The sequence below is a fragment of the Pseudomonas sp. NY8896 genome (assembly GCF_039634505.1).
This window is the reverse complement of the sequence record NZ_CP132350.1, coordinates 2,288,646-2,519,331: the sequence shown is the minus strand read 5'-3', so window position 1 is coordinate 2,519,331 and position 230,686 is coordinate 2,288,646. Positions and strand designations below refer to the sequence as shown.

Sequence of the window (230,686 nt, the reverse complement as noted above, 5' to 3'; positions counted from 1 at the left end):
CGCGCCTTGCCGTCATGGTTCATCCACTTCTGCGGCGAAGTGGTGACGCGTTCCTCCATCAGTGCGGCAAATGCCTGGCTTCCAAGTGGCGCCATGGTCACGCCGACACCAGCGATCAGGCCGCCTTGCAAAAAAGCGCGCCGGGAAATATCACGGTTGGACATGCTTGATCCTCTGGGCAGCAGGGGGTCTGCCCATCTTTTTGATTCTTGTGCGGGGGACTCGGAAGGGTGAGAACCTTGTCACGCGGGTCAGAAAAAATTGACCTGTGCGTCAACTTTACAACAAGAATATGGGCATAAGCAAAGTCAAGCCGACAATATGTCGCGGTGTGTCCAAACTGACGCACGGATCTGTAGGACCGCCGTTGTAGGACCGGGTTAACCTTGGGTTAATCGACCCCAGCCAGCATGGCCCCATTCCTAGATCTGCCAAGGCGAAGACATGCGCGTCCTCCTGCTCTTCCTGACACTACTGCTGGCCGGCCCGTTGCAGGCCAACCCGTTCGAGGTAAAACCAGACTTCCTGCCGGTCAACCAGGCCTTCGTGCTCAGCCACGACCGCCAGGCCGACGGCCAGATGCGCCTGTACTTCCAAATCAAGCCTGGCTACTACCTGTACCAGAAGCGCCTGAAGTTCGACGGCCTGCCTGCCGAGCAGCACCCGCCGCTGCCACCGGCGCTCAACCACCATGACGAGTTTTTCGGTGACAGCGCGGTGTACCGCGACCAGCTCGAACTGCTGCTGCCGGCCAATGCCCAGGGGCAATTGCGCCTAGGGTGGCAAGGCTGCGCCGACGCTGGCCTGTGCTACCCACCGCAAACCACGCTGATCGACCTGGGCGGCAGTGTGACACCCGCTGCCGAGCAAGCCAGCGACCAAGCCTTGGCCAGCGGCCTGCAACAAGGCCACCTGGCCTGGAGCCTGCTGGCGTTCTTCGGCCTTGGCCTGCTGCTGGCCTTTACCCCCTGCTCGCTGCCGATGCTGCCGATCCTCGCCGGGCTGGTGCTGGGCAATGGCGCCAGCGCCCGGCGTGGCTGGCTGCTGGCCGGGGTCTATGTGTTGAGCATGGCCCTGGTATACGCCGCACTGGGTGTGGTCGCCGCGCTGCTAGGTGCCAGCCTGCAGGCTTGGCTGCAACAACCCTGGCTGCTGGGCAGCCTGGCTGGTCTGTTCGTGCTGCTGGCGCTGCCGATGTTCGGCGCCTTCGAATTGCAATTGCCCGCCGCCCTACGTGACCGCCTTGACCGTGCCGGGCAAGGTACCCGTGGCGGCAACCTGTACGGCGCAGCGCTGCTCGGGGCGCTTTCCGGCCTGCTGCTTGGCCCATGCATGACCGCGCCATTGGCCGGCGCGCTGCTGTACATCGCCCAGAGTGGCGATGTGCTGCAAGGGGCGCTGGTGTTGTTCAGCCTCGGCCTGGGCATGGGCGTGCCGCTGCTGTTGCTGGTCACTTTGGGCAACCGTTACCTGCCGCGCCCAGGGGCCTGGATGGACCGGGTCAAGGGCGTATTTGGCTTCGTGTTCCTGGCCATGGCGCTGTACACCGTGCGCAGTCTGCTGCCTGCCACCCTGTTGCTGGCATTGAGCGGTGCCTGGTTGATCGCCCTGGCCTGGGCCGCCTGGCCGGCCCTGCAGCGGCTGCCAGCGATGCGCGCGGTACCTGTGCTGGGCGCCCTGTGGGGCGGCCTGTTGCTGGTAGGCGCGGCAGCCGGTGGCGACGACCTCTGGCAGCCGCTGCGCCCGTTCGCTGGCGGTGGTGCTGCACCGGTCGCCATCCAACAGGCCGAAGACAGCTTCGTCACCGTCAGCCGCCCCGAAGACCTGCAACGTGAACTGGATGCGGCCAAGGCCCGTGGCCAGTGGGTGATGCTCGACTACTATGCCGACTGGTGCGTGTCGTGCAAGGTCATGGAAAAGCAGGTGTTCGCCCGCAGCGACGTGCAAGCCGGCCTGGCCGGTGTGCACCTGTTGCGCCTGGACGTGACCGCCGACACGCCGGCCAGCAAAGCCCTGCTGCAGCGCTACCAGGTACCCGGCCCGCCGAGCATCATCTGGATTGGCCCGGAAGGCGAAGAACGCCGCGCGCGGCGCATCACCGGTGAAGTGGACGCCGCCGCGTTCCAGCAACACTGGACCCAGACCAGGAGCCAAGGCTGATGCTGACCGTAACACTTGGGCCACTGACCATGGCCCTCAACCACCTGCTGATGCTCACCGCCCTGGGGATTGCCTGCGTGGTCGGCTGGTGGGTCGCCAGGCGTGGCGGCGAGAGCCCGGAATCGGCACTGTTCAATCTGTTCCTGATCGGCCTGCTGTGTGCCCGCGCCGGGTTCGTGCTGGCTTACTGGCCGATGTACCAGGACGACCTGCTGCAAATCATCGACATCCGTGATGGTGGTTTCCTGTTCTGGTCGGGCCTGGCCGGCATCGTCCTCGGCGCCCTGTGGCAGGGCTGGCGACACCCTGGCCTGCGCCGCCCGCTGGGCTGGGCACTGTTCAGCGGTGCGCTGTTCTGGGCCCTGGCCAGCCTTGGCGGGCACCTGTACAGCAAGGGCACCGAGCTGCCCGAACTGAGCCTGCGCAACGCCGGCGGCCAACCCGTCGCGTTGCATAGCTACCGTGGCAAACCGCTGGTGATCAACATCTGGGCCACCTGGTGCCCGCCCTGCCGACGCGAAATGCCGGTGCTGCAACAGGCGCAAAGCGACTACCCGCATGTGACCTTCCTGTTCGTCAACCAGGGCGAAACCCCGGAAAACGTCAGCACCTTTCTCGCCACCACCGGCCTGAGCCTGACCCACGTACTGTTCGACGGCACCGGCCTGCTGGCCCAGCGGGTCGGCTCCATGGCCCTGCCCACCACACTGTTCTACGACGCCGACGGGCGGCTGGTCGGCAGCCACCTGGGCGAGCTGTCCCGGGCCAGCCTGCGCCACGCCCTGGAACCTTTCGACCGGGCCATTGCGCCCGCCCCTGCCGCACAAGGAAACTGACATGCGATTGACTGCACTGCTGCCCCTGTCCCTGGCCCTGCTGGCCGCCCCTGCCCTGCAGGCCGAAGAACTGCCCAAAGCGGTTCAGCAACTGCAAGCCAAGGGGGCCGTGATCAAAGGCAGCTTCGATGCGCCAAACGGCCTGCGCGGCTACGCCGCCGAATACCAGAACAACGCCCTGGCCCTGTACCTCACCCCCGACGGCAAGCATGTGCTGGTTGGCAGCCTGTTCGACGAACAGGGTAAGGACCTTAGCGCCGAGCCGCTGGAGAAGCTGGTGTATGCGCCGATGAGCAAGGCAATCTGGGCCAAGATGGAAAAGACCGCCTGGATCGCCGACGGCAAGGCCGACGCGCCGCGCAAGGTGTATCTGTTCAGTGACCCGAACTGCCCGTACTGCAACATGTTCTGGGAGCAGGCACGGCCGTGGGTGGAATCGGGCAAGGTGCAGTTGCGCCATATCATGGTCGGTATCATCCGCGAGGACAGCCCAGGGAAGTCGGCGGCGCTGCTGGCCGCGAAAGACCCGGCCAAGGCCCTGCAGGAACACGAGAAGGCCGGCAAGGCCAGCACCCTGAAACCACTGGAGAAAGTGCCGGAGGCGGTGCAGCAGAAGCTGGCGGCCAACATGGCGTTGATGGAAGAGATGGGGTTGCAGGCGACCCCGGCAATTTTCTATCAAGACGAGCAAGGCAACCTGCAGAGTCAGCAAGGGGCACCGCGGCCGGAGATGCTTGGGAAGATACTCGGCAAACGCTGAGCCCCCATGACCTGAGGGCAAACGCAGATCCTGTAGGAGCGGCCTTGGGCACAGCGCAATACCTGGGGCGTTTACAACCCCTCCAGCTCGGCCATCAGGTCACTCAACCGGTCGACCTTGTCGTCATCCAGCGCACTGCCCTGCAGCCACTGCACATACACCCTGGCTACTCCATCGTGCTGCAATCGAACATCGCCCGCAGCGGCACATAGCACTGATCGCCCTCTGCAAGCGAAGAGCGTTCCTCTTCGCCAACTGCCAATGCTCGTTCACTCGACCACAACGAGCAAAGCCGATCAATCTCTCCAAAATCAGTCACACGGCGATTAGCGACCCCATATCCATGTCGCTGAAACAGCAGCTCTACACATTTAGAAACACTGATTCTACGCCACCCGCTGCTAAACAATGCCTCATCGCCTACCCCTATTGAACCACCCTCAAGAACAGCTTCAGAAAACTCGCATACTTGCCACAGCAATTTCGCATGACAAAAGCCGAAACCTCCTACATTAATAAAGGCAAAAGTAAACATAACCGACCAATACTAACTACATGTAAGACGCATCTGAAGAGCAGTCCTACAACAATAGCTTCCAACCAAACCACCCCAATCCACCAAATACACCCACCTACTCTGAAGCGCAATTGACATAGATCAATCGAACGCCTAAACCTCTTCATGCCCGCACTCTTTCGGGCAACAACAAAAACAAGGAGACACTATGGAAAATCAATATGGCATTATGAATCGCCCCTGGTTTCGTAGACACCTCCAAGCCTCATAATGAGGCCCAAATAGGAGGTGTCATGAGTCGTCAGCGTTACCCCGAAGAATTCAAAATCGAAGCGGTCAAGCAAGTGACCGAGAAAGGCAAGACTGTCGCCGATGTTGCCCAGCGCCTGGGCATGTCTGTTCACAGCCTCTACGCCTGGATCAAGCTCTACAGCAAACCCCAAGAGCAGCGTCAGCAAGACGATGAGCAGCAAGCCGAACTGCGCAAGCTTCGCGCAGAACTCAAGCGCGTGACTGAAGAGCGAGACATCTTAAAAAAGGCCGCCGCGTACTTTGCCAAGGAGTGCAACTGAAGTACGCCTTCATCAAGAAGCACTCGACGGATCACCCGGTGCGGCGCCTATGCCAAACCCTAAAGGTGCATCCCAGCGGCTACTACGCCTGGCTGACCGAGCCTCAATCTGCCCGAGCAAAAGAAGATCATCGTCTGCTTGGCTTGATCAAACATGCTTGGCTCGAAAGCGGAGGTGTGTACGGCTACCGCAAAATTCATGATGACCTGCGTGAGCTGGGAGAGACATGCGGGCGCAATCGAGTCGGACGCTTGATGCAGGCAGAGGGGTTGCGTTCGCAAACGGGCTATCGGCGGCGTCCAGGGTTTTACGGTGGAAAGCCAACAGTGGCCTCTCCCAACCATCTCGCGCGGCAGTTCAAAGTCAGTGAGCCGAATAAGGTCTGGGTAACCGATATCACTTACATCCGCACCTATGAAGGATGGCTGTACCTAGCGGTAGTCCTGGATCTGTTTTCCCGCCAAGTGATTGGCTGGTCAATGAAGCCCCGCATGTGCAGCGACCTGGCGCTTGACGCGATGTTGATGGCCGTGTGGCGCCGCAAACCACGGCAGCAAGTGATGATCCATTCAGACCAAGGCAGTCAATTCAGTAGCTCAGACTGGCAAAGCTTCTTGAAGGCCAACAATATAATCAGCAGCATGAGTCGGCGGGGAAATTGCCACGACAATGCCGTAGCCGAAAGCTTTTTCCAGCTTTTGAAGCGGGAGCGAATCCGACGAAAAATCTACGCAACACGTGACGAAGCCCGAAGTGATATTTTCGATTACATTGAAATGTTTTATAACCCAAGGCGCAGACACAGCAGTGCTATGCAGCTGTCGCCAGTAGAGTATGAGAAACGCTATTTTCTGAGCTTGGAGAGTGTCTAGGAAACCAGGGGCGATTCAAACAGTCAAACCTTTACTTCTGCAAATATTTTTCACCCAATTTATTCCTCCACATGAATAACGCAAGCCACCTCAACATCAAAAATACTTACTCCGAACACTTCCTCAATAAAATCATAAGCCGTCAGCTCTCCAGAATGGTCCCGTTCCCATGAATCTCTATTTAAGCCACCTCCTACTCAGCGCAAAAAAAATCACACGCATTATCAGGATCTTGATCACTGAGCACTTGAGAGAACCCACATCACTTCTATGGTCAGCACTTGCACCCTGTCTACTCTTCATCATTACAAGCCCAAAGCACACAACCTTAACCTACACTGCGTCAACTGCGTGGTTCTACTCATACATTTCAGCAAGTGTTGCCTTTTTTGGATTTAGTTTTTACTTGATCGGCAGGCGAGAAAGCGGCTTCACTCGCTCTTTCATATATCAACGCGGCGCAATAAAAATATTCCTGATTTCACACACACTCAGCTACTTAGTGCTGAGCACACTCTACGCCTTGCTTTTTTACCTATTGACCAAGCCGCTACGAGGGCACTACTTACTCCCTGAGCTTTTGTATCTGCTGGCATGCTTTTACACAAGTTATCTTATGTTCACCTGTATCGGCCTAGGGATCGCTGCACTGCCCATCAAGTTCAGCACTGCCAGCACGCTTTTTTCGCTCATGTCCTTTCTCATGCTGGTCTCTGGGTACACAGCTACCCTACAGGGCTACGACACGTCTCACCCGCTAACGCTGATCAACCCGCTCTATCTGAGTGTTCAGGTATTCCATGGCGAATTTTCACTTCTCAGCAGTTTCTTGACGGCTCTTTCAGCCTTTGCGGCCTGCACATACCTGACAGGACGACATTTTAGAACCCAACCCATATGGAGCCGCTACTAATGGATATACTAAAAATAACCGACCTTTGTTTCGGGTACAGCGGAACCACGCTGATGGACAATATCGGACTCAACATCAAACAAGGCGAAATGATCGGCATACTGGGCAAGAATGGCGCAGGAAAAACGACGCTATTCGACCTCATCTGCAACGTAAAGAAACCAATCCGGGGCGTCGTCACCAACTCATCCAAGCATCAGGCTTATTTAACCCAAATTCTTACCCCACCCCCTTTACTGCGCATGAATGAAGCGAGCAAACTTATCACCAGCCTAGCCCCCAATGACGCCCCCGATCACTTAGAAATACTTTCAAAACTGGCTCAATGGTCTCCTTCCCTGTCCAAACGATATGCAGAAATCGCTAATAAAAAAGCGTCCAACTGCAGTTATGGCGAGATTCGCAGCTACTTCACGCTGACCCTACTGCTTTTGAACAGTGACTTGATCATTCTTGACGAGCCCACAGCTGGGGTGGACCCTGAGTTCCGGCATTACATATGGCTAGGCATACACAACGCATGCCGGGAGGGCGCGTGCGTGTTGATTGCTTCACATTACACAGAGGAAATCACAAAAAATTGCCATCGCTTTTACATGCTCGCCAATAAACGACTGGAAGCGTTTGATAGTGGTGAACAGTTCATGGCTTGCCACGGCGCCGAATCGTTAGATGAGGCCTTTATCAACGCCGCGATCTAGGTACCGTGGCCACTAAAAAGGGGCGCCAAGCGCCCCTGCCGGTCAAAGGCCTTCCAACTCGGCCATCAGATCACTCAACCGGTCGACCTTGTCGTCATCCAGCGCACTGCCCTGCAGGCCCTGCACGTACTCGGCCAGTTCCTCCACAGTGCTGCACTCGAACATCGCCCGCAACGGTACGTTCAACTGCAATTGCTTCTGCACCCGCGAGGCAATCTGCGTGGCCAGCAACGAATGCCCGCCCAGCTCGAAGAAGTTGTCGTGCACCCCCACCCGCTCGGCCTTGAGCACATCGGCCCAGATACCCGCCAAGACCTCTTCCAGCTCATTGCGCGGCGCCTGGTAGGCCTGGCTGTGCTGGCCGCCAATGTCGATGGCGGGCAGCGCCTTGCGGTCCAGCTTGCCGTTGGCGTTGTGCGGCAGGCTGTCGAACCAGCTCCAGTGCAGCGGTACCATGTACTCCGGCAACTCGGCACGCAGGCGTTGCTTCACCTGTTCCAGCAACGCGGCGTCGGCAGCGATGCCCTGATGGGCCACCAGGTAACCGACCAGATGCTTGCCATTGACGCCCTCCTGCACGCCCACCGCAGCATCGCGGATTTCCGCCTGTTCGTGCAGGCGGGCTTCGATCTCGCCCAGCTCGATGCGGTAGCCGCGTATCTTCACCTGATGGTCGATGCGCCCGACGTACTCCAGCACACCGTCCGGGCGCTGCCGCGCCAGGTCACCGGTGCGGTACAGGCGCTCGCCCGGTGCACCGTATGGGTGAGGGATAAACGCCAACGCAGTACGCAGCGGGTCGCCGACATAGCCACGGCCAACGCCCGTGCCAGCCACACACAGTTCGCCCACCGCACCCAGCGGCACCAGCGCCTGGTCTTCACCAAACAGGTACAGGCGGTTGTTGTCGGTCGGCGTGCCGATGGGCAGGTAACTGCCTTGGGTCGACGCGGCATCGACACGGAAGAACGCCACGTCATCCGAGCACTCCGCCGGGCCGTAGGCGTTGACCAGGCCGATCTGCGGGTAGCGCTGCAGCCACTGCGCGGCCAGCTCCGGGGGCATCGCCTCGCCGGTCGGCAGCATCCAACGCAGGCCGTCCAGCGCCTGGTGGTCGCTGGCCAACATGCCCTGGATCAGCGACGGCACGCTTTCCAGCACGGTAATGCCGGTGGCCTGCACGTGCGCCAGCAGCCCCTGTGGGTCATGGGCGATGGCGTTCGGCACGATCTCCACCTTGGCCCCGAACAGCGGCGCGGCAAGGAACTGCCACACCGAAATGTCGAAGCTCTGCGAGGCAGTCTGGGCGACCACGTCCTGCTCGCTCAATGCCAGGTACGGCACCTTGCTCAGCTGGTTGTTGAGCATGCCACGCTGCTCGACCATCACCCCTTTCGGCAGGCCGGTGGAGCCTGAGGTGTAGATCACATAGGCAAGGTTGTCCGGGCCACTGTGGATGCCTGGGTTGTGGCTGGCAACCTGGCTGGCCTGGATGTCTTCCCACACCAGCAGCTGTGGCCTTGGCGCAACGTTCAGCTCAGCCAGCAACTGCCGGCCTTGCTCGGCACAGGCCGCGCTGCATACCAGCACCGGGGTACGGCTGAGCTGGATGATGCTTTGCAGGCGCGCGGCAGGCAGGCCCGGGTCCAGCGGCAAGTAGCCGGCACCGGCCTTGAAGCTGCCGACTATCATGCCCAGCAGCGGCAACCCGCGCTCGGCCAGCAGTGCCACCGGCTGGTCCACCTTCACACCGGCCCAGATCAAGGCATGGCCCAGGCGGTTAGCCGCCAGGTTCAGCCCGGCGTAGTCGTAGGACGCCTCCAGGCAGCGGGCCACGGTACGTTCCGGGTGCGCAGCCACTTGCGCTTCGAACTGTGCGATATAGCTCTGTTCCAGCGGATAAGCCCGCTCGGTGCGGTTGCAGTCTTCCAGCAGGAAGCGCTGCTCGTCTGCCCCCAGCATCGGCAGCTCGCTCACCTCGCCCTCGAAGCCTTGTACCAGCGCCAACAGCATGCGCTTGAACTCGGCCAGCAGGCGCTCGACGGTCGGGTAGTCGAAGTAGCGCTGGTCGAACGACAGGTGCAGGCCCAGGTCGTCGCCGGGGTAGCACACCGCCGTCAACGGGAAGTTGGTGTGGGTACGGCCCGAGTCGGAGCTGGCATTCAGGTGCTGGGCGTGGTCGAGCACGGCGGTTTCCACCGGGGCGTTCTCGAACACGAACAGGCTGTCGAACAGCGGCTGGCCCTTGGGCAGCTCGCTGCACTCCTGGATCGCCACCAACGGCAGGTATTCGTACTCGCGCAGTTCCATGTTGCTTTGCAGCAGGCCTTGCAGCCACTGGCGCACGCTGCGGCGCTCACCGGCTACCGGCAACTGCACGCGCAGGGCAACGCTGTTGATGAACAGCCCGACGGTGCGCTGCATCTGCGGCATGCTCACCGGGCGCCCGGCCACGGTTACGCCAAAGGCCACGTCGCGGTCACCGCTGTAACGCGCCAGCACCAGGGCCCAGGCCGCCTGGGCGAAGGTGTTGACGGTCAGCTGGTGAGCCTGGGCCAGTTCACGCAGGCGCACGCCATCGCTCACCTCCAGGCGGGTGTAGCAATCGCCGACCACCATGCCGCTACCCGCGTGGTCATGGCGCAGCGGGCGGTCACTTGGGATAGCCGTGGCGCGCTCGAAGCCGGCCAGGTTGGCCTGCCACCAGGCGCGTGCGTCGTCCAGGCCCTGGCGTTGCAGCCAGCCGATGTAGTCGCGGTAGCGCGGCGGCACCGGCAGTTGGGCCTGACGGCCTTCGCCAAGGGCCTGGTAGACCTCGAAGAAGTCGTTCATCAGCAGCGAGCGGCACCAGGCATCGATCAGGATGTGGTGGTTGCTCATCATGAACCAATAGCGCTCGTCGGCCACGCGCACCAGGCGCAGGTGGAACGGTGCTTCGCTGAGCAGGGCAAAACCGGCCTCGCGCTCTTGCTTGTGCAGGGCCTGCAGGCGCTGCTCCTGGGCGTCGTCTGCAAGGCCGCGCCAGTCCTGGTAGTCCACCGCCAGGTTGCCCGGTTTGTGGATGATCTGCAGCATCGCCTCGCCGCTGTTCCAGCTGAACGAAGCGCGCAATGCTTCATGGCGCGCCACCACGGCCTGCCAGGCCTGGGCGAAACGCTCAGGGTCCAGGGCGCTGTTGATGCGGTAGCGGTCCTGCATGTAGTAAAGGCCGGTGCCCGGCTCCAGCAGGGTGTGCAGCAGCATGCCTTCCTGCATCGGCGTCAGCGGGTAGACGTCCTCGATCTGCGCAGCCGGTACCGGCAGGGCGTCGATCTGCGCCTGCGTCAGATGCGCCAACGGGAAGTCCGAGGGGGTGAAACTGCCGTTGCCATCGGCCAGGCAATGCGCGACCAGCGTCAGCAACTCCTGACGATAGGCCTCGGCCAGCCGGGCAATGGTTTGCTGGTCATAGCGCTCGGCGCTGTAGGTCCAGCGCATTTGCAGGGCGCCGCCATACACCTGGCCATCGACGCTCAGCCAGTTGGGCAGCGGTGCGTCGAGGTCGTGAGCCAGGCCTGCTGGGGCCTCCAGTGGCTGGAACAGCGCGGTGCTGTCGAACTGCTGGTCGAACTGACCCAGGTAGTTGAAGGTGATACGCGCCTGCGGCAAGGCCGCCATCTGCTCGCGCCCGGCCGCATCGGCCAGGTAGCGCAGTACACCGTAGCCAAGCCCCTTGTGCGGCACCTGGCGCAGTTGCTCCTTGATGCGTTTGATCGAGCCGGCCCGCGCCGCGTCGTCCTCGCCTGGCAACGGGCGCAGGCTCAGTGGATAGGCGTTGGTGAACCAGCCGACACTGCGGGTCAGGTCCATGTCCTCGAACAACCCGTCACGACCGTGGCCTTCGAGCTGCACCAGCACTTCTTCCTCGCCACTCCAGCGGCACAAGGCACGCGCCAGCGCAGTGAGCAGCAGGTCATTGACCTGGGTGTGGTAGGCCGCCGGGGCCTGTTGCAGCAGTTGCCGGGTTTGCTCCACGTCCAGGCCGATGGCCAGGGTATGGGCGTGGCGGTGCAAGTTGCCACCCTGCGGGTGATCGCACGGTAGTTCGCGGCGCACGCCACCCAGCTGGCCTTGCCACCAGCCCAGTTCGTCGCGCAGCGAATCGCTGCCGGCGTAACTGGCCAGGCGTGCGGCCCAATCGCCCATGGCGTGAGTCTTGGTCGGCAGTGGCTGGCCACGGTACAGCGCCTGCAAGTCTTCCAGCAACACCCGCCAGGACACGCCATCGACCACCAGGTGATGGATCGCCAGCAACAGGCGCTGGCTGCCCTGCCCGTCACGCACCAGCAAGCCACGCAGCAGCGGGCCTTGTTGCAGGTCGAGGCTGCGCTGAAGGTCGGTGTACAGCGCCTGGCAGTCTGCAAAATCGGCCACGGTGGCGCTCCACAGCAGCTGGTCGCCAGCAGGCTGCGCGTACTGAGCCTGCCAGCCGCCCTGGGCCTCGCTGAAACGCAGGCGCAGGCTGTCATGGTGCTGCACCAGCGCAGCCATCGCTTGTGCCAGTGCGGCTTCGTCCAGCGGCTGGCGTGCCTCCAGCAGTACCGCCTGGTTCCAGTGCTGTGGCTGTGGCACTTCGCTGTCGAAGAACCAGTGCTGAATCGGCGTCAGGCCGGTCTGGCCCTGGCGCTGGCCCTGATCGATGCTGCTGGCGGCTTCGCTGTGCTGAACCACGGCCGCCAGGGTCTGGATGGTCTGGTGCTGGAACAGGTCGCGCGGGGTGAATTGCAAGCCGGCCTGACGGGCCCGGCTGACCACCTGAATCGAAAGGATCGAGTCACCGCCCAGTTCGAAGAAATTGTCCTGCACGCCAACCTGGGCAACGTTGAGTACATCGCGCCAGATCTGCGCCAGTTGCGCTTCCACCTCGTTGCCTGGGGCCTGGTACTGCTGGCGCGCCTGCTCCAGGTCCGGCAGCGGCAGCGCACGGCGGTCGAGCTTGCCGTTGCCCATCAGTGGCAGGCTGTCGAGCAGCACCAGGTGCGCAGGCACCATGTAGTCCGGCAGGTGCTGGCGGGCATCGGCTTTCACGGCTTCGCGCAGCAGGTTCTGCGCCTCGCTACCGGCGCTGGCCTGCTTGCACACCAGATAGCCCACCAGCTGTTTGCCACCCGGCAAGTCCAGGGCCAGTACCACGGCCTCGTCGACATCCAAGTGCGCCTGCAGCCGGCTCTCGATTTCGCCCAGCTCGATACGGAAGCCGCGAATTTTCACCTGCTGGTCGGCACGCCCAACGTACTCGACCAGGCCATCAATGCCCAGCCGCACCAGGTCGCCCGTGCGATACAAGCGGCCCCCTGCGGGGCTGAACGGGTCGGCGACAAAGCGCTCGGCACTAAGGCCAGGGCGGTCGTGATAGCCCTGAGCCAGCCCGGCACCACCGACATACAGCTCGCCAATACCACCTTGCGGCAACAAAGCCAGGTCCTCGTCGAGGATGTAGGCCGTGCGGCTTCCGATGACGCGGCCGATCGGCACGCTGCCAAGGTCCGCTGGCAACGCCTCTGGCGCCAGGCAGGCCAACGGCATGACCACGGTTTCGGTCGGGCCGTAGGCGTTGAAGAACTGCTGCGGGGCAAAGGCCTGGCGAATACGTTGCAGGTGCTCGCCGGTCAGTGCTTCGCCACCGGTAATCACCAGGCGCACCGGCAGTTGTTCGCCCTGCCCGCCCAGGTACTGCGCCAACTGGCTGCCGTAGCTGGGGGTAAAGCCCAGGATGCTCACCTGTTGCTCACGCACCAGTTGGCAGATGTCTTCGGCACCCCACTGCCCCTGGGCACGCAGCACCACGCGGGCACCACACAGCAGCGGCACCCACAAGCGCTCGCTGGCAGCGTCGAAGTTGATCGAATAAAAATGCAGCTCGCAATCATCGCTGCGCATGCCGAATGCGGCGATCACCGCCTGGCAGTGCATGGCGAATTCGCCGTGGCTGACCACCACGCCCTTGGGCTTGCCGGTGGAGCCGGAGGTGTAGATCAGGTAAGCCTGGTGCTGCGGCAGGTTGAGGTTGTCCAGCGGCGCATCGCTGTAGGCCGACAGGCTGGCAGCATCGTCTTCCAGGCTCCAGCGGGCGACGCCTTGCGGCAACTCACCCAAGGTTTTCAACAGCTCACGCTGGCTGATCAGCAAACCAATGCGGCTGTCTTCGATCATGTAGCGCAGGCGGTCGAGCGGGTACTCGGGGTCGAGCGGCACGTAAGCGCCGCCGGCCTTGAGAATGGCCAGGAGGCCGACGACCATTTCCAGCGAACGCTCCAGCGCCAGCCCTACACGCACCTGCGGGCCGACGCCGCGCTCGCGCAGGGCGCGGGCCAGGCGGTTGGCCTGCTGATCGAGTTCGGCATAGGTCATGTGCTGGCCAGCGAAAGTCAAGGCACCGGCCTGTGGCGTGCGCGCCGCCTGGGCGGCGAACAGGCCATGCAGGGTCTGATCGAGCTCGAAATCGTGCTCGCCCTGCAACTGGCCGACCAGCACCTGCTGCTCGGCGCTGCTCAGCATCGGCAGCTCGCACAGGCGCTGTTGCGGGTTGTCGAGCAGGCCAACCAACAGTTGCTGCCAGTGCTCGGCCATACGCGCAATGCGCGGCTCGTCGAACAGGTCACGGCTGTAGGTCAGGCAGCAGCCCAGGCGGCCGTCGAGGTCGGTCACCTCCAGGTACAGGTCGAACTTGGTGGCACTGGCATCGTTGACCAGGTAGTCGACCTGCATGCCGGCCAGCGTGCGGCTTTGCTGGAAGGCCCAGCGCTGCACGTTGCACATCACCTGGAACAGCGGGTTGTAGGCGCTGCTGCGCGGCGGCTGCAGGGCCTCGACCAACTGGTCGAACGGCAGGTCCTGGTGCGACTGGCCTTCGATGGCGGCCTGGCGCATCTGCTCCAGCAGCTCGCTGGCGGTCATCTGCCCGTCCAGCTCGCAGCGCAGCACCTGAGTGTTGAGGAAGGCGCCGATCAGGCCTTCGCTTTCCGGGCGGATGCGGTTGGCCATCGGTGCGCCGATGCGCAGGTCACGCTGGCCGCTGTAGCGGTGCAACAAGGCGGCCAGGGTAGCGGTCATGGTCATGAACAGGGTCAGGCCGCGCTGGCTGTTGAAGGCATGCACACGGGCGACCAACGCCGGGTCGAGCTCGAAGCGGTACAACTCGCCACGGTGGCTCTGCACGGCCGGGCGCGGGCGGTCAGCGGGCAACGCCAGCACCGGGTGCTCGTCGCCCAGGCGATCCTTCCAGTAGGCCAGTTGGCGGGCGCCCTCGCCGCTCTCCAGCCAATGCCGTTGCCAGACGCTGTAGTCCAGGTATTGCACAGGCAACGGCGCCAGTGGCGACTCACGGTCATCGACGAAGGCCTCGTACAGCTCGCCCAGCTCGCGGGCGAAGATGTCCATGGCCCAGCCTTCGGTGACGATGTGGTGCAGGGTCAGCACGAAGTAATGCTCGCGTTCCTCGGCTTTTACCAAGCAGGCGCGCAGCAGCGGACCGCGCTCCAGGTCGAACGGCTGGTGCGCCTGATCGTCGGCCAGTTGTTGCAAGCGTTGCTGGCGGGCATCGGCTGACAAGGCGCTGAAGTCTTGCCAGTCGAGGTGCAGGCCACTGTCTTCGGCCACGCATTGGTACGGCACACCATCGATGCTGGGGAAGGTGGTGCGCAGGGTTTCGTGGCGCACGATCAACGCCTGCAGCGCCCGCTCGAAGGCGTCCACATGCAGCGTGCCGCGCAAGCGAGCCATGCCGCCTACGTTGTAGGCCGGGCTGTCCGGCTCCATTTGCCAGAGGAACCACATGCGCTGCTGCGAGTACGACAGCGGTACCGCCTGGCGGCGGTCGACACGGGCGATGTCGCCTTGCAGGTTGCGTTCACCGGCGGCGCGAATGCGCGCGATCTCGGCACAGAAGGTGCCCAGCTCGCTGGCGTCGAACAGGGCCTTGAGCGGCAGCTCGACATCGCAGGCCTGGCGCGTGCGCGAAACGATCTGGGTGGCCAGCAACGAGTGGCCGCCGAGGGCGAAGAAGTCGTCCTGCAGGCCGATGCGCGGCACATTCAGCACTTCGCACCAAATGGCCGCGACCTGTTGCTGCAGCTCGGTTTGTGGCTCGACGTGTTCGCGCTGTTGCCAGACCGGGGCCGGCAGTGCCTTGCGCTCGACCTTGCCGCTGGGGCCCAGCGGCATCTGCGCCAGCGCGATGAGTTGCGCCGGCACCATGTAGGCTGGCAGTTGCTCAGCCAGCACGGCCAGCAAGTCGGCAGGCTGGGCGCTGCCACTGTAATAACCGACCAGTTGCGCGCCAATAGCGCCCTTGTGAATCAGCACCAGCGCCTGTTCGACTCCCGCTTGCGCCAGCAGGCAGGCCTGAACCTCTTCGGGCTCCACACGGAAGCCACGCACCTTTACCTGCTGGTCAAGGCGACCGAGGTATTCCAGCGCCTCTAGCTGAACTTGCCAGCGGGCGCGGTCACCGCTGCGGTACAGCCGCTGACCATTGCCGTCGGCCTGGGGCACGAAGCGCTCGGCGGTAAGGCCCGGGCGCCCCAGGTAGCCACGGGCCAGGCCCGCACCGCCGAGGTACAGCTCGCCCGGCACGCCTGGCGCAGTCAGTTCAAGCTCGTCGTCAAGTACGCGGCATAGCACGTTGCCCAGCGGGCGGCCAATCGGCGAGCGCTCGCCGTCCGCCGCCTGGCAGTGCCAATGGGTGACGTTGATGGCAGTTTCGGTCGGGCCATAGCGGTTGTGCAGTTGCACCTGCGGCAGCACTTGCAGCACGCGGTCACGCAGAGCGGCGGACAGCGCTTCGCCACCCGAGAACAACCGGCGCAGGCTGCTGCAGGCGCCCGCCTGCGGCTCCTGGATGAACACCTGCAACAGCGGCGGCACGAAGTGCAGTGTGGTCACACCTTGGGCCTGTACCAGTGCGGCAATGCGCTGCGGGTCGCGATGTTCGCCCGGCCCGGCAAGCACCAGCTTGCAGCCGGTGATCAATGGCCAGAAGCACTCCCACACCGACACATCGAAGCTGATCGGCGCTTTCTGCATCAGCACGTCGCTGTCGTTCAGCGCGTAGGTAGCCTGCATCCACTGCAAGCGCTCGGCCAGCGCCGCGTGGGTGTTGCCCACGCCCTTGGGCTGGCCGGTGGAGCCGGAGGTGTAGATCACGTAGGCCAGGTTGTCGCCGTGCAGGTGCAGGCCGGGGGCCTGGCTGGGCCAGCTGTCCAGGTGCAACTGGTCGAGGGCAATGGCGCTGACACCGGCGACCTGCGGCAGCTTGCCCAGCAGGCTGCTGTGGCTCAGCAACAGGCCGGCGTTGCAGTCGGCCAGCATGTAGGCCAGGCGTTCGGCCGGGTAATCGACATCCAGCGGCACGTAGGCGCCGCCAGCCTTGAGAATGGCCAGCAGGCCGACCAGCAACTGCGGCGAGCGCTCGATGGCAATCGCCACGCAGGTGTCGGGGCCGACGCCTTTGTCACGCAGGTAGTGGGCCAGCCGGTTGGCTTGCTGGTGCAGCTCGGCGTAGTCCAGGCTGCCGCCTTCCCACACCAGGGCGGTGCGCTGCGGGGTCAGGCGTGCCTGTTCATTGAGTTGCTCGACCAGCAGGTGCTGCGGTGCGGCGGCAGCAGCCTGGCCCCAACCCAGCAGCTGTGCACGGGCTGGCTCATCGAGCAACTGCACCTCGCCCAACGCCCGTTGCGGCGCACTGCACACTTGCTCCAGCAGCGCCAGCAGGTGCTGGGCCAGGCGCTTGACGGTACTCGCTTCGAACAGCTCGGCGGCATAGTCGAAGGCCAGGCTCAAGCGGCCCTGGTGGTCTTCTTCACTGTGCAGCTGCAAGTCGAACTTGGCTTCGCGGCTATGCCACGGCAGCTCTTCGGCCAGCAGCCCCGGCAGGCGGCGCAGCGCTGACAGGTCGCGTTGCTGGTGGTTGAACATGACCTGGAACAGGCCCTGTTCACGCGCCTCGGGCAGGGCTTCGACCAGCTGTTCGAACGGCAGGTCCTGGTTAGCCTGGGCTTGCAAAGTGGCCTGGCGTACCTGGGCCAGCAACTGGGTGAACGACTGGCGACCCTCGAACTGTGCGCGCAGCACCTGGGTGTTGATGAAGAAGCCGACCATGCCTTGGGTTTCCAGGCGCGGACGGTTGGCGTTGGGCACCCCGACGCGAATATCGGCCTGGCCGCTGTAGCGCTGCAGCAGCGCCTGCCAACCGGCCAGCAGGACCATGAACAGGCTGGCTTGCTGCTCACGGGCCAAGCCCTTGAGCGCGTCGCCGAGCTTGGCGGGCACCTTGAGGTTGAAGCGCGCAGCGCTGTGCTGGCGCTGGCTGGCGCGGGGGTGGTCGGTGCACAGGTCGAGCACCGGCAACTCATCGCCCAGCTGCGCCTTCCAGTGTTGCAGTTGGCGTTCGGCTTCACCGTCGGCCAGCCATTGGCGCTGCCAGGTGCCATAGTCGGCGTAACCCAGTGTCAGCGGCGCCAGGTTGGCCTCCAGGCCTTGGCAGCGAGCAGCGTACAGCTTGGCGAATTCGTCGAGCAGGATGTTCAGCGACCAGCCGTCGGCAACGATGTGGTGCAGGGTCACCCACAGCTGATGGTCTTCGTCGCCCAGGCGTACCAGGGTTACTCGCAGCAGTGGCCCCTGGGTCAGGTCGAACGGCTGACGGGCCTCGGCTTCTCGCTGCGCTACAACCTGTTCGGTCGAGTGCCCTTCCAGATCCAGGCGGTGCAGGCTGAACGGCTGCTGCGGCCTGATGCGCTGAAGCGCCTGACCGTTTTCCTCACTGAACACGGTACGCAGCGATTCGTGGCGCGCCACCAGTGCCTCGAAGGCCGCTTCCAGCGCCACTACGTCCAGCTCGCCACGCAGATGCAGGCCGGCCGGGATGTTGTAGGCCGCCGATTGTGGTTCCAACTGCCACATCAGCCACAAGCGGTTTTGCGCCAGCGACTGGGGCAACGCCTGGGCACGCGCCAAGGTGGCGATGGCTGCGGGGTGGGCACCGCCTTCGACGATGATTGCGCCGACGGCTTTGCTGTAGTCGGCCAGTACCGGCGCCTCGAACAAAACCCGCAGGTTCAGGTTGATACCCAGCTCATCGGCCAGGCGCGCAGTGGCCTGGGTAGCGGCAATGGAGTTGCCACCCAGCAGCAGGAAGTGATCATCTGCTGCCACCGCCTCTACCTTGAGGATGTCACGCCACACCGCAGCGATGCGTGCTTGCAGTTCATCACCGGCAGCTTCACTGGCAATGGCTTCGCTCGCTTCAGGGAAACGGGCATAGCAGTCCAGGCTGCCATCGTCCATGCGCAGGCGGCAGGCCGAGCGCTGCAACTTGCCGCTGGAGGTCTTCGGCAGCGCACCGGGGTTCAGCAGCAGGACCACGGCCGGGGCCTGGCGGCAGGCGTCAGCGATGACCTGGCGCAGGGTCTTGATCAGGTCCTGGGGCTTGATTGCCTTTTGCACGTTGCGGCTGATCTCCACCGCCACGCCGATGCCCTCCTCGCCCTGGTGCTCGACAGCGAACACGGCCACGCGGCCTTTGCGCAGCACTTCGACTTCGCGCTCGAGGGTTCTTTCCAGGTCCTGTGGGTACAGGTTCTGCCCACGCACGATCAGCATGTCTTTCAGGCGCCCAGTCACGAACACCTCGCCCTCACGCATGAAGCCAAGGTCGCCGGTACGCAGCCAGGTCTGGCCGTCCATTTCGACGAACGTACGGGCGCTGGCCTCAGGGTTGCGCCAGTAGCCCAGGGCAATGCTCGGGCCACCGGCCCAGACTTCGCCAACCTGGTTGTCGCCCAGCACCTGCAACTGCTGCGGCTCGACGATGCGTACGGCGTGCCCAGGCTGCGGGTAGCCGCAGCTCATCAGTACGCTGCCTGTGCCCGGCTCGGCGCGGTTGGCAGCGAAGGCGTCGGCATCCAGCTCCAGTGCTGCAATGCCCTGGCCACGGCGGCTGCCACTGACGAACAGGGTGGCTTCGGCCAGACCATAGCTGGCGAAGAAGCTCTGCGGGTCGAAGCCGCAGGCCTGGAACTTGTCGGCGAAGGTCGCCAGGCTGTCCTGGCGGATCGGCTCGGAGCCGGAATAGGCCACGCGCCAGCGGCTCAGGTCGAGCCCGCTGAGCGAGGCCTCGCTGACCCGCTCGCTGCACAGGCGGTAGGCGAAATCCGGGCCGCCGCTAATGGTGCCGCCATACTCGCTGATGGCTTGCAACCAACGCAGCGGCCGGGCCAGGAAGTAACCTGGCGACATCAGCACGCAGGGCACACCACTGAAAATTGGCTGCAACAGGCCGCCAATCAGGCCCATGTCGTGGTACAGCGGCAACCAGCTGACGATCACATCGTCGGGGTTGAGGTCGATGCCGAAGCCACAACGGATCAGCTGCTCGTTGGCCACCAGGTTGCCATGGCTGACCTGCACGCCCTTGGGCAACGCGGTGGAGCCGGAGGTGTACTGCAGGAAGGCAATGTCATCCCCCTTCAGCGCGGGCGCCTGCCAGCTCGCGGCCAGCACCGGGTCCAGGCCGTCCACAGCCAGCAGCTCGGGCGCGTTGTCTGCTGCCAGTGCCTCCAGGCCTTGCAGGCTGTCATGCAAGGCCGCCACGGTCAGCAGCAGGCGCGGTTCGGCGTCGTCGATGATCGACAACAGGCGCTCCTGATGGTGCTGGCGTGCCGATTCCGGCGGGTAGGCCGGTACCGCGATGACGCCCGCATACAGGCAGCCAAAGAACGCCGCCACGTAGTCCGGGCCACTGGGGAACAGCAGCACTGCACGGTCGCCGAAACCGGCACGGGCCTGCAAGGCGGCGGCGATGGTGCGCGCACGCTGGTCGAGGTCCCGGTAGCTGAGCACGGCCTGCTCGCCGGGGGCGTCGGCCAGAAAGCGCAGGGCAATCTTGTCCGGGGTTTGCGCGGCGCGTTGCGCCAGGGCCTGGACCAGCGAGAGCGGGAGTTCGAAGGCGTCCGTCATGGGGTGTTCCTGCCAGTGTCTGTTGGGGCGTGCCGGCTGCTCCGCGAACGTGGGCGGGCAGCGAATGGCGACCGAGGATGTACACAGGGGAACGGATGGGCGGGGGCAGAAATTAGCGAGGATTGTGCGGTGGCAGAAGGGGCCGGGGTGAACGATTTCACACGGCGGCCTTAGAATTGAAAGATACAGATACTAATTACGTTTCGTATTTGACAATCATTATCATTCTGAATAGTTTGTCGCACGTCGTAGGAAGCTTCCTACTTTTGGGTGCTTCCTTTCCCCTCTGTGACAAGGTGATTTCCATGGCGGAACAACTATCCACAAGTAAGTGCGATTCACCATTACTGCAGGCCTTCGTCGACAACCGCAGCATCCTGGTCAAGATCGCCGCACGCATCACCGGCTGCCGCTCGCGTGCCGAAGATGTGGTGCAGGACGCCTTCTTTCGGCTCAGCGCCGCCCCGCAGATCACATCGTCTTTCAAGGCGCAGCTGAGCTACTTGTTCCAGATCGTGCGCAACCTGGCCATTGACCATTACCGCAAGCAGGCGATGGAGCTGAAGTACTCCGGCACCGAGGAGGAAGGCCTGAATGTGGTCATCCAGAACGCCTCGCCCGAAGCAACCCACATCAACCTTGCCGCGCTGGACGACATTGCCGAGGCGCTGAACGAACTGCCGCAGCGTACCCGCTATGCGTTCGAGATGTATCGCCTGCATGGCGTGCCGCAGAAAGACATTGCCAAGGAGCTGGGCGTGTCGCCGACACTGGTCAACTTCATGATCCGCGATGCGCTGGTGCACTGCCGCAAGACCGCCAATCGGCAGGCCTGATCAAACAGGGTTTTCTTCTTCGCGGGCATGCCCGCGAAGAGTCCATCTCGGTATCAAGCCAGCTTGCAACGATCGAAAAACCGCTCCCGCCCCAGAATCATCAGCGCCGCCCGCTTGTGCGGGAAGTCGAACGCCTTGTCGCAATGGAAGCACTGGTCGTGCATGTAGCCGATCATCTTGCCGTTGTCTGCGCGCGGCTCGGCTACCACCCGCTGGGTGCGCGGGTCATCCAGGAACAGGTAGTGCACCAGCGCCGATAGCCAGCTGGCCACCTTGTGCGGCCCTCGATGGCTCTCTTCCCCCACCAGCATATGGATACCACGGTCGTAGTCATCGACCGGGTAAAACGGTGCAATGCGGTCTTCCTTTGCCCAGTACGCCTCGAAGTAGGCAAACGGCTCATCATCGAAGCAGCCAATCAGCGTCAGGGTATGCGGGTCGGCTTCGAGCTTGCTCAGGTACTCATGATGTTGTGCAAGGGTGCCACCTTCCTGCCAGAACGCCTCCACACGCGGGTTGTTCTGCCAGCGGTTGAAGCGTTCCAGGTCGTGTTCGATCTCCAGCGTGCGCAGCGACACCCAGCTACCCAGGCGTGCATCGAAGCGCCGGTATACCTCGCCACGGGGCTTAGGTGCGCGGCGCGGGTGGCGCTTGCCATTGCTGATCTGCATCTGCTGCGGGTACACCGCTGCCACCGACTCACCCAGCCAAGGCTGTGGCAACTGCCAGAACAGCGCCCGCTCGCACAGGTACTGGCCGGGCTGCTCAGCCAGCAACAGCAAGCCACTGGCCAGCGCCTGGGGCTGCACCTCGGGCAAATGCCAGACCAGGCGCTGGCAGGCCGTGTCGCGGGACAGCAACCAATAGCAGGCCGCCCACAAGGCTTGATACGGGCGCTCGGGGCACAGCCGATCAAGGTGGACGTGCAGGGTGGCGCCCGCCTCGAGGCGCACTTGGATCAGCGGGCGGCCTTCAAGGGTGAGGCTCAGCCAGCGGTCACCCTCCTCGGCACTGAGACTGCGCCAACGTGGCGGTGACTGGGGCTGCGAAGCGGCATCGAACGGCATGGGCTTGACTCACGAAAATGAAGAAAGGCTCACTGCTGAGAACGTTGCCGCGTTGCGTGAATTTAGTCGCTGGGGGCCGTGACCGTGATGCGGTAGGGCTCGAAGATCCGCGCCAGTTCACCGCTGTTACGCAGGTCACGCAGCAGGCCGGCGAACGATTGCTCGCCAATAGGCGCTCCCGGGCGCAGCAAGGCGTAGTGGTGATAAACCTGGTCAATGCGTTGCGAAGGCACCAACTGCGCCTTGCTCGCTGGGTTGCGCGCGAGGAAATCGCTGAGGTAGGAGCGCGTGACCAGGGCGATATCGGCGCGGCCCGCCTGCACCATCAGCAGGTTGCTGTCGTGGGAATAGGTCAGGGTCGCGTTGTACGTCTTGCGCAGGTAGTCCGGGTCGGGGTTGAAGCTGGCGAAGGCGTAGTGGTAGCCATTGAACAGTGCCAGGCGTTTGCCGCGCAGGTCATCGAAGTAATGCGGGTCGCTGCCATTGGCCTGGCGGGCGACGAACACTTCGGCGTCCTCCAGGCCCATGTCCACGGTTTGGTGGGCAATCTGCTCCCAGCCCCATTGCGGGTTTTCGAAAATCGCCATGTCGGTGCGGCCTTGCTGGAAGTCACCAAACCGCCGCTGGATGGACGTGGGCACCAGGACAAAGTGATAACCCTGCTGCAAGCGGTTGAGCGCGTCGACCAGCTGTGGCAGCAGGCCGGTGTCGGCCCCCTGTTCGGGGCGCACCGTGTAGGGCGGAAAATGCGCCGCGCCAATCTTCACCTCGACAGCATCGGCAGCCCATGCTGGTGCCGCCAACCCGAACACGGCCAGCTGGATCAGGGTGGACAAGGCCTTTAGGCCGGGCGCTGGAGTCAAGACGGACACTCATCACGGTTCATGCCTGGGTCCGCTTAAGCTAGGCGTTTTCCGGGTGCGGCACAACTGCTGGCGCCCGCTCTTTGTGCCAAAGCAGGCGGCAAAATGCCATAGGGTGCCGGATGCCTTGAGTTTGGCTACGCTCTAGCAGGATCTGCAAGGGAGCCTGGTATGGGCCATTGGTTGGTGATCGACCTGGAAGCCACCACCGATGAAGGTGGTTGGCCGGTCACAGAGATGGAAATCATTGAAATAGGTGCAAGCCTGGTCACCCGCGAAGGCCGCGAGGTCGACCATTTTCAGCGTTTCGTCAGGCCACGGCGGCGGCCGCAACTGACCCCTTTCTGCCGTGAGCTGACCCACATCAGCCAGGCAGACGTGGACAGTGCCGCGCCGTTTCGCGAGGTATGGGCAAACGTCGAGCGATGGCTCGGACACCACCGTGGGCAGCTTCAGGCCTGGGTCAGCTGGGGCGACTACGACCGCCAGCAGTTGCACCAGGAATGGCAACAGCATGGGCTCGACAGCCTGCTGCGCACATTGCCGCACATCAACCTCAAGCAACGCTTTGCCAAGGCCCGCCACTTGCAGCGCCCAACCGGCTTGAACGGCGCCCTGCAACTGGCCGGCATGCACTTTTGCGGGCAGCAGCACCGGGCCCTGGAAGATGCGCGCAACACGGCGCGGCTACTACCGTTGACCCTACCCGCCAACAGCCCCTGAAAGCAGATGACGAGGCCTGTGGGCTTGGGCATACTGGCCAGCCCTTTTTCATCCCCCTCTTCAGGAGTCGCCCATGTTCCAGGTCAACGAGTACTTCAACGGCACCGTCAAGTCGATCGCATTCGCGGGCGAAGAAGGCCCCGCCACTGTCGGCGTCATGGCCCCGGGCGAATACGAGTTCGGCACTGCCAAGCGCGAGATCATGCACGTGGTATCGGGCGCGCTGACCGTGAAACTGCCGGGTAGCGACAACTGGGAAACCTTCAACGCGGGCGACAAGTTCAATGTTGCCGCCGACAGCAAGTTCCAGCTGAAGGTGAAAGTCGATACCGCCTACCTGTGCGAGTACCGCGACTAACTGTTCGCTATTGGCACGCTCGTTGTAGGAGCGGCCTTGTGTCGCGATAGGGCCGCACAGCGGCCCCGGCAATTTACGCTGCGAAGCTGAAAACCTGGGGCCGCTTCGCAGCCCTTTCGCGACACAAGGCCGCTCCTACACGTCATATGCCTGCCAAGAAACTGGCCACTCGCTGCGCCGCCGCCTGCAAATGCTGCTCATGGCTGAACCCCGAGGCCTTCAACGGCTTCAAGTCATGGTCCCCCGCCGTTAGCCAGCTCACCTCGATCGCCGGCGACAACGCATACCCCGCCACCGCCTCGCGGTTACCCAGCGCATCCCGCTCGCCCTGCACGATCAAGGTCGGGGTCTTCAACGCTGCCAAATGCTCCACCCGTGGCTTTTCGGGTTTACCCACCGCGTAGAACGGATAGCCCAGGCACACCAGCGCGTCCGTGCCCAACTCGTCGGCCAACAGGCTCGCCATGCGCCCACCCATGGACTTGCCGCCCACGGCCAGCTTGCCCGCGACCAAAGGTCGCACCTGCCGGTACACCTCGCGCCAGCATTCCAGCAACACCTTCTGTGGGTTGGGCGGCCGCTTGCCGCCGGTAACCCTGCGCTCGGCCATGTACGGGAACTCGAAGCGCACTACCGCAACCCCAAGTGCCGCAAGCCTTTGCGCCATGTCGTCCATGAACCCGCTGTCCATCGGCGCACCCGCGCCATGGGCCAGGATCAGGCAGCCCTTGTAGCCGTCTTTACCCTGAACGCGCGGAGGATCGCAGCGCAAGCCTGGGACATTTGCGACCTTCGCCCATTGATCCCCGTCAATACCGGCACTTTGCCCATTAATCATGCTTGCCTCGCTGTAAAGCCTGCCAAATAACCGTGGATGGGAACCCATACATGAACACAACCAGCAGTACCGCCTATAACTACAAGGTGGTCCGCCAATTCGCCATCATGACGGTGGTGTGGGGAATCGTCGGGATGGGGCTCGGCGTCTTCATCGCCGCCCAGCTCGCCTGGCCTTCCCTCAACTTCGACCTCCCCTGGACCAGCTTCGGCCGCCTGCGCCCCCTGCATACCAATGCGGTGATCTTCGCGTTCGGCGGCTGTGCGCTGTTTGCCACCTCCTATTATTCGGTGCAACGCACCTGCCAGACCACCCTGTTCGCACCGGGCCTGGCCGCGTTCACCTTCTGGGGCTGGCAACTGGTGATCGTGCTGGCGGCCATCAGCCTGCCGCTTGGCTACACCAGCTCCAAGGAATACGCCGAACTGGAATGGCCGATCGATATCCTGATCACCATCGTCTGGGTGGGCTACGCCATCGTGTTCTTCGGCACGCTGATGAAGCGCAACACCAAGCACATCTACGTGGGTAACTGGTTCTTCGGCGCCTTTATCCTCACCGTGGCGCTGCTGCACATCGTCAACAACCTGGAACTGCCCGTCAGCCTGACCAAGTCGTACTCGGTCTACGCCGGCGCCACCGACGCCATGGTGCAGTGGTGGTACGGCCACAACGCGGTGGGCTTCTTCCTGACCGCAGGCTTCCTGGGGATGATGTACTACTACGTGCCCAAACAGGCCGAACGCCCGGTGTATTCCTATCGCCTGTCGATCGTGCACTTCTGGGCCCTGATCACCCTGTACATCTGGGCAGGCCCCCACCACCTGCACTACACCGCCCTGCCCGACTGGGCACAGTCGCTGGGCATGGTGATGTCGCTGATCCTGCTGGCACCGAGCTGGGGCGGCATGATCAACGGCATGATGACCCTGTCGGGCGCCTGGCACAAACTGCGCAGCGACCCGATCCTGCGCTTCCTGGTCGTATCGCTGGCGTTCTACGGCATGTCCACCTTCGAAGGCCCGATGATGGCCATCAAGACGGTCAACGCCCTGTCCCACTACACCGACTGGACCATCGGCCACGTGCACGCTGGCGCCCTCGGCTGGGTCGCCATGATCTCGATCGGTGCGCTGTACCACACCATCCCGAAAGTGTTTGGCAAAGAGCGCATGTACAGCCTCGGCCTGATCAACGCGCACTTCTGGCTGGCCACCATCGGCACCGTGCTGTACATCGCCTCGATGTGGGTCAACGGCATCGCCCAGGGCCTGATGTGGCGCGCGGTCAACAGCGACGGCACGCTCACCTACTCGTTCGTGGAAACCCTGGTGGCCAGCCACCCAGGCTTCGTCGTGCGCTTCGTCGGCGGTGCGATCTTCCTCAGCGGCATGTTCCTGATGGCCTGGAACACCTGGCGCACCGTGCGTTCGCCAGCGCTTGACGTCGCCCCTGCGAACGCCCAGTTGGCTTGAGGAGAAACGCCTGATGAAACATGAAGTCATCGAGAAAAACGTCGGCCTGATGGCCCTGCTGATGGTGTTCGCCGTCAGTATCGGCGGCCTGACCCAGATCGTCCCGCTGTTCTTCCAGGACGTCACCAACAAGCCGGTGGAAGGCATGAAGCCCTACACCGCACTGCAGCTGGAAGGCCGCGACATCTACATCCGCGAAGGCTGCGTGGGTTGCCATTCGCAGATGATCCGCCCGTTCCGCGCCGAAACCGAGCGCTACGGCCACTACTCGGTGGCCGGCGAGAGCGTGTGGGACCACCCGTTCCTGTGGGGTTCCAAGCGCACCGGGCCGGACCTGGCCCGGGTCGGCGGCCGCTACTCGGACGATTGGCACCGTGCGCACCTGTACAACCCGCGCAACGTAGTGCCGGAGTCGAAGATGCCGTCGTACCCGTGGCTGGTCGCCCAGCAGGTCGACAACAGCCACACCGACGTCAAGATGCGCACCTTGCGCACCCTGGGCGTGCCGTACACCGACGCCGACATTGCCGGCGCCCGTGACGCAGTCAAGGGCAAGACCGAGATGGACGCGCTGGTCGCCTACCTGCAGGTGCTCGGCACCGCGATCAAGAACAAGAGGTGAGTGCGATGCATATGGACATCGGCATGATCCGCGGCCTGGGTACCCTGGTGGTGATGATCGCCTTCATCGGCCTCTCCCTGTGGGTGTTCAACCGCCGCCGCGACCGTGATTTCGCCGAAGCGCGCCTGCTGCCCTTCGTCGACGACCACCTGCCCCCTGCCGGACAGGAACCTGCTGCAAAAAGGAGTAACGGGCAATGACCACCTTCTGGAGTACGTACATCAGCGTACTGACCATCGGTAGCCTGATTGGCCTGACCTGGCTGCTGCTCGCCACCCGCAAGGGCGAGAGCAAAAACACCACCGACCAAACCATGGGCCACAGCTTCGACGGTATCGAGGAGTACGACAACCCGCTGCCCAAGTGGTGGTTCTGGTTGTTCGTCGGCACCTTGGTGTTCTCGGTCGGTTACCTGATCCTCTACCCCGGCCTGGGCAACTGGAAAGGCATCCTGCCTGGCTATGAAAATGGCTGGACCGGCGTCAACGAATGGCAAAAGGAAATGGACAAGGCTGATGCCAAGTTCGGCCCCATCTTCGCCAAGTACGCCGCCATGCCCGTGGAAGAAGTGGCCAAGGACCCGCAGGCGCTGAAAATGGGCAGCCGCCTGTTTGCCTCCAACTGCTCGGTGTGCCACGGCTCGGACGCCAAAGGTGCCTACGGCTTCCCCAACCTCACCGACAAGGACTGGCGCTGGGGCGGCGAGCCGGAAACCATCAAGGCTTCGATCATGAACGGCCGCCACGGCGTGATGCCGGCCTGGGCTGAAGTGATCGGCGAGCAGGGCGTGGCCGATGTGGCCGCGTTCGTGCTGACCAACCTGGATGGCCGCACCCTGCCAGAAGGGGTCAAGGCCGACGCGGCCAAGGGCAAGGAAATCTTTGCCAGCAACTGCGTGGCCTGCCACGGGCCGGAAGGCAAGGGCACCCCAGCCATGGGCGCACCCGACCTGACCCACCCGCAGGCGTTCATCTACGGCTCGAGCTTTGCCCAGCTGCAGCAGACCGTTCGTTATGGTCGCCAAGGGCAGATGCCGGCGCAGGCCGAGATCCAAGGCAACGACAAGGTGCACCTGCTGGCGGCGTATGTGTATAGCCTGTCGCAGGATGATGCTGCTGAAACCGTGACTGCCAAGTAATACCCTGGGGCCGCTTTGCGGCCCCTTTCCGCTCCACCCCCTCCCTTGCACCCCCTCCGAACACAACTAAGCTTGTTGCCTCAGTGGGCTTCGCGCCGAAAGGACCGAAGCAGACGCGGCGCATAGCCTGTCGCCGTCCCGATAAAAAGCTTGACCGATCGATCAGAAAAAGGTGAAAAACGGTACACATTACAAATATTTATTTGTGTACAATCGTCCGGACCCGATCGCTGCGGGACATCAGTGAACGGGCTCGGACACGGGTCGGCGTACCAAAGTTGCGTTGCGGTAACCTTGCTGGTTATCAATACTGGCGCCGATTTTTCGACCAACAAGAACATCAAAACCGTGGAACCTTAGAATGAGCACAGCAATCAGTCCGACTGCTTATAACTATAAGGTCGTCCGCCAGTTCGCCATCATGACGGTGGTCTGGGGGATCCTTGGCATGGGCCTCGGCGTCTTCATCGCCTCGCAGCTGGTATGGCCGCAACTGAACCTGGACCTGCCCTGGACCAGCTTCGGCCGCCTGCGCCCGCTGCACACCAACCTGGTGATCTTCGCCTTCGGGGGCTGTGCGCTGTTCGGCACCAGCTACTACGTGGTGCAGCGCACCTGCCAGACCCGGCTGATCTCCGACAGCATGGCCGCCTTCACCTTCTGGGGTTGGCAGGCAGTGATCGTCGGCGCGCTGATCACCCTGCCGATGGGCTACACCACCACCAAGGAATACGCCGAGCTCGAATGGCCGCTGGCGATCCTGCTGGCCATCGTCTGGGTAACCTACGGGTTGGTGTTCTTCGGCACCATCGTCAAGCGCAAGACCAAGCACATCTACGTCGGCAACTGGTTCTACGGCGCCTTCATCGTGGTCACCGCGATGCTGCACATCGTCAACCACATCTCGCTGCCGGTGAGCCTGTTCAAGTCGTACTCGGCCTACGCCGGCGCCACCGACGCAATGATCCAGTGGTGGTACGGCCACAACGCCGTGGGCTTCTTCCTCACCACTGGCTTCCTGGGGATGATGTACTACTTCGTGCCCAAGCAGGCCGAGCGGCCGATCTACTCGTATCGCCTGTCGATCGTGCACTTCTGGGCGCTGATCACCCTGTACATCTGGGCAGGCCCCCACCACCTGCACTACACCGCCCTGCCTGACTGGGCGCAGTCGCTGGGCATGGTGATGTCGATCATCCTGCTGGCGCCAAGCTGGGGTGGCATGATCAACGGCATGATGACCCTGTCCGGTGCCTGGCACAAACTGCGCACCGACCCGATCCTGCGCTTCCTGGTGGTTTCGCTGGCGTTCTACGGCATGTCCACCTTCGAAGGCCCGATGATGGCCATCAAGACCGTGAACTCGCTGTCGCACTACACCGACTGGACCATCGGCCACGTCCACGCCGGCGCCCTCGGCTGGGTGGCAATGATCTCGATCGGCGCCGTGTACCACATGATCCCGAAACTCTACGGCCGCGAGCAGATGCACAGCGTCGGCTTGATCAACGCGCACTTCTGGCTGGCCACCATCGGCACCGTGCTGTACATCGCCTCGATGTGGGTCAACGGCATTACCCAAGGCCTGATGTGGCGCGCCATCAACGATGACGGCACCCTCACCTACTCCTTCGTCGAAGCCCTGCAGGCCAGCCACCCTGGCTATATCGTCCGCGCCCTGGGCGGTGCGTTCTTCGCCAGCGGCATGCTGCTGATGGCCTACAACGTGTTCCGTACCGTACGTGCCGCCAACCCGGCACAGGCTGAGGAAGCCGCCAAGATCGTCGTTGTGGGAGCGCACTGATGAAGCATGAAGCCGTCGAGAAGAACATAGGCCTGCTGGCCTTCTTCATGGTCATCGCCGTGAGCGTCGGTGGCCTGACCCAGATCGTCCCGCTGTTTTTCCAGGACGTCACCAACAAGCCGGTCGAGGGCATGAAGCCACGCACTGCGTTGGAGCTGGAAGGCCGCGATATCTACATCCGCGAAGGCTGCGTGGGCTGCCACTCGCAGATGATCCGCCCGTTCCGCGCCGAAACCGAGCGCTACGGCCACTACTCGGTGGCTGGCGAGAGCGTGTGGGACCACCCGTTCCTGTGGGGCTCCAAGCGTACCGGGCCGGACCTGGCCCGTGTCGGTGGCCGCTACTCCGATGACTGGCACCGTGCGCACCTGTACAACCCGCGCAACGTGGTACCGGAATCGAAGATGCCGTCCTACCCGTGGCTGGTCGAGAACAAGCTCGACGGCAAGGACACCGCGAAAAAGATGGAAGTGCTGCGCACACTCGGCACCCCGTACACCGACGCCGACATTGCCGGCGCGCGTGACGCGGTCAAGGGCAAGACCGAAATGGACGCCATCGTCGCGTACCTGCAGGGTCTTGGCACCATCATCAAGAGCAAACGGTGACGCTGATGGATATCGGGATGATTCGCGGCCTGGGCACCGTCGTGGTGATGGTGGCCTTCGTGGGCCTGGCGCTGTGGGTATTCAACCCACGGCGTAAAAAGGACTTCGACGAAGCGACCCAACTGCCCTTCGCGGATGACCCCGAGGCCTGCCGCCACGTCGAGCAAGAGCACGCAAAAGCTTCTGGGAGCAAACAACAATGACAACCTTCTGGAGTCTGTACGTTACCGTCCTGACCCTGGGCACCATCTTCTCGTTGACCTGGCTGCTGCTGTCGACCCGCAAGGGCCAGCGCGAAGAGGTTACCGACGAAACCGTCGGGCATGCCTTCGATGGCATCGAGGAGTACGACAACCCGCTACCCAAATGGTGGTTCTGGCTGTTCGTCGGCACCATCGTCTTCGCCCTCGGCTATCTGGTGCTGTACCCAGGCCTGGGCAACTGGAAAGGCATTCTGCCGGGTTACTCGTACCTGGATAACGACAAGCAGACCGAGTTTTCCAATGGCCAGCCAGGCTGGACCGGCGTGCACGAGTGGGAAAAGGAAATGGCCAAGGCCGACGCCCGTTTCGGGCCGATCTTCGCCAAGTTCGCCGCCATGCCCATCGAGGACGTGGCCAAGGACCCGCAGGCCCTGAAAATGGGCGCGCGCTTGTTCGCCTCGAACTGCTCGGTGTGCCACGGTTCCGACGCCAAGGGTGCCTTCGGCTTCCCCAACCTGACCGATAACGACTGGCGCTGGGGTGGCGAGCCAGACACCATCAAAACCACCATCATGGGCGGCCGCCATGGCGTGATGCCAGCCTGGGCCGAGGTGATCGGCGACCAGGGTGTGGCTGACGTGGCGGCGTTCGTGGTCAGCAAGCTGGATGGCCGCACGCTGCCGGAAGGCGCCAAGGCCGATGCCGAGAACGGGCAAAAGATCTTCGCCGCCAACTGCGTGGCCTGCCACGGGCCGGAAGGCAAAGGTACACCCGCCATGGGCGCGCCGAACCTGACCCACCCGCAAGCGTTCATCTACGGTTCGAGCTTTGCACAGCTGCAGCAGACCATTCGTTATGGTCGCCAAGGGCAGATGCCGGCCCAGGAGCAACTGCAGGGTAATGACAAGGTGCACTTGCTGGCGGCTTATGTTTACAGCCTGTCGCACCAGGCCGAACCGGCCAAGGCTGAGTAAGCAGGCTCGGCCTCTTCGCGGCTGAAGCCGCGAAGAGGCCGGTACAGCCACGCATTTCTTGCAGGCTGATGACCTGGATCAATTGACACCCGCCATAACACGATTCATACCACGAACCCAACGCGACTAAAGGTCGCAGTGCGGCCCCATACTGCCAACAGCGGCGTATCATGGACCGCAGAGCGCTAGCAGATTGCGCGAGACTGCGGCCGGCACGCACTGGCCGCGGCATTTCTCCACTGCCGTGGGACTTGATGATGAGCAAGCAAATTCCGGTACATGATGTAACCCCGCCTGCCAACAAAGGGAAGGATTCCGTCGACCTTTACGCCTCCCGCGAAAAAATCTACACCCGCGCCTTTACCGGCTTGTTCCGTCGCCTGCGCATGGTCGGCGGTGCTGCACTGTTTCTGCTGTACTTCGGCACCGTGTGGCTGAACTGGGGCGGCCACCAGGCCGTGTGGTGGAACCTGCCCGAACGCAAGTTCTACATCTTCGGCGCCACTATCTGGCCGCAGGACTTCATCCTGCTGTCAGGCATCCTGATCGTCGCCGCCTTCGGCCTGTTCTTCGTCACCGTGTACGCAGGCCGCGTCTGGTGCGGCTACACCTGCCCGCAAAGCGTGTGGACGTGGATTTTCATGTGGTGCGAAAAGGTCACCGAGGGCGACCGCAACCAGCGCATGAAGCTCGACAAAGCCCCCATGAGCGGCAACAAGTTCCTGCGCAAGTTCGCCAAGCACAGCCTTTGGCTGCTGATCGGTTTCGTCACCGGCATGACCTTCGTCGGCTACTTCTCGCCCATCCGTGAACTGGTGATCGAGTTCTTCACTGGCCAGGCCGATGGCTGGGCGTATTTCTGGGTCGGTTTCTTCACCCTTGCCACCTACGGCAATGCCGGCTGGCTGCGCGAGCAGGTGTGCGTGTACATGTGCCCCTACGCACGCTTCCAGAGCGTGATGTTCGACAAGGACACGCTGATCGTGTCCTACGACCCGCGCCGTGGTGAAACCCGTGGGCCGCGTAAAAAAGACGCCGACTACAAGGCCCAAGGCCTGGGCGACTGCATCGATTGCACCATGTGCGTACAAGTCTGCCCCACCGGCATCGACATCCGTGATGGCCTGCAGATCGAGTGCATCGGCTGCGCCGCGTGCATCGACGCCTGCGACAGCATCATGGAGAAGATGAATTACCCCAAAGGGCTGATCAGCTATACCACCGAACACAACTTGTCCGGGCAGAAGACTCACATGTTGCGCCCGCGCCTGATTGGTTATGCCGTGGTGCTGCTGGTGATGATCATCGGCCTGGCCACCGCCTTCGCCACCCGTTCGCTGGTTGGTTTCGACGTCAGCAAAGACCGCGTACTGTACCGCGAAAACGCCCAGGGCCGGATCGAGAACGTGTACAGCCTGAAGGTGATGAACAAGGACCAGCGCGACCACGTCTACGTACTGGACGCTGCCGGCCTGCCGGACCTCAAGCTCGAAGGCCAGCGCGAAATCCGCGTGGCCGCTGGTGATATCGTCAGCCTGCCGGTGCAGCTGTCGATCGCCCCCGAGAAGCTGCCCTCGACCACCAACGAAATCACCTTCATCCTCAAGAGCGCCGACGACAGCGACGCCCAGGTTGAAGCCAAGAGCCGCTTCATCGGCCCACAGATCCGCTAAGAGAGATAACGCACAATGCCTGCCGCCACCGCCGCCAGCCCCTGGTACAAGCACCTCTGGCCCTGGATCATCATCGGCATCCTCACCACCTCGGTGTGCCTGAGCCTGACCATGGTCAGCATCGCCGTACGCAATCCGGACAACCTGGTGAACGACAACTACTACGAGGCCGGAAAGGGCATCAACCGTTCACTGGACCGCGAGCTGCTTGCGCAGCAACTGGGACTGAAGGCCAGCGTGCACCTGGACGAGCTGACTGGCGAAGTGGACCTGCGCCTGAGCGGCAACAGTGGCCCGCAAAGCCTGGAGTTGAACCTGATTTCGCCCACCCAGCCGGAGAAAGACCGCAAGGTGCTGCTGAGCCGGGTCGAAGCGGGGCGCTATGTAGGGCAACTGGAAGACAAGGTCGACGGGCGCCGCTTCGTCGAGCTGCTGGGGAGTGAAGGTGGCCAGGTGTGGCGCTTGTTCGAAGAGGAAAAAGTCGAACACGGGGTTACATTGCAACTGGGTGATGAAGCCATCCAAGGCGCCGAGCACCTGTAGGAGCGGCCTTGCCGAAGCGTCGGACCGGTCCGAAAGGGCTGCGCAGCAGCCCCGGCAATCTATGCGACGAAGCTGAAATCGTGGGGCCGCTTCGCGACCCTTTCGCGACACAAGGCCGCTCCTACAGGGGAGCGCGTCAACCGCGCCGATATGTGTAAGGCAATGATGCAATGACCCAGCCCACCCCCTGCTACCACTGCGCCCTGCCCGTCCCGGCCGGCAGCCGCTTTACCGCCGTGGTGCTCGGCGAGCCCCGGGCGTTCTGCTGCCCCGGCTGCCAGGCGGTGGCTGAGTCGATCGTCGCCGGCGGCCTGGAGCACTACTACCAGCACCGCAGTGACAACAGCGCCAACCCCGAGGCCCTGCCCAGGCAGTTGCAGGACGAACTGGCCCTGTACGACCGTAGCGACGTGCAGCAAACCTTCGTCCGTCACCAGGGCGAGCTGGCCGAAACCACCCTACTGATCGAGGGGATCAGCTGTGCTGCCTGTGGCTGGCTGATCGAAAAGCACCTGCGCAACCTGCCCGGCGTCGCCGAGGCGCGCCTGAACCTGTCCAACCACCGTCTGCTGCTGAGCTGGGACGACAAGCAACTGCCGCTCTCGCGCCTGCTCGCCGAGTTGCGCCAGATCGGTTACGCCGCCCACCCCTACCAGCCCGACAAGGCCGCCGAACAGTTGGCCCAAGAGAACCGCAGCGCCCTGCGCCGCCTGGGCGTGGCCGGGCTTTTGTGGTTCCAGGCGATGATGGCAACCATGGCCACCTGGCCGGAATTCAACATCGACCTGTCGCCCGAGCTGCACACCATCCTGCGCTGGGTGGCACTGTTCCTGACCATCCCCATCGTGTTCTACAGCTGCGCACCGTTCTTCAAGGGCGCAGCGCGCGACCTGCGCACCCGTCACCTGACCATGGACGTTTCGGTGTCACTGGCCATTGGCCTGGCGTTCGGTGCCGGCATCTGGACGGCCATCACCGGCAGCGGCGAGCTGTATTTCGACACGGTGGGCATGTTCGCCCTGTTCCTGCTCACTGGCCGCTACTTGGAGCGTCGTGCCCGCGAACGCACGGCTGCGGCCACCGCGCAGCTGGTCAACCTGCTGCCAGCCTCGTGCCTGCGCCTGGACGCCATCGGCCGCAGCGAGCGCATCCTGCTCAGCGAGCTGCACTGCGGTGACACCGTGCAAGTGCTGCCTGGGGCGGTAATCCCCGCCGACGGGCGCATCGTCGAAGGCCGCTCCAGCGTCGACGAATCATTGCTGACTGGCGAATACCTGCCGCAACCGCGCCGGGTTGGCGAACGGGTCACCGGTGGCACGCTGAATGTCGAAAGCACCCTGAACGTGGAAGTCGAAGCCCTCGGCCACGATTCACGGTTGTCTGCCATCGTGCGCCTGCTGGAACGCGCCCAGACCGAAAAACCGCGCCTGGCGGAAATCGCCGACCGCGCCTCGCAGTGGTTCCTGTTGTTCTCGCTGCTGGCCGCCGTGGCCATCGGGCTGTGGTGGTGGCATCTGGACCCGACACGGGCATTCTGGATCGTGCTGGCGATGCTGGTGGCGACCTGCCCTTGTGCGCTGTCCCTGGCCACGCCAACCGCGCTTACCGCAGCCACCGGCACCTTGCACAAGCTCGGCCTGCTGGTAACCCGTGGCCATGTGCTGGAGGGCCTGAACCAGATCGACACAGTCATTTTCGACAAGACCGGCACGCTGACCGAAGGCCGCCTGACCCTGCGCAGCATCCGCCCGCTCGGCAGCCAGGCAGCCGACCGCTGCCTGGCCCTCGCCGCAGCGCTGGAAAACCGCTCCGAACACCCCATCGCCCGTGCCTTCGGCCGCACCACCACACCCGCCGAGGACGTGCAGACAATGCCCGGCCTGGGCCTGGAGGGGCTGGTGGACGGCCAGCGCTTGCGCATTGGCCAAGCCACCTTCGTCTGCGCCCTGAGCGGCGCGGAAATCCCCGCCGTGCCGGAGCCACGCGGCCAGTGGCTGCTGCTGGGCGACCGCCAGGGGCCGCTGGCCTGGTTCGGCCTGGACGACCGCCTGCGCGACGATGCCCCGGCCCTGCTCGCGGCCTGCAAGGCACGTGGCTGGCGAACCCTGCTGTTGTCGGGCGACAGCTCGCCGATGGTTGCCGAAGTGGCCGCGCAACTGGGCATCGACCAGGCCATTGGCGGGCTGCTTCCAGACGACAAGCTGGACCGGCTGAAGGCACTGCAGGCACAAGGGTGCAAGGTGCTGATGCTCGGTGACGGCGTCAACGATGTGCCGGTGCTGGCCGCCGCCGACATCAGCATCGCCATGGGCAGCGCCACCGACCTTGCCAAGACCAGCGCCGATGCCGTGCTGCTGTCCAACCGCCTGCAGGCGCTGGTGCAGGCATTCGACCTGGCCCGCCGCACCCGCCGCAACATCCTCGAGAACCTGCTGTGGGCGACCCTGTATAATGGCCTGATGTTGCCGTTTGCCGCGCTCGGCTGGATCACCCCGGTATGGGCCGCCATCGGCATGTCGGTCAGTTCGCTGATCGTGGTGCTCAACGCCCTGCGCCTGACCCGCATGCCATTGGCGTCGGGCTCATTGCCCCACGAAGCCCCCTTGCCCGGGAGGAAGTCGCCATGCCCGCCCTCTATGTCATGATCCCCGCAGCCCTGCTGCTGGTCGGCGTGGCCGTGTACATCTTCTTCTGGGCGGTGGACAGCGGCCAGTACGACGACCTTGAAAGCCCCGCCCACAGCATCTTGTTCGACGACCAGGACCCTCGCCACCAAGCAGCGGTGAAACCTGACGACACCCCAGCCGACGCCGACAAGGAACCACCACCCCGTGCCTGACCTGCTTCCCCTGCTGGGCTCGGCGCTGGTCCTTGGCCTGCTGGGCGGCGGCCACTGCCTGGGTATGTGCGGCGGCCTGATGGGGGCGCTGACCCTGGCCATACCGCCCGAACAACGAGGCAAGCGCCTGCGCCTGCTGCTGGCCTACAACCTCGGGCGTGTGCTCAGTTATACCAGCGCCGGCCTGTTGCTGGGCCTGGCCGGATGGGCCGTGGCCAGCAGCCCGGCAGCTCTGGGGCTGCGGGTGGTGGCAGCGCTGTTGTTGATTGCCATGGGCCTGTACCTGGCCGGCTGGTGGAGCGGCCTGACCCGCATCGAAGCCCTGGGGCGCGGGCTGTGGCGGCACATCCAGCCGGTGGCGTCACGCTTGTTGCCGGTTTCCAGCGTGCCCCGGGCGTTGCTGCTGGGCGCCCTGTGGGGCTGGCTGCCGTGCGGGTTGGTGTACAGCACACTGCTATGGGCGGCCAGCCAGGGTAATGCCAGCTATAGCGCGGCGTTGATGCTGGCGTTCGGGGTGGGCACCTGGCCGGTGTTGCTGGCAACGGGGCTGGCGGCGGAACGGGTAAACGCGTTGTTGAGGCGGCGCAGCGTGCGGGTGGCTGGCGGGCTGCTGGTGATGCTATTTGGCATCTGGACCCTGCCCGGGCCGCACCAACACTGGCTGATGGGGCATTGACGGGCACCGCTGCGCAGCCCCAATGCCCTTGATACAAATCAACACCGATTACTACTGACGGCCATAGACTCCGGTGCACTGCTGCTCTTTCCGGGGACCGCCCTCATGCTCGACGACCTTCGTTGGGATACCGACCTGATCCGCCGCTACGATCTGGCCGGGCCACGCTACACCTCCTACCCGACCGCCATGCAACTGCACAGCGAAGTGGGCTCGTTCGACCTGCTCCACGCCCTGCGCGAGAGCCGTCGGGCCGTGCGTCCGCTGTCGCTGTACGTGCACGTGCCGTTCTGCGCCAACATCTGCTACTACTGCGCCTGCAACAAGGTCATCACCAAGGACCGTGCCCGTGCCGCGCCGTACCTGCAGCGCCTGGAGCAGGAGATCCAGTTGATCGCTTGCCACCTGGGGCCCAAGCAGCGTGTTGAGCAGTTGCATTTCGGCGGCGGCACGCCGACCTTCCTCAGCCACGTGGAACTGCGCCAGCTGATGGCAACCTTGCGCCAACACTTCCACTTGCTGGACGACGACTCCGGCGACTATGGCATCGAGATCGACCCGCGGGAGGCCGATTGGTCGACCATGGGCCTGCTCCGCGAGCTGGGCTTCAACCGCGTCAGCCTGGGCGTGCAGGACCTCGACCCGGCCGTGCAGCGCGCAGTCAACCGCCTGCAGAGCCTGGAACAAACCCGTACACTGATCGAGGCTGCGCGCACCCTGCAGTTCCGTTCGGTCAACCTGGACTTGATCTACGGCCTGCCCAAGCAAACCCCGGAAGGTTTTGCGCGCACCGTCGAAGAAGTGATCCGCCTGCAGCCCGACCGCCTGTCGGTGTTCAACTACGCCCACCTGCCCGAGCGTTTCATGCCCCAGCGGCGCATCGACAACAACGATCTGCCCAGCCCGGCTGCCAAGCTGGAGATGCTGCACGCCACCATCGACCAGTTGACCGCCGCTGGCTATCGCTACATCGGCATGGATCACTTCGCCCTGCCGGATGACGAACTGGCCATCGCCCAGGAAGAAGGCACCCTGCAGCGCAACTTCCAGGGCTACACCACTCACGGGCACTGCGACCTGATCGGCCTGGGCGTGTCGGCGATCAGCCAGATCGGCGAGCTGTACTGCCAGAACAGCAGCGACCTCAACACCTATCAGGACAGCCTGTCCAACGCCCAGCTGGCCACCCAGCGTGGCTTGCTGTGCAACCACGACGACCGCATTCGCCGGGCGGTGATCCAACAACTGATCTGCCATTTCGAGCTGGATTTCGAACCGATCGAACAGGCCTTCACTATCGATTTTCGCGGCTACTTCAACGACCTCTGGCCAGAGCTGCTGACCTTGCAGCGCGATGGCCTGATCAGCCTGGACAGCCAGGGCATTCGCATCCTGCCGGCTGGCCGCCTGCTGGCGCGCTCGGTATGCATGGTGTTCGATGCCTATCTGGCGATGCAAAACCGCCAACGTTTCTCGCGGGTGATCTGAAAACCGAGGCGTTCGACCGCATGGACAACTGCCCTTGCCAGGCACACTATGGGCGTACAAGGACTCCCGGCAGGCGACCTGTCGGGGTTTCGCCAGCGCGCACCATCATCGCGCACACTGGCCTACACCCTGCGTCGTGGGTTACCCTTACGACTTATGTGTGCTTTCCCACAAGGATCGATTCAAATGTCCGAGCCAGTCAAACTGCGCCCACACAACCAGGCCCATTGCAAGGATTGCAGCCTGGCCCCCCTGTGCCTGCCTCTTTCCCTGAACCTGGAAGACATGGACGCACTGGATGAAATCGTCAAACGCGGCCGCCCACTGAAGAAAGGCGAGTTCCTGTTCCGCCAGGGTGACAATTTCGGCTCGGTCTACGCAGTACGTTCCGGCGCCCTGAAAACCTTCAGCCTCAGCGACAGCGGCGAAGAGCAGATCACCGGCTTCCACCTGCCCAGCGAACTGGTCGGCCTGTCGGGCATGGACACCGAGGCCTACCCGGTATCGGCCCAGGCCCAGGAAACAACCTCGGTGTGCGAAATCCCGTTCGAGCGGCTTGACGAGCTTTCGGTGCAACTGCCACAGCTACGTCGCCAGCTGATGCGGGTGATGAGCCGGGAAATCCGCGACGACCAGCAGATGATGCTGTTGCTGTCGAAAAAAACCGCCGACGAGCGTATCGCCACCTTCCTGGTCAACCTGTCGGCACGCTTCCGCGCCCGTGGCTATTCGGCCAATCAGTTCCGCCTGAGCATGTCGCGCAACGAAATCGGCAACTACCTGGGCCTGGCGGTAGAAACCGTGTCGCGGGTGTTCACCCGCTTCCAGCAAAACGGCCTGCTGCGCGCCGAAGGCAAGGAAGTGCATATCCTCGACCCGATCCAGCTGTGCGCGCTGGCCGGCGGTGCAATCGAGGCCTGATGTGGGCGTTTAGCGGGTATACTTGGGCATTCGTTTTCCCAGGATACCCGCAACAATGCACAGCGACGCCTTCGACCTCAAAGCCCTGATCCGCCCGGTAGTGGACTTCCCCAAACCGGGTGTGATCTTCCGCGACATCACCCCGCTGTTCCAATCGCCACGCGGGCTTCGCTATGTGGCCGACCAGTTCATCGAGCGCTATGTCGAGGCTGAGTTCAGCCACATTGGTGCCATGGACGCGCGTGGTTTCCTGATCGGTTCGATCATCGCCCACCAGTTGAACAAGCCCCTGATCCTGTTCCGCAAGCAGGGCAAGCTGCCGGCTGACGTGCTGAGCGAGGGTTACCAGACCGAATATGGCGAAGCCTTCCTGGAAGTGCATGCCGACAGCCTGTGCGAAGGCGATTCGGTGCTGATCTTCGATGACCTGATTGCGACTGGCGGCACACTGCTGGCAGCAGCCAACCTGGTGCGCCGTACTGGGGCGCAGGTGTTCGAGGCGGCGGCGATCATTGACTTGCCGGAGCTGGACGGGTCGCGTCGGCTGCAGGCGGCGGGTGTGCCGACCTTCTGCCTGACCGAGTTTTCGCTCAGCGAGTATTAAGCATTCAGGGGCAACGCTGAACCTGTGGGAGCGGGTTTACCCGCGAAGAACCCAACGCGGTATATGGCACCGGCTGCGCCGGTGTTCGCGGGTAAACCCGCTCCCACAGGGCCCCAGTAATTCTGAATCAGAGCGAAATAGGCCGGCGCCCTGCAATGGCATGGGCCAAGGTCCCGCCATCCACCAGCTCAAGCTCGCCGCCCAGCGGCACACCATGGGCAATCCGCGTTGCCGCCAACCCCTTCTCGCTCAACAACTGCGCAATGTAATGCGCCGTCGCCTCGCCCTCCACCGTCGGGTTGGTCGCCAGGATCACCTCGGTAAAGGTGCCCTGCTCCTCGATGCGGGCCATCAGTTGCGGAATGCCGATCGCCTCCGGCCCCAAGCCGTCCAGCGGCGACAGGTGGCCCTTGAGTACGAAGTAACGGCCACGGTAGCCCGTCTGTTCCACCGCATACACATCGGTCGGCCCCTCGACCACGCACAACTGGGTATCGTCACGGCGCGTGTCGGCGCATTGCGGGCACAGCTCCTGCTCGGTCAGGGTGCGGCACTGGCGGCAATGGCCTACCCCCTCCATGGCCTGGGTCAGCGCCTGGGCCAGGCGCAGGCCGCCGCTGCGGTCTCGCTCGAGCAACTGCAAGGCCATGCGCTGGGCGGTTTTCTGGCCGACACCTGGGAGGATGCGCAAACCATCGATCAGTTGGCGAATGAGGGGGCTGAAGCTCATGGGAAAGGCCTGACAATTCAATAAGAGGCGGTTTATACCCAGCGGGGGGCAGTGACGTCAAATCAGTAGACCGCGCCAGGGCTGAAACCGCTGCAAAAAAAACCGCCACTGGTGTCAGTGGCGGTTTTGGGTATCGCAATGCCCTTAGAACGGCATCTTGAAGCCTGGCGGCAGTTGCATGCCGGCGGTCATGCCGCCCATCTTCTCCTGGCTGCTTTGCTCGACCTTGCGCACGGCGTCGTTCAACGCAGCGGCAATCAGGTCTTCCAGCACTTCCTTGTCGTCTTCATCAGTCGACATCAGGCTCTGGTCGATGCTGACGCGCTTGACGTCGTGACGACCGGTCATCACCACGCTCACCAGACCGCCACCGGACTGGCCGGTGACTTCGGCGTTGGCCAGCTCTTCCTGCATCTTCTGCATCTTTTCCTGCATCTGCTGGGCCTGCTTCATCAGGCCGGCCATGCCACCTTTCATCATGGGGTATACCTCGATTGGGTCATGTGATGCGGCCTGGCATCGGGCCGGCCGCATGGTTATCCGTTACTGGCCCTGATCGACCAGGGCTTCTACAGGCTCAATAGTATCCTGCCGTACCTTGGCGCCGAACAACTTGATCATCTGCTGGATCAACGGATCCTGCTCGATCGAAGTGACCGCGTCCTGCTGGCGCTCGGCACGCTTGCGCGCTGCGGCCTGGGCCGGGGTTTCCTGCTCGGGCAGGATCAGCTCGATGCGCAGGTTAAGCGTACGCCCCAGGTGCTGGTTAAGCGCCTCGTTCAAGCGCCGCTGCTGGGTTGCATTGAACAGCGCGCCCTGGCCCGGGTCCAGGTGCAGCAGCCAATCGTCACCCTCGGCGGCAATCAGCGTACAGTTTGCCGCGATGTTGCCTGTCATACCGGACACAGGCAACTGTGGGAATAATTCCAGCCATTGCAGGGCCAGGCCCGTGGCCGGCTTGGCTGCTGGCAGCGGTTGAGCTACAGGCTTGGGCGCTTCTTCCTGAACGTGCTCGGCCAGTTCGTCCAGGTAGCTGAAACCGACTGGGTCGCTTTCGCCGCCGTAGTAGTCTTCATCCAGCGGCGGCTCATCGTCGCGATCCATGCCCACGGCAGCATAGGCAGACGGATCGAAAGGCGGCTCGTCGAGTACCGGGGCAGCCTTCGGGGACGCCGCCGGGGCAACCGGTTCAGGCACAGGTGCAGGTGCAGCCGCTACCGGAGCAGGTGCGGCTGCCGGTTCTTCCCATGGCAGGTCGACCACCTCGGCAACAGGCTCGGGCACGGAAATGGCCTCGATCTCGGCCTTCAGCTCAACGTCTGGCTCGACCTCCGGCTCATGGTCGGCTGTCGCCGGTGCAGGCACTTCCACCTGCGTCGCGGCTACCGCAGGCTCAGGCGGCACGAACGCGACAGGCGGTGTGGGCTCGGCCGGCGCCAAGGCTGCCACCGGCGCTGCGGGATCAGCTGTGGCCTGGCTGATCCCCACTGGCTTTAGCACCGGTTTCGGTGCGTCGTCCGTATCGGCCGGGCGGAACGCCAGCATACGCAGCAGGACCATTTCGAACCCACCACGCGGGTCCGGCGCCAACGGCAGATCGCGGCGGCCGATCAGGCCCATCTGGTAATAGAATTGCACGTCTTCGGCCGGCAGCGCCGAAGCCAGCGCCAGTACACGCTCACGATCGCCCTGGCCGTTGTCCACCGCTTCCGGCAGCGCCTGGGCGATGGCCACACGGTGCAGCACATTGAGCATTTCGGCCAGCACGCCCGACCAGTCCGGCCCCTGCTCGGCCAGGTTGCGCACGGCCTCCAGCAACGCCCTGGCGTCACCTTCAAGCAGCGCCTGCAGCACACCATAGACCTGGCCATGGTCGAGGCTGCCCAACATGGCGCGTACATCGGCAGCCAGCACCTTGCCTTCGCCAAAGGCGATGGCCTGATCGGTCAAGCTCATGGCGTCACGCATTGAGCCATCAGCCGCACGGCCCAGCAGCCACAGGGCATCCGGCTCGAACGGTACGTTTTCGGCGGACAGCACGTGGCTCAGGTGCTCGACCACCCGCTCCGGGCTCATGTTCTTCAACGAGAACTGCAGGCAGCGCGACAGGATGGTGGCCGGCAGCTTCTGCGGGTCGGTGGTGGCAAGGATGAACTTGACGTAGGGCGGCGGCTCTTCCAGCGTTTTGAGCAAGGCGTTGAACGAGTGGGTCGAGAGCATGTGCACTTCGTCGATCAAGTAGACCTTGAAGCGCCCACGGCTGGGGGCGTACTGCACGTTATCGAGCAGTTCACGGGTGTCCTCGACCTTGGTGCGGCTGGCGGCGTCGATCTCGATCAGGTCGACAAAACGGCCTTCGTCGATCTCCCTGCACACCGAACAGGTGCCGCACGGGGTGGAGGTAATGCCGGTTTCGCAGTTCAGGCACTTGGCGATGATACGGGCGATGGTGGTCTTGCCCACGCCCCGGGTACCGGTAAACAGGTAGGCGTGGTGCAGGCGCTGGTTGTCCAAGGCATTGATCAAGGCCTTCAGCACATGGGCCTGGCCGACCATTTCGCGGAACGAGCGCGGACGCCATTTACGTGCAAGAACCTGATAACTCATCGAAAAACCATCGTAGCCTGATAGAGCGGAAGATCGCTAATGCTAGCGGAGCGGGGGCAAAATTGCACCCTGCGCGAGTCGTCTAAGCTTGGAAGCAGGCGCGTTGTTCAAGGAGGATACGCCTTTGCCAATATTGCTGGCCCTTCTGCTGCTCTGGTCTGCCCACTGCCTGGCTGAACAGCCGGTGCTGCGCTTCTCTGTCGCGGAGAGCTGGAGCATGCCGCTGGTGCGCATCGAAGCTGACCAGCCCGTGGAAGGCCTGGTGTACGACCTGATAGAGGCGCTGGCCAAGGAAGTGGGCGTACGCCCCCAATACCACGTGATGGCTCGCCTGCGCCTGCAGGAGGCCATGAACAGCGGTGATATCGATGTGCGCTGCTATGTCAGCACCCAGTGGTTCAATGATCGCCCAGGGGATTTTGTCTGGAGCATCCCGCTGATTCACCAGCGCGACCTGCTGGTGGGGCGCGTTGGCGATAGCTCCCCGATGCCCGCGGAGCAATTGCCTGCCCAGGCTATCGGCACGGTGCTGGGTTACACCTACTCGACCTTGCAACCTCTGCTGGATCAAGGCCGACTGCACCGCGAAGACAGCCGCAGCCAGTTGCTGGTGCTGCAGAAGCTGCAGGCTGGGCGCTATCGGCATGCGGTGAGCAACCAACTGTCGTTGCAGTGGTTCAACCAGGGTTTGCCAGCCGACCAACGATTGCAGGGATTGGCGGTGCTGGAAGAGCAGGACCTCGGGTGCATGGTGCGCAATGATCCCGCAGTGCCGACACAAGGGTTGTTGCGGGCGTTGGTAAGGATGAAGCAGTCGGGGGAGATCGAGCGGATTTTGCAGCGCTATGGCGGGATGGGGCCTTGGGATGCTCCGGCGCCCCACCCTTGATCTCGGTTGTGCTGACAGGTGTGAAGGCGCAGGCGATACTGGCCCGGGAAGATGTAGGAGCGAGCTTGCAAGGTGGCTCCGACCAAATTGATCACACTCACACCAAAGCCAGCAAACCCGCACTCAAGAACAACCCCACTCCAAACACAAAATGCGTAGCCAAGCTCTTCAAGCAGTTGCGCGCAGGCGTCGGCGTTCTGGACGCGAAGAAACCCGCCCCCATCACCGGCTGCATGAAGCACAGCGGCGCCACGACCGTGCCTACGCCAACAACTACCGCAGGGAGCAAAGTAGGCGCCAGCAACCAGCTCTCCCCTACGATCACAACCAGCAGCATCGCGAACAGCACGCCGATCGCATAATGAATCACCCACCCCCACACCAGCTCATTGCGCACCGGCTCTGCTTTGGCAATCGCCTGGTGCGACACACGGCCGTCAAACAGATGCCCCGCCCAACGCCCGACCATGGCGAAGTTCAATGTGGCGACACCCAGCCGCCTCAGCAGCAACCCCCACAGGTCCATCACGATGGTGGCACCGATGCCAATCGGCAAGGCAGCTAGAAACATCGCAGTAAACGTCATTGAACAAGCCCTCGAAGATTGACGGTCATCACCATGCCGCGCAGCATAGAAGTTGAAGTCAACTTCAAGTCAAGGGCCAAAAATGGACATTGCCGACGTTGCCAAACGCACAGGCGTACCTGCATCGACACTGCGTTACTACGAGAAGAAAGGTTTGCTCAAGTCCCTGGCCGGGCGCAGCCAGCGGCGGCAGTTTGCTGCCGACGTGGCAGACAGGCTGGCACTGATCGCCCTAGGGCAAGCGGCGGGATTTTCGCTGGATGAAGTAGGCGTCATGCTGGTGGACTTGCAGGTCGACCGGCAGATGCTGCTGGCCAAGGCAGACGAAATTGATGCGCGGATCAGGCGGCTGCAGGCCATGAGCAAAGGATTGCGGCATGCCGCGCAGTGCCCGGAGGAAGATCATCTGGCATGCCCGAAATTTCAGCGGCTGATGAAACTGTCGGCTACGGGAGCATTGGGAATGAAGCAGGGAAGAACGAAGGCGTTCGCGGCAAATTGAGGTTTTTCACCCCCAGAAATGGAGGCGGCCCCACCAGCCACACCCCGGCACTCGATGTTCCCGCTATGGCTGCTCCCTTCCGGGCCTGACCAGGTAGCATGCAAGCATGCTCGATAATCAATGCGGGCCTTATGGGGCAAGGGTTTCAGGCTGATGAGGTAGCATGCCATCTACTCGTGCAGCTAGTCAGCACGGGCACTCAAGACTCGGGGTGTGACCAGAATTGTTCCACTCAATTGGTCCACTTTACTGGTCCACTCTGGTGTTCATTCATGGCCTACATCGTCCGCCGCCAGTCCGTTTACTACCTCAACCTTCGACTACCGAAGCATCTGTTCCCCAACCGCCATACCCTTCGGATTTCCCTGCGAGTACGAGAGCGGCAGGTTGCTCTGTTTCTCGCAACATCGTTAGTGGAGCAAGTGAGCAAGCACCTATGCGAACACCCCCTGACGCCCCCTGAGATGCTCCGTGAGCTCTGCATGCAGTTGCGTGACTCGTCCCCCATGCCAGTCATTCACACTGCTCTACAGCACGCTTCGGGCCCCACAGCGAAGCAAACAAGTAGCAGCCCTGCCCTGGCAACCCTTTCCAAGCTTTATATTGCAGAAGGCAAACGCGGTGGCACATGGCGGCAAGGCAGTATCGACGATGTAGAACGCGCCCTAGCTGACCTTTTCGAGCTGATGGGTGACATGCCAGCGGCAGCCTTTGATGCCCATCAAGCACGCTTATTGAAAGAGCGACTCAGCCGCTGCCCCCAGTACTTTGGCTTACGCCCAGAGTTCAAGGGCAAAACGCTGAGGCAGGTGGTCGAGTCGGGCAGCACCTACAAGACCATCACCGCCGTGACGGTGAACAACCGGCTACGCAAGCTCACTGCCTTCCTGAACTGGTGCAAGGCCAACGGGTATGTCGCTGAGAACCCTTTGGCTGGGATGAAGGTCATGACGGGCTCAGCAAAGGAAGCACGCCTGTCATTTGACCGCCATGATCTGACTGCACTGCTGAGCCATGAGGCGCTATGGAAGGAAGCACGCAAGCACCCGTGGCGTTACTGGTTGCCTCTAATGGGACGAGTTACTGGGGCGCGACTGGAAGAGCTGTGCCAATTGCGGGTTGATGATTTCACTGAGCAACAGGGGATTCAGTGCATCCGCATTGATGACAGCCGTGAAGGGCAGAACCTGAAAAACGCCAGCAGTCGTCGCTTGCTACCTCTGCACTCAGCCCTTTTAGACATGGGATTGCTTCAGTACGTTGAATCAGTCAAAGCTAGCGGCGCTGATCGAGTATTCCCTGAGTTGGAAGCCGTTCGAGGGAAGCTGGGCCATGCCCCATCGAAGTGGTTCGGTCGATATAAGACAAAGCTAGGTATCACCGATCCCCGCAAGACCTTTCACAGCTTCCGCCATACGCTCATTGACGACTTACGTGACGCCGGGGTGCAGGACTCCCTGATCAAGCGTATTGCTGGCCACGAGGATGCAGCCGTTACGTTCAGTGTCTATGGCAGCCGTACGCCTCTGAAGGCGATGCTGGAGGCGCTGCTTACAATACCGATGACAGCAACGGCTTGCAGACCTCGTTGGTAGTCGATACTACGACGTGAGGCCAAGCATCAAGCGATGACTGTTCTGGGCAACCTACAACGCAGGGTGTCCAGATACGTCGTTGGCCATGAGTAGCCCTGAGATTGCAGAGGTAGCTGGCAAGCTCCACACGAACGACATGCGGGACACTCCAAGATTGGTAGGGATATGAACGAAGGAGGCGACCGGCTGTAGTGCTCCACTGCGAGCCAGCGTCACCGACCGATAGCGCGACTGGAAGCGCAAGTCGCCAAACCGTTCAGGGGCGTGAATGACCCCTGCACCGCCTGGGCTTCAGCAACGAAATGATTGGCAGCCACGCAAATAGCATCACAGCCCCATAGCGAACTTACAACCAGGCTTACATAGCTTGCTTAGTTGCAGCATGATCCATGCTGCAATATACATCACGGTAGGCGCCCTAAACTTAGCAACCAACTTATCGCTTGACTTACCAAAACAAATCTGTATCATCCCCACCCTGTCAGAGCCACTGACATCCGCAACACCTCCCCTACTAGATCACTATCTCGCTTGTTCAAGCCAATAGGCCACTGAGCAGAGCGGGTTTCGTGCTGCCTGCTATTAGGCCAATCGTTTCCTATGCCGCCAGGAAGATCGGAGGTTTGCACCTGCACACAATTAAATCAAGGAAGAACCATGAGTACAATTAACACGACTCCAACAACTCCCGCCGAGCACCGAGTTATCGAACTTCGCAATGAAGGAATGGCTTACGACAAGATCAAAGATGAGACAGGCGTACCCGAGCGACGAATCAAGGCATTAACGAAGGGAATTGTGAAGCCTAAGAAGACATTGCAAAGAGCACCAAAGATACTCAAACCGTTTGATAGAACCTTCGAAAGAGTGTATCCGCTGGCTTGCCGCACCAACGGCATTAGGGACTACGAACTACGCGACATCCTACACCAGGAATACCGTAGCACGTGGGACTGCTCAAATGGCTACTACGAGAGCAATTACACTCAAGACACCATCAAACGCATTAAAGCGAAAGCACGAGAGCGGGCACTCGAGGAAGGCAGCAACGTAATCTTCATAGCAGACTGGATTGATGAATGCTCTCCCCGCGCAAGCTTTAACTTTATGGTCAGTGCCGCATCGGACCTTAATAGCCGGATTGAAGAGTATGTAGCCGAATACATGGCAGTTCATGGAAGCAGACAAGGGGATGACAGCGATGACGGAGTGGTAGCTCGCATCAAGCAACGTTACGCAACATTACGATTTCTCTGGAAGCTGGCGGTGCCTGATTACGGCAAGGAGCCCATCCAAAAACTATTGAATAGATCAACAAAGTTAGTAGGTGAGCTTGAAGGCAACCCTGACGTGGAATTCTCGTGGCACGGTGAGATTGAGAAACCAGACTACTATCCTGAGCCGTCTGGACGTGATCACTTCCTTGACTTCGTTGAGGCCCAGGAATGGATCTAGTTTCTCCAACCCGAAGCTTCTAGAGTCGAGATCCATTCCTATTTGTCTGGAAGTCGTAAACCGCGCCTACCATACTATATGACACGGCAATTCCAGACACGACAGAATTTGACCATTAATAAATTACATCATGGCGTCTACGCCATGGCAGGACAGACCGTGCCTGAAGCACGATTAACACCTCTATGCAGCAGAGAAGGGGGGCAAGCAAGCCCCTTGCTCTTGATCTTGCTCTACTCCTTTAAAAGTTATTACTGCGTGACGGGCCGTCACCGTATATCTGCAAGGTTAAGATCAAAAGCTCCGGGGGCTTTCCGCCCTGCCCCCAGCTACAAACATGCCGTGAGGCAAGATATCAACTCTATCACCAGAAGGAGAGGAAGGGGCTGTGCTGCCCCTCTTCGCTTTAGCTCTTGATCCTAATTATGCCCAGCGGCATAGGTGTATTAGCACGTGACGGTGCGTCACAGGTTAGTGAGAGAGCTGAACCAAAGGTATATTGGGCTGTTGCTCCCCTGCCCACTAAAGGAACCAAGCCTACAGGCGCAGGTTAACTCTTCAATCAGGGGTGGAGTGGAGCAGCACCACCCTGCTCTTCTTCTGGCTTTCACTCAAAGTAATCCGCCGTGACGGCTACGTCACCACATATAAAGCAGCAGTAATCCCATATAGCTTTGTGGGGCTTGTGCTCTGCCCCACTCCCTAGCAAACTACAGAGCTGAAGCACTCTCTAAGGCGCCACCTTGAAGGCCAAGATCACCTGCAAGCGAGTGAAGAGCATTAGAAGCCAGGGCTTCAGTAGTATAAGGGCCTACCCGTATATACTTAGAAGTCTCTGATGGCACTTCATAACCACTGCTTCGAACCTTATCAGTTATCTCTCTGCACTCCTTATTAGAAGCGAAGGGCAAGGTTACAAACCATTGCTCTTTACTAACAGTATTTGAATCCCCTTGAGCCAGAGGCTCTACCTCTGAACCACAATGCTTACACTTCTTGGCTTGGGCCTTGATCAGCTCCGCACAATAGGGGCAATCTCTCTGGCCGCTGATAGTTACAACTGCCTGGCCTGTAGTCTGATCTGCTTCTACGTGTACTTCTTGCCAACCCCTGCGGAGGTAGGAGTTTACAATCATCTTGTTTATGGTTGCTGCATAAGCGATGGTTGCGATAGGTAGAGCAAAGACGATTCCATACCCTCCAGTTGCTAACGAGAAGCCTCCCACCACAAGCAGCCATAGGAAGAAGTGCCCCCAGAGGCCCTTAAATGCAAGGTAGATGGGACCAAGCAGTATTACCAGTCCAGCAGCTTCCCCGCTCACTTCTTCAACGTGTCCATTCGCAGGGTTGCGGAAGGTCCTTGCCATAACAATATCCTTTAGGTTCTGAAAGTGTTCACTGCCCGAGTGGGCATAGATGTATATCTCTGCTACGCATCCGCCCTACCCTTGCTTAAACAGAATTTGGTCTGAAGCTGGGCAGAGGGTACTGACGATAATCAGCCAGGTAACCAGCCGATGGAGTTGGTATGATCTGCCCTGGCTGCCATGCTTCAACATGAAGAACAGCCAAGACAGACCAACATAAGATGACCAGAGTTTACACGTATTACTCAGGCTTCTCTGTCGTTACGAGCTCCGGGCTTACCACACAAGTGAACAAACCACCTCGCTCAGGGCTAAGCTCTACAGAGCTAATCGCTCCTAACGCAGTAAGGTCAGCAATTGCTTTCCCGAGTTCCTTTAACGTGATCTTACAATGGTCTGCCAGTGCTGCCTGTGGGATCTGTACAATGCCATTACTGCCAACAACAGACATCAGAGTCAGCATGACCGACACATTTTGAGGATTTACTAGGCTTAGGTTGCCCAGTTCCGCAAAAGTGGTTTGGTTAACGTACAGCTTGTCCTGATCACCATCAGAGGCGGCGCGGGTTGGAACGTGTTGGTCACTCATCAGTATTCTCCAGCGAGAGGTAGGTTCGGTCTGTGGCCTTACGTCTTACGGTCTTACTGGGTTTCTTACTGATTGACTTACCAGGGGACTTACAGCTCACGCCTCACGCGAGCTACAGGGCAAAGCTAACAACCAAGCCAGCTCGTGCCTACCTTGGCAGAGAGACATAGGTCTAGCCTTCACCCTTGACACCAATCCTCAGAGGCTGAGGTCGATCAGCATCTCGATGTCACGATTAGTGTGTGTCCGATTAGATCACATCTCTGGACCATTGGGGAATGCCTGCACCCCCTCCGTCTCCAGCGCTTCAGCACCAGTTCGGCACCCGAGTCAGGGAGCTGCGTGTGTCTATGGGCATGAGTCAGGAAGCATTTGCTGATCGGTGTGGCTTCGCCAGGACGTATATGTCTCGCATCGAGACAGGGGGCGCAAACCCCTCCATTAACGCGATCAAGGTGCTGGCCGATGCCCTGGGCGTCAGCATCTCTGCTCTCTTCGAAGGCATGTGAGCTCCCAAGCCACTACACGCCAACGCTTTATCTAATAGGTTGCTAATCGCCAACTAGCCCTATGCGTGCGTCTCTGACAGCTAGCCTTACCTCTACCCCCTATGAATGCTGGGATTGATACGAGCGGAGTCAAGCAGACAGCCCTTCTGAGGCATTAACCTTATAGCCAGCATGGAATTAGATGTTGCTCAGCATTCCACTGGCCCAGCGAAGGATCCTAGAGGGCACTATCTATGCAGTCAGCAGGGTAGCTGGGCTGCTGCAATGATCGGAGAGCAGGGAGGCAAGCGCCATGTCAGAAGAAGAAGTGTGCATCACCACAGTGGTAACACGCCTCTGGGGTAATCAAATGGCCATGTGCGAGGCCCTTCATGCCCTAGCGCTCTTGCTTAGGGAGACCGGGCACCCCGATCAGGCTGTACGGGTAATGCAGCTATCCAAGAGGCTTCTGGACTCAAGCTACGAGATCCAACCGGCAATCGGGGCTCTAACGGAGATGTCAGGTAGAAGGTTTCAGCCTGCCAATGATGAAGACGCTAATCTCTGACACTTATGAGAGCAAGACAAACTCTGCAAAGAGTCAAGTGCGTTCATGCACTCTTTGAATGCTATGGTAATCTCTCTCTGACCGCTCCATACTACGTTATCGCACCCAGACCTAAACGAGAGTTTTACATGGCCCTATTACCAGATGTAGAAGTTAAGCTGGATCTAACACCAGCCTTGCAGAGCACCTATCAAGATGCAGCTTCGCCGCTACTTCAGGAAGTTGGTAAGCTAGGGGCGGATGCTATCCGCATGGTTCGACTTGCACTATTTCCAGTACAGCTTGCTTCACATTATCAAAAGCGACTTGAGAATTACCTAAGCCAGGCACTACAGCGCGTTCCGGAACAGGAGAGAGTCAAGCCTGTAGAGTCACTGGTCTTACAGGTATCTGAGAGGCTGCGCTTTCAGGAAGAAGACTCTTTGTTAACAGAGATGTACTTAGAGCTTCTTGCATGTGCATTTGACAAGCGCCGCTGCGGTCAAGCTCACCCTGCATTCACTGGGTTGATATCGCAGCTTAGTCCGGACGAAGCAATCCTGCTCAATCATATAGCCGGACCCTTAGCTAGAATTTACATCGGCAAGGAACCGCTATCATGGACCGAACACTCGCGCGACATAAAAGCGCATCTAACCGCCAACTCACTTGAACCAGGAGAGTTAGACTGGGATCGCTTCATAGCTCCTGAGATTCTTTCGCAGCCAGCTTACTTGCAGCTTTACATACAACACCTACAGACACTCGGACTGATTGAGTATACTAATGAGCAACAACACGCACTCGCTTTATGCTTCAGTGTATTAAATGGACAACCAGCCTGGGCAGTAAAGCTGAGTGAATTCGGTAGCTTATTCCATGCCGCTTGCACACAAGGGCCGACAATCAAGGCGACCACGGCAGACAGGATTTAAACTTTGGGACAGAACGCTAGCCTGCCCCAATACTGAATTTAGCTCATGGCGCAGAAGCGTAAGCCTCCCTCCCAATGATCCCTGACCAGTAGTATGAATGCCTCCTTGTAGCTCATTTTAAACTTTCCAGAGAGTTGCAACGCTAAATACCGTATCGTTTATTGCCGCCAGAGGTTATGCAGTATCGACCACCTCTAGGCCCGTAGCACACATTACCGCCCGCACATGAACAGCCCCCGCCACCCTCGAAGCCCCCTCCCTGCCGCTGCTCCCGCTCATAGGCTCTCTGCTGAGCCCTCCTGTGCTCAGCAGCTTTAACTGCAACACGAGCCTGAACACTAGCCTTCTTCTTAAGCTCAGCGAATTGCTCAGAGTATTGAGCGGTAGCAAGAGCATGAAGGGCTTCAAAGTTCTCAACTGCCTCTTTTACTCGAACCTTCGGACTATTCAACTCATAACGCTTGCTCTCAGCAATCGCCAACTCAGCACCGGCACGAAGGTATGGATCTCGATCATTAGTTGTGCGAACAACCTCATGAGCCATGGCCTCATAATCCACCGAAGGCTGAGAAGAGTAGAAGCCTAGCATGTGCTTGCCATCATCAATCATTTTCCTCAACGGCGCCTCCAATGATCGCAGAGATGCAATGGCGGTACGCACCTCGCTTTCAGATGTATTTGGGTTGCCATTGACGACCTCATTAACGTAGCGGCTCGTAGCTAATTGCAGCAGCGACACCCTGGAATTGACCAAAGGCTTAGCGTCATACGCTGACTGGCTGTAGGCCTGAGGCGTGGCTGAATCTAGGTAAACAAACAGCATACCTCCCCCGCTAGCGTAGCTTCCCAACCTCACTACTTCTGACGAAGGATTGCGGTAAGACACTGGCGCATTTGTCTGACCTCGCTTCATCGCTAGCTGTCTGCGGACTTCGCTGTCTACAAAAGACGAGCAAGTCCTAACCGTCGCTTTCGCTGATGAACAGCCCCTCGCGTCTAGGTCGCTGAGATCGCAAGCTCTATCACTGTATTGGGGCTTGCACATAATCAAGTAATTCTGACTCTGACAGCCGGCAAGGAGTGACGTCATGATAAAGCCAGTTAGCAGTAATCGAAGCATTAAACTCCCCCACCATGGGATTCAAGCAAGATGGCAGTTCGCCAATGGTTTTAGTTTTATACAAGATCCGCGCTGAGGCTGCGAGGTGTTCTCCCCGATATCCCGCCGAATCGGGGTTACCAGACAGCCGCCTGCGGGTCGGACCTCGCTAAGCCCCACAGGAGGAGCAGACCTAACCTAGCTTTGTAGTCATTGGACTCTACTTCAGCGATCACAAGTTCATGAATACAGCACATGTGTCGTTTTCAGAAGACGACCGCACCATCTGACTGGATGTAACGCCTGGTGTGCATACGGCTCCTGACAGCCCAATATCAGGAGTCGTCTGCACCAATCTCGACTATGCTCAATACTCGTGTGCACCAAAGCGAGGTTTGGGCATGACATCAGACACTCCACCGATTGCCGCGCAAGGCGTGGCCACCCTGCCCGACGAGGCATGGGCGCAAGCCCGGCACCGGACGGAAATCATCGGGCCACTGGCAGCGCTTGAGGTGGTCGGGCATGAAGCCGCCGATGAGGCAGCCCAAGCGCTGGGCCTGTCCCGGCGACAGGTATATGTCCTGATCCGTCGCGCCCGGCAGGGTACTGGCCTGGTAACAGACCTGACGCCCGGCCGATCCGGCGGCGGCAAAGGCAAGGGGCGCTTGCCGGAACCGGTCGAGCGCATCATCCGCGAGCTGCTGCAAAAGCGCTTCCTGACCAAGCAGAAACGCAGCCTGGCGGCGTTCCACCGCGAAGTCGCGCAGGCGTGCAAAACCCAGAAGCTGCCGGTGCCGGCGCGCAACACCGTGGCCCAGCGGATTGCCGGACTACACCCGGCGAAAATAGCCCGCAGCCGGGGCGGGCAGGACGCTGCCCGTCCCTTGCAAGGCGCGGGTGGCATTCCGCCCGAAGTCACCATGCCGCTGGAACAGGTGCAGATCGACCACACCGTCATCGACCTGATCGTGGTCGACGAGCGCGACCGGCAACCGATTGGCCGCCCATATTTGACCCTCGCCATCGACGTGTTCACGCGCTGCGTACTCGGCATGGTGGTCACGCTGGAAGCGCCGTCCGCCGTCTCGGTCGGCCTATGCCTCGCGCATGCCGCCTGCGACAAGCGGCCCTGGCTGGAAGGGCTGAATGTGGAAATGGACTGGCCGATGAGCGGCAAGCCCAGGCTGCTCTATCTGGACAACGCGGCCGAGTTCAAAAGCGAAGCGCTGCGCCGTGGCTGCGAACAGCATGGCATCCGGCTGGACTATCGCCCACCAGGCCAGCCGCACTACGGCGGCATCGTGGAACGGATCATCGGCACGGCGATGCAGATGATCCACGACGAATTACCGGGGACGACCTTCTCCAATCCCGGCCAGCGCGGCGAGTACGATTCCGAGAAGATGGCCACCCTGACGCTGCGCGAGCTGGAGCGCTGGCTCGCGTTGGCGGTAGGCACCTATCACGGCTCCGTGCACAACGGCCTGCTCCAGCCGCCGGCCGCGCGCTGGGCCGAGGCCGTGGAGCGCGTTGGCGTCCCGGCCGTCGTTACCCGCCCCACCGCGTTTTTGGTCGATTTCCTGCCGGTGATCCGCCGCACCCTGACCCGCACCGGCTTTGTCATCGACCACATCCACTACTACGCCGACGCCCTCAAGCCGTGGATTGCCCGGCGCGAGCGCTTGCCCGCCTTCCTGATCCGGCGCGATCCGCGCGACATCAGCCGCATCTGGGTACTGGAACCGGAAGGTCAGCACTATCTGGAGATCCACTACCGCACCTTGTCCCATCCGGCCGTCACCCTCTGGGAACAACGCCAGGCGCTGGCCAAATTGCGTCAGCTCGGGCGCGAGCAGGTGGACGAGTCGGCGCTGTTCCGCATGATCGGGCAGATGCGCGAGATCGTGACCACCGCCCAGAAGGCCACGCGCAAGGCGCGGCGCGACGCTGATCGCCGCCAGCACCTCAAGACGTCGGAGCCACCGGCCAAGCCCATACCGCCGGATGTGGACATGGCTGACCCGCAGGCAGACAACCTGCCGCCGGCCAAACCGTTCGATCAGATCGAGGAGTGGTAGCCGTGGACGAATATCCCGTCATTGACCTGTCCCACCTGCTGCCAGCGGCACAGGGTTTGGCCAGGCTGCCGGCAGACGAGCGCATCCAGCGCATTCGCGCCGACCGCTGGATCGGCTACCCGCGCGCGGTCGAGGCGCTGAACCGGCTGGAAACTCTGTATGCGTGGCCGAACAAGCAACGCATGCCAAACCTGCTGCTGGTCGGCCCCACCAACAACGGCAAGTCGATGATCGTCGAGAAATTCCGGCGGGCGCACCCGGTCGGCACCGACGCTGACCAAGAACATATCCCGGTGCTGGTCGTGCAGATGCCGTCAGAGCCATCGGTGATCCGCTTCTATGTCGCGCTGCTGGCTGCGATGGGCGCGCCGCTGCGCCCGCGCCCACGGCTGCCGGAAATGGAGCAACTGGCGCTGGCCCTGCTGCGCAAGGTCGGCGTGCGCATGCTGGTGATCGACGAACTGCACAATGTACTGGCTGGCAACAGCGTTAACCGGCGCGAGTTCCTCAACCTGCTGCGCTTCCTCGGCAACGAGCTGCGTATCCCCCTGGTCGGGGTCGGCACGCGCGAGGCGTACCTGGCCATCCGTTCGGACGATCAGTTGGAAAACCGCTTCGAGCCGATGCTGCTGCCGCCGTGGGAGGCCAATGAGGACTGCTGCTCGCTGCTGGCCAGCTTCGCGGCGTCACTCCCGCTACGGCGGCCATCCCCGATTGCCACGCTGGACATGGCCCGCTACCTGCTCACCCGGAGCGAAGGCACCATCGGCGAGCTTGCACATCTGCTGGTGGCGGCGGCCGTCGCCGCCGTGGAGAGTGGCGAGGAAGCGATCAACCACCGCACGCTCAGCATGGCCGACTACATCGGCCCCAGTGAGCGGCGGCGACAGTTCGAGCGGGAACTGATGTGAAGTCCGCGCCGCGCTGGCCGCTGCATCCGGCACCCAAGGAAGGCGAAGCCCTGTCCTCATGGCTCAACCGGGTCGCCGCCTGCTACCAGATGGACGTGCACGAGCTGCTGGCCCACGATCTTGGTCACAGCCAACTTGATGACCTGGATACCGCACCATCCTTGTCGTTGCTGACGGCGCTCTGCCAGCGCAGTGGCGTCGAGCTGGAGCGGTTGCGCAGCATGAGTCTTGCAGGCTGGGTGCCGTGGCTGCTCGACAGTCTCGACGATTCGGTACCAGCAGCCTTGGAAACCTATACATTCCAATGCGCGGTGCTCCTGCCCAAGCGCACCCGCAAGGTGCGGTCCATCACTCGCTGGCGTGCCTGGCTACCGAGCCAGACGATTCGCCGGGCGTGTCCGCAGTGTCTGAACGATCCAACGAATCAAGCTGTGCTACTCGTCTGGCAGCTCCCCTTGATGCTGAGCTGCCCGCAGCATGGCTGCTGGCTGGAGTCCTACTGGGGCATGCACGGCCGGTATCTTCAGTGGGAAATCGCCGATGCTGCGCCGCGCCCTGCCGATGACGCAATCGCCTGCATGGACCGGCGCACCTGGCAGGCGCTGACGACGGGTTTTGTGGAGCTGCCGCGTCGGCGTGTCCACGCCGGCTTGTGGTTCCGGCTGCTGCGCACCCTGCTTGATGAGCTGAACACGCCGCTCTCGCACTGCGGCAGTTGCTCGGCGAGCATCCGCCATGTCTGGGAGCGCTGCGGCCATCCGCTGCGCGCCGGGCAGAGTCTGTGGCGTCCCTACGAGATTCTGGCCCCGGCGGTGCAGTGGCAGATGCTGGAGGCGGCGGCCACCGCCATCACGCTGATCGAGTCAAAGGCGCTGATCCCGCGCGGGGAACAGGCCGCGCTGTTTCAGACGGAGCCGCACACTGGTTTCACCAACGGCCTGCCGGCGAAGGTGCCGAAGCCGGAACCCATCAACCACTGGCAACGAGCAGCCCAGGCCATCGATGAGGCCATCATTGAAGCGCGACACAACCCGGAGACGGCCCGCTTGCTGTTCACACTGGCGTCCTACGGGCGACGCGACCCCGAATCCCTGGAACGTTTGCGCGCCACGTTCACCAAGGAGGGCATCCCGCCGGAGTTTTTGTCACATTACGAGCCTGAATGGCCGTTTGCAGGTCTTAGACTAAATGACGGGTTAAGTGACAGTTTTTGACGGCGAGAACTTTCTGGCTCACACTGTCACATAATCGAACGTATACGTGACGGGTGAAAAGGTGCTGATCGGCTACATGCGGGTATCGAAGGCGGACGGATCCCAGTCCACCAATTTGCAACGCGATGCGCTCATCGCCGCTGGTGTGAGCCTTGCGCACCTTTACGAGGATCTGGCCTCGGGCAGGCGCGATGATCGCCCAGGGTTGGCTGCTTGCCTGAAGGCGCTTCGTGAAGGGGACACGCTGATCGTGTGGAAGCTCGATCGGCTTGGCCGTGATCTGCGCCACCTGATCAACACCGTGCACGACCTAACTGCGCGTAGCGTGGGCCTGAAGGTCCTGACCGGTCACGGTGCGGCGGTCGACACGACGACTGCCGCCGGCAAGCTTGTGTTCGGTATTTTTGCCGCGCTGGCCGAGTTCGAGCGTGAGTTGATTTCCGAGCGAACAGTCGCTGGACTTATCTCGGCGCGCGCTCGCGGCAGGAAAGGGGGGCGCCCCTTCAAGATGACCGCCGCCAAGCTACGCCTGGCGATGGCCAGCATGGGGCAACCGGAAACCAAGGTGGGCGATCTCTGCGAAGAACTCGGGATTACCCGGCAGACGCTCTACCGGCACGTGTCGCCCAAGGGCGAACTGCGGCCAGACGGCGTAAAGCTGCTCTCCCTCGGTTCAGCCGCATAAATGGAGGCGACCTGGAACGGGGCGCTGTTCAGTGCGGCAACGATCCGATTACCGGTGTCGACCCAGAGCAGCCGTAGAGCTTTTGGGAAAGCTGTCGTTCAACGTTTGACATGAGGGGCGGCCAAGGGCGCCAGCCCTTGGACGTCCCCCTCGATGGAAGGGTTAGGCATCACTGCGTGTTCGCTCGAATGCCTGGCGTGTTTGAACCATGTACACGGCTGGACCATCTGGGGTGGTTACGGTACCTTGCCTCTCAAACCCCGCTTTCTCGTAGCATCGGATCGCTCGCAAGTTGCTCGGCGACGGGTCCGTTTGGATCTTGGTGACCTCGGGATCATTGAACAGCAACTCAACCAGAGCTCGAACCAGCTTGGTTCCCAAGCCTTTGCCCAGTTGTGATGCATTCGCCAGTAACTGGTCTATTCCGCGTACTCCTGGATCGGTTTCTTCTTCCCACCATCCGTCCCCGCTTCCAAGAGCAACGTACGACTGGGCATACCCAATCGGCTCTCCATTCAGCATTGCAATGTATGGAGTGACGGACTCTTGCGCTAAAACGCTTGGCAAGTACTGTTCCTGTACGTCAGCAAGTGTCGGGCGTGCTTCTTCTCCGCCCCACCACTCGACGATATGAGATCGATTTAGCCACTCATAGAGCATCGCAAGGTCATGCTCAGTCATGAGGCGCAGTGTGACGGAATCGTTGCTGTTGGTCACGATGCTGTACTTTGTGATGCCTAACTTTGTTTTAGCCACCAATGATGCCCTCACTTTCCATGATTTTGGTGGGAATGGATTTTCTTAGCGGCAACTTACTTTCGTTGTCTATATCCATGTTAAAGGCGAAAAAGTAAACCTCTGTCTCCTTCTCAACCCACCCAACCCACCATGCGACACCAGGATTTGACTCAGTTCCCACACCAGAAAAACCAGTTTTTGAATGCACTAGATATTCAGGTGCCGCCTCCGTTACCAAAGCCTCTTTTACTATTAGCTGGTTTTCTTTAGATGCTGACAATTTATTTAAATATAGAGACTCTAGAAACTCCACTTGATTAACTGCGGAAATTCTAAGCTGGCCTTCCAACCAGAATTTGTCAATGCCACCACTGATATTCTGGTTGCCATAGGAAAATTTTTTAAGGTATTTCTGCATTCTTACTTCGCCAACTTCTCTGGCGATTTGTTGAAATACGGGAACAGCTGAAACTTGTATTGCCCCTCTTAAGGTCAAGTCTCTTTCCCATTGCTTCATGGCTCTTGGCTTTCCGTCCCATTTGAAAACCTGATGCTCATTCTTTATGACACCAGTTTCTAGGCCGATAATTGCGTTGGGGATCTTAAATGTTGATGCTGGAAGATATTCCTTTGATGCACGAGCTAAGTCATTGGTAGCGCAGGATTTACTGCTACTTTTACAAAGCACGAAGACACCATTGACGGCTTCGGCAGAGAACTCTTTGTTCCAAGACGTATTTTCTGTAATTGAACCAGCTAATGCCGTACTCGAAAGACACGCGATAATTACATATGCGGCAAATGTTTTCATGGCACCTTCTTGGTGGCTAACTTTGTTTTAGACATCATTTACCAACTGACTTGATGATCTCGCCTTTCACAAAGCGAATAAATTCTTCCAAGTGATCTGCGCGTGAGGCCAAGTGATCTTCTTTTTGTCCCAGATAAGCTTGCTTAGCTTCAAGTAAGACGGGCTGATACTGGGCAGGTAGGCGTTTTATTGCCCAGTCGGCAGCGACATCCTTCGGCGCGATTTTGCCGGTTATTGCGCTGTACCAAATGCGGGACAACGTAAGCACTACATTTCGCTCATCGCCGGCCCAGTCGGGCTGCGAGTTCCATAGCTTCAAGGTTTCCCTCAGCGCCTCGAATAGATCCTGTTCAGGAACCGGGTCAAAGAATTCCTCCGCTGCCGGACCTACCAAGGCAACGCTATGTTCTCTTGCTTTTGTAAGCAGGATAGCTAGATCAATGTCGATCATGGCTGGCTCGAAGATACCCGCAAGAATGTCATTGCGCTGCCATTCTCCAAATTGCAGCTCGCGCTTAGCCGGATAACGCCACGGGATGATGTCGTCATGCACGACAAGGGTGACTTCTATAGCGCGGAGCGTCTCGCTCTCGCCAGGGAAAGCCGAAGCCTCCATAAGGTCATTGAGCAATGCTCGCCGCGTCGTTTCATCAAGCTTTACGGCCACAGTAACCAACAAATCAATATCGCTGTATGGCTTCAGGCCGCCATCCACTGCGGAGCCGTACAAATGCACGGCCAGCAACGTTGATTCCAGATGGCGCTCAATGACGCTTAGCACCTCTGATAGTTGGTTCGAAATTTCGATGGTCACCGCTACCCTCATGATGTCTAACGCCGAAGTTCAGCCGCCAGAACGGAGCGCAGCGGAGTGATGGTCGGCTGCAACTTCATGTTATGCCGCATCTGCCTGCTACTCAACGACTGAGCGATTTGTGTGCGCTTTTACAACATTCGTTGTGTGCTTGAGCAAGTCTAGACCGCCCGGCAGGCCGTGCCCCGGAATGACGAACTGTGCTTCCGGGTAGTGTTGTTGAATCCGCTCAATGGAGGTGGGCCATTCAGCCAGATCGGCATCGGCCACGTTCCCCGCAGACGTGCGTGACAACTCATAAATCGCACAACCACCATAGAGCACACTCGCAGACGGGACGTACACAACTAAGTTGTCGGTCGAATGCGCAGCACCAGGATAGAAGAGTTCTACTGGACCGAAGCGCACTGCGTCCCCGCTCGATGAGAGTCCTTCTAGAGAGTGCGTGGGAATCTCGTTCCCCTCTACCTCGGCTAGCCGGCGTGTCGACGGTGATGCGTACGTTGCCACCCCAGCCGCCCGAAGGACATCAACGCCGCCGACGCGGTCGTCATGAAAGTGCGTGGAGACTGCACGCGTTACAGGAAGTCCAATTTGCTTCTCAATCTCCGCGAGAAGTGCCGCTGTGTTTTTCGCACCCCACGCTGTATCAATCAAAAGCAACTCATCACCATCACGGACAATGAGACCATTGGACGGGTAGACTGCGCCATCAAACGACTGCGTTGCGATATGCGACCAAACACCATCGGCAATCTGGTAAAGCCGGACCTCCCCGACCGGAATTTCGCTGACTGTCGGATACTCACCGCTAGAATCTACGGAAAAAGCGAGCGGACTCGCAATAGCCATGATAGACGCGGTCAAATAGACCAATAACTTACTCAAAAGTTTGAACATCAAAACTCCATGGGGGTGAGTGCGGCATAACTTTGTTTTAGGGCGACTGCCCTGCTGCGTAACATCGTTGCTGCTCCATAACATCAAACATCGACCCACGGCGTAACGCGCTTGCTGCTTGGATGCCCGAGGCATAGACTGTACAAAAAAACAGTCATAACAAGCCATGAAAACCGCCACTGCGCCGTTACCACCGCTGCGTTCGGTCAAGGTTCTGGACCAGTTGCGTGAGCGCATACGCTACTTGCATTACAGTTTACGAACCGAACAGGCTTATGTCCACTGGGTTCGTGCCTTCATCCGTTTCCACGGTGTGCGTCACCCGGCAACCTTGGGCAGCAGCGAAGTCGAGGCATTTCTGTCCTGGCTGGCGAACGAGCGCAAGGTTTCGGTCTCCACGCATCGTCAGGCATTGGCGGCCTTGCTGTTCTTCTACGGCAAGGTGCTGTGCACGGATCTGCCCTGGCTTCAGGAGATCGGAAGACCTCGGCCGTCGCGGCGCTTGCCGGTGGTGCTGACCCCGGATGAAGTGGTTCGCATCCTCGGTTTTCTGGAAGGCGAGCATCGTTTGTTCGCCCAGCTTCTGTATGGAACGGGCATGCGGATCAGTGAGGGTTTGCAACTGCGGGTCAAGGATCTGGATTTCGATCACGGCACGATCATCGTGCGGGAGGGCAAGGGCTCCAAGGATCGGGCCTTGATGTTACCCGAGAGCTTGGCACCCAGCCTGCGCGAGCAGCTGTCGCGTGCACGGGCATGGTGGCTGAAGGACCAGGCCGAGGGCCGCAGCGGCGTTGCGCTTCCCGACGCCCTTGAGCGGAAGTATCCGCGCGCCGGGCATTCCTGGCCGTGGTTCTGGGTTTTTGCGCAGCACACGCATTCGACCGATCCACGGAGCGGTGTCGTGCGTCGCCATCACATGTATGACCAGACCTTTCAGCGCGCCTTCAAACGTGCCGTAGAACAAGCAGGCATCACGAAGCCCGCCACACCGCACACCCTCCGCCACTCGTTCGCGACGGCCTTGCTCCGCAGCGGTTACGACATTCGAACCGTGCAGGATCTGCTCGGCCATTCCGACGTCTCTACGACGATGATTTACACGCATGTGCTGAAAGTTGGCGGTGCCGGAGTGCGCTCACCGCTTGATGCGCTGCCGCCCCTCACTAGTGAGAGGTAGGGCAGCGCAAGTCAATCCTGGCGGATTCACTACCCCTGCGCGAAGGCCATCGGTGCCGCATCGAACGGCCGGTTGCGGAAAGTCCTCCCTGCGTCCGCTGATGGCCGGCAGCAGCCCGTCGTTGCCTGATGGATCCAACCCCTCCGCTGCTATAGTGCAGTCGGCTTCTGACGTTCAGTGCAGCCGTCTTCTGAAAACGACAACATGCCCAAAAACCGTATTCATTAGACTTGATTTTAGTCATGAATACAGACACACTCACAGCATCTAGATCTAAATGAATACAGAGGCATGGATATGGCACGTGTTGGGTACATCCGCGTTAGTTCGGTAGATCAGAACGTAGATCGTCAGCTTGACGGCGTTGCCTTGGACAAGATCTTCACTGAGAAGCTGAGCGGTGCTACCACTGACCGACCTCAGCTTCAGGCGATGCTGGAATACGTGCGCGAGGGCGACACCATTCTGGTACACAGCATTGACAGGCTTGCTCGCTCCCTGGCGGATCTACTGAAGCTAGTGGAAGACCTAACCAAGCGGGGCGTCCATATATGCTTCAATAAAGAGCAGTTGGAGTTCACTGGCGAAGACAACCCGACCCAGCACCTGATGCTCTCGATGATGGGAGCTGTAGCTCAGTTTGAGCGAGCTATGATCAAGGAGCGTCAGCGAGAGGGCATCGCCAAGGCGAAACAGAGAGGTGCCTACAAAGGCCGCATTAAGACCGTTGATGACGTAGCCATACAATCCGCTGTGCGTGGCGGGCTATCGTTCCGCAAGGCCGCTGAGAGCCTTGGTGTAAGCCTGAGCACCGTGCAACGTGCCATGAAGGCCAGTGCATAATCTGGCTTTACTCAGATAATTGCGATCACTAGGTGGGCGAGGTGTATGGACGATGATAAGGCCGCTGCGATAGCGAACGCCCTTGAGGGGCTTCATCTTAACCAGATAGCCATCCGAGCTTCAGTGGAAGAGCTGAGTACATGGGTGAGGCAGAGGGGCAGCGTTAACATACACGACAATGTAATGGGGGCCCTTCAGACACTGGACACCAATGCTGATTCCATCACCTCAGCGATAGAACGGCTTCGATCATGATGGCGTTATGCTATATTTCAGAGAGAGGTTTGTGTGCCCCGCTTGCCATTAGCTACCGGGTCTAATCTCGACCCAGACTGATCGGCAGCATTGAATAACTGCCGATACCATATAGCTCAAATTGAATACCGGCACTAATCTAACCAGCACCTTAGAATAGAACGCATACTGCCAAACTGAGATTAGCGCTCATCCTGTCGCCGCCTATTCCCAACAACATGCATAAGGTAAGGTGTCAGCTCATGCATGAGCAAGCTGGAAAGCTTTTCGACATCCTGCTCAGTAAGAATGGCGCCCTCACCCACTCCAAGATTGCTGAATGCATATTGTACTGCCCTATCAATAGCTTGATCTCTTGCCGTTACGGCTGAGCGCTTCACCGCGTGACGTAGGATAAGGTCAAACGCACGCTCGATGCTACCATCCGGAATGCGCTCATAGTTGTACGAAGCCTGGATATCAGCCCTACCAAGAGCCAGGTCAAATTCTATATCTATTCTCTCGGAGCTTCTTGGATCAATGCAGTAACCAGCGTGCACAGGCGCCCCCGAATAGCTCTCAGCCAAGCATACAACCATGCGCCTCACGCCGAAGAACTCTATATATCCAAGCAACTGGCCATCCGTTCCTTGATTGCTCACTGCCACACAGTGAAGCGGAACCCCTTCCGGCCTATGCAGAATTAAATCACTCTCATACCAGTACCCGAAGCATGCTTCTGCTCCGTCCCCCGCCAAATACTGCTTAGCATTAGTACAATCTCTGGCTCCAACCCCGTTAACCGCAGCAAAGCAGAGTACAGATTTAACGAGCGAGCGCCCTGAGAGAGGACCACCAAACTCCAAGGAGAAATTCAGCGGGCTCCTTGAATACCTTGACTGCACTCTAGAGCTGGCAATCGCCGACTCCAAGTCAAAGTTAGGGTACTTTCGCTTAACACCCTTAAGTATCTTACGTGCCTCTTCAGAGCTACGAGCAACGAGCTCAATCCTCATCGCTCCAGATCCTTCTGGAGTTTGACTAAAACTAGCTCTAGCCGGGCTCATGCTACCATCCGCATGTAACAACAGTTGCTCACCATCGAGATTATCAACCGCGAGAGAAGGCAATACTCCACGCTCCCTCTTAACCCCAATCAACAGCCCCAGTGACTGAAGATCCTTGGCCAAGGCACTATCCCAAGCCTGCCCAGCACCATTATTGCACTTCACACAAAGCACATCGGATACTTTATAACGCCCACCAATAGCGTTAATTACAATGTGCTCTTCGGAGTCATTAGTTTCCGAGAGAGGACTATCACAAAGCACACACTCTTTCACTAACCCTCCTAAATCTACAAATCACAGCAGAGCAGGTAGGACCACTAAGCAAATTCCTACCACTTCAGACACCACCTTAACCGTGTCTAGGCCGTCATAACCATCGACACGGATACGGTAAGCAAACTCACTCATACAAGGAGATAGTACCCTTCAACTGCTCTGCAAAGCCGTATATCTCATCCAAAGAGGCGATAGGATGTCGAGTCTCATTCTTATCAGAATCAAATAGCCCAATGTACTTCTGACTCCGATTAAAGTGCAAGCGGCAAATTGGCTTGCGGTTATTATCATCAAGCAAGATCCCAAAGTAACTCTTTGTATCACGATGGACTATTCGCTTCGCATCAACAACCGCCCTCACGATTGCCTTAACCATATGAAAGCCTTCTAGCTCTTCCAACGTAGTCTGTATCTGCTCGTCAGCGGCACCTTCAGTAGACTCCACAGCTTGACTACTTTCGACCGCCTCCATCGCATAGGAAGGCTCGACAGCACCGCTCATGGCCGACTTCAGTCGGTCATTGATCTGATCCCCCAAGAACTGGATCGCAGCTTTACGGGTCAGGGTCGTAAACTGCTCCCTAACCTTCTGAGTAATGATCCCATCGTAGACCCGAGTAGCGAAGAACTTAACGAAGTCATCGCTTGGCTGACTGAATTGGGAAGCCATCTCTTTTTTAATCTGCCCAACGTACTTCAGCTCACCAGCGGCACTGATAATCGAGTCTACATCAAATGCGGACTTGGTTAGCTTTTGCAGCTCAGGGAGAGCGTGTTCATCTATATCTAGAAGATCCAGCTCCAAGAATGGCTTTTCATCCATCTTGTTAGGCGCATCAAGGTCGGTGAAGAACCGATATACCTGGCCGTTGGTAAGGATCGAGATACGAGCTGTGGTAACGTGGAAATACCGGAAGAGTTGGCTCGCGTGATTGATATGCAGCGGCTCGCCGATCTTCTTGCACTCGATAAGGATCTGAATCTCGCCGTTCTTCATTATGGCGTAGTCGATCTTCTCGCCCTTCTTCGTCCCCACGTCGCAGACGTACTCTGGGGTCACCTCCGAGGGGTCAAAGACGTCGTAGCCCAGAACGGAGTTGATGAAGGGCATGACAAAGGCAATTTTGGTTGCCTCTTCAGTTTGGATAGCAGGACCCTGCTGGCGGATTTTGGCTGATAACGCGTTCAGTCGCTCTACGAATTCCATCTCTAGCTCCTCGCTCAGATGCCACATCCTAGTAGCACAGCCACCGTACTGGCAATTGCAAATCACAGTGCGAGGCAGGGATAAACAGCCGCATGAGCAGATGACAGGATTGCGCCGGGATAGGCATAACCAGAGAAGGGTATTGGAGAGGCAAGATGACGAAGCTAGAATGCTCAGCACGGTGCACCACTTAGGTGTACTACGGCACTGGTCCACTTCGAGATCTTTAGCGAGGAAAGTCCTTTAAAATTAAGGACTTACGTAATGGAGGCGGCCCCACCAGCCACACCCCGGCACTCGATGTTCCCGCTATGGCTGCTCCCTTCCGGGCCTGACCAGGTTAACGGGTAATCAATGCGGGGGGACCGATGGGGCCACCACTACATGCCTCGCTGAGCAGCGAGTGGCGCCATTGTACCGGTCTTGAGGGCAGATACAACCTCTGTAGGCGAAAAAGTCATCATTTCTCAATGACTTGTCAGATCGTGGGACCGCAGTGCGGCCCGATCGCGACGCAAGGCCACGCCTACTGGGGATAGCGCAGGGCTCTAAACAACAATGCCCTGCTCGGCCAGGAATGTGACGAATGCATCTTCATCCAGCACCTTCACGCCCAGCTCGCTGGCCTTGGCCAGCTTGGAGCCCGCCCCCGGCCCTGCCACCACGCAATGGGTCTTGCCAGAAACCGAACCCGCCACCTTGGCCCCCAGGCTTTCCAGCTTGTCCTTGGCAATATCGCGGCTCATGCGTTCCAGCGTGCCGGTCAGCACCCAGGTCTGGCCTGCCAGCGGCAAGCCTTCGGCAACCTTCTTCTCGCAGCTCCAGTGCATGCCGAACGCCAGCAACTGCGCTTCGATGTCCCGCGCCAGTTTCTGGTTCGCTTCATCCTTGAAGAACTCACGCACAGCATCAGCCTGCTTGGCCGCCAGGGCCTGGCGCAGGTCGATGCCGTCGGCGGCGATGATCTTCTCCAGGCTGTCGAGCTTGGCCACCAGCTTCTCGGCACCGGTCGGGCCGACCGAGGCGATGTCGAGCTTGGCAATCATCCCAGCCAAGGTAGTACTGGCGGCGAACTCGGCAGCCAGTTCGCCTTCGTCCTGCAATTTCATGCCACTGGCCAGAAGTTGTTCAATGACCTTCTGGTTGTGCTCGTCTTCGAAGAAATTATGGATTTCGTAGGCCACCTCCAGGCCGATATCCGGCAAGTAGGTCAGCACTTGCGGCAGTGCCTGCTGCACACGCGCCAAGCTGCCCAGCGAGCGGGCCAGCACCTTGGCGGTCTCTTCGCCTACGTCGGGAATGCCCAACGCGTAGATGAACCGCGCCAGGCTCGGGCGCTTGCTGGCCTCAATGGCATCGAGCAACTTCTTGCTGGACACCTCGGCGAAGCCTTCAAGGCCAACGATCTGCTCGAACGCCAGTTTGTACAGATCAGCCGGCGAGCCGATCAGGCCTTCGTCCACCAACTGCTCGACACTCTTCTCGCCCAGGCCGTCGATGTCCATGGCCCGGCGCGACACATAGTGAATGATCGCCTGCTTGAGCTGGGCGCCACAGGCCAGGCGACCAACGCAGCGGTACACCGCGCCTTCGCTGGTGGTTTCCTTGCCCTTGCTGCGCTTTACCAGTTGGGTACGCTCGACTTGCGAGCCACACACCGGGCATGCGCTTGGCACTTCTACCGGACGGGCATCGTCGGGGCGACGCTCCAGCACCACCTGCATCACCTGCGGGATCACGTCACCGGCACGGCGGATGATCACCGTATCGCCAATGCGCAAGCCCAGCCGAGCGATTTCGTCCATGTTGTGCAGGGTGGCGTTGGACACGGTTACCCCGGCCACCTTGACCGGCTTCAGGCGTGCCACAGGCGTTACCGCACCGGTACGGCCAACCTGGAACTCGACGTCCAGCACCTCGGTCAGCTCTTCCATGGCTGGGAATTTGTGGGCAATCGCCCAGCGTGGCTCTCGGGCGCGGAAGCCCAGTTCGCGCTGGGCAGCCAGGTTGTTAACCTTGAATACCACACCGTCGATCTCATACTGCAGGCTGTTACGCCGCTCGCCAATGTCGCGGTAATAGGCCAGGCATTCTTCGATACCCGCCGCATGCCTGAGCTCGCGACTGATCGGCATGCCCCAGGCCTTGAGCTGTTCGAGGACACCGATATGGCTGTCGCCGATGCTCTCGGACACCTGGCCGACGCCATAGCAGCAGAACTCCAGCGGGCGGCTGGCGGTGATTTTCGAATCCAGCTGGCGCAGGCTACCGGCGGCAGCGTTGCGCGGGTTGGCGAAGGTCTTGCCGCCGGCTTCGGCCTGAGCGGCATTGAGCCGGTCGAAACCGGCCTTGCTCATATACACCTCGCCGCGCACTTCCAGCACTGCTGGCCAGCCCTCGCCCTGCAGTTTGAGCGGGATGTTGCGCACGGTGCGCACGTTGGCACTGATGTCTTCGCCGGTGGTACCGTCGCCACGGGTGGCGCCCTGCACCAACTGGCCATCGCGGTACAACAGGCTCACGGCCAAGCCATCGAGCTTGGGTTCACAGCTGTAGTCGACCGCACCGGGTTGGTCGAGGCCTTCAACCACGCGGCGGCCGAATTCGCGCAGGTCGGTTTCTTCAAAGGCGTTGCCCAGGCTGAGCATGGGCACTTCGTGGCGTACCTGGCTGAACGCAGACAAAGCCTCGCCACCGACGCGCTGGGTTGGCGAATCGGGGGTTACCAGGTGGGGGTGTTCAGCCTCCAACGCCTTGAGCTCGTTGAACAGGCGGTCGTATTCGGCATCGGGCACGCTGGGCTCGTCGAGCACGTAATAGCGATAGTTGTGCTGGTCGAGTTCGGCACGCAGTTCATGGATACGGGTTTCGGCGGTCATTTCTCAGGTTCTCTTGCAAAGCAAAAGAGCAGCCCTTGGCTGCTCTTGCGCTTGAAACAGGGTGGACAGCACCAGGCCAGGCCTGCCCACTTGGGCATATCAGCGCTTCTGGGTCAGCGCACGGCGCTCGAACTCGACGATACGCTGGCGATAATGCTCGATGGTCTGGGCCGTCAGCACGCTGCGCTGATCGTCCTTGAGCTCACCGTTCAGTTCGTGGGCCAGCTTGCGTGCGGCGGCCACCATCACATCGAAGGCCTGCTTCGGATGACGCGGGCCCGGCAGGCCGAGGAAGAAGCTCACCGCGCGGGTGCTGAAGTGGTCGATGTCGTCCAGGTCGAACACACCAGGCTTGACCGCGTTGGCCATGGAGAACAGCACTTCGCCGTGGCCGGCCATGCTCTCGTGACGATGGAAGATATCCATTTCGCCGAAGCGCAGGCCGCTTTCCAGAATGTTCTGCAGCAACGCCGGGCCCTTGAAGCCACCCTCGTCGCGGGAAATCACGCTGATCACCAGCACTTCTTCGGCTGGCGGCAAGTCCTTGACGCTGCTGCTGGCAGCCGGCGCAGCATTGCTGCGGGTGTTGTCGGCGGCAAAGTCGTCGTCGCTGTCGGCAAACAGGTCAGGCTCGCGTGGCTCGGCGCTCAGGTTAAGGTCGCCCTGCTGCACATCGGCAGCCGCGGCGCGCTTGCCGCGCTTGCTGGCCTTGGCCGGCTTGTGCTCGCGTTCTCGATCACGCGCAGAAGCGCTGAGCGACGGCAGGTCGCTTTCGTCCAGCTCAGGCTCCTTGTGGGTATCCAGCACCCGCGACGGGCCGAGCACTTCGGCACTGCCGCCTTCCTCGTCCGGCACATTGGAATAACTGCGATCCAGACGGAATTTCAACTTGCCTTTCCCGCCGCGCATGCGGCGCCAGCCGTCGAAAAGAATCCCGGCAATGACAATGATGCCGATGACGATCAGCCACTCGCGCAGACCGATTTCCATGTAATCCCGTGCCTCTATAAAAATATGCTTGAAAACAAAGGGTTCAAAGCCCTTTAACACGTGGCGCCAACTCTATGTTCTGACAGGCGTTTTACCCACGCAAAAAACGAGTGACATTAAGCTAGCACGACCAAAGACAACTTTACACCGTCTGTCGCACATGACGGGGGCATTTCGCTGCAGAAAATGCCTCCATCGTCGCGCATCAAGCGTCGACCATGGCCATGGCCGCCTCCACATCAACTGCAACAAGACGTGAACAACCGGGTTCATGCATGGTCACCCCCATCAATTGGTCCGCCATTTCCATGGCAATCTTGTTATGGGTGATGTAGATGAACTGCACGCTTTCACTCATTTCCTTGACCAGGCGCGCATAGCGCCCGACGTTGGCATCGTCCAGCGGCGCATCGACCTCGTCGAGCATGCAGAACGGTGCGGGGTTCAACTTGAAGATGGCAAACACCAGCGCCAAGGCGGTCAGTGCTTTCTCGCCGCCGGACAGCAGATGGATGGTGCTGTTCTTCTTGCCCGGTGGCCGCGCCATGATCGTCACCCCTGTATCGAGTAGATCTTCGCCCGTCAGTTCCAGATAAGCGCTGCCACCACCGAAAACTTTTGGGAAAAGTGCCTGTAATCCGGCATTTATCTGATCAAAGGTATCCTTGAAGCGGTTGCGGGTTTCCTTGTCGATTTTGCGAATGACGTTTTCCAGGGTCTCCAGCGCTTCGACCAGGTCGGCGTCCTGGGCGTCCAGGTAGCGTTTTCGCTCGGACTGCTGTTCATATTCTTCGATGGCCGCCAGGTTGATCGCCCCCAGGCGCTGGATGCGCGCTTCAAGCTGTTCCAACGTCTGTTCGGTACCCTGCTCGCTGGCCTCGGCCTCCAGGGTAGCGAGCACGCCTTGCAGGTCGTAGCCGTCGGCCAGCAGTTGCTCCTGCAGCGTCTTGCGTCGCACATCAAGGCCTTGGCACTCCAGGCGCAGCTGCTCCAGCTGGCCGCGCAGCAGCTGGGCCTGCTGCTCAGCCTGGGTGCGCCGTTTTTCGGCATCACGCAGCTCGCGGTCGGCTTCGTCCATGTGCAGGCGGGCCTGGCGCATTTCCTCGTCGACGCTCATGCGTCGTTCCAGTAACTCTTCGAGCTTCAGGCGCAGCTCTTCCTGCGGGGCCTCACCCTCCTCCAGGTTCAGGCTCAGTTGCTCCTGCCGCTCGGTCAAGCGCGCAGCCTGCTGTTCCAGGCGCTCCAGGGCCTGGCGGGTGGAATCGTGCTGGGCACGCAGCGACCCTAGACGCACCGCGAGCTGGTGGGCGTGATCCTTGTGCTGGCGAGCCTCCTGGCGCACCCGGTCGAGGCCTTCGCGCAGGGTGTCGCGGCGGGCCATCAACTGTTCGCGCTGCTCGGTGTCCTGGGCCATCAGCTCAAGGGCTTCTTGCAACAACAGGCGTGCTTCGCCCAGTTGCTCGTGCTCCAGGGCGCGCTGCTCTTCCAGTTCGCTCAGTTCTTCTTGCAGGCGCCGGCGGCGCAGCTCGACCTGCTCGGCACGCGCACGGCTGGCCGAAAGGTTGGCCTTCAGCTCGCCGTGCAGGCGGCTCTCTTCCTGGGTGCGGCGGCGCAACTGTTCGCGCTGCTCCTCCAGGCCCAACTGCTGCTCGCGCAGGGCCTGCAACTGTTGATCGAGCTGCTCCAGTGCTGCTTCCTGTTCCAGTTGTTCCTGGCCCAGGCGCTCGATTTCCTGGCCGCGCGCCAGCACGCCGCCTTCGGCTTCACCACCACGGCGCACCCGCAAGAAGTGCCGGCCAACCCAGTAGCCATCTCGGCTGACCAAACTATGCCCTTCGCCAAGCGATGCGCGCTGCGCCAGTGCCTGGGCAAGGTCTTCCACGGGCTTGACCTGGCCCAACCAGGGCGCCAGGTCGATACGGCCCTGGACCTTTTCCAGCAGGCTGCCCGGCAAAGGCAAGCTGTTGTCGCTGGCCAGCAGCAGGCGCAACTCGCCTTGCTCCAGGCCAGCAAAATCGAGGCGGTTGAAATCGTCTACCAGCACAGCCTGCAGATCGGCGCCGAGCACAGTCTCCACGGCCGTTTCCCAACCTGGCTCTACTCGCAATCCTTCGGCCAGCCGCGGCTGTTGCTCCAGCCCTTGGTCGTGCAGCCAGTGCGCAGCGCCTGTACCCGGCTCCAGAGCAGCCTGCTGCAAGGCTTCAAGGGAGGCCAGGCGCCCGCCCAGGCGCTGCAGGTCGCCCTGTGCCTGCTGCTGGGCCTGGGTGGCCTGCTGCAGTTGCTCGCGCGTGCCTTCCAGGCGCTCGACCACCTGCTCTTCGGACAGTTGCAATTCTTCCAGTAACATTTCGCTGCTGGCCAGTTGCTCGGCAAATTCGAGCATGGCCACATCCTGCGGCTCGCTACCCAGCTGCTCGCGCTCTTCGCCCAGCTTGCGCTGGCGCTCGGCCTGGCGCTCCAGGCTGGTTTCCAGCTGCTGCAGGCGCGTCTGCTGCACTTCAGCCTGGCGGCGCGGCTCGGCGGAACGGCTGTTGAAGCTGTCCCACTGTTCCTGCCAGCCGTGCATGCCCAGCTCGGCCTCCTCAAGCGCGGCAGCGGCCTCTTCGGCAGCGGCCAGGGTCATTTCCTGCTCGGGTTCGAGCATGGCCAGCTCTTCGCCCAAGGTGGCCAGCAGGATGCGGTCGTGGCCAAGGTGCGATTCGGTTTCCAGGCGGGTGCGTTCGGCCTCTTTGAAGTCGTCCTGCAACTGGCGCAAGCGCTGCTGGCCGTGCTGGATGCTCTGCTCGACCCGGGCGATGTCACCGGCCACCGAGTAGAAGCGGCCTTGCACCTGATTGAAGCGTTCGGACAATTCGTGATGGCCGTCACGCAGGCGTTCGATGCTCGCGTCGGCATTGCGCTGCTCGGCCACCAGCGCCTCGTGGGACACGCCCTGATCGCCGATCACCGACTCGCGCTGGCGTACCTGCTCGTCAAGGCCGCGCCAGCGCAAGGCCGCCAGGCACGCCTTCATCTGGCGCTCCTGGGCCTTGTACTCGCGGTACTTCTCGGCGGCCTGGGCCTGACGATGCAGCCGCTCCAGCTGGCGCTCGAGCTCTTCGCGCAAGTCGGTCAGGCGGGCCAGGTTTTCCTGGGTGCGGCGGATGCGGTTCTCGGTTTCGCGGCGGCGCTCCTTGTACTTGGAGATGCCGGCGGCTTCCTCGATGAAGTTGCGCAGCTCCTCGGGCTTGGCTTCGATCAGCTTGGAGATCATGCCCTGCTCGATGATCGAATAGCTGCGCGGCCCCAGGCCGGTACCGAGGAAGATGTCGGTAATGTCACGCCTTCGGCATTTGGTGCCGTTGAGGTAATAGCTGTTCTGCCCGTCGCGGGTCACCTTGCGCCGGATCGAGATCTCGGCGTAGGCAGCATATTCGCCAACCAGGGTAGTTTCGCTGTTGTCGAACACCAGCTCGATGCTCGCCTGGCTGACCGGTTTGCGGCCACTCGAGCCGTTGAAGATGACGTCGGTCATCGACTCGCCGCGCAGGTTCTTCGCCGAACTCTCGCCCATCACCCAGCGCACCGCGTCGATGATGTTGGACTTGCCGCAGCCGTTGGGGCCTACCACAGCCGCCATGTTGCTGGGGAAGTTGACCGTGGTCGGGTCGACGAACGACTTGAACCCGGCCAGACGAATGCACTTCAGGCGCATCGGTCAGCCTCGGGCCAGTGCCGCCAGCACCAGTTCGCAGCTGCGCTGGCCGTAGGCAGTGAGCACCTCGCGAATGCGCGGCAGGTCACGGGCGACCACGGCTTCGAGCAGCCGGGCGAACAGGTCGAGGTAGTCGATCATGTTGGCCTGTCGCTGGTCCAGCGACAGGTAGTAGGCACGGCTCATGGCCGGCTGCAGGTTTTCCACGGTTTCCTGCAGGAACGGGTTGTCGGCGAACGGATAGGCCGCGCGCATCACCGCAAAGCTGTCGGCGACGAAGGTCTTGATGTCGAGTTGGTCATGGGCACGCTGCAGGCGCTGCTGGATTTCCAGAAACGGGCGCAGGTCGGCTTCGGTGCGCCATTTTTGCGCAACCGCGTTACCCAGCAGGATGTAGAACTCGCCCATCAGCGAGCACAGGCTGCGCACGCTGCGCTCGTCCAGCTCGGTTACATGGGCACCCCGGCGCGGCAAGATGGCCACCAGGTGGCGGCGTTCGAGAATCAGCAGTGCTTCGCGCACCGACCCACGGCTGACGTTGAGCGCCTGGGTGACCTTCTGCTCCTGGATACGCTCGCCTGGCGCCAGCTCGCCGCGGATGATGCGTTCGGCCAGGTAATCGGCAATCTGCTCGGAGAGGCTGTCCGGGGCCTTGAACGTCATGGTTTTCCTTCAAAATCATTGAACTGGGCACAAGGGGCGGATTGTAGCGTACTTGGGCGGTAATCGCGCAGAGGGCCCGGGCGGTTTATTTGACCTGCCAGACAGCCATGCGCCCGGCGCGATCTATGCTTGGGATATGGGCAATGTGTTCGGCCGGGCATGGACATGAGCATTTTCTTGACCTTTGAGTCAGAAAAATATTGACCTGCTAGACAGGTGTTGCTTAGAGTCCGCCCAACAACAATAAAACCATTGCGAGGCCATCCCCGTGATCCAGTTTCTCGTCAACCAGGAGCTGCGTAGTGAGCACGCCCTGGACCCGAACATGACGGTGCTGCAGTACCTGCGCGAGCACCTGGGCAAACCCGGTACCAAGGAGGGCTGCGCCAGTGGTGACTGCGGCGCCTGCACCGTGGTAGTCGGCGAACTGACCCAGGACGAACAAGGTAACGACAGCCTGCGCTACCGCAGCCTCAACTCGTGCCTGACGTTCGTCTCGTCGCTGCACGGCAAGCAGCTGATCAGCGTCGAAGGGCTCAAGCACCAAGGCCAGCTGCACAGCGTGCAACAGGCCATGGCCGATTGCCACGGCTCGCAATGCGGCTTCTGCACCCCCGGCTTCGTCATGTCGCTGTTCGCCCTGCAAAAGAACAGCAGCGGCCCCGACCTGCACCAGGCCCAGGAAGCCCTGGCCGGCAACCTGTGCCGCTGCACCGGCTACCGGCCGATCCTCGACGCCGCCGAGCAGAGCTGCCGCCAGCCCTGCCGCGACCAGTTCGATGCCCAGCAGGCGCAAACCATCAGCCGCCTCAAGGCCATTACGCCAACCCAGACCGGCGAGCTGAACAGCGGTGACAAGCGCTGCCTGGTGCCGCTGACCGTAGCCGACCTGGCCGACCTGTACAGCTCGCACCCCGAAGCCCGCCTGCTGGCCGGTGGTACCGACCTGGCGCTGGAAGTGACCCAGTTTCACAAGACCTTGCCCGTGATGATCTATGTCGGTCACGTGGCCGAGCTCAAGCGCATCGAGAAAACCGCCAGCCACCTGGAAATCGGCGCCGCCACCCCGCTCACCGACTGCTACGGCGCGCTGAACGACGAATACCCCGACTTTGGCGCCCTGCTGCACCGCTTCGCCTCGCTGCAGATCCGCAACCAGGGCACGCTGGGCGGCAACATCGGCAACGCCTCGCCCATCGGCGACTCGCCTCCCCTGCTGATTGCCCTGGACGCGCAGGTGGTCCTGCGCCAAGGCGAGCGCCAGCGGGTGATGCCACTGGAAGACTACTTCATCGACTACCGCATCACCGCCCGCCAGGACAGCGAGTTCATCGAGAAGATCATCGTGCCGCGCGCCACCCGCGACTGGGCGTTCCGCGCCTACAAGGTGTCCAAGCGGCTGGACGATGACATCTCCGCCGTGTGCGCGGCATTTAACCTGAGCATCGAAAACGGCGTGGTCAGCGGCGTGCGCATCGCCTTCGGCGGCATGGCAGCGATCCCCAAGCGCGCCCGCGCCTGCGAGGCGGCGCTGCGTGGCAAACCGTGGGACCAGGCCGCCATCGAGCGCGCCTGCCTAGCCCTGGCCGAAGACTTCACCCCGCTCAGCGACTTCCGCGCCAGCAAGGAATACCGCCTGTTGACTGCGCAAAACCTGTTGCGCAAGTACTTCATCGAACAGCAAACGCCGTACATCGAAACCCGGGTGACCGCTTATGTCTAACCATCACGTAGCCAAAAGCCAGGCCGAGATGGCCGAATTGTTCAGCCAGGACCTGACCACCGGGGTGGGCCGCAGCGTCAAGCACGACAGCGCCGACAAGCATGTATCTGGCGAGGCGCTGTACATTGACGATCGCCTGGAATTTCCCAACCAGTTGCACGTCTATGCGCGCACCGCCGACCGTGCCCATGCGCGCATCCTGCGCATCGACACCACGCCGTGCTATGCCTTCGAGGGCGTGCGCATCGCCATCACCCACGAAGACATCCCCGGCCTGAAAGACATCGGCCCGGTGGTGGCCGGCGACCCACTGCTGGCCATCGACAAGGTCGAGTTCTTCGGCCAGCCCGTGCTTGCCGTCGCTGCCTGTGACCTTGAAACCGCTCGCCGCGCGGCCATGGCCGCCATCGTCGAATACGAAGACCTGGAGCCGGTACTGGACGTGGTCGAAGCGCTGCGCAAGAAACACTTCGTGCTCGACAGCCACACCCACCAGCGCGGCGATTCCGCTGCCGCCCTGGCCAGCGCCCCGCACCGTATCCAGGGGACCCTGCATATCGGCGGCCAGGAACACTTCTACCTGGAAACGCAAATTTCCTCGGTGATGCCTACCGAAGATGGCGGCATGATCGTCTACTGCTCCACGCAAAACCCCACCGAAGTGCAGAAACTGGTCGCCGAAGTGCTCGACGTGCCAATGAACAAGGTGGTGCTGGACATGCGCCGCATGGGTGGCGGTTTTGGCGGCAAGGAAACCCAGGCTGCCAGCCCGGCGTGCCTGTGCGCGGTCGTGGCGCGCCTGACCGGCCAGCCGACCAAGATGCGTCTGCCACGGGTCGAAGACATGACCATGACCGGCAAGCGCCACCCGTTCTACGTCGAGTACGACGTGGGCTTTGACGACAACGGCCGGCTGCACGGTATCAACTTCGACCTGGCCGGCAACTGCGGCTACTCGCCCGACCTGTCCGGTTCGATCGTCGACCGTGCCATGTTCCACTCCGACAACGCCTACTACCTGGGCGATGCCACCGTGCACGGCCACCGCTGCAAGACCAACACTGCCTCCAACACCGCCTACCGTGGCTTTGGCGGCCCACAGGGCATGGTTGCCATCGAGCAGGTGATGGACCACATCGCCCGCCATCTGGGCCGTGATCCGCTGGCAGTGCGCAAGGCAAACTACTACGGCAAGACCGAGCGTAACGTCACCCATTACTACCAGACCGTCGAGCACAACATGCTCGACGAGATGACCGCCGAGCTGGAGGCCAGCAGCGACTATGCCGAGCGTCGCGAGTCGATCCGCCGTTTCAATGCCAACAGCCCGATCCTGAAGAAAGGCCTGGCACTGACGCCGGTCAAGTTCGGTATTTCGTTCACCGCCACCTTCCTCAACCAGGCCGGCGCACTGATCCATATCTACACCGACGGCAGTATTCACCTGAACCACGGCGGCACCGAGATGGGCCAAGGCCTGAACACCAAGGTGGCACAGGTGGTGGCGCAGATCTTCCAGGTGGACTTCAGCCGCATCCAGATCACCGCCACCAACACCGACAAGGTGCCCAACACATCGCCGACAGCGGCCTCCAGTGGCGCCGACCTGAACGGCAAGGCGGCGCAAAACGCTGCCGAAATCCTCAAGCGTCGCCTGACCGAGTTCGCCGCACGGCACTATCAGGTGACCGAGGAAGACGTCGAGTTCCGCAACGGCCACGTGCGCGTACGCGACCAGATCGTCAGCTTCGAGCAACTGGTGCAGCAGGCTTACTTCGCCCAGGTGTCGCTCTCCAGCACCGGTTTCTACCGCACGCCGAAGATTTTCTACGACCGCAGCCAGGCCCGCGGCCGGCCGTTCTACTACTTCGCCTTTGGCGCTGCCTGCGTGGAAGTGATCGTCGACACCCTGACCGGCGAGTACAAGATGCTGCGCGCCGACATCCTGCACGACGTGGGCGATTCGCTGAACCCGGCGATCGACATCGGCCAGGTGGAAGGCGGATTCATCCAGGGCATGGGCTGGCTGACTACCGAAGAGCTGGTGTGGAACGCCAAGGGCAAGCTGATGACCAACGGCCCGGCCAGCTACAAGATCCCGGCAGTTGCCGACATGCCGCTGGACTTGCGGGTGAAGCTGGTGGAAAACCGCAAGAACCCGGAAGACACCGTGTTCCACTCCAAGGCCGTGGGCGAGCCACCGTTCATGCTCGGCATCGCTGCCTGGTGTGCGATCAAGGACGCCGTGGCCAGCTTGGCCGATTACCGGGTGCAGCCGAACATCGACGCGCCGGCGACACCGGAGCGGGTGCTGTGGGGTTGTGAGCAGATGCGCAAGGCGCTGGCTGAAACCCAACCTGCCGAACAGGAACTGGAAACCGTCACCCACTGACAGCGAGGTTCCATGCAGGAGCGGCCTTGTGTCGCGAAAGGGCTGCGCAGCAGCCCCAACAATCTATGTAGTAACCGAGATTTTGGGGCCGCTTCGCAGCCCTTTCGCGACACAAGGCCGCTCCTACAAAGGGGCCGTGTCGACGTCTTAGAGAGGTTGCATCATGCACCAATGGATCAACGCCCTCGCCGACCACCAGTCCCGTGGCGAAGCCTGCGTGCTGGTGACCATCATCGAGGAGCGCGGCTCAACCCCGCGCAACGCCGGTTCCAAGATGGTCGTCAGTGCCACTGGCCTGTTCGACACCATCGGCGGCGGCCACCTGGAATACAAGGCCCTGCACATCGCCCGGCAAATGCTCGAAGAGCAGCGCACCACCCCACACCTGGAGCGCTTCAGCCTCGGTGCCAGCCTGGGCCAGTGCTGCGGCGGCGTCACCGTGCTGCTGTTCGAACCGATGGCCGCCGTGCAGGCGCAGATCGCCGTGTTCGGCGCGGGCCATGTCGGCCGGGCTCTGGTACCCTTGCTCGCCGCGCTGCCCTGCCGGGTGCGCTGGATCGACTCGCGCGAACAGGAATTCCCCGAGCACATCCCAAGCGGGGTGACCAAGGTGGTCTGTGAGGAGCCGGTCGACGAAGTCGCGGACCTGCCGCCAGGCAGCTACTGCATCGTCATGACCCACAACCACCAACTCGACCTGGAACTCACCGCCGCCATTCTCAAGCGCAACGACTTCACCTGGTTCGGCCTGATCGGCTCGAAGACCAAACGAGTCAAATTCGAGCACCGCCTGCGCGAGCGCGGCTACGACGACGCCGTGATGGCGCGCATGCGCTGCCCGATGGGCCTGCCAGAGGTAAAGGGCAAGCTGCCCATCGAAATCGCCGTGTCCATCGCCGGCGAAATCATCGCCACCTACAACGCCTGCTTCGGCCAGCACGACGCTGCCGCCAATGCCGGCCCCATTGCCCAGTTGCTGCCGCCCTCCCGGCGCAGCCAAGCCAATTGACGAGTGTGTTATGACCGTTACCCGCAAAGCCTACCGTGCCGCCATCCTGCACAGCATCGCCGACCCGGCCGAGGTTGGCCTGGAGGCTTCCCATGAATACTTCGAAGACGGCCTGCTGGTGGTCGACGACGGCCGCATCAGCGCCATTGGTCACGCCAGCGAGCTGCTGCCGACCCTGGATGCCGACATCCCCGTCGAGCACTACCAGGATGCGCTGATCACCCCGGGCTTCATCGACACCCACATCCATTTCCCGCAGACCGGCATGATCGGCTCCTATGGCGAGCAGTTGCTGGACTGGCTGAACACTTACACCTTCCCCTGCGAAAAGCAGTTCGCCGACAAAGGCCATGCCGACCAGGTGGCGAAGATCTTCCTCAAGGAACTGCTGCGCAACGGCACCACCACCGCGCTGGTATTCGGCAGCGTGCACCCGGAATCGGTCAATGCGTTGTTCGAAGAGGCCGAGCGCCTGGACCTGCGCCTGATCGCCGGCAAGGTGATGATGGACCGCAACGCCCCGGATTACCTGACTGACACCGCAGAATCCGGTTACGCCGAAAGCAAGGCGCTGATCGAGCGCTGGCATGGCAAGGGCCGCCTGCACTATGCGGTAACCCCGCGCTTCGCCCCGACCAGCACGCCGCAGCAGCTGACCCTGGCGGGCCAATTGCTCAAGGAACACCCAGGCGTGTACATGCACACGCACCTGTCGGAAAACATCAAGGAAATCGACTGGGTCAAGTCACTGTTCCCCGAGCAGAAGGGCTACCTGGACGTATACGACCACTTCGAACTGCTGGGCGAGCGCTCGGTGTTCGCCCACGGCGTGCACCTGTGCGACGACGAATGCCAGCGCCTGGCTGAAACCGGCTCGGCAGTGGCCTTCTGCCCTACTTCCAACCTGTTCCTGGGCAGCGGTCTGTTCAACCTGCCCCAGGCCGAGCGCTTCAAGGTCAACGTGGGCCTGGGTACCGATGTGGGCGCCGGCACCAGCTTCTCGCTGCTCAACACCCTGAACGAAGCGTACAAGGTGATGCAGCTGCAAGGCGCGCGCCTGCACCCATACAAGTCACTGTACCTGGCCACCCTCGGCGGCGCCCGCGCGCTGCGCCTGGATGACCGCATCGGCAGCCTGCGCCCGGGTAATGATGCCGACTTCGTGGTGCTGGACTACAAGGCCACGCCGCTGCTGGACTACCGCATTCAGCAGTCCAACAGCATTGAAGAGACCTTGTTCGTGCTCACCACCCTGGGCGATGACCGCACAGTGCGCGAAACCTACGCCGCCGGGCGTTGCGTGCACCAGCGCTAAGGTTCTTTCGCCAGGCCCCGGTACAGCGCGCCGCCGATTGCAGCACCGATCAGCGGCGCCACCCAGAACAGCCACAGCTGCTGCAAGGCCCAACCGCCAACGAACAATGCCGGCCCCGTGCTGCGCGCGGGGTTGACCGAGGTATTGGTCACCGGGATGGAGATCAGGTGAATCAGGGTCAGGGCCAGACCGATGGCGATGGGCGCAAAGCCTGCTGGTGCGCGGGAATCGGTCGCGCCCATGATCACCACCAGGAACATCGCCGTCATCACCACTTCACTGACAAAGCCTGCCCCCAGCGTGTAGCCGCCGGGCGAATGGTCGGCATAGCCGTTGGACGCCAGCCCCGAGGACAATTCGAAACCGGCCTTGCCGCTGGCGATGAGGTAGATCACTCCTGCCGCCAGGATGGCGCCGATCACTTGCGCAATCACGTAGGGCAGCAGCTCTTTGGCAGGAAAACGCCCGCCCACCACCAGCCCAAAGGACACAGCAGGATTAAGGTGACAGCCAGAGATATGGCCGATGGCGAAGGCCATGGTCAGCACGGTGAGGCCGAAGGCGAAGGCAACACCGAGTACGCCGATGCCGACAGGGGAACTGGCTGCGAGTACCGCACTGCCGCAGCCACCAAGCACCAGCCAGAAGGTACCGATCAGTTCGGCACCCATGCGTTTACCGAGGGACATGCTCATGAATCCATTCCTCAAGAAGTTGAACGCAACGAATGCGCAAGCCCAACTGCTTGATGAAGGTTTGCTCACAAGAATTTAGCAGACCTTTGGCTGATGGCCAGTTATGGCCGGGGGCTGCTTTGCAGGCCCCCTCAATCACCCTGGCAAACGATCAACCCTTGGCGGAAACCTTGGGCTTTTTCAGCAAATGCGAGAACACCGCATGCAGATCGTCCGAGGCACTCTCCTCATCCAGGTTCAGCTTGCTGTCGATGTGGTCCATGTGGTGCATCATCAGGCTCACTGCCTGCTCGGCATCACGTGCCTCGATGGCATCGATCAGTTGCATGTGCTCGTCATACGAGCAGTGCGAGCGGTTGCCGCTTTCGTACTGGGCAATGATCAGCGAGGTCTGCGATACCAGGCTGCGCTGGAAACTCACCAGCGGTGCATTGCCCGCCGCTTCGGCCAGCTTGAGGTGGAACTCGCCGGAAAGGCGAATGCCGGCGCCGCGATCACCGCGCGAGAAGCTGTCGCGCTCTTCACGCACCATCTGCCGCAGCTCGTTGAGCTGGTCGAGGGTGGCGTGCTGCACGGCCAACTCGGTAATGGCGCGTTCGACCATGCGCCGCGAGAAGAACACCTGACGTGCCTCTTCCACGGTCGGGCTGGCCACCACCGCGCCGCGGTTCGGCCGCAGCAGCACCACGCTTTCATGGGCCAGACGCGACAAGGCACGACGGATGATGGTGCGGCTGACGCCAAAGATTTCGCCCAGCGCTTCCTCGCTCAACTTGGTGCCCGGGGCCAGACGCTGCTCGAGGATCGCCTCGAAAATATGCGCGTAGACGATGTCGTCCTGGGTACCGCTGCGGCCGGCCTTGCCGACACGTGCAGGTTTTTTCAGAGGTTGCAGCTGTTCGTTCATGGGCTCTCGAGGCACGAAGAGAAAGTATGGCGCCATTGTACACAGGCTGAGGCGATTCCGCAGGGGGCGTTTCACCTATATAGCCGTTGTACGACGCATTGCGCACACAAAACATAAAACATTATTTGCATTCTTTGTACACAAAAGCATAATCCACCGAGCAACTTCTTGACCCATGAGTCAACAAACCGGTCGGACGTCTGCCTTCCCTCGTGGGGCCGCCAAGTGCATCGCTCAGGAAACTGGCCCCAACTACAACAAGAAAGACTTGAGGAGTACTCGCTGTGGAAAGCCGCAAATCCGAAGCCCCTACGCTGGATCTCGCCCCACCGCTCGAAACGAGCTGGCTGGAGCGGATTTTCAAACTCAAGCAACACGGCAGCACCGTCAAAACCGAAATGATCGCCGGGGTGACCACCTTCATCACCATGGCCTACATCATCTTCGTCAACCCCAACATCATGGCCGACGCTGGCATCGACCATGGTGCCGCCTTCGTCGCCACCTGCATCGCCGCCGCGCTGGGCTGCCTGCTGATGGGCCTGTACGCCAACTGGCCAGTAGGCCTGGCCCCTGGCATGGGGCTTAACGCCTTCTTCACCTACACGGTGGTCGGCACCATGGGCTACAACTGGGAAACAGCGCTCGGGGCGGTATTCATCTCGGGTGTGCTGTTCATGTTCCTGACCTTGTCGAAAGTGCGCGAATGGCTGCTCAACAGCATTCCGGTCAGCCTGCGCCATGCCATGGGGGCCGGCGTCGGATTGTTCCTCGGGCTGATCGGCCTGAAGACGGCAGGCATCATCGTCGACAGCCCCGCCACGCTGATCAAGCTGGGTTCGCTGCATGAGCCAGGGCCGCTGCTGGCGGCCGTGTGCTTCCTGCTGATCGCCATCCTCAGCTACAAGCGGGTGTTTGGCGCGATCCTCATCAGCATCATTGGCGTCACCTTGGCAGGTTGGGGCCTGGGCCTGGTCAAGTTTGGCGGGGTGATGTCGATGCCGCCTAGCCTGGCACCGACCTGGATGGCCATGGACGTGGCTGGCGTGTTCAACGTCAGCATGATCAGCGTGGTGCTGGCGTTTCTGTTCGTGCACATGTTCGACACCGCCGGCACGCTGATGGGCGTGGCGCAGCGTGCCAACCTGGTGGCACCGGACGGGCGTATCGAGAACCTGTCGAAGGCGTTGAAGGCTGACAGTGCATCGAGCGTGTTCGGTGCGGTGGTAGGTGTACCGCCAGTCACCAGCTATGTGGAAAGTGCCGCAGGTGTAGCGGCGGGCGGGCGTACCGGCCTTACTGCGGTAGTAGTGGGCCTGTTGTTCATCGCCGCGATGTTCTTCGCCCCGCTGGCTGGGATGATTCCGGCCTATGCGACGGCGGGTGCACTTATTTATGTGGCGATGTTGATGATGGGCAGCATGGCGCATATCCATTGGGATGAAGCCACAGACAGCATTCCGGCGATCGTCACGGTGATCATGATGCCATTGACCTTCTCGGTCGCCGACGGTATTGCCCTGGGCTTCATCAGCTATGTGGCATTGAAGGCGGGCACTGGCAAATACAAGGAAATTTCCGCCAGCCTGTGGGTGCTGTGCGCGATCTTCATTGCCAAGTTCGTGTTCCTCTGAACCCTGATACGCCGACCAAAAGGGCGCTTCGGCGCCCTTTTCTGGTTTAGCCGCAAATGTGCTCGCCGAGCGGTAGGGTCTAGGCCACCAGGTGTCTGCCTTGAGTTTTGAGGTGGTGCATAGATCGAGCGCCGCCCGCGCGGCGCATCGCGAGCTACGCTCGCTCCTACGTTTGTTTCGGGCCAGTTACGCCTGTGACAGGCGCGCGCGACCGCCTTGTTTGTACGACGCGATATCGCGCCATGCGCCAAGGCGTTCGCGCGCAAATCCCACAGGAATTATTGGCCCGAAACAAACGTAGGAGCGAGCGCAGCTCGCGATGCGCCGCGCGGGCGGCGCTCGATCCCCAGGCACCCACATCCCACGCCAGGCACAAAAACAGCAGACGAAAAAAAGCCCGCCAGTGTGAGAGCGGGCCAAAGGACCTACGAAGATTCTTCTAGCGACCAACTAGCTTCCACGATAGGTCGAATAGCTGTACGGCGAGATCAGCAGTGGCACGTGGTAGTGCTCCTGCTGCTCGTCGATACCAAAGCGCAGCACGACAACATCCAGAAACGCCTGGGCCGGCAGTTGCACGCCGCGGGCGCGGTAGTAATCGCCAGCGCTGAACTGCAACTGGTAAACGCCAGTGCGGTAGTCGTCACCCTGCAGCAGTGGCGCGTCGACGCGGCCATCGCTGTTGGTCAGGGCGGTATTCACCAGCTCCAGTTGCTGGCCTTCGACACGGTACAGCTCGACCTTGATCGAGCTGCCCGGGCAGCCATGCGCGGCATCCAGTACGTGTGTGGTCAAACGTCCCATTGCGTGTCGCCTCTTGTTCAATCTGTGGGCAAAAAATACTCAGCCTTCGCACCAGCATAGCGCCTGCGGCAGGCGGGAATGACGCCATTAAGACATTCCATCGCAAAATTGTACACAATTTTTTAAACCCTTCTGTCACACCGTTCGTCCGGCGCCCATAAACGACCCATCGGTCGCAAATACAAGCGACGTAACGACGTCAACGTCATTAGCTGACCAATCAGGCAGGTTTCTTGCACTGTATTTCCAGGTCGCTGCAGGGCGACAAAAGGGAAGAAATGCGGAAAAACAGGCTTACAAAAGATTTCAGAAGTTGTATACAATCAGCCCATCCGGTGGTGCGACATACCGACGCGGCCCGCCCACCCCCTGCACTAACGCACAAGAAGGAAGACTGCAGTGAGCGCTGACTACCCTCGCGACCTGATCGGTTACGGCAACAACCCTCCTCACCCGCAATGGCCGGGCAACGCTCGCATCGCGCTGTCTTTCGTCCTCAACTACGAGGAAGGCGGCGAACGCAACATCCTGCACGGTGACAAAGAGTCCGAAGCCTTCCTGTCCGAGATGGTCGCTGCCCAGCCACTGCAGGGCCAGCGCAACATGAGCATGGAATCGCTGTACGAGTACGGCAGCCGTGCCGGCGTGTGGCGCCTGCTGAAGCTGTTCAAGGAAAGCGGTGTGCCGCTGACCATCTTCGCCGTGGCCATGGCCGCCCAGCGCCACCCTGACGTTATCCGCGCCATGGCCGAAGCCGGCCACGAAATCTGCAGCCACGGCTACCGCTGGATCGATTACCAGAACATGGACGAGGCCCAGGAGCGCGAGCACATGCTCGAAGCCATCCGCATCCTCACCGAACTCACCGGCGAGCGCCCAGTGGGCTGGTACACCGGCCGCACCGGCCCCAACACCCGCCGCCTGGTGATGGAAGAAGGTGGCTTCCTCTATGACAGCGACACCTACGACGACGACCTGCCCTACTGGGAGCCGAACAACCCTACCGGCAAGCCGCACCTGGTGATCCCGTACACCCTGGACACCAACGACATGCGCTTCACCCAGGTGCAGGGTTTCAACTGCGGCGAGCAGTTCTTCCAGTACCTCAAAGACGCCTTCGATGTGCTGTACGCCGAAGGCGCCGAAGCACCAAAAATGCTGTCCATCGGCCTGCATTGCCGCCTGGTCGGCCGCCCGGCGCGCCTGGCTGCACTGAAGCGCTTCGTCGATTACGCAAAAAGCCATGACCAGGTCTGGTTCGCCCGTCGCGTGGATATCGCCCGCCACTGGCACACCACCCACCCGTACAAGAAAGAGAACGCCTGATGACCGCCTTCAACACTCTCAAGCCATCCGCCCTGGGCCGTGACGCCTTCGTCGCAGCCTTTGCCGACATCTACGAGCACTCGCCGTGGGTGGCCGAAAAAGCCTATGACCTGGGCCAACTGGGCGAACTGGACGAGATCGAGGCGCTGCACCAGCGCATGAGCGACATCCTGCTCAGCGCCAACCACGCCGACCAGCTGGCACTGATCAACGCTCACCCGGACCTCGCCGGCAAGGCCGCCATCCAGGGCGAACTGACCGAATCGAGCACCAACGAACAGGCCGGCGCCGGTATTCACCAGTGCACCGCCGAAGAATTCGCCCGTTTCACCGAGCTGAACGACGCCTACAAGGCCAAGTTCCAGTTCCCGTTCATCATGGCGGTAAAGGGCAGCAATCGGCACCAGATCCTCGCCGCCTTTGAAAAACGCATCCACAACGATGCCGATGCCGAATTCAAGGAAGCCCTGGCGCAGATCAACCTGATCGCCCTGTTCCGCCTGATGCAGCTGTAAGCAACAGCCGAACCTTATTCAGAAAACGAACAATAGAAGAGATAACCGCATGCGCACCCTGATGATCGAGCCCCTGACCAAAGAAGCCTTCGCCCAATTCGGAGACGTGATCGAAACCGACGGCAGCGACCACTTCATGATCAACAACGGCTCGACCATGCGCTTTCACAAGCTCGCCACGGTCGAAACCGCCGAGCCTGAAGACAAGGCGATCATCAGCATCTTCCGCGCCGACGCGCAGGACATGCCGCTGACCGTGCGCATGCTGGAACGCCATCCGCTGGGCAGCCAGGCTTTCATCCCGCTGCTCGGCAACCCCTTTCTGATCGTGGTCGCGCCGGTTGGCGATGCACCTGTATCAGGCTTGGTCCGGGCCTTCCGCAGTAATGGCAGGCAGGGCGTTAATTACCATCGCGGCGTTTGGCACCACCCGGTGCTTACGATCGAAAAGCGGGATGATTTCCTGGTGGTTGATCGCAGTGGTTCTGGCAACAACTGCGATGAGCATTACTTCACCGAGGAACAGATGCTGATCCTCAATCCCCACCAATAAGAAAAGGTCAGTCATCTTCTCGGTGACTGGCAGAGGTACATACTGTGGAAGCACACCTTCACGAATGGCTGAACCTGAGCATTCGCTGGGTTCACATGATCACCGGTGTCGCCTGGATCGGTGCATCGTTCTACTTCGTCTGGCTGGAGAACCACCTGAACCGAAGCAACCCGCGCGATGGGTTGTCGGGTGATCTCTGGGCGATTCACGGCGGTGGTATCTACCACCTGGAGAAATACAAACTCGCACCCCCGAAAATGCCCGAGAACCTGCACTGGTTCAAATGGGAAGCCTACTTCACCTGGATGTCCGGTATCGCCCTGCTGTGCGTGGTGTTCTACTGGAACCCGGCCCTGTACCTGCTGGCCCCTGGCAGCACCCTGAGCGGTGCCGAAGGCGTGGCCATCGGTATCGGCTCGTTGATCGCTGGCTGGTTCATCTACGACTTCCTGTGCGACTCGCCCCTGGGCAAGAAGCCTGCGCTGCTCGGTGGTGTGCTGTTCGTGCTGATCATCGCCGCCTGCTGGGGCTTCAGCCTGGTGTTCAGCGGCCGTGGCGCGTACCTGCACACCGGCGCGATCATCGGCACCATCATGGTTGGTAACGTGTTCCGCATCATCATGCCGGCCCAGCGCCAGCTGGTGGCGGCGATCGAGAACAACCAGACGCCCGACCCGGTACTGCCGGCCAAGGGCCTGCTGCGCTCGCGTCACAACAACTACTTCACCCTGCCGGTGCTGTTCATCATGATCAGCAACCATTTCCCGAGCACCTACGGTAGCCAGTACAACTGGCTGATCCTGGCCGGTATCGCAGTAGCCGCGGTTCTGATCCGCCACTACTTCAACACCCGTCACGACAGCAACAAGTACGCCTGGACCCTGCCCGTCGGCGCCCTGGCAATGATCTGCCTGGCCTACGTCACCGGCCCGAAACCGATGGCCGTAAGCCCAGAGCAAGCCGCAGCGAAGATCGAGTATCAACCGCTGCCCGCGACCGCCGTCGGTGGCAAGACCGCTGCCGAGCAGCGCGCCGAGGACGCCGCCAAGGCTGCCCAAGCGCCGGCCGCACCCGCCGAGGCCCCTGCCCAGGCGGCAGCCCAGGCCGGTGGTGGCGACTTCGACAAGATCCACAATGTCATCCAGGAACGCTGCACCGTGTGCCATTCGTCCAAACCGACCAGCCCACTGTTCAGTGCCGCCCCTGCCGGCGTGATGTTCGACACCCCGCAGCAGATCCAGGCCCAGGCCGCGCGCATTCAGGCGCAAGCGGTCGCCAGCCAGATCATGCCGCTGGGCAACATCACCCAGATGACCACCGAAGAGCGCAAGCTCGTCGGCGACTGGATCGCCAAAGGTGCCCAGGTCAACTGACCGAAGCCGCAAGCTTCAAGCCTCAAGCTGTAAGTCGTAGGTAACAAGCAAGCATCGAGCGTCAGGCTCCAACGCGGATCACCAAGCTTCTACTTGAAGCTTGCCGCTTGGAGCTTGCCGCTTGGATCCGAGAATAAAAACAAAACTCGAGGTGCTGCATGTCCGAGTCACGCAAGGCGTATATCCCCATTGCGCCGCCGCGCGAACCCTTGCCCCTGTTCCAACTGATCCTGGTTGGCCTGCAACACGTTCTGCTGATGTACGGTGGCGCGATCGCCGTGCCGTTGATCATCGGCCAGGCCGCTGGGTTGTCCCGTGAAGAAGTCGCTTTCCTGATCAACGCCGACCTGCTGGTCGCTGGCGTCGCTACCATCATCCAGTCGTTCGGTATCGGCCCGGTGGGCATCCGCATGCCGGTGATGATGGGTGCCAGTTTCGCGGCCGTCGGCAGCATGGTGGCCATGGCCGGCATGCCCGGCGTAGGCCTGCAGGGGATCTTCGGTGCGACCATCGCCGCCGGGTTCTTCGGCATGCTGATCGCCCCGTTCATGTCCAAGGTCGTACGCTTCTTCCCGCCGCTGGTCACCGGTACGGTGATCACCTCGATTGGCCTGTCGCTGTTCCCCGTGGCAGTCAATTGGGCGGGTGGCGGCCATGAAGCCGAAACCTTCGGCTCGCCGATCTACCTGTTGGTGGCCGGCTTGGTATTGGCTGTGATCCTGCTGATCAACCGCTTCATGCGCGGCTTCTGGGTCAACGTGTCGGTACTGGTGGGCATGGGCCTTGGCTACATCCTGGCCGGCTCCATCGGCATGGTCGACCTGTCTGGCCTGAAGGACGCGCCGTGGTTGCAGGTGGTCACCCCCCTGCACTTCGGCATGCCGACATTCAGCCTGGCACCCATCCTGTCCATGTGCCTGGTGGTGGTGATCATCTTCGTCGAGTCCACCGGCATGTTCCTGGCCCTGGGCAAGGTGACCGATCGCGAAGTGACCCCCGGCATGCTGCGTCGCGGCCTGCTGTGCGATGCCGGTGCGTCGTTCATCGCCGGTTTCTTCAACACCTTCACCCACTCCTCGTTCGCCCAGAACATCGGCCTGGTGCAAATGACCGGGGTGCGCTGCCGCTTTGTCACCATCGTGGCCGGTGCCCTGTTGATCCTGCTCAGCCTGCTGCCCAAGGCAGCCTTCCTGATTGCCTCGATCCCACCTGCGGTACTGGGCGGCGCGTCCATCGCCATGTTCGGCATGGTCACCGCCACCGGGATCAAGATTCTTCAGGAGGCGGACATCGGCGACCGCCGCAACCAGCTGCTGGTTGCCGTGAGCGTCGGCTTCGGGTTGATCCCCGTGGTGCGTCCGGAGTTCTTCGCCCAGATGCCACAGTGGATGGAACCCATCACCCACAGTGGTATCGCCATGGCCACGGTCAGTGCCCTGGTGTTGAACGTCCTGTTCAACATCCTCGGTGGTGCCGACCGCGCGGTGCACAACGACGCCTGTCACCAGCATTGAGCCAGAAGGGGCGGCGCATTGCCGCCCCTCATTCACATCTGCAGTAACCGCTACGCCGTCGACCCGCCGGAATGGGTCGCCCGGGGCGCCTGCGCGCCAAAAAAACCGCCAACAAAAACAATAAGTCCGGGAATCACAACATGAAGCGCATCACCACGTCCCTGTTGTTGGGCAGCAGCCTGCTGGCCACCCTACCCTCACATGCAGGCGAATGGCTGCAGTGGCACGGCGAAAGCCTGACCTACCTGTACGGCAAGGACTTCAAGGTCAACCCTGATATCCAGCAGACCATCACTTTCGAGCACGCCAACAAATGGAAGTACGGCGACACCTTCATGTTCGTCGACAAGATTTTCTACAACGGCAAAGCCGACCCCAGCAAAGGCGTGACCACCTACTATGGCGAGTTCAGCCCGCGCCTGTCGTTCGGCAAGATCCTCGACCGCAAGCTTGCCTTCGGCCCGATCAAGGACGTGCTCCTGGCCATGACCTACGAGCGCGGCGAGGGCGACAACGAAGCCTACCTGATCGGCCCCGGCTTCGACCTGGACATCCCCGGCTTCAACTATTTCACCCTCAACTTCTACGTGCGCAACACCGAAGGCAGCCGCCCCGGTGACAATGTCTGGCAGATCACCCCCGGCTGGTCATACACCATCCCGGTGGGCCGCTCCGACATTCTGATCGACGGTTACATGGATTGGGTCACCGACAATGACCAAACCCGCCGTGGCACCTACCACGCCAACCTGCACTTCAACCCACAGGTCAAATATGACCTGGGCAAGGCACTGAACCTGGGCGCCAAACAGCTCTACGTCGGCTTTGAATACAGCTACTGGAAGGACAAGTACGGCATCGACAGCCGTGGCAACCTGGACAGCAATCAGAGCGTCGCCAGTGCGCTGATCAAGGTACACTTCTAAGAAGCTGACCAAACGCACAAGTTTGAACCACCCCGCTCCAGGACGGAGCACTTGAGGCCCGGCGCGCAAGCCAGTAATCTGCGCGCCCCCTCGATCAGGGCAGAACGGATTCTGCCTGCGTTTACTGACCGCTCAGTCAATGAATACGGGCGGTTGGCCAACGTGTTGCCAGCCTGAAAGACCCTTTTCATCCGTTCAGAACGAAGTCGAGCAGGAAGGTTTTGCCAAACCGGAAAAGTTGGCTCAACCCTTGCCAAACAGCTGTGGCCTATCGAAAAAAGCTGACTCGCAAGACAACAAAAAAGCGCCATCACCGAGCGCTGACAACAGATCAATCAAGGGAGCGACACTCGCAATGCGTACCATCAACAGCCTGATCCTTGCCGGCGGCCTGCTGGCCTGTGGCACCACCTTCGGCGGCGACCTGCTGCAATGGCAGAACAACAGCCTGACCTACCTGTGGGGCAAGAACTTCAAGGTCAACCCCGAAACCCAGCAAACCTTCACCTTCGAGCACGCCGACGCGTGGAAGTACGGCGACAACTTCTTCTTCGTCGACAAGATCTTCTACCAGGGCAAGAAGGACGCCAACAACGGGCCCAACACCTACTACGGCGAGTTCAGCCCACGCCTGTCGTTCGGCAAGATCTTCGACCAGAAGCTGGAGTTCGGCCCGGTCAAGGACGTGCTGCTGGCCATGACCTACGAGTTTGGCGAGGGTGACACCGAGTCGTACCTGATCGGCCCAGGCTTCGACCTGGCCATCCCGGGCTTCGATTACTTCCAGCTCAACTTCTACAACCGCACCACCGACGGCAGCCGCGCCGGCGACAACGTATGGCAGATCACCCCGGTATGGTCGTACACCATCCCGGTCGGCGATTCCGACGTGCTGATCGACGGCTTCATGGACTGGGTGGTGGACAACGACGAGAACCGCCACGGCACCTACCAGGCCAACCTGCACTTCAACCCACAGATCAAGTACGACCTGGGCAAGGCGTTGCACCTGGGCGAGAAGCAGCTGTACGTGGGTGTCGAGTACGACTACTGGAAGAACAAATACGGTATCAAGGACAGCGATGCCTTCACTACCGACCAGAACACCATGAGTTTCCTGGTAAAAGTGCACTTCTGATGCGCTGAATCGTGACAGCGCGTTGATCTTCCAACGCGCTGTCACGCCAAATCATGTAAGAACTTTCCTACAACTTATTAAGACTATTCTTACTTACTGATAAATTTGCCTTTAAAGTCAGAACAAGCACACACGGCAACATCACGCCAAACAGCAAAAGCCCCAGCTCCACCTGCCAGTGCTCCAGCACACGCAAGATGTCCAGCACCAGCATGATGCTATTGGTTATCAACGCCAGGCCAAATACCGCACAGCATTTGTACAAAGCCCCTACCCCCGCCCCGCGCAGCAGCATCAGAAGGCCCACGGCGCCCCAGGCCAAGGCCGAGCCCAGGTAAAGGGCCAAGTGGTACACATCGTAAGTCAACACATTTCCGAACATGATTTAACCTCCCGACCTGTAGGAAATAAGCAAAGTGCTTACTATATGCCCGAGATTCCACTTAGTCCCTGCGAATTTTTGACAAAATTTTTGCACTTACCCATCTAGCATGCTTGGCTTCTTGCATCCAAAAAAGAAAACAGGCCCACTTAATGCGCACCTCCCTCGCCGCACCTTGGCGGTACCTGCTGTTAGTTTGCTCGCTCTGGTTCGGCATTTTCTTGCTGACCCGTCTGGTATTGCTGGTCACCCACCTGGATGAAGTACATGGCAACTACTTCTCATTATTCTTCAGTGGTGCCTTGTACGACCTGAGCTTCCTCACCTACGCCGCTCTGCCGCTGGGGCTTTACCTGGCGCTGTGCCCGGCCGCACTGTGGCGCACGGCCTTGCATCGCCGGCTCATGGGCGGGGTGTTGATCGTCAGCCTGTTCGTGATGCTGTTCGTCGCGGTGGCCGAGTGGCTGTTCTGGGACGAGTTCGGGGTGCGCTTCAACTTCATCGCCGTGGACTACCTGGTGTATTCCAAGGAAGTGCTGGACAACATTCGCGAGTCGTACCCGCTGCCAACGCTACTGGGCAGCATCGCCGTGGTTGCCGTCCTGCTTGCCCTGATCCTGCGCAAACCTCTGGCCCAGGCCCTCGCAGCACCCGGCGCCAACCTGCGCCAGCGCCTGGGTGGCCTTGCGCTGCTGGCCGTGCTGGGCGGGCTCAGCGTGCTAGTGGTCGACCAGCAATTCCCGCGTGGCCAAGGCGGTAACGCCTATCAGCGCGAACTGGCCAGCAACGGCCCGTACCAGTTCTTCGCCGCGTTCCGCAACAACGAGCTCGACTACACCCAGTTCTACGCCAGCCTCGACGCCAACGAAGTCGGTGCGCAGATGCACCAGGAACTGGCCGAGCCCAACGCGCGGTTCAAGGCCAGCGAGCCCGAGGACATTCGTCGCCACATCAGCGCCAGCGGCGAGCCACGCAAGCCCAACATCATCCTGGTCACCATCGAGAGCTTCAGCGCCAAGTACATGGGCAGCAACGGCGACCCACGCAACCTCACGCCCAACCTGGACGCGCTGCGCCAACAGAGCCTGTACTTCAACAACTTCTACGCCACCGGCACGCGTACCGATCGCGGCCTGGAAGCCATCACCCTGTCGATCCCCCCCACGCCGGGCCGCTCGATCGTCAAGCGCATCGGCCGCGAAAGCGGCTATGGCAGCCTCGGTCAGCAACTGAAAGCGGTGGGTTATGACGCCGTATTCGTCTATGGCGGGCGCGGCTACTTCGACAACATGAACGCCTTCTTCAGCGGCAATGGCTACCGTATCGTCGACCAGAGCAGCGTCGACGAGAGCGAAATCAGCTTCAAGAACGCTTGGGGCATGGCTGACGAAGACCTGTATCGGCAGACGCTGAAGCTGGCCGATGCCGACCACGCCAGGCAGCAACCGTTCTTCCTGCAACTGATGACCACCTCCAACCACCGTCCTTACACCTACCCCGATGGCCGTATCGACATTCCGTCAGGTGAAGGCCGTGAGGGCGCGGTGAAGTACACCGACCATGCCATTGCGCAGTTCCTGCGGGAGGCCAAGGGCAAGCCATGGTTCGACAACACCCTGTTCGTGTTCGTCGCCGACCACACCGCCGGCAGCGCGGGCGTTGAAGACCTGCCGGTCAGCAATTACCAGATCCCGCTGTGGATCTATGCACCCAAGCTGATCGCCCCGCGCGAAGACGCACAACTGGCCAGCCAGATCGACCTGGCACCAACCCTGCTCGGCCTGCTCAACCTGAGCTACACCTCGACCTTCTTCGGCCGCGACCTGCTACGCGAAGAATCCCTGGCGCCGCGTGTGCTGATCGGCAACTACCAGCACCTGGGGCTCTTCGACGGCAAGGACCTGGCGATCCTCAGCCCACGCGGCGGCATGCGCGTGCACCAGGATGCCTTGGGCAACAGCCGGGAAACCACTGTAGACAGCGACCACCCACTGGTACGACGGGCGATTGCCTACTACCAGAGTGCTGCCAACGATTTCAGCAAGGGCCTCCTGGCCTGGAAGCCGCAGGAGCAAGGTGCGGTGGCTGAACAGTAAAACCTGTGAGACGGCAACGCGGTGAATGACATCGACGTTGCCGGCCACACAACTCAGGTAGCCGGGCGAAACGCTCGCCACAACTTCCCGGCAGCCGCCACCACCGCCAGCACCACGGCACCGGCTACCACACCCGCCACACCGTTGAGCAGTGCCCCGGTCAGCGCGCCACCGCATCCTTCGCTGAAGGCCTCGATGGCATGGTGCAGCGGGGCAATGCCATGCACCAGAATCCCGCCACCGACCAGGAACATGGCCGCGGTACCAATCACCGACAGGCTCTTCATCATGTATGGGGCAGCCTGCAAGATGCCATTGCCGACCACCTGGGCCAGCCGGGACGCCTTGGTGGTCATCCACAACCCCAGGTCATCCAGTTTGACAATGCCGCCCACCAAACCATACACACCGATGGTCATGACAATGGCGATACCCGACAGCACGATGATCTGCTGTGTCAGCGGCGCATCCGCCACAGTACCCAAGGTGATGGCAATGATTTCAGCCGAAAGGATGAAATCGGTGCGCACCGCACCCTTGATCTTGGTTTTTTCGAAGGCGACCAAATCGACATTGGCATCGGCCATTGCCTCCTTGCGCGCCTCGTGCGCGGCTGCATCGTCTTCCTTGCTGTGCAAAAACTTGTGCGCCAGCTTCTCGAAGCCCTCGAAGCACAGGTAGGCGCCCCCCACCATCAACAAGGGCGTAACCGCCCACGGAATGAACGCACTGATCAGCAACGCCGCCGGCACCAGGATGGCCTTGTTGACGAACGAACCTTTGGCCACCGCCCAAACAACCGGAATTTCGCGCTCGGCACGCACGCCGGTGACTTGCTGAGCATTCAGCGCCAGGTCGTCACCCAGCACACCCGCAGTCTTTTTTGCCGCGACTTTGGTCATCAGCGAGACGTCGTCCAGCAGCGTGGCGATATCGTCGATCAGTACCAGTAGACTGCTTCCTGCCATGTTTGCCTGTTTCCACTGAAATGAATGTGCCGGAGTCTAGCCGAAAGTCGCTGCCTTGAGCGCCCGTCAAGCCCGGTGCTACCATGCCCGATCCCTCTTAGAGGTGGCCAGACACGAGGAAGATCCCTGACCATGAGCACCATTCGCGAGCGCAACAAGGAACTGATCCTGCGCGCAGCCAGTGAAGAATTTGCCGACAAGGGCTTCGCCGCCACCAAGACCAGCGATATCGCGGCCAAGGCCGGCCTGCCCAAGCCGAACGTGTATTACTACTTCAAGTCCAAGGACAACCTCTACCGCGAGGTCCTGGAAAGCATCATCGCGCCGATCATGCAGGCCTCCACACCGTTCAATGCCGACGGTGACCCGAAAGAAGTGCTGAGCGCCTATATTCGTTCGAAGATCCGCATTTCGCGCGACCTGCCGTACGCCTCCAAGGTGTTCGCCAGCGAGATCATGCATGGCGCCCCACACCTGTCGCCGAACCAGGTGGAGCAGTTGAACGAGCAGGCCCGGCATAACATCGAGTGCATCCAGCGCTGGATCGACCGTGGGCAGATCGCCCATGTGGACGCGCATCACCTGATGTTCAGTATCTGGGCGGCGACCCAGACCTATGCCGACTTCGACTGGCAGATTTCTGCAGTGACCGGCAAGGCCAAGCTGGCGGACAGTGATTACGACGCGGCGGCCGAGACCATTATCCGCATGGTATTGAAAGGCTGCGAGCCGGAAGCAGCCTGACAGGGCCAGTGGGGCTGCCTTGCAGCCCTTCGCGACACAAGGCCGCTACCACAGGGACATTGCATAACCCCTATGGGAGCGGCCTTGCGTCGCGATTGGGCCGCAACGCGGCCCCCGGTTGTCTCGAGCCTTACGCCGCTACCCCGGCATCCGCCCGCAACCCCACCTCCTCGATCGCACTGATCGCGCACTGCTCGTCGATATCCGACGTATCGCCGCTGATCCCTACCGCACCCAGCACCTTGCCGTCCTGATCACGAATCAGCACGCCTCCCGGCGCTGGCACCACCGGCCGCTCCCCCATCCCGTTCAGCGCGGCAAAAAACGCCGGCCGTTGCTGTGCATCCAGCGCCAGCAACCGCGAGCCCTTGCCCAGGGCAATTGCGCCCCAGGCTTTGCCAGCGGCCACTTCAGGCCTAATCAGGCTGGCGCCATCTTCACGCTGCAGCGCCAGCAGGTGCCCGCCGGCATCCAGCACCGCCACGGTCAGTGGCGCGGCATTGATCTTGCGGCCCGCCGCCAACGCGGCATTCACCAGGCTGACAGCGACTTTCAGGTTCAAAGCGTTCATGGAAAGGTCCTCTTCTTGTTGTGAGAAGCCCTGAGGGCAGTTGAAAACCGATAGAACAAATAGAACACAACGAAAGGTATTTTTGTATACAATATTTTGAAATGATCGTATGCGATGGCGCAAACCCCCGTTTTCACAGGCGCTCTGACGAAACCCCGCTCAGCCGATGAAAACCCATTGACCTGAGCAGCCAGGCGTGAATACACTCTGTCGCAAAGCAAGTTGTATACAATTACAAAATCGATGAGGCACAAACCATGAGCAAAATGAGAGCAATCGATGCAGCCGTTCTGGTCATGCGCCGTGAAGGTGTAGATACCGCGTTCGGCATCCCAGGGGCTGCCATCAACCCGTTGTATTCGGCCCTGAAGAAAGTCGGTGGCATCGATCACGTCCTCGCTCGCCACGTCGAAGGTGCCTCGCACATGGCCGAGGGCTACACCCGTGCCAACCCAGGCAACATCGGTGTGTGCATCGGCACGTCCGGCCCTGCCGGCACCGACATGGTCACCGGCCTGTACAGCGCATCGGCCGACTCCATCCCGATTCTCTGCATCACCGGCCAAGCCCCGCGTGCACGCCTGCACAAGGAAGATTTCCAGGCCGTCGACATCACCAGCATCGTCAAGCCAGTGACCAAGTGGGCGACCACCGTTCTGGAGCCAGGCCAAGTGCCTTACGCCTTCCAGAAGGCCTTCTACGAAATGCGTACCGGCCGCCCAGGCCCGGTACTGATCGACCTGCCGTTCGACGTGCAGATGGCCGAAATCGAATTTGACATCGACGCCTACGAGCCACTGGCCATCAACAAGCCATCGGCGACCCGTGTCCAGGCCGAAAAAGCCCTGGCCCTGCTCAATGACGCCGAGCGCCCGCTGCTGGTAGCCGGTGGCGGCATCATCAACGCCGACGCCAGCGACAAACTGGTCGAGTTCGCCGAACTGACCGGCGTCCCGGTAATCCCGACCCTGATGGGCTGGGGCACCATCCCGGACGACCACGCACAAATGGTCGGTATGGTCGGCCTGCAGACGTCGCACCGCTACGGCAACGCCACCCTGCTGAAATCCGACCTGGTGTTCGGTATCGGTAACCGCTGGGCCAACCGCCACACCGGTTCGGTCGATGTCTACACCGAAGGCCGCAAGTTCGTGCACGTCGACATCGAACCCACCCAGATCGGCCGCGTGTTCACCCCAGACCTGGGTATCGTTTCCGATGCTGGCAAGGCACTGGACGTGTTCCTGGAAGTGGCCCGCGAGTGGAAAGCCGCTGGCAAGCTGAAGTGCCGCAAGGCCTGGCTCGAAGACTGCCAGGAGCGCAAGGCCACCCTGCAGCGCAAGACCCACTTCGACAACGTGCCGGTCAAGCCACAGCGCGTGTACGAAGAAATGAACCAGGTATTCGGCAAGGACACCACCTACGTCAGCACCATCGGCCTGTCGCAGATTGCCGGTGCGCAGTTCCTGCACGTGTACAAGCCACGCCACTGGATCAACTGCGGCCAGGCCGGCCCGCTGGGCTGGACCATCCCTGCCGCGCTGGGTGTTGTCAAAGCCGACCCTAAACGCAAGGTTGTCGCGCTGTCGGGTGACTACGACTTCCAGTTCATGATCGAAGAACTGGCAGTAGGCGCACAGTTCAACCTGCCGTACGTCCACGTGCTGGTGAACAACGCCTACCTGGGCCTGATCCGTCAGGCGCAGCGTGGCTTCGACATGGATTACTGTGTACAACTGGCGTTCGAGAACATCAACTCGACCGACGCCGCCACCTACGGTGTAGACCACGTTGCCGTAGTCGAAGGCCTGGGCTGCAAGGCCATCCGTGTATTCGAGCCAGCAGAAATCGCCCCTGCCCTGCTCAAGGCACAGAAAATGGCCGAAGAGTTCCGCGTACCGGTGGTGGTCGAAGTGATTCTCGAGCGTGTGACCAACATTTCCATGGGCACCGAGATCAACGCGGTCAACGAGTTCGAAGACCTGGCCCTGGTCGGCAACGACGCGCCAACCGCCATCTCGCTGCTGGACTGATCGCCTGACGCCCCCAGGTACGCCCTGGGGGCCTTCATCGCAAGGAGACAACTCATGCCTCGCTTCGCTGCCAACTTGTCCATGCTGTTCACCGAACAGGACTTCCTGGCCCGCTTCAAGGCTGCCGCCGATGCTGGTTTCAGCGGCGTCGAATACCTCTTCCCGTACGACTTCAGCGCGGCTGAAATCAAGCAGCAGCTGGAGGCCAACGGCCTGACCCAGGTGTTGTTCAACCTGCCCGCGGGTGACTGGGCCAAGGGTGAGCGCGGCATCACCTGCCACCCAGACCGCGTCGAAGAATTCCGTGCCGGTGTCGACAAGGCCATCGAGTACGCCAAGGTGCTGGGCAACACCCAGGTCAACGCCCTGGCCGGCATCCGCCCACAAGGCCCGGACTGCGCCACCGTGCGCAAGACCTTCGTCGAGAACCTGCGCTACGCCGCCGACAAGCTCAAGGCCGCCGGCATTCGCCTGGTCATGGAAATGATCAACACCCGCGACATCCCAGGCTTCTACCTGAACACCACCCAGCAGGCCCTGGAAATCCAGGCCGAAGTCGGCAGCGACAACCTGTTCCTGCAGTACGACATCTACCACATGCAGATCATGGAAGGTGACCTGGCGCGCACCATTCAAGCCAACCTGCCACTGATCAACCACATCCAGCTGGCCGACAACCCAGGGCGCAACGAGCCAGGCACCGGCGAAATCAACTACCGCTTCCTGTTCGAGCACCTGGACCGTATCGGCTACCAGGGCTGGGTGGGCGCAGAGTACAAGCCGCTGACCACCACCGAAGCGGGCCTGGGCTGGCTGAAAACCCATAACGCAATTTGAACAAGCCGGGCGCACAGCGCCTGATGTGAACAAATATAAAGAGGCACATTGTCATGGCTAAAATCGGTTTCATCGGCACCGGCATCATGGGCAAGCCCATGGCCCAAAACCTGCAAAAAGCAGGTCACAGCCTGTTCGTTTCCACCCACCACGACGCCGCGCCAGCCGAGCTGATCGCCGCCGGTGCAGTGGCCCTGGCCAACCCTAAAGAAGTGGCGCAGGAAGCCGAATTCATCATCGTCATGGTCCCCGACACCCCACAGGTCGAAAGCGTCCTGTTCGGCGAAAACGGCGTGGCTGAGGGCGTCGGCCCGAACAAGATCGTGATCGACATGAGCTCGATCTCGCCAACCGCTACCAAAGCCTTCGCCGAGAAAATCAAGGCAACCGGCGCTGCCTACCTGGACGCCCCGGTGTCCGGTGGTGAGGTCGGTGCCAAGGCCGCGACCCTCAGCATCATGGTCGGTGGCTGCCCGAAAGCCTTCGAGCGCACCCTGCCGCTGTTCGAAGCCATGGGCAAGAACATCACCCGCGTCGGTGGCAACGGTGACGGCCAGACCGCCAAGGTCGCCAACCAGATCATCGTCGCCCTGAACATCCAGGCAGTCAGCGAAGCGCTGCTGTTCGCCGCCAAGAACGGCGCGGACCCAGCCAAGGTGCGTGAAGCACTGATGGGCGGCTTTGCTTCGTCGAAAATCCTCGAAGTGCACGCCGAGCGCATGATCAAGGGCACCTTCGACCCAGGCTTCCGCATCAACCTGCACCAGAAGGACCTGAACCTGGCCCTGCAAGGCGCCAAGGAACTGGGCATCAACCTGCCCAACACCTCCAATGCCCAGCAAGTGTTCAACACCTGCCAGGCCCTGGGTGGCGGCAACTGGGACCACTCGGCGCTGATCAAAGGCCTGGAGCACATGGCCAACTTCTCGATCCGCGGCGACAAGTAACCTGAATTCGGGGACTGCTGCGCAGCCCGATCGCGACACAAGGCCGCTCCTACAAGCGGTACGCAATCCCCTGTAGGAGCGGCCTTGTGTCGCGAAAGGGGCGCAAAGCGCCCCCAGGATTCCAGAGCAAACACCATTGAACCTGCGACCACAGGTTCAGCGGTAGCACCGAGCAACACCCGCCCCTGGTTCGGCCTGCACGGAGGCAGTTCCAGGGGCGTTTTTGATTCTGCAGAACAACAATAATTGGGAGCCTGCCATGTCGGTCGATCCGCAAAAACTTCTCCGCGAACTGTTCGACACAGCCATCGCCGCCGCCCACCCCCGTCAAGTTCTCGAACCCTACCTGCCCGCCGACCGTAGCGGCCGGGTCATCGTCATCGGCGCCGGCAAGGCCGCAGCTGCCATGGCCGAAGTGGTCGAGAAAAGCTGGCAGGGCGAAGTCTCTGGCCTGGTCGTTACCCGTTACGGCCACGGCGCCAACTGCCAAAAAATCGAAGTGGTCGAAGCCGCCCACCCGGTCCCGGATGCCGCCGGCCTGGCCGTGGCCAAGCGCGTGCTGGAACTGGTCAGCAACCTCAACGAAGACGACCGCGTCATCTTCCTGCTGTCTGGCGGGGGCTCGGCACTGCTGGCCCTGCCTGCCGAAGGCCTGACCCTGGCCGACAAGCAGCAGATCAACAAGGCGCTGCTCAAATCCGGCGCCACCATCGGCGAGATGAACTGCGTACGCAAACACCTCTCGGCGATCAAAGGCGGCCGCCTGGCCAAGGCCTGCTGGCCGGCCACCGTCTACACCTATGCCATTTCCGATGTACCGGGCGACCTCGCCACCGTGATCGCTTCCGGCCCCACCGTGGCCGACCCGAGCACCTCGGCCGACGCCCTGGCCATTCTCAAACGCTACAACATCGAAGCGCCGAAAGCGGTCATCGACTGGCTGAACAACCCAGCCTCGGAAACCGTCAAGGCCGATGACCCAGCCCTGGCCCGCAGCCACTTCCAGCTGATCGCCAAGCCCCAGCTGTCGCTCGAAGCTGCCGCGGTCAAAGCCCGCCAGGCCGGCTTCAGCCCGCTGATCCTCGGTGACCTGGAAGGTGAATCACGCGAAGTGGCCAAGGTACACGCCGGCATTGCCCGGCAAATCGTTCAACACGGCCAGCCGCTGAAGGCGCCCTGCGTGATCCTGTCGGGTGGCGAAACCACCGTAACTGTGCGCGGCAATGGCCGTGGCGGGCGCAACGCCGAGTTCCTGCTCAGCCTCACCGAAAGCCTGAAAGGCCTGCCGGGTGTGTACGCCCTGGCCGGCGACACCGACGGCATCGATGGCTCGGAAGAAAACGCCGGTGCCTTCATGACCCCGGCCAGCTACGCCCGCGCCGAAGCCCTGGGCCTGTCGGCCAGCGACGAGTTGGACAACAACAACGGCTATGGCTACTTCGCCGCGCTGGATGCGCTGATCGTCACCGAGCCGACCCGCACCAACGTCAACGACTTCCGCGCCATCCTGATCCTCGAGACTGCCCAATCATGACGCCTGATAAAAAAGTAAAGATCCTCGCCACCCTTGGCCCTGCGATCAACGGCATCGACGACATCCGCCAGCTGGTCGAAGCCGGGGTGAACATCTTCCGCCTCAACTTCAGCCACGGCGAACACGCTGACCACGCCCTGCGTTATCAGTGGATCCGCGAAGTCGAGCAGCAACTGAACTACCCGCTGGGCATCCTCATGGACCTGCAAGGGCCAAAGCTGCGCGTGGGCCGCTTCGCTGAGGGCAAGGTACAGTTGCAACGCGGCCAGGCCCTGCGCCTGGACCTGGACAAAACCCCCGGCGACAACCGCCGGGTCAACCTGCCGCACCCCGAAATCATCGCTGCCCTCGAACCCGGCATGGACCTGCTGCTGGACGACGGCAAGCTGCGCCTGCGCGTCACCGCCAAGCACAGCGATGCCATCGACACCGAAGTGCTGAACGGTGGCGAGCTGTCCGACCGCAAAGGCGTCAACGTACCGCAAGCGGTGCTCGACCTCTCTCCGCTCACCGAAAAGGACCGCCGCGACCTGGCCTTCGGCCTGGAGTTGGGCGTGGACTGGGTGGCCCTGTCGTTCGTCCAGCGCCCTGAAGACATCGTCGAAGCGCGCCAGCTTATCGGCGACCGCGCCTACCTGATGGCCAAGATCGAAAAACCCTCGGCGGTCGAGCAGCTGCAAGCCATCGCCGAACTGGCAGACGCGATCATGGTGGCCCGTGGTGACCTGGGCGTGGAAGTGCCGGCCGAAAGCGTGCCGCAGATCCAGAAGCGCATCATCGGCACTTGCCGCCAACTGGGCAAACCGGTGGTGGTGGCCACGCAGATGCTCGAATCCATGCGTTTCTCGCCAGCGCCTACCCGTGCCGAAGTCACCGACGTGGCCAATGCCGTGGCCGAAGGTGCCGACGCGGTGATGCTGTCGGCCGAGACCGCTTCGGGTGATTACCCGCTGGAAGCGGTGCAGATGATGAGCAAGATCATCCGCCAGGTGGAAAACGGCCCGGACTACCAGGCCCAGCTCGACGTTGGCCGGCCAAAAGCCGAAGCCACCGTGTCGGATGCCATCAGCTGCGCTATCCGCCGTATCAGCGGCATCCTGCCGGTGGCGGTGCTGGTCAACTACAGCGAGTCGGGCGCCTCGACCCTACGCGCGGCGCGCGAGCGGCCACGGGCACCGATCCTCAACCTGACACCGAACCTGAACACCGCACGCCGCCTGAGCGTGGCGTGGGGCGTGCACTCGGTGGTCAACGACCGCCTGCGCCAGGTCGACGAGGTGGTGTCTACGGCGCTGGAAATTGCCCAGGCGCAAGGTATGGCCAGCCGTGGCGACACACTGCTGATCACCGCCGGTGTGCCTTTCGGCAAGCCGGGGTCGACTAACACGCTGCGGATCGAGACTTTGATCTGAGATTGCCGGGGGCGCTCTGCGCCCCTTTCGCGACACAAGGCCGCTCCTACAGGAGACCGCAATCCCTTGTAGGAGCGGCCTTGTGTCGCGATAGGAGGGCAAAGCCCTCCCAATACACCGAACCTGCGGAAAACAGAGGCCCAAAGAGGCCCACCGCCCTCCATCAACCTCACTGACTGCCCCATGTACACCAAAAATTTCGTCAACCCGTGCCCCGACTGGGCCACGGCGTTACTCAACGGCTTCAGCCAGGTGCTGCTGCTGCGCAATCCCCTGTGCGGCCTGTGCTGCCTGCTGGCCATCCTGCTGACCGCGCCCAGCCTGGTCGGCGGTGGTGCCCTGCTCGGCGCCCTGGCTGGGCTACTCACCGCCCAGGCCCGCGGTTACGACCGCGCCGATCGCCAGGCCGGGTTGTATTGCTACAACGGCGTGCTGATCGGCATCCTGATCAGCGTCGTGCTGCCCTGGTCGGCGATCCTGCCACCACTGATCATCGCCGCCGGCGGCCTGTCCAGCATCATCACCCACCAATGGCGCAAGCGCGGCGGCAAACTTTTGATCGCCTACACCGCCCCCTTCGTCCTGCTGGGCTGGGCCACGCTGCTGCTCGCCAGCCCCTCACCCAGCGGCTTCGTCGAAGCCGACCCGCTGTATGCCCTGGCGCGTGGTGTGGGCCAGATCTTCCTGCTCGATCAGCCCCTGGCAGGCGCGCTGATCATCCTCGGCATGTTCATCGCCAACCCCTATGCCGCCATGTGGGCAGTGATCGGCTCGGCCATCGGTGGTGGCGTGGCGCTGCTCACCGACCAGGCGCAGGCTGCGTGGCTGGGCCTATACGGGTTCAATGCCGCATTGGCGGCACTGGCCTTCAGCAGGCAAGGTGAAAAGCCGTGGGTGACGCTGCTGGCCATCGCCATGGCCTTGCTATTGCAACCGTTGTTCAAACTGCTGCCGGTACCCGGCCTGACCGCGCCCTTCGTCGCCGCCTGCTGGCTGATGCACCTGGGCAGTCACTTGGTACAACGAGGCCATAAGCACGACGCAGCTGATTTAAGGGGGTAAGTTATCGCGTCCCTTGTCGTGTCCCCGTTACACTTTCGGAGAGATTTATATAGCCACTAACGCCGCCGCCCCCAAGCCTGGAACTAGGTGCATCAGCTGGTCCGACGGGCAAAACAGCATGGGTTTCAGGTATCAAGTTTACTGAAGTGAACCCCTCCGCTTGCAAAAACAGGGAGCGTTTTTCAGGTGGTGTAGGCACATAGATATTACCTTTTACCAAGTGGTGTCCCGAGAGCTCTACAAAAGGCACCTCGGAGACCGCTCTGGCCTCGAACCGCCCAGCGCTGAATGAAAACTCGAAAGTCGTTGCCTGCTTTTCATGTACTCTAACGACTTCGATGGACAGTCCACTCGCACGAGGGTCCCTCAACAACGTCAAGTGGGGTTTGAGGTCATTTTTTTGGGTAATCCATAGGTCTTGAGTAACTTGGTCAAACCAGTTCTTCCCCCTGCCTGGCCTGTTGGATCTGTCTTGTTTACCGGATCACCGGAACAGTATGCATAGGTATTACAGCCGCCCTTACCAAAGGGACTGAAGCTGTCAGGACTGACGAATCGCATCAGCATTGGGCTATACAACCGATAGCCATTTCCCAGCAGATACCCCTGCACGGTTCTCTCCAGAAGCTGGCCAGTGAAGCACAAGAGCCCCGCTTTCCTCGGCTCGACATGGCCATAAACTGTGTAGGGTAACGACCTCTGCCCCATGTGCTGTCGAGTTATAGCCTGCTTGTCGCCATACATTTTCTTTACCTTTTGATGGTTTTTTCTTACCCCTACGCTGAGTACTTTTGTATTAGCGTGGAACTAGCACTTTTATCAGTCTGAATTCTCACCTTCCTGCCAGAGGCCCGGACCATCTAATCTTGGCTATCAACGCTTTCGGAACGACCGCCTCATGAGTGCACAACAATCTTTGCGTGAACGCCTGTACATCATGGTCTTCCAGACCGATACCGTAGCCGGCCGCCGCTTCGACAAAATCCTCCTGCTGATCATCCTGGCCAGCCTGGTCACGGTGATCCTGGACAGCATCGACGAAGTGCACCAAGGCTACGCCGGTCTGCTGGCCGCCATCGAATGGGGCTTTACCGCGATCTTCCTGGCCGAGTACATCACCCGCCTGTACTGCTCCCCCAAGCCCTTGCGCTACGCCTTCAGTTTCTATGGCCTGGTCGACTTGCTGGCGATCGTGCCGGGGATCATCGCCCTGTACTACAGCGACGCCCAGTACCTGCTGATCATCCGGGTTATTCGGATGCTGCGGATCTTCCGCGTACTGAAGCTCAGCCCGTACCTCAAGCAGGCCCATTACCTGATGGAGGCGCTGCGCGGCAGCAAGCAGAAAATCATCGTGTTCCTGGTGACGGTATCGACCCTGGTGACGGTGTTCGGCACGCTGATGTATGTGATCGAAGGGCCGGAGCATGGCTTTACCAGCATTCCCAAAGGCATCTATTGGGCCATCGTTACCCTGACCACCGTGGGCTTTGGCGACATCGTGCCGAAGACGCCGCTGGGGCAGGTGCTGTCATCATTGGTGATGATTACCGGTTACTCGATCATTGCCGTGCCGACCGGGATCTTCACCGCAGAACTGGCCAACGCCATGCGTGGGGAGCAACTGCAGCATGATTGCCCAACCTGCCAAAAGAAGACCCATGAGCATGGGGCGGCGTTCTGTTCCCGGTGTGGGAATGGGCTGTTTCCCAAGCACTGAGGCCCTGTACTTGCAGCGGAATAACCAAAGTGTTTTTTGTTCTTTAACCCACTTCGAGCCACCCGCTATAGTCGCTGGCAATCTGCCCCAATACTCTTCAAGAACAAGGAAGCAACGTGAAAAAACTCTTCACCGCCTCACTGCTCGCCGCAGGCCTGGCCCTGGGTAACCTCGCCCAGGCCGCCCCTACCCTGCTCAACGTTTCCTACGACGTGATGCGCGACTTCTACAAGGACTACAACCCAGCCTTCCAGAAACACTGGGAAGCCGAGCACAAAGAGAAGGTCAACGTGCAGATGTCCTTCGGCGGCTCCAGCAAGCAGGCGCGTGCGGTGATCGATGGCCTGCCGGCCGATGTCATCACCATGAACATGGCCACCGACATCAACGCCCTGGTCGACAACGGCAAGCTGGTGCCGGACAACTGGGTAACCCGCCTGCCGAACAACAGCGCACCGTTCACCTCGGCCACAGTGTTCATCGTGCGCAAGGGCAACCCAAAAGCCCTGAAAGACTGGCCCGACCTGCTTAAGGACGGCGTGCAGGTGATCGTGCCCAACCCGAAAACCTCGGGTAATGGCCGCTACACCTACCTGTCGGCCTGGGGCTACGTGCTCAAGCAAGGCGGTGATGAAAGCAAAGCCCGCGATTTCGTCGGCAAACTGTTCAAGCAGGCCCCCGTCCTGGACACCGGCGGCCGCGCCGCCACCACCACCTTCATGACCAACCAGATCGGCGACGTGCTGGTCACCTTCGAGAACGAAGCCGAAATGATCGCTCGCGAGTTCGGCCGCGACCAGTTCGAAGTGGTCTACCCAAGCGTGTCGGCAGAAGCCGAGCCGCCGGTGAGCGTGGTCGACAAGGTGGTGGCCAAGAAAGGTACCCAGGCCGTGGCCGAGGAATACCTGAAGTACCTGTGGTCGCCAGAAGCCCAGGAGATCGCCGCCAACAACTACCTGCGCCCGCGCGATGCGACGGTACTGGCCAAGTACACCGACCGCTTCCCGAAAGTGGACTTCCTGTCGGTGGAAAAAACCTTTGGTGACTGGCGCACCGTGCAGAAAACCCACTTCAATGATGGCGGGGTGTTTGACCAGATCTATAGCGGTCAGTAACTGATACAGGCAGTGCCGGCCTCTTCGCGGGCAAGCTCACGAAGGGACCGGCACAGGCCATACAACAATCGAACTTTCCATACCCTTTACCCATCAGTTCCTTGAGTAACCCTGCCCCGCTCACCCCGGCCCAAGGAGTACTCCAGTGCTGCGCTTTCTCTCTACCCTGTTGCTCGGCTGCCTGCTGAGCACCCACCTGCTTGCCGCCGACCCCACCCCCACCGAAGAACAAGCCGCCGAACCCGAACCAGTACTGCAAGGCGGGCTGCTTGGCGCTTTGGCCGACGGCCTGGACAGTGCCGCCCAGGAGCTGGACCTCGACGCCCACCTGGTGGATGCCTGGCGCTTGCGCACCGATCGCGCCGCCAAAGAGGTCGAACGCCTGGTCGACCGCCACTCGGCCAGCGACTCGCTGCAACTGGCCGGCAACTTCTTGTTGCTTACATTCACCTGGGCCGCCAGTTTCGCCGCGCTCACCAGCCTCGGGCGCTGGGTCGCAAGACGCACTTCTGGTACCCCGTGGCTGCGCGAGCGCAAACGTGCCAGCAGCCTGCTGGGCTACCTGCTGCCCTACACCCTGCCAGCGCTGGCCAGCCTGCCGCTGACGCTGTACGCCAGCCGCTTCCTCGACCCCTCGGTAGCCCGCGCGCTGGGCCTGAGCCTGGCATACGCCACCAGCAGTGGCTTGTTCTCGACCTCGATCATTCTGTGCCTGATCACCCTGTTCGATGCCGGCCACAAGCGCCCGGCCGTAGCAGTGATCAAGCGCCTGGCCCCACGGCTGCTTTTTCTGATCGGCTTCCTCGCGGCCTGGAGCGACGCCCTTACCAGCCCGCAGATTGCCCGCCAGTTGGGCGGCAACATCACCGCCAGCATTGCCGTGCTCACCGGCCTCACCGCCACCTTCATCTTCGCCAGCCTGGTCATTCGCCTGCGCCGCCCGGTGGCGCACTTGATCCGCAACCGCAGCTTGAAGGACCGTGTGCAGCACCGGGCCGTGCAGGAGACCCTGCGGATCTTTTCGGCGGTGTGGTACCTGCCAATCCTGTTGATGATTCTGGTGTCGGCGATTCACCTGGTAGGTGCCGGTGAAGAAAGCCAGAAGGCCCTGCAGAAGGCTTTGCTGACCACTGTGCTGCTGGTATCGACAGTGTTTCTCAGCACGTTGCTGCAACACTTGCTGGCCCCCCGGGAAAGCGACCCGGCGCAACGGGTACGCCCCTACAAAGAACTGCTGCGCAGCCTTGCCCATGCGCTATTGCGCATCGCCATGGCAGTGGCCTTCATCGAATTGCTGGGGCGCATCTGGGGTTTCTCGGTGATCGATTTCGCCCTGAGCAACAGCCTGGGCCAGGCGATCAGCAACTCGCTGTCGAGCATCGGCCTGATCCTGCTGGTTACCTGGCTGCTGTGGGTGGTGCTTGATACCGCTATTCAGGAAGCACTCAAGCCTGCCGTCGGCCGCCGCGCCGCACGCCAGCCAAGTACCCGGGTGCGCACCATCCTGCCGATGCTGCGTAACGCGATCAAAGTGGTCCTGATCGTTATCTGCACCATCACCACCATGGCCAACCTGGGCATCAACGTTGCGCCCTTGCTGGCCGGTGCCGGGGTGATCGGCCTGGCCATCGGCTTCGGTTCGCAGCAGTTGGTGCAGGATGTGATCACCGGATTGTTCATCCTGATCGAGGACACCATTTCCATCGGCGATTGGGTGGTGCTCGATTCCGGCCATGCCGGTACCGTCGAAAGCCTGACCATCCGCACCCTGCGCCTGCGCGATGGCAAAGGCTTCGTGCACTCGGTGCCGTTCGGCCAGATCAAGGCGGTTACCAACCAGTCGCGGCAGTTCGCTTATGCGTTTTTTTCGGTGCAGTTCACTTACGACAGTGATGTGGATGCGTCGCTGGCACTGATCCATGAAGTGGGCAAGTCGATCAGCGAAGATCCGCTGCTGCGCATCAACCTGCAGGGGCCATTGCAAGTGTTCGGCGTGGACCGCATGGACTTGAACGGCTTTGTGCTGACGGCGCAGTTCCGCACCATTTCCGGCGGGCAGTATGCGGTAAGCCGGGCGTTCAACGAGCGGTTGAAGAAACGCGTGGACCAAACCGACAACGTGAGTTTTGCCCAGGTATACCCGCTGCCGATGCAGGCTCTTGGCGCTTGATGCCGCCTGTACTGGGCTCTTCGCGGGTAAAACCGCGAAGAGCCCAGCAAGGGCAACATCAAACTTTACGGAACACCAAGGCCTTGAGCCCCCCGGCCGGGTCCACATCCGGGAACTCCGGCGGGTTCTCCAGCCGCTCGACAAACGCAAGCGTCGGCGCCTGCTCCGCCATCCCTTCAATGAGAAACTCCGGCCCGATGCCCGGATCATTCACACACGCCAGCACCGTGCCGCCCTCAGTCAGCAACTCCGGCAAACGCCGCAGGATCTTCGCGTAGTCCTGGGTCAACACGAAGCTGCCACGCTGAAAGGTTGGCGGGTCGATGATGATCAGGTCATACGGCCCGTACTTGCGCACCTTGCCCCACGACTTGAACAGCTCATGGCCCAGGTACGCCACCCGCGATGCCTCGTGGCTATTGAGGCGGTGGTTGTCCCGGCCACGTGACAGGGCCGATTTGGCCATGTCCAGGTTCACCACCTGCTCGGCGCCACCGGCAATCGCTGCCACCGAGAAACCGCAGGTATAGGCGAACAAGTTCAGCACGCGCTTGCCCGCCGCCTGCTCACGCACCCAGCGCCTGCCGTAGCGCATGTCGAGGAACAGGCCGTTGTTCTGCCGCACGCCCAGGTCCAGCAGGTAGCTCAGGCCGTCCTCGACCACCTCACGCTGCTGGCACGGCTCGCCCACCAGCCACTGGCCCGGGCTGTCGGGCAGGTAGCGGTGCTGGATGATGATCGCCTGGCCGGTCCATTGCGGGCGCTCAGCCAACGTGCGCAACATGGCCTCCAGCTCGGCCAGCTGGCCCTCGGACGGCTCGCGGAACAGGGCAACCGACAGCACGCCTTGCAGCCAGTCGACGGTGACCTGCTCCAGGCCCGCCCAGCAGCGCCCACGGCCGTGGAACAGGCGGCGGGTTTCCTGCGGGGCAGGGTCGAGGGCGGCGAGCAGGTGCTTTTCAAGGATGTGGATCGGCGAAGTCATGGTGGGTCGCAGGCTGACAAAAGCGGCATTCTACCTCAACTTTTGACGGCAACCCGCGCCGGTCGGAACCACCATCCCTGCTGCATTCCCGCCGCCGCCAGCAAGATCAACCCCACCCCCAGCCACTGCAGCGGCGCCAGTCGGTGCCCGAACGCCACCCAGTCCACCAGGATCGCCGCAATCGGGTAAATGAACGACAGCGCACCGGTCAACGCCGTGGGCAAACGCTGTATGGCACTGTACAGCAGCACATACATCAGGCCGGTATGCACCATGCCCAGCGTCAGCAGGCTGGCCAGCGCCGGCACTTCACTCGGCAAGCCGCCAAGCTTGACCCACGGCGCCAGCAGCAGCGCACCCGTGGCTACCTGAATCAACGCGATCAGGTGCGGGGGCGTGCCACTCAGGCGCTTGATGATCAACGCAGCGATTGCATACAACAACGCTGCCCCCAGCGCCAGGGCAATCCCGAGCAAATAATCCTCGCCACTGCCCTGCCCCGCCCCATGTGCACTGACGATGGCCAGCATGCCGAGGAACGCCACGCTCAGCCAGGTCACCTTGGCCAAGGTGATTTTCTCGCCCAAAAACAGTGCCGCCAGGCCCACCAGCATGAACGGCTGCACGTTGTACACCGCCGTACCAATGGCAATCGATGCCCGCGAGTACGAGGCGAACAACAACAGCCAGTTGCCGACAATGGCCACCCCACTGGCAATCGCCAGCAAGAATGCCGTGCGGCTGATCACTCCCGGCCGTAGAAGCCCAAATGCGGCGCAAATCGCCAGCAAGGTCACGGCACCGAACACGCAGCGCCAGAACACCACATCCAGCACCGGTAGGCCAGACACCAGCACGAACCAGCCGATGGTCCCGGAAATCAGCATGGCAGCGACCATTTCCAGCGAGCCACGGCGCAATGAACTGTCCATCTCACACCTCCTGTTGACGATGGCAACAGTATGCAAAGGTTGCAGCCTGACCTTCCAGCGGTTAATCAAGGCAGGTCTGCAGTCATGCCTTTACTATCAAGGCAAATATCGTGAATTACCTGATGAGGCGAGCATGACCGATGCCATCGACCAACTACTGATCAATGCACTGATGGAGGACTCACGCCGCTCGCTCAAAGCGCTGGCGCAGGTCAGCGGGCTGTCCGCGCCCAGCGTCAGCGAACGCCTGCGCCGCCTGGAGGAGCGTGGTGTGCTGCGCGGCTACACCGTGGAGGTCGACCCACGCGCCTTTGGTTACCAGTTGCAGGCCATCGTGCGCATCCGCCCGCTGCCGGGGCAGTTGCACGAAGTGGAGCGGCAGATCATTGCCATCCCTGAGTTCACCGAGTGCGACAAAGTCACGGGTGAGGACTGTTTCATTGCCCGGCTGCATGTGCGCTCGATGGAACAACTGGACACCCTGCTCGACCGTATCAATGTGCTGGCCGAAACCAATACCGCCATCATCAAGAAAAGCCCGGTGAAGCGGCGGTTGCCGCCGATGGATTGATTTTCTCTTGCACGGGCCTCTTCGCAAGCGTCCCCGTGAATAGGCCCGCGCAGGAAAAGCTGACTATTTTTTGTACACAAAAACGTCACCATAAGTGCCATTTTTGTGTGCACTTACCCTCGGTAACGCCCCAATACGTTACACACTTCCCGCCAAAAATTTTGACCAAATGATCAACTAACTTTCGCACTAAAAAATTAAACCTGTTCATTTGGTCAACTTATAACGTCAGCATTTCATTAACTTATCTTTCAACAAGATAGTTTCAGAATGCTGGGCAGAAGAAAGTTGAATACTCCTTGGCATAGAAATGGCTTTTGTGTCTTCGTGTTTTGTATACAACCTAAACAAAACATAAATACACAAGAACCCGCGACGCCGACCCAATGTCGGCCGCCGCGCCCAGAACCCTGTGATGCCAACACTGCACTGACGAGATGGCGAGCCCGTGCGCATGCCCGCTCATCGCAGTCCAAGTGCATCAGGAGCCCGCCGGAATGAGTAGCAGCCTCGACCTTGCCCCTGAACTATCCGTCGCCAGCACCCACCCCAACACCACCCTCACCGGCAACGCGCCGGAACTTGCCCTGAGCCCGCGCCTGCATAACCGCGACCTCGCGCCAACACGTATCGAAGGCCGTCGCTGGGGCGGCTACAGCATCTTCGCGCTGTGGACAAACGATGTGCACAATATCGCCAACTACTCGTTCGCCATGGGCTTGTTCGCCCTCGGCCTGGGTGGCTGGCAAATTCTCTTGTCGTTGGCCATCGGTGCGGCCCTGGTGTATTTCTTCATGAACCTGTCCGGCTACATGGGGCAGAAAACCGGGGTGCCGTTCCCGGTCATCAGCCGCATTGCCTTCGGTATCCACGGCGCGCAGATCCCGGCGCTGATCCGCGCCGTCATCGCCATTGCCTGGTTCGGCATCCAGACCTACCTGGCCTCGGTGGTGCTGCGGGTACTGCTTACCGCCGTGTGGCCACAAATGGCGGCATACGACCACGACAGCATCCTCGGCCTGTCGAGCCTGGGCTGGGTGTGCTTCGTATCGATCTGGCTGGTGCAACTGGTCATCCTGGCCTACGGCATGGAGATGGTGCGCCGCTACGAGGCCTTTGCCGGCCCGGTGATCCTGCTGACCGTCGCCGCCCTGGCGGTGTTCATGTACTTCAAGGCCGATGCCCGCATTGCCTGGTCGGTGGCTGCGCCGCTGACTGGCTACGAGATGTGGCGCAACATTTTTGCCGGCGGCGCGCTGTGGCTGGCGATCTACGGCACTTTGGTGCTGAACTTCTGTGACTTCGCCCGCTCCTCGCCGTGCCGCAAGACCATCCGCGTCGGCAACTTCTGGGGCCTGCCGGTGAACATCCTGGTGTTCGCCGTGATCACCGTGGTGCTATGCGGTGCGCAGTTCCAGATCAACGGCCAAATCATCGACAGCCCGACGCAGATCGTCGCCGCCATCCCCAGCACGCCATTTTTGGTGCTCGGCTGCCTGGCCTTCCTGATCGTCACCGTGGCGGTGAACATCATGGCCAACTTTGTCGCACCAGCCTTCGTGCTCAGCAACCTGGCGCCGCGCCACCTGAACTTCCGCCGTGCCGGGCTGATCAGCGCCACGTTGGCGGTGCTGATCCTGCCGTGGAACCTGTACAACAGCCCGCTGGTGATCGTGTACTTCCTGTCGGGCCTGGGCGCCCTGCTCGGCCCGCTGTACGGGGTGATCATGTCCGACTACTGGTTGCTGCGCAAAGGCTGCATCAACGTGCCACAGCTGTACAGCGAAGACCCGGCCGGCGCCTATCACTACAGCAAAGGCATCAACCTGCGCGCCGTGGCCGCCTTCGTGCCGGCTGCGCTGCTGGCCATCGTCCTGGCCCTGGTCCCCAACTTCCAGAGCGTGGCGCCGTTCTCCTGGTTGATCGGCGCCGGTATCGCCGCTGCCCTGTACCTGCTGATCGCACCCCGCAACCGCCAATACCACGACGTCAGCGGCGAGTGCATCGCCGTCGACCACAGCAGCCATTAATCAAGGAAGACAGCCCATGCGTATTCTGATCGCCAACGTCAACACCACCGAAGCCATCACCGACGCCATTGCCGAGCAGGCCCGTGCGGTGGCTGCGCCCGGCACGGAAATAATCGGCCTCACACCTTGGTTTGGTGCCGAGTCGGTGGAGGGCAATTTCGAAAGCTACCTGGCTGCAATCGCGGTGATGGACCGAGTACTGGCCTTCGAAGGCCCCTATGACGCCGTGATCCAGGCGGGTTATGGCGAACACGGCCGCGAAGGTCTGCAGGAGCTGCTCAACGTGCCGGTGGTGGACATTACCGATGCTGCCGCCAGCACAGCAATGTACCTGGGCCATGCTTATTCGGTTGTAACCACGCTGGACCGCACCGTACCGCTGATCGAGGACCGCCTGAAGCTGTCCGGCCTTTACGAGCGCTGCGCCTCGGTGCGTGCCAGCGGGCTGGCGGTACTGGAACTGGAGGCCGACCCACAGCGGGCCGTGGAGGCGATTGTCGAGCAGGCCGAACGGGCCGTGCGTGACGACAAGGCCGAAGTGATCTGCCTGGGTTGCGGCGGCATGGCCGGGCTGGACGAGCAGATTCGCCAGCGCACCGGTGTGCCCGTGGTGGATGGTGTGAGCGCAGCGGTAACCATTGCCGAATCGCTGGTGCGCATGGGGTTGAGTACTTCCAAGGTACGCACCTATGCCACGCCGCGCGCGAAAAAGGTGCTGGGTTGGCCGATGCGCTTCGGCCGCTGATCCAGTATTTCCCTGTGCCGGCCGCTTCGCGGGCAAGCCCGCGAGGGGGCCGGTACTATCGCCCCATCATTTCGACCAGGCGCTGCGCACTGCCACAGGCCAAGGTAAACCCCAACGCACCATGCCCCAGGTTCAGCCACAAGTTGCGATACACCGTCCCGCCAATGATCGGCACCCCGGTCGGTGTCGCCGGCCGCATCCCGGCCCACTCCACCGCCTGGTTATAATCCGCAGCCTTGGGTAACGTCTCAAGTGCCAGCCGCCGCATGCTCTGCAACCTGCGCTTTTCCACCGACTCGTCAAAACCGACAATGTCCACCATCGCCGCTACCCGTAGCTGCTGCCCCAGGCGGGCGTAGACGATCTTGCGCTCATAATCGGTAAGGCTCACTTCCGGGGCTTGGTGCCCGGCACCGATCGGTGCCGTCAGGCTGTAGCCCTTCAGCGGGTAGACCGGTATATGCACCCCCGGTAGTGCCAAGCCTGGGCCGCGATGCCCGGCGCATAGCACCAACTGCTCCACCTCCATCTGCTCGTCGCCCAGTTGTAGCGCTACAACCTGGTCCTGGCACCGCACCAGTTGCGTCACTGGCCGACCAAGCAGAACACGGCATTGCCCCGAAGCGCGTAACAGGGCCTCCAGGCGCTGGCAGAACAAGTGGCAATCACCCACCTCTTCATCCGCTGTGAACACGCCACCGACAAACGGTGCCCCCGCCAATGCAGGCTCCAGCGCGCGCAGCTCGACTGCCGCCAAAACCCGCTGGCTGGCAGGGTCCGTCAACTGCGCTCGGCCATGGGCAAAGGCCCGCTCGCTGCGAAAAGCCACCAGCTTGCCGTTGCGCCGCCAGGCAAAGTCGCCCAGGTTCTGCGCCTCGCGCCATTGCCCCAGAACGGCCTGGCTGTGCAACGCCAGCTCCAGCAATTGCCCGGCATTACGGCGATTGACGCTGCGCCGGCAAGCCAGGGTAAAGGCCAGCAGCCAGCGCCACTGCGCCGGGTCAAGGCGCAAGCGCAGGCGCAGCGGCGACTCGCCCTGCAGCAGCCAGCCCAGTGCCTGCCAGGGCACCCCGGCATCGGCCAGTGGCGCCACATACCGATAGGACAATTGCCCGCCATTGGCAAAACTGGTGGCCGACGCCAGGCTGTCGCGCGCCTCGATCAACGCTACCGAATACCCGTCACGAACAAGAGCGTAGGCCGTTGCCAGGCCAACCACCCCGCCACCGATTACCGTTACCCGCTGCTTCATCCTTCATCCCTGTTCCGGCTTCCTGGCCAAACAGTACCAGCGGATCAGGTCGGGCAGCTATGCGCACCGTCATTCAGGCCCTGGCGCACGTTACGGCTGAGCAGGCTGGCCTTGCCGTCGTGCCAGGTCAGGGTCAGTACATAGAGGGTGTCGAAGTCATCCCCGCTCCAATCCTCGGTGATCACCCGCTCTTCACCCAGGGCCTTGCCCGCCACGGTGTTGATCAGCTCTGGCAGGTAGCCGTGGGACCAAGCGGTGTAGACGGTTGCATTGCGGTATTTTTCGCTCAGCAACTCTTCGGCCAGTTCATCGGTGTCGTTGGCGCCGTAGTCGATGTTCACCGGCAAGCCGAGGCGAATGGCGCTGGGGGTGATGGTCATCAGCGGGCGGATATAGCTGTAGCTTTCGTCCCTGCTGCCTTCTTCGACATGCCGTGAGGGGTTGGCGGCAAACACGTAGTCAGCCTTGCCGAAGCGTTCGGGCAGCACGGTTGCCAGGTCCAGCGCACGGTTGAGGCCTTGGCAGTTCAATTGGCCCAACCCTTCACCTGGCTTCTCGCCATGACGCAGGAACACCAAGGTTTGAGTGCCATCCACCGGTTGCGCCCGGCTTTCGACAGCCTCCAGCGCCAACGGTACAGCGACGGCTGTGAGCACCAGGCTTAGCAGCAAGTGACGGCGACGGTGGAAGAATGTTGGCAACTTCATCAAGGCAGGCTCGTGTGGCATAAAAATCGGAGTTACCCGCCACATCGCCCGGCCAGTCGCAGGGCGCCCTTGTAGTGAATGCCATCCTTGGCAACGAGTGAGGGTCAGAGTGCCCTGAACCCGTTTGGTTCCTCCCTGGAGGTGGATGCCGTTCCCTAGGCAAGGCCCAGGCTAGGGGAAAGTGTTGCGCAATTGTGTAAGGTGCAAGAACCTCGGGTTGCAATACGATCACTCAATCATCCCGCGTCAGCACTTCCACCAGCTCGATCTCGAAGGTCAGGTCCGAATTCGGTGGGATCGAGCCCACGCTGCGCTCGCCATAACCCAGGTGCGCCGGCACTAGCAGTTTGCGCTTGCCGCCAACCCGCATACCCATCAAGCCTTGATCCCAGCCCTTGATCACCCGACCAGTGCCGATCACGCACTGGAACGGCTTGCCGCGCGACCAGGACGAATCGAACTCACTGCCGTCGGCCAGCCAGCCGGTGTACTGGGTGGTGATCAGGGCGCCTTTGACGGCGGCTTTGCCATCACCCTCGACCAGGTCGATGATCTGCAGTTCTTGGCTCACGGGCACACTCCAACGCTGAAAACAAAGCCGCCCTTTTCTCAGGAATGCAGCGGTTTGGCAAGTTCGCGCGGGGTTTCATGCTGGCGCATCGACCACAGCACGCCGCCAATCACCAGCACGATCGCTGCCGCTTCCAGCAAGCTTGGGCCGGCCTGCCGCCAGAAAAAGGCATACAGCAGCGCAAACAGGGTTTCAAACACGATCAGTTGCCCACTCAAGGTCAGCGGCAGGCGCTTGGAGGCGGCGTTCCACAACGCCATGGCAAGCCACGAACCGAGCACTGCGCAGGCCAGGCTGGCCGCCCAGAACAACCACCAGCGTGACATCGGCGTTTCGGCCTGCAGCTGTTGCGGCTGCCACAGTGCCAGGCCAGCGACCATCAACAGGCTGGCAAGGCCAGTCATTACCCCGCACAACACCGACCATTGGTGGCTGTCGAAGTGGCCGCACTGCTTCAGGTAACGGCTGTTCTGCACGGCGTACCAGGTCCAGCACGCCAGGGCGGCCAGCGCGTAGAACAGGCCCATCAGCTTGTCGCCGATATCGCCGGGGGCGAAGGCGAAGGTTTGCAGATTGATGCACAGCATACCGGCAAGGATCAGCGCCAGCGGGCCGACCAGCCGCGCCAGGGGCACCGCGCCGCTGTCATTGCGGCCGTACAGGGTGATGGTCAGCGGCAACACGCCGACGATCAACGAGGCCGGGGCTACACCCAGGCGCTGGATCGCCGCCACCAGGCACACGAAGTACACCAGGTTGCCGATCACCGCCAGGCGCAACAGCATCCACGCATCACCTGCGGTCAGTTGGCGCAACTGGCGCGCCATGGGCAGGGCCAGCAGCAGCGAGATCACGCCCACCATCAGGTAGCGCACGCTGCTCAGCAACATCGGATTGAACTCGGGCAGCAGCTCGGGAACCATCAGCACCATGCCCCATAACGCACCGGCCATGCCGGCGTACATCACCCCGCGTTTCACGTGTCAGCTCCTGGTTTGAAGATGAACGCAGGCTACCTGTGCGCAGGGTATCGGGCAAAAGATGAATTCGCATCGCTGCATTCCCTGGAGGAATGCCAGCGTGCTCATTAAGATGTTGCCAGGTGGCGCCGCCACGACCTTGCACGGAGCCAACCATGAGCCGCTACAGCCGCCACCTACCCCCGCTCGATACCCTGATCGCCTTCGAGGCTGTGGCCCGTACTGGCAGTTTCACCCGTGCCGCCGGCGAGCTTTACCTGACTCAGAGCGCGGTATCCAAGCAGATTCGCTTGCTCGAAGACCAGCTCGGCACCCAGCTGTTCGAACGCCGCGCCCGCGGCATTACGCTGACCACCGCTGGCGAGCACTTCCATGATGTGGTCGAGCCGATGCTGGACAAGCTGCTGGCCAACGTCCAGCGCCTGAAAAGCGGCCATGGCAACCGCCATGTCAGCGTCATCTGCACCCATGCCGTGGCGCAATACTGGTTGTTCCCGCGCCTGCTGCGCTTCAACGAACAGCACCCTGGGCTTACGGTGAACATCCATGCCAGCAACGACATCAACGAGAGCCTGGTTGCCGAATACGACTTCGGTATTCTCTACGGGCATGGCCGCTGGCGTTCGCTGCAAGCCAGCAAGCTGTTCGATGAAGTGATCTACCCGATTGCCAGCAGCCGCTGGGACATCAGCCAGGTCGACAGCCTGGCGGCGCTGCAGGCCATGCCACTGATCCAGCTCGATGCCTCGGCCTGGAACTGCCTGGACTGGCACGACTGGTTCGCCCATTTTGGCCAGCGCTATCAGGCACCCGCCGATGCGCTCACCTTCAACCAGGTGAACTTGGTGTTCGACGCGGTCATGCAAGGAATGGGCGTGGGCCTGGGTTGGGAGTCCATGGCCCGTGAACGCATCAACAGCGGCCTGATCCGCCAGGTGTGCGATTTTGAAGTACGCACCGGTCAGGCCGACTACCTGGTGCACGACCGCCAGGCTCTGCCCTCACCCGCCGCACAGGTGTTTGCCGAGTGGCTGCTGGCACAGGCCTGAATCAGCTGTACTGCTCAAGTACCTCCTGGCCGGTGAGTTCCTTGGTCTGGTTGGCGAAGCAATACCAGGACGGTTTTTCCTCGACGAAGATCTGCAGGTCGAAATCCCACTCTTGGTCGCCATCGAGCAGGCCGACCGGCACGGCGTGGAAGTCGTTGGCCTTGAGCCGGTAGTAAAGGTGCGTGCCGCACCGGCCACAGAAACCACGCTGGGCCCAATCGGACGAATCGTAGACGCTGGGCGCACGCCCTTCGATCAGCGGAGGTTGGCTGCAGTGCACCACCAGCAATGGCCCCCCGGTCCACTTACGGCACATGCTGCAATGGCAGGCGCTGATATGGGTGTTGTCGACGGTGACCGTGAGCCGGGTAGCGCCGCACAGGCAGGTGCCTTGTTTTTCCTTGGCCATGGGTAGTTCCTTGAGCGGAAGATGGGCCTTGTAGGCGCGGCCTTGTGCCGCGCCTACAAGGGACGGTGACAGCGTGTTAAATATAGACAGTACCACGCAGGTACAACGCCGCCCGCCCACTGATGATCACTCGACCATTGCCCGACACTTCGCACTGCAGCTGCCCTTTGCGTGCCCCGCCTTGCTCGCAGCCCAGCACGCTCTTGCCCAATCTTTCGGCCCAAACCGGCGCCAGCGAGGTGTGCGCAGACCCGGTTACCGGGTCTTCATTCACGCCAACCCGTGGGCCAAACCAGCGGGTGACGAAATCAAAGCCACGCCCTGGCGCAGTCACGGCAATACCGCGCACGTCGAATGCCGACAACGCAACGAAGTCTGGTTTCAGTGTATCGAGCAGCAAAGCGTCATCGATCACCACCACATAATCGTCGCTGCGATACAGCGCCTGTGCCGCGTTCAGGCCCAATGCCTGCAACAGGCCCGCCGGGATGTCCACGGCTTCCGGTTGCTTAGCCGGGAAGTCCATGGCCAGCAGCCCGTTAGCGCCACGGCTGACGCGCAGTTCGCCACTGCGGGTATTGAAGCGCAGCACCTGCGTCTGCTCACCCAGTTGCTCGAACAGCACATAGGCCGAGGCCAGGGTGGCATGGCCGCACAGGTCGACTTCCACGGTCGGGGTAAACCAGCGCAGGTCGAACGTTTCGCCATTGCGCACGAAGTAGGCGGTTTCCGACAGGTTGTTTTCTTCGGCAATGCGCTGCAGTACATCGTCCGGCAGCCAGCCTTGCAGCGGGATCACTGCGGCCGGGTTGCCACCGAACGGTTCAGCGGAAAAGGCATCGACCTGGAAGATTTCGAGTTGCATGCACACACTCCTGGTTGCCTGGGCGCTGCCAGGCAGTTAACTGGAAAAGGTTACGAGCGTACCGGGGTCAATACCGGCTCACCGGCAAAGAACGCCTGCAGGTTGCGCAGCACCAGTGCCACCGTGTCGCGTGCGGCTTCCGGCGACTGGCCGGCCACATGGGGTGTGAGCACGGTGTTGGCCAAGGCCTTGAGGGCATCGGGCACTGCCGGTTCGTCGTCGAATACGTCCAGCGCGGCGCCAGCCAGCTGGCCATGCTGCAATGCGGTAATCAGGGCCTGCGTGTCGACCACGCTGGCACGGGCGATGTTCACCAGATAGCCCTCAGCCCCCAAAGCCTCCAGCACCTGCGCATGGACCAGATGCCGAGTGTTGGCACCACCCGGGGTGGCAACGACCAGAATGTCGACGGCCTCGGCCAGGTGTCGCGGGCTGTCGTACCAGGTGTAAGGCACATCCTGGCGTGGCGTGCGGCTGTGGTAGCTGATGGGCATGTCGAAGCCCAGGTGAGCACGCTTGGCGATTGCCAGCCCCACTGCGCCAAGGCCCAGAATGCCCAGGCGTTTGCCACTCACCGAGGGGCTGATCACTCGGTTCCATTCCCCGCGCCGGGTACTGGCATCGCCACAGGGAATGTTGCGCAGCAGCGCCAGCAGCAAAGCCAGGGTGTGGTCGGCGACGGCAGCGGCATTGGCCCCGGCACCGTTGGTAACGGTGATGCCGCGGGCTGCGGCGGCAGCCAGGTCGACCTGCTCGTAGCCGGCACCGATCACGCAGATGATCTGCAACTTGGGCAATGCGTCGATTTCGGCGGCAGTCAGCCCCAGTGGCCCACGGGTGAGCACGGCATCGATGTCATCGGCGTGACGTTCAATGGCCTCGGCCCGCAGTTGCGGTGAGGGGGCACGGATCAGGCGGTAACCGGCCTGCTCCAGCATGGGTAGGTAATCATCGACGGTTTCTACCAGTACCAGGACTGTCTTGCGCATGCCACCTCCAAGTCAATTCATGGGGGCATTATGCGGAGTCACCGGCCAGTACAGTCAATCGAAATATCAAGCCGGAACTGTACTGCATTGAACTCTTAGGATATTACACTTGCAATACCAGTAAACCGAAAGCAAGCCCTCCGCGAGCCAGGCCTGAATGAGTCGACTGTTTCCGACTCGGCCCAAACCCAATCATTACTCGCGCACTACCGATTAGTTTAATACCTTAGCGCCGCAGCATACCTATCAATTCTGCCAGGTGCCCTTTTCGTGCGCTTGTGCAAGTCTAATACGACTCCAAACTTACTGGACCGTAAACATGAGTCTGCGATCAACCTTAATACTGGCTCTTTTAATGAGCGGCTGCGCCACCACGCCACCGGTGGTAACCCATAATGCGCCGCTGGCCGCTCGCGCCTACCAGGAAGGTAACTTGGTTGCCGCACGTTTAAGCGAACGCTACCACTATGCACCACCTGATTGCGGCGAGGACTCAAAACCTGCATTTCTGTGCAGCGGTGTAATTTTCAGGGCTACCCATTACTCCCCCGCGTATGACGCGTGGAATCCCAGCCCACCCTCAGTCGTAAGTGGTGGCGTATCGTTCTCCTATCTGCGCAAGGACGCCAAATTCAACACCATGCTGCCGGGTCAGCACAATGGCTACATATTGCACCCCGTCCTCAACAGGCCATTCGGCAAACGAAACTTGGAGGTTCTGTGCTACTTCCCGATTGATGCAGATACAGACCAAAGAGAAAAGCCAGGCTGTGGAGAGCATAAAAACTTTCCCACCGTAAGCCGTTCCTGTGAGCTGCAGAGTATCCAGACCGCGGAGCAGTGGCAGCAACATTACTCCCAGACACAACTCAAGCGTGAAAGCCAATGTGGGTTTAACGTCAGTGACGAGCGCAACACCGAGGCGGGTCCGGCTTTCAACGAGGCAATGCGCACGCACAATCTTGGTAGCACAATCCCAGAACACTTGTTCATGATGCCAAATGAGTTTCGCATTGCTACCTGGCCGCAAAACATCCCCTTAGAACTGCCGATCGAAGCGTTCTTCTACGTAGACGCGACTGGGCTGATCGATGCCAAGAAAGATCGTGACAGTTTCCAAGCAAAAACCAGCATACGCTTACCGTTGATAAAGATCACATTACCTGCCAACCGGCAACAGGACGCATTGTTCGATTACAGGCCCGAAGACAATAACTGATACAACTGGAGGCAGTCATAAAGCGAACAAAGCGCAGAACGTCATGAACAATTGATTTTTAATCAGCTCGCTTGTCAGCAACTATCGAAAACCTCCGCAACACCCAGACCAATGAGCCCTTCAATCGACAGGCATTAACTTCGACAAGTGAGTCTTCATAAATGAAAACACTGACACTCCTCCTTGTAGCATTGACCTTGACGGCATGCACTCAAACCCAAATCAAACCCTATCAACACACGCCAGTGGATGGGGCGGCAACGGCTCAGGCCTTGAACGCCAGGTATATCGATGATCGGCAGAATTGTGGGAATACCAGTATCCCTTCATTTCTCTGTAGTGGCGTAATACTTCGGGCAACTACGTATTCAACCAGCTACGATCCTTGGGATGCCAGCCCAGCCGCACAACAAAAAGACGGCGTGTCATTTTCCTACTTACGCAAAGATGCCAAATTCGCTCGATTGGCCTACGCGCTGACAAATGGCTTCATTTTTTACCCCATTTTTGACATACCCCCCGACAAGATAAAACTGGAGGTATTCTGTGCATTCGTTATCGACGGCTGGACGAACGACAGGCCCGATCACGGATGTGGCGCAACCCCGGGATTCGCTGTCAGCAAGCCATGCCACGAGAGCGGTATTCTCACCGCCAGCGACTGGCAGAATCACTATCGGGACGTTGGGGGCGTGAGCCAGCGCTTATGTGGCTTCAATGTGCGTGACAGCGCCAATGATCATGCCGGCCCGTCGTTTTACCAAGCGCTGCAGGCAAAGAGCACCGGCAGCTTGGCCGAAACGCTGTTCACCCAGCAGAACGAAATTGTCATCAAGTCATGGACGGACGATGTGGATGGCGGCTTACCCATACAAGCATTCTTCTATTTGAAAGACAGTGCCAGTGGTTTGGCCGAAGCCCAAGACATCAAGCGACGTTTTCTCGCCAAGACAGGAATCGATGTTCCACTGATCCGGCTCACCCTGCCAAGTCTCAGCAGCCAGGACGCCCATTTCGATTACATATCAGACGACAACAGAAAAGCTTCACCTGTGCCAGCATGCCCATCCGGTCTGGCACCTTGCAGCTGAATGCACGCAGCCAACGGAGTCATGCACCATGACTAGGCCAGCCTATCAGGAAAAAAATCACGCTGATGGTGCCGGCCATACCCATTCACTGGCCGAACGCGCGCCCTAATCCGCCTGGCACACCACTGCTGTCAGTTTCCTGCCAAGGCCCATTCGGGCTCAGCGACCAGCTCCAGCCATTGTCAAACCGGTAGTAGGTGCGCTGCCGGTAAAAGGTATTGGGCTGTTTCTCCAATACATATACCCCAAGCTTGGGGTCCCAGTGGCTGGCCCCACCAGGCGGTGGCGCAAAACTGGCCGAGGTGCGCGGCATTGGCTTGGGTATCGCCGCCGGCTTGCTCGGCTGAGTAGAGGGCTGCCCGCCCGGCAACGGCTTGACCACCGGCCCCTGCGGCGGCAAACGCTCGATCGGTGGCGCGGGCTGCTCATACGGCTGATGCACCGTACACGCAGACAAACCCAGGGCCAGGGTAATCAGGGTCAGGCGGACGGTGCTGTGCATGGGATTGCTCTCTTACTGGTCGGGGCTGTCGATGGTCAGGCGCTGGGTGGCCTGAGTAGCGCTTGGCAGCGGTACGCCCTGGCCAATCCACTCGCCGTGAGTAGGCTGGCCAGCGCGCGAAACACGTGCAACCAGTTGGACTTCGGCAAATTGCGACAGTTTCATCTGCGGCATCATTGCGTCAGCATCCGACAATTCCACTTCGATCGGCAACTGCGCCACGGTCACCCGCTTGGCTGCCAGCGGCATCGGTGGGCCATTGCTGGCGCGCGCGAAAATGAACACCGTGTCGTCCGGCTTGACCTTGTCCTTAAGCGCCGCCGCCAGTTCCACACGTACTTTCAGGCGAGCCGCCACAGGCGCAGGCTCGGCAGCCTGTGCTGGCGCTGCGCCCAGCCGCTCGGCGGCGCGGTCGATACCGCCCTGCAGGGCCGCGCGCGATGTATCCCCCTCCGGCAACTGCGCCAGCAAGCGCTTCCAGTAGTCTATGGCTTCCTGATAGCGCTCACCTTCGAAGGCAGCGATACCGCGCAGGCCCAGGCTGGTGACCTCATTGGGGTCGGCCTTCAGCGCTTCGTCCGTCAGCGCCTGTACCTGCGGGCTCCACTGCTTGTCGGCGGCGAAGTACAAGGCCTGGGCCCACTGCCCGAGCAGTTCGGGCTGGCGACCCGCCAGCGCCACTGCTCGCTCGAAGGTACGCGCGGCATCGGCCGGGCGCTGCTCGGCCATGTAGGCCCGACCGAGGAAATACAGGGCCTCGGCCGAATCCGGCTGAGCCTGCACCACACGCTCCAGGCGTGTGGTCATTTCTTCCATCGACTTCGGCGCCTCGGCGAATTCCTGGGTCAGCGCCACCTTGTCGGCTGCACCGAAGTGCAGGTACAACCCCAGCGCCATCAGCGGTACCAGCACGGCAGCCAGCAGCGGCAGGGCCTTGCCAAGATGGCCCTGGCGTGGGGCCTCGGCGCCCTCGGTGTCGGCCAGCAGCTCGCGGGCTGCCTCGTCACGGCCCTTGGTCAACTGCGCCTCGTCGAGCACACCGGCAGCCTGCTGGGCAGCCAGTTCGGCAATACGCTCCTGGTACAGGGCCACGTTCAGGGCCGTGCGGTCTTCTTCCTGCTGGCGACGACGGCCACGCAGGATCGGGATCAGCAAAAAGCTGAGGGCAGCGAGCAGCAGCAGGCCCGCGCTAAGCCAGAATTCAATCATGGGTCTGTTCTTTTTCCAGCAGTTTGGCGAGACGCTCGCGTTCTTCGGCAGACAACTCATTGGCGCCCTGCACAGCCGCACCACGGCGCCGGCGAACGATCACCGCCAACACCACGAAGCCACCGGCCAGCAAAATCCCCGGGCCGAACCACAGCAGCCAGGTACGCCCGCTCAGCGCAGGCTTGTAGCGCACGAAGTCGCCATAGCGGTCGACCATGAAGTCGACGATCTGCTGGTTGCTCTGGCCTTCACCAAGCATGCGGAAGATTTCCCGGCGCAGGTCAGCGGCAATCGGTGCGTTGGAGTCGGCAATGTCCTGGTTCTGGCACTTGGGGCAGCGCAGTTCCTTGGTCAATTGCTGGTAGCGCTCGCGCTCGGCCTCGTCGCGAAACTGGTAGGTGTCGATGGCCGCCTTGGCCACGCCGGCCAGGCTCATGCCCAGTACGGCAGCTGCCAGCCAACGCTTCATGGCTTGGCCTCGTCGACCAGGCCTTGGTACAGCGGCGCCAGCTGCTCACGCCATACGGTGGCATCGACAATGCCCACGTGCTTGTAACGGATGATGCCCTTGGCATCGATCAGGAAGGTTTCAGGCGCGCCGTACACCCCCAGGTCCAGGCCCAGGCTGCCTTGCTCGTCACGGATATCCAGCTGGTAGGGGTTGTGGAACTCGGCCAGCCATTTCTGCGCGGCGGCATTGTCGTCCTTGTAGTTGACCCCGTGGATCACCACACCCTGCTGGGCCAGCTGGTTCAGGTACGGGTGCTCGACCTTGCACGACGGGCACCAGGTGGCCCACACGTTGACCAACGCCGGGCGCCCCTGCAAGTCAGCCTGGGTCAGCGTACGGTCGCCCTGAGTCGAGGCCAGGGAAAACACCGGGAACGGTTTGCCGATCATTGCCGAGGGCAACTCGTCGGGCTTGAGGAACAACCCCTTGTAGAGGAACACCGCCACCAGCAGAAACACCGCCAGGGGGACTACCATGATCCAACGCTTCATGCAGCTGCTCCAGACACGCCCAGGGCATCGCGTACCCGGGTCTTGACCTTGACGCGGTAGCGCCGGTCGAGGGCCGCCAGCAACCCGCCCAGGCCGGTCAACAGACCGCCCAGCCAGATCCAGCGGACATAAGGCTTGATATGCACACGCACGGCCCAGGCGCCGTTCTCCAGCGGCTCGCCAAGGGCGACGTACAGGTCGCGGGTAAAGCCAGCGTCGATGCCTGCTTCGGTCATCATCGACTGCTGCACGGTGTACAGGCGCTTCTCTGGGTGCAAGGTGGTCACCTCACGGCCATTGCGGCTGACCACGATGGTGCCCTTGTCAGAGATGAAGTTCGGCCCTTCGAAGTGCTTGGCGCCCTGGAACAGGAAGTGGTAACCACCCAGCTCCACGCTTTCGCCCGGCGCCATGCGCAGGTCGCGTTCGGCGCTGTTGTTGCTCGACAGCACCACGCCCAGCGCGCACACCGCCAGGCCCAGGTGCGCCAGTTGCATGCCCCAGTAGCTGCGGCCCAGGCCGGGCAGCCCCTTGACCAGGCCCTTGTGGCGGGTCTTGTCGAGAATGTCACGCAGCCCGCCGAGCACCACCCAGGCAGCCAGGGCGAAGGCCGTCAGGGTCGGCCAGTCGAAGTCGTCGACGATGAAGCCGGCAACCGGGGCAAGGATGGCGCTGCCGATCAGCACCGGGGTCATCATGCTGACCAGCCATTTGCCCGGGGTGTCCTTCCAGCGCACGACCACGCCAATGCTCAGCACTACCATCAGCAGCGCCATCAGCGGCAGGAACAAGGCATCGAAGTACGGCGGGCCGACCGACAGCTTGGCCCCCGTCAACGCATCGAGTACCAGCGGGTACAGGGTGCCGAGCAGAATCATCGAAGCCGCCACCACCAGTACCAGGTTGTTGGCCAACAGCAGCGTTTCCCGCGACCACAGGGCGAACCCGACCTGGCTCTTGACCACCGGTGCGCGCAGGGCGAACAGGGTGAGCGAACCACCGACCACGAACAGCAGGAAAATCAGGATGAAAATGCCCCGCGACGGGTCGGCGGCAAATGCGTGCACCGAGGTCAGCACGCCCGAGCGCACCAGGAAGGTACCCAACAGGCTCAGCGAGAATGCGGCAATTGCCAGCAGCACGGTCCAGCTCTTGAACACCCCGCGCTTTTCGGTCACTGCAAGCGAGTGGATCAGCGCCGTACCCACCAGCCAAGGCATGAACGAGGCGTTTTCCACCGGGTCCCAGAACCACCAGCCGCCCCAGCCCAGCTCGTAGTAGGCCCACCACGAGCCCAGGGTGATACCCACGCCAAGGAAGGCCCAGGCGACGATGGTCCACGGCCGCGACCAGCGCGCCCAGGCGGCGTCGAGGCGGCCGCCGAGCAAGGCGGCAATGGCGAAGGCGAAGGCCACCGAAAAGCCCACGTAGCCCATGTACAGCATCGGCGGGTGAACGATCAGGCCAAAGTCCTGCAACAGCGGGTTGAGGTCACGGCCATCGGTCGGCACCTGCGGCAGCAGGCGCTGGAACGGGTTGGAGGTAATGATCAGGAAGCTCAGGAAGCCCACGCTGATCATGCCCATGACCGCCAGCACGCGGGCCAGCATCACCTGCGGCAACTGCCGCGAAAACACCGACACGGCAAAGGTCCAGCCGCCGAGGATCAATGCCCACAACAGCAACGAGCCTTCGTGGGCACCCCACACCGCGCTGAACTTGTAGTACCAGGGCAAGGCGCTGTTGGAGTTGCTGGCTACATAGGCGACCGAGAAGTTATCGGTCATGAAGGCATGGGTCAGGCAGGCGAAGGCGAACGCCAGGAAGGCAAACTGCCCCCACGCCGCCGGCCGTGCCAGGCTCATCCATAGGCTGTCGCCACGCCAGGCACCGAGCAGCGGCACACTGGCCTGCACAGCGGCAAAGCAAATGGCCAGGATCATCGCCAACTGGCCCAGTTCGGGGATCACCAACGCGGCGTTCATGGCTTGGCCTCCCCGCCCGTGGCGGCCTGGCCGCTTTCTTTCAGGGCTTTGCTCACCTCGGGCGGCATGTACTTCTCGTCGTGCTTGGCCAGCACTTCATCGGCCACCACCACGCCGTCGGCGTTGACCTTGCCAAGGGCGACAATGCCCTGCCCTTCACGGAACAGGTCGGGCAGGATGCCACGGTAGGTGATCGGCACCGACTTGTTGAAGTCGGTGACCACGAAGCGCACGTCCAGTGAGTCGGACGAACGTTGCACCGAGCCTTTCTCGACCATGCCGCCAGCGCGGATGCGCGTGTCCAGCGGTGCTTCGCCGTTGGCGATCTGGGTCGGTGTGTAGAACAGGTTGATGTTCTGCTGCAATGCGCTCAAGGCAAAGCCGACGGCAACCCCGACGCCGACCAGCAGGCCGACGATGAGCAACAGGCGTTTCTTGCGCTGCGGATTCACTGGTTGTTCTCCCGGCGCAAACGGCGCGCCTCTTCTTGCAGGTAGCGACGGCGAGCCAGCAGTGGCGCGGCGACATTCAGCGCCAGCACCGCCAGGCAGATGCCATAGGCCGACCACACGTACAGGCCATGGTGGCCCATGGCGAGAAAGTCACCGAAGGTGGCAAAGCTCATTGTGCGGCCCTCCGCCCCAGGCTGTTCAACACTTCATCCTTGACCCAACTGGCGCGTGCCTCGCGCTTGAGCACTTCAAGGCGCATGCGCAGCAACAGCACGGCGCCGAAGAAGCAATAGAAGCCCAGCGCCGTGCACAGCAGCGGCAGCCACATTTCTGCAGGCATCGCCGGTTTTTCGGTGAGGGTGAAGGTGGCGCCCTGGTGCAGGGTGTTCCACCACTCCACCGAATACTTGATGATCGGGATGTTCACCACGCCGACGATCGCCAGCACCGCGCAGGCCTTGGCCGCACTGTCACGATTACTGATCGCCTGGCCCAGCGCAATAATGCCGAAGTACAGGAACAGCAGGATGAGCATGGACGTAAGGCGGGCATCCCACACCCACCAGCTGCCCCAGGTCGGCTTGCCCCAGATGGCGCCGGTCACCAGCGCCACGGCGGTCATCCAGGCGCCGATGGGCGCGGCGCATTGCAGGGCGACGTCGGCCAGTTTCATCTTCCACACCAGCCCCACCACCCCGGCCACTGCCAGCAGCACGTAGCAGGACTGTGCCAGCATCGCCGCCGGCACGTGGATATAGATGATGCGGAAGCTGTTGCCTTGCTGGTAGTCCTGGGGAGCGAAGGCCAGGCCCCAGGTGATACCGACCAGCAGCAGGAGCACGGCAGCGCCGGCCAGCCATGGCAGCATGCGGCCGCTGATGGCATAGAACCATTTCGGGGAGCCCAGCTTGTGGAACCACGTCCAGCTTATTTTCATCAGGGTACATCCAGGGTATTTGCCGGGCTTGAGAGCCCGGGACTCGTTATTCGCCGACGCTGATCTTCAGGCCGGCCGCTATCGCAAAGGGTGCCAGGGTCACGGCCAGTGCCGTGAGGCTGGCGAGCCAGAGCAGGTGGCCGGTTGCCGGCATATTTTGCAACGCCGCTTGCAACGCACCACTGCCCAGGATCAATACAGGGATATACAACGGCAGAATCAGCAACGCCAGTAACAAACCACCGCGCTTAAGGCCGACTGTCAGCGCCGCGCCTACCGCACCCAGCAGGCTCAATACCGGCGTGCCCAACAGCAGAGACCCAAGTAGCACCGGCAGGCAATGGCTCGGCAGCCCCAGCATCAGCGCCAGCAACGGCGCCAACAATACCAGCGCCAGCCCGGAAAAGATCCAGTGCGCCAGCACCTTGGCCAGCACCAGCAATGCCAGCGGGTGTGGCGACAGCACCCATTGCTCCAGCGAGCCGTCTTCGAAATCGCTGCGAAACAGGCCGTCCAGTGACAGTAGCACCGCCAGCAATGCTGCCACCCAGACCAAGCCCGGCGACAAAGTTTGCAACAATTGGCTTTCCGGGCCGACCGCCAGCGGGAACAAGGCTACGACGATGGCGAAAAACACCAGCGGGTTGGCCAGCTCGGCCGGGCGACGGAACAGCAGGCGCGCTTCGCGGCGCAGCAACAAAATGAACACACTCATGCCGCCCATTGCCCCAGGTTCAGTTCACGGTAACCGGAGGGCTTGCGTTCCAGCGTGTGGTGGGTGGTCAGTACCACCGTGCCGCCCTGCTCGCAGTGGGCCGCCAGGTGAGCTTCCAGCTGCGCCACACCTTGCTTGTCGAGCGCAGTGAAGGGTTCGTCGAGAATCCACAGCGGCGGGCAAGCCAGGTGCAACCGGGCCAGGGCCACGCGGCGCTGCTGGCCGGCCGACAGGGTATGGCAGGGTACATCTTCGAAACCGCGCAAGCCGACAGCCTCCAGCGCCGCCCAGATCGCTTCGCGGCTGGCCGGCTGATGCAGGGCGCACAGCCAGGTAAGGTTTTCCTCGGCGGTGAGCAGGTCCTTGATGCCGGCGGCATGGCCAATCCACAGCAGAATGCTGGCCAGGGCATGGCGCTGTTCGGCCAGTGGCTTGCCGCCCAGCAGGATCTGCCCGGCGGTCGGCTGCATCAGCCCGGCCAGCAGCCGCAGCAGGCTGGTCTTGCCGCTGCCGTTGGGGCCGCTGATCTGCAGCATGTCGCCGGCGCCCAGCTCGAAATCGAGCTGTTCGAACAGCAGGCGCCAGTCGCGCTCGCAGGCCAGGCCCGCGGCTTGGAGGTGAAGGGTCACGGTTTCGCCTTATCTTTGTAGGGCTTCGCGCCGGCGACGCCGGCCCGAAGCCCTTGTGTCTCAAGTCACCCGGCGCGCTGCCGTTATACTGGCAACCACGGGCGCTCGGCATTATTACACGCGCCGCCGCGCTGCCAAGAGGCCGGGCTCGACAGGTTGTATACAATCATGACTGAAATCAATAGTCTCGGCGCACAAACCGCGCTCAACAGCCAAGCCATGAAGGCCGGCATGACCGGCGAACTGCTGCGCCTGATCCAGGCTCAGCCCGGCCTGTTGGCCCCCGGCGAGACCGCGCAGGCCGAAGTCGTGTCGTTGCGCCAAACCGGCCAGGAGTTTCAGCTGGTGCTGCGCCTGATCCAGGCCAACGGTGTGCAGACCCAACTGCAGGCCAACGCCAGCCAACCTCTGCCCCAAGGCAGCCAGGTCACGGTCAGCCAAACCGAAAGCAACCGCCTGGCGATCATGCTGCAACAGGCGAGCGCCAGCCAGGTCGCCACCCTTACCCACCTCGATACCAGCAAAGTGCCGGTCGGCACCCTGCTGCAAGGCAAGGTGCTGACCAACCAGGCACTGGCTCAGGCACCCGGCCAACCGGCAGTCTACCGGGCGCTGGTCAGCCTGCTCAACAGCGCCCAGGCCGGCGCCACCCTGAGCATCGACAGCCCGCGTCCGCTGGCCATTGGCAGCCTGCTCAGCGCGCTGGTGCAGGGTGACCAGTCGCTGCGTTTCGTGCCGCTTAGCGGCAGGCAGGACCAACTCAGCATTGCCCAGCAGTTGCTTACCCAGCAAAACCGCCAGGCCTCGCTGCCCGGCCTGCTCAACGCGCTGCAACAGCTTACCCGCGACCCTGGCGCCGATGGCGACCTGCGCGCCAGCGCCGAACGCCTGCTGGCCGGCCTGCCGGATGCCCGGCAACTGGGCGATGCCAAGGGCGTGGCCCAGGCCCTTAACAACAGCGGTGCTTTCTTCGAAGCAAAACTGCTGGGCGGTTTCCCCGCCAGCGTCGCCACCGACCTCAAGGCACACTTGCTGCGGCTGGTCGGCCAGGCCCCGGCCCTCCCGACGGGCACCATCAACCTGGCCCCCGCCAGCCTTGCCGTGACCATGCCGGCGCTGGCACGCAGCGCCCTGGGCATGCTCGAACGGGTCAGCCCCAAACCGCAGCCGGGGGCATTTCCGCTGCCCACGCGCCTGCTCAAGGCCCTGGAGGACGAAGGCGACCTGCAACAGCTGCTGCGCCTGGCTGCAGCTGCCGTTTCACGCCTGCAGAACCACGCCATGAGCAGCCTGCAACAAACCGGCACGCTGGAAAACGGCAACCTGCAGACCACCTGGCAAACGGAAGTGCCGATCCGCCACGGCCAGGAATTCATCCCGCTGCAGGTCAAACTGCAACGCGAAGAAACCCCGCAACAGCAGGCCGACCGCCAACATGAAGCGCAAGACCCGCTGCAAGCCCTGTGGCGTATCGAGCTGGCTTTCGACCTTTCACCACTGGGGCCCATGCAGGTGCAGGCACAATTGAGCCAGGGCCGCCTGAGCGGGCAACTGTGGGCAGAGCGCGAGCCAACCGCGCGGCTGATCGATACCCAGCTCGGTGCCCTGCGCGAGCGCCTGCTGGCACGAGGCCTGGATGTTGGCGACCTGGAATGCCACCCCGGCACGCCGCCACAAGGCCCGCGTACGCGGGTAGAACAACGCTGGGTGGATGAAAACGCATGAGTCAGAAGCACACACGCCAAGCCATTGCCCTGAACTACGATGGCCAGCAGGCCCCTACCCTCAGCGCCAAGGGTGATGATGCGCTGGCCGAAGCCATCCTGGCCCTGGCCCGCGAGCACGAGGTGCCGATCTATGAAAACGCCGAACTGGTGAGGCTGCTTGCACGCCTGGAACTGGGCGAGCAAATACCAGAGGCGTTGTACCTGACCATTGCCGAGATCATTGCATTTGCCTGGCAGTTACGCGGCAAAGTCCCCTACGGCTTCGACACTTCATCAAAAGGTGAGCGTGACGTGACCGAGGTGCTCCCGCTTCTGCCTGGCCCGCCGGCTTGAGTCTCTGGCTCAGCACTATCTACCGCTCCCCTGTCGATCAGTCGATCAATGCTGTGGGTTTCCCAAACCACGGAGACCGACATGACCACCCCGCACATCAATGCTGCCGGCGTACAAAGGGTTCGCGATCATCTGGCTATCCTTCCCCGTCCTGACCACGAGGCCAAACGGGCAATTGCCGATTGGCTAACCAGGCAGGGTGTGAACCTTGACCCTGACCTGATCGATGTTGTCACGCTGCATGTTCACCCCCATGGCTTCGCCAGCTACCAAGCTGTGGTCGTCCAACGTATCAGCCTTACCCAGGCGGTACTGACGAATTGGCAAGGCGAATCCAACAACAATTTCTTCGGCGGGTTATTCAGAGAACCGTGGGCCGGCAAGCTGCCGGAAGATGGCCCGATCACGCTGGTCGATCACTTACCCCCACAACCCATTTACGATAATGGCGCCTGGTATCAAGTGTTCAATGGCCTGTTCAGGCGCACCACGCCCGCCCGTTACGATCACTCGACACTGCTCGACATCCACGCCGAAGCACTGCAAGCACATATAGAAGCACTGGACTTCCACACCCGTTACAGGGCGTCGCTCGATACCTACTGGCACAAACACCTGGCGGACTATCGACTGTGCTGCAAGCTCAACTTCATCGCTGCCTGCAACAAACAGGTCGCAGAAGGCAGCCTGAGCGATGCCGCACGCAAACTGGCCTGGCGCGCCGCCGAGCTGATTCCGCGCGGCAAACGTTTACGCTTGAGCACCCTGAGCATCTACGGCTATGCCGCTACCGATTTGCTCTACATCAACGATGGCAAGACCGACCTGAGCCTGCTCTACGCACCAGGTAACAGTTCGCCAATACTTGAGTTCGCCAGCGAAAATCTATTGAAAGACTGGATGGGTGAACGGTGTAGAGACGCAGCCGGGCGCCAGGCGCTCAAACAACATTTCCGCTTGGCCGACGGCCCGCAGGGCATCGATTTCAGTGGCCTGGACACTGCGCTGGAAGGCCTGGGTGTCTACCCGCTCTACCACCGTCTGCCAGCGGAACATGGCTTTTTCAACGATGACGGCAAATGGCCGCCGCGTACCTATGTCAATTACCGTCCGGACAAGTACAACCCCGACATTACCGGCGACCTGTTTCAGGCCATGGCTGAGCGGCAGCGCCAACGTTGCTACGACGATGCCGACTTCATCATCACCAGCAATGCGCAGGTAAACAAATCCAGATGGGCCAGCTACCTGAATAGCACCCTGAATCTTGTGGCGCCGTTGACATTCGTGGTGCCTGGGCTTGCTCCCCTGCTTGCACTGGGCGGAATAACACAGCTTGCCCTTGGCCTGGACCAGGCCATCAATGGGAAAACCTTGCGCCACAAGCAGCAAGGGGTGGGCAATATCGCTTATGGGCTCTTGAATGCGACCCCCTTGGCCGCTGAAGTCATGGTCAAAGGCACTGCACTGTTCCGCTTTCAGGAGGACGGCTTCGTTCTCCCGCGCAAAATCAATGAGCAATGGGGATACCCACTGAGCCCCGTAAGCCCGCCCCATTTACCGGAAGTGGAGGTAGCGCCCTATTTCCACCACCCCGCGCACATAGCGCCGCTGGAAGGTGCTGATGCCGAAGTGGCCAATTCGGTACGGCGCTATCCCAAGTACAACGGTGATACGGATCAGCTTGTCGGTTACTTGGAAGAGGTACCCGGCTACGTGGAGGAACTCGACCTTGTGTATGACATGGAAACCGATTTGTTCATCACCATTGAAGGCACCAACGAGGTAGCACCGGTTTACTACGAGGCCGAGCCCGGGACCGGCAACGTACGCATCGCCAACCCCGAAGGCCGTAACGTCACCGACCAGATGCGCATGGCATCCCTGCGTGCACTGGGTATCGATGTGCAATTTCCCATACAGCTACCGGCCCCGATCGTCCAAGGCGCTCACCCCATCCCCAAGCTCATTTCGTCACTGTGGGTTGGCGATAAACCCCTTGGCGACACGTTGCTGGATACACTGGCGAACAATGCAGGATTGCTGCGCGATAGCGCTTACCGTTATCGGTTATTCCTGTCTAAAGCAAACCCCGAGGCCTATGCGCAGAACCTGCGCAACCTGGATGCAAAAGTACCTGGGTTGCAAGTGTTGCCCCTGGAAGACCAGGCATTCTTCAAAGCCTTCGAACAAAGCCCGTACTTTGCCCAGTATCAAGCGGCAATCGATGGCAATGGCGGTGTAGCCACCAACTTTTCCTCAGCGTCGGATGTGTTGCGCTACCCGATGCTGCACGCCGAAGGCGGGTTGTACATGGACGTCGATGACCAGCTGCTAGGCACTGCTGCCGGCACCTCCCAGAACACAGCGGCCATCGATACCGTTGCCCTGGTCACCACCGATGACGGGTTGTTGTTGTACCCGCCCATGCAGAACGAGAAGCTGGGCATGAACACGCTGTTCAATACCAGCATGATTGGCAGCCACGCCGGTAACCCAATACTGTTGACGATTTGCGAAGAGATGCGTGCCCGCTACCTGGTCAACGCGGACTTTTATCAGCTGCGCCCCACGTTGGCAGATGACCCCGCGGGTTTCTACCGCTATGCCAACCGGCTAAGCGAGTTGTGCGGCCCCGGCATGCTCAATGCCGTGATAGACCGGGCTCTTCCAGATCTCTATTGCATGCGTCAGATTCACAACCTGTACATGATGCCGCGCATCAACAGCTTCCTGTACGTAGACCTGGAAGCTTTCAAGGCTTTACAGCTCCAGCGCACACCACTTTCCCGCGTGGCCAAAGTGGGCGGCATGCATTCCTGGGCCACTACCTGAATGCCAAGGCGGCAACACCCCTGAACGAAACGGGCGGCCTGGGCCGCCCGTTTGATCAGCCGCTGCGATGCAGCTTGCTCATCAATTCCGCCTCGGCCTGGGTCAGGCCGCAGCTTTCGGTCAGCTCGGCCACGCTGGCGCCCATCCCCACCAGCTTGGCCGCCTGAGAAAACGTGACGTTGTTGGGGTCGCGCTGCTCCAGTTGCTGGATCTTGTCGGGCAGCGGGGCCATCGTCACGCTCAGCTCGTGCAGCGCTTCGCCCATGCGCACGGTGCCGTTCTGGTAGTCGTCCAGGCGCTTGGCCAAGTCCTTGATGCGCTGGTCACGCAGCGCGTCGCCCTCGGCCTGCTGCGCAGCCAGCTCGCGCTGGCGCTTGCTGTAGTTGAGGAAGAACCACAGGCTCAGCGCCCAGACCAGCGCCAGGAAGATGACAGCAACCTGTAGAATCAACTCAGATGTTCTCCAGCTCGGACCATTCTTCCTCGGTCATCATCTTGTCCAGCTCGACCAGAATCAGCAGTTCGCCATTCTTGTTGCACACACCCTGGATGAACTTGGCCGACTCTTCGTTACCCACGTTCGGCGCGGTCTCGATTTCGGACTGGCGCAGGTAAACCACTTCGGCCACGCTGTCCACCAGAATGCCGACCACCTGCTTGTCAGCCTCGATGATGACGATACGGGTATTGTCGGTGACTTCAGTCGGCATCAGGCCAAAACGCTGACGGGTGTCGATCACCGTCACCACATTGCCGCGCAGGTTGATGATACCCAGCACATAGCTTGGCGCGCCCGGCACCGGGGCAATCTCGGTGTAGCGCAGCACTTCCTGCACCTGCATCACGTTGATGCCGTAGGACTCGTTGTCCAGACGGAAGGTAACCCACTGCAGGATCGGATCTTCAGAACCTTGTGCAGACGACTTTTTCATTCCCCTACCCTCAAAATCCGCCGTTGGCGGTGTGTTCGGTGTCATTTCTGTTTGGCATGCATCTGCTTGACCGCGCCACTGGCGATCAACTCGGCCAGTGCGGCGACGTCGAGCAGTGCACACATGTGTTCGATCACGGTACCGGCCAGCCACGGGCGCTGACCACGCTGGCTGCGCCACTTGATCTCGGACGGGTCCAGGCGCAGCGAGCGGCTGACCTGGTGCACCGCCAGCCCCCATTCGTAGCCTTGTACGGAAATCACGTATTGCAGGCCCTGGCGAAAGTCATCGCGGTAGCGGTCGGGCATTACCCAGCGCGCGGTGTCCAATACCTTCAGGTTGCCTGCCTGGCAAGTCAGGATGCCGAGGAACCAGTCGGGTTGACCGAACAGGGGCGTCAGCTCCTGGCCCGCCAAGGTGTAGATCGAGCCCAGGCACACCAACGGCACCGCCAAAGTCAGGCCGGCAACATCGAACAGCAGGCATTCGAACGGCTCGGCCGCCCACACCGGGCGACCGTCGACGGTGGCCGGGGGCAGAGGCAGGTTGGGTGCTGGCAGGTGCACATCGACCAGCGGTACAGCCGGTTCCACGGCTTGCTCTTCGACCAGCACCGGGATAGCGGCTTCGGCCACCACCGCCTGCTCGACCACCGCCACCACCGGCGCTTCCACCGGCATTACGCTGGGCAAAACCGCCAATCTGGGTTCAGCGAACGGCCGCGAAGCAATGCTGACGGTGGCTTCAGCAGGTTCAGGCTGGGCCAGCGGCCGGGCATCGCGTACCTGCTCCTCACGCACCGCCTCGGCGAACTCATCCGCCGCCGGCGGCTCGCTCAGGTCTTCGGCCTCGGTGGCCTCCTGCAGCAGGCCGTCGAGGTATGACTGCAGGGCCATCTGTGGCCGGGTGCTGGTGTGCCGAATCTGGGTCATCAGGCCACCTGCACTGAAGGCTTGTAGGTCAGCAGGTGCTTGAGCAGCGCCCGGTAGGCAATCAGCCCACGGCTCTTGCTGTCGAACTGCGACGGAGTGACGCCTTTGCGGCTGGCATCGCGCAGGCGCGTATCGACAGGAATGTAGCCCTGCCACACCTGCTGGCCATAGCTATCGCGCAACTGCTTGAGCGTGCCCAGCGAAGCCTGGGTACGGCGGTCGAACAAAGTCGGCACGATCTGGTACGGCAGCGCCTGCTTGCGCGAACGGTTGACCATGGCCAAGGTCCCGACCATTCGCTCCAGGCCCTTCACCGCCAGGAATTCGGTTTGCACCGGAATCACCAGTTGCTGGCTGGCGGCCAAGGCATTGACCATCAGCACGCCCAGCAAAGGGGGGCTGTCGATCAGGGCAAAGTCGAAATCCTGCCACAGCTGCGCCAGACTCTTGGCGATGACCAGGCCCAAGCCATTCTGCCCCGGCGACTGGCGCTCCAGCACCGCCAGCGCGGTACTCGACGGCAACAGCGAAATGCGCTCGTCGCTGGTGGGCAGCAGCAGTTGCCCAGGCAAGCCCTCAGGCACCGCGCCCTTGTTCAGGAACAGGTCGTAGCAGCTGTGCTCCAAGGCATCCGGGTTGTGCCCGAAATAGCTGGTCATCGAGCCATGCGGGTCGAGGTCGACGACGACCACGCGCTTGCCGGCCTCGGCCAGCAGGCCGGCCAGGGCGATGGTAGTGGTGGTCTTGCCCACGCCACCTTTTTGATTGGCTACTGCCCAGACTCTCATAGGACGACTCTTGACTCATTCATTACACCGGAGACCCGTGGAAGCTGGCTTGCCGGCAAGCCAGCTTCCACAAGTCAAGCGGTGACAGAGAATTGACGAGTTACTGCCCCGCCACCGTTGCTGGCGTTGCCGGTGCACTTTGTGTGCCAGCCCGGCGCAATGCGGCATCCGGCGTGGCATTGGCACTGCCCGAACCAGTCAGGCTGCGGCGCACTTCGAGGTTGCGGGAAATCACCAGCACCACCCGACGGTTGCGTGCGCGGCCGTCAGCGGTGTCGTTGCTGGCCACCGGCTGGTACTCGCCATAGCCAACCGAGGCCATGCGCGCCGGGTTGACCCCTTCCATGGCCAGCAGACGCACGATGCTTGCCGCCCGCGCCGACGACAGCTCCCAGTTGGTCGGGTACTGCGCGGTGCGGATCGGCAGGTTGTCGGTGAAGCCTTCGACGTGCACCGGGTTGGCGAACGGCTTGAGAATGTTGGCCACCTTGTCGATGATCGCAAACGCCTTGTCACTGGGCATGGCATCGCCACTGCCGAACAACAGCGACGAATTCAACTCGATCTCGATCCACAGCTCGTTGCCACGCACGGTCATCTGGTTACTGTTGATCAGGTCGCCAAAAGCGTCGCGCACATCATCGCTGATGGTTTTCAACGGGTCGACATTGGTCGCGGCCAGGCCCGCCTCGGTCTGCTCGCTGTCTTTCACCAGTGGCTCTGCCGGGCGCACGCTCAATGGCTGTTCATCGCCAATGGGGATCGGCTTCATGCTGCGCTCGGGGTCATTGAAGACACCAAGCAAGGCCTGGGAAATAACCTTGTACTTGCCCTCGTTGATCGAGGAAATCGAGTACATCACCACGAAAAAGGCGAATAGCAAAGTAATGAAGTCGGCGTAAGACACCAACCAGCGCTCGTGGTTTTCGTGTTCCTCGGTATGACGACGGCGACGCATGGTTACTCCATGAAGCCTTGCAGCTTCAGCTCGATCGAGCGCGGGTTTTCACCCTCGGCAATCGACAACAAGCCTTCGAGCAGCATCTCGCGGTAGCGCGACTGGCGCATCACGTTGGCCTTGAGCTTGTTGGCAATCGGCAGCAGGATCAGGTTGGCGCTGGCCACGCCGTAGATAGTGGCGACGAAGGCCACGGCAATACCGTTGCCCAGCTGGGACGGGTCAGCCAGGTTGCCCATCACGTGGATAAGGCCCATCACCGCACCGATGATGCCGATGGTTGGCGCGTAGCCGCCCATGCTCTCGAACACCTTGGCAGCCTGGATGTCACGGGCTTCCTGGGTCAGAAAGTCGACTTCAAGAATGCTGCGGATGGCTTCTGGCTCGGCGCCATCCACCAGCAGCTGCAGGCCCTTGCGCGCATACGGGTCGGGCTCGCTGTCGGCCACGCTTTCCAGGCCGAGCAGGCCTTCCTTGCGCGCGGTCAAGCTCCAGTTCACCACGCGATCGATACCGCCCGCCAGGTCAACCCGTGGCGGAAAGAGAATCCAGCGCAAAATCTGCAAGGCGCGCTTGAACGACGACAGTGGCGACTGCAGCAACGCCGCCGCCAGGGTGCCGCCCAGCACGATCAGTGCCGCCGGGCCATTGATCAGGGCACCGACATGGCCGCCTTCGAGGAAGTTGCCCCCGACGATGGCAACAAACGCGAGGATCAGGCCGATCAGGCTGAGGACATCCATCAGACGCACGCCTCCACCAGGTGCTTGCCGATTTCGTCCAGGCTGTACACCGCATCGGCCAGGTTGGCCTTGACGATGGCCATGGGCATGCCATAAATCACGCAGCTGGCTTCATCCTGGGCCCACACCGTGCTGCCCCCCTGCTTGAGCAGGCGCGCGCCTTCGCGGCCATCGGCGCCCATGCCGGTGAGCACCACCGACAACACCTTGTCACCATACGACTTGGCCGCCGAACCGAACGTGATGTCCACGCAGGGTTTGTAGTTCAGGCGCTCGTCACCGGGCAGGATCTTCACCGTGCCACGGCCATCGATCATCATCTGCTTGCCACCAGGGGCCAGCAGGGCCAGGCCAGGGCGCAGCATGTCGCCGTCCTCGGCCTCCTTGACGCTGATGCGGCACAGCTTGTCCAGGCGCTCGGCAAAGGCCTTGGTGAAGGCCGCCGGCATGTGCTGGATCAGCACGATCGGCGCCGGGAAATTGGCCGGCAATTGGGTCAATACCCGCTGCAGGGCCACTGGGCCACCCGTGGAGGTGCCGATAGCCACCAGTTTGTAGGGCTTGCGCTTGGGCGCTGGCGAGTGCGTGGCCGCCGGGGCCGGGGCCGCTGCACGGGCAGGCACAGCCGGGCGCGCCTGCGCCGGGCTGGTGAAGGTGCTGGCGGGCGCGTGGCTACTGGCAGGCGCAGGCGCGGCGACCGGGGCCGTTCTGGCATAGCTGCCAATACGGCGGTTGCTGCGGGAAATGGTATGCACCTTTTCGCACAGCAGTTGCTTGACCTTGTCGGGGTTGCGCGAGATGTCTTCGAAGTTTTTCGGCAGGTAATCCACCGCGCCGGCGTCCAGCGCGTCAAGGGTCACGCGGGCGCCCTCATGGGTCAACGACGAGAACATCAATACGGGCGTCGGGCAGCGCTGCATGATGTGCCGCACAGCAGTGATGCCATCCATCATGGGCATTTCGTAGTCCATGGTGATGACATCGGGCTTGAGCGCCAGCGCCTGGTCGATTGCTTCCTTGCCGTTGGTCGCGGTACCCACTACCTGGATCGTCGGATCCGCCGAGAGGATTTCCGAGACGCGGCGGCGGAAGAAACCGGAATCATCCACCACCAGGACCTTGACTGCCATAAACACTCCATTAGGCGGCGCAACCCGCCAGGGTGCGCCACCGAAATCAAATACGCCGCGCGGCGTAACGCTTGAGCATGCTCGGGACGTCGAGAATCAACGCAATGCGACCGTCGCCAGTGATGGTGGCCCCGGACATGCCCGGGGTGCCCTGCAGCATCTTGCCCAGTGGCTTGATTACCACTTCTTCCTGGCCCACCAGTTGATCGACGACAAAGCCGATGCGTTGGGTGCCGACCGACAGGATCACCACATGGCCCTCGTGCTGCTCTTCGTGCACCTGGCCCTGGACCAGCCAGCGCTTGAGGTAGAACAGCGGCAGCGCCTTGTCGCGCACGATCACCACTTCCTGGCCGTCGACCACGTTGGTGCGCGACAGGTCGAGGTGGAAGATCTCATTGACGTTGACCAGCGGGAAGGCAAACGCCTGGTTGCCCAGCATCACCATCAGGGTGGGCATGATCGCCAGGGTCAGCGGCACCTTGATGACGATCTTCGAGCCCTGGCCCTTGGCCGAGAAGATGTTGATCGAACCGTTGAGCTGGGAAATCTTGGTCTTCACCACGTCCATGCCCACGCCACGGCCGGACACGTCGGAAATCTCAGTCTTGGTCGAGAAGCCTGGGGCGAAGATCAGGTTGTAGCAGTCCGACTCGCTCAACCGCTCGGCGGCGTCCTTGTCCATCAGGCCCTTTTCCACGGCCTTGGCACGCAGGATGTTGGGGTCCATGCCCTTGCCGTCGTCCGAGATCGACAACAGGATGTGGTCGCCTTCCTGTTCGGCCGACAGCACTACGCGGCCAGTGCGCGCCTTGCCGGAAGCTTCACGCTCATCGGGCATCTCGATACCGTGGTCGACAGCGTTGCGCACCAAGTGCACCAGCGGGTCGGCCAGGGCCTCGACCAGGTTCTTGTCCAGGTCGGTCTCTTCGCCGACCAGCTCCAGGTTGATCTCTTTCTTCAGTTGGCGAGCCAGGTCGCGAACCAGCCGTGGGAAGCGGCCGAAGACTTTCTTGATCGGCTGCATGCGGGTTTTCATCACCGCGGTCTGCAGGTCGGCGGTGACCACATCGAGGTTGGACACGGCCTTGGACATGGCCTCGTCACCGCTGTTCAGGCCCAGGCGCACCAGGCGGTTACGCACCAGCACCAGTTCGCCGACCATGTTCATGATCTCGTCCAGGCGTGCGGTATCGACGCGCACGGTGGTTTCCGCTTCGCTGACGGCATGCTTGTCGGCGGTCGGCGCCGGTGCGCGCGGTGCTGCGGCAGGTTTGCTGGCCGGCGCTGGCGCGGCGGCGGGCTTGGCCACCGGCTGGCTGGTGGCCTTGGCGGCAGCCGGCGCTTGCACCTTGGCCGCAGCCGGCGTCTCGACAGCGGCAACGTCACCACCGAACTTGCCCTTGCCATGCAACTGGTCCAGCAGGGCCTCGAACTCGTGCTCGCTGATTTCATCGCTGGTGGCGCTGTTGTCGGCCACGGCAGGCGCCGGCGCCTTGACGGCAGGCAAGGCGTCAGCCTGGAAAGTACCCTTGCCATGCAGCTGGTCGAGCAGCGATTCGAATTCGGCGTCGGTGATTTCGTCACTGAGCGCTTCGGCGCTGACGGCAGCCGGCGGCACAGCAACCTCGGCACTGAACTGGCCTTTGCCGTGCAACTGGTCGAGCAGCGATTCGAACTCGGCGTCGGTGATTTCGTCACCGGCACCACTGACGGCCTCGCCCTGCATCTGTTCATCGGCCGCCGCTTGCGCCTTGACCGCATCGAGCGAATCGAGCAGCTGCTCGAACTCGCTGTCGGTGATGTCCTGCTGTTGCTCCTCGGCCTCTGCCGGCTCCGCAACCGCCACCTCGGCAACGGGCGCCGGCGCTGCAACAGCTTCGGCCCCACCAGGTTCGGCCAGGCGCGACAACGCGGCCAGCAACTCAGGGGTGGCGGGCGTGACTTCGGCACGCTCGCGCACCTGGCCAAACATGCTGTTGACCGTATCCAGTGCCTCGAGCACCACATCCATCAGTTCCGCATCGACCCGGCGCTCACCTTTGCGCAGGACGTCGAACACGTTCTCGGCGATATGGCAGCACTCCACCAGCTCGTTCAGCTGGAGGAAGCCGGCGCCCCCTTTTACAGTGTGGAAACCGCGAAAGATCGCATTGAGCAGGTCGGCATCGTCGGGCCGGCTTTCCAGCTCGACCAGTTGCTCGGACAGTTGCTCAAGAATTTCGCCGGCTTCTACCAGGAAATCCTGGAGGATTTCTTCATCGGCGCCGAAGCTCATCAAACGTGCTCCTTAAAAACCCAGGCTGGACAGCAGATCATCGACATCGTCCTGACCGGACACGACGTCTTCACGCTTATCGGCATGAATCTGCGGACCTTCACCCCGAGTCGGATGTTTTTCTCGATCTTTTTCTGCGCGCAATTGATCGTGGTCATGCTGAATGCCTGCAAAACGATCAACTTGGCTGGCCATCAGCACCAGTTTCAGCAGGTTGCTTTCCACTTCGGTTACCAGGCTGGTAACGCGTTTGATCACCTGGCCGGTCAGGTCCTGATAGTCCTGAGCCAGCAAAATGTCGTTGAGGTGGCCGGCGACCTTGCGGTTACCTTCGGCGCTGTGCGTCAGGAAACTGTCGACACGCTTGACCAGGTCACGGAATTCCGGCGCAGCCACTTCGCGGCGCATGAAGCGTTGCCAGTCGGTACTCAAGGCCTTGGCCTCGCTTGCCAGGTCGTTGAGCACCGGGGTGCTTTCCTCGACCAGGTCCATGGTGCGGTTGGCCGCGCCTTCGGTCAGCTTGACCACGTACGACAAGCGCTCGGTGGCGTCGGTAATCTGCGACACCTCCTCAGCCTGCGGCATGGTCGGGTCGATCTGGAAACTGACGATGGCGCTGTGCAGCTCGCGGGTCAGCTTGCCCACTTCCTGGTACAGGCCGCGATCGCGGGTTTGGTTCAGCTCGTGAATCAGCTGCACCGCCTCGCCGAAACGGCCCCGCTCCAGGCTTTCGACCAACTCCTGGGCATGCTTCTTCAGGGTCGATTCGAACTCGCCCAAAGAGGTTTGTGATGAATCCATGGCGCGCCCCCTGACGTGACTCAGCCGTTGACGCGTTCGAAGATCTTCTCGATCTTTTCTTTGAGCACCTGAGCGGTGAACGGCTTGACCACGTAACCATTGACGCCGGCCTGGGCCGCTTCGATGATCTGGTCGCGCTTGGCTTCGGCGGTCACCATCAGTACCGGCATGCTTTTCAGCTTTTCGCTGGCACGCACTTTACGCAGCAGGTCGATGCCGGACATGCCCGGCATGTTCCAGTCGGTCACCAGGAAGTCGTAGTGGCCGTTCTCCAGCATCGGCAGCGCCGTGGTGCCGTCATCGGCCTCTTCGGTGTTGGTGAAGCCCAGGTCACGCAACAGGTTCTTGATGATCCGCCGCATCGTCGAAAAGTCGTCAACGATGAGGATTTTCATGTTCTTGTCCAATTAGACCTCCAAGCAGTCTCAAACGCGCTCGGCCTACCGAGCACGCACTCATTCAATTCGGTACAACGTGGAAAACGACTGCAACGAAAGCGGGCTCAACGTGCCCGCCATTCCCCCAGGCGGCTGCGCAGGCGCGCGGCACACTGGCTGTGCAACTGGCTGACCCGCGACTCGCTGACACCCAGTACCTCGCCGATTTCCTTGAGGTTCAGCTCTTCGTCGTAGTACAGCGCCAGCACCAGGCGCTCACGCTCCGGCAGGTTGGCGATCGCCTCGGTCAGGGCAACCTGGAAGCGCTCGTCTTCCAGGCCACGCGCAGGTTCGACCTGGCCACTGGCGCCATCCTCATGCAGCCCTTCGTGCTCGCCGTCCTGCAACAGGTCGTCGAAGCTGAACAGGCGGCTGCCCAGGGTATCGTTCAAGATCCCGTAGTAATCATCGAGACTCAATTGGAGTTCGGCAGCAACTTCATGATCTTTAGCGTCACGGCCAGTTCTAGCCTCAACCGCACGCATTGCGTCACTGACCATACGAGTGTTGCGGTGTACCGAACGCGGCGCCCAATCGCCTTTGCGCACTTCGTCCAGCATGGCCCCGCGGATGCGGATGCCGGCGTAGGTTTCAAAGCTGGCGCCCTTGCTGGCGTCGTACTTGTTGGCCACTTCCAGCAGGCCGATCATGCCGGCCTGGATCAGGTCCTCGACCTGGACGTTGGCCGGCAAGCGCGCCAACAAGTGGTAAGCGATGCGCTTGACCAGCGGGGCGTAGCGTTCGATCAGCTCGTACTGGGCGTCTTTCGCCGCCCGGCTGTACATCTTGAAGCCGCTGGCGTTCATAGCACGGGTCCCGCGCTGGTGGGTTGCACCAGACGCTCGACAAAGAACTCCAGGTGGCCGCGCGGGTTGGCCGGCAGCGGCCAGCTGTCGACCTTTTGCGCAATCGCCTTGAAGGCCAGCGCACACTTGGAGCGAGGGAAGGCTTCGTAGACGGCGCGCTGTTTCTGCACCGCCTTGCGCACGCACTCGTCGTACGGCACGGCGCCCACGTACTGCAGGGCAACGTCAAGGAAGCGGTCGGTGACTTTGGTCAGCTTGGCGAACAGGTTGCGCCCTTCTTGCGGGCTCTGCGCCATGTTGGCCAACACACGGAAACGGTTCATGCCGTAGTCGCGGTTGAGCAGCTTGATCAGGGCGTAAGCGTCGGTGATCGAGGTAGGCTCATCGCACACCACCAGCAGGACTTCCTGGGCGGCGCGAACGAAACTGACCACCGACTCGCCGATACCCGCAGCGGTATCGATCACCAGCACATCGAGGTTGTCGCCGATTTCACTGAACGCCTGGATCAGCCCGGCATGCTGGGCCGGGGCCAGGTGCACCATGCTCTGGGTACCCGACGCTGCCGGCACGATGCGCACACCGCCAGGGCCCTGCAGCATCACATCACGCAGCTCGCAGCGCCCTTCGATGACATCGGCCAGGGTACGTTTGGGGGTAAGGCCCAGCAACACGTCGACATTGGCCAGGCCCAGGTCGGCGTCCAGCAGCATGACCCTGCGGCCAAGCTCGGCCAGCGCCAGGGACAAGTTCACTGAAACGTTAGTCTTGCCGACGCCACCTTTGCCGCCGGTCACGGCGATCACCTGTACGGGATGCATGCTACCCATGTCTGTTCTTTACCTTGTCTCGCTGGGACTCAGGCCACACGTAGGGCAATTCTGCGTGCCCCTTGGCATAGCTACTTTGCACACGCTTCATGCTCAACCCGCTCGCCGTGGGTTGTGATAGAGATCAGCGAACATGTCGGCCATGGCCTCTTCGCTGGGCTCGTCCTGCTGCTGCACATTTACCGCGCGGGTGACCAGTTGGTGGCCCCGCGGCAGGTGCAGGTCGTCAGGAATGCGCGGGCCATCGGTAAGGTAGGCCACGGGCAGTTCATGACTGATGGCAAGGCTCAGCACGTCGCCAAGGCTTGCCGTTTCATCGAGTTTGGTCAGGATGCAGCCGGCCAGGCCACAACGCTTGTAGCTGTGGTAGGCAGCGGTCAGCACCTGCTTCTGGCTAGTGGTAGCCAGCACCAGGTAATTCTTAGCGGCGATGCCACGCCCGGCCAGGGTTTCCAGCTGCATGCGCAGCGCCGGGTCGCTGGCCTGCAGGCCGGCGGTATCGATCAGCACCACGCGCTTGCGCAGCAACGGCTCCAGCGCGGCTGCCAGCGACTGGCCTGGGTCGACGTAGGTCACCGGCACATTGAGAATGCGACCGAGGGTCTTGAGCTGCTCCTGAGCGCCGATACGGAAGCTGTCCATGCTCACCAGCGCCAGGTTCTGCGCGCCGTACTTGAGCACGTAGCGCGCAGCCAGCTTGGCCAGGGTGGTGGTCTTGCCCATGCCGGCCGGGCCGACCATGGCGATGACCCCGCCCTCTTCGATCGGCTCGATTTCAGGAATCTCGATCATCCGTGCCAGGTGCGCCAGCAGCATGCGCCAAGCCTGGCGCGGCTCTTCGATCTCGGCGGTGAGGTCCAGCAGCTCGCGGGCGATAGGCCCGGACAAGCCGATGCGCTGCAGGCGGCGCCAAAGGTTGGCCTGCTGCGGCTTGCTGCCCTGCAACTGGGTCCAGGCCAGCGAGCCGAGCTGCACTTCCAGCAGCTCGCGCAGGCCCGACAGCTCGGAGCGCATGGCATCGAACAGGCGCGGGTCGACCGGTGCGGCAGCCGGCGCAGCGGCAACCTCAGGGGTATCGACGTGCGGCTCGATCAACGGTTCGGCAGCGGTCAACGACTGCCCGGCGAACAATTGGCGGTTGTTGTCGCTGCTGTCCTGACGGTGGTCCAGCTCGGCCTGGGCAGTGGCGATGCGCGTATGGGTCTTGCGCAGCTCTTCTTCCAGCTCGGCGTTGGGCACGCGCGGGGCCAGGGCGGACAGCTTGTAGTCCAGCGCGGCCGTCAGTTCGACACCACCGGCAATGCGGCGGTTGCCTATGATCGCGGCATCGGCGCCCAGCTCGTCACGGACCAGCTTCATGGCCTGACGCATATCGGCGGCGAAAAATCGCTTAACTTGCATTATCCACTACCTCAGCCGTTAGGGCCCACGGTGGCAACGATGGTGACTTGCTTGTTGTCCGGTATTTCCTGATACGCCAGAACATGCAAATTCGGTACAGCCAGGCGACCGAAACGCGACAGCATGGCGCGGATCGGGCCGGCGACCAGCAGGATGGCCGGCTGGCCCTGCATTTCCTGGCGCTGGGCCGCTTCGATCAGCGAACGTTGCAGCTTCTCGGCCATGCTCGGTTCCAGAAGAACACCCTCTTCCTGACCCTGCCCGGCCCTTTGCAGACTATTGAGCAAAATCTGTTCCAACCTTGGCTCCAAGGTAATCACTGGCAGCTCCGACTCAACGCCGACAATGCTTTGCACGATGGCGCGACACAATCCGACGCGCACCACCGCCACCAGCGCGGCGGTATCTTGACTCTTGCCGGCGTTGTTCGCGATGGCCTCGGCAATACTGCGAATATCGCGCACTGGCACCTGTTCCGACAACAGCGCTTGCAGCACCTTGAGCAGCCCCGACAAGGAAATGACACCCGGCACCAGCTCTTCTGCCAGTTTAGGCGATGCTTTGGCCAGCACCTGCAGCAACTGCTGAACCTCTTCGTGGCCGATCAGCTCGTGGCAATGCTTCTGCAAGATCTGGTTGAGGTGAGTGGCCACCACGGTGCTTGCGTCGACCACGGTGTAGCCCAGCGACTGCGCCTGCGAGCGCTGCCCAACGTCAATCCACACGGCTTCCAGGCCAAACGCCGGGTCGCGCGCAGCAATACCGTTGAGGGTGCCGAACACTTGCCCTGGGTTGATCGCCAGTTCGCGGTCCGGGTAGATCTCGGCCTCGGCCAGGATCACCCCCATCAGGGTCAGGCGATAGGCACTGGGTTGCAGGTCGAGGTTGTCACGAATGTGCACGGTAGGCATGAGAAAGCCCAGGTCCTGCGACAGCTTCTTGCGCACGCCCTTGATTCGCGCCAGCAACTGGCCGCCCTGGTTGCGATCGACCAGCGGAATCAGCCGATAGCCGACTTCCAGGCCGATCATGTCGATCGGCGTGACGTCGTCCCAGCCCAGCTCCTTGGTTTCCAGCGCACGCTGCGGCGACGGCAGCAGGTCCTGCTGGCGCTGCGCCTCTTCCTGGGCCTTGGCCTTGACCTGCTGCTGCTTCTTCCACACCAGGTAGGCGCCGCCACCGGCCAGCAGGCCGAGGCTCAGGAACGCCACATGCGGCATGCCTGGCACCAGCCCCATGACGATCATCAGTGCGCCAGACACCGCCAGCGCCTTGGGCGAATCGAACATCTGCCGGTTGATCAGCTTGCCCATGTCCTCGGAGCCCGAGGCGCGGGTGACCATGATCGCAGCGGCGGTGGACAGCAACAGTGATGGCAATTGCGCCACCAAACCGTCACCAATGGTCAAAAGCGCGTACACCTTGCCGGCATCGCCGAAGCTCATGCCGTGCTGCAGCATACCGATCAGCATGCCACCGATCAGGTTGATGAACAGGATCAGCAAGCCGGCGATGGCGTCGCCGCGCACGAACTTGCTGGCGCCGTCCATCGAACCGTAGAACTCGGCCTCCTGCGCCACTTCGGCACGGCGGTGCTTGGCCTGGGCCTGGTCGATCAGGCCGGCGTTGAGGTCGGCGTCGATGGCCATCTGCTTGCCGGGCATGGCGTCCAGGGTGAAACGCGCACTCACTTCCGAGATGCGCCCGGCACCCTTGGTCACCACCACGAAGTTGATGATCATGAGGATGGCGAACACCACGCCACCGACCACGTAGTTACCGCCGATCACCACTTCACCGAAGGCCTGGATCACCTTGCCGGCGGCGCCATGGCCTTCCTGACCGTGCAGCATGACCACGCGGGTGGAAGCCACGTTAAGCGCCAGGCGTAAAAGCGTGGCCACCAGCAGAATGGTGGGAAAGGCTGCGAAGTCGAGCGGGCGCAGGGCGTACACGCAAACCAGCAGCACCACGATCGACAAGGCGATGTTGAAGGTGAAGAACACGTCGAGCAGGAACGGCGGTATCGGCAACATCATCATTGCCAACATCACCAGCAGCAGCAGCGGCACACCCAGGTTGCCCCGGCCGAGCCCGGCCAGGTTGTTACGGGCGTTGCTGATTAACTGAGTGCGATCCACCGCGAGTCCTCTTGATGCAAAACTTTGACGCCCAGGGGGCGCCTGGGCGAGGCTCTGCAAGAAGCCTTCCAACTTTGCTCGGTGAGTGGTCGCCTCAAGATTTTTTACGCCTGTGGGATCGAGCGCCGCCCGCGTGGCGCATCAGCTGTCGCGGCGCAGGTCCGGCGGGATCGGCAGGTCGTCTTTCAACGGCTCAGGGCGCTTGCCCTTGCCGGAGCGGTACTGACGGATCTGGAACACATAGGCCAGCACTTGAGCCACGGCCAGGTACAGGCCGGCAGGGATTTCCTGTTCAACCTCCGTGGAGTAGTAAATCGCCCGCGCCAGCGCTGGCGACTCGAGGATCTGGATCTTGTGCTCCACGCCGATTTCACGAATCTTCAAAGCCATGAAGTCGCTACCCTTGGCCAGCAGCAGCGGCGCCGCTCCGCCCTTCTCCGGGTCGTACTGCAACGCTACCGCATAGTGCGTCGGGTTGGTGATGATCACATCGGCCTGCGGCACCGCCGCCATCATGCGCCGCTGCGACACCTCGCGCTGCAACTGACGAATGCGCTGCTTGACCTCGGGCTTGCCCTCGCTGTCCTTGTACTCGTCGCGCACTTCCTGCTTGGTCATTTTCATTTTCTTGTGCGTCTGGTACAGCTGGAACGGCACGTCCGCCGCAGCGATCAGCAGCAGCCCGGCCGACATCCACAAGGCGCTCCAGCCCACCACCTGCAGGCTGTGGATGATGGCCTGCTCCAGCGGTTCATTGGCAATCGACAGCAAGGCCTGGCGGTCGTTGGACAGCACCACCACCGCCACGATCAAGATCACGAAAAACTTGGCCAGCGCCTTGAGCAGCTCGGTCAAGCTGTTCATCGAAAACATGCGCTTGATCCCGGACAGCGGGTTCATGCGGCTGAATTTTGGCTGCAGCAGGCTGCCGGAAAACAGAAAACCACTGAGGGCAATGGGCGCTACGAAAGAAATAACGAACAGCAGGATCAAAACCGGCTGCACCGCCCATATCGCCATTTTTCCCGAGGCCAGCAGGAACGCGCCCATGGCCCGTTCGTCGACGATGACCTCGCGAGTCAGGCTGAAATTCATGCGCATCATGCTCAGCAACGTCTCGGCCAGGTGGCCGCCAAACGCCAACAGGCCGCCGGCGCCCGCCAGGGTCACCGCCACCGTGTTCAGCTCCTTGGAGCGGGCGATTTCGCCTTTCTCGCGAGCGTCGCGCTTGCGCTTCTCGGTGGGGTCTTCTGTCTTGTCCTGACCGCTCTCGCTTTCCGCCATGCTCAGCGCGCCCTCGCCAGTTCACGCAGCCATTGCAGCGTCTCGCTGGCCAATGCCTGATAGTGGGACAGCACATCGGCCAGGCCTACCCAGAAGATGAACATACCCAGCACCAGGGTAAGCGGGAAACCGATGGAGAAGATATTCAACTGCGGCGCGGCACGGGTCATCACGCCAAAGGCGATGTTCACCACCAGCAACGCGGCGATCACCGGCAGAATCAGCAGCAGGCCGGCGGCAAACACCCAACCCATGCGCCCGGCCAGCTCCCAGAAGTGGTTGACCACCAGCGCGCTGCCCACCGGCAACGTGGTAAAGCTCTCGGTCAGCACCTCGAAAACCACCAGGTGGCCGTTCATCAACAGGAACAGCACGCTCACCAGCATGGTCATGAACTGGCTGATCACCGTGACGTTGACGCCGTTGGCAGGGTCGACCATCGAGGCGAAGGCCATACCCATCTGCACCGCGACGATCTGCCCGGCAATCACGAAGGCCTGAAACAGCAGCTGCAAGGCCAGGCCGAACAGCGCGCCGACGATGATCTGCTCGGCGCACAGCAACAAACCGCGCAGGCTCAGCGGGTCGAACTCAGGCAGCGGCGGCAGCGCCGGCACGATCACCACGGTAATCGCCACCGCCACGTACAGGCGTACCCGCGCAGGTAACATGCGAGTACCGAAGATCGGCATGGTCATCAGCACCGCGGTCACCCTGAACAACGGCAGGATGAAGGTGGCGACCCAGGTGCCGATCTGCGTATCGGTCAGTTCCAGCATCGCCGCATCAACCAATGAGTTGCGGGATGTTGGTGTAAAGGGTGGTGATGTACTCCATGAACTTCTGCACCAGCCACGGCCCGGCGACGATCAACGTGATCAGCATCACCAGCAGGCGCGGCAAAAAGCTCAGGGTCTGCTCGTTGATCTGCGTGGCAGCCTGGAACATCGCCACTACCAGGCCCACCAACAGGCTAGGCACAACCAGCACGGCAACCATCAAGGTGGTCAGCCACAGGGCGTCACGGAACAGGTCGACAGCTACTTCAGGTGTCATCGGCGGCTCTCCTTGACGGCGTCAGACGCCGCCGAAACTGCTGGCCAGGGTGCCCATGATCAGCGCCCAGCCATCCACCAGCACGAACAGCATGATCTTGAACGGCAGCGAGATGATCAGCGGCGACAGCATCATCATACCCATGGCCATCAGCACACTGGCCACCACCATGTCGATGATCAGGAACGGGATGAAAATCATGAAACCGATCTGGAACGCCGTCTTCAACTCGGAGGTGACGAACGCTGGCACCAGGATGGTCAGCGGCACCTGGTCGGGGCCGGCGATGTCGGTACGCTTGGACAGGCGCATGAACAGGTCGAGGTCGCTTTGCCGGGTTTGCGCCAGCATGAAGTCCTTGAGCGGCCCCTGGGCCTTGTCGATGGCCTGCTGGGCCGTCATCTGCTCCTTCAGGTAAGGCTGCAGGGCGTCCTGGTTCACCCGGTCGAACACCGGGGCCATGATGAACATGGTCAGAAACAGCGCCATGCCGGTGAGCAACTGGTTCGATGGCGTCTGCTGCAGGCCCAGGGCCTGACGCAGGATCGAGAACACGATGATGATGCGGGTGAAGCTGGTCATCAGGATGACGAACGCCGGGATGAAGCTCAGCGCCGTCATGATCAGCAGGATTTGCAGGCTGACCGAATACTCCTGCTGCCCGTCCGCGGTATTGGACAGCGTAATGGCCGGGATCGACAGCGGGTCGGCGGCCAGGGCCAGCGGCGCGGCCAGCAGCAGCGCCAGAGTCAACATCGTACGCAGCGCGCCGCTCATCACTTGTTGTCCTTAGGGTCCTTGCCCATCAGCTCCATCAACCGCTGGGCAAACTCCGGCGCCGCCTGACGGGCGCTTGCCGGTACTTCCACGGGTTCGGCCAGCACATGCAGCGCCTCGATGCTGCCGGGGGTATGGCCGATCAGGATCTGCTCCTTGCCCACCTGCACCAACAGCAGGCGGTCACGCGGGCCGATGGCACGGCTGCCGACAATCTCGATCACCTGCCCGCCCTTCACCGCCGTGCTCTGCAGGCGCCGCAGCAGCCAGGCCAGAAAGAAGATCAGGCCAACGACCAACAGCAGGCCGAAGACCATCTGCGCCAGCTGCCCGCCGAGGCTGCCAGGTGCCGCTACCGGGGTCGCCGCTGGCGTAGCCGCAGCCAGGCAGGCGTGGCTGCCAAGCAGCGCCGCTAGTGCCGCGAGGGCGCGCATCGTGCCCTTCACTCAGCGCAGCTTCTTGATACGTTCGCTGGGGCTGATCACGTCAGTCAGGCGAATGCCGAACTTTTCGTTGACCACGACCACTTCGCCATGGGCAATCAGTGTGCCGTTGACCAGCACGTCGAGGGGCTCGCCGGCCAGGCGGTCGAGCTCGATCACCGAGCCCTGGTTCAGCTGCAGCAGGTTGCGGATGTTGATCTCGGTGCTACCCACTTCCATGGAGATGTTCACTGGGATGTCCAGGATCACGTCCAGGTTAGGGCCTTCGAGGCTGACGTTTTCGTTCGGCTTCGGCGAACTGGCGAACTCTTCCATCGGCAGGCGACCAGAACCGCTGCTGCCAGCATCACCGCCCAGCAGCGCATCGATGTCGGCCTGCCCGGCCGAGCCGGTTTCTTCAAGGGCAGCAGCCCATTCATCGGCCAGTGCCTGGTCCTCTGCGGAGGTGATCTCGTTTTCGTTAGCCATGGTTTCCTCGACAGGCATTCAATTCGTTGTGAGCGACCGGCACGCCGTCAGCGGCGTTCGATCGGGTCGATAATCTGCAGGGCCAGGTTGCCCTTGTGCGAACCCAGGCGCGCCTTGAACGCCGGCACGCCGTTGGCGCGCAGCACCAAGTGCTCGGGCAGCTCCACCGGGATCACGTCACCCGGCTGCATGTGCAGGATGTCGCGCAGCTTCAACTGGCGCCGGGCGACCGTGGCGGTCATTGGCACGGCAACGTCCAGCACGTCCTCGCGCAGGGCCTTGACCCAGCGTTCGTCCTGGTCGTCCAGGTCGGACTGGAAACCGGCATCGAGCATTTCTCGCACCGGCTCGATCATCGAGTACGGCATGGTCACATGCAGGTCGCCGCCGCCACCGTCCAGCTCGATGTGGAAGGTGGACACCACCACCGCCTCGCTGGGGCCGACGATGTTGGCCATGGCCGGGTTGACCTCGGAGTTCATGTACTCGAAGGTGACCGGCATGATCGCCTGCCAGGCTTCCTTGAGGTCGACGAAGCACTGGTCCAGCACCATGCGCACCACGCGCAGTTCGGTTGGCGTGAACTCACGGCCTTCGATCTTGGCGTGGCGGCCATCACCGCCGAAGAAGTTGTCCACCAGCTTGAACACCAGCTTGGCGTCGAGGATGAACAACGAGGTGCCGCGCAACGGCTTGATCTTGACCAGGTTGAGGCTGGTCGGCACATACAGCGAGTGCACGTATTCGCCGAACTTCATCACCTGCACCCCCCCTACGGCCACGTCGGCGGAGCGGCGCAGCAGGTTGAACATGCTGATGCGGGTGTAACGGGCGAAGCGCTCGTTGATCATTTCCAGGGTCGGCATGCGACCCCGCACGATACGGTCCTGGCTGGTCAGGTCGTAGCTTTTGATGCTGCCAGGCTCGGATGCACTCTCGGTCTGCACCAGCCCGTCGTCGACGCCGTGCAACAGGGCATCGATTTCATCCTGGGACAGCAGGTCCTGTACGGCCATTGCGGACTCCTACTGCAATACGAAATTGGTGAACAGCAACTGGTCGATGACCGGCTTGCCGACTTCTTTCTGCGCCACTTCCTGGACCACCGCAGTGGCCTTCTGGCGCAGCATCTCCTGCCCTACCGGGCTGCTGGCAAGGGTGTCGAAGCCTTGCCCGGAGAACATCATCACCAGGTTGTTGCGGATCACCGGCATATGCACCTTGAGCGCATCCAGGTCGGCCTGATTACGCGCCTGCATGGTGATGCTCAGCTGCATGTAGCGCTGGCGGCCGTTCTGGTTGAAGTTGACCACGAAGGCCGGGGTCAGCGCTTCGTAGATGGCCGCAGGCTTGACGTTGCTGGCTGCAGCGTCGGCGGCCGGGGCCGGCTCGCTCTTGTGCATGATGAACCAGGTAGCGCCCACCGAAAGGCCGATCGCCAGCAACAGGCCCACGACGGCCAGCAGGATCAGCTTGAGTTTGCCTTTAGTGGCGGGGTCTTTGACTGCTTCGCTCTTCGCCATGCCAATAATCCGTCGTCCATCGGGGGTTCAAGGGAGGATGGCTTGGCTTGAGCAAGTGTTATGCCAGATTTTGCAGAGGCTCGGTTTCACCAGGATCTGCAGCACCGCGTTCTTCGCGGGCGAGCCCGCGAAGAGGCCAGGTTAACGGCGGTCAGGCGTAGTAATCGACCGCGCTGTCGCCGACAACCACCTGCTGTTCCACAGGCCGCGCACTGTCGGCAACCTCAACCCCACCCTGTTCGCCCCGGCGCGCCGCCACCCCGGACAGATTGCTGCCCTGTGCCTGCGCCTGATTCTGTTGCTGTCCGCGCGACTGGTCGGCCACGTTCACATCCGGTTGCGCCAAGCCCTGCTGGGCGAACAGTTCGCGCAGGCGGTGCACCTGGCTGTCGAGGGCATCACGCACGCCGGCGTGGCCGCTGATGAAGGTCACCTGGGTGGCCTGGTCCGCCGCAACATTGACGCGAATGTCCAGGCGGCCCAACTCTGCAGGCTCCAGCTGGATATCCGCCGACTTGAGGTTCTGGCTGGACAGGTACATGACCCGGTTGACCAGGCCTTCGGCCCAGGCATTCTGATTCATCGGCAACGGTTGATGCAGCGGGCTGGCATTGGCCGGCACGGCGTTGGCGGTCTTGGCCGTGACGGCCTGGGTCAGGCTGGCCAGGCGGTTGGCGAAATCATCGACACGGGTGTCGCTGCTGGCGCTCTTGGTGTCCTTCAGACCCTCTTCGACCAAGGCACCGAAGGCCTTGTCACCGGACTCGGTGCTATCACCTTCGGCATTCTCGACCAGATTCGCCAAGGTATTGACGGCTGCCCGCCCCTCTTCACCCTGGGCCTGAGTGGGGTCCAAGGCATGTGCAGAGGTAGCCCCCTTGGCCTGGGCACTGTGCTCCAGGGCCAGGCGCAGGGTCGGCAAGTTGGCCAGAGGGTCGGCATCCGGGTCGAAGGCCTCTTCGGCAGAAGGCTCTTCAGGCAACGTCGCGGCAACCTGGGCTTGCGCGGTGGCGGCCTGCAGCACCGGCGCTACCGCCTCGGCCTGGGCCTGGATCAGTTGCGCGCCGGGCTGGGCATCGGTGACTTGGCCGGCCACCAGGCTGGCATCACGCAGCCCGGTATCGGCCTGGGCGGCATCGTCTGCAGGCAATTTGTTGCCGTCATCGGCAACGGCGGTTTTGTCAGCGGGGTCTTTCTTGCCGCTCGCTGCCGCCTCGGGTTTGTCCTTGGGCTTGGCCTGGGCGGCCTTGTCATCTTGCCCGGCAACCTTGTCGCGGCCCTGCCTGGCCATCACCTGGCCAAAGCCGTCGCCCTTGCCGCCAAACGCCTGCAGCGGCTTGTCCGCCTGCATGGCGGCCGAACGCGAGGTATTGGTAACGGCATTGGCTTGCAACATAGGGTTGGGTGCGACAGGCATCGAGCGGTCTCCGCGCCAGAAACAAAAAAATCATCCGGACAGAGACAGGCAAGACTCGCGCCAACTCGCGAATCAGCCTGCGGAAATACGTTCTTGCTCACCACGGTAGAAGCGCTGCACCTCGAGAAATTCCAGGTCGATGCGGCTGATCAAGTCTTCAATACCGTACAGCGGGGGCCGCCGTGCGCGCTCTTCCAGCTGTTGGCACAGGTTGGCCAGGGCCACCGCCCCCATGTTGCTGCTGCTGCCCTTGAAGCTGTGAGCGGCTGCACCCAGCTCTTCGGCACTTTTGGCCGCGTGCAGCTGGCCCAGGCGCCGTTCGGAGTCGTCGAGAAAGGTTTGTACCAACTGCAGGTAACCCTCTTCCATGACTTCACGCAGGTCGCTGAGTACCTTGTGGTCAATATGCAGGTCAGACACTTGTTCACTCCTTGATCAAGCCAGATTATGCCCGAGCCAGCTGGTGGCTCACCATACGAACTCCACTTGCGCGCAACGCCCGCCATCACTCCAGCGCGCGTCACTGGCCAACCGCCGAACCAGGTTCAGACCACGGCCGCTAAGCCCCTGATCCCGCGAGGGCCGCGCAAGTACCCGCTGCACGTCGAAGCCGGCACCGCTGTCGCGCACCTGAATCTTCAGACGGCCACCGTCGCCATGGGGTTCAACCTTGAAATCGATGCTTACAAAGCCGCCTGTCAACGACCCCAGGCGCCGCGCGCGCTCCTGATAATAGTCGGCAAAGCCCTGCACATCGCGCTTGAGCTGAGAATCCAGGCCCAGCACACCATGCTCCAATGCATTGGAATACAACTCGCTGAGCACACTGTGCAGGCTGCCGGTGCGCGCGCGCAGGCCGTGAATTTCCTGCAACAACTGCACCAGATACGGCACCGGATTGAAGCGTTTCAGGCTCTCGCCACGCACCTCGAAGCCCAGCGACCAGTCCAGCGGGCTGGAGCGGCCGCTATCAGAGTAGATCATCGGCGCCGGCACCCGCTCCTCGGCGGTGAACATGCGAATATCGCACAAGCTGATGTCATCGCGTGGGCGCCCACCAAAGCGCTCCAGGGCCTGCATCAGTTCATCGAACAACTGCGCTGGGTCGCGGTTGTCGGCCAGCACCTGACGTAGGCGCTGCACGCCAAACAAGCGGTCCTGGTCGTCGGCGGTATCGAGTACGCCGTCCGACAGCAGCAACAGGCGCTCGCCCGGCGCCAGCGGCAACACTTCAGTGCTGTCATCGAAGCGCTCGGCAGCGAGAATGCCCAGCGGCAGGTGCCGTGAATTCAGCACCGACAGCACCTGGCCATCCACCGACAGGCGATAACCATCAGGCATGCCGCCATTCCAAACCTCCACCGAACCGCGCTGCATACTGAGGTTGAGCAGTAGCGCGCAGCAGAACATGTCCACTGGCAGGATACGTTTGAGCTTGGCGTTCATCTCGCGCAGGATCTGCGCCATACCGTAGCCCTTGGCGGTCATGCCGTAGAACACCTCGGCCAGTGGCATGGCGCCGACCGCCGCCGGCAAGCCATGCCCAGTGAAATCGCCGAGCAGTACGCGCATATCGCCGGCCGGGGTAAACGCTGCCAGCATCAGGTCGCCATTGAACAGCGCGTAGGGCGATTGCAGGTAGCGGATGTTGGGCGCGCCAAGGCAGCCGGAGTGGGCTACCTTGTCGAACACTGCCTTGGCCACCCGCTGCTCGTTCAGCAGGTGGTGATGGTGCCGGGTAATCTGGTCGCGCTGCTCCAGCACAGTGGCCTGCAACCGGCGCAGGCGGTCCATGGCGCGTATCTTGGCGGCGAGGATCACCGCGCTGTAGGGTTTGGCCATGAAGTCATCGCCACCCGCTTCCAGGCAGCGCACCAGGCCTTCCTCCTCGTTCAGCGAGGTCAGGAAAATGATCGGCACCAGCGCTTCGCCCGCCAGGGCCTTGATTTGCCGCGCCGCCTCGAAGCCGTCCATCACCGGCATCAGCGCATCGAGCAGCACCAACTGCGGGCGCCGCTCGATGAACAGCGCTACCGCCTGCTCGCCGTTTTCCGCGGTGACGACCTGGTGGCCCTGACGGCGCACGATCTGCGCCAACAACAGGCGGTCGGCGGCCCCGTCCTCGGCGACCAGCACGGTCAACGCCTGTTCGGCCGGCATGTCGGCGCTCAACTGATATCGAAGAGTTTTTCGAAATTGGAAATGGCGAGGATCTTGCGCACGTCAGAGCTGGCATGCACCACCCGCACATCGGACTCATCGCCGCCCGCGTGGTCGCGCAGCAACAGCAGCATGCCGAGCGCGGAACTGTCGAGGTAGGTGGTGTCCTTCAGGTCGACGACCACCGAATCGGGCCGATCGGGCTGACGTTCGTAGGCATCGCGAAATTCCTGATGCTTGCCGAAATCGAAGCGACCCTTGACCTTGATCGTCAGCTTTTTCCCGTCCTGCGAAAAATCAGTCTCGACTGCCATGCTAGCGATTCCTTCGATGATGGCGGATGCAACTCCTTAAGGTTTAGCAGGCGATGCCGGGGGTGACAAGTGCTCGGCACAGGCGCAGAAAGTGCCAGGGCAAGCACCCGAGACCTATAAATGACTCTGCCGAGGCAGGCGCTGGGACAGTTCGTCCAGCAACCGCTGCTCACGCTTGTCCTCAGCGCGCCGGGCTTCGTCCATGTAGCGCTGCACCAGCTTGCGCAACCCCTCCACCCGGGCATAGGCCTGCTGCCAGATACCACGGGCGTTGTTGAGGTTGTTCTGATGCCAGACCAGGCTTTGCCGCTGCTGGGTCATGGCCGCTTCCAACTGCCCAAGAAAACGCTGGTAGTTGACCAGCCAGCTGCCATTGACGCCCTGCCCGCCGCGGTTGATCCACTGCAACTGGTAATCCTCGCGAAAGCGCTCCAGCTCGGCCAGCTTGGCCTGGGCCGTGACCACCTGCTGCTGGAAGTGCCCAAGGCGCTGAGCCGCCTTGCGCTCGGCCTCTTCGGCCATGTCCACCACCGGCGCCAGGCGCGCGGCGCGTCCGGGCAGCGCCATGGCTTATCAGCCTGCCGGGGGCGTGAAAATCGCCCCCAGCTGTTCGCGGCTCTGCGCCATACCCACGTTTTCACGCAGGCCCTGGCGCAGAAACTCCACCAGCTTCGATTGCAAGGCAATGGCCAGGTCGGTCTCCGGGTCACCACCCGCCACGTAGGCACCCACGCTGATCAGGTCGCGGCTTTGCGACAGGCGCGACCACAGCTGCTTGAACTTCTGCGCCTGGCGCAAGTGGTCGGCATCGACCACCTGGGGCATGACCCGGCTGATCGAGGCTTCGATGTCGATAGCCGGGTAATGGCCTTCCTCAGCCAGCCGGCGCGACAGCACAAAGTGGCCGTCGAGCACACCCCGTGCCGAGTCGGCGATAGGGTCCTGCTGGTCGTCGCCCTCGGACAGCACGGTATAGAACGCCGTGATCGAACCACCGCCCGGCTCGCCATTGCCTGCCCGCTCCACCAGCTTTGGCAGCTTGGCGAACACCGATGGCGGGTAACCCCGGGTGGCCGGCGGCTCACCGATGGCCAGGGCGATTTCCCGCTGAGCCTGGGCGAAACGGGTGAGCGAGTCCATCAGCAACAGCACATTCTTGCCTTTGTCGCGGAAGTACTCGGCAATGCGCGTGCAGTACATGGCGGCACGCAGGCGCATCAAGGGCGCATCGTCAGCCGGCGAGGCCACCACCACCGAGCGCTTGAGGCCCTCCTCACCGAGGATATGCTCGATGAATTCCTTCACTTCGCGCCCCCGCTCACCGATCAGGCCGACCACGATGATTTCGGCTTCAGTGAAGCGTGTCATCATGCCCAGCAGCACCGATTTACCCACACCGGTACCGGCAAACAGGCCCAATCGCTGACCACGGCCGACAGTAAGCAGACCGTTGATGCTGCGAATGCCCACATCCAGTGGCTTGCTGATAGGGTCGCGGTTGAGCGGGTTGATCACCGGGCCGTCCATCGGCACCCAATCCTCGGCCTTCATGCCGCCCTTGCCATCCAGCGCGCGGCCGGCGCCGTCGAGCACCCGCCCCAGCATGCTCATGCCCATGGGCAGGCGGCCGCCGTCATCCAGCGGCACCACCCGGGCGCCCGGGGCAATGCCGACGATGCTGCCAACCGGCATGAGGAACACCTTGGGCCCGGAAAAGCCCATGACTTCGGCCTCGACCTGCACCGGGTGGTAACTGTCGTCGTTGATCACCAGGCAACGGCTGCCTACTGCGGCGCGCAGGCCCTCGGCTTCCAGGGTGAGGCCGACCATGCGCAGCAGGCGGCCTTCAACGACAGGTTGCGCCGGCAGTTCGATGGCCTCGGCGTAGGTGCCCAGGCGCTTGCCGAAACTGGTGCGCTCAAGGTGCATCAGCGGTATCCACCGGGCTGCCCAGGTCTACCGACATGTCTGGCGCCGCCGGGTGCAGGGAATGGTCGTGCAACTGGTCGAACAGTTGTGCAACGGCTTTTTCGATACGTGTTTCCATGGTCGCGTCGATACGGCTGTGGGCCGTTTCAATGCGGCAGCCGCCAGGCAGCAGTGCGCTGTCTTCCAGCAGCCGCCAGCTTTCCTCATGGCGCTCTCGCAGGGCCTTGGCCAGGTCGAAATCCTGCGGGTTGAGGTGGATGCGGATATTGTCCGCGCCCATGGGCAGCAGCTTGAGCGCTTCGCGCAACACCTGGGTGATCTGGCTGGAATCGTTGCGCAGCTCGCGACCTATCACCTGACGGGTCATGTGCGCCACCAGGTGTACCAGCGACTTCTCGATTTGCGTGTCCTGCTCGGCAATCGGCTCCATCAGGTTGGCCATCAGCCGCTCGAGGCTTTCCAGCTTGGCCTTCAGAGCCTCTTCGGCTTCCTGGCGGACCTTAAGCTGGGTACTGTGGAAGCCTTCACGCTCACCGGTGGCGAAGCCCTCGTTGTAGGCCTCCTGGCGGATGGCTTCGAGCTCTTCCAGGGTTAGCGGCTGGACTTCTTCCAGCGGCACTTCCTCGACTTCTTCCTCGATGACCTCAGGCTCCGGCTCAGGCTCGGGGACGGGCTCTGGCTCGGGGTCGAAGCTGGGCAGCGCCCATACGTCCACGCCCTCTAGGTCGCGGGCACGGATCAGGTCGCTGGGGTGATGTTCTTTGGTGGACATTGAAATGCCTGTTGGTCAAAGCGTGAAGCTTGCCGCTTAAATCATTTCCTCGGCACCCTTGCCGCCGAGCACGATCTCGCCGGCCTCGGCCATGCGACGGGCGATGGTGAGGATTTCCTTCTGCGCCGTTTCCACGTCGCTGACCCGCACCGGCCCCTTGGCCTCCAGGTCGTCGCGCAGCAGTTCCGAGGCACGTTTGGACATGTTCTTGAAGATCTTGTCCTTGACCCGCTCGTCGGCACCCTTGAGCGACACCACCAGCACGTCGGACGACACTTCGCGCAGCAGTGCCTGGATACCCCGGTCGTCGACGTCGGCCAGGTTGTTGAAGACGAACATCAGGTCCTCGATCTGCTCCGACAGGTCGCTGTCGATTTCGCGGATCGCATCCATCAGCGCACCTTCCACCGAGCTGTCGAGGAAGTTCATGATGTCGGCAGCACGCTTGATACCACCCAGGGTGGTGCGTGCGGCGTTGGAGTTGCCCGAGAACTGCTTCTCGAGGATCTGGTTAAGCTCCTTCAGCGCCGCCGGCTGCACGGTGTTCAGCGACGACACGCGCAAGACGATGTCCAGGCGCACCTTGTGGTCGAAGTTGCTCAGCACTTCACCAGCCTGGTCAGGGTCGAGGTAGGCCACCACGATGGCCTGGATCTGCGGGTGCTCGTAGCGGATCACGTCGGCCACGGCGCGTGGTTCCATCCACTTGAGGCTGTCCAGGCCGCTGGTGTTGCCGCCAAGCAGGATGCGGTCGACCAGGCCATTGGCCTTGTCCTCGCCCAGCGCCTGGTTGAGCATCTTGCGGATGTACGCGTCGGACCCCACGCCCAGGCTGGTCTGGTCGCCGACGATGTCGACGAATTCGCTCATCACCTGCTCGACCTGGTCACGGTGCACATTGCCCATCTGCGCCATGGCCACACCCACCCGCTGCACTTCCTTGGGCCCCATGTGCCGCAGCACCTGGGCCGCATCGGTCTCGCCCAGCGAGAGCAGAAGGATCGCCGCTTTGTCGACGCGGCTCAGCTTGGCGGTAACGGCTCGGTTATCACTCATCGGCGTTGATCCAGTCTTTCACGACCTGGGCGACACGGCCCGGGTCTTCGGCCACCAGGCCTTTGATTGCGTTGAGCTGTGCCTCGTAACCCTCGCTCGGGCTAGGCAGCAGAATGCTTGTCGGGCCACCCAGGCTGACGCGGTCGTTGGCCAACTCGCCATCCAGACCCATCATGCCGCCCAGCTCCATGTCGCTATCCGAGGCAGCCTGCTTGCCGCCCCCTGTAATATTGTTGAGCACCGGCCGCAGCACACCGAACACCAGCACCAGGATGAACACCACACCCAGCACCTGCTTGACGATGTCCCAGAACCACGGCTGCTGGTAGAAGGCGATGTCGGCGATTTCCTCGCCACGGTCGGCGGCGAACGGCACGTTGATCACCGTCACGCTGTCGCCACGGCTGGCATCGAAGCCGACGGCGTCCTGCACCAGGCGGGTAAAGCGCGCCAGGTCCTCGGCAGCCCACGGCGCACGGGTGGCGTCACCCGTGGCAGGGTCGAGCTTGACCTGATCGTCCACCACCACCGCCACCGACAGACGGGTCATGCGGCCTTGCTGCTGGCGGGTATGGCTGATGGAACGGTCCAGTTCGAAGTTCTTGGTGCTTTGCTGACGTTTATCTGACGGGTACGGCGCGAGCATCGGCTGGCCGGTGGCTGGGTCCATGATCTGCTGGCCGTTGGCATCGACCAGCGGCTGGCCCGGCTGAATGGCCGAAGCTGGCGTGGCAGCGCCACCGGTGGTTTGCGGTGCCGACGCGGCGCCCGGCGGCTGGTTGCTCAGCGCGCCTGGCACGCCTTGCGGGCCTTGGCTGCTGGCACGTTGTTCATCGACCGACTGCTCGCTGCGCAGTGCCGGCTGGTCGGGATTGAACTGTTCGGAGGTGGACTCGACCGCGCTGAAGTCGAGGTCGGCGGACACTTCGGCCTTGTAACGGTCGTTGCCCAGCACCGGCTGCAGGATGTTGTGCACACGCTGGGTGAGCATGCTCTCTACCCGGCGGCTGTAGTCGAACTGCTTGCCGGCTTGGGTCAGTGATGAATCCTGGATCTGCTCGGACAGCAGGTTGCCCTTCTGGTCGACGACGGTGACCTGGGATTTGTCCAGTTCCGGCACACTGGTGGCTACCAGGTTGACGATGGCCATCACCTGCCCGGCTTCCAAGGCGCGCCCCGGGTACAACTCGACCAGTACCGAAGCGCTGGGCTTGCGCTCATCACGCACGAACACCGAGCTTTTCGGGATAGCCAGGTGCACGCGCGCGGCCTTGACGTTGTTCAGGCTGGAAACAGTGCGCGCCAGTTCGCCTTCGAGGCTGCGGCGGTAGCGAGTGGCCTCCATGAACTGGCTGGTGCCCAGGCCCTGCTCCTTGTCGAGCAGTTCGAAACCGACATTACCGTCGCTTGGCGCTACGCCGGCGGCTGCCAGTTTCAGGCGCGCACGGGAGAGGTCGTCGGCCTTGACCAGCAGAGCACCCGAGTTGGGCTCCACGTTGTAGGGGATGTCTGCAGCGGCCAGGGTATCCATGACCTGCTTGGTGTCCATGCCCGACAGGCTGCCGTACAACGGACGGTAATCGGGCTGTTGCGACCACAGCACCACGGCAAAGCCAATGGCCACGCTGGCCGCCAGACCAACCATGAGGCCAATCTGGCGCAGCATGGGCATCTGCGAGATGTTTTCCAGAAACGCCATGCCAAACAACGGCGGCTTGGCCGCTGGCGAGCCAGCCTTGGCGGGGGCGTTTTCGACGACTGCTTCAGCCATGGGTTACATCCGTCCTCAAACCGGCATCTGCATGATGTCCTGATACGCCTGGACCAGCTTGTTGCGTACCTGGGTCATGGCCTGCATCGACACGCTGGCCTTTTGCGAAGCGATCATCACGTCGGTCAGGTCGACGCCGCTCTTGCCGATTTCGAAGGCGTTGGCCAGTTGGGTCGAAGCCTGCTGCGTCTCATGCACCTTGCCGATGGCCTGGCCGAGCATGTCGGCGAAGGTACTTTGCCCAGGCGCCAGCTCTGGTGCTGCGGTGACCTTGGGCAGCGACATGGCATCGGCCTGCATGGCCCGCATGTCCAACATCAGACGATTGAATTCAACACCTTGGCTCATGACCCTTCTCTCTCCTGCGGCCGCATTTTTTTGACACTCATGCGGCGAATAGCCTACGTAAAGCAACAAAGGTGCCAGCCTTGCAGCTCAACCGAAAAGGCTGGCCTCGACGTCAAACCCGGCATCACGCATCTGCGCCAGCTTATAGCGCAAGGTACGCGGGCTGATCCCCAGGCGTTCGGCCGCCTCTTTGCGGCGGCCGCGCTCGGCGCGCAGGGTGTCGATGATCATCTGGTACTCGTGACGGCGCATGTCATCACCCAGGCCGCCGGCCTCAGCGGCCACCTCAAGCGATGGCTCCGTGCCAGCCGACAACGGAATGGCGCCTGCCAGACAAAAATCCGCCGCCTCGATCACGCCACCCTGTTGCAGGATCAGCGCCCGCTGCAACGCGTTGTCCAGTTCGCGCACATTGCCTGGCCAGGCATAGGCCTGCAGGCAAGCGCGTGCCTGCGGCGATAGGCGCACCGGGGCATGCTTCATCTTGGCCACATGCCGCGCCAGCAAGCGCTCGGCCAGCTGCAGGATATCGCCTGGGCGCTCACGTAGCGGGCGCCAGGCCAGCGGGAACACCGACAAGCGGTAGTACAGGTCTTCGCGAAAGCGCCCAGCTGCCACTTCCCCCGCCAGGTCACGGTTGGTGGTGGCCAGCACACGAATGTCGAGGCTGATCGGCTTGCGGCCGCCCACCCGCTCCACTTCGCGTTCCTGCAGCACGCGCAGCAGCTTGGCCTGCAAGGCCATGGGCATTTCCGAGATTTCGTCGAGCAGCAGGGTGCCGCCTTCGGCCTGCTCGAACTTGCCGGCCTGGGCGGCGATAGCGCCGGTGAACGCCCCCTTCTCGTGGCCGAACAGGGTGGCTTCGAGCATGTTGTCGGGGATCGCCGCGCAGTTGATCGCGACGAAGGGTTGCGTGGCACGTGGCGACTGCTGGTGAATGTAACGCGCCAGCACCTCCTTGCCGGTACCGGACTCGCCGGAAATCAGCACGGTCGAGTCACTGCGCGCAACCCGTGCGGCCAGTTCCAGCAGTTGGCGGCTGGCAGGCTCGCAGGCCACCGGCCCCTCTTCGCCGGTCACTCGCCCGGCGGCATGGCGCTGCACAAGACTCAACAGCGCCTTGGGCTCGAACGGCTTGACCAGGTAATCGGCGGCGCCCTGGCGCATGGCCTCGACCGCACGCTCGACGGCAGCGTGCGCCGTCATCAACAACACCGGCAGCTGTGGTTGCTGGCGGCGCAGCTGGCTCAGCAACTGATGCCCATCCATGCCAGGCATGTTCACATCACTGACCACCAGGCTGAAGGCGTCACCCCGCACAGCCTCCAGCGCCTCTTCAGCACTGCCCACGGCCTGGTAGGCGAAACCGCCGATTTCCAAGGTATCGCCCAGCGCCTGGCGCAATACGCGGTCGTCCTCGACCAGCAGCACCTTGACCGCCATTACACACCCTCCGCCAATTGCCCGTCGATCAAGGGCAGTTCTACCCGCACGCAGGTACCCCGGCCTACCTTCGAGCGCAGGTTGATCGTGCCCTGGTGCGCCCGCACCACCGCCTTGACTACAGCCAGGCCCAAGCCCGTACCTGTGGCCTTGGTGGTAAGAAACGGCTCACCCAGGCGGCCGAGCAAATCAGCATCGATGCCGCTGCCGGCATCGCTGACGCACAGGTGCAAGCTGCATTCGCGGCGGTACAGGTGCACCTTGAGCCGCGCCGGGCCGTCGCTGGCCTGCAGGGCATTTTCGATCAGGTTGAGCAAAGCGCCGACCAGGGTGTCGCGGTTGCACAGCAGCTCACCCAGGTGGCTGTCACACTGCCAGCGCACGGTGTGCCCCTGCACATGCGCCTGGGCCGCTTGCTGCAGGGCCTGGAACAAGGCTTTCGGGGTCACCCGATCACCCAGCGGCAACTCGCCACGGGCGAATACCAGCATGTCACGCACCTGGTGCTCCAGCTCATGCAGACGCTCTTTCAAGGTAGCGGCGAAGCGCTGGCGGGTTTCCGCGCTCAGTGCCGGCTCGTCATCGGCCAGGTGGCTGGCGTAGAGCATGGCGGCCGACAGCGGTGTGCGGATCTGATGGGCCAGCGAGGCGACCATGCGCCCCAGCGACGACAGACGCTCGTGACGTGCCAGCTGGTCTTGCAGGCGACGGGTTTCAGTCAGGTCGTTGAGCAGCACCAACTGGCCGGGTTCGGCATCCAGCGAGCGAGTGGCGATCGACAGGCGGCGGCCGTCGCGCAGTGAGACTTCGTGGCCGTCATCCTTGCGCGGGGCGAAGCTGCGGGCGATTACCTGGCGCCACAATTGGCCGATAAGCGGCTCGCCAAGCAGCTGGGAGGCGGCCGGGTTGGCTTCGCGCACCAGGCCCTGACCATCGATCACGATCACCCCACCAGGCAGCAGATCCAGCAGGTTCTGCAGGCGGTTGGCCAGGCGTTCTTTTTCGCTGAGTTCGTCAATGCGCTGGGCGCTGACCACGGCCAGCTCACCCTTGAGCTCACTGACCCGAGCTTCGAGCAGGCTGTAGGACTGGCTCAGCTGGCTGGATACCTGATTGAACAGGGTGAAGGCTTGCTCGATACCCAGGCGGCTGTCCTGCTCGACCGGGGTTTGCCCCTGTTGATCGGGGGCTCGGGTTATGTGGGCGGCCTGGGGCATCGTGCTCTCTCGCGTGGCTGACCGTCATAAAAACGGTGTGTTGCCAGCGGTGTAGCAATAGCCGTGCCGGGGATGGGGTTAAATGTATAACTGGGGCATGACTCGGCCATGACTGAGGGATGTGGTGGGGCGGAAATCGAGCGCCGCGCGGGCGGCACTCGATCTGACAGGCACCAAAGAAGCCGAGGCGAACACCACCCCCAACAAGGTCAATCTTCTGCCTGGTCCTCACCACCCTGGCGGCTCATACCATACTTGCGCATCTTCTCCACCAGCGTGGTACGACGAATACGCAAACGTTCCGCTGCGCGCGCAACGATACCGTTGGCATCGTCCAGCGCCTGCTGGATCAGCCCCTGCTCCAGGCTGCCGAGGTAGTCCTTGAGGTCCAGGCCTTCAGGCGGCAGCATGGCATGGTTGCTGAAGTTCGGCGTGTGGCCATTGATGGCCACGCGCTCCTCCAGATCACTGCGCAGGCTGTCGACCATCTGCTCGTCTTCATCGTCGACATAGCGGAATTTCTTCGGCAGTTCAGACACGCCAATCACCCCGTACGGGTGCATGATCGCCATGCGCTCGACCAGGTTGGCCAACTCACGCACGTTACCCGGCCAGCCGTGGCGACACAGCGACATGATCGACGCAGAGTTGAAGCGAATGGACCCGCGCTTCTCGTGCTCCATGCGCGAAATCAGCTCGTTCATCAGCAACGGGATGTCTTCCACCCGCTCACGCAACGGCGCCATCTCGATGGGGAACACGTTCAGGCGGTAGTACAAGTCTTCACGGAAGGTGCCGTCCTCGATCATGCTTTCGAGGTTTTTGTGCGTCGCGGCGATGATGCGCACATCGATGCTCTGGGTCTTGTTGCTACCCACGCGCTCGAAGGTGCGCTCTTGCAGCACGCGCAACAGCTTGACCTGCATCGGCAACGGCATGTCACCGATTTCGTCGAGGAACAGGGTGCCGCCATTGGCCAGCTCGAAACGCCCGGCACGGCTGGTGATTGCCCCGGTAAAGGCACCCTTCTCATGACCGAACAGTTCGCTTTCCAGCAGCTCAGCCGGGATCGCACCGCAGTTGACCGGTACGAATGGCGCTTCACGGCGCTTGGAATGGTAGTGCAGGTTGCGCGCCACCACTTCCTTGCCAGTGCCCGACTCACCCAGGATCAGCACGCTGGCATCGGTATCGGCCACTTGCTGCATCATCTGCCGCACATGCTGGATGGCACGGCTGGTGCCTACCAGGCTGCGGAACAAGTTGGGCTCGCGTTGGCGACCGCGCTCGCGCGCCTGGTCGTACATTTCGCGGTAAACCTGGGCACGGTGCAGCGAATCCAGCAGTTGGCTGTAGCTTGGCGGCATTTCCAGGTTGGAAAGTACCCGGCGGCGAAGGTCCTCTGGCAACTCTGCAGAAGAAATTTCACCTAAAAGCAGAACCGGAAGGAACTCATCCCAGGCAGCCACTGTCTTAAGCAGCCCAAGAAGGTTGCCCGGAGCATTTACGGTACCGATGAGCACGCACAGCACTTCGCGGCTCGAGGACAAAGGCTCCACCGCCTGCTGCCAGTCATGGCTGGCGCACGCGAGGTTTTCTTCGCCGAGGAAGTTCAGCACCACCGCAAGGTCGCGGCGGCGCGCGCTGTCGTCATCGATCAGCAGAATCTTGGTTTCACGCCACATGCAATAGCAACTTCCCTAGTCATATCGGCGCCCTGCAGGGGCATGCTCGACATCATTCCGACTGAATGGTCAGTGTTCGGACGTCTGAAATTCGAAAACAGCCACTAGTAAAGTCAAAAAGGCCCACACAGTCAAATTTATGGCGCCTTTTGTTAAGTTGTGCGCATCTTAACTGAACAGATGGTAAACCTTCGAAGCATTTTTCGCTTGATTGATCTGCATCATCTCTTCGGCAATTGCTTGGCGTTCACCGGTTGTCACGTCGATCAGGTTGCGGTAGACCTGCAGCACCCCTTCCAGCTTCTCGCGCAGCAACGCCTGGTCCATCGCGTGGGTTTCCAGCACCTCGTCGATGCACGTGCGGCACGCCACATCCAGCTTGGCGATGGCTTCCCAGTCACGCTCACCCAAGGCGCCGATCAGGGCGTCGCAGGTGTCATCGAGGCGTTGCAGTGCGGTCACGGTAATCTCCTTGCCTTCAGCTGGCAGGCTGAGCATCGGCAATGCCATCCCAACCACTTTTCACGGTAATCAGCAGCTGGGCAACTTCGTCGATAATGCCGGCATCGTTGTCCACGTTGGCCTGCATCAGGCGGTTGGTCATGTAAACGTAGAGGGCGTCGAGTTTTTCAACGTACTCGGGGTTTTCACTCTTTTCAGGCTGCAGGCCATCGCGCAGACCAATGATGATGTCGATCGCCTTGCCGAGCATCAGGCCCTTTTCCGCAATGTCGCCACGCGCCATGGCACCCTTGGCCTGCGCCATGCGATCGAGGCCGCCTTCCATCAGCATCTGCACCAGGCGATGGGGTGTGGCTTCGGAAATCTGGGCATGGGAATTGACCTTCTGGTACTGACGAAGGGCTCTCATGGGATTCATCTTGCGACCTCGTGACGGGCAGGCTTAAGGGGGAGATATTCCTTGTATCGGGCAGGCGACGAAAAACTTTACCGGCCGATGACATGAAGCCGGGCATGATGCCCGCACTTCATGCAATGATCACGAATTAATCGTCACTGTTCGACTTGTTCAGTGCGTTGAGGGTGCTCAGCACGGAACTCTGCTGTTGGCGCAGCTGGGTGACCAGGGTATCCATGTTGTTGTACTTGTCTTGCAGGCTCTTCTTCAGGGCTTCCATGCGGGCGTCCAGGGTGTCCTGCTCGGTCTTGAGCTTGGTCAGGCTTTCGCTCAGGACCTTGGAGCGTTCGGCGAGGGTGCCGGTACTGGCCTTGGCGAAGGGCTCGGTCACCTTTTGCAAGCGTGCCAGCAGGCCATCCTTGCCATTGAAGATACTGGTCAGGTCCGCAGCATTGGTGGAAGCAGCCTTCTCCCACTTCTTGTCGTCGAGACTAAGCGCACCGCCATCCTGAGCGGATGTAACACCGAAGGCGGCGAGCGATTTCAAGGTACCGTTGCCGGATACTGCATTGAGCTCTTCACGAATAGACGTCATCAAAGTGCGCATCGTGGCATCACCGGTCAGCGCCGCAGCAGTCATGGAGCCATCGGCATTCTTGGTGACCTTGGTTTCTGCGTTCATCACAGTGAGCAAGGCATTATAGGTATCGATGAACCCCTTCAGCCCCGACTTCAATGTGGCGGAACTGGTAGTCAACGAGAGAATAGTCGCTGTCTTTTCACCACTCGTAGCATTTGTCGGCGACGTACCCACTAACTTGATATTGAGCCCGCTGACGGCATCGTTGATGTCGTTGGTCTTGGACTTCATGGCAACACCGTCGAGCGTGTACTCGGCGTCTGCCGGCTCTTCGACCACGGTATAGCCGGTATCGATACCCGAGTTGCCCGAAAGCGTAATGTCGGAGCCTTCGCCCATTTTGGTGGAGGTAACAACCAGGCGCGAGCCATTGGCATCCGTCAGCACGTTGGCACTCAGACCCGCCACTCCAAACTGGCTATTGATGCTATCGCGCACCTGCTGCAAGGTTGCTCCGGCAGGAACACTGAGATCGTAGGCCTTGCCATTCTGAGTCATCGTCAAGGTGGTCGGCGTGCTACCGGGGTTTACTACCGAGCCCGCACCATTGGCGTAAACCTTGGTCGAAACCTTCGACGCCGTCGCCAGCTTGTCGACAATCAACTTGAACGAGCCGTTGGCAGCCCCGGTGCCCATGGTCACGGTCGCGACCTTCTCATCCGAAGACTTAAGGCTCAGGCCACCAAAGCTATTGGTGTCGGTCATGTTGGTCAAGGCGCCGCGGAACGCATCCAGGGCCGCCTGAATCTTGCCAATAGAGGACAACGTGGTGGTTGCCTTCAGCGTTTGCGTATTGATCTGCGCCTGCTTCGGCGCTTTCTGCGCGGCCACCAGCGAATCGACGATCGCCTGGGTATCGATGCCCGAGCCAATACCGCTGACTGTTGTACCTGCCATCATTGCTCTCCTTGTTCAGTAGCTGCCGGATCCTTGGCGGACAAAACCACCAAAGCGTCGACAGCAACAAAAATCATGCCAGCCTATGCTTGATCATCGAATAGCAGGCTGCTGGCTTCACTGAGGCTTTGCGCCAATTTCAGCGCAAGTTCCGACGGAAGCTGCCGGATCACCTCGCCGGACTGGGTGGCAATTACCTTGACCACGACCCGACCGGTGGAATCATCAATGGAAAAATCCAGCTGACGCTGGCTCGACTGGACGAAATCACGAATCTCGCCAACCGCCTTTTCCACGTCTTCGCGCGAGTGCGGCTGGTTATCGGGGGTAGCAGCTTCCTGCACTTTGGCAGGCACCGCAGGGTCCCGGTCACGATCAGCGACTGGCGCCTGGGGTAACACGGACGGATACACCTGGCTCAGCTTGACACTCATGTCCATGTTTCGAACTCCTCATGTCAAAAAGGGCGAAAGGGCACGTAAACGCGCCCTTTCACCCTTTACTCAGGCGCCTGAATTACTGGAGCAGTTTCAGGACCGAGGATGGCAGCTGGTTAGCCTGCGACAGGATTGCAGTCGAAGCCTGTTGCAGAGTCTGCTGCTTGGTCAGCTCGGCAGTTTCCGAGGCGAAGTCCACGTCCTGCACGGTGGAGCGAGCAGCGGTGGAGTTCTTCTGGATGTTCTGCAGGTTGTCGACGGTGGTTTGCAGACGGTTCTGAGTAGCACCCAGGCCCGAACGGACGCTGTCGATCGAACCGATGGCCTTGTCGATAACCGCCAGAGCGTTCTGTGCCTTGGTAGCGTCCGTGACGTCGGTGTCAGCGATAGTAGTCTTAACCGAGGTCGCTGCAGTACCAGCAGCAGAGAACAGCTTGGTTACACCACCGCCGGTCAGCGAGTAGCCTTTGGCCGAATCCAGCGAAATTGCACCGGTAACATACAGATCAGCAGCGGTCAGTGCAGTGCCGGAAGCAGCGTACTCGCCATTACCGTCTTTGGCATTAACCTTGATACCAGCTTGAGCAGCTGCGTCACCGGCACCGAATACCAGGTTTTCGCCGGTATCCGACTTGACGGAAAGCGAACCGCCGTTGGATTCATCATAGTTGACGCTGATGCCCAGCTTAGCGGCGTTAGATTTCAGCTGGTCTGCAAGACTAGCAGTGTCGGTCACACCAACAAACGATACTTTCTGGCTACCAACGGTCAGCTCGAAGTTGGCGGCAGGACCAGCAGTCACGCCGGCAATTGCAGTTTTATCAACACTGAACTGAACTTCAGTGCTTGCAGTTGCAGTCAAACCACCGATAGCGCCATTGAGGTTGGCAGCGATCGTTTTGGCCGAATCACCGGCAGTAACGGTAACGTCCTTGGTTTGACCGTTACCGGTCACAGTTACAGTACCTGCGTCAACACCCGTAGCGCTTGGAGTGATAGCAACGCTTTTGACCTGCTGCGAGCCAATGTTGTTAGCAGCAACGTTGTCCAGCGTCAGGTTGATGGTTTCGTTGGCGTTGGCGCCGACCTGGATGGCCTTGGTGCCGTACGAACCGTCCAGCAGTTTCTGGCCACCGAACGTGGTGGTCTGCGAGATACGGGTCAGTTCCGCGGTCAGAGCCTGGTATTCGTCGTTGTTCGACTTACGGTCGTCGGCGCTCAGGGAGCCAGTAGCCGAGGACAGTGCCAGGGTACGCATTTTTTGCAGGATGTCGGTCGAAGCCTGCATTGCACCTTCAGCGGTCTGGGCGATCGAGATACCGTCGTTGGCGTTTTTCACAGCCTGGCCCAGGCCGTTGATCTGGCTGGTCAGACGGTTGCTGATCTGCAGGCCAGCAGCGTCATCTTTGGCGCTGTTGATGCGCAGACCCGAGGACAGACGCTGCATCGAAGTGGTCTGGGCAGTGCTGGCCTTGGTCAGGTTGCCCTGGGTGGTGATCGACGCAATGTTGGTGTTTACAGTTAAAGCCATGACGAAATCCTCGTTGGATGGGTACTGCGGCTTCCGGCCTTGGCAACCGCCGGATTGGCCTAGAGAACCTTCGTAATAGTTATCGTCGGGTGCGCGGGTTGCTTGAGGGCTTTTTCGAAAAAAAAATGCTGGCATGGGGCCAGCCCCGAGAAATCAAGGGGTTAAGGCCGGTTTATTGGCGTCAAAAACCCAGAACGAAGCAGCCACAGCTCCCTGTAGGAGCAGCCTTGCGCTGCGAAGAGGCCCGCACGACCACAAAAATTCATTTGCCTTGCTGGCCCCTTCGCAGCACAAGGCTGCTCCTACAGGGCATCGGGGCCGCATGCCACAGACATGAAAAAAGCGCCGGGCGGTGGCTGCCGGGCGCTTTTTTGGACTAACCGGGGGATCAGTCGCGATACAGGATGGCAGAGCCCCACGACAGGCCCACACCAAAGCCACTGATGGCCACACGCTTCCAGCTGCCATCGAGCATGTGCTTCTGCAGCAGCAGCGGCACACTGGAGGACACGGTATTGCCGGTTTCCAGCATGTCCTTGACGAACTTCTCCGGGTGCTGCTCTTCGAAACGTCGCGCCACGGCGTCGACAATCGCCGCACTGCCCTGGTGAATGCAGAAGGCATCGATATCCGACGACTTCAGGCCACTGGCATCCAGCAGTTCGTGCAGGTGCGCCGGCACCTTGACCAGGGCAAAGTTGAACACCTGGCGGCCGTTCATGAAGAACTTGCCATCGGTGACCTTCAGGTGCTCGGCACCGGAACCATCAGTACCAAAACGCGCCTGGCCGAGGTTCCACACCGCATCTTCGCCCATCCAGGTAGCCGTGGCGGCATCGCCGAACAGCATGGTGGTGTTGCGGTCTTCCGGGTCGACGATCTTCGAATACGGGTCGGCGGTGATCAGCAGGCCATTCTTCAGCCCTGCCGCCTCCATGAAGCCCTTGATCGCATACAGGCCATACACGTAGCCCGAGCAGCCCAGCGACACGTCGAACGCCGCCACGCGGGTCGACAGGCCAAGTTTGCTCTGGACGATGGCGGCGGTGTGCGGCAGGCCTTCTTCGTCACCGTTCTGGGTGACCACGATCAACGCATCGATCGATTGCGGATCAAGGTCGGGGTTGCTGGCGAACAGGGCCCGGGCGGCTTCCACGCACAGGTCGGAGGTTTCCTGTTCTTCGGCCTTGCGCGGCAGGAACGAGGCGCCGATCTTGCCGAACATGAACTCTTCGTCCTTGCCGAACTTCGCACCCTGGACGTAGTTGTCCAGGCCAGCGGTGGGCACGTAACTCGCGATGCTTTTGATGCCAATCATTCTGGCTTCCCAATGAAAACAGCCAAAGACCACCACTCGATGAATTGAGGGCGCCAAATACCGGAGCGTCACCGCCAGGGGTTGAAGGCAGAGCTCGCCTGCGCACCGGTAACAAAATGCTGCAACAGCTGCTGCATAGAATACAGGGAAGATGACCGTTTTGACTCATTGGTCACATTGAAATGCTACGAAAGCCGTGCCAATGGTGTGGAGACTGGGGAATTCGAGGAATGACCAGGCGGACACAAGGCCGATGTGGGGGCGGCCTTGTGTCGCGAAAGGGCAGCTTAAAGCTTGTTGAACAGGCTCAGCTGGGAAATACGCGAGAAAGCCAGCTGCGAGGCCTCCAGCATGGCCTGTTGCAAGGTCAGGGTGATGGCCGCCTGCGACATGTCGGTGTTGCCGATGGCGTTCTGGGTGGTCTTGTTGGCCAGGCCCAGGCTGGTGTTCTCCTGGCGCTGGATCTCCAGCGAGTTGCCACGGGCACCGATCGAACCCCGGGTAATGTCCACCTGCTCACGGGCGCTGGCCAGGTTGGCGATGGCCGAAGCTGCCGCGTCCTTCAACGCATTGGCCGAGCCAGCACCGGTCACCGGCGTGTCCAGCGCAGCACGCAGCTGGCTGATGGTTTCCAGCACGTTCTGGTTCTGGTGGGTATTGGCAGTGACCGCGAACTGGTCACCCGCCTCCGGCGAACCGGCCACCTGGTAAGTCACCCCGGCCACGGTCAACGACGGCGCGGTAAAGGTACCCGTGGCTATCGCCTTGCTATCGGCCGTCAGCGGCTGGGCATAGAGCTCGTAAGCGCCAGGACCTGTGAACTTGATCACCGCACCATTGCTGGGGAAGGTGCTGCGATAGGCGGCTTCGTCGGTCACGCTGCTGCTGGTGATCTGGGCACTGGACGTGTTGTTGCCATTACGCGTGGCATTGAACGAGTCTGGGCGTGCCTCCAGGGAAAACTCGCGCCCTGCCACCGCCGCATCGGCATCGGCGCCCTCTTCCAGGGTAACGGTGATTTCGAACTCCACGCCACGCAGGGCAATGCGGTTGGCCCCTTCCGTCTTGCTGTCGAATGTACCGTTGGTAGGGGTTTCAGACGTAACGTCCCGGCCATTGGCATCGGTGATGGTGTATTGGGTTGCGCTGGTGAAGGTCAGCTTGTATGGCTGGCCTGCCGTGAAGCTGTTGTTGTAACTGGTGCTCGAGGTCATCAGGCCTGACGACACCCCGACCACGCCATCGTCGGTGGCAGGCACCAGCAGGGTCGACTGGGTGCGGCTCTTGTTGCTGGCCGAGTCGAAGATGCTGAAACCCGTGTCGTTGGTAGCCAGGTTCAGGGTATCGGACACCTGCAAGCTCAGCTGGGTCTGGTCGCCGTGGTAGCTGTAGGTGCCATCGGAATTGCGCACATAGGGCGGCGTAGTGCTTTTGGAGCCGCCAAACATGTAGTCGCCGTTGGCATCGCGCGAGTTGAGCAAACCGAAGATATTGGCCTCGATCTCTTTCAGCTCGGTGCTGATGGCTGTGCGATCAGAGTCGGTAACCCCAGCGCCACCGGCGCGAATCGCCAGCTCGCTGGCGCGCTGCATGGCGTCGTTGATGGTGGAGAGCACGCTCTCCTCCTGCAGCAGCGAATTGCTGACGGTATTGATGTTGCCGCTGTACTGGTCCAACAGCGCCTGCTGCTGTTGCAGCAGCAGCAGGCGCGCAGCACCGACCGGGTCATCGGCGGCGGTCTGGATACGGATACCCGACGTTATCTGATCGTTGGTCTTGTTCATGCTGGAGAAGTTCTTGGAGTAGCTACTGGCGCTGGCCTCATAGAACTGAGCAGTGGAAATACGCACGAGAGTCTACTCCTTACAAAGCATTGATCAGGGTGCTGAAGGTTTCTTGCGCCGCCTTGATGATCTGCGACGACGCCGTGTAGTAGTGCTGGAACTTGACCAGGCTGGCCGCTTCGTCATCCAGGTTGACCCCAGACACCGCACTGCGACTCTCACTGGCGGACTTGAGCACCGCCTCGGTCGCCGTGGTGTCGATGGTCGCCTGGTTGGCCTTGGCACCTACGCGCTCGACCAGCGAAGCATAAGCCGAGGTGAAGCTGGTGCCGCCGCCAGAACCGGTGTTGACCGTCGACTTGGTCTGCAAGCCCAGCAGCGCCGTGGCGTTACGGTTGTCGGCCTTGCCGTCGGCATTGAACGACAGGGTAAAGCTGTCATTGGCTGCCGGGCTGCCGCCGATAGTGGTCTCGACGCTGAAGGTACGCGGGTTGCCGCTGGCATCCTTGATTGGGTTTCCGGCCGCATCGAGCATCGGCACGGCAATCGACAGTTTGTTGTCCGTACCCGGCACCACGCTGCCAGTGCCGATCTGGGTGCCCTTGGCATCGAACAACTTGTAGCCTTGAGAACCACCGCTGGCAGCATCGAACACCACGCGCACCGGCATCGAGTCGCGAATCGACTGCTGGATCAGCGCGGTGTCGGCACCGCCGTAGATGTCCAGCGATTCGCCCAGGGTCGGCTGGGTGATGGTGCCCGTGCCGCTGTTGCCGCTGCCCGAGGTGGCGCTGATGGGCCCGGCGAAGGCCAGCTTGTTGGCATCGGTCAGGGTGGTGGTGATGCTGCCGGCCGCAGCGCGCGTAGGGATAACCTTGAAGCTGTCGCCTGCCGCCAGGCCGCCACCGTTCAGCGACAGGCTGAAGCCGTCGATCACCGGCGCCGGGTTGGCGTTGAGGTCGAAGCTGCCCATGTCGGTGCCGTCGGAACGGCGCACGCTGTACTGGTTGGCGCTGGTGAACTTGACCTCGTAGTCGTAGGTGGTCAGCGCACCGCTGTTGGCGATGGTCACATCCAGGTTGCCAGAGCCGGAACTGTTGTTCGACGAGGCCAGGCTGCGCTGCGCAAGGGCAGTGGCACTGTTGATGCTGGAGAACAGCGAGCTGCCGAACTGGCCATTGGCATCCAGGCCCTGCCCCAACTGGCTGTTGATGCTGTCAGCCACCACCAGGGCAACGCGCCCCAGCTCGTTCATCGACGGCGTCAGCACATCCTGGCGATAGCGCAACAGGCCACCGATCGCGCCACCGGTCACCACCGAGGTCACATCAGAGCTGAACGACTCGTAGTTGATACGCAGGCTGGCCTGGCTCTTGTCGGCAGCACCAGGCTCTACCGACAGGGTGTTGGCCTTGTTGCCGGTTACCAACGACTGGCCGCTGCCCAAGTACACGTCGTAGTTGCCGTCACGCTCCTGCACCGTGACACCCACCAGCTCGTTAAGCTGACGCACCGCTTCGCTGCGCGCATCCAACAGGCTGTTAGGGGTGTTGCCAGTGCCGCTGGCCGCGGCGATCTGCTTGTTGTACTCGGCAATGCTGGCGGTCAGCTTGTTGACCTGGCCGGCCATGGTGTCGAGCTGGGAGTTGATCGTGGCATTCTGCTGGGTGAGCTGGGTGCTCACTGCGTTGAAACGGTTGCTCAGGGTTTGCGCCTGAGTCAGCAGCAGCTGGCGCGAAGCGACGTCACCGGGCTTGGCCGCTGCAGTCTGCAGGGCCGAGAAGAATGCGGTGAGCACCGAGCTGATGCCGGTGTCACGGTCGGCCAGCAGCTTGTCGATGCTGGTGATCTGGTCCTGGAAGGCAACCGAGTCCGCCTGCAACGAGGTGGCGGTCTGCAGTTGGTTGTCCAGGTAGGAGCTATAAATGCGGCGCACATCCGCCAGCGTGGTACCTGTACCCAGGAACCCGGCGCCGATGTTGTGCGAGGCCCCCGCTGCCTGAATCGTCTGCTGGCGCGAATAGCCACTGGTCGCGGCGTTGGCGATGTTGTTACTGGTTACCGACAAGGCCGCCTGGCTGGCACTCAGGCCACTCAGGCCGATCGAAATCAGGCTCGACATGATTTAGTCCTTTTATAGATTCGTGGTTCTGCCAGCCATGGCGTACTGCGGGGTTGACTGCATTTGCTGGGCGATGCTGATGATCTTTCTCGCATAGCCCGGGTCGGTCGCATAACCTGCCTTTTGCAGCTCTCTTGCAAACTGCTCAGGGTTATCGGCCGAGTCCAGCGCATCTTGATAGCGCGAATTGCTCTGCAACAGGCTTACCAGGTCGTGGAAGCTGTCCTGGTACGAGTCGTAGCTGCGGAACGCCGCCGTTTCCTTGACGAACTGGCCATCGCGGAATTCGCTGGTGATCGCCCGCGCCTGCTCGCCCTGCCAACTGCCAGTGGCTTTGATGCCGAACAGGTTGTGGCTGCTGCTGCCATCGCTGTTGCGCATCACCGACTTGCCCCAGCCGGTTTCCAGCGCGGCCTGGGCCACCAGGTAGCGTGGGTCGATACCAATGCGCTTGGCGGCCTGCTCGGCCATCGGCAACATGGTGGCGACGAATTCATCACTGTCGGCAAACGCCTTGTTCGGCGCCAGCGGTGGCTGGGCCACGGCACGGCCGACAATGCGCAGGCCGTTGTCGGGCACGGCGAAGGCCTTGGCCACTTGCTGGCCGTCACGGGCTGGCACAGCGGCGGTATTGGTGGTGGCCGCCGATGGCACGATACCGGCCAGCAGGCGGTCGGTGAGCTTGCTCGGCAAGGCCAGGCGCCGCGAGTTGAGCGCAGCGACGTCGTTGCGGGTCGTGGACGCGTCCGTGGCATGCACCGGCTCTGCGACCTTGTTGCCCCACAATGCCGGGCCACTGTTATCGACGCGCGGGAACGGGCTGGTGTTGACCGACGCACTGCGGCCCTTGGTCAGCTGACGCACCAGTACGTCCTGCAGGCCGATACCGCCCCCTTCGCGGGACATGCTCACGGCCAACTGCTGGTCGTACATGTCGCGGTACTGCTTCACCGTTTCAGTGTTCATCGGGTTGTCGTCGGCCAGCACGTCGCTGGCCTTGCGCGAGGCCTTGAGCATTTCGCTGATGAACAGCGATTCGAACTCCTGGGCCACCTTGCGCACGTTGGCTTCGCTGTCGCGATCGCCGTGCTTGAGGGCACTGAGGCGGTTGAGGTCGGTATAGGCGCCGCTGTCGACTCTGCCGGAAACCTGGCTTTTGATGTTCATCCGCGCCGTCCTCAGATCACGATCAGGTCGGCCTGCAAGGCGCCGGCCTGTTTCAGGGCTTCGAGGATCGCCATCAGGTCGCCGGGCGCGGCGCCCACCTGGTTCACCGCGCGGACGATTTCATCCAGCGTGGTGCCTGGGCCAAACTTGAACATTGGCTTGGCTTCCTGCTCGGCGTTAACCCGCGAACGCGGCACCACGGCGGTCTGGCCGTTGGAGAACGCGCCCGGCTGGCTGACGATCGGGTCTTCGGTAATGGTCACGGTCAGGCTGCCATGGGTGACCGCCGCCGGCGACACCTTGACGTTCTGGCCGATGACGATAGTGCCGGTACGCGAATTGATGATGACTTTGGCCACCGCCTGGCCTGGGTCGATTTCGAGGTTTTCGAGGATCGACAGGTAATCCACACGCTGGCTTGGGTCCATCGGCGCACTGACCCGCACCGACCCACCGTCTACAGCCTGCGCCACACCTGGGCCGAGCAGGTCGTTGACCTTGTCGACGATGCGCTTGGCGGTGGTGAAGTCGGGGCGATTGAGGTTCAGGGTCAGGGTATTGCCCTGGTTGAAGCCACTCGGTACCGCACGCTCGACACTGGCACCACCCGGAATACGGCCAGCCGACGGCACGTTGACGGTAATTTTCGACCCGTCACGGCCCTCGGCGTCGAAGCCGCCCACCACCAGGTTGCCCTGGGCGATAGCATAGACGTTGCCGTCGATACCCTTGAGCGGGGTCATCAGCAGGCTGCCGCCGCGCAGGCTCTTGGAGTTACCGATCGAGGAAACGGTAATGTCCACCACCTGGCCAGGCTTGGCGAACGCCGGCAAGTCGGCATGCACCGACACCGCCGCCACGTTCTTCAGCTGCACGTTGCCGGAACCGGCCGGCACCTTGATGCCGAACTGCGACAACATGTTGTTGAAGGTTTGCAGGGTGAACGGCGTCTGGGTGGTCTGGTCACCCGTACCGTTCAGGCCCACCACCAGGCCGTAACCGATCAACTGGTTGGAACGCACGCCAGAAATGCTGGCGATGTCCTTCAGGCGCTCGGCCTGGGCCGCAAAGGCACAGGACAGGAGCAGGGTTGCGGCAATCAGCTGCCTTGCGTTGAACATGGTCATCCGTACTCAGAAAGGCCAAAGCGGGCTGATGAAGAAGCGGTCCAGCCACCCAGGCTGGCTGGCATCGGCGAACGAGCCAGTACCGGAATAAGTGATGCGCGCGTCGGCCACACGGGTGGACGGCACGGTGTTGTCGGTGGCGATATCGTCGGCACGCACCATGCCGGCAATGCGCACCAGCTCTTCGCCGGTGTTCAGGGTCAGCCACTTCTCGCCGCGCACGGCGATGATGCCGTTGGGCAGCACTTCGGCCACGGTCACGGTAATCGAACCGGTCAGGGTGTTGCCCTGGGTGGCCTTGCTGTCGCCTTTGGTGGCGCGCTCGCCGTTGTAGCCGGCTTCCAGCGACAAATCACCACCGCCGAACGGGTTGTTGGTGTTCGGTGTGCTGCCAAACAGCGAGGTCAGGCCGATGTCGGCCTTGCTGTTCTTCTGGATCTGCGAGCCCGCGTTCTTGCTGGCCGAGGTTTTCTCGTTGAGGGTGATGGTGATGATGTCACCCACCCGGAACGCCTTGCGGTCGCTGTACAGGTTCTGCTCGAAACCGGCCTGGTAGATCGAACCGTTGTTGGCCGCTGCCGGCAATGGGGTGCGCGGCAACACCGGCGCGTAGTACGGGTCGTTGGGCTTGGGCGTCGGCGCGACGCAACCTGCCAGCAACACCGCCCCCCCCAGGGCGAAAACGGACAACAGACGATTCATGACGCTTACCTCACGGGTGCAACGGAGTGACAGGGCTTAGAGCTGCTGGGTTACGAACGACAGCATCTGGTCGGCGGTGGAAATGACCTTGGAGTTCATCTCGTAGGCACGCTGGGTGGTGATCATGTTCACCAGCTCTTCCACGGTGCTGACGTTGGAGTTTTCCAGGGTCTGCTGCTGGGTGGTGCCGAAACCGTTCAAGCCTGGGGTGCCGACTTGTGGCGCACCACTGGCGGCGGTCTCGAGGAACAGGTTGTCGCCGATTGCCTGCAGGCCAGCCGGGTTGATGAAGTCGGCGGTCTGGATGTTGCCGATCACCTGCGCTGCCGGGTTGCCGGCGGTGGTGATCGACACAGTGCCGTCCTGGCCGACGGTGAAGGTCTGCGCATCGTTTGGCACCACGACAGCAGGCTCCAGGGCGTAGCCATTGGCGGTGACGATCTGGCCGTCGGAGTTCAGGTGGAAGGTACCGTCACGGGTGTACGAAACAGTGCCGTCCGGCTGCAGAATCTGGAAGAAACCACGGCCGTTGACCGCCATGTCCAGCGGGTTTTCGGTGGTTTGCAGGCTGCCGGCGACGAAGCTTTTCTGGGTGCCGACAATGCGCACACCGGTACCGACTTGCAGGCCCGAAGGCAGCTCGCTGTCCTGGGTGGACTGGGCACCAGGCTGACGCTTGATCTGGTAGAGCAGGTCGGCGAACTCGGCGCGATCACGTTTGAAGCCGGTGGTCGAGACGTTGGCCAAGTTGTTGGAAATGACCGTCAGGTTGGTGTCCTGGGCGGACAGGCCGGTTTTAGCGACCCAAAGAGCCGGAAGCATGTAAGTTCTCCTCGTGCGCCTGTTTTACGGCACCCGTTCAAAAGTGATTAGCCGATTTGCAAAACCCGAGCCATGGCTTCGTCGCCTTCCTTGGCCGTGTTCATCATCTTGACGTGCAGTTCGAACTGGCGAGACAGCGCCAGCACCGAGGTCATTTCCTCGACAGCATTGACGTTGCTGCCTTCCAGGAAGCCTGCCACCACCCGCACGTTGACGTCGGCATCGGCCGGCTGGCCGGAGGTGGTGTGGATCAGGCCATCCAGGCCCTTCGTCAGGCCTTTGGTGTCCGGGTTGACCAGCTTGATGCGGTCGACCTCGGCCATCACCCGCGGGTCTTCACCCATGGAGCGGATGCTGATGGTGCCGTCGGCGCCCACCTCCACTTTCTGCTCTGGCGGGATGGCGATCGGGCCACCGTTGCCCATCACCGGCATGCCATTGCCGGCACGCAGCACGCCGAGGGCATCGATGTTCAGGCTGCCGGTGCGCACATAAGCCTCGCTGCCGTCCGGTGCCTGCACGGCGATGAAACCCTTGCCGGTCACGGCAACATCCAGGTCACGCCCCGTCTCAACCAACGGACCTTCGCTGAAGTCGGTGGCCGGGCGCTCGGTCATGGCAAAGGCGCGCGCCGGAAAGCTGTCGCCAAACACCGGCATCGAACGGGCCTGCTCCAGATCACGCTGAAAACCGTTGGTGGAAATGTTCGCCAGGTTGTTGGCGTGGGCCTTCTGCGCCAGCGCGTTCTGGCTGGCACCGGTCATGGCCACATAAAGCAACTTGTCCACAGTATCTCCTCTGCGCGTCGCTGCCGCGCTGTCACTTGGCAGGTTCGAAGCAATAATCGAACCAAGTCTGAAACCGCCTGTTTATGGGGGTTTAAGCGGGGCGAGGGGCAAAAAACGTCAGTTTGTCGGCGGATGTTTGCCGCCTGCGGCAAAGGCTTGTTCAGAAGGTGCGGCAAGCGGCGTTGTTGTAGGGGCCGGAATGGCGCACCCAACCTTCGCCCGGGTTGCTGGCCGAACACAGGTAGCGGCCGGTGGCCAGGCTTTGCCATTGGTAGAACGGGGCGGGAGCGGCCGAGAGCGGCAAGGCCATGGCCAGGAGAGCTGTGAGCATTAGCCGTTTCATGGAGGGGGAACCTTCGAGAATTTGGGGCCGCGTTGCGGCCCATCGCGACACAAGGCCGCCCCTACAGGTGAACGTGATCTCCTGTAGGAGCGGCCTTGTGTCGCGATGGGCTGCAAAGCAGCCCCAATTACAGACAACACCACACTAACAAGCGACCATCAGGTCATCTGAATGATGGTCTGCATGATGGTGCTTTCGGTGGAAATGGTCTTGGCGTTCGCCTGGTAGTTGCTCTGCGCCTTGATCAGGTTGACCAGCTCACCGGTCAGGTCGACGTTGGAGTCTTCCAGCGCACCGCCAGTGATCTGGCCCAGGGTGCCGGTGTCCGGGGCGCCGATCACCGGCACACCCGAAGCGTAGGACTCTTTCCAGTTGGTGCCGCCAATCGGGGTCAGGCCCTGCAGGTTGGCGAAGTTGGCGATGGCCACCTGGCCGATCACCTTGTCCTGGCCGTTGGTGAAGTTGGCGAACATGTTGCCGCTTTGGTCGATGGTCAGGCCCGACAGCTCACCGGTGGCAAAGCCGTCCTGGCTCTTGGCGGTGGTGGCGGATGCGGCGTTGTACTGGGTGGTGCCAAGCATGTCCAGGTTGACCCCGGCGACGTTGGCGGTAGCGCCGTTGGCACCCCATACACCGGCAGCGTTCTTCTGTGCCGGGATCCAGTTGTCGAGGGTGAAGCTTTTGTTGGCCGCGATGGTCATGCCACCCGCTACCGGGCCTGCGGTCATGGCCGCAGTGTCCAGGGTACCGTCAGATTTGAACGGCAGCTTGTTGGCCAGCGGCGTGGTCGAAGTCGGGTCGGCCGGGTTGCGCCCGTCGATGGTGGTGTACATGGTCCAGGAGTTGCTGGTGGCATCCTTGACGAAGTACTGGTTCAGCTGGTGCGCGTTACCTTGGCTGTCGTACACATCGGTATTGAATGTGTAGTTGTAGGTGCCAGTGTTGGCGGGGTCGAACGGCGTCACGGCCGGTGCAGTGGCGCTGGAATTCAGGTTGACGTTCTCGGAGATTTTTCCGGTCGGGTTCGGCGTCAGGTTCGAGGTGTCGATCTGCAGATCAGTCAACACGCCCTGGGTGATCTTGCCGTTGGCATCCACGGCATAACCTTGCAGCTTGGAGCCGGACGCGTTGACCACGTAGCCGTCCTTGTCGCTGTAGAACGCACCGGCACGGGTGTAGATCTTCGAGCCGTTGTCGCTCATCACGAAGAAGCCGTTGCCATCGATGGCCATGTCCAGCGCCTGGCCGGTGCCGTTGATGTTGCCAGGGGTGAACAACTGCGACACAGCTGCCGTCTTCACGCCCGTGCCGACGGTGTTCTTGCCGGCACTGGTACCGCGAATGGAGTTGGAGTACTGGTCGGCGAACTCGGCGCGCGACGACTTGAAGCCGGTGGTGGCGACGTTGGCAATGTTGTTGCCGGTAACGTTCAGGGCCTTGTTCGCTGCATAGAGGCCGCTAAGGCCGATATTGAAAGACATGTGTAACTCCTGTCGTTTTGCTCAGGCCCTAGATGCCGATGCTTTGGATTTTGGAAAGCGCAACACTGCCCAGCCCAGCCAGGTTGAGTGTCATCTCCGAACCGTTGGTACCCATGGTCACACTGGTCACCGAGGCCGGCAGGTTGGTGGTCATGGCCGTGGCCTTGCCGTCGATCGAAGCGGTAGCCTTGAAGGTGTAGGTACCTGCTGCCGCTACTTCGCCGTCATCGTTCTTGCCATCCCAGGTAAAGTCGATCTTGCCGGCTTTCTGAGTACCCAGGTCGATGGTGCGAACCAGCTTGTCATCCTTGTCGTAGATACCCACCGAGGTGGCGGTACTGGACGAGGTGAGGTTGACCGTGCCTTTCAAATCCTTGCTGGTGTCGACCACCGCCTTGTCGGTCTGGACAATCACATTGCGCCCGACCAGTGACGACGCCTGCAGCGCCTGGGAAGACTGCAGCCCCGCCGCGATATAGGTCACCGAGTCATTGAGCGACTGCATGCTCTCAAGGCTACTGAACTGCGCCAACTGCGCCACGAACTCGCCGTTTTCCTGTGGGTCGAGCGGGTTCTGGTTCTTCATCTGGGTAACCAGCAACTGCAGGAAGGCATCTTTGCCCAGTGCACTGCCGGCAGCGCCGGTGTTGCTGTTGTTCTTTGACGCCTGCTTCTGCAGTGAGGTCAGGTACGCACTGTTGACGTCAGAGGTGGAATTGGTGGTAGTCATGTCGGCTTCCTATCACTGCCCCAGGGTCAGGACTTTCTGCATCATGCTCTTGGCCGTGTTCATCAGCTCGGCGTTGGTCTGGAACGCGCGGCTGGCGGAGATCATGTCAGCCATCTCCTCGACCACATTGACGTTCGGGTAGTAGACGTAGCCATCCTTGTTCGCCGCCGGGTGGTTAGGCTCGTAGCGCGCCTCCAGGGTGCTCTGGTCTTCGACGATGCCTTTTACCTGCACGCCCTGCCCTGCTTCGCCCTGGTCTTCGAACAGCGATTGGCTGCCGCCAGCCTGTGCGTTCTGGAAGGTGGTGGCGAACACCGGGTGGCGAGCGCGATAGGTCTGGTCGATGCTCGAAGACACGGTCTCGGCGTTGGCAATGTTGGACGCGACGGTGTTCAGGCGCGTGTTCTGCGCGCTCATGCCGCTACCGGCAATGTTGAAGACACTGGAAAGGGACATGGTCATTCTCCCCGCAGGGCGGAAACCAGCCCTTTGAATTTACTGTTGAGCAAGGTGAAGCTGGCCTGGAAGCCAATGGCGTTTTCGGTGTAGTTCGATTGCTCGATCTGCGCGTCCACGGTGTTCTGGTCGATCGACGGCTGCAGCGGCGTGCGGTACTTGAGGGTTTCATCCGCCATGGCCAGGCCATCAGCCTCGATGTGCCGGCTGTTGGTACGGTCAAGGCTGAAGCGACCGCCGCTCTGCTGCTTGTCGCTTTCGGCGGCGAGCACCGAGGCGAAGTCCATGTCACGCGCCTTGTAGTTGGGCGTATCGGCGTTGGCGATGTTGTTGGCCAGCACTTCGGCGCGCTGGGCGCGGAAGCCCAGGGCCTTTTCGTGAATACCAAGCGCCTTGTCGAAGCTGATGCTCATGTCGGGGAAACCTTCGAAGGTTGACCGGAATTTCGTTGAGCAAGGTATAGCAAGGGCTGTGCCAACCCTTGAAAAGCCAGAGAATACGGGGCTGCGAGATGAAGTACTGTCAAGGTGATGCCAGAAAAGCGGCAAAGGCCTTCCGCCTAGGGCGGCGAAAGCGGCAATTGCCGGGCGGCAAAAGCGGTAAAACAAAAAATTGACGTCAGTGTTTGGCGATGTAGGTGTGGCGCCTGGGAGATCGAGCGCCACCACACCCCTCAAGACAGACCCTACTTGGCCTGGTAGATGATGCCCGGGCTGCATTGGACCATCTGGTAGTGGTCCGGCAAGCCATTGAGCGCCTCCGAGGCGCCGAGGAACAGGTAGCCACCCGGCTTCAAGGTACTGTGAATGCGCAGCAGGATGTCCCGCTTCACCTGCGCCGAGAAGTAGATCAACACGTTGCGACAGAACACGATGTCGAACTTGCCCAGGCTGGCATAGCTGTCCAGCAGGTTGAACGAGCGGAACTCGACGCGACTGCGAATCGCCGGCTTGACCGCCCAGCGCCCAGGCCCCTTGGGGTCGAAATAGCGCTGCAGGCGCTCCTGGGACAAGCCGCGGGCAATCGCCAGGCTGTCGTACTCACCGGTCTTGCAATTGTTCAGCATGGTGCCCGACAGGTCGGTGGCAACAATCTGCGCGCCCATCTTCAGCTGGCCGAGGTTGCTGCGCTCGAACTCGTCGATGGCCATGGAGATGGAGTACGGCTCCTGCCCCGACGAACAGGCCGCCGACCACATGCGCAGGCGCTGGCCGGGGTTGTTGCGGATGAACTCGGGGATCACCTTGTTCTTCAGCACTTCGAACGGGTAGGTATCGCGAAACCACAGGGTCTCGTTGGTGGTCATGGCATCGACCACCTGCTCACGCAAACCGCCGCGCGGCTGGGCCTGGATGCGCTGCACCAGCTCGCCCAGGCTCTTGATGCCCTGTTGTTCCATCAGCTTGTTGAGACGGCTGGAAACCAGGTACTGCTTATTCTCGCCCAGCAGGATGCCACAGGCTTTCTCCAGGAAGACCCGGAACTGTTCGAAATCCAAATTACCCGTAGACACTACTGCCGCCTCTTTTCAATCACTGGTGCCGGGGCATGCCCCGGCTGCTTCAATGCGCTGCCTTGATCCGGTCGACCACCCGCTGGGCCAGGTCGTCCGGCTTGAACTTGGCCAGGAAGTCATCGGCACCGACCTTCTTGACCATTGCCTGGTTGAACACCCCGGAAAGCGAAGTATGCAGGCAGATGTGCAATTTTTGCATACGCGGGTCGCTGCGGATCTCCGCCGTGAGCGTGTAGCCGTCCATTTCCGGCATTTCAATGTCCGAGATCATCATCAGGAACTCTTCTTCCGGCTTTTTGCCCTCATCCACCAACTGACGCAGGTAGTTCAGAGCCTGACGGCCATCGTTGAGCGCAACCACTTCGACCCCTACGGTCTGCAGGCAGCGGCTGACCTGCTTGCGCGCCACCGACGAATCGTCGACGGTCAGCACCCGCATCAGCACGGCCTTGTCCTGCACCTCGGCATCGATCACCCCAGCCGATACCGACTCGGACGAAGGCGACACTTCAGCCAGCACCTTTTCCACGTCGATGATCTCGACCATGCGGTTGTCCACCCGGGTGACCGCCGTCAGGTAGTGGTCGCGACCGGTCCCCTTGGGTGGCGGATGAATCTCTTCCCAGTTCATGTTGACGATGCGCTCCACCGAGTGCACCAGGAAGCCCTGGGTCTTGGTGTTGTACTCGGTGATGATCACGAAGCTGTTGCGCGTGTCTTCCCGCAGCGGTCGCAACCCGGTGGCCATCGACAAGTCGAGGATCGGGATGGTCGCCCCACGGATATTGGCAACGCCACGCACCACCGGGTGCGCCTTGGGCAGCAGGGTCAGCGCAGGGCATTGCAGCACTTCCCTGACCTTGAATACGTTGATGCCGTATAGCTGTTCGCCATTGAGGCGGAACAGCAGCAATTCCAGGCGATTCTGCCCCACCAGCTGCGTGCGCTGGTTGACCGAATCCATAACACCCGCCATGCCAGACTCCTTTATCTTTCAGCCTTTCGTTGCAACTCAGGTAGCGAGTCGGCACGGGCTTTGCTTTTTTGAGCGTCATGCACACGAAAACGACATTTTTCCGACGATTGACGCGCCTGCTGACTGGCTCGCTGGCCACCCTGTGTCTGCTGGTGCCCGGCGTTCGCACGGTGGCGGACGCGTTTACCTTGCCTGAACAGCTTATCGGTGTCACCCAAGGGTTTCTTGAATTCACCGTCGAAGACTATCTGGCCACCACCCAGACCGCCGGCCGCTATGAAATCCAGGTCAACCCACTGGACCCGCGCCTGCGCATGCCGCTGTGCAGTCAGCAGCTGGACGCCTCACTGGAAAGCCCGGCTCAGCCGTTGGGCCGCGTGACAGTGCGGGTGCGCTGCGATGGCGCGGCGCCGTGGACGGTGTTCGTCCCCGCCACCGTGCGGCTGTTCCGCGACGTGGTGGTGGTTACCCGCCCGCTCAAGCGCGACAACACGGTGGGCGAAGGTGACGTGGCCCTGCGCGAGCGGGATGTCGGCACCCTGGGCCAGGGCTTTCTGACCGAGCTGGACCAGGCGGTGGGCATGAAAATGCTACGCCCCACGGTGATCGACCAGGTGCTCACCCCGCAACACCTGGAACAGGCCGAGGTGGTACGCAAGGGAGATCAAGTGGTGATCATTGCCCGCAGTGGCAGCCTGAGCGTGCGCATGCCGGGTGAGGCCCTGAGCAAGGGCGGCCTGAGCGAGCAGATACGGGTACGCAACCTCAACTCCAAGCGAGTGGTGAAGGCCAGGGTGACCGGCCCCGGCCAGGTCGAGGTGAGTATGTAGGCCAGCCACCAGATTGCGCTGGCAGTGAGGAACCGCTTTTCCTAAACTGTGTCAGAACACGGGTTCGCGAGCTTGCTGACAGGCGGCGATGCATTTGTGCCTAAAGTTTCTATCGGGTTGGCCGAAAACAAGGCAAGCGTCCAAATACCCAGAGGTTTCTGATCATGGTCATCGACTTCAGTCGTTTGAATAACTCTCCGTCCGTCACGGGCGGCGTGCGCGGCAACACCGCGTCCGGCAGCGCCGAAAAACCGGCAGCCAGCCAGGAAGCGGCAAGTGCCACCAGCACCAGCGGAGAAGCGGTACACCTCAGCCAAGAGGCACAGCAGTTGCAGAAGATCAGCGACAAGCTGCGCGACGAGCCGGTGGTCAACAGCGCCCGTGTGGCCCAGTTGAAACAGGCGATCGCCGACGGCAGCTACCAGGTCGATGCCGGCCGGGTCGCCAGCAAACTGCTCGATTTCGAAGCCCAGCGCTGACCGTACGGCGCGCTGACTTCACGGACGCTAGAAAAGCCAAGAGTTAGCCATGCACGACACCACCTTGCTGCAACTGATCGAAGATGACATTGCCCCGATGCAGGAACTGCTCGACCTTCTGCACAAGGAGGCGATCGCCCTGCATGGCCGCGACATGCCGCTGCTGGAGCAAATCCTGGCGCGCAAGCAGTCGTTGATCATCTTGCTCGAGCAGCACGGCCAGCGCCGCAGCCAATTGCTCGGCAGCCTGGGCCTGAGTGCCGACCGCAGCGGTGTGCAGGCGGTAGCCGCGCAGTCGCCGCATGGCGATGTGATGCTGCAGCGCCTCGACATGCTGTCGCAACTGATGGACGACTGCCAACAGGTCAACCAGACCAATGGCCGGATCATCCAGGTGCAGCAACACGTCACCAACAACCAGGTCAGGATCCTCATGGGCGGCGATTCGCCCTCGCTCTACGACAGCCGCGGCAGCACCTCGCCGCTGGCCAAGCCGCGCGCCCTCAGCCAAGTGTGATTTTTCTATCAAGGCACGGAACATACTGGCAAAATGCCGTTACTTGCGTGTGTCGCTTTTGCCTGGAGAACGATAAGCCGTGTTCAATGAATCCGATGCCCCGCAACCACCAAAGGTGCTGAGCACCCCCTTGGAAATTGCGGCCAACTTGCGGCAGTTGCAGGAAAGCCACGACCCCCTGATCATCACCTTCCACGACCGCAGCCAGCGTTTCCAGAGCTACGTGGTACACGTGGACCGAGAAAGCAACACCCTGGCACTGGACGAGATGATCCCTCGTGACGGCGAGAAGTTCATCGAAAACGGCGAGCACTTTCGCGTCGAAGGCTTCCACGATGGCGTGCGCATCGCCTGGGAATGCGACCACGAGCTGAAGATCAGCGAAGTCAACGGCCACCGCTGCTACAGCGGCGCCCTGCCGCAAGAGATGACCTACCACCAGCGCCGCAACGCCTTCCGTGCCGCGCTGAAACTGTCGCAGCTGGTCGATATCATCCTCGATGGTGCCCACCTCAAGGGCAACGGCGCCCTGCGCGGCAAGCTGCTGGATATTTCGGCCACCGGCTGCAAACTGCGCTTCGAAGGCAATGTCGAAGACCGCCTGCAACTGGGCCAGGTGTATGAGCGCTTCAAGGCGGGCAACCCGCTCGGCCTGGTGGACACCATGGTCGAGCTGCGTCACCTGCACTATGAAGAGCGCATCAACACCACTTTTGCCGGCGTGCGTTTCCATAACCTGAGCGGGCAGGCACAGCGCAAGATCGAGAGCTTTGTGTACCAGCTGCAGCGTGAGGCGCGGCGGTTCGACAAAGACGACTATTGATCGTCGGCTGATTGCAAAAACGCCACCTGTCGAGGTGGCGTTTTCATTTGTGGTCCTCCTGTGCCGACCCTTTCGCGGGTTTAGCCGCAAAGGGCCGGCACAAGCTTAAACGGACTTGCTGACCTCCCCTTCCGGCGCAGCCGCTTGTTGCTCGGCGGTCTTCTCTTCCTCCTCGGTATCCTCCGCCGCCACCGGTGCCTGCATCACGTCCTGCACAGTCTGCTCATCCACCCGTGGGTCCAACGCTGCCGACAGCGGTGAGCCGGCCGCCGGCATGGCCACGTGACCCAGCGGTGCGTCCTGCACCTGATGCAGGCCGGTAACCGCTTTCGGTCGGATGCGCCACACCAGCACCAGCGCAAAGAACACGAAGAAGGCATACAGCATCTGCGCGCCCAGCATCTTCATCAGCACACCCGCCGCCAGCGGCCCGATGCACGCGCCCACGCCATAGGTCACCAACAGCATGGCCGTCAGCGACACCCGCCGCTCGCTCTCCACGTGGTCGTTGGAAAACGCCACAGCCAGCGGATACAGGCAGAACTGCAGCAACGAAATCAGGAAGCCGATACCGAACAGCAGCTCCAGCGGCACACTGGGCAGTATCGCCAATGGCGCAGCGGCCAGCGCCAGGCCTATTGCCACGCTACGGATCAGCACTGCCCGGTCGTAACGGTCAGACAACCATCCCAGCGGCCACTGCACCAGCAGGCCGGCAAAAATGCAGCTACCCATGAACAGACCAATCTGCTCGGTCGTCATCCCTTGGCTTGAGGCATACAAAGGCGCCAAGCCGTAGAACGAACCCACGATCAACCCGGAACCGAGCACCGTACTGAGCGACTGCGGCACACGCTTGATGAAGAACTTCGGCTCCATCGGGGCCGGGCGCAAGGGCGCCGGGTGAATGCGCCGGGTCATCGCCACCGGCACCAGGCACAGGGCAAAGCACATCGCTACCAGCATCAGCAGCTCAGGGCCGAGCTGCGGGTGGACCACCAGAATAAGCTGGCCCAGGACCAGGCCCAGGTACGAAGCGATCATGTAGCCGCTGAACACCGCGCCGCGGTGTTTCACATCGGCCTGCTCGTTGAGCCAGCTCTCGATGACCATGTACTGGCACATCATGCCCAAGCCCACGATCATGCGCAGCCCCACCCAGGCAGGCAGCCAGTTGGTCAGGCCATGACCGAGCACTGCGGCGCCGACAATACCGGCGCAGGTGGCATAGGCGCGTATATGCCCTACCCGGCCGATCAGCCGGTGGCCGACTTTGCCGCCAACCGCCAGGCCAAAGTAGTTGGCCGCCATCAACGCACCCACCCACAGGCTGTCGACATGGTCGGCAGCCAGGCGCAGGGCCAGGTAGGTACTGAGCAGGCCCGAGCCGATCAACATCATCAGCGCGGCGAAATACAACGACTGAAACGGCTTCCATACATTTCGCATACGTACCGAGAAGCTCCCTGGTCAGGTGGCGGTAGGTGCTAGCAGCATAAGGGCAAATGCCGGTCAGTGCAGGCCCCCGCCAGCAAAATGCCGCGGCGAGGACGTGTCCGATGCAGGTCGTGTCGCGATCAGGCCTGTGCCGCCAGCACCCGGCGCTCCCACGGGGTGATCTCATCGTAGAAATCGGTCAGTTCCAGGGTCTTGCTGGCGATGTAGCCTTCGATGAACTCGCTGCCGAACAGTTCCCGTGCCAGTGTGCTGCGCTTGAGCCTTTCAAGGGCTGCATGCAGGGTACACGGCAGGCTCAGGTGCTCGGGCACTTCGAACTCGCCCTGGATGGCGGGCGACGGCTGCAGGCGCTGCTCGATGCCGTGCAGCCCGGCGGCCAGGCTGGCGGCGATGGCCAGGTAGGGGTTGGCGTCGGCACCGGGTAAACGGTTTTCGACCCGTCGCGCGGCCGGCGCACTGGCCGGAATACGCAAACCGGCGGCACGGTTGTCCTCGGACCAGCAGGCATTGTTCGGCGAGGCATAGGGGTGGCACAGGCGCTGATAGGAATTGACGTTGGGAGCGAACAGCGCGGTGAAATCGGCCATGCACGCCTGCAAACCGCCGATGAAGTGGTAGAAGGTATCGGTCGGCAGGCCCTGCTCGTCGCTGAACACATTACGCCCGCTGCTGGCCTCGACCAGGCTCTGGTGGATATGCATGGAACTGCCAGGCGTACGCGCCAACGGCTTGGCCATGCACACCACGGTCAGCCCATGCTTGAGCGCCACTTCCTTGAGCAGGTGCTTGAACAGGAACGTCTGGTCGGCCAGCAGCAGCGGGTCGCCATGCAGCAAGTTGATCTCGAACTGGCTGACGCCCATTTCGTGCATGAAGGTGTCGCGCGGCAGGCCGAGCGCGGCCATGCACTGGTACACCTCTTTGAAGAACGGGCGCAGGCCGTTGTTGGAGCTGACACTGAACGCTGAATGGCCCAGCTCGCGGCGGCCGTCGGTGCCCAGCGGTGGCTGGAACGGCTGCTGCGGGTCACTGTTGGGGGCAAACACGAAGAACTCAAGCTCGGTCGCCACTACCGGTGCCAGACCCAACGCTGCGTAGCGGGCGATCACGGCCTTAAGCTGGCCCCGGGTGGACAGTGCCGAGGGCCGGCCATCCAGTTCATTGGCATCGCAGATGGCCAGGGCGCGACCGTCATCGCTCCAGGGCAAGCGATGAACCTGGCTGGGTTCGGCTACCAACGCCAGGTCGCCGTCGTCACTGCCGTAGAATTTCGCCGGCGGGTAGCCGCCCATGATGCATTGCAGCAGCACCCCACGGGCCATCTGCAGGCGGCGGCCTTCAAGAAAGCCTTCGGCGGTCATCACCTTGCCGCGTGGGACGCCGTTGAGGTCGGGGGTGACGCATTCGATTTCATCGATGCCCTGGAGCTGAGCGATGCTCATGACGCTTGTCCTTGTTGTTGTAGGCTGACAACAACATAGGCTGGGGGTGTTTAAAATATCAAGCAGCCTCTCGAACGCCTGGGGCCTCTTCTATTCGCGCAAGGTCATGCCATTGGCCGGCAACGGCAAGGCCGTCTTGTAGCGCACCTGTTTCAAGGCAAAACTCGAGCGGATATTTGCCACCCCCGGCAACCGGGTCAGGTAGTCGAGAAAGCGCTCCAGCGCCTGGATACTCGGCAACAGCACCCGTAGCAGGTAATCCGGGTCCCCGGTCATCAGGTAGCACTCCATCACCTCGGGCCGTTCGGCAATTTCTTCCTCGAAGCGGTGCAACGACTGCTCTACCTGTTTTTCCAGGCTGACATGGATGAACACATTCACATCCAGCCCCAACGCCTCGGGCGACAACAAGGTCACCTGCTGGCGGATCACCCCCAGTTCTTCCATGGCCCGCACCCGGTTGAAACAGGGCGTGGGCGACAGGTTGACCGAGCGTGCCAGCTCGGCGTTGGTGATGCGGGCGTTTTCCTGCAGGCTGTTGAGAATGCCGATATCGGTACGATCGAGTTTGCGCATGAGACAAAATCACCGGTTTTTTGTGTTTATGCGGAATGTTTATCTGCCCCGCTCGGCAAAGGCAACCAACTTGAGAGAAAAATTCTCCCGCCGGGCCACTAACATGTAGATGACGCTGACCTACCAGTCACAAGCCGGTATTCAGCGGCGGCCGCTTCAGAGCTCACAAAAACAAATACCCGAGCGAGCGTAAAAAGCATGAACGAGTACGCCCCCCTGCGTTTGCATGTGCCCGAGCCCACCGGCCGGCCAGGCTGCCAGACCGATTTTTCCTACCTGCGCCTCAACGATGCAGGTCAAGCCCGTAAACCCCCTGTCGATGTCGACGCTGCCGACACTGCCGACCTGTCCTACAGCCTGGTCCGCGTGCTTGACGAGCACGGCGACGCGCAAGGCCCGTGGGCCGAAGACATCGACCCGCAAATTCTCCGCCAAGGCATGCGCGCCATGCTCAAGACGCGGATCTTCGACAGCCGCATGGTGGTTGCCCAACGGCAGAAGAAGATGTCCTTCTACATGCAGAGCCTGGGCGAAGAAGCCATCGGCAGCGGCCAGGCGTTGGCGCTGAACCGCACCGACATGTGCTTCCCGACCTACCGCCAGCAAAGCATCCTTATGGCCCGTGACGTGTCGCTGGTCGAGATGATCTGCCAACTGCTGTCCAACGAGCGCGACCCGCTCAAGGGCCGACAGCTGCCGATCATGTACTCGGTACGCGAAGCCGGCTTCTTCACCATCAGCGGCAACCTGGCCACTCAGTTCGTGCAGGCGGTCGGCTGGGCCATGGCGTCGGCGATCAAAGGCGATACCAAGATCGCTTCGGCCTGGATCGGCGACGGCGCCACCGCCGAATCGGACTTCCACACTGCCCTCACCTTTGCCCACGTGTACCGCGCCCCGGTGATTCTCAACGTGGTCAACAACCAGTGGGCCATTTCTACCTTCCAGGCCATCGCCGGTGGCGAGTCGACTACCTTTGCCGGCCGTGGCGTGGGTTGTGGTATCGCTTCGCTGCGGGTTGACGGCAACGACTTCGTCGCCGTGTACGCCGCCTCGCGCTGGGCTGCCGAGCGCGCTCGTCGCGGCCTGGGCCCAAGCCTGATCGAGTGGGTCACCTACCGCGCCGGCCCGCACTCGACCTCGGACGATCCGTCCAAGTACCGCCCTGCCGATGACTGGAGCCACTTCCCGCTGGGCGACCCGATCGCCCGCCTGAAGCAGCACCTGATCAAGATCGGCCACTGGTCCGAGGAAGAACACCAGGCCACCACGGCCGAGTTCGAAGCGGCGGTGATTGCCGCGCAGAAAGAAGCCGAGCAGTACGGCACCCTGGCCAACGGTCACATCCCGAGCGCCGCCTCGATGTTCGAGGACGTGTACAAGGAGATGCCCGACCACCTGCGCCGTCAACGCCAGGAACTGGGGGTTTGAGATGAACGACCACAACAACAGCATCAACCCGGAAACCGCCATGGCCACCACTACCATGACCATGATCCAGGCCCTGCGCTCGGCCATGGATGTCATGCTCGAGCGCGACGACAATGTGGTCGTGTACGGCCAGGACGTCGGTTACTTCGGCGGCGTGTTCCGCTGCACCGAAGGCCTGCAGACCAAGTACGGCAAGTCGCGCGTGTTCGACGCGCCAATCTCCGAGAGCGGCATCGTCGGCACCGCCGTTGGCATGGGTGCCTACGGTCTGCGCCCGGTCGTGGAGATCCAGTTCGCCGACTACTTCTACCCCGCCTCCGACCAGATCGTCTCCGAGATGGCGCGCCTGCGCTACCGTTCGGCCGGCGAGTTCATCGTCCCGCTGACCTTGCGCATGCCTTGCGGCGGTGGCATCTATGGTGGCCAGACCCACAGCCAGAGCCCGGAAGCGATGTTCACCCAGGTGTGCGGCCTGCGCACCGTCATGCCGTCCAACCCGTATGACGCCAAAGGCCTGCTGATTGCCTCGATCGAATGCGACGACCCGGTGATTTTCCTGGAGCCCAAGCGCCTGTACAACGGCCCGTTCGACGGCCACCACGACCGCCCGGTAACACCCTGGTCGAAGCACCCGCACAGCGCCGTACCCGACGGCTACTACACCGTGCCGCTGGACAAGGCCGCCATTACCCGCCCTGGCAATGACGTGACCGTGCTCACCTATGGCACCACGGTATACGTGGCCCAGGTGGCCGCCGAAGAAAGCGGCGTCGATGCCGAAGTGATCGACCTGCGCAGCCTGTGGCCGCTGGACCTGGACACCATCGTCGAGTCGGTGAAAAAGACCGGCCGCTGCGTGGTGGTGCACGAAGCGACCCGCACCTGCGGCTTCGGTGCCGAACTGGTGTCGCTGGTGCAGGAGCACTGCTTCCACCACCTGGAGGCGCCGATCGAACGCGTCACCGGTTGGGACACCCCCTACCCTCACGCACAGGAATGGGCTTACTTCCCAGGGCCTTCGCGGGTAGGTGCGGCATTGAAAAAGGTCATGGAGGTCTGAATGGGCACGCACGTCATCAAGATGCCGGACATTGGCGAAGGCATCGCGCAGGTCGAGTTGGTGGAATGGTTCGTCAAGGTCGGTGACATCATCGCCGAGGACCAGGTGGTGGCCGACGTCATGACCGACAAGGCCACCGTGGAAATTCCTTCGCCGGTCAGTGGCAAGGTGCTGGCCCTGGGTGGCCAGCCCGGTGAAGTGATGGCGGTCGGTAGCGAACTGATCCGCATCGAAGTGGAAGGCAGCGGCAACCATGTGGATACGCCACAGGCCAAGCCGGTAGACACGCCATCGGCCCCAGTGGCCGCCAAACCAGAACCGCAGAAAGAGATGAAACCCGCCGCGTACCAGGCGCCCGCCCAGCACGAAGCCGCACCCATCGTGCCGCGCCAGCCAGGCGATAAACCGCTGGCCTCGCCGGCCGTGCGCAAACGCGCCTTGGATGCCGGTATCGAACTGCGTTACGTGCATGGCAGCGGCCCGGCCGGGCGCATCCTGCACGAAGACCTCGACGCCTTCATGAGCAAGCCACAGCGTGCTGCCGGGCAAGCGCCGAGTGGCTATGCCAAGCGCAGCGACAGCGAGCAGGTGCCGGTGATCGGCCTGCGCCGCAAGATCGCCCAGCGCATGCAGGACGCCAAGCGCCGGGTCGCGCATTTCAGCTATGTGGAAGAAATCGACGTCACCGCCCTGGAAGCCCTGCGCCAGCAACTCAACAGCAAGCATGGCGATAGCCGAGGCAAGCTGACCCTGCTGCCGCTCCTGGTACGCGCCCTGGTCGTGGCACTGCGTGACTTCCCGCAGATCAACGCCACCTACGACGACGAAGCACAGATCATCACCCGCCATGGCGCGGTGCATGTGGGCATCGCCACCCAAGGTGACAACGGCCTGATGGTGCCGGTGCTGCGCCATGCCGAAGCGGGCAGCCTGTGGGCCAATGCTGGCGAGATTTCGCGCCTGGCCAACGCTGCGCGCAACAACAAGGCCAGCCGTGATGAGCTGTCCGGCTCGACCATCACCCTGACCAGCCTCGGCGCCTTGGGCGGTATCGTCAGCACCCCCGTGGTCAACACCCCGGAAGTGGCCATCGTCGGCGTCAACCGCATGGTCGAGCGACCAGTGGTGATCGACGGCCAGATCGTCGTGCGCAAGATGATGAACCTGTCCAGCTCGTTCGATCACCGCGTGGTCGATGGCATGGACGCCGCACTGTTCATCCAGGCCGTGCGTGGCCTGCTCGAACAACCCGCCTGCCTGTTCGTGGAGTGAACATGAACCCGACCCTTCAAACGACCCTGTTGATCATCGGCGGCGGCCCTGGCGGTTATGTAGCGGCTATCCGCGCCGGACAACTGGGCATTCCCACCGTGCTGGTGGAGGGCCAGGCACTGGGCGGCACCTGCCTGAACATTGGCTGCATCCCCTCCAAGGCGCTGATCCACGTGGCCGAGCAGTTCCACCAGGCATCGCGCTTCACCGAGCCATCGCCACTGGGCATCAGCGTGGCTTCACCACGCCTGGACATCGGCCAGAGCGTGGCCTGGAAGGACGGCATCGTCGACCGCCTGACCAGCGGTGTTGCCGCCCTGTTGAAAAAGCACGGGGTGAAAGTGGTGCACGGCTGGGCCAAGGTGCTCGACGGCAAGCAGGTCGAGGTCGATGGCCAGCGCATCCAGTGCGAACACCTGTTGCTGGCCACTGGCTCCAGCAGTGTCGAACTGCCGATGCTGCCGCTGGGTGGCCCGGTGATTTCCTCGACCGAAGCCTTGGCACCGAAAGCCCTGCCGCAACACCTGGTGGTGGTGGGCGGTGGCTATATCGGCCTGGAGCTAGGCATCGCCTACCGCAAGCTGGGCGCGCAGGTAAGCGTGGTGGAAGCGCGTGAGCGCATCCTGCCAACCTACGACAGCGAACTCACCGCCCCGGTGGCCGAGTCGCTGAAGAAGCTGGGCATCGCCCTGCACCTGGGCCACAGCGTCGAAGGCTACGAAAATGGTTGCCTGCTGGCCAACGACGGCAAGGGCGGGCAACTGCGCCTGGAAGCCGACCAGGTGCTGGTGGCCGTGGGCCGTCGGCCCCGTACCCAAGGTTTCAACCTGGAATGCCTGGCGCTGAAAATGAACGGTGCCGCCATCGCCATCGACGAGCGCTGCCAAACCAGCATGCACAACGTCTGGGCGATCGGCGACGTGGCTGGCGAGCCGATGCTTGCGCACCGGGCCATGGCCCAGGGCGAAATGGTCGCCGAAATCATCGCCGGCAAGGCCCGCCGCTTCGAACCGGCTGCGATTGCCGCCGTGTGCTTCACCGACCCGGAAGTGGTGGTGGTCGGTAAAACCCCGGAGCAGGCCAGCCAGCAAGGCCTGGACTGCATCGTCGCGCAGTTCCCGTTCGCCGCCAACGGCCGGGCCATGAGCCTGGAAGCGAAAAGCGGTTTCGTGCGCGTGGTGGCGCGGCGTGACAACCACTTGATCCTGGGCTGGCAGGCGGTTGGCGTGGCGGTTTCCGAATTGTCCACAGCGTTTGCCCAATCACTGGAAATGGGCGCCTGCCTGGAAGATGTAGCGGGCACCATCCATGCCCACCCGACGCTGGGTGAAGCGGTACAGGAAGCCGCCCTGCGCGCCCTGGGCCACGCACTGCATATCTGACACTGAAGCGGCCGAGGCCGAATTGGCCCGCTGCGCCGTGAGGCGCAGCGGGTCCTTTTTATGCCTGAAGCGGCCCAATCACTCGGCAATCGCGTTCTTGCCAGCATCTTTGGCCCGGTAAAGCGCCTTGTCTGCCCGCGCCAGCAGCGCGTGCTGGTCTTCCCCTTCCCGCCATTGCACCACGCCATAGCTCATGGTCAGCCGACAATCGCCCACCGGTTCCAGCTGCTCCATCGCCTGGCGCAAGCGCGCCGCCACCTCCAGCGCCTCCCCGAGCATGGTCTGCGGCAGCACGATGACGAACTCGTCGCCGCCCCAACGCGCCAGCAGGTCCAATTCGCGCAAGCAGGTGTGCAGGTTTTCGGCCACCCGGACCAGCGCCGCATCGCCACGGGCGTGACCGTAGCGGTCGTTGATGGGCTTGAAATCATCCATGTCCATGGCGATCAGCGATAACGGCTGGCGGAAGCGCTGAGCGCGTTCGCACTCCAACTGCAACGCTTTCTCCAGCCGATAGCGGTTGGCGACACGGGTCAACGCATCACGTTCGGCCAGTTCACGGTTTTCGTCCAGTTGCCGCTGCAACTGATGGTTCACCCAGGACAGCTCACGGGTGCGTTCGGCCACCTGGTATTCCAGCGACTGGTTCTTCTGCTCCAGCTCTGCCACCAGGCGCTTGCCGGCGTCGATGTTGCGGTGTGCACCAAGCATGCGTGCCACCGAGCCGTCTTCGTTATGCGCGATGATATAGCCGCTGTCTTCGATCCAGATGTAGCTGCCATCCTGGCAACGGCAACGGTATTCGATGAGGTAGCGCTCGTTGCGCTGATTGATGTAGGCCTCGAAATGCGCCATTACCCGTGTGTAGTCTTCGGGATGGATCACGCTTTCCCAGGTAAAAACCGAGTTGGCCATGGAGTGGCTGGCATAACCGAGCATGGTGTACCAGCCTGGATTGCGATAAACGTAACCGGTGTTGGCATTCCAGTCCCAGATGCCATCGCTGATCAACTCGAACAAAGTGTGCAACTGCTGTTCACTGAAGCCGGCTGGTGCCGGCCTGGTTTCCTGATTCATGGACGCTCTCCCTGATGCCCAGCAACTGCGCTCCGTTCAAGGGGCTGCCGACGGTGGTGGTAATTGCCGCAGGCGGCAAGATCATGCCTGTGACGGGCAAGCATATGCCCACCGTGCCGCGACCGGAATAGCACCAACGCGCTATTTGCATGACGGGGATAGGTGGCATGGCAATTGCCCTTCCCTGCTGCCTATGACATTTCCAAGGAGGAATTCATGACTATCGTAATCAACGGCCTCGGCTGGCAGGCCGCGCTCCATCAGCAACAGCGCACCGGCATGGACCAGGCCGCGGCCGACGTGCCGCAGTTCCGTCTACCAGTGGTCGCCAACAGCGCCACCGCGCAGCAGAGCCGCCAGGGCAATACCTCGCAGCAGGATGCCGAGGATGCCCGCGAGGAGGCCTTTGCCAAGCTCAAGGTGCAGTTGCAGAACCCTGGCAACGATCCTGGCCAGCCTGCTGAAATGGGTACGCAACAAACCAGCAGCGCCAGGCAGGACTTCCAGGATCTCATGTCCAAATCGCCTGCCGAGATGATCAAGGAAAAGCTGCTGCGCGAATTGGGCTTGACCGAGGACGAGTACAACGCCCTGCCACCTGAGAAGAAGGAACTGGTCGACCAGCAGATTGCCCAGCGCATGAAGGACGATATCGAGGCCAAGGCCCTGGCGAAGACCAATACTCAGTCAACCGGTGAGGACGAGAACGCACTGGCGGCCCGCCAGGTGTAAGCCCTACGGCGGTCGGTATGGCTGGCAGGGCGTTTCGTATAAGATATCCGCACTGCCTGATTGCTGGAATTTCCCGTGCCGCTGCCGTCTTTCAAAGCTACAGACCTGGGTGCAACACCCTCGATGTCGGAAATCATCGCCAAACACCTGCGCGAGGCGATCATCTCGGGCCAGCTGGCCGAAGGCGAACCCGTGCGCCAGGACGAAGTGGCGCAGGCGTTCAACGTCAGCAAGATCCCGGTGCGCGAGGCCCTGAAGCGCCTTGAGGCTGAAGGTCTGGTGGATTTCCACCGCAACCGTGGTGCATTGGTCACCCGCATCTCGGAACCTGAACTGGCGCAGATGTTCGAGGTACGGGTGTTGCTGGAGGTGAAGGCCATTCGCCTGGCGATCCCCAACATGACCGAACAGCATTTCGCTCGCGCCGAAGCCATTTGCGCGGAGTTCATCGGTGAAGATGACGTTGGCCGCTGGGCCGACCTCAACTGGGCGCTGCACGCTTGCCTGTACGAACCCGCAAGGCGGCCCTATCTGGTGGGCCTGATACGCTCGATCCATGACAAGGTGGAACGCTACCTGCGCATGCAGATGAGCCTGTCGGCGGGCAAGCTGCGCGCCGATCATGAGCACCGCGACATCGTTGCCGCCTGCCGGGCGCGCGATGTAGAGCTGGCGGCGCAACTGATCGAAGAACACATCAACGGGGTGTGCCAGAGCCTGTACGAGCACCTGCCCCACAACTGACTCAACAACCTGCTGCCGCTCGACGCCAAATCTCCCTTCTGGCTTTGTTTTTGCTTATCTAGATATCGTATACGAAATACCATATAAGGAATCAGCGGCATCGATTTGCCAGTGCCGCGCTGCCTACTCCTTCTTCCAATAATTACGTATCGGAGTGCAAAACCATGGCCACACCCTCTTCGGCGGCATCGGTGAATGTCGCAAAAACAGCAGACCAGGCCCCAGCGGGCATCAAGCGTGTGGTAGCTGCGGCCATGGCCGGCGCAGTCGCCGAGTGGTACGAATTTTTCCTTTACGGCACCGCCTCGGCACTGGTCTTCGGCCAGCTGTTCTTCCGCCAGACCGGCAGCGCCATGGATGGGATCATCGCCGCCTTTGCCCTCTATGCCGTAGGTTTCCTCGCCCGCCCCATCGGTGGCCTGGTGTTTGGCCATTACGGTGACAAGGTTGGCCGCAAGCATTTACTGCAAATCAGCCTGATCGTGGTCGGGATAACCACCTTCCTGATGGGCTGCCTGCCCACCTTCGAACGCATCGGCTATGCCGCACCCATCCTGTTGGTGGTGCTGCGGCTGATTCAGGGCTTTGCCTTTGGCGGCGAATGGGGCGGCGCGGTGCTGCTGGTGTCCGAACACAGCCCGGACAACCGCCGCGGCTTCTGGGCCAGTTGGCCACAAGCGGGGGTGCCGGCCGGCAACCTGATCGCCACCATCATCCTGCTGCTGTTGTCATCCAACCTGAGCGAAGCGCAGTTCCTTGACTGGGGTTGGCGGGTGGCCTTCTGGTTCTCGGCGGTGGTGGTGCTGATCGGCTACTGGATCCGCACCCGGGTCGACGATGCACCGATCTTCAAGGAAGCCCAGGCCAAGCAGCAGAAGCTGGAAAGCCAACAACTGGGCGTGGTGGAAGTGGTTACCAAGTACTGGCGCGAAGTGCTGATCGGCATTGGCGCGCGCTTTGCGGAAAACATCCTTTACTACACCGTCGTCACCTTCTCCATCACCTACCTGAAACTGGTGGTGCACAAGGACACCTCGCAAATCCTGCTACTGATGTTCGGCGCCCACCTGCTGCACTTCTTCATGATCCCGGCGATGGGTTACCTGTCGGACATCATTGGCCGCAAGCCGGTGTACCTGATCGGTGCCGTACTCACTGCGTTCTGGGGTTTCGTCGGCTTCCCGATGATGGACACCGGCAATGACTGGCTGATCATGGCGGCGATCACCCTTGGCCTGGCCATCGAGTCGATGACCTATGCGCCCTATTCCGCGCTGATGGCCGAACTGTTCCCCACCCACGTGCGCTACACCGCTCTTTCCCTGTGCTACCAGGTCGCGCCAATCCTGGCTGGCTCGCTGGCGCCACTGATCGCCGTGACCTTGCTGAAGGAATACAACAGCTCAACGCCCATCGCCTGGTACCTGGTGGCTGCGGCAGCCATCTCGATCGTGGCCGTGGCGGCAGCCAAGGAGACCCGCGGCAAGTCGCTGCGTGCTGTTGACGAAGAATCCGTGGCCCGCAACGCCAGCCGCTGAACAACCCATAAAAATACACACCTTGAGGTAACGACCATGAGCAATATCTTCACCGGCACCATGCCCGCCCTGATGACCCCGTGCACCGCCGAGCGCAAGCCGGACTTCGACGCCCTGGTGCGCAAAGGCCGCGAACTCATCGAAGCCGGCATGAGCGCCGTGGTGTACTGCGGTTCGATGGGTGACTGGCCACTGTTGACCGAGGCCGAGCGCCAGGAAGGCGTGGCGCGCCTGGTGGCCGCCGGCATCCCAACCATTGTCGGCACCGGCGCGGTGAACACCCGTGAAGCGGTGTCTCATGCCGCCCACGCAGCCAGCGTCGGCGCCGCCGGCCTGATGGTCATCCCCCGCGTGCTCAGCCGCGGCGCTTCGTTGATCGCCCAGAAGCACCACTTCTCGGCCATTCTCGCCGCCGCACCAAAGCTGCCAGCGGTGATCTACAACAGCCCGTACTACGGCTTCGCCACCCGCGCCGACCTGTTCTTCGAGCTGCGCCGCGAGTTCCCCAACCTGATCGGTTTCAAGGAATTCGGCGGTGGCGCCGACCTGCGCTATGCCGCCGAACACATCACCTCCAAGGACGACGATGTGACCTTGATGGTCGGCGTGGATACCCAAGTGGTGCACGGCTTCGTCAACTGCAACGCCACCGGCGCCATCACCGGCATCGGCAACGCCCTGCCGCGTGAAGTGCTGCAGCTGGTGAGCCTGAGCAAGCAGGCGGCCAAGGGCGACGCCCGTGCCCGCCGCCTGGCGCGCGAGCTGGAGGCGGCACTGGCCGTGCTGTCGTCGTTCGATGAAGGTTGCGACCTGGTGCTGTACTACAAGCACCTGATGGTGCTGAACGGCGACACCGAGTACAGCCTGCACTTCAACCAGACCGACGTGCTGACCGACGCCCAGCGCAACTATGCCGAGCAGCAATACGCGCTGTTCCGTAGCTGGTACGCCAGCTGGTCGGCCGAGCAGAACCTGGCCTGAGGCAGCCACGGTTCTCTGAGGGAGCGGGCGATGAACTTGTGCCCGGGCATCAGCGCACCGCTCCACACCGCCCAATCACTCCAGCCCACATCGGCAATGCAGCGGTGGCACGGGGAATTACCTTGAGTTCAAACGCGGCACGGGCAAAGCCGCCCAGGCGCGCAGACGCTTCAAAGGCTCGCAAGGCATTGAGTGACAGGGCATGACGGGTGGGGCTATCGAGGTACACGGCTTCAGGCCTATTTTTTCGGGCCTATCATTCCAAGAATTTGACGTTGTGACCAACTGTCACACGCATTAACGTGGAGCTGCCTGACTGGCACCGTCCGAATACCTTCAAGGAAATCAAATGCCGTACAACAGCGGGACCCAAGCGTTCAGGCAGGGTGCCCACAACGCCCTGCCCTTGACCTCTGGCATCGTGCCCTTTGGCCTGATCACCGGGGTCACCGCCATCGGCATGGGCCTGTCACCGTCCGATGCCATCGGCATGACCCTGCTGTTCTATTCCGGGTCGGCGCAGATGGTGGTAATGCAGTTGATGCAGAACGCCGCCCTCCCGGTGACCATGGTGGTTACCGCGCTGGTCATCAACCTGCGCTTCCTGATGTACAGCGCCAGCCTGGCCCCGCACCTGGGGCAGCTGCCGCGCCGGCAAAAATGGCCGATGGCCTACATGCTGTCCGACCAGTCGTTCGCCCTGTGCACGCTGAAGATCGGCGCGGGTGGGCTGGGGCAGCATGCCTACCCCTACTACGCCGGCACGGCTATCACCATGTTCTTCGGCTGGAACCTCTCGGTGCTGGCTGGTATGTACCTGGGCGCGGGCATTCCGGAAGACTGGTCGCTGGGTTTCGCCATCCCCCTGTCGTTCCTGGCCCTGTTGATACCCGGCATACGCAATGCAGCCACGCTTGGCGCGGCGCTGACCGGTGGTGTGCTCGCCGTGCTGGCAGCCGACCTGCCGTACAACCTCGGCCTGCTGACGGGTGCGTTGGGCGGCATCACCGCCGGGCTGGTTATCGAGAGCTGGAAAACACCGCAAGCAATGCCTGAAGCCAACAGCGAACAGGAAGCATCATGAGCGAAATGACTCAATGGATAACCTTCGCCCTGATCGGCCTGGGCACGTTCGCCATCCGCCTGTCGTTCATCGAACTGCACACGGTGCTGCGCATTCCACCGCTGTTTCGCCGGGCACTGGCGTATGTGCCGGCCAGCGTACTGGCAGCACTGGTACTACCGGCGGTGGTGTTCCCGGACCGTCATGCCGGGTTCGACTGGATGAACCCGCAGATACCGGCGGCGGTACTGGCGGCACTGGTGGCGTGGCGCACGCGTAGTACGTTGCTGACACTGGTAGTGGGCATGGGCGTGTTATGGGCGCTCAAGCACTGGGGGCTATAGCCACAAACAGCCCTCAGGAAAAATCGGCAGGATGTTCTGCACAGAATTCGTTTGAGGTCCTTGGCCTTATTGTCCATGGTGGCAGGCTGGTAGCTACTTGCCACGCGTGGACGCAGGCGCATGACGATGCCTGCGTTGGGGGACGTTATCGGATCCCCCCATAATAAGAGAGGACAAGGAAATGCAATCCAACAGTTTGAAGCAAAGCCTCAAGCAGCGGCATATCACCATGATCGCGCTGGGTGGGGTGATCGGTGCAGGGCTGTTCATGGGCTCAGGCTCACTGATCGCATCGGCGGGGCCTGCGGCCATTTTGTCGTATTTCATTGGCGGCCTGGTGGTTACCCTGGTCATGTTCATGCTTGGCGAAATGGCCTGCCGCAACCCGGATGCCGGGTCGTTCTCGACCTACGCCAACACCTACCTCGGCGACTGGGCCGGCTTTGCGGTTGGCTGGCTGTACTGGTTCAAGTCGATGATGACCATCACCCTCGAGGCGGTGCTGCTGGGCGCGATCTTGCATGACTTCCTGCCCTGGCTGCCGATTTGGGCGGGTGCCTTCCTGATGCTGGTGACCCTGATGGCCAGCAACGCCTACTCGGTGCGTTCGTTTGCCGAAGTGGAGTATTGGCTGGCGGCGATGAAAGTGGCGACCATCCTCATCTTCATGCTGCTGGGCCTCTCGATCCTGCTTGGCCTGCACAGCGACATTCCCTCGCCCGGCCTGGTCAACCTCACCGCCCATGACGGCTTCATGCCCAATGGCCTGTCTCCGGTGATGGCCGGCGTGATCGTGGTGATCTTCTCGCTGGGCGGCAGCGAAATTGCCGCTGTGGCTGCAGGTGAATCGGAGAACCCAAGGCAGAACGTGATTCGCGCGATCAAGAGCGTGATCCTGCGGGTGATGCTGTTCTACGTGGGTTCAGTGTCGATCCTGATCCTGTGCCTGCCGTGGACCGACAAGGCCAACCTGGCCTCGCCCTACGTTTCACTGTTCAGCCTGGCCGGTTTCGGTGGTGCTGCGGTAGCCATGAAACTGGTGCTGTTCGTCTCGTTCATGTCGGTGATGAACTCGTTCATGTTCTCCAACTCGCGCATGCTGTTCTCGCTGAGCCAACGCGGTCACGCGCCCAAACTGTTCTCGCGCACCAGCGCCAAGGGCGTGCCGATCAATGCACTGCTGCTGAGCCTGTCGATCTGCACCCTGATCCTGACCGTGCACTTTGTCAGCGGCGGCGACCTGTTCATGACCCTGGCCAAGAGCACCGGCAGCCTGGTGATGGTCGTATGGATCTTCATCATCATCGCCCATGTTGCCATGCGCTGGAAAACCCGCCACGAAGCAATCGACCCGAACGCCTTCCGCGCCTGGCTGTTCCCGTATGCCAACATCGTTGCGCTGCTCGCCTTGCTGACGGTGATCGGCACTCAGGCGTTCGAACCGGCGTCGCGCTTCCAGTTCTGGTTCACGGTGCTGACGGTGCTGCTGGTCATGGCGGGGTACTTCGTGATGCGTCAGCGCCTGACCGGCAAGCTGGCGACCAACTGAGAGCAAGGGGATTGCCGCGCATTGACCGCGGGCAAATGGAATCACCATCGCGCGTTGCAATGGATGTGAGGCGGGTGTGTAGGAAAGGGTAGAAATGGCGTCCCAGGCAGGAATTGAACCTGCAACCTTCCCCTTAGGAGGGGGATGCTCTATCCAATTGAGCTACTGAGACGCAAACACCGGCAGCAAGCGCTGCACAGCGGGACGGCAGCATGTTAACCAGCATGCTGGCATTTGTCATGTCTGCGCCGGGCTTTTTCGCGTAATCCTTTTCTGGAAGCGCTATGCCCGAGGTAACACACCCTCGTCGCACAGCAACGCGAAAAGCCCCGCGACAGCCACCTCCAGTGCAGTGGAGTTGTCCAGCACATGCACCGACGGGTCTGTTGCCGTACGCAAGCGAACGCTGCGTGCCAGACGCTGTTCCACTTCATCTGCGGTTTCCCGGCCCCGGGCCAACAAGCGCTGGCGCAGTACCTCCGGCTTGACCTCGACCATCACGGCCAGCAAGTCCGGATAGCGCTGACGAGCCTCTGCCAGATAAGCCCGCGAGCCATTCACCAACACCGACCTGCCCGCCGCCAGCCACTGGTCCACCTGCCGAGGAATGCCGTAGTCCAGGCCATTGGCCCGCCAGTGCATGGCAAATGCACCCTGCGCCCGCAAGGCTTCAAACTGTTCGGGCGTGACACCTTGAGCGGCTTCGCCTTTGGCTTCGGCCGAGCGCGTAATGACGCGACGGGCAATTTCCACCCCGGCTGCTTCCAACCGCTCACGCGAAGCGTCGATCAGGGAATCTTTCCCCGCCCCCGACGGTCCTATCAGAAATATCAACCGGCCCGTCCCTGATCGGTGGTCGCTTGCGTCATGTTGCATAGCCACTATGCTCTATGAAAGGGAAACCGGCGCATTCTAGGGGTTTTCCAGGCCTTTTGCTGTGTTTTACCAGTTTTTGACGGCAAAAGACTGACGGTCAGGCAAGCCGGAGTATGTAAAACTTTTCAAACCAGTGCTCATTTCTGATAATTGGTACTGGCATAAAGCCTTTATCCGGCTCACTATTTGTCACAGAATTGACGCCAAGGAAACGGCGACCATGAGGCAAGATGAGCATCCATTTTTCACTGACGGTTGAACATTTTGTCGTCGCCACGGTCGTACTTCCATCCCGTGCGGCCAATTTGAGAACCGCTTCCCCTGAACCAAACTCCGGTCAATTTATATGCGCCCAATGAAACAGGCTATTTATTCCAGCCGCACCGCTGACAAGTTTGTCGTCCGCCTGCCAGACGGGATGCGTGAGCGCATTGCCGAGGTAGCGCGCAACCATCACCGCAGCATGAACTCCGAGATTATCGCGCGCCTGGAACAGAGCCTTATCCAGGAAGGCGCGCTGGGAGACGAGTTGAGCATGCGCCTGGACAGCCCTGAACTGTCCCTGCATGAGCGCGAGTTGCTGCAGCGCTTCCGCCAACTTTCCCACCGCCAGCAAAACGCCCTGGTCGCCCTCATCGCTCACGATGTGGAAATGGCCACCGACGCTTCCTGAGGTTTGCAGCGAACATGAAAAAGCCAGCGTAAGCTGGCTTTTTTGTGGGTGACTGACTGGCAGCAATATATCCCTGCGGGGGTTGCCCCCACAGGGGAAAAACGACCTACAGCAGGAACAGCGTAGCCAGGCCAAGGAAGATGAAGAATCCGCCGCTGTCGGTTACGGCAGTGATCATCACACTCGCCCCCATTGCCGGGTCGCGCCCCAAGCGGGCCAATGTCATCGGGATCAGCACCCCCATCAGCGCCGCCAGCAACAGGTTCAAGGTCATCGCGGCGGTCATCACCACCCCCAGTGACCAGCTGCCATACAGCCAGAACGCCACCGCACCGATCACACCACCCCACACCAGGCCGTTGATCAGCGACACCGCCAACTCCTTGCGCATCAGGCGGCTGGTGTTGCCTGGCGACACCTGGTCCAGCGCCATGGCGCGCACGATCATGGTGATGGTCTGGTTACCCGAGTTGCCACCAATGCCCGCAACGATCGGCATCAACGCAGCCAACGCCACCAGTTTTTCAATCGACCCTTCAAACAGCCCGATCACTCGCGAAGCCACAAAGGCGGTAATCAGATTGATCGCCAGCCATGCCCAACGGTTGCGAAACGAACGCCACACCGAAGCGAAAATATCTTCCTCTTCACGCAGACCCGCCATGTTGAGGACTTCGCTCTCGCTCTCCTCACGGATCAGGTCGACCATCTCATCAATGGTCAAACGACCAATCAGGCGCTCGCTCTTGTCTACTACGGGTGCCGATACCAGGTCATAACGCTCGAAAGCCTGCGCCGCATCATAGGCATCTTCCTCGGGCTGGAAGGAAACCGGGTCGGTCGCCATGACCTCCGCCACCTTCTTCTCGGGGTCGTTGACCAGCAGTCGCTTGATCGGCAGTACCCCCTTGAGGATGCCGTCGTAATCGACCACGAACAGTTTGTCGGTGTGGTTCGGCAGCTCTTTCAGGCGGCGCAGGTAGCGCAGCACCACTTCCAGGCTGACGTCTTCGCGGATGGTGACCATCTCGAAGTCCATCAACGCACCGACCTGCTCCTCGTCGTAGCTCAACGCCGAACGTACGCGTTCGCGCTGCTGGGCATCGAGGGTTTCCATCAGCTCGTGAACAACGTCACGCGGCAGCTCAGGGGCCAGGTCGGCCAGCTCGTCGGCGTCCATCTCCTTGGCAGCAGCCAGCAGCTCGTGATCGTCCATGTCGGCGATCAGGGATTGGCGAACCGAGTCGGAAACTTCAAGCAGGATGTCGCCATCGCGATCCGAGCGCACCAGCTGCCAGACCGTCAGGCGGTCTTCCAGGGGCAAGGCTTCGAGGATGTAGGCGATGTCAGCGGGGTGCAGGTCATCGAGCTTGCGTTGCAGCTCGACGAGGTTCTGGCGGTGGACCAGGTTTTCCACCAGGTCGTTGTGCGCGCCTTCCTGGCGATGGGTCAGGTCTTCGACCACGCGCTGACGCTGCAGCAGTTCGACCACCTGGGCCAGGCGATCCTGCAGGCTTTCTTGCGCTTTTTTTACTTCTACTTCAGTCATAGGCGAACTCCACTCCCAGCAGCGGAGCACGCCGGGAGAATCAATCGGTCAGATCTTTCTGTATGAATCTTGTTAGCGAGTAACTACTGGGTAAGTCCATGGTGGTTTTCCACAAGCCCCGGCGGGGCTGACGGGCGCAATCATACACTGCTAAAGCTGTCAGATCGCTTAAATTTTTGGCTAGAACAATCGTTTGCGCGATAAAGCTGGGACAACGCTCGAAGCTATGAGTGCGACGGTTGTCGTGGATGGGAAAGCACATTTGATTTAGGGTGCCGCGCGCGGCGCCAAGCTACACCACAATCATTACAGAAGAGCGTAGATCGACATGAGCAACAATTCAGCGCTGCAGAAAAACAAAAAGCCCGCTCGATTGAGCGGGCTTCTTGATGGGATATGGTGGACTCAGCAGGATTCGAACCTGCGACCGCTCGGTTCGTAGCCGAGTACTCTATCCAGCTGAGCTATGAGTCCACAATTGGTAGTTTTAAACCAGTTACCGCTGGTTGACTGAAGTGGCCTTGCAAGCAGAGCCATTTCAAGAAAGTGGTGGACTCAGCAGGATTCGAACCTGCGACCGCTCGGTTCGTAGCCGAGTACTCTATCCAGCTGAGCTATGAGTCCACATTTGGTAGTTTTAAACCAGTTACCACTGGTTGACTGAAGTAGCCTTGCAAGCAAAGCCATTTCAAGAAAGTGGTGGACTCAGCAGGATTCGAACCTGCGACCGCTCGGTTCGTAGCCGAGTACTCTATCCAGCTGAGCTATGAGTCCACAAATGGTAGTTTTAGACCAGCTACCGCTGGTTGATTGAAGTAGCCTTGCAAACAAAGCCACTTCAAAAGTGGTGGACTCAGCAGGATTCGAACCTGCGACCGCTCGGTTCGTAGCCGAGTACTCTATCCAGCTGAGCTATGAGTCCATGTCTTGCCGCGCATTATAGGTCGCTGAAACATTTTTGCAAGAACGTTTTCGTTTAAAATCAACTACTTAGCGTTCTTACCGTTTACAGCGCCCTACGCAAATAATGGCGGTGAAGGGGGGATTCGAACCCCCGATACCCTTATGAGGTATACTCCCTTAGCAGGGGAGCGCCTTCGGCCACTCGGCCACCTCACCGCAACACGAGGCGAATATTAAAGAACCTCTTTCACCTTTGCAACCCTTTTTTTGAAAAAAACTTCAAAAAAATTAAAGGCTTGGCTCTTCATCCTTCTCTTTCTTGATCCGCAGGTAGATTTCCTCGCGGTGAACAGCCACTTCTTTCGGGGCGCTGACGCCAATACGCACCTGGTTGCCTTTGACGCCAAGCACCGTCACGGTGATCTCGCCGTCTCCAATGATCAGGCTCTCGGCGCACCGACGAGTCAGAATCAACATAGCTTTCTCCTTACGCGAAACATTCAGGGGTAACAGTCTTGGGTTTCGAGGCAGGGTCGTGGACGACGACCTTAGCCCCGGTTACTCGCTGCACAGGCCAGGACAGGGCCTGTGCAACGAGCAGAAACGCGAAGGGCGCGGCAAGCCGCGCCCTTCCAGGCAGCGCCTTACTCGCCCTGTCGGGCAGGGGCGTCCAGCTCGAACGCGGTGTGCAGCGCGCGTACGGCCAGCTCCAGGTACTTCTCTTCGATCACTACCGAAACCTTGATTTCGGAGGTGGAGATCATCTGGATGTTGATACTTTCCTTGGCCAGCGCTTCGAACATGCGGCTGGCGACACCGGCGTGCGAACGCATGCCGACGCCAACGATCGAGACCTTGGCGATCTTGGTGTCGCCGATCACTTCACGGGCACCGATTTCGCGGGCAGTGTTTTCCAGCACGCTTTGCGCCTTCTCGTACTCGTTGCGGTGTACGGTGAAGGTGAAGTCGGTGGTGTTATCGTGGGCAACGTTCTGCACGATCATGTCGACTTCGATGTTCGAAGCACTGATCGGGCCGAGGATCTTGAAGGCCACGCCCGGGGTGTCCGGCACGCCGCGAATGGTCAGCTTGGCTTCATCACGGTTGAAGGCGATACCGGAAATGATCGGCTGTTCCATGGATTCCTCTTCATCAATGGTAATGAGGGTACCCGGACCCTCCTTGAAGCTGTGCAGCACGCGCAGCGGAACGTTGTATTTGCCGGCGAACTCCACCGAGCGGATCTGCAGCACCTTGGAACCGAGGCTGGCCATTTCCAGCATCTCTTCGAAGGTGATCTTCTCCAGGCGCTGAGCCTGCGGCACGACGCGCGGGTCGGTGGTGTAGACGCCATCGACATCGGTGTAGATCTGGCACTCATCAGCCTTCAGCGCCGCCGCCAGGGCCACGCCGGTGGTGTCGGAGCCGCCACGGCCCAGGGTGGTGATGCTGCCGTGCTCGTCGACGCCCTGGAAACCTGCAACCACGACCACGCGGCCTTCCTTGAGGTCGGCACGAATTTTCTGGTCGTCGATCTGCAGGATGCGCGCCTTGTTGTGCGAGCTATCGGTGAGAATGCGCACCTGGTTGCCGGTGTAGGACACCGCTGGCACACCACGCTTGATCAAGGCCATGGTCAGCAGGGCAATGGTGACCTGCTCACCGGTCGACACGATCACATCCAGCTCACGAGGAACCGGCTGATCGGTAATCTGCTTGGCCAGGTCGATCAGGCGATTGGTTTCACCGCTCATGGCCGACAGCACAATCACCAGGTCGTCGCCTGCCTCACGGTGTTTCTTGACCTTTTCGGCTACCTGCTCGATCCGCTCGATGGAACCGACAGAGGTGCCGCCAAATTTCTGTACGATCAACGCCATTTCAATGGTGCCTCAGCCCATACAGGGCCCCAAAAAACAATCCAACATGAAGAGGCCGGTGACTAGACCACCGGCCCCTTCATCTCAAAGTCCCTGCTCTGCGAATGGCACGGCCAGCGCCAGGGCCTGGTCCAGCGCGGCGACGTCGACGCCACCACCCTGGGCCATGTCCGGACGGCCACCGCCCTTGCCACCCACCGCCGCAGCGGCTTGTTTCATCAGATCGCCAGCCTTGAGTTGGCTGGAGAGGTCCTTGGTCACGCCGGCCACCAGCACGACCTTGCCCTCATGCTCGCTGCCCAGCAGGATCACTGCGTGGCCGAGCTTGTTCTTCAGCTGATCGACCAGGGCCAGCAGGGCCTTGCCGTCCTGCCCATCCAGGCGGGCGGCGAGCACCTTGGCACCTTTGACCTCAACGGCCGCGTTGGAGAGATCGTCCCCGGCGGCGCTGGCGGCCTTGGCCTGCAGTTGTTCAAGCTGCTTCTCCAGCTGGCGGTTGCGCTCAAGCACAGCCGACAGCTTGTCGATCAGGTTGTCGCGGTTGCCTTTGACCAGTTGCGCGGCTTCCTTGACCTGCTCTTCGGCAGCGTTCAGGTAGGCCAGCGCAGCGGCGCCGGTCACCGCTTCGATACGGCGCACGCCAGAGGCCACGCCGCCTTCGCTGATGATCTTGAACAGGCTGATGTCACCGGTGCGCTTGGCGTGGATACCGCCGCACAGCTCCACCGAGAAATCGCCGCCCATGCTCAACACGCGCACAGTGTCGCCGTACTTCTCGCCGAACAGCGCCATGGCGCCTTTGGCCTTGGCGGTTTCGATGTCGGTCAGTTCGGTTTCAACGGCAGTGTTCTTGCGCACTTCGCGGTTGACGATGTCTTCCAGTTGCTTGATCTGCTCTGGCTTCAGCGCTTCGAAATGGCTGAAGTCGAAACGCAGGCGCTGGCTGTCGACCAGCGAGCCCTTCTGCTGCACGTGCTCGCCCAATACCTGACGCAGCGCTTCGTGCAACAGATGAGTGGCGGAGTGGTTCAGCGAGGTGGCATGCTGCACGTCGGCATCGACCTTGGCCTCGACTGGCGAACCGATCACCAGCGCACCGCTGGCGACCACACCGTGGTGCAGGAAGGCACCGCCAGTTTTGGTGGTGTCGCGCACGTCGAAGCGTGCAGCGCCAGCCTGCAGGAAGCCGGTATCACCCACCTGGCCGCCGGACTCGGCGTAGAACGGCGTGCGGTCGAGCACGACCACGCCCTGCTCGCCTTCACCCAACTGGTCGACGGCCTGGCCGTCCTTGTACAGGGCAATGATCTTGCCTTGGGCTTCGGTGGCGTCGTAACCGAGGAATTCGGTGGCGCTGTCGACTTTAACCAGGCTGTTGTAATCCATGCCGAAGGCGCTGGCGGAACGGGCACGCTCACGCTGGGCATCCATCTCGCGCTCGAAGCCGGCTTCGTCGATGGTCAGTTCACGCTCACGGGCAATGTCGGCAGTCAGGTCCATCGGGAAGCCGTAGGTGTCGTACAGCTTGAACACCACGTCGCCCGGCACCACGTCGCCTTTGAGCTGGGCCAGGTCTTGCTCGAGGATACGCAGGCCCTGCTCCAGGGTCTTGGCGAACTGCTCTTCTTCGGCCTTGAGCACGCGCTCGATGTGCGCTTGCTGGCTCTTCAGTTCCGGGAAGGCTTCGCCCATTTCAGCAGCCAGTGCCGCAACGATCTGGTAGAAGAAGCTGCCCTTGGCGCCCAGCTTGTTACCGTGACGGCAAGCGCGGCGAATGATGCGGCGCAGCACGTAGCCACGGCCTTCGTTGGACGGCAGCACACCGTCGGCAATCAGGAAGCCGCAGGAACGAATGTGGTCGGCGACGACTTTCAGCGAGGCCTGGCCGTCATTGCTGCAACCGATGGCCTTGGCCGCGGCCGCCAGCAGGTTCTGGAACAGGTCGATCTCGTAGTTCGAGTGCACGTGCTGCAGCACGGCGCTGACACGCTCCAGGCCCATGCCGGTGTCCACCGACGGCGCTGGCAGCGGGTGCAGCACGCCATCGGCGGTGCGGTTGAACTGCATGAAGACGTTGTTCCAGATCTCGATGTAGCGGTCGCCGTCTTCTTCTGGCGAGCCGGGTGGGCCGCCCCAGATGTCCGGGCCGTGGTCGTAGAAGATCTCGGTGCATGGGCCGCACGGGCCAGTGTCGCCCATGGTCCAGAAGTTGTCGGAGGCGTACGGGGCGCCTTTGTTGTCGCCGATGCGCACCATACGCTCGGCCGGCACGCCGACTTCCTTGGTCCAGATGTCGTAGGCTTCGTCGTCAGTGGCGTAGACAGTGACCCAGAGCTTTTCCTTGGGCAGGTTCAGCCACTGCTCCGAGGTCAGGAAGGTCCAGGCGAAGGTGATGGCATCGCGCTTGAAATAGTCACCGAAGCTGAAGTTGCCCAGCATTTCGAAGAAGGTGTGGTGACGCGCGGTGTAACCGACGTTTTCCAGGTCGTTGTGCTTGCCACCGGCGCGCACGCACTTCTGGCTGCTGACGGCGCGGGTGTAGGCGCGCTTCTCTGCACCGAGGAAGCAGTCCTTGAACTGGTTCATGCCTGCGTTGGTGAACAGCAGGGTCGGGTCGTTGTTCGGGATCAGCGAACTGGAGGCGACTCGGGTATGGCCTTGCTCTTCGAAGAAGCGAAGGAAGGCTTCACGGATTTCTGCGCTTTTCATAGGTTCTTCCACGGAAACGGCGGCCCTGTTGGGCAAACACGTCGACGAAACGACGGCAAAGGGCCGCATTATATCGGTCCTGCAAGCTCGATGCAGTGTGTTTATACGATAGAAACTGTCGTTTGGACGGTTTTTCGGGCTATGCAAACGAAAATGACATGACCGGATGCTAAATCCTGTGTTTCGCCACTGGCAAGCCAATTACCGCTTATGGGAAGGGAAAATGGAACAGGCGGTGAATTAAAAGAGTTTCATGGGAATCATCACGCAAGGCCGCTCCCCAAAAAGCGACTCCCACAGCAGCAGCCATAGCGCATCAGCCTAGCCGCTGCCCCGAATCCGGCACAATCAGGATACCGGCGCGCAAACCGTTCCTGACCTTGGGGTTGGGGAAGATGATGCGCGCGCCCTCCTCCTCGACCACCCAGCGCATCTCGGCCAGGTCTTCGGCCAGCAGGTAGCCCTTGCTCAGCTCGGAGAAGTTTTCGATATCCGCCGGCAGGTGCAGGTGGAAGCTGTCGCTGTGCTTGATGATTTCACGGGAAACACTGAACAGTTGCAGGCCATCCAGCGAGCTTTCGCCTTCTGGTTCGGTCGCCTCGATGATGCGGATCAGCCGCTCTTCCAGCTTGTCGAGGTTGACCTGCTCGTTCTGGCCGAACGGGCGGGCCTTGCCCAGTTCCAGCGTGAAGGCTTCGGCATCCAGCTGTTCATAGGTGAATGCGCTGAAGGTGATGGACGACTTGCTTTGCAGCAACACCGCTTCCATACCCGCCGCCGCCAGGCGCGCCAGTTCACGACGGGAGTGCTTGCGCCCTTCTTTATAGGGATACAAGGCGAATTGTTCGATCTTCGAACCACGGATGGCGGTATGCAGGTCGTAATGCAGCCGGCTGCGCCCCGGCTTGCTGAAGAACACCCTGGCAAACTGCTCCAGCTCGGCGGCGCGCAACGCCTCGAAACCGCTGGAAAGCTCGTGACGGCCATTGAAAAGGCGGTTGATGTCCTGCTCGATGAAGCGCTCGCCCTTGCGGATTGCCACCGGGTTGCCGAACAGGAACAGCAGGCGCGCCCTGGGTTTGATCTTGCCGTTGGCCACGCCGTGCAGCAGCCGCTCCAGCAATTCGATCGGCGCCGTCTCGTTGCCATGAATGCCGGCGGACAGCAGCAAATCCAGCCCGCAATCCTCGCTTTCAGCCGGGCGCACTTCAAGCGCACCCTCCCCCAGCCAGCGCAAACGCGCGCCCTTGGGTGTCACTTGGGTCTTCTCGGCCGGTTCGTGATCGGTGAGGGTCAGCTCAAGCAATTTGCCAAGGGCGAGCATAGGTACTTCCTTAGTGGTGGTGGCCGCAGTCAGGGCCATGGACGTGATCGTCGCCTTCGCCAAGCTCCGCCGGCTCCATTTCCAGCTGCAGGCTGACCAGGTTGGTGGCCATCGGGCGCAGCAGCAGGTTGGCATATTCGGTGTCGTCTTCCTCGACATCCACACCGATCAGCAACTGGCCACGGCCGTCTTGCTGAATCCACACTTCCTTGCCTTGCCAGACCACGGCAAAGCGGGTGCAGGAAGTTTCCAGCTGGGTGCCGTCTTCATCTTCAAGGATCAGGCGCAGGGCGTCGGTCATTACAAAGTCTCTCTTCAAGGTTGGCGTTGGAACGGATACACCGAGCCCAACTTCAGGATTTGGGTCAATTCGTCCAGTGCCGTACGGCATTCCACCAGCAATTGCGGGTCGGCCAGGTCTGCTTCGCCAAGGCGATCGCGGTAATGCCTGTCGACCCACTGCAGCAGCGTGTCATACAGCGAGGCCGTCATGATAACGCCTTGATTGACCGCTGCCAGTTCCGTTTCCTTCAAAGCCACGCGCAAACGCAGGCAGGCCGGGCCACCGCCGTTCTGCATGCTCTGCTTGAGGTCGAATATCTTGACCTCATTCACCGGGCCGCCCTGGCTGGTCAACTGGCCCAGGTAGGCCCAGACCCGCTCGTTGTTGCGGCACTCTTCCGGCACCACCAGCAGCATGGAACCATCGTCGCGGCTTAGCAGCTGGCTGTTGAACAGGTAGGAACGCACCGCGTCCTCAACCGTCACCGCTGCCCGTGGCACGCAGATGGCCTGGAAGTTGCCACCCTTGCTGGCCAGTTTAGCTCGCAGCTGGCCAAGCACTGCGTCAGTCTCGAGGAACGCGTCCTCGTGGTAGAACAGCACTTCGCCGTTACCCACCGAAATCACATCATTGTGGAACACACCCTGGTCAATCACCGCCGGGTTCTGTTGAGCGTAGACCACGCCGTCATCGCTCAGGCCGTGCAGCCGAGCCACGGCCTGAGAGGCCTCCAGGGTTTGCCGCGCCGGGTACTTCTGCGGCGCCGGGTAACGGCTGTCGAAGGCACTGCGGCCGTATACGAAGAACTCCACACCCGCCTCGCCATAGGCACTGCAGAAGCGCGTGTGGTTGGCCGCGCCCTCGTCACCGAACTGTGCCACGGCAGGCAGCGCCGGGTGGTGGGCAAAGTGTTTCTCGTTGTTGAACATGGCGCCCAGCACCCGGCTGGTGGTCGGATGCTCGATGCTGCGGTGGTATTTGCAGTTGAGGTTGGCGGCAGTGAAGTGCACGCGGCCGTCTGCAGTGTCGGCACTGGGGCTTACGGTTGCGGCGTTGGCCACCCACATGCTCGAAGCCGAGCAACTGGCCACCAGCAGCGGCATGGCATCGGCGGCGGCGCGCTGGATGACTTCGGCATCACTGCCGCTGAACCCCAGGCGGCGCAGCGCGGCCACATCCGGGCGCTCCTGCGGCGCCAGCACACCTTGCTTGAAGCCCATGTCGGCCAGCGCTTTCATCTTCGCCAGGCCCTGGCGCGCCGCCTCACGCGGGTTGGACCCCTGCTGGCTGTTGCTCTGCGAAGCCACGTTGCCGTAGGACAGGCCGCCATAGTTGTGGGTTGGCCCCACCAGGCCATCAAAATTCACTTCATAGGATTTCATCGGCTAGGCTCCGTGACCTGTTGTTATAGGGTGACGCCCGGCGTCAGGGTCGCCGGCAAGGCAAGGCTGGCAGTCTCCAGCGAAGCCACGGGGTAAGCGCAGTAGTCAGCCGCGTAATAGGCACTGGCGCGATGGTTGCCACTGGCACCCACGCCACCGAACGGCGCACTGCTGGCGGCACCGGTCAGCTGTTTGTTCCAGTTGACGATGCCGGCGCGGCTGCGCAGCCAGAAGTACTGGTAGCGGGCGCGCGAATCGGACAACAAACCAGCGGCCAGGCCGTACTGGGTGTTGTTGGCTTCATCGATCGCAGCATCGAAGTCGACGTAGCGGATCACCTGCAGCAGCGGGCCGAAGAACTCCTCGTCCGGGCGCTCATCCACGGCAGTGACATCGATGATGCCAGGGGTCAGCAGTGCGGCATCGGCCTGTGGCTGGGTCATTTCCAGCAGCTTCACGCCACCTTTGGCGGCCAATTCGGCCTGAGCTGCAATCAGCGCCCGCGCCGCCTGCAGCGAAATCACCGACCCCATGAACGGCGCCGGCTGTTCATCGAACGCCCCCACCGTGATGGTTTTGCACACGTCGACCAGGCGCGCGATCAGCGCATCGCCCCAGCTACCTTGCGGCACCAGCAAGCGACGCGCGCAGGTGCAACGTTGGCCGGCGGAAATGAACGCCGACTGGATAATGGTGTACACCGCCGCGTCCAGGTCCTTGACCTCATCCACCACCAGCGGGTTGTTGCCACCCATTTCCAGGGCCAGGATCTTGTCTGGGCGCCCTGCGAACTGCTGATGCAGAAGGTTGCCGGTGCGGCTGGAGCCGGTGAAGAACAGGCCATCGATACCCGGGTTGGCGGCCAGCGCCACCCCGGTTTCGCGCGCGCCCTGTACCAGGTTCAGCACACCCGCCGGCAGGCCGGCGGCAATCCAGCAATTGACGGTCAGCTCAGCGACCTTGGGGGTCAGCTCGCTGGGCTTGAACACCACACAGTTACCTGCCAAAAGCGCCGGCACGATATGGCCATTGGGCAGGTGCCCGGGGAAGTTGTAGGGGCCGAACACCGCCACCACACCGTGGGGCTTGTGCCGCAGAACGGCCGTGGCATCGGCCAGCGGGCCGCTCTTTTCACCGGTGCGCTCGCGGTAGCTTTGTACCGAAATCGCGACCTTGTTGATCATGCTGGTGACTTCGGTCGCCGATTCCCACAGCGGCTTCCCGGTTTCCTCGCCAATGCACTGGGCCATGGCTTCGGCATGCACTTTCAACTGCGCGGCAAACTTCTCCAGCACATCAATACGCGCCTCCAGACTCAACTGCGCCCAAGCAGGGAAGGCTTGCCGCGCTGCCTGCACGGCAGCATCCACCTGGCTGGCCACTGCACCCTGCCCTTGCCAGACCACGGCTTGCGTCACCGGGTTCAGCGACTGCAGGGTTTCGCCCTGGCCGGCCTGCCAATTGCCTGCGATGTAATGCGTGGTCATTTACTGGGCCTCCCGGCTTGCCGACAGCGGCACGGCGCGCACATTGTCGCCAGCGCCCATGCGCAGGCGCTTGGCGGTCAGCGGGTCGACCACCAGGGTGCCGGCTGCCAGCCGCGCAGGTGCAGCCGTGATACGGCAGTCGTCGCGCTTGCGGTTGTGGATGATGAAAGGGGTGGCGTCATCGCCTGGCGTCCCTACCGCCAGCACCAGGGTCTGGCTCTCGCGCACGGCGCGGATCTTGGCGGTGTCGCATTCGATGGCCGGGCCCGCATCGAAGATATCGACGTAGCCCTGGTAGTTGAAGCCCTCCTGCTTGAGCATCGCCAACGCCGGCTCGGTGTCTTTGTGCACGCGGCCGATCACGTTGCGCGCTGCCTCGGACAGGAAGCAGGTGTACAGCGGGAACTTGGGCATCAGTTCGGCAATGAACGACTTGTTGCCCACGCCCGTCAAGTAGTCGGCCTGGCTGAACTCCATCTTGAAGAAGTGCCGGCCCAGGCTTTCCCAGAAAGGTGAACGGCCCTGTTCGTCAGACATACCGCGCATTTCGGCAATGATCTTCTTGCCGAACAACTCTGGGAACTCGGCAATGAACAGCATACGTGCGCGCGACAGCAGGCGGCCATTGAGGCCAGAGCGGTAGTCGCTGCGCAGGAACAGCGAGCACAGCTCGGAATTGCCGGTCAGGTCGTTGGCCAGGAACAGCGTCGGGATTTCGCGGTAGATCTTCAGTTCCTGCGAGGCGCTGACCGTAAGGCCGACCCGGTAGTTGTACCACGGCTCGCGCAGGCCTACGGCACCGGCAATGGCACTGATGCCCACCACCAGGCCTTCGTCGTTTTCCAGCACGAACAGGTAGTCGGTGTCGCCACGCTCCGCTTCGCCGCGGAAGCTTTTTTCCGCCCAGCCAACGCGATGCCCCAGGCGTTCTTCGTTGGCCGGCAGCGTGGTCAGCCCGGTGGTGCCGGTGCTGCGTGCCAATTCGATCAACGCAGGCAAATCGCTGCTGCGTACAGGACGAACGATCATGCTATCTCCTTGTGCGGCGGCATCTGCCGGCGCGAAACTCTGCTAACGCATCAATCCCGAAACGTCTGTTGCCAGACCTCAGACCGCGACCAGGCGCACGCTGGCGCCCTCGCCCACGCCCAGCGCGTCGGCTGCAGCCACGCTCAGGCTGACCGGCTTGCCGGGCACCCAGTCGAGGTCCAGCAGCACCGCGCGGTAGTCCTGCAACTGGCCGTTGCACACCAGGTACGGGCGCCCGCCCTTGACCGGGGCGTCTTCGATTTTCACCGGCGCCACCCGGCTCTGGGCGATCGAGCGAATACCCGAGGTGCGTGCGTGCAAGGTCGGGCCGCCGTCGAAAATGTCGATGTAGTGCTCGGTCTCGAAGCCTTCACGCATGAGGATGTCGAAGGTGATTTGCGCGCGCGGGTGCACCTGGCCCATGGCTTCCTGCGCCAAGTCAGGCAGCAGCGGCACGTAGATTGGGTAGTGCGGCATCAGCTCGGCGAGGAAGGTACGGCTCTTGAGCCCGCACAGGCGTTCGGCGTGGGCATAGTTGAGGTCGAAGAAATTGCGGCCGATGGCATCCCAGAACGGCGATTCGCCCTGTTCGTCGCTGTAACCGACGATTTCGGTTACCACCGAGTCGGCGAAGCGTTCCGGGTGCGCGGCCATGAACAGCAGGCGACCGCGCGAGTTGAGCTCGGCCCAGCCACTGTTCACCAACTCCGGCAACACATAGAAGCTGGTCAACAAGCTGTTGCCGGTCAAATCGTGGCACAGCGACAGCACGTGGATCTTGTTGTGGATCTTCAGCTCGCGCGAGGCGTGCACGAAGGTCTCGTTACGAAAGCTGTAGAACGGCTCGGAGTAGCCGGCCGAAGCGACGATGGCCGAACAGCCGACCAGCTTCCCGGTGTTACTGTCTTCGAGCACGAAAAAGTAGCTTTCTTCACCGTTGAAGCTGACCTCGGCGGCGAAGGATGTCTCGGAGGCGGCAATCTTGTCGCCCAGGCGAGCAGTGTCGTCCGGCAGCGAGGTGACACCAATGGGGCTGTCTGCAGCCATGCGCTGCACTTCGTTCAGATCAGCCATTTGCGCGGGGCGCATCACCAGCATGGTGTCACTCCTTTGGAATACGGGCCGCTGACGGCGGCACGGATAAACGGCAGGCGCTTGGGCACCTGCACTGGAATCGGGTATCGCCGGCCCGGTTCAGCCATGGCTGGGACCGGCGAGAGGACCGCAGGCGGGTCAGCCTTGGGTCAGTGTGGCCACGGCGCGCTCGAAGCGGTCCAGGCCTGCATCGATGTCGGCGTCTTCAACCACCAGGCTTGGCGCGAAGCGGACCACGTCCGGGCCGGCCTGCAGCACCATTACGCCTTCTTTCTCGGCCGCGTTAAGCACGTCCTTGGCCTTGCCTTGCCAGGCTTCGGTCAGCACGCAACCCAGCAGCAGGCCGACACCACGCACCTGGGTGAACAGGTTGTACTTCTGGCCGATCTGCTCCAGGCGGGTTTTGAAGCGTTCGTGCTTGGCCTTGATGCCGGCCAGGGTTTGCGGGGTGTTGATAACGTCCAGCACCGCACAGGCAACGGCGCAGCCCAGTGGGTTGCCGCCATAGGTGGTGCCGTGGGTGCCAACGGCCAGGTGCTTGGCCAGCTCGGTGGTGGTCAGCATGGCACCGATCGGGAAGCCGCCGCCCAGGCTCTTGGCGCTGGTCAGGATGTCCGGGGTCACGCCGTAATGCTGGTAGGCATACAGCGAGCCGGTGCGGCCCACGCCAGTCTGCACTTCGTCGAAGATCAGCAGGGCGTTGTGCTCGTCACACAGCTTGCGCGCGCCTTCCAGGTAGGCCTTGTCGGCCGGCACCACGCCACTTTCGCCCTGGATCGGCTCGATCACCACGGCGCAGGTCTTATCGGAAATCTGCGCCTTCAGTGCTTCCAGGTCGTTGTAGGGCACGTGGCTGATACCGGTGATCTTCGGGCCGAAGCCGTCGGAGTACTTCGGTTGGCCACCGACGCTGACGGTGAACAGGGTGCGACCGTGGAAGCTGTTCACGGTGGCGATGATTTCGTGCTTTTCAGGGCCGAAGCGATCATGGGCAACGCGACGGGCCAGCTTGAAAGCAGCCTCGTTGGACTCGGCGCCAGAGTTGCAGAAGAACGCGCGGTCGGCAAAGGTAGCGTCCACCAGCTTGTGAGCCAGGCGAAGGGCCGGCTCGTTGGTGAACACGTTGGATACATGCCAGAGGGTGTTGGCCTGTTCGGTCAGGGCCTTGACCAGTGCCGGATGGCAGTGACCCAGGGCGTTTACCGCGATACCACCGGCAAAGTCGATCAACTCGCGACCCGACTGGTCCCAGACGCGGGAACCCTCGCCTCGCACAGGAATGAAGGCCGCCGGAGAATAATTGGGAACCATGACCTGGTCGAAATCGGCACGTTGCACCGGGGCTTGCTCAACGGACATCTGAGTCTCCTGAAGAGGAACGCTGGCCTGGAAGTGGCGAGCGATGGGGGGATTGTAAGGACTGATCCGCGCCTGTCCTTGCGGCCAAGCGACAACTTGTTACAGCGCAAAACCCTGTTTGGACAAGGTTTTCGGCAATGCGACAAACACTGTCGCAATCGCGCAGTGTACGGGAGAGAGGGGGCTGGGTGAACGGGTGTTCACATAGGTTTGTGAGGGGCAGGATGTCCGACGATGTTCGTCTGGCGCCTGTGAGATCGAGCGCTGCCTTCACCCCCAAGCCATACGCCCGGAATCCCCCGAAAGATCAGCCTTTTTCGGCAGGCGCCGAACTCAGCTCGAACGGGCTGCTGCTGCGCCGCTGGTTACGGTCTTCCCGTGGCGTTGCACCAAAGAAGTTGCGATAGGCGCTGGAAAAATGCGGCCCCGAAGAGAAGCCACAAGACAACCCGATCTGAATGATCGACTTGCTGGTCTGCATCAGCATTTGCCGCGCCTTGTTCAGCCGCAGCTCCAAATAGTACTGGCTGGGCACGCGGTTCAGGTACTGCTTGAAAATGCGCTCCAACTGCCGACGCGACACGCAAACATGCTGGGCAATTTCGTCGGTGGTCAGCGGCTCTTCGATGTTGGCTTCCATCAGCAGCACTGCCTGAGTCAACTTGGGATGGCTGGACCCCAGGCGGTTCTGCAGCGGAATTCGCTGGCGCTCGCCACCCTCGCGAATGCGCTCGACCACCAGCTCTTCCGACACCGCCCCGGCCAGTTCCGCCCCGTGATCGCGCGCCAGCACCGCCAACAGCAGGTCAGTCACGGCCATGCCGCCACAGGCGCTAAGGCGGTCACGATCCCAATCGAACAAGTGGCTGGTGGCGATCACTTTAGGGAAGCGTTCGGCAAAATCATCTTGCCAGCGCCAGTGCACCGCAGCGCGGTAACCATCGAGCAGCCCCAGCATTGCCAAGGGATACACCCCGGCAGACAGGCTGCCGATCATGCAGCCACTGCGCGCCAGTTGCTTGAGCGCCGCCGACAAGGCAGCCCCCATCGCCGCAGGCGGCTCATCCGCCAGCAGAAACAACTTGTGGCAACCCTCCAGGCGGCCGTTCCACGGTTCGCCCGGCAGACGCCAGGCGCCATCCTGCGCAGGTTCAGCCTGCAGGAAGGACAACTCGTAGATCACATCCGGATGCACCCGCTGCGCCACCTGCAACACTTCCTCGGCCAGCGCCAGGGTCAAAGGCCTGGTGCTGGGCCAGATGAGAAAACCGATTCGCTGGGTGGTCATAGGGTGCGGTCCGAAACCTGAGGTCGTTCTAGTCTGTGCGCCGGGTCAGGCTGCGCTTGCCGCGCAGCATGCCCTATTCTGGTGCAAAAATGCAGCTTTTACTTCAGGCTGCCGGAGAGGAACTGCTTCAGGCGCTCCGACTGCGGGTTGGCCAACACTTCACGCGGGCAGCCGGTTTCTTCCACCAGGCCTTTGTGCAGGAACACCAGCTGGTTGGACACCTCTCGAGCAAAACCCATTTCGTGGGTCACCACCACCATGGTCCGGCCTTCCTGGGCCAGCGCCTGCATCACTTTGAGCACATCACCTACCAGCTCGGGGTCGAGCGCCGAGGTCGGCTCGTCGAACAGCATAACCTCCGGCTCCATCGCCAGCGCCCGGGCAATTGCCACACGTTGTTGCTCACCACCCGACATATGCCCAGGGAAAGCATCCTTGCGGTGAGCGACACCGACCTTGGCCAGGTAGTGCTCGGCCTTCTCCAGCGCCTCCTTGCGGCTCACGCCCAGCACGTGCACCGGGGCTTCGATGATGTTCTCCAGCGCGGTCATGTGCGACCACAGGTTGAAGTGCTGAAACACCATCGAAAGGCGCGAACGCATGCGCTGCAACTGACGCGGGTCGGCAGCCTTCAGCGCGCCGTCCTTGCCGGCGACCAGCTTGAGCTCTTCGTTGTTGAGCAGGATCTTGCCGGCGTGCGGCTGCTCCAGCAGGTTGATGCAGCGCAGGAAGGTCGACTTGCCTGATCCGCTGGAGCCGATGATGCTGATAACGTCGCCGGCCTTGGCCGCCAGAGAAACGCCCTTGAGCACTTCGTGGCTACCGTAGCGCTTGTGCAGGTCTTGGACTTCGAGTTTGTACATGCTGTCGATTCTCACAAAGCGGTCAGTGCTTGCGCGGCGCCAGGTAGCCGAGCCAGCGGCGTTCGGCCATCTTGAACAGGCGCACCAGGATGAAGGTCAGGCACAGGTAGAACACGCCCGCCGTGATATAGGCCTCGAAAGGCAGGTAGTACTGGGCATTGACCGTGCGTGCGGCACCGGTGATGTCGATCAGGGTGACGATCGACGCCAGGCTGGTGGTCTGCAGCATCATGATCACTTCGTTGCTGTACTGCGGCAGCGCCCGGCGCAGGGCCGACGGCAGCAGGATGCGGCGGTACATCTTCATGCGCGACATGCCCATGGCCTTGGCCGCCTCGATCTCGCCGTGCGGCGTGGCCTTGAGGCTACCGGCGATGATTTCGGCGGTGTAGGCACTGGTATTGATGCCGAACGCCAGGCAGGCGCAGAAGGTGGCACTGGACAGCAACGGCCAGAAAATACTTTCGCGCACGGCCTCGAACTGAGCCAGGCCATAATAGATCAGGAACAACTGCACCAGCATCGGCGTGCCGCGGATCACGTAGGTGTACAGCCATGCAGCCAGGTTGACCACAGGCTGTTTGGATACCCGCATCAGGCCCAGTGGAATAGCCGCCAGCAGGCCGAAGAACAGCGAGATCGCCAGCAGCTTGAGGGTGGTCAGCAGCCCGCCGAAATACAGCGGCAATGCCTCCCAGACCACGTTGTAGTCAAAGATCATAGTTCAGCCACCTTGACGCCTACCGAGTAGCGGCGCTCCAGATACTTCAGGGCCAGCAGCGAGACACTGGTCAGCACCAGGTACAGGGCCGCCACCGCCAGGAAGAAGGTGAACGGCTCGCGGGTGGCATCCGCCGCCTGCTTGGCCTTGAACATCATGTCCTGCAAACCGACCACCGAGATCAGCGCGGTAGCCTTGGTCAGTACCAGCCAGTTGTTGGTGAAGCCAGGGATCGCCAGGCGAATCATTTGCGGCACCTGGATGCGGAAAAATACCTGACGATTGCTCATGCCATAGGCCACGCCCGCTTCGGCCTGGCCTTTGGGGATACCCAGGAACGCGCCGCGGAATGTTTCCGACAGATAGGCGCCAAAAATGAAGCCCAGCGTACCGATACCTGCAATCAGCGGGTTCAGGTCGATGTAGTCTTCGTAGCCGAGCAGCGGCGCCACTCGGTTGATGATGTCTTGCCCGCCGTAGAAGATCAGCAGGATCAGGACCAGGTCCGGAATGCCACGGATCACCGTGGAATACAGATCGCCCAGCCAGGCCAGCCAGCGCACCGGCGACAAGCGCAGCGCTACGCCGATCAGGCCGAGCACGATGGCCAGGGCCATCGACGACAGGGCGAGCTGCAGCGTCAGCCACGCCCCGTCGAGGATGACTGCCCCGTAGCCTTTCAACATGATGAGGTCCTCGACCTAGAGAATGAAAAATGGTGCAAACCTCAGAGCCTCTGCTGTTTGCACCATTGCACAGGTGAAACCCGACGTCTTAGTTCGAGTCTGGACCGTAGATGTCGAAGTTGAAGTACTTCTTCTCGATTTCTTTGTACTTGCCGTTTGCACGGATGGCGTCGATGGCCGCGTTGATACGATCGACGTTGGCCTTGTCGCCCTTGCGCACGGCGATGCCGATGCCGTCACCAAAGTACTTGGCGTCGGTGAAGGCCGGGCCTACGAAGGCGAAGCCCTTGCCGGCGTCGGTCTTGAGGAAACCGTCTTCCAGCAGGGTGGCATCGGCCACGGTACCGTCGAGACGACCAGCCGCCACATCGAGGTAGATTTCGTTCTGGGTGCCGTAAGGCACCACGGTGGCACCTTTGGCGCCCAGCACTTCCTTGGCGAAGCGATCGT

211 protein-coding genes, 6 tRNA genes and 1 other RNA gene (2 of these 218 only partly in view) are annotated in these 230,686 nt (G+C 61.5%); 86 read left to right on the top strand and 132 right to left on the bottom strand.

Going from position 1 to position 230,686, the window contains the following annotated elements; all coding sequences use genetic code 11:
* A protein-coding gene (locus tag Q9451_RS11305) for a xanthine dehydrogenase family protein molybdopterin-binding subunit (RefSeq protein ID WP_012273389.1) crosses the window boundary here: on the bottom strand, positions 1-164 show its 5' portion. It extends 2,668 nt beyond the left edge of the window; the window shows 164 of its 2,832 coding nt (coding positions 1-164); it begins with the start codon at positions 162-164; the stop codon falls past the left edge of the window.
* 280 nt (positions 165-444) lie between these two features.
* On the opposite strand from Q9451_RS11305, the gene dsbD reads away from it, so the two are divergent.
* The 6 genes from dsbD to Q9451_RS11275 all read left to right on the top strand — a co-directional run bounded on the left by dsbD (position 445) and on the right by Q9451_RS11275 (position 7,331).
* On the top strand, positions 445-2,160 hold the full coding sequence (gene dsbD, locus Q9451_RS11300; protein ID WP_012273390.1) for a protein-disulfide reductase DsbD: 1,716 nt from the start codon (positions 445-447) through the stop codon (positions 2,158-2,160).
* Positions 2,160-2,996, top strand: coding sequence for a TlpA disulfide reductase family protein (locus Q9451_RS11295; RefSeq protein ID WP_012273391.1), 837 nt, complete (start codon positions 2,160-2,162; stop codon positions 2,994-2,996). The genes dsbD and Q9451_RS11295 overlap by 1 nt, the downstream gene beginning before the upstream one ends.
* 1 nt (position 2,997) lies before the next feature.
* Complete coding sequence (dsbG, locus tag Q9451_RS11290) at positions 2,998-3,756, top strand: thiol:disulfide interchange protein DsbG (protein ID WP_012273392.1); 759 nt, start codon at positions 2,998-3,000, stop codon at positions 3,754-3,756.
* A gap of 810 nt (positions 3,757-4,566) precedes the next feature.
* Positions 4,567-5,717, top strand: a protein-coding gene (locus Q9451_RS11285) for an IS3-like element ISPpu22 family transposase (RefSeq protein WP_085985440.1) whose coding sequence is annotated in 2 segments (ribosomal slippage) — positions 4,567-4,801 and positions 4,801-5,717 — 1,152 coding nt in all. Because the reading frame shifts where the segments join, the coding sequence is not laid out codon by codon here.
* A gap of 169 nt (positions 5,718-5,886) precedes the next feature.
* The gene (locus Q9451_RS11280) at positions 5,887-6,630 is read left to right on the top strand and encodes a hypothetical protein (RefSeq protein WP_345960922.1); all 744 of its coding nucleotides are present in this window, start codon (positions 5,887-5,889) and stop codon (positions 6,628-6,630) included.
* Positions 6,630-7,331, top strand: coding sequence for an ATP-binding cassette domain-containing protein (locus tag Q9451_RS11275; protein ID WP_012273395.1), 702 nt, complete (start codon positions 6,630-6,632; stop codon positions 7,329-7,331). The genes Q9451_RS11280 and Q9451_RS11275 overlap by 1 nt, the downstream gene beginning before the upstream one ends.
* A gap of 42 nt (positions 7,332-7,373) precedes the next feature.
* Here Q9451_RS11275 and Q9451_RS11270 read toward each other — a convergent pair whose 3' ends face one another.
* On the bottom strand, positions 7,374-20,327 hold the full coding sequence (locus Q9451_RS11270; protein ID WP_012273396.1) for a non-ribosomal peptide synthetase: 12,954 nt from the start codon (positions 20,325-20,327) through the stop codon (positions 7,374-7,376).
* 305 nt (positions 20,328-20,632) lie between these two features.
* Between Q9451_RS11270 and Q9451_RS11265 the strand changes: the two genes are divergently transcribed.
* Entirely contained in the window at positions 20,633-21,163 is a 531-nt protein-coding gene (locus Q9451_RS11265) for an RNA polymerase factor sigma-70 (protein ID WP_012273397.1), read from the top strand.
* A 53-nt stretch (positions 21,164-21,216) separates the two neighbouring features.
* Here the strand turns inward: Q9451_RS11265 and Q9451_RS11260 are convergent, their stop codons facing one another.
* A complete protein-coding gene (locus Q9451_RS11260) occupies positions 21,217-22,230 on the bottom strand; it encodes a GNAT family N-acetyltransferase (protein ID WP_012273398.1) in 1,014 nt (337 codons plus the stop codon).
* Between the two features lie 62 nt (positions 22,231-22,292).
* Positions 22,293-23,093 carry a transporter substrate-binding domain-containing protein gene (locus tag Q9451_RS11255; protein WP_012273399.1) on the bottom strand — a complete coding sequence of 267 codons (801 nt, stop codon included), beginning with the start codon at positions 23,091-23,093 and terminating at the stop codon, positions 22,293-22,295.
* A gap of 171 nt (positions 23,094-23,264) precedes the next feature.
* Between Q9451_RS11255 and Q9451_RS11250 the strand changes: the two genes are divergently transcribed.
* Both Q9451_RS11250 and Q9451_RS11245 read left to right on the top strand, forming a co-directional pair.
* Positions 23,265-23,816 (top strand): exonuclease domain-containing protein, encoded by a 552-nt coding sequence (locus Q9451_RS11250; protein ID WP_012273400.1) that lies wholly within the window; start codon positions 23,265-23,267, stop codon positions 23,814-23,816.
* Positions 23,817-23,889: 73 nt separating this feature from the next.
* Positions 23,890-24,174 carry a pyrimidine/purine nucleoside phosphorylase gene (locus Q9451_RS11245; RefSeq protein ID WP_012273401.1) on the top strand — a complete coding sequence of 95 codons (285 nt, stop codon included), beginning with the start codon at positions 23,890-23,892 and terminating at the stop codon, positions 24,172-24,174.
* Positions 24,175-24,316: 142 nt separating this feature from the next.
* Here Q9451_RS11245 and Q9451_RS11240 read toward each other — a convergent pair whose 3' ends face one another.
* Positions 24,317-25,012 carry an alpha/beta family hydrolase gene (locus Q9451_RS11240; RefSeq protein WP_012273402.1) on the bottom strand — a complete coding sequence of 232 codons (696 nt, stop codon included), beginning with the start codon at positions 25,010-25,012 and terminating at the stop codon, positions 24,317-24,319.
* A gap of 50 nt (positions 25,013-25,062) precedes the next feature.
* Between Q9451_RS11240 and ccoN (Q9451_RS11235) the strand changes: the two genes are divergently transcribed.
* The 16 genes from ccoN (Q9451_RS11235) to Q9451_RS11160 all read left to right on the top strand — a co-directional run bounded on the left by ccoN (Q9451_RS11235) (position 25,063) and on the right by Q9451_RS11160 (position 40,580).
* Positions 25,063-26,487 (top strand): cytochrome-c oxidase, cbb3-type subunit I, encoded by a 1,425-nt coding sequence (ccoN, locus tag Q9451_RS11235; RefSeq protein ID WP_012273403.1) that lies wholly within the window; start codon positions 25,063-25,065, stop codon positions 26,485-26,487.
* 13 nt (positions 26,488-26,500) lie between these two features.
* Positions 26,501-27,109: a cytochrome-c oxidase, cbb3-type subunit II gene (gene ccoO, locus Q9451_RS11230; protein WP_012273404.1), complete on the top strand. Its 609-nt coding sequence runs from the start codon at positions 26,501-26,503 to the stop codon at positions 27,107-27,109.
* A 5-nt stretch (positions 27,110-27,114) separates the two neighbouring features.
* On the top strand, positions 27,115-27,309 hold the full coding sequence (locus tag Q9451_RS11225) for a cbb3-type cytochrome c oxidase subunit 3 (protein ID WP_012273405.1): 195 nt from the start codon (positions 27,115-27,117) through the stop codon (positions 27,307-27,309).
* Positions 27,306-28,247 (top strand): cytochrome-c oxidase, cbb3-type subunit III, encoded by a 942-nt coding sequence (ccoP, locus tag Q9451_RS11220; RefSeq protein WP_012273406.1) that lies wholly within the window; start codon positions 27,306-27,308, stop codon positions 28,245-28,247. Before Q9451_RS11225 ends, ccoP (Q9451_RS11220) begins: the two co-directional genes overlap by 4 nt.
* Before the next feature lie 361 nt (positions 28,248-28,608).
* Positions 28,609-30,051 carry a cytochrome-c oxidase, cbb3-type subunit I gene (ccoN, locus tag Q9451_RS11215; RefSeq protein ID WP_012273407.1) on the top strand — a complete coding sequence of 481 codons (1,443 nt, stop codon included), beginning with the start codon at positions 28,609-28,611 and terminating at the stop codon, positions 30,049-30,051.
* Complete coding sequence (gene ccoO / locus Q9451_RS11210) at positions 30,051-30,659, top strand: cytochrome-c oxidase, cbb3-type subunit II (protein WP_003254286.1); 609 nt, start codon at positions 30,051-30,053, stop codon at positions 30,657-30,659. The genes ccoN (Q9451_RS11215) and ccoO (Q9451_RS11210) overlap by 1 nt, the downstream gene beginning before the upstream one ends.
* Positions 30,660-30,664: 5 nt before the next feature.
* Positions 30,665-30,862: a CcoQ/FixQ family Cbb3-type cytochrome c oxidase assembly chaperone gene (locus Q9451_RS11205; RefSeq protein WP_012273408.1), complete on the top strand. Its 198-nt coding sequence runs from the start codon at positions 30,665-30,667 to the stop codon at positions 30,860-30,862.
* Positions 30,859-31,836: a cytochrome-c oxidase, cbb3-type subunit III gene (gene ccoP, locus Q9451_RS11200; protein WP_012273409.1), complete on the top strand. Its 978-nt coding sequence runs from the start codon at positions 30,859-30,861 to the stop codon at positions 31,834-31,836. Before Q9451_RS11205 ends, ccoP (Q9451_RS11200) begins: the two co-directional genes overlap by 4 nt.
* A 257-nt stretch (positions 31,837-32,093) precedes the next feature.
* The gene (ccoG, locus tag Q9451_RS11195) at positions 32,094-33,509 is read left to right on the top strand and encodes a cytochrome c oxidase accessory protein CcoG (RefSeq protein ID WP_041166552.1); all 1,416 of its coding nucleotides are present in this window, start codon (positions 32,094-32,096) and stop codon (positions 33,507-33,509) included.
* A 15-nt stretch (positions 33,510-33,524) separates the two neighbouring features.
* Complete coding sequence (locus Q9451_RS11190) at positions 33,525-34,052, top strand: FixH family protein (RefSeq protein WP_012273411.1); 528 nt, start codon at positions 33,525-33,527, stop codon at positions 34,050-34,052.
* 170 nt (positions 34,053-34,222) lie between these two features.
* Positions 34,223-36,697, top strand: coding sequence for a heavy metal translocating P-type ATPase (locus Q9451_RS11185; protein ID WP_012273412.1), 2,475 nt, complete (start codon positions 34,223-34,225; stop codon positions 36,695-36,697).
* Complete coding sequence (gene ccoS, locus Q9451_RS11180; protein ID WP_012273413.1) at positions 36,676-36,891, top strand: cbb3-type cytochrome oxidase assembly protein CcoS; 216 nt, start codon at positions 36,676-36,678, stop codon at positions 36,889-36,891. Before Q9451_RS11185 ends, ccoS begins: the two co-directional genes overlap by 22 nt.
* On the top strand, positions 36,884-37,567 hold the full coding sequence (locus Q9451_RS11175) for a sulfite exporter TauE/SafE family protein (RefSeq protein ID WP_012273414.1): 684 nt from the start codon (positions 36,884-36,886) through the stop codon (positions 37,565-37,567). The genes ccoS and Q9451_RS11175 overlap by 8 nt, the downstream gene beginning before the upstream one ends.
* A 105-nt stretch (positions 37,568-37,672) precedes the next feature.
* Entirely contained in the window at positions 37,673-39,055 is a 1,383-nt protein-coding gene (hemN, locus tag Q9451_RS11170) for an oxygen-independent coproporphyrinogen III oxidase (protein WP_012273415.1), read from the top strand.
* Between the two features lie 186 nt (positions 39,056-39,241).
* The gene (fnrA, locus tag Q9451_RS11165) at positions 39,242-39,976 is read left to right on the top strand and encodes a Crp/Fnr family transcriptional regulator FnrA (RefSeq protein ID WP_012273416.1); all 735 of its coding nucleotides are present in this window, start codon (positions 39,242-39,244) and stop codon (positions 39,974-39,976) included.
* 55 nt (positions 39,977-40,031) lie between these two features.
* A complete protein-coding gene (locus Q9451_RS11160; protein ID WP_009683910.1) occupies positions 40,032-40,580 on the top strand; it encodes an adenine phosphoribosyltransferase in 549 nt (182 codons plus the stop codon).
* Positions 40,581-40,707: 127 nt separating this feature from the next.
* On the opposite strand, the gene recR is transcribed toward Q9451_RS11160, so the two are convergent.
* From recR to dnaX, 3 genes are all read right to left on the bottom strand, one after another.
* Positions 40,708-41,310, bottom strand: coding sequence for a recombination mediator RecR (recR, locus tag Q9451_RS11155; protein WP_012273417.1), 603 nt, complete (start codon positions 41,308-41,310; stop codon positions 40,708-40,710).
* Positions 41,311-41,454: 144 nt separating this feature from the next.
* Complete coding sequence (locus Q9451_RS11150) at positions 41,455-41,790, bottom strand: YbaB/EbfC family nucleoid-associated protein (RefSeq protein ID WP_003254305.1); 336 nt, start codon at positions 41,788-41,790, stop codon at positions 41,455-41,457.
* Positions 41,791-41,853: 63 nt separating this feature from the next.
* Positions 41,854-43,917, bottom strand: coding sequence for a DNA polymerase III subunit gamma/tau (gene dnaX, locus Q9451_RS11145; RefSeq protein ID WP_012273418.1), 2,064 nt, complete (start codon positions 43,915-43,917; stop codon positions 41,854-41,856).
* Between the two features lie 124 nt (positions 43,918-44,041).
* On the opposite strand from dnaX, the gene Q9451_RS11140 reads away from it, so the two are divergent.
* Positions 44,042-44,806 (top strand): transporter substrate-binding domain-containing protein, encoded by a 765-nt coding sequence (locus Q9451_RS11140; RefSeq protein ID WP_012273419.1) that lies wholly within the window; start codon positions 44,042-44,044, stop codon positions 44,804-44,806.
* 97 nt (positions 44,807-44,903) lie between these two features.
* Here the strand turns inward: Q9451_RS11140 and Q9451_RS11135 are convergent, their stop codons facing one another.
* Entirely contained in the window at positions 44,904-45,392 is a 489-nt protein-coding gene (locus Q9451_RS11135) for a DUF2938 domain-containing protein (RefSeq protein WP_012273420.1), read from the bottom strand.
* A gap of 82 nt (positions 45,393-45,474) precedes the next feature.
* Between Q9451_RS11135 and Q9451_RS11130 the strand changes: the two genes are divergently transcribed.
* From Q9451_RS11130 to Q9451_RS11120, 3 genes are all read left to right on the top strand, one after another.
* Positions 45,475-45,894 carry a helix-turn-helix domain-containing protein gene (locus Q9451_RS11130; RefSeq protein WP_012273421.1) on the top strand — a complete coding sequence of 140 codons (420 nt, stop codon included), beginning with the start codon at positions 45,475-45,477 and terminating at the stop codon, positions 45,892-45,894.
* Between the two features lie 272 nt (positions 45,895-46,166).
* The gene (locus tag Q9451_RS11125; RefSeq protein WP_060489393.1) at positions 46,167-47,489 is read left to right on the top strand and encodes a site-specific integrase; all 1,323 of its coding nucleotides are present in this window, start codon (positions 46,167-46,169) and stop codon (positions 47,487-47,489) included.
* A 657-nt stretch (positions 47,490-48,146) separates the two neighbouring features.
* A complete protein-coding gene (locus Q9451_RS11120; protein WP_054881966.1) occupies positions 48,147-48,944 on the top strand; it encodes a hypothetical protein in 798 nt (265 codons plus the stop codon).
* Positions 48,945-49,654: 710 nt separating this feature from the next.
* Here Q9451_RS11120 and Q9451_RS11115 read toward each other — a convergent pair.
* Both Q9451_RS11115 and Q9451_RS11110 read right to left on the bottom strand, forming a co-directional pair.
* Positions 49,655-50,311 (bottom strand): zinc ribbon domain-containing protein, encoded by a 657-nt coding sequence (locus Q9451_RS11115; protein WP_060489392.1) that lies wholly within the window; start codon positions 50,309-50,311, stop codon positions 49,655-49,657.
* A gap of 241 nt (positions 50,312-50,552) precedes the next feature.
* On the bottom strand, positions 50,553-50,900 hold the full coding sequence (locus Q9451_RS11110; RefSeq protein ID WP_060489390.1) for a hypothetical protein: 348 nt from the start codon (positions 50,898-50,900) through the stop codon (positions 50,553-50,555).
* 278 nt (positions 50,901-51,178) lie between these two features.
* Here Q9451_RS11110 and Q9451_RS11105 point away from each other — a divergent pair, with 278 nt between their 5' ends.
* A complete protein-coding gene (locus tag Q9451_RS11105) occupies positions 51,179-51,409 on the top strand; it encodes a helix-turn-helix transcriptional regulator (protein WP_054881425.1) in 231 nt (76 codons plus the stop codon).
* 675 nt (positions 51,410-52,084) lie between these two features.
* Positions 52,085-52,870: an Abi-alpha family protein gene (locus tag Q9451_RS11100; RefSeq protein ID WP_345960920.1), complete on the top strand. Its 786-nt coding sequence runs from the start codon at positions 52,085-52,087 to the stop codon at positions 52,868-52,870.
* 142 nt (positions 52,871-53,012) lie between these two features.
* Here Q9451_RS11100 and Q9451_RS11095 read toward each other — a convergent pair whose 3' ends face one another.
* Positions 53,013-53,693, bottom strand: a complete 681-nt coding sequence (locus Q9451_RS11095) for a hypothetical protein (RefSeq protein WP_345960919.1) — start codon at positions 53,691-53,693, stop codon at positions 53,013-53,015.
* Positions 53,694-54,370: 677 nt separating this feature from the next.
* Here Q9451_RS11095 and Q9451_RS11090 point away from each other — a divergent pair.
* The 4 genes from Q9451_RS11090 to Q9451_RS11075 all read left to right on the top strand — a co-directional run bounded on the left by Q9451_RS11090 (position 54,371) and on the right by Q9451_RS11075 (position 58,860).
* On the top strand, positions 54,371-56,050 hold the full coding sequence (locus Q9451_RS11090) for a DDE-type integrase/transposase/recombinase (protein ID WP_003465068.1): 1,680 nt from the start codon (positions 54,371-54,373) through the stop codon (positions 56,048-56,050).
* A 2-nt stretch (positions 56,051-56,052) separates the two neighbouring features.
* Positions 56,053-56,961 carry a TniB family NTP-binding protein gene (locus tag Q9451_RS11085; protein WP_003465065.1) on the top strand — a complete coding sequence of 303 codons (909 nt, stop codon included), beginning with the start codon at positions 56,053-56,055 and terminating at the stop codon, positions 56,959-56,961.
* Positions 56,958-58,175 (top strand): TniQ family protein, encoded by a 1,218-nt coding sequence (locus Q9451_RS11080; RefSeq protein ID WP_054471483.1) that lies wholly within the window; start codon positions 56,958-56,960, stop codon positions 58,173-58,175. The genes Q9451_RS11085 and Q9451_RS11080 overlap by 4 nt, the downstream gene beginning before the upstream one ends.
* A 61-nt stretch (positions 58,176-58,236) precedes the next feature.
* Complete coding sequence (locus tag Q9451_RS11075; protein WP_003155741.1) at positions 58,237-58,860, top strand: recombinase family protein; 624 nt, start codon at positions 58,237-58,239, stop codon at positions 58,858-58,860.
* Between the two features lie 162 nt (positions 58,861-59,022).
* On the opposite strand, the gene Q9451_RS11070 is transcribed toward Q9451_RS11075, so the two are convergent.
* The 4 genes from Q9451_RS11070 to Q9451_RS11055 form a co-directional block, all read right to left on the bottom strand.
* Positions 59,023-59,577, bottom strand: a complete 555-nt coding sequence (locus Q9451_RS11070) for an aminoglycoside N-acetyltransferase AAC(6')-Ib3 (RefSeq protein ID WP_032488579.1) — start codon at positions 59,575-59,577, stop codon at positions 59,023-59,025.
* A 31-nt stretch (positions 59,578-59,608) separates the two neighbouring features.
* A complete protein-coding gene (locus tag Q9451_RS11065) occupies positions 59,609-60,409 on the bottom strand; it encodes an oxacillin-hydrolyzing class D beta-lactamase OXA-10 (protein WP_000846390.1) in 801 nt (266 codons plus the stop codon).
* Between the two features lie 34 nt (positions 60,410-60,443).
* Positions 60,444-61,235 carry an ANT(3'')-Ia family aminoglycoside nucleotidyltransferase AadA2 gene (locus Q9451_RS11060; protein WP_001261740.1) on the bottom strand — a complete coding sequence of 264 codons (792 nt, stop codon included), beginning with the start codon at positions 61,233-61,235 and terminating at the stop codon, positions 60,444-60,446.
* An 87-nt stretch (positions 61,236-61,322) separates the two neighbouring features.
* Positions 61,323-62,123 (bottom strand): subclass B1 metallo-beta-lactamase VIM-2, encoded by an 801-nt coding sequence (locus tag Q9451_RS11055; protein ID WP_003108247.1) that lies wholly within the window; start codon positions 62,121-62,123, stop codon positions 61,323-61,325.
* A gap of 166 nt (positions 62,124-62,289) precedes the next feature.
* On the opposite strand from Q9451_RS11055, the gene intI1 reads away from it, so the two are divergent.
* The 3 genes from intI1 to Q9451_RS11040 all read left to right on the top strand — a co-directional run bounded on the left by intI1 (position 62,290) and on the right by Q9451_RS11040 (position 64,401).
* A complete protein-coding gene (gene intI1, locus Q9451_RS11050) occupies positions 62,290-63,303 on the top strand; it encodes a class 1 integron integrase IntI1 (protein WP_000845048.1) in 1,014 nt (337 codons plus the stop codon).
* A 291-nt stretch (positions 63,304-63,594) separates the two neighbouring features.
* Entirely contained in the window at positions 63,595-64,146 is a 552-nt protein-coding gene (locus Q9451_RS11045; protein WP_345960918.1) for a recombinase family protein, read from the top strand.
* A gap of 45 nt (positions 64,147-64,191) precedes the next feature.
* A complete protein-coding gene (locus tag Q9451_RS11040; RefSeq protein ID WP_225521637.1) occupies positions 64,192-64,401 on the top strand; it encodes a hypothetical protein in 210 nt (69 codons plus the stop codon).
* Between the two features lie 182 nt (positions 64,402-64,583).
* Here the strand turns inward: Q9451_RS11040 and Q9451_RS11035 are convergent, their stop codons facing one another.
* The 7 genes from Q9451_RS11035 to Q9451_RS11005 all read right to left on the bottom strand — a co-directional run bounded on the left by Q9451_RS11035 (position 64,584) and on the right by Q9451_RS11005 (position 75,159).
* Complete coding sequence (locus Q9451_RS11035) at positions 64,584-65,570, bottom strand: hypothetical protein (RefSeq protein WP_345960917.1); 987 nt, start codon at positions 65,568-65,570, stop codon at positions 64,584-64,586.
* A gap of 280 nt (positions 65,571-65,850) precedes the next feature.
* Positions 65,851-66,933, bottom strand: a complete 1,083-nt coding sequence (locus Q9451_RS11030) for a type I restriction endonuclease (RefSeq protein ID WP_054881419.1) — start codon at positions 66,931-66,933, stop codon at positions 65,851-65,853.
* 274 nt (positions 66,934-67,207) lie between these two features.
* An RNA gene (ffs, locus tag Q9451_RS11025) (signal recognition particle sRNA small type) lies at positions 67,208-67,304 on the bottom strand.
* 177 nt (positions 67,305-67,481) lie between these two features.
* A complete protein-coding gene (ligA, locus tag Q9451_RS11020; RefSeq protein ID WP_345960916.1) occupies positions 67,482-69,812 on the bottom strand; it encodes an NAD-dependent DNA ligase LigA in 2,331 nt (776 codons plus the stop codon).
* Positions 69,813-69,911: 99 nt separating this feature from the next.
* Positions 69,912-70,802, bottom strand: coding sequence for a cell division protein ZipA (gene zipA / locus Q9451_RS11015; RefSeq protein WP_012273423.1), 891 nt, complete (start codon positions 70,800-70,802; stop codon positions 69,912-69,914).
* Between the two features lie 205 nt (positions 70,803-71,007).
* On the bottom strand, positions 71,008-74,496 hold the full coding sequence (gene smc / locus Q9451_RS11010; RefSeq protein WP_345960915.1) for a chromosome segregation protein SMC: 3,489 nt from the start codon (positions 74,494-74,496) through the stop codon (positions 71,008-71,010).
* 3 nt (positions 74,497-74,499) lie between these two features.
* Positions 74,500-75,159: a GntR family transcriptional regulator gene (locus Q9451_RS11005; RefSeq protein ID WP_012273425.1), complete on the bottom strand. Its 660-nt coding sequence runs from the start codon at positions 75,157-75,159 to the stop codon at positions 74,500-74,502.
* A 268-nt stretch (positions 75,160-75,427) separates the two neighbouring features.
* On the opposite strand from Q9451_RS11005, the gene xdhA reads away from it, so the two are divergent.
* From xdhA to guaD, 4 genes are all read left to right on the top strand, one after another.
* Positions 75,428-76,882 (top strand): xanthine dehydrogenase small subunit, encoded by a 1,455-nt coding sequence (xdhA, locus tag Q9451_RS11000; protein WP_012273426.1) that lies wholly within the window; start codon positions 75,428-75,430, stop codon positions 76,880-76,882.
* On the top strand, positions 76,875-79,274 hold the full coding sequence (xdhB, locus tag Q9451_RS10995) for a xanthine dehydrogenase molybdopterin binding subunit (RefSeq protein WP_012273427.1): 2,400 nt from the start codon (positions 76,875-76,877) through the stop codon (positions 79,272-79,274). Before xdhA ends, xdhB begins: the two co-directional genes overlap by 8 nt.
* A gap of 163 nt (positions 79,275-79,437) precedes the next feature.
* A complete protein-coding gene (gene xdhC / locus Q9451_RS10990; protein ID WP_012273428.1) occupies positions 79,438-80,283 on the top strand; it encodes a xanthine dehydrogenase accessory protein XdhC in 846 nt (281 codons plus the stop codon).
* A 10-nt stretch (positions 80,284-80,293) separates the two neighbouring features.
* Positions 80,294-81,598, top strand: a complete 1,305-nt coding sequence (gene guaD, locus Q9451_RS10985) for a guanine deaminase (protein ID WP_012273429.1) — start codon at positions 80,294-80,296, stop codon at positions 81,596-81,598.
* Here guaD and aqpZ read toward each other — a convergent pair.
* Together aqpZ and Q9451_RS10975 are read right to left on the bottom strand one after the other, a co-directional pair.
* Complete coding sequence (aqpZ, locus tag Q9451_RS10980; RefSeq protein ID WP_012273430.1) at positions 81,595-82,293, bottom strand: aquaporin Z; 699 nt, start codon at positions 82,291-82,293, stop codon at positions 81,595-81,597. The genes guaD and aqpZ overlap by 4 nt on opposite strands.
* 151 nt (positions 82,294-82,444) lie before the next feature.
* The gene (locus tag Q9451_RS10975; RefSeq protein ID WP_012273431.1) at positions 82,445-83,200 is read right to left on the bottom strand and encodes a GntR family transcriptional regulator; all 756 of its coding nucleotides are present in this window, start codon (positions 83,198-83,200) and stop codon (positions 82,445-82,447) included.
* A gap of 314 nt (positions 83,201-83,514) precedes the next feature.
* On the opposite strand from Q9451_RS10975, the gene Q9451_RS10970 reads away from it, so the two are divergent.
* Positions 83,515-84,834 (top strand): NCS2 family permease, encoded by a 1,320-nt coding sequence (locus Q9451_RS10970; RefSeq protein ID WP_218580997.1) that lies wholly within the window; start codon positions 83,515-83,517, stop codon positions 84,832-84,834.
* 450 nt (positions 84,835-85,284) lie between these two features.
* Here Q9451_RS10970 and uraH read toward each other — a convergent pair whose 3' ends face one another.
* Positions 85,285-85,638 carry a hydroxyisourate hydrolase gene (uraH, locus tag Q9451_RS10965; RefSeq protein WP_003259496.1) on the bottom strand — a complete coding sequence of 118 codons (354 nt, stop codon included), beginning with the start codon at positions 85,636-85,638 and terminating at the stop codon, positions 85,285-85,287.
* Between the two features lie 399 nt (positions 85,639-86,037).
* Here uraH and puuE point away from each other — a divergent pair, with 399 nt between their 5' ends.
* From puuE to Q9451_RS10930, 7 genes are all read left to right on the top strand, one after another.
* A complete protein-coding gene (gene puuE, locus Q9451_RS10960; protein ID WP_012273433.1) occupies positions 86,038-86,964 on the top strand; it encodes an allantoinase PuuE in 927 nt (308 codons plus the stop codon).
* Positions 86,964-87,479 carry a 2-oxo-4-hydroxy-4-carboxy-5-ureidoimidazoline decarboxylase gene (uraD, locus tag Q9451_RS10955; protein ID WP_012273434.1) on the top strand — a complete coding sequence of 172 codons (516 nt, stop codon included), beginning with the start codon at positions 86,964-86,966 and terminating at the stop codon, positions 87,477-87,479. Before puuE ends, uraD begins: the two co-directional genes overlap by 1 nt.
* Positions 87,480-87,528: 49 nt before the next feature.
* Positions 87,529-88,032, top strand: a complete 504-nt coding sequence (locus Q9451_RS10950) for an ureidoglycolate lyase (RefSeq protein WP_003254333.1) — start codon at positions 87,529-87,531, stop codon at positions 88,030-88,032.
* 44 nt (positions 88,033-88,076) lie between these two features.
* Positions 88,077-89,405: a urate hydroxylase PuuD gene (locus Q9451_RS10945; RefSeq protein WP_012273435.1), complete on the top strand. Its 1,329-nt coding sequence runs from the start codon at positions 88,077-88,079 to the stop codon at positions 89,403-89,405.
* A 158-nt stretch (positions 89,406-89,563) separates the two neighbouring features.
* A complete protein-coding gene (locus Q9451_RS10940; RefSeq protein WP_012273436.1) occupies positions 89,564-90,919 on the top strand; it encodes a nucleobase:cation symporter-2 family protein in 1,356 nt (451 codons plus the stop codon).
* A 140-nt stretch (positions 90,920-91,059) separates the two neighbouring features.
* Entirely contained in the window at positions 91,060-91,845 is a 786-nt protein-coding gene (locus Q9451_RS10935) for an outer membrane protein OmpK (RefSeq protein WP_041166761.1), read from the top strand.
* Between the two features lie 355 nt (positions 91,846-92,200).
* Entirely contained in the window at positions 92,201-92,983 is a 783-nt protein-coding gene (locus Q9451_RS10930; RefSeq protein ID WP_012273438.1) for an outer membrane protein OmpK, read from the top strand.
* Between the two features lie 67 nt (positions 92,984-93,050).
* On the opposite strand, the gene Q9451_RS10925 is transcribed toward Q9451_RS10930, so the two are convergent.
* Positions 93,051-93,365 carry a hypothetical protein gene (locus tag Q9451_RS10925; RefSeq protein WP_012273439.1) on the bottom strand — a complete coding sequence of 105 codons (315 nt, stop codon included), beginning with the start codon at positions 93,363-93,365 and terminating at the stop codon, positions 93,051-93,053.
* A gap of 152 nt (positions 93,366-93,517) precedes the next feature.
* On the opposite strand from Q9451_RS10925, the gene Q9451_RS10920 reads away from it, so the two are divergent.
* Positions 93,518-95,461 (top strand): LTA synthase family protein, encoded by a 1,944-nt coding sequence (locus Q9451_RS10920; RefSeq protein ID WP_012273440.1) that lies wholly within the window; start codon positions 93,518-93,520, stop codon positions 95,459-95,461.
* Positions 95,462-95,514: 53 nt separating this feature from the next.
* Here Q9451_RS10920 and Q9451_RS10915 read toward each other — a convergent pair whose 3' ends face one another.
* Positions 95,515-96,429 (bottom strand): DUF808 family protein, encoded by a 915-nt coding sequence (locus Q9451_RS10915; RefSeq protein WP_012273441.1) that lies wholly within the window; start codon positions 96,427-96,429, stop codon positions 95,515-95,517.
* A 132-nt stretch (positions 96,430-96,561) separates the two neighbouring features.
* Between Q9451_RS10915 and Q9451_RS10910 the strand changes: the two genes are divergently transcribed.
* Entirely contained in the window at positions 96,562-97,173 is a 612-nt protein-coding gene (locus tag Q9451_RS10910) for a TetR/AcrR family transcriptional regulator (protein ID WP_012273442.1), read from the top strand.
* A gap of 130 nt (positions 97,174-97,303) precedes the next feature.
* Here Q9451_RS10910 and Q9451_RS10905 read toward each other — a convergent pair whose 3' ends face one another.
* Positions 97,304-97,744, bottom strand: a complete 441-nt coding sequence (locus tag Q9451_RS10905) for a heme-binding protein (RefSeq protein ID WP_012273443.1) — start codon at positions 97,742-97,744, stop codon at positions 97,304-97,306.
* Between the two features lie 257 nt (positions 97,745-98,001).
* Here Q9451_RS10905 and gcl point away from each other — a divergent pair, with 257 nt between their 5' ends.
* From gcl to Q9451_RS10875, 6 genes are all read left to right on the top strand, one after another.
* The gene (gene gcl / locus Q9451_RS10900; RefSeq protein WP_012273444.1) at positions 98,002-99,777 is read left to right on the top strand and encodes a glyoxylate carboligase; all 1,776 of its coding nucleotides are present in this window, start codon (positions 98,002-98,004) and stop codon (positions 99,775-99,777) included.
* A 54-nt stretch (positions 99,778-99,831) separates the two neighbouring features.
* Entirely contained in the window at positions 99,832-100,614 is a 783-nt protein-coding gene (hyi, locus tag Q9451_RS10895) for a hydroxypyruvate isomerase (RefSeq protein ID WP_012273445.1), read from the top strand.
* 53 nt (positions 100,615-100,667) lie between these two features.
* Positions 100,668-101,561, top strand: coding sequence for a 2-hydroxy-3-oxopropionate reductase (locus Q9451_RS10890; protein ID WP_012273446.1), 894 nt, complete (start codon positions 100,668-100,670; stop codon positions 101,559-101,561).
* Between the two features lie 259 nt (positions 101,562-101,820).
* The gene (locus Q9451_RS10885) at positions 101,821-103,095 is read left to right on the top strand and encodes a glycerate kinase (protein ID WP_012273447.1); all 1,275 of its coding nucleotides are present in this window, start codon (positions 101,821-101,823) and stop codon (positions 103,093-103,095) included.
* The gene (pyk, locus tag Q9451_RS10880) at positions 103,092-104,507 is read left to right on the top strand and encodes a pyruvate kinase (protein ID WP_012273448.1); all 1,416 of its coding nucleotides are present in this window, start codon (positions 103,092-103,094) and stop codon (positions 104,505-104,507) included. The genes Q9451_RS10885 and pyk overlap by 4 nt, the downstream gene beginning before the upstream one ends.
* 183 nt (positions 104,508-104,690) lie before the next feature.
* Positions 104,691-105,569, top strand: coding sequence for an urea transporter (locus Q9451_RS10875; protein ID WP_012273449.1), 879 nt, complete (start codon positions 104,691-104,693; stop codon positions 105,567-105,569).
* A gap of 375 nt (positions 105,570-105,944) precedes the next feature.
* Here Q9451_RS10875 and Q9451_RS10870 read toward each other — a convergent pair whose 3' ends face one another.
* The gene (locus Q9451_RS10870; protein WP_306106422.1) at positions 105,945-106,277 is read right to left on the bottom strand and encodes an RHS repeat-associated core domain-containing protein; all 333 of its coding nucleotides are present in this window, start codon (positions 106,275-106,277) and stop codon (positions 105,945-105,947) included.
* A gap of 190 nt (positions 106,278-106,467) precedes the next feature.
* Here Q9451_RS10870 and Q9451_RS10865 point away from each other — a divergent pair, with 190 nt between their 5' ends.
* The 3 genes from Q9451_RS10865 to Q9451_RS10855 all read left to right on the top strand — a co-directional run bounded on the left by Q9451_RS10865 (position 106,468) and on the right by Q9451_RS10855 (position 110,574).
* A complete protein-coding gene (locus Q9451_RS10865) occupies positions 106,468-107,289 on the top strand; it encodes an ion transporter (protein WP_012273451.1) in 822 nt (273 codons plus the stop codon).
* A gap of 116 nt (positions 107,290-107,405) precedes the next feature.
* Positions 107,406-108,404 carry a sulfate ABC transporter substrate-binding protein gene (locus Q9451_RS10860; RefSeq protein ID WP_012273452.1) on the top strand — a complete coding sequence of 333 codons (999 nt, stop codon included), beginning with the start codon at positions 107,406-107,408 and terminating at the stop codon, positions 108,402-108,404.
* Between the two features lie 145 nt (positions 108,405-108,549).
* Entirely contained in the window at positions 108,550-110,574 is a 2,025-nt protein-coding gene (locus Q9451_RS10855) for a mechanosensitive ion channel domain-containing protein (RefSeq protein ID WP_012273453.1), read from the top strand.
* Between the two features lie 58 nt (positions 110,575-110,632).
* Here Q9451_RS10855 and Q9451_RS10850 read toward each other — a convergent pair whose 3' ends face one another.
* On the bottom strand, positions 110,633-111,559 hold the full coding sequence (locus Q9451_RS10850) for a class I SAM-dependent methyltransferase (protein WP_012273454.1): 927 nt from the start codon (positions 111,557-111,559) through the stop codon (positions 110,633-110,635).
* Between the two features lie 35 nt (positions 111,560-111,594).
* Complete coding sequence (locus Q9451_RS10845; protein WP_012273455.1) at positions 111,595-112,491, bottom strand: DMT family transporter; 897 nt, start codon at positions 112,489-112,491, stop codon at positions 111,595-111,597.
* A gap of 133 nt (positions 112,492-112,624) precedes the next feature.
* Here Q9451_RS10845 and Q9451_RS10840 point away from each other — a divergent pair, with 133 nt between their 5' ends.
* The 3 genes from Q9451_RS10840 to Q9451_RS10830 all read left to right on the top strand — a co-directional run bounded on the left by Q9451_RS10840 (position 112,625) and on the right by Q9451_RS10830 (position 115,837).
* The gene (locus Q9451_RS10840) at positions 112,625-113,062 is read left to right on the top strand and encodes an Lrp/AsnC family transcriptional regulator (protein ID WP_012273456.1); all 438 of its coding nucleotides are present in this window, start codon (positions 112,625-112,627) and stop codon (positions 113,060-113,062) included.
* A gap of 497 nt (positions 113,063-113,559) precedes the next feature.
* Positions 113,560-115,092, top strand: a complete 1,533-nt coding sequence (locus Q9451_RS10835) for an NCS1 family nucleobase:cation symporter-1 (protein WP_012273457.1) — start codon at positions 113,560-113,562, stop codon at positions 115,090-115,092.
* Positions 115,093-115,108: 16 nt separating this feature from the next.
* Entirely contained in the window at positions 115,109-115,837 is a 729-nt protein-coding gene (locus tag Q9451_RS10830; protein ID WP_012273458.1) for an aspartate/glutamate racemase family protein, read from the top strand.
* A 55-nt stretch (positions 115,838-115,892) separates the two neighbouring features.
* On the opposite strand, the gene Q9451_RS10825 is transcribed toward Q9451_RS10830, so the two are convergent.
* The 4 genes from Q9451_RS10825 to Q9451_RS10810 form a co-directional block, all read right to left on the bottom strand.
* The gene (locus Q9451_RS10825) at positions 115,893-117,089 is read right to left on the bottom strand and encodes a D-amino acid dehydrogenase (protein WP_012273459.1); all 1,197 of its coding nucleotides are present in this window, start codon (positions 117,087-117,089) and stop codon (positions 115,893-115,895) included.
* Positions 117,090-117,133: 44 nt separating this feature from the next.
* On the bottom strand, positions 117,134-117,796 hold the full coding sequence (locus tag Q9451_RS10820) for a histidine phosphatase family protein (RefSeq protein ID WP_012273460.1): 663 nt from the start codon (positions 117,794-117,796) through the stop codon (positions 117,134-117,136).
* 232 nt (positions 117,797-118,028) lie between these two features.
* The gene (locus Q9451_RS10815; RefSeq protein WP_012273461.1) at positions 118,029-118,367 is read right to left on the bottom strand and encodes an FKBP-type peptidyl-prolyl cis-trans isomerase; all 339 of its coding nucleotides are present in this window, start codon (positions 118,365-118,367) and stop codon (positions 118,029-118,031) included.
* Between the two features lie 38 nt (positions 118,368-118,405).
* The gene (locus Q9451_RS10810; RefSeq protein WP_012273462.1) at positions 118,406-119,347 is read right to left on the bottom strand and encodes a DMT family transporter; all 942 of its coding nucleotides are present in this window, start codon (positions 119,345-119,347) and stop codon (positions 118,406-118,408) included.
* A gap of 155 nt (positions 119,348-119,502) precedes the next feature.
* On the opposite strand from Q9451_RS10810, the gene Q9451_RS10805 reads away from it, so the two are divergent.
* The gene (locus Q9451_RS10805) at positions 119,503-120,396 is read left to right on the top strand and encodes a LysR substrate-binding domain-containing protein (RefSeq protein ID WP_012273463.1); all 894 of its coding nucleotides are present in this window, start codon (positions 119,503-119,505) and stop codon (positions 120,394-120,396) included.
* Between the two features lies 1 nt (position 120,397).
* On the opposite strand, the gene Q9451_RS10800 is transcribed toward Q9451_RS10805, so the two are convergent.
* The 3 genes from Q9451_RS10800 to Q9451_RS10790 all read right to left on the bottom strand — a co-directional run bounded on the left by Q9451_RS10800 (position 120,398) and on the right by Q9451_RS10790 (position 122,659).
* Positions 120,398-120,805, bottom strand: coding sequence for a GFA family protein (locus Q9451_RS10800; RefSeq protein ID WP_012273464.1), 408 nt, complete (start codon positions 120,803-120,805; stop codon positions 120,398-120,400).
* Between the two features lie 76 nt (positions 120,806-120,881).
* Entirely contained in the window at positions 120,882-121,670 is a 789-nt protein-coding gene (locus Q9451_RS10795; RefSeq protein WP_012273465.1) for a PhzF family phenazine biosynthesis protein, read from the bottom strand.
* Positions 121,671-121,720: 50 nt separating this feature from the next.
* The gene (locus Q9451_RS10790) at positions 121,721-122,659 is read right to left on the bottom strand and encodes a 2-hydroxyacid dehydrogenase (RefSeq protein ID WP_012273466.1); all 939 of its coding nucleotides are present in this window, start codon (positions 122,657-122,659) and stop codon (positions 121,721-121,723) included.
* 319 nt (positions 122,660-122,978) lie between these two features.
* Here Q9451_RS10790 and Q9451_RS10785 point away from each other — a divergent pair, with 319 nt between their 5' ends.
* Both Q9451_RS10785 and Q9451_RS10780 read left to right on the top strand, forming a co-directional pair.
* Positions 122,979-123,878 carry a hypothetical protein gene (locus Q9451_RS10785; RefSeq protein ID WP_012273467.1) on the top strand — a complete coding sequence of 300 codons (900 nt, stop codon included), beginning with the start codon at positions 122,979-122,981 and terminating at the stop codon, positions 123,876-123,878.
* Positions 123,879-124,039: 161 nt separating this feature from the next.
* The gene (locus Q9451_RS10780) at positions 124,040-124,969 is read left to right on the top strand and encodes a hypothetical protein (RefSeq protein WP_012273468.1); all 930 of its coding nucleotides are present in this window, start codon (positions 124,040-124,042) and stop codon (positions 124,967-124,969) included.
* An 85-nt stretch (positions 124,970-125,054) separates the two neighbouring features.
* On the opposite strand, the gene Q9451_RS10775 is transcribed toward Q9451_RS10780, so the two are convergent.
* From Q9451_RS10775 to ccmA, 10 genes are read right to left on the bottom strand one after another with little or no spacing between them, the layout of a single operon-like run.
* Entirely contained in the window at positions 125,055-125,471 is a 417-nt protein-coding gene (locus Q9451_RS10775) for a hypothetical protein (protein ID WP_012273469.1), read from the bottom strand.
* 12 nt (positions 125,472-125,483) lie between these two features.
* Positions 125,484-126,680: a c-type cytochrome biogenesis protein CcmI gene (gene ccmI / locus Q9451_RS10770; protein WP_012273470.1), complete on the bottom strand. Its 1,197-nt coding sequence runs from the start codon at positions 126,678-126,680 to the stop codon at positions 125,484-125,486.
* Complete coding sequence (locus Q9451_RS10765; protein ID WP_012273471.1) at positions 126,673-127,149, bottom strand: cytochrome c-type biogenesis protein; 477 nt, start codon at positions 127,147-127,149, stop codon at positions 126,673-126,675. The genes ccmI and Q9451_RS10765 overlap by 8 nt, the downstream gene beginning before the upstream one ends.
* Positions 127,146-127,682 carry a DsbE family thiol:disulfide interchange protein gene (locus tag Q9451_RS10760; RefSeq protein ID WP_012273472.1) on the bottom strand — a complete coding sequence of 179 codons (537 nt, stop codon included), beginning with the start codon at positions 127,680-127,682 and terminating at the stop codon, positions 127,146-127,148. Before Q9451_RS10760 ends, Q9451_RS10765 begins: the two co-directional genes overlap by 4 nt.
* Positions 127,679-129,652, bottom strand: a complete 1,974-nt coding sequence (locus Q9451_RS10755) for a heme lyase CcmF/NrfE family subunit (protein ID WP_171577282.1) — start codon at positions 129,650-129,652, stop codon at positions 127,679-127,681. The genes Q9451_RS10760 and Q9451_RS10755 overlap by 4 nt, the downstream gene beginning before the upstream one ends.
* A gap of 11 nt (positions 129,653-129,663) precedes the next feature.
* The gene (ccmE, locus tag Q9451_RS10750) at positions 129,664-130,119 is read right to left on the bottom strand and encodes a cytochrome c maturation protein CcmE (protein ID WP_012273474.1); all 456 of its coding nucleotides are present in this window, start codon (positions 130,117-130,119) and stop codon (positions 129,664-129,666) included.
* Positions 130,116-130,292 (bottom strand): heme exporter protein CcmD, encoded by a 177-nt coding sequence (gene ccmD / locus Q9451_RS10745; RefSeq protein WP_012273475.1) that lies wholly within the window; start codon positions 130,290-130,292, stop codon positions 130,116-130,118. Before ccmD ends, ccmE begins: the two co-directional genes overlap by 4 nt.
* Entirely contained in the window at positions 130,289-131,056 is a 768-nt protein-coding gene (locus tag Q9451_RS10740; RefSeq protein WP_012273476.1) for a heme ABC transporter permease, read from the bottom strand. The genes ccmD and Q9451_RS10740 overlap by 4 nt, the downstream gene beginning before the upstream one ends.
* 46 nt (positions 131,057-131,102) lie before the next feature.
* Positions 131,103-131,771, bottom strand: coding sequence for a heme exporter protein CcmB (ccmB, locus tag Q9451_RS10735; protein ID WP_012273477.1), 669 nt, complete (start codon positions 131,769-131,771; stop codon positions 131,103-131,105).
* Positions 131,768-132,400, bottom strand: coding sequence for a cytochrome c biogenesis heme-transporting ATPase CcmA (gene ccmA, locus Q9451_RS10730; RefSeq protein ID WP_012273478.1), 633 nt, complete (start codon positions 132,398-132,400; stop codon positions 131,768-131,770). Before ccmA ends, ccmB begins: the two co-directional genes overlap by 4 nt.
* Before the next feature lie 168 nt (positions 132,401-132,568).
* Between ccmA and Q9451_RS10725 the strand changes: the two genes are divergently transcribed.
* The 3 genes from Q9451_RS10725 (at position 132,569) to Q9451_RS10715 (ending at position 137,295) form a co-directional block, all read left to right on the top strand.
* Positions 132,569-134,125 (top strand): flagellar hook-length control protein FliK, encoded by a 1,557-nt coding sequence (locus Q9451_RS10725; RefSeq protein ID WP_012273479.1) that lies wholly within the window; start codon positions 132,569-132,571, stop codon positions 134,123-134,125.
* The gene (locus Q9451_RS10720) at positions 134,122-134,460 is read left to right on the top strand and encodes an EscU/YscU/HrcU family type III secretion system export apparatus switch protein (RefSeq protein ID WP_012273480.1); all 339 of its coding nucleotides are present in this window, start codon (positions 134,122-134,124) and stop codon (positions 134,458-134,460) included. Before Q9451_RS10725 ends, Q9451_RS10720 begins: the two co-directional genes overlap by 4 nt.
* 81 nt (positions 134,461-134,541) lie before the next feature.
* The gene (locus Q9451_RS10715; protein ID WP_012273481.1) at positions 134,542-137,295 is read left to right on the top strand and encodes a DUF6543 domain-containing protein; all 2,754 of its coding nucleotides are present in this window, start codon (positions 134,542-134,544) and stop codon (positions 137,293-137,295) included.
* Positions 137,296-137,350: 55 nt separating this feature from the next.
* Here Q9451_RS10715 and Q9451_RS10710 read toward each other — a convergent pair whose 3' ends face one another.
* From Q9451_RS10710 to Q9451_RS10440, 55 genes are all read right to left on the bottom strand, one after another.
* Entirely contained in the window at positions 137,351-137,746 is a 396-nt protein-coding gene (locus Q9451_RS10710) for a DUF2802 domain-containing protein (RefSeq protein WP_012273482.1), read from the bottom strand.
* A 1-nt stretch (position 137,747) separates the two neighbouring features.
* The gene (locus Q9451_RS10705) at positions 137,748-138,227 is read right to left on the bottom strand and encodes a chemotaxis protein CheW (RefSeq protein WP_003254393.1); all 480 of its coding nucleotides are present in this window, start codon (positions 138,225-138,227) and stop codon (positions 137,748-137,750) included.
* A gap of 41 nt (positions 138,228-138,268) precedes the next feature.
* On the bottom strand, positions 138,269-139,159 hold the full coding sequence (locus Q9451_RS10700; RefSeq protein ID WP_012273483.1) for a CheW domain-containing protein: 891 nt from the start codon (positions 139,157-139,159) through the stop codon (positions 138,269-138,271).
* Positions 139,159-139,947, bottom strand: coding sequence for an AAA family ATPase (locus tag Q9451_RS10695; RefSeq protein ID WP_012273484.1), 789 nt, complete (start codon positions 139,945-139,947; stop codon positions 139,159-139,161). The genes Q9451_RS10700 and Q9451_RS10695 overlap by 1 nt, the downstream gene beginning before the upstream one ends.
* 100 nt (positions 139,948-140,047) lie before the next feature.
* Entirely contained in the window at positions 140,048-140,905 is an 858-nt protein-coding gene (motD, locus tag Q9451_RS10690; RefSeq protein WP_012273485.1) for a flagellar motor protein MotD, read from the bottom strand.
* A 2-nt stretch (positions 140,906-140,907) separates the two neighbouring features.
* Positions 140,908-141,648 (bottom strand): flagellar motor protein, encoded by a 741-nt coding sequence (locus Q9451_RS10685; RefSeq protein ID WP_012273486.1) that lies wholly within the window; start codon positions 141,646-141,648, stop codon positions 140,908-140,910.
* The gene (locus Q9451_RS10680) at positions 141,648-142,778 is read right to left on the bottom strand and encodes a chemotaxis response regulator protein-glutamate methylesterase (protein WP_012273487.1); all 1,131 of its coding nucleotides are present in this window, start codon (positions 142,776-142,778) and stop codon (positions 141,648-141,650) included. The genes Q9451_RS10685 and Q9451_RS10680 overlap by 1 nt, the downstream gene beginning before the upstream one ends.
* Positions 142,779-142,824: 46 nt before the next feature.
* Positions 142,825-145,056 (bottom strand): chemotaxis protein CheA, encoded by a 2,232-nt coding sequence (locus Q9451_RS10675; protein WP_012273488.1) that lies wholly within the window; start codon positions 145,054-145,056, stop codon positions 142,825-142,827.
* A 12-nt stretch (positions 145,057-145,068) separates the two neighbouring features.
* On the bottom strand, positions 145,069-145,857 hold the full coding sequence (locus tag Q9451_RS10670) for a protein phosphatase CheZ (RefSeq protein ID WP_012273489.1): 789 nt from the start codon (positions 145,855-145,857) through the stop codon (positions 145,069-145,071).
* A 20-nt stretch (positions 145,858-145,877) separates the two neighbouring features.
* Positions 145,878-146,252 (bottom strand): chemotaxis response regulator CheY, encoded by a 375-nt coding sequence (locus Q9451_RS10665; RefSeq protein WP_171577279.1) that lies wholly within the window; start codon positions 146,250-146,252, stop codon positions 145,878-145,880.
* 107 nt (positions 146,253-146,359) lie between these two features.
* Positions 146,360-147,100: an RNA polymerase sigma factor FliA gene (gene fliA / locus Q9451_RS10660; RefSeq protein ID WP_012273491.1), complete on the bottom strand. Its 741-nt coding sequence runs from the start codon at positions 147,098-147,100 to the stop codon at positions 146,360-146,362.
* Positions 147,097-147,930 (bottom strand): flagellar synthesis regulator FleN, encoded by an 834-nt coding sequence (fleN, locus tag Q9451_RS10655; protein ID WP_012273492.1) that lies wholly within the window; start codon positions 147,928-147,930, stop codon positions 147,097-147,099. The genes fliA and fleN overlap by 4 nt, the downstream gene beginning before the upstream one ends.
* Before the next feature lie 93 nt (positions 147,931-148,023).
* Positions 148,024-149,331 (bottom strand): flagellar biosynthesis protein FlhF, encoded by a 1,308-nt coding sequence (gene flhF / locus Q9451_RS10650; RefSeq protein WP_012273493.1) that lies wholly within the window; start codon positions 149,329-149,331, stop codon positions 148,024-148,026.
* Positions 149,332-149,342: 11 nt separating this feature from the next.
* Positions 149,343-151,472: a flagellar biosynthesis protein FlhA gene (gene flhA, locus Q9451_RS10645; RefSeq protein ID WP_012273494.1), complete on the bottom strand. Its 2,130-nt coding sequence runs from the start codon at positions 151,470-151,472 to the stop codon at positions 149,343-149,345.
* Between the two features lie 141 nt (positions 151,473-151,613).
* On the bottom strand, positions 151,614-152,756 hold the full coding sequence (gene flhB / locus Q9451_RS10640) for a flagellar biosynthesis protein FlhB (protein WP_012273495.1): 1,143 nt from the start codon (positions 152,754-152,756) through the stop codon (positions 151,614-151,616).
* A 2-nt stretch (positions 152,757-152,758) separates the two neighbouring features.
* Complete coding sequence (fliR, locus tag Q9451_RS10635) at positions 152,759-153,535, bottom strand: flagellar biosynthetic protein FliR (RefSeq protein ID WP_012273496.1); 777 nt, start codon at positions 153,533-153,535, stop codon at positions 152,759-152,761.
* 7 nt (positions 153,536-153,542) lie between these two features.
* Positions 153,543-153,812, bottom strand: coding sequence for a flagellar biosynthesis protein FliQ (gene fliQ / locus Q9451_RS10630; RefSeq protein WP_012273497.1), 270 nt, complete (start codon positions 153,810-153,812; stop codon positions 153,543-153,545).
* 21 nt (positions 153,813-153,833) lie between these two features.
* Positions 153,834-154,589, bottom strand: coding sequence for a flagellar type III secretion system pore protein FliP (fliP, locus tag Q9451_RS10625; RefSeq protein WP_012273498.1), 756 nt, complete (start codon positions 154,587-154,589; stop codon positions 153,834-153,836).
* Entirely contained in the window at positions 154,589-155,023 is a 435-nt protein-coding gene (fliO, locus tag Q9451_RS10620) for a flagellar biosynthetic protein FliO (RefSeq protein WP_012273499.1), read from the bottom strand. Before fliO ends, fliP begins: the two co-directional genes overlap by 1 nt.
* 12 nt (positions 155,024-155,035) lie before the next feature.
* Positions 155,036-155,500: a flagellar motor switch protein FliN gene (gene fliN, locus Q9451_RS10615; protein ID WP_012273500.1), complete on the bottom strand. Its 465-nt coding sequence runs from the start codon at positions 155,498-155,500 to the stop codon at positions 155,036-155,038.
* A gap of 47 nt (positions 155,501-155,547) precedes the next feature.
* Entirely contained in the window at positions 155,548-156,516 is a 969-nt protein-coding gene (gene fliM / locus Q9451_RS10610; protein WP_012273501.1) for a flagellar motor switch protein FliM, read from the bottom strand.
* A 9-nt stretch (positions 156,517-156,525) separates the two neighbouring features.
* On the bottom strand, positions 156,526-157,023 hold the full coding sequence (gene fliL, locus Q9451_RS10605) for a flagellar basal body-associated protein FliL (RefSeq protein ID WP_012273502.1): 498 nt from the start codon (positions 157,021-157,023) through the stop codon (positions 156,526-156,528).
* A gap of 151 nt (positions 157,024-157,174) precedes the next feature.
* Positions 157,175-158,440, bottom strand: a complete 1,266-nt coding sequence (locus Q9451_RS10600) for a flagellar hook-length control protein FliK (RefSeq protein WP_345960914.1) — start codon at positions 158,438-158,440, stop codon at positions 157,175-157,177.
* 72 nt (positions 158,441-158,512) lie between these two features.
* Positions 158,513-158,860 (bottom strand): Hpt domain-containing protein, encoded by a 348-nt coding sequence (locus Q9451_RS10595; RefSeq protein WP_012273504.1) that lies wholly within the window; start codon positions 158,858-158,860, stop codon positions 158,513-158,515.
* Positions 158,861-158,908: 48 nt separating this feature from the next.
* Positions 158,909-160,600, bottom strand: coding sequence for a fused response regulator/phosphatase (locus tag Q9451_RS10590; protein WP_012273505.1), 1,692 nt, complete (start codon positions 160,598-160,600; stop codon positions 158,909-158,911).
* Between the two features lie 8 nt (positions 160,601-160,608).
* Positions 160,609-160,914 (bottom strand): STAS domain-containing protein, encoded by a 306-nt coding sequence (locus Q9451_RS10585; RefSeq protein WP_012273506.1) that lies wholly within the window; start codon positions 160,912-160,914, stop codon positions 160,609-160,611.
* 114 nt (positions 160,915-161,028) lie between these two features.
* A complete protein-coding gene (fliJ, locus tag Q9451_RS10580; RefSeq protein ID WP_012273507.1) occupies positions 161,029-161,481 on the bottom strand; it encodes a flagellar export protein FliJ in 453 nt (150 codons plus the stop codon).
* 6 nt (positions 161,482-161,487) lie between these two features.
* A complete protein-coding gene (fliI, locus tag Q9451_RS10575; protein ID WP_012273508.1) occupies positions 161,488-162,843 on the bottom strand; it encodes a flagellar protein export ATPase FliI in 1,356 nt (451 codons plus the stop codon).
* The gene (fliH, locus tag Q9451_RS10570; RefSeq protein ID WP_012273509.1) at positions 162,833-163,615 is read right to left on the bottom strand and encodes a flagellar assembly protein FliH; all 783 of its coding nucleotides are present in this window, start codon (positions 163,613-163,615) and stop codon (positions 162,833-162,835) included. Before fliH ends, fliI begins: the two co-directional genes overlap by 11 nt.
* Before the next feature lie 36 nt (positions 163,616-163,651).
* Positions 163,652-164,671, bottom strand: coding sequence for a flagellar motor switch protein FliG (fliG, locus tag Q9451_RS10565; protein ID WP_003254434.1), 1,020 nt, complete (start codon positions 164,669-164,671; stop codon positions 163,652-163,654).
* Complete coding sequence (gene fliF / locus Q9451_RS10560) at positions 164,664-166,442, bottom strand: flagellar basal-body MS-ring/collar protein FliF (RefSeq protein ID WP_012273510.1); 1,779 nt, start codon at positions 166,440-166,442, stop codon at positions 164,664-164,666. The genes fliG and fliF overlap by 8 nt, the downstream gene beginning before the upstream one ends.
* 15 nt (positions 166,443-166,457) lie before the next feature.
* On the bottom strand, positions 166,458-166,790 hold the full coding sequence (gene fliE, locus Q9451_RS10555) for a flagellar hook-basal body complex protein FliE (RefSeq protein WP_003254438.1): 333 nt from the start codon (positions 166,788-166,790) through the stop codon (positions 166,458-166,460).
* Positions 166,791-166,877: 87 nt separating this feature from the next.
* Positions 166,878-168,233, bottom strand: a complete 1,356-nt coding sequence (locus tag Q9451_RS10550) for a sigma-54 dependent transcriptional regulator (RefSeq protein WP_012273511.1) — start codon at positions 168,231-168,233, stop codon at positions 166,878-166,880.
* Positions 168,233-169,450, bottom strand: coding sequence for an ATP-binding protein (locus Q9451_RS10545; RefSeq protein WP_012273512.1), 1,218 nt, complete (start codon positions 169,448-169,450; stop codon positions 168,233-168,235). Before Q9451_RS10545 ends, Q9451_RS10550 begins: the two co-directional genes overlap by 1 nt.
* A 209-nt stretch (positions 169,451-169,659) precedes the next feature.
* Entirely contained in the window at positions 169,660-171,135 is a 1,476-nt protein-coding gene (gene fleQ, locus Q9451_RS10540) for a transcriptional regulator FleQ (protein WP_060514511.1), read from the bottom strand.
* Between the two features lie 168 nt (positions 171,136-171,303).
* On the bottom strand, positions 171,304-171,633 hold the full coding sequence (locus Q9451_RS10535; RefSeq protein ID WP_012273514.1) for a hypothetical protein: 330 nt from the start codon (positions 171,631-171,633) through the stop codon (positions 171,304-171,306).
* A complete protein-coding gene (gene fliS / locus Q9451_RS10530) occupies positions 171,614-172,015 on the bottom strand; it encodes a flagellar export chaperone FliS (RefSeq protein WP_012273515.1) in 402 nt (133 codons plus the stop codon). The genes Q9451_RS10535 and fliS overlap by 20 nt, the downstream gene beginning before the upstream one ends.
* A gap of 127 nt (positions 172,016-172,142) precedes the next feature.
* Positions 172,143-173,531: a flagellar filament capping protein FliD gene (gene fliD, locus Q9451_RS10525; RefSeq protein WP_041166553.1), complete on the bottom strand. Its 1,389-nt coding sequence runs from the start codon at positions 173,529-173,531 to the stop codon at positions 172,143-172,145.
* 83 nt (positions 173,532-173,614) lie between these two features.
* Complete coding sequence (locus tag Q9451_RS10520) at positions 173,615-173,971, bottom strand: flagellar protein FlaG (protein ID WP_012273517.1); 357 nt, start codon at positions 173,969-173,971, stop codon at positions 173,615-173,617.
* A 76-nt stretch (positions 173,972-174,047) separates the two neighbouring features.
* Entirely contained in the window at positions 174,048-175,499 is a 1,452-nt protein-coding gene (locus Q9451_RS10515) for a flagellin (protein WP_012273518.1), read from the bottom strand.
* Between the two features lie 388 nt (positions 175,500-175,887).
* Positions 175,888-176,817, bottom strand: a complete 930-nt coding sequence (locus Q9451_RS10510; RefSeq protein WP_012273519.1) for a ketoacyl-ACP synthase III — start codon at positions 176,815-176,817, stop codon at positions 175,888-175,890.
* Positions 176,818-177,104: 287 nt separating this feature from the next.
* Positions 177,105-178,667: a flagellar hook-associated protein 3 gene (locus Q9451_RS10505; protein WP_012273520.1), complete on the bottom strand. Its 1,563-nt coding sequence runs from the start codon at positions 178,665-178,667 to the stop codon at positions 177,105-177,107.
* A gap of 13 nt (positions 178,668-178,680) precedes the next feature.
* Complete coding sequence (gene flgK / locus Q9451_RS10500) at positions 178,681-180,723, bottom strand: flagellar hook-associated protein FlgK (RefSeq protein WP_012273521.1); 2,043 nt, start codon at positions 180,721-180,723, stop codon at positions 178,681-178,683.
* Positions 180,724-180,735: 12 nt separating this feature from the next.
* The gene (flgJ, locus tag Q9451_RS10495; RefSeq protein WP_012273522.1) at positions 180,736-181,890 is read right to left on the bottom strand and encodes a flagellar assembly peptidoglycan hydrolase FlgJ; all 1,155 of its coding nucleotides are present in this window, start codon (positions 181,888-181,890) and stop codon (positions 180,736-180,738) included.
* An 11-nt stretch (positions 181,891-181,901) separates the two neighbouring features.
* Entirely contained in the window at positions 181,902-183,017 is a 1,116-nt protein-coding gene (locus Q9451_RS10490; protein ID WP_012273523.1) for a flagellar basal body P-ring protein FlgI, read from the bottom strand.
* A 6-nt stretch (positions 183,018-183,023) separates the two neighbouring features.
* Positions 183,024-183,719: a flagellar basal body L-ring protein FlgH gene (flgH, locus tag Q9451_RS10485; protein ID WP_012273524.1), complete on the bottom strand. Its 696-nt coding sequence runs from the start codon at positions 183,717-183,719 to the stop codon at positions 183,024-183,026.
* Between the two features lie 36 nt (positions 183,720-183,755).
* Positions 183,756-184,541, bottom strand: coding sequence for a flagellar basal-body rod protein FlgG (gene flgG, locus Q9451_RS10480; RefSeq protein ID WP_012273525.1), 786 nt, complete (start codon positions 184,539-184,541; stop codon positions 183,756-183,758).
* Positions 184,542-184,588: 47 nt separating this feature from the next.
* The gene (gene flgF, locus Q9451_RS10475; protein ID WP_012273526.1) at positions 184,589-185,329 is read right to left on the bottom strand and encodes a flagellar basal-body rod protein FlgF; all 741 of its coding nucleotides are present in this window, start codon (positions 185,327-185,329) and stop codon (positions 184,589-184,591) included.
* Positions 185,330-185,489: 160 nt separating this feature from the next.
* Positions 185,490-185,672: a hypothetical protein gene (locus Q9451_RS10470; RefSeq protein WP_016498521.1), complete on the bottom strand. Its 183-nt coding sequence runs from the start codon at positions 185,670-185,672 to the stop codon at positions 185,490-185,492.
* 158 nt (positions 185,673-185,830) lie between these two features.
* On the bottom strand, positions 185,831-187,153 hold the full coding sequence (gene flgE, locus Q9451_RS10465) for a flagellar hook protein FlgE (RefSeq protein WP_012273528.1): 1,323 nt from the start codon (positions 187,151-187,153) through the stop codon (positions 185,831-185,833).
* A 28-nt stretch (positions 187,154-187,181) separates the two neighbouring features.
* A complete protein-coding gene (gene flgD, locus Q9451_RS10460) occupies positions 187,182-187,883 on the bottom strand; it encodes a flagellar hook assembly protein FlgD (protein WP_012273529.1) in 702 nt (233 codons plus the stop codon).
* Between the two features lie 12 nt (positions 187,884-187,895).
* Entirely contained in the window at positions 187,896-188,339 is a 444-nt protein-coding gene (gene flgC, locus Q9451_RS10455) for a flagellar basal body rod protein FlgC (protein WP_012273530.1), read from the bottom strand.
* Between the two features lie 2 nt (positions 188,340-188,341).
* Entirely contained in the window at positions 188,342-188,752 is a 411-nt protein-coding gene (flgB, locus tag Q9451_RS10450) for a flagellar basal body rod protein FlgB (protein ID WP_012273531.1), read from the bottom strand.
* A 272-nt stretch (positions 188,753-189,024) separates the two neighbouring features.
* Complete coding sequence (gene cheR / locus Q9451_RS10445) at positions 189,025-189,852, bottom strand: protein-glutamate O-methyltransferase CheR (protein ID WP_012273532.1); 828 nt, start codon at positions 189,850-189,852, stop codon at positions 189,025-189,027.
* Positions 189,853-189,901: 49 nt separating this feature from the next.
* Positions 189,902-190,831 (bottom strand): chemotaxis protein CheV, encoded by a 930-nt coding sequence (locus Q9451_RS10440; RefSeq protein ID WP_012273533.1) that lies wholly within the window; start codon positions 190,829-190,831, stop codon positions 189,902-189,904.
* 77 nt (positions 190,832-190,908) lie between these two features.
* On the opposite strand from Q9451_RS10440, the gene flgA reads away from it, so the two are divergent.
* From flgA to Q9451_RS10420, 4 genes are all read left to right on the top strand, one after another.
* A complete protein-coding gene (flgA, locus tag Q9451_RS10435; protein ID WP_012273534.1) occupies positions 190,909-191,661 on the top strand; it encodes a flagellar basal body P-ring formation chaperone FlgA in 753 nt (250 codons plus the stop codon).
* Positions 191,662-191,825: 164 nt separating this feature from the next.
* Positions 191,826-192,140 carry a flagellar biosynthesis anti-sigma factor FlgM gene (gene flgM, locus Q9451_RS10430; RefSeq protein WP_012273535.1) on the top strand — a complete coding sequence of 105 codons (315 nt, stop codon included), beginning with the start codon at positions 191,826-191,828 and terminating at the stop codon, positions 192,138-192,140.
* Between the two features lie 49 nt (positions 192,141-192,189).
* Complete coding sequence (locus Q9451_RS10425) at positions 192,190-192,657, top strand: flagellar protein FlgN (RefSeq protein ID WP_012273536.1); 468 nt, start codon at positions 192,190-192,192, stop codon at positions 192,655-192,657.
* A 79-nt stretch (positions 192,658-192,736) separates the two neighbouring features.
* Positions 192,737-193,480 carry a flagellar brake protein gene (locus Q9451_RS10420; RefSeq protein ID WP_012273537.1) on the top strand — a complete coding sequence of 248 codons (744 nt, stop codon included), beginning with the start codon at positions 192,737-192,739 and terminating at the stop codon, positions 193,478-193,480.
* Between the two features lie 105 nt (positions 193,481-193,585).
* On the opposite strand, the gene Q9451_RS10415 is transcribed toward Q9451_RS10420, so the two are convergent.
* The 3 genes from Q9451_RS10415 to bkdR form a co-directional block, all read right to left on the bottom strand.
* The gene (locus tag Q9451_RS10415) at positions 193,586-194,929 is read right to left on the bottom strand and encodes an MFS transporter (RefSeq protein ID WP_012273538.1); all 1,344 of its coding nucleotides are present in this window, start codon (positions 194,927-194,929) and stop codon (positions 193,586-193,588) included.
* Between the two features lie 128 nt (positions 194,930-195,057).
* Positions 195,058-196,299, bottom strand: coding sequence for a glutamine synthetase family protein (locus Q9451_RS10410; RefSeq protein ID WP_171577281.1), 1,242 nt, complete (start codon positions 196,297-196,299; stop codon positions 195,058-195,060).
* Between the two features lie 171 nt (positions 196,300-196,470).
* Entirely contained in the window at positions 196,471-196,956 is a 486-nt protein-coding gene (gene bkdR / locus Q9451_RS10405) for a Bkd operon transcriptional regulator BkdR (RefSeq protein ID WP_012273540.1), read from the bottom strand.
* Positions 196,957-197,154: 198 nt separating this feature from the next.
* Between bkdR and Q9451_RS10400 the strand changes: the two genes are divergently transcribed.
* From Q9451_RS10400 to lpdA, 4 genes are read left to right on the top strand one after another with little or no spacing between them, the layout of a single operon-like run.
* A complete protein-coding gene (locus Q9451_RS10400) occupies positions 197,155-198,387 on the top strand; it encodes a 3-methyl-2-oxobutanoate dehydrogenase (2-methylpropanoyl-transferring) subunit alpha (protein WP_012273541.1) in 1,233 nt (410 codons plus the stop codon).
* A gap of 1 nt (position 198,388) precedes the next feature.
* Positions 198,389-199,447: an alpha-ketoacid dehydrogenase subunit beta gene (locus Q9451_RS10395; RefSeq protein ID WP_345960913.1), complete on the top strand. Its 1,059-nt coding sequence runs from the start codon at positions 198,389-198,391 to the stop codon at positions 199,445-199,447.
* Entirely contained in the window at positions 199,448-200,719 is a 1,272-nt protein-coding gene (locus tag Q9451_RS10390) for a dihydrolipoamide acetyltransferase family protein (RefSeq protein ID WP_012273543.1), read from the top strand. It begins immediately after the preceding gene.
* Positions 200,720-200,721: 2 nt separating this feature from the next.
* Positions 200,722-202,101: a dihydrolipoyl dehydrogenase gene (gene lpdA, locus Q9451_RS10385; protein WP_012273544.1), complete on the top strand. Its 1,380-nt coding sequence runs from the start codon at positions 200,722-200,724 to the stop codon at positions 202,099-202,101.
* Positions 202,102-202,179: 78 nt separating this feature from the next.
* Here the strand turns inward: lpdA and Q9451_RS10380 are convergent, their stop codons facing one another.
* Complete coding sequence (locus tag Q9451_RS10380) at positions 202,180-203,178, bottom strand: diguanylate cyclase (RefSeq protein ID WP_012273545.1); 999 nt, start codon at positions 203,176-203,178, stop codon at positions 202,180-202,182.
* A 216-nt stretch (positions 203,179-203,394) separates the two neighbouring features.
* Between Q9451_RS10380 and Q9451_RS10375 the strand changes: the two genes are divergently transcribed.
* From Q9451_RS10375 to Q9451_RS10345, 7 genes are all read left to right on the top strand, one after another.
* Positions 203,395-203,910: a hypothetical protein gene (locus Q9451_RS10375; protein WP_012273546.1), complete on the top strand. Its 516-nt coding sequence runs from the start codon at positions 203,395-203,397 to the stop codon at positions 203,908-203,910.
* 123 nt (positions 203,911-204,033) lie between these two features.
* On the top strand, positions 204,034-204,654 hold the full coding sequence (locus tag Q9451_RS10370; RefSeq protein WP_012273547.1) for a GntR family transcriptional regulator: 621 nt from the start codon (positions 204,034-204,036) through the stop codon (positions 204,652-204,654).
* A 164-nt stretch (positions 204,655-204,818) separates the two neighbouring features.
* Entirely contained in the window at positions 204,819-206,192 is a 1,374-nt protein-coding gene (gene abaF / locus Q9451_RS10365) for a fosfomycin efflux MFS transporter AbaF (RefSeq protein ID WP_012273548.1), read from the top strand.
* A gap of 36 nt (positions 206,193-206,228) precedes the next feature.
* A complete protein-coding gene (locus Q9451_RS10360) occupies positions 206,229-207,173 on the top strand; it encodes a dihydrodipicolinate synthase family protein (RefSeq protein WP_012273549.1) in 945 nt (314 codons plus the stop codon).
* A 349-nt stretch (positions 207,174-207,522) separates the two neighbouring features.
* Positions 207,523-208,257, top strand: a complete 735-nt coding sequence (locus Q9451_RS10355; protein ID WP_012273550.1) for an AzlC family ABC transporter permease — start codon at positions 207,523-207,525, stop codon at positions 208,255-208,257.
* On the top strand, positions 208,254-208,580 hold the full coding sequence (locus tag Q9451_RS10350) for an AzlD domain-containing protein (RefSeq protein WP_012273551.1): 327 nt from the start codon (positions 208,254-208,256) through the stop codon (positions 208,578-208,580). The genes Q9451_RS10355 and Q9451_RS10350 overlap by 4 nt, the downstream gene beginning before the upstream one ends.
* Before the next feature lie 181 nt (positions 208,581-208,761).
* Entirely contained in the window at positions 208,762-210,129 is a 1,368-nt protein-coding gene (locus tag Q9451_RS10345; protein ID WP_012273552.1) for an amino acid permease, read from the top strand.
* Between the two features lie 95 nt (positions 210,130-210,224).
* On the opposite strand, the gene Q9451_RS10340 is transcribed toward Q9451_RS10345, so the two are convergent.
* The 3 genes from Q9451_RS10340 to Q9451_RS10330 form a co-directional block, all read right to left on the bottom strand.
* Positions 210,225-210,301 (bottom strand) — tRNA-Arg (locus Q9451_RS10340).
* A gap of 110 nt (positions 210,302-210,411) precedes the next feature.
* Positions 210,412-211,005 (bottom strand): phosphonate metabolism protein/1,5-bisphosphokinase (PRPP-forming) PhnN, encoded by a 594-nt coding sequence (gene phnN / locus Q9451_RS10335; protein ID WP_012273553.1) that lies wholly within the window; start codon positions 211,003-211,005, stop codon positions 210,412-210,414.
* Between the two features lie 97 nt (positions 211,006-211,102).
* Positions 211,103-211,282 (bottom strand): hypothetical protein, encoded by a 180-nt coding sequence (locus Q9451_RS10330; RefSeq protein ID WP_148043785.1) that lies wholly within the window; start codon positions 211,280-211,282, stop codon positions 211,103-211,105.
* A gap of 69 nt (positions 211,283-211,351) precedes the next feature.
* Between Q9451_RS10330 and Q9451_RS10325 the strand changes: the two genes are divergently transcribed.
* Positions 211,352-211,678 carry an Arc family DNA-binding protein gene (locus tag Q9451_RS10325; RefSeq protein WP_012273554.1) on the top strand — a complete coding sequence of 109 codons (327 nt, stop codon included), beginning with the start codon at positions 211,352-211,354 and terminating at the stop codon, positions 211,676-211,678.
* Between the two features lie 106 nt (positions 211,679-211,784).
* On the opposite strand, the gene mgtE is transcribed toward Q9451_RS10325, so the two are convergent.
* The 21 genes from mgtE to Q9451_RS10220 all read right to left on the bottom strand — a co-directional run.
* On the bottom strand, positions 211,785-213,227 hold the full coding sequence (gene mgtE / locus Q9451_RS10320; RefSeq protein ID WP_012273555.1) for a magnesium transporter: 1,443 nt from the start codon (positions 213,225-213,227) through the stop codon (positions 211,785-211,787).
* Positions 213,228-213,624: 397 nt separating this feature from the next.
* A tRNA-Arg gene (locus tag Q9451_RS10315) sits at positions 213,625-213,701 on the bottom strand.
* Between the two features lie 73 nt (positions 213,702-213,774).
* Positions 213,775-213,851 (bottom strand) — tRNA-Arg (locus Q9451_RS10310).
* Positions 213,852-213,924: 73 nt separating this feature from the next.
* Positions 213,925-214,001 (bottom strand) — tRNA-Arg (locus tag Q9451_RS10305).
* Positions 214,002-214,072: 71 nt separating this feature from the next.
* Positions 214,073-214,149: transfer RNA gene (locus Q9451_RS10300), tRNA-Arg, on the bottom strand.
* Between the two features lie 106 nt (positions 214,150-214,255).
* Positions 214,256-214,346 (bottom strand) — tRNA-Ser (locus Q9451_RS10295).
* Positions 214,347-214,418: 72 nt separating this feature from the next.
* Positions 214,419-214,607 carry a carbon storage regulator CsrA gene (gene csrA, locus Q9451_RS10290; protein WP_003254503.1) on the bottom strand — a complete coding sequence of 63 codons (189 nt, stop codon included), beginning with the start codon at positions 214,605-214,607 and terminating at the stop codon, positions 214,419-214,421.
* A 167-nt stretch (positions 214,608-214,774) separates the two neighbouring features.
* Positions 214,775-216,010: an aspartate kinase gene (locus Q9451_RS10285; protein WP_012273556.1), complete on the bottom strand. Its 1,236-nt coding sequence runs from the start codon at positions 216,008-216,010 to the stop codon at positions 214,775-214,777.
* An 84-nt stretch (positions 216,011-216,094) separates the two neighbouring features.
* A complete protein-coding gene (gene alaS / locus Q9451_RS10280) occupies positions 216,095-218,719 on the bottom strand; it encodes an alanine--tRNA ligase (protein ID WP_041166554.1) in 2,625 nt (874 codons plus the stop codon).
* A gap of 316 nt (positions 218,720-219,035) precedes the next feature.
* A complete protein-coding gene (astE, locus tag Q9451_RS10275; RefSeq protein WP_012273558.1) occupies positions 219,036-220,043 on the bottom strand; it encodes a succinylglutamate desuccinylase in 1,008 nt (335 codons plus the stop codon).
* 10 nt (positions 220,044-220,053) lie between these two features.
* Positions 220,054-220,344, bottom strand: coding sequence for a hypothetical protein (locus Q9451_RS10270; protein WP_012273559.1), 291 nt, complete (start codon positions 220,342-220,344; stop codon positions 220,054-220,056).
* A 14-nt stretch (positions 220,345-220,358) separates the two neighbouring features.
* A complete protein-coding gene (gene astB, locus Q9451_RS10265) occupies positions 220,359-221,708 on the bottom strand; it encodes an N-succinylarginine dihydrolase (protein ID WP_012273560.1) in 1,350 nt (449 codons plus the stop codon).
* A gap of 23 nt (positions 221,709-221,731) precedes the next feature.
* Positions 221,732-223,195: a succinylglutamate-semialdehyde dehydrogenase gene (gene astD / locus Q9451_RS10260; protein ID WP_012273561.1), complete on the bottom strand. Its 1,464-nt coding sequence runs from the start codon at positions 223,193-223,195 to the stop codon at positions 221,732-221,734.
* Positions 223,196-224,224, bottom strand: coding sequence for an arginine N-succinyltransferase (astA, locus tag Q9451_RS10255; RefSeq protein ID WP_012273562.1), 1,029 nt, complete (start codon positions 224,222-224,224; stop codon positions 223,196-223,198). It lies immediately after the preceding gene.
* Positions 224,225-224,302: 78 nt separating this feature from the next.
* Complete coding sequence (aruF, locus tag Q9451_RS10250) at positions 224,303-225,322, bottom strand: arginine/ornithine succinyltransferase subunit alpha (protein ID WP_012273563.1); 1,020 nt, start codon at positions 225,320-225,322, stop codon at positions 224,303-224,305.
* Between the two features lie 135 nt (positions 225,323-225,457).
* On the bottom strand, positions 225,458-226,678 hold the full coding sequence (locus Q9451_RS10245; protein ID WP_012273564.1) for an aspartate aminotransferase family protein: 1,221 nt from the start codon (positions 226,676-226,678) through the stop codon (positions 225,458-225,460).
* Between the two features lie 307 nt (positions 226,679-226,985).
* Positions 226,986-227,966 carry a transcriptional regulator ArgR gene (gene argR, locus Q9451_RS10240; protein ID WP_012273565.1) on the bottom strand — a complete coding sequence of 327 codons (981 nt, stop codon included), beginning with the start codon at positions 227,964-227,966 and terminating at the stop codon, positions 226,986-226,988.
* Positions 227,967-228,064: 98 nt separating this feature from the next.
* Positions 228,065-228,829, bottom strand: a complete 765-nt coding sequence (locus Q9451_RS10235) for an ABC transporter ATP-binding protein (protein WP_012273566.1) — start codon at positions 228,827-228,829, stop codon at positions 228,065-228,067.
* A 22-nt stretch (positions 228,830-228,851) separates the two neighbouring features.
* On the bottom strand, positions 228,852-229,550 hold the full coding sequence (locus tag Q9451_RS10230; RefSeq protein WP_012273567.1) for an ABC transporter permease: 699 nt from the start codon (positions 229,548-229,550) through the stop codon (positions 228,852-228,854).
* Positions 229,547-230,236 (bottom strand): ABC transporter permease, encoded by a 690-nt coding sequence (locus Q9451_RS10225; protein WP_012273568.1) that lies wholly within the window; start codon positions 230,234-230,236, stop codon positions 229,547-229,549. The genes Q9451_RS10230 and Q9451_RS10225 overlap by 4 nt, the downstream gene beginning before the upstream one ends.
* An 88-nt stretch (positions 230,237-230,324) precedes the next feature.
* A protein-coding gene (locus tag Q9451_RS10220) for an ABC transporter substrate-binding protein (protein ID WP_012273569.1) crosses the window boundary here: on the bottom strand, positions 230,325-230,686 show its end. Its footprint extends 424 nt past the window's final position; only the last 362 of its 786 coding nucleotides appear in the window; its start codon lies off the right edge, out of view; it ends in the stop codon at positions 230,325-230,327.

Bases quoted from the DNA above. Each gene is read 5' to 3' on its own strand.
- astA (WP_012273562.1), bottom strand. From the start codon at position 224,224: ATGATCGTTCGTCCTGTACGCAGCAGCGATTTGCCTGCGTTGATCGAA.
- Q9451_RS11030 (WP_054881419.1), bottom strand. From the start codon at position 66,933: ATGGAATTCGTAGAGCGACTGAACGCGTTATCAGCCAAAATCCGCCAG.
- Q9451_RS10790 (WP_012273466.1), bottom strand. From the start codon at position 122,659: ATGCGCAAGACAGTCCTGGTACTGGTAGAAACCGTCGATGATTACCTA.
- phnN (WP_012273553.1), bottom strand. From the start codon at position 211,005: ATGCAACATGACGCAAGCGACCACCGATCAGGGACGGGCCGGTTGATA.
- Q9451_RS10470 (WP_016498521.1), bottom strand. From the start codon at position 185,672: ATGAAACGGCTAATGCTCACAGCTCTCCTGGCCATGGCCTTGCCGCTC.
- Q9451_RS10355 (WP_012273550.1), top strand. From the start codon at position 207,523: ATGCCGTACAACAGCGGGACCCAAGCGTTCAGGCAGGGTGCCCACAAC.
- Q9451_RS10510 (WP_012273519.1), bottom strand. From the start codon at position 176,817: ATGATTGGCATCAAAAGCATCGCGAGTTACGTGCCCACCGCTGGCCTG.
- fliI (WP_012273508.1), bottom strand. From the start codon at position 162,843: ATGCACCTTGAGCGCACCAGTTTCGGCAAGCGCCTGGGCACCTACGCC.
- Q9451_RS11105 (WP_054881425.1), top strand. From the start codon at position 51,179: ATGCCTGCACCCCCTCCGTCTCCAGCGCTTCAGCACCAGTTCGGCACC.
- Q9451_RS10270 (WP_012273559.1), bottom strand. From the start codon at position 220,344: ATGACCGACGCCCTGCGCCTGATCCTTGAAGATGAAGACGGCACCCAG.
- Q9451_RS11280 (WP_345960922.1), top strand. From the start codon at position 5,887: ATGAATCTCTATTTAAGCCACCTCCTACTCAGCGCAAAAAAAATCACA.
- flgB (WP_012273531.1), bottom strand. From the start codon at position 188,752: ATGAGCATCAGCTTCGACAAGGCGCTTGGTATTCACGAAAAGGCCCTG.
- Q9451_RS10585 (WP_012273506.1), bottom strand. From the start codon at position 160,914: ATGGCAGTCGAGACTGATTTTTCGCAGGACGGGAAAAAGCTGACGATC.
- lpdA (WP_012273544.1), top strand. From the start codon at position 200,722: ATGAACCCGACCCTTCAAACGACCCTGTTGATCATCGGCGGCGGCCCT.
- Q9451_RS10870 (WP_306106422.1), bottom strand. From the start codon at position 106,277: ATGGGGCAGAGGTCGTTACCCTACACAGTTTATGGCCATGTCGAGCCG.
- Q9451_RS10890 (WP_012273446.1), top strand. From the start codon at position 100,668: ATGGCTAAAATCGGTTTCATCGGCACCGGCATCATGGGCAAGCCCATG.
- Q9451_RS11190 (WP_012273411.1), top strand. From the start codon at position 33,525: ATGCCTGCCGCCACCGCCGCCAGCCCCTGGTACAAGCACCTCTGGCCC.
- Q9451_RS10705 (WP_003254393.1), bottom strand. From the start codon at position 138,227: ATGAAAAAGTCGTCTGCACAAGGTTCTGAAGATCCGATCCTGCAGTGG.
- aqpZ (WP_012273430.1), bottom strand. From the start codon at position 82,293: ATGAGCATGTCCCTCGGTAAACGCATGGGTGCCGAACTGATCGGTACC.
- dsbG (WP_012273392.1), top strand. From the start codon at position 2,998: ATGCGATTGACTGCACTGCTGCCCCTGTCCCTGGCCCTGCTGGCCGCC.
- uraH (WP_003259496.1), bottom strand. From the start codon at position 85,638: ATGGGACGTTTGACCACACACGTACTGGATGCCGCGCATGGCTGCCCG.
- Q9451_RS10720 (WP_012273480.1), top strand. From the start codon at position 134,122: ATGAGTCAGAAGCACACACGCCAAGCCATTGCCCTGAACTACGATGGC.
- flgE (WP_012273528.1), bottom strand. From the start codon at position 187,153: ATGTCTTTCAATATCGGCCTTAGCGGCCTCTATGCAGCGAACAAGGCC.
- ccmB (WP_012273477.1), bottom strand. From the start codon at position 131,771: ATGAGTGTGTTCATTTTGTTGCTGCGCCGCGAAGCGCGCCTGCTGTTC.
- fliJ (WP_012273507.1), bottom strand. From the start codon at position 161,481: ATGGCGCTGCCCGGACGCGCCGCGCGCCTGGCGCCGGTGGTGGACATG.
- Q9451_RS11060 (WP_001261740.1), bottom strand. From the start codon at position 61,235: ATGAGGGTAGCGGTGACCATCGAAATTTCGAACCAACTATCAGAGGTG.
- Q9451_RS10920 (WP_012273440.1), top strand. From the start codon at position 93,518: ATGCGCACCTCCCTCGCCGCACCTTGGCGGTACCTGCTGTTAGTTTGC.
- Q9451_RS10835 (WP_012273457.1), top strand. From the start codon at position 113,560: ATGAGTAGCAGCCTCGACCTTGCCCCTGAACTATCCGTCGCCAGCACC.
- fliN (WP_012273500.1), bottom strand. From the start codon at position 155,500: ATGGCTAACGAAAACGAGATCACCTCCGCAGAGGACCAGGCACTGGCC.
- abaF (WP_012273548.1), top strand. From the start codon at position 204,819: ATGGCCACACCCTCTTCGGCGGCATCGGTGAATGTCGCAAAAACAGCA.
- Q9451_RS10545 (WP_012273512.1), bottom strand. From the start codon at position 169,450: ATGCCCCAGGCCGCCCACATAACCCGAGCCCCCGATCAACAGGGGCAA.
- dnaX (WP_012273418.1), bottom strand. From the start codon at position 43,917: ATGAGTTATCAGGTTCTTGCACGTAAATGGCGTCCGCGCTCGTTCCGC.
- Q9451_RS11225 (WP_012273405.1), top strand. From the start codon at position 27,115: ATGCATATGGACATCGGCATGATCCGCGGCCTGGGTACCCTGGTGGTG.
- xdhC (WP_012273428.1), top strand. From the start codon at position 79,438: ATGCACCAATGGATCAACGCCCTCGCCGACCACCAGTCCCGTGGCGAA.
- Q9451_RS10775 (WP_012273469.1), bottom strand. From the start codon at position 125,471: ATGCACAGCACCGTCCGCCTGACCCTGATTACCCTGGCCCTGGGTTTG.
- Q9451_RS11090 (WP_003465068.1), top strand. From the start codon at position 54,371: ATGACATCAGACACTCCACCGATTGCCGCGCAAGGCGTGGCCACCCTG.
- xdhB (WP_012273427.1), top strand. From the start codon at position 76,875: ATGTCTAACCATCACGTAGCCAAAAGCCAGGCCGAGATGGCCGAATTG.
- flgK (WP_012273521.1), bottom strand. From the start codon at position 180,723: ATGTCGAGCCTGATTTCGATCGGCCTGAGTGGCCTGAGTGCCAGCCAG.
- Q9451_RS10865 (WP_012273451.1), top strand. From the start codon at position 106,468: ATGAGTGCACAACAATCTTTGCGTGAACGCCTGTACATCATGGTCTTC.
- Q9451_RS10600 (WP_345960914.1), bottom strand. From the start codon at position 158,440: ATGCCTGTCGCACCCAACCCTATGTTGCAAGCCAATGCCGTTACCAAT.
- flhB (WP_012273495.1), bottom strand. From the start codon at position 152,756: ATGGCGGAAAGCGAGAGCGGTCAGGACAAGACAGAAGACCCCACCGAG.
- Q9451_RS10670 (WP_012273489.1), bottom strand. From the start codon at position 145,857: ATGGATTCATCACAAACCTCTTTGGGCGAGTTCGAATCGACCCTGAAG.
- Q9451_RS11150 (WP_003254305.1), bottom strand. From the start codon at position 41,790: ATGATGAAAGGTGGCATGGCCGGCCTGATGAAGCAGGCCCAGCAGATG.
- Q9451_RS10800 (WP_012273464.1), bottom strand. From the start codon at position 120,805: ATGGCCAAGGAAAAACAAGGCACCTGCCTGTGCGGCGCTACCCGGCTC.
- Q9451_RS10345 (WP_012273552.1), top strand. From the start codon at position 208,762: ATGCAATCCAACAGTTTGAAGCAAAGCCTCAAGCAGCGGCATATCACC.
- Q9451_RS10930 (WP_012273438.1), top strand. From the start codon at position 92,201: ATGCGTACCATCAACAGCCTGATCCTTGCCGGCGGCCTGCTGGCCTGT.
- Q9451_RS10535 (WP_012273514.1), bottom strand. From the start codon at position 171,633: ATGCTCAGCCTGCCAGCTGAAGGCAAGGAGATTACCGTGACCGCACTG.
- Q9451_RS10360 (WP_012273549.1), top strand. From the start codon at position 206,229: ATGAGCAATATCTTCACCGGCACCATGCCCGCCCTGATGACCCCGTGC.
- fliL (WP_012273502.1), bottom strand. From the start codon at position 157,023: ATGGCGAAGAGCGAAGCAGTCAAAGACCCCGCCACTAAAGGCAAACTC.
- Q9451_RS11115 (WP_060489392.1), bottom strand. From the start codon at position 50,311: ATGGCAAGGACCTTCCGCAACCCTGCGAATGGACACGTTGAAGAAGTG.
- dsbD (WP_012273390.1), top strand. From the start codon at position 445: ATGCGCGTCCTCCTGCTCTTCCTGACACTACTGCTGGCCGGCCCGTTG.
- Q9451_RS10905 (WP_012273443.1), bottom strand. From the start codon at position 97,744: ATGAACGCTTTGAACCTGAAAGTCGCTGTCAGCCTGGTGAATGCCGCG.
- Q9451_RS10395 (WP_345960913.1), top strand. From the start codon at position 198,389: ATGAACGACCACAACAACAGCATCAACCCGGAAACCGCCATGGCCACC.
- Q9451_RS10230 (WP_012273567.1), bottom strand. From the start codon at position 229,550: ATGATCTTTGACTACAACGTGGTCTGGGAGGCATTGCCGCTGTATTTC.
- ccoP (WP_012273406.1), top strand. From the start codon at position 27,306: ATGACCACCTTCTGGAGTACGTACATCAGCGTACTGACCATCGGTAGC.
- Q9451_RS10245 (WP_012273564.1), bottom strand. From the start codon at position 226,678: ATGTCCGTTGAGCAAGCCCCGGTGCAACGTGCCGATTTCGACCAGGTC.
- flgH (WP_012273524.1), bottom strand. From the start codon at position 183,719: ATGAATCGTCTGTTGTCCGTTTTCGCCCTGGGGGGGGCGGTGTTGCTG.
- ccoP (WP_012273409.1), top strand. From the start codon at position 30,859: ATGACAACCTTCTGGAGTCTGTACGTTACCGTCCTGACCCTGGGCACC.
- fliG (WP_003254434.1), bottom strand. From the start codon at position 164,671: ATGAGTGATAACCGAGCCGTTACCGCCAAGCTGAGCCGCGTCGACAAA.
- Q9451_RS10975 (WP_012273431.1), bottom strand. From the start codon at position 83,200: ATGAACGAACAGCTGCAACCTCTGAAAAAACCTGCACGTGTCGGCAAG.
- Q9451_RS10515 (WP_012273518.1), bottom strand. From the start codon at position 175,499: ATGGCTTTAACTGTAAACACCAACATTGCGTCGATCACCACCCAGGGC.
- fliD (WP_041166553.1), bottom strand. From the start codon at position 173,531: ATGGCAGGTACAACAGTCAGCGGTATTGGCTCGGGCATCGATACCCAG.
- fliR (WP_012273496.1), bottom strand. From the start codon at position 153,535: ATGCTGGAACTGACCGATACGCAGATCGGCACCTGGGTCGCCACCTTC.
- Q9451_RS10845 (WP_012273455.1), bottom strand. From the start codon at position 112,491: ATGGACAGTTCATTGCGCCGTGGCTCGCTGGAAATGGTCGCTGCCATG.
- Q9451_RS11250 (WP_012273400.1), top strand. From the start codon at position 23,265: ATGGGCCATTGGTTGGTGATCGACCTGGAAGCCACCACCGATGAAGGT.
- fliE (WP_003254438.1), bottom strand. From the start codon at position 166,790: ATGAGCCAAGGTGTTGAATTCAATCGTCTGATGTTGGACATGCGGGCC.
- fliP (WP_012273498.1), bottom strand. From the start codon at position 154,589: ATGAGCGGCGCGCTGCGTACGATGTTGACTCTGGCGCTGCTGCTGGCC.
- Q9451_RS10885 (WP_012273447.1), top strand. From the start codon at position 101,821: ATGTCGGTCGATCCGCAAAAACTTCTCCGCGAACTGTTCGACACAGCC.
- Q9451_RS11045 (WP_345960918.1), top strand. From the start codon at position 63,595: ATGGATATGGCACGTGTTGGGTACATCCGCGTTAGTTCGGTAGATCAG.
- ccmI (WP_012273470.1), bottom strand. From the start codon at position 126,680: ATGATTGAATTCTGGCTTAGCGCGGGCCTGCTGCTGCTCGCTGCCCTC.
- Q9451_RS11275 (WP_012273395.1), top strand. From the start codon at position 6,630: ATGGATATACTAAAAATAACCGACCTTTGTTTCGGGTACAGCGGAACC.
- Q9451_RS10825 (WP_012273459.1), bottom strand. From the start codon at position 117,089: ATGAAGCAGCGGGTAACGGTAATCGGTGGCGGGGTGGTTGGCCTGGCA.
- Q9451_RS10950 (WP_003254333.1), top strand. From the start codon at position 87,529: ATGCGCACCCTGATGATCGAGCCCCTGACCAAAGAAGCCTTCGCCCAA.
- Q9451_RS11240 (WP_012273402.1), bottom strand. From the start codon at position 25,012: ATGATTAATGGGCAAAGTGCCGGTATTGACGGGGATCAATGGGCGAAG.
- Q9451_RS10520 (WP_012273517.1), bottom strand. From the start codon at position 173,971: ATGGACATGAGTGTCAAGCTGAGCCAGGTGTATCCGTCCGTGTTACCC.
- motD (WP_012273485.1), bottom strand. From the start codon at position 140,905: ATGCGTCGCCGTCGTCATACCGAGGAACACGAAAACCACGAGCGCTGG.
- Q9451_RS11265 (WP_012273397.1), top strand. From the start codon at position 20,633: ATGGCGGAACAACTATCCACAAGTAAGTGCGATTCACCATTACTGCAG.
- Q9451_RS10805 (WP_012273463.1), top strand. From the start codon at position 119,503: ATGAGCCGCTACAGCCGCCACCTACCCCCGCTCGATACCCTGATCGCC.
- Q9451_RS10400 (WP_012273541.1), top strand. From the start codon at position 197,155: ATGAACGAGTACGCCCCCCTGCGTTTGCATGTGCCCGAGCCCACCGGC.
- uraD (WP_012273434.1), top strand. From the start codon at position 86,964: ATGACCGCCTTCAACACTCTCAAGCCATCCGCCCTGGGCCGTGACGCC.
- fliQ (WP_012273497.1), bottom strand. From the start codon at position 153,812: ATGACACCTGAAGTAGCTGTCGACCTGTTCCGTGACGCCCTGTGGCTG.
- aruF (WP_012273563.1), bottom strand. From the start codon at position 225,322: ATGCTGGTGATGCGCCCCGCGCAAATGGCTGATCTGAACGAAGTGCAG.
- Q9451_RS11095 (WP_345960919.1), bottom strand. From the start codon at position 53,693: ATGCTGTTTGTTTACCTAGATTCAGCCACGCCTCAGGCCTACAGCCAG.
- fliF (WP_012273510.1), bottom strand. From the start codon at position 166,442: ATGGCTGAAGCAGTCGTCGAAAACGCCCCCGCCAAGGCTGGCTCGCCA.
- flhF (WP_012273493.1), bottom strand. From the start codon at position 149,331: ATGCAAGTTAAGCGATTTTTCGCCGCCGATATGCGTCAGGCCATGAAG.
- ligA (WP_345960916.1), bottom strand. From the start codon at position 69,812: ATGACCGCCGAAACCCGTATCCATGAACTGCGTGCCGAACTCGACCAG.
- Q9451_RS10410 (WP_171577281.1), bottom strand. From the start codon at position 196,299: ATGACCGCCGAAGGCTTTCTTGAAGGCCGCCGCCTGCAGATGGCCCGT.
- ccoN (WP_012273403.1), top strand. From the start codon at position 25,063: ATGAACACAACCAGCAGTACCGCCTATAACTACAAGGTGGTCCGCCAA.
- Q9451_RS10350 (WP_012273551.1), top strand. From the start codon at position 208,254: ATGAGCGAAATGACTCAATGGATAACCTTCGCCCTGATCGGCCTGGGC.
- Q9451_RS10940 (WP_012273436.1), top strand. From the start codon at position 89,564: ATGTCCGAGTCACGCAAGGCGTATATCCCCATTGCGCCGCCGCGCGAA.
- Q9451_RS10375 (WP_012273546.1), top strand. From the start codon at position 203,395: ATGACTATCGTAATCAACGGCCTCGGCTGGCAGGCCGCGCTCCATCAG.
- Q9451_RS10415 (WP_012273538.1), bottom strand. From the start codon at position 194,929: ATGCGAAATGTATGGAAGCCGTTTCAGTCGTTGTATTTCGCCGCGCTG.
- flgC (WP_012273530.1), bottom strand. From the start codon at position 188,339: ATGTCCCTTTCCAGTGTCTTCAACATTGCCGGTAGCGGCATGAGCGCG.
- Q9451_RS10765 (WP_012273471.1), bottom strand. From the start codon at position 127,149: ATGAAGCGTTGGCTGGCAGCTGCCGTACTGGGCATGAGCCTGGCCGGC.
- fnrA (WP_012273416.1), top strand. From the start codon at position 39,242: ATGTCCGAGCCAGTCAAACTGCGCCCACACAACCAGGCCCATTGCAAG.
- smc (WP_345960915.1), bottom strand. From the start codon at position 74,496: ATGCGCCTGAAGTGCATTCGTCTGGCCGGGTTCAAGTCGTTCGTCGAC.
- flgD (WP_012273529.1), bottom strand. From the start codon at position 187,883: ATGACTACCACCAATTCCACCTCTGACGTCAACAGTGCGTACCTGACC.
- Q9451_RS10785 (WP_012273467.1), top strand. From the start codon at position 122,979: ATGAGTCTGCGATCAACCTTAATACTGGCTCTTTTAATGAGCGGCTGC.
- Q9451_RS10925 (WP_012273439.1), bottom strand. From the start codon at position 93,365: ATGTTCGGAAATGTGTTGACTTACGATGTGTACCACTTGGCCCTTTAC.
- ccmD (WP_012273475.1), bottom strand. From the start codon at position 130,292: ATGAGCTTTGCCACCTTCGGTGACTTTCTCGCCATGGGCCACCATGGC.
- Q9451_RS11005 (WP_012273425.1), bottom strand. From the start codon at position 75,159: ATGACGTTCAAGGCCCCGGACAGCCTCTCCGAGCAGATTGCCGATTAC.
- Q9451_RS10490 (WP_012273523.1), bottom strand. From the start codon at position 183,017: ATGACCATGTTCAACGCAAGGCAGCTGATTGCCGCAACCCTGCTCCTG.
- Q9451_RS10325 (WP_012273554.1), top strand. From the start codon at position 211,352: ATGCGCCCAATGAAACAGGCTATTTATTCCAGCCGCACCGCTGACAAG.
- fliM (WP_012273501.1), bottom strand. From the start codon at position 156,516: ATGGCCGTACAGGACCTGCTGTCCCAGGATGAAATCGATGCCCTGTTG.
- Q9451_RS11260 (WP_012273398.1), bottom strand. From the start codon at position 22,230: ATGCCGTTCGATGCCGCTTCGCAGCCCCAGTCACCGCCACGTTGGCGC.
- Q9451_RS11055 (WP_003108247.1), bottom strand. From the start codon at position 62,123: ATGTTCAAACTTTTGAGTAAGTTATTGGTCTATTTGACCGCGTCTATC.
- Q9451_RS10840 (WP_012273456.1), top strand. From the start codon at position 112,625: ATGACCGATGCCATCGACCAACTACTGATCAATGCACTGATGGAGGAC.
- Q9451_RS10910 (WP_012273442.1), top strand. From the start codon at position 96,562: ATGAGCACCATTCGCGAGCGCAACAAGGAACTGATCCTGCGCGCAGCC.
- Q9451_RS11270 (WP_012273396.1), bottom strand. From the start codon at position 20,327: ATGACGGACGCCTTCGAACTCCCGCTCTCGCTGGTCCAGGCCCTGGCG.
- Q9451_RS10695 (WP_012273484.1), bottom strand. From the start codon at position 139,947: ATGAGAGTCTGGGCAGTAGCCAATCAAAAAGGTGGCGTGGGCAAGACC.
- mgtE (WP_012273555.1), bottom strand. From the start codon at position 213,227: ATGACTGAAGTAGAAGTAAAAAAAGCGCAAGAAAGCCTGCAGGATCGC.
- ccoN (WP_012273407.1), top strand. From the start codon at position 28,609: ATGAGCACAGCAATCAGTCCGACTGCTTATAACTATAAGGTCGTCCGC.
- fliO (WP_012273499.1), bottom strand. From the start codon at position 155,023: ATGCGCGCCCTCGCGGCACTAGCGGCGCTGCTTGGCAGCCACGCCTGC.
- Q9451_RS10675 (WP_012273488.1), bottom strand. From the start codon at position 145,056: ATGAGCTTCGGCGCCGATGAAGAAATCCTCCAGGATTTCCTGGTAGAA.
- gcl (WP_012273444.1), top strand. From the start codon at position 98,002: ATGAGCAAAATGAGAGCAATCGATGCAGCCGTTCTGGTCATGCGCCGT.
- Q9451_RS10665 (WP_171577279.1), bottom strand. From the start codon at position 146,252: ATGAAAATCCTCATCGTTGACGACTTTTCGACGATGCGGCGGATCATC.
- Q9451_RS10760 (WP_012273472.1), bottom strand. From the start codon at position 127,682: ATGAAGCGTTGGATCATGGTAGTCCCCCTGGCGGTGTTTCTGCTGGTG.
- csrA (WP_003254503.1), bottom strand. From the start codon at position 214,607: ATGTTGATTCTGACTCGTCGGTGCGCCGAGAGCCTGATCATTGGAGAC.
- ccoS (WP_012273413.1), top strand. From the start codon at position 36,676: ATGCCCGCCCTCTATGTCATGATCCCCGCAGCCCTGCTGCTGGTCGGC.
- ccoO (WP_012273404.1), top strand. From the start codon at position 26,501: ATGAAACATGAAGTCATCGAGAAAAACGTCGGCCTGATGGCCCTGCTG.
- fliS (WP_012273515.1), bottom strand. From the start codon at position 172,015: ATGAATCCCATGAGAGCCCTTCGTCAGTACCAGAAGGTCAATTCCCAT.
- Q9451_RS10850 (WP_012273454.1), bottom strand. From the start codon at position 111,559: ATGACTTCGCCGATCCACATCCTTGAAAAGCACCTGCTCGCCGCCCTC.
- fleN (WP_012273492.1), bottom strand. From the start codon at position 147,930: ATGGGTAGCATGCATCCCGTACAGGTGATCGCCGTGACCGGCGGCAAA.
- Q9451_RS11185 (WP_012273412.1), top strand. From the start codon at position 34,223: ATGACCCAGCCCACCCCCTGCTACCACTGCGCCCTGCCCGTCCCGGCC.
- astE (WP_012273558.1), bottom strand. From the start codon at position 220,043: ATGCTCGCCCTTGGCAAATTGCTTGAGCTGACCCTCACCGATCACGAA.
- Q9451_RS10285 (WP_012273556.1), bottom strand. From the start codon at position 216,010: ATGGCGTTGATCGTACAGAAATTTGGCGGCACCTCTGTCGGTTCCATC.
- fliA (WP_012273491.1), bottom strand. From the start codon at position 147,100: ATGAACGCCAGCGGCTTCAAGATGTACAGCCGGGCGGCGAAAGACGCC.
- Q9451_RS10680 (WP_012273487.1), bottom strand. From the start codon at position 142,778: ATGGCAGTCAAGGTCCTGGTGGTGGATGATTCCGGTTTCTTCCGCCGC.
- alaS (WP_041166554.1), bottom strand. From the start codon at position 218,719: ATGAAAAGCGCAGAAATCCGTGAAGCCTTCCTTCGCTTCTTCGAAGAG.
- Q9451_RS11110 (WP_060489390.1), bottom strand. From the start codon at position 50,900: ATGAGTGACCAACACGTTCCAACCCGCGCCGCCTCTGATGGTGATCAG.
- Q9451_RS11120 (WP_054881966.1), top strand. From the start codon at position 48,147: ATGAGTACAATTAACACGACTCCAACAACTCCCGCCGAGCACCGAGTT.
- fleQ (WP_060514511.1), bottom strand. From the start codon at position 171,135: ATGTGGCGTGAAACCAAGATTCTGCTGATCGATGACGACAGCGCGCGC.
- Q9451_RS10225 (WP_012273568.1), bottom strand. From the start codon at position 230,236: ATGTTGAAAGGCTACGGGGCAGTCATCCTCGACGGGGCGTGGCTGACG.
- Q9451_RS10685 (WP_012273486.1), bottom strand. From the start codon at position 141,648: ATGGATGTCCTCAGCCTGATCGGCCTGATCCTCGCGTTTGTTGCCATC.
- Q9451_RS10235 (WP_012273566.1), bottom strand. From the start codon at position 228,829: ATGTACAAACTCGAAGTCCAAGACCTGCACAAGCGCTACGGTAGCCAC.
- fliH (WP_012273509.1), bottom strand. From the start codon at position 163,615: ATGTCCACCAAAGAACATCACCCCAGCGACCTGATCCGTGCCCGCGAC.
- Q9451_RS10380 (WP_012273545.1), bottom strand. From the start codon at position 203,178: ATGAATCAGGAAACCAGGCCGGCACCAGCCGGCTTCAGTGAACAGCAG.
- Q9451_RS10590 (WP_012273505.1), bottom strand. From the start codon at position 160,600: ATGCCGGCCGAACAGGCGTTGACCGTGCTGGTCGCCGAGGACGGGGCC.
- bkdR (WP_012273540.1), bottom strand. From the start codon at position 196,956: ATGCGCAAACTCGATCGTACCGATATCGGCATTCTCAACAGCCTGCAG.
- Q9451_RS10550 (WP_012273511.1), bottom strand. From the start codon at position 168,233: ATGGCGGTCAAGGTGCTGCTGGTCGAGGACGACCGCGTATTGCGCCAG.
- Q9451_RS10425 (WP_012273536.1), top strand. From the start codon at position 192,190: ATGCACGACACCACCTTGCTGCAACTGATCGAAGATGACATTGCCCCG.
- Q9451_RS10830 (WP_012273458.1), top strand. From the start codon at position 115,109: ATGCGTATTCTGATCGCCAACGTCAACACCACCGAAGCCATCACCGAC.
- flgM (WP_012273535.1), top strand. From the start codon at position 191,826: ATGGTCATCGACTTCAGTCGTTTGAATAACTCTCCGTCCGTCACGGGC.
- intI1 (WP_000845048.1), top strand. From the start codon at position 62,290: ATGAAAACCGCCACTGCGCCGTTACCACCGCTGCGTTCGGTCAAGGTT.
- hyi (WP_012273445.1), top strand. From the start codon at position 99,832: ATGCCTCGCTTCGCTGCCAACTTGTCCATGCTGTTCACCGAACAGGAC.
- Q9451_RS10875 (WP_012273449.1), top strand. From the start codon at position 104,691: ATGTACACCAAAAATTTCGTCAACCCGTGCCCCGACTGGGCCACGGCG.
- flgG (WP_012273525.1), bottom strand. From the start codon at position 184,541: ATGCTTCCGGCTCTTTGGGTCGCTAAAACCGGCCTGTCCGCCCAGGAC.
- Q9451_RS11065 (WP_000846390.1), bottom strand. From the start codon at position 60,409: ATGAAAACATTTGCCGCATATGTAATTATCGCGTGTCTTTCGAGTACG.
- Q9451_RS11100 (WP_345960920.1), top strand. From the start codon at position 52,085: ATGGCCCTATTACCAGATGTAGAAGTTAAGCTGGATCTAACACCAGCC.
- Q9451_RS10820 (WP_012273460.1), bottom strand. From the start codon at position 117,796: ATGAAGTTGCCAACATTCTTCCACCGTCGCCGTCACTTGCTGCTAAGC.
- Q9451_RS10795 (WP_012273465.1), bottom strand. From the start codon at position 121,670: ATGCAACTCGAAATCTTCCAGGTCGATGCCTTTTCCGCTGAACCGTTC.
- Q9451_RS11135 (WP_012273420.1), bottom strand. From the start codon at position 45,392: ATGACGTTTACTGCGATGTTTCTAGCTGCCTTGCCGATTGGCATCGGT.
- astD (WP_012273561.1), bottom strand. From the start codon at position 223,195: ATGACCACGCATTACATCGCAGGCAATTGGCAGGCCGGCCAGGGCGAA.
- astB (WP_012273560.1), bottom strand. From the start codon at position 221,708: ATGAAATCCTATGAAGTGAATTTTGATGGCCTGGTGGGGCCAACCCAC.
- Q9451_RS11125 (WP_060489393.1), top strand. From the start codon at position 46,167: ATGGCCTACATCGTCCGCCGCCAGTCCGTTTACTACCTCAACCTTCGA.
- Q9451_RS11130 (WP_012273421.1), top strand. From the start codon at position 45,475: ATGGACATTGCCGACGTTGCCAAACGCACAGGCGTACCTGCATCGACA.
- Q9451_RS10725 (WP_012273479.1), top strand. From the start codon at position 132,569: ATGACTGAAATCAATAGTCTCGGCGCACAAACCGCGCTCAACAGCCAA.
- Q9451_RS10780 (WP_012273468.1), top strand. From the start codon at position 124,040: ATGAAAACACTGACACTCCTCCTTGTAGCATTGACCTTGACGGCATGC.
- Q9451_RS10935 (WP_041166761.1), top strand. From the start codon at position 91,060: ATGAAGCGCATCACCACGTCCCTGTTGTTGGGCAGCAGCCTGCTGGCC.
- Q9451_RS10370 (WP_012273547.1), top strand. From the start codon at position 204,034: ATGTCGGAAATCATCGCCAAACACCTGCGCGAGGCGATCATCTCGGGC.
- pyk (WP_012273448.1), top strand. From the start codon at position 103,092: ATGACGCCTGATAAAAAAGTAAAGATCCTCGCCACCCTTGGCCCTGCG.
- guaD (WP_012273429.1), top strand. From the start codon at position 80,294: ATGACCGTTACCCGCAAAGCCTACCGTGCCGCCATCCTGCACAGCATC.
- Q9451_RS10700 (WP_012273483.1), bottom strand. From the start codon at position 139,159: ATGACCCAGATTCGGCACACCAGCACCCGGCCACAGATGGCCCTGCAG.
- Q9451_RS11245 (WP_012273401.1), top strand. From the start codon at position 23,890: ATGTTCCAGGTCAACGAGTACTTCAACGGCACCGTCAAGTCGATCGCA.
- zipA (WP_012273423.1), bottom strand. From the start codon at position 70,802: ATGGAAATCGGTCTGCGCGAGTGGCTGATCGTCATCGGCATCATTGTC.
- Q9451_RS11040 (WP_225521637.1), top strand. From the start codon at position 64,192: ATGGACGATGATAAGGCCGCTGCGATAGCGAACGCCCTTGAGGGGCTT.
- flgJ (WP_012273522.1), bottom strand. From the start codon at position 181,890: ATGAACATCAAAAGCCAGGTTTCCGGCAGAGTCGACAGCGGCGCCTAT.
- Q9451_RS11205 (WP_012273408.1), top strand. From the start codon at position 30,665: ATGGATATCGGGATGATTCGCGGCCTGGGCACCGTCGTGGTGATGGTG.
- Q9451_RS10740 (WP_012273476.1), bottom strand. From the start codon at position 131,056: ATGAAAATAAGCTGGACGTGGTTCCACAAGCTGGGCTCCCCGAAATGG.
- ccoO (WP_003254286.1), top strand. From the start codon at position 30,051: ATGAAGCATGAAGCCGTCGAGAAGAACATAGGCCTGCTGGCCTTCTTC.
- hemN (WP_012273415.1), top strand. From the start codon at position 37,673: ATGCTCGACGACCTTCGTTGGGATACCGACCTGATCCGCCGCTACGAT.
- recR (WP_012273417.1), bottom strand. From the start codon at position 41,310: ATGAGCTTCAGCCCCCTCATTCGCCAACTGATCGATGGTTTGCGCATC.
- Q9451_RS10715 (WP_012273481.1), top strand. From the start codon at position 134,542: ATGACCACCCCGCACATCAATGCTGCCGGCGTACAAAGGGTTCGCGAT.
- ccoG (WP_041166552.1), top strand. From the start codon at position 32,094: ATGAGCAAGCAAATTCCGGTACATGATGTAACCCCGCCTGCCAACAAA.
- Q9451_RS11295 (WP_012273391.1), top strand. From the start codon at position 2,160: ATGCTGACCGTAACACTTGGGCCACTGACCATGGCCCTCAACCACCTG.
- Q9451_RS10390 (WP_012273543.1), top strand. From the start codon at position 199,448: ATGGGCACGCACGTCATCAAGATGCCGGACATTGGCGAAGGCATCGCG.
- Q9451_RS10915 (WP_012273441.1), bottom strand. From the start codon at position 96,429: ATGGCAGGAAGCAGTCTACTGGTACTGATCGACGATATCGCCACGCTG.
- Q9451_RS11160 (WP_009683910.1), top strand. From the start codon at position 40,032: ATGCACAGCGACGCCTTCGACCTCAAAGCCCTGATCCGCCCGGTAGTG.
- argR (WP_012273565.1), bottom strand. From the start codon at position 227,966: ATGACCACCCAGCGAATCGGTTTTCTCATCTGGCCCAGCACCAGGCCT.
- Q9451_RS10440 (WP_012273533.1), bottom strand. From the start codon at position 190,831: ATGGCGGGTGTTATGGATTCGGTCAACCAGCGCACGCAGCTGGTGGGG.
- flgA (WP_012273534.1), top strand. From the start codon at position 190,909: ATGCACACGAAAACGACATTTTTCCGACGATTGACGCGCCTGCTGACT.